The 230,686-nt window shown below is 52.9% G+C and carries 202 protein-coding genes, 6 tRNA genes, 1 other RNA gene and 5 pseudogenes (1 of these 214 cut by a window edge); 136 read left to right on the top strand and 78 right to left on the bottom strand.

Features of this window, described 5'->3' with window-relative positions:
- Positions 1-266: 266 nt before the first annotated feature.
- On the top strand, positions 267-650 hold the full coding sequence (grcA, locus tag SK34_RS05625; RefSeq protein ID WP_003037563.1) for an autonomous glycyl radical cofactor GrcA: 384 nt from the start codon (positions 267-269) through the stop codon (positions 648-650).
- A 79-nt stretch (positions 651-729) separates the two neighbouring features.
- On the opposite strand, the pseudogene eamB reads toward grcA, so the two are convergent.
- Positions 730-1,136 (bottom strand): annotated as a pseudogene (gene eamB / locus SK34_RS05620) (cysteine/O-acetylserine transporter); the annotation flags it as partial.
- Here eamB and SK34_RS05615 point away from each other — a divergent pair.
- Positions 1,136-1,747, top strand: a pseudogene (locus tag SK34_RS05615) (substrate-binding domain-containing protein); the annotation flags it as partial. The pseudogenes eamB and SK34_RS05615 overlap by 1 nt on opposite strands.
- A 17-nt stretch (positions 1,748-1,764) precedes the next feature.
- Here SK34_RS05615 and srmB read toward each other — a convergent pair.
- Positions 1,765-3,093, bottom strand: a complete 1,329-nt coding sequence (srmB, locus tag SK34_RS05610; RefSeq protein WP_003037569.1) for an ATP-dependent RNA helicase SrmB — start codon at positions 3,091-3,093, stop codon at positions 1,765-1,767.
- A 130-nt stretch (positions 3,094-3,223) separates the two neighbouring features.
- Between srmB and trmN the strand changes: the two genes are divergently transcribed.
- Positions 3,224-3,961 carry a tRNA(1)(Val) (adenine(37)-N(6))-methyltransferase TrmN gene (gene trmN, locus SK34_RS05605; protein WP_048232567.1) on the top strand — a complete coding sequence of 246 codons (738 nt, stop codon included), beginning with the start codon at positions 3,224-3,226 and terminating at the stop codon, positions 3,959-3,961.
- Here trmN and nadB read toward each other — a convergent pair.
- Positions 3,946-5,568 (bottom strand): L-aspartate oxidase, encoded by a 1,623-nt coding sequence (gene nadB, locus SK34_RS05600; RefSeq protein WP_003037572.1) that lies wholly within the window; start codon positions 5,566-5,568, stop codon positions 3,946-3,948. The genes trmN and nadB overlap by 16 nt on opposite strands.
- A gap of 263 nt (positions 5,569-5,831) precedes the next feature.
- Between nadB and rseD the strand changes: the two genes are divergently transcribed.
- From rseD to acpS, 12 genes are all read left to right on the top strand, one after another.
- The gene (rseD, locus tag SK34_RS24635) at positions 5,832-5,996 is read left to right on the top strand and encodes a rpoE leader peptide RseD (RefSeq protein WP_049259737.1); all 165 of its coding nucleotides are present in this window, start codon (positions 5,832-5,834) and stop codon (positions 5,994-5,996) included.
- A complete protein-coding gene (gene rpoE / locus SK34_RS05595) occupies positions 5,993-6,568 on the top strand; it encodes an RNA polymerase sigma factor RpoE (RefSeq protein WP_003037573.1) in 576 nt (191 codons plus the stop codon). The genes rseD and rpoE overlap by 4 nt, the downstream gene beginning before the upstream one ends.
- A gap of 31 nt (positions 6,569-6,599) precedes the next feature.
- Entirely contained in the window at positions 6,600-7,250 is a 651-nt protein-coding gene (gene rseA, locus SK34_RS05590) for an anti-sigma-E factor RseA (protein WP_003037574.1), read from the top strand.
- Positions 7,250-8,206, top strand: a complete 957-nt coding sequence (gene rseB / locus SK34_RS05585; protein WP_003847063.1) for a sigma-E factor regulatory protein RseB — start codon at positions 7,250-7,252, stop codon at positions 8,204-8,206. Before rseA ends, rseB begins: the two co-directional genes overlap by 1 nt.
- The gene (gene rseC, locus SK34_RS05580; protein WP_003037576.1) at positions 8,203-8,667 is read left to right on the top strand and encodes a SoxR-reducing system protein RseC; all 465 of its coding nucleotides are present in this window, start codon (positions 8,203-8,205) and stop codon (positions 8,665-8,667) included. The genes rseB and rseC overlap by 4 nt, the downstream gene beginning before the upstream one ends.
- Before the next feature lie 270 nt (positions 8,668-8,937).
- Entirely contained in the window at positions 8,938-10,737 is a 1,800-nt protein-coding gene (gene lepA / locus SK34_RS05575; RefSeq protein WP_003037577.1) for a translation elongation factor 4, read from the top strand.
- Positions 10,738-10,752: 15 nt separating this feature from the next.
- Positions 10,753-11,727: a signal peptidase I gene (gene lepB, locus SK34_RS05570; protein ID WP_003838377.1), complete on the top strand. Its 975-nt coding sequence runs from the start codon at positions 10,753-10,755 to the stop codon at positions 11,725-11,727.
- A gap of 269 nt (positions 11,728-11,996) precedes the next feature.
- Entirely contained in the window at positions 11,997-12,677 is a 681-nt protein-coding gene (rnc, locus tag SK34_RS05565) for a ribonuclease III (RefSeq protein ID WP_003037579.1), read from the top strand.
- A complete protein-coding gene (era, locus tag SK34_RS05560) occupies positions 12,674-13,579 on the top strand; it encodes a GTPase Era (protein ID WP_003037581.1) in 906 nt (301 codons plus the stop codon). The genes rnc and era overlap by 4 nt, the downstream gene beginning before the upstream one ends.
- 27 nt (positions 13,580-13,606) lie before the next feature.
- Positions 13,607-14,335, top strand: coding sequence for a DNA repair protein RecO (gene recO, locus SK34_RS05555; protein ID WP_048232565.1), 729 nt, complete (start codon positions 13,607-13,609; stop codon positions 14,333-14,335).
- A gap of 11 nt (positions 14,336-14,346) precedes the next feature.
- Positions 14,347-15,078 (top strand): pyridoxine 5'-phosphate synthase, encoded by a 732-nt coding sequence (gene pdxJ / locus SK34_RS05550; protein WP_003838383.1) that lies wholly within the window; start codon positions 14,347-14,349, stop codon positions 15,076-15,078.
- Complete coding sequence (acpS, locus tag SK34_RS05545; RefSeq protein ID WP_003037588.1) at positions 15,078-15,458, top strand: holo-ACP synthase; 381 nt, start codon at positions 15,078-15,080, stop codon at positions 15,456-15,458. The genes pdxJ and acpS overlap by 1 nt, the downstream gene beginning before the upstream one ends.
- Before the next feature lie 29 nt (positions 15,459-15,487).
- On the opposite strand, the gene SK34_RS05540 is transcribed toward acpS, so the two are convergent.
- Both SK34_RS05540 and SK34_RS05535 read right to left on the bottom strand, forming a co-directional pair.
- On the bottom strand, positions 15,488-15,748 hold the full coding sequence (locus tag SK34_RS05540; protein WP_048232563.1) for a YfhL family 4Fe-4S dicluster ferredoxin: 261 nt from the start codon (positions 15,746-15,748) through the stop codon (positions 15,488-15,490).
- 55 nt (positions 15,749-15,803) lie between these two features.
- Positions 15,804-16,652: a MurR/RpiR family transcriptional regulator gene (locus SK34_RS05535; RefSeq protein WP_003847068.1), complete on the bottom strand. Its 849-nt coding sequence runs from the start codon at positions 16,650-16,652 to the stop codon at positions 15,804-15,806.
- A 117-nt stretch (positions 16,653-16,769) separates the two neighbouring features.
- On the opposite strand from SK34_RS05535, the gene murQ reads away from it, so the two are divergent.
- From murQ to tadA, 4 genes are read left to right on the top strand one after another with little or no spacing between them, the layout of a single operon-like run.
- The gene (gene murQ / locus SK34_RS05530; protein WP_044714655.1) at positions 16,770-17,663 is read left to right on the top strand and encodes an N-acetylmuramic acid 6-phosphate etherase; all 894 of its coding nucleotides are present in this window, start codon (positions 16,770-16,772) and stop codon (positions 17,661-17,663) included.
- Positions 17,664-17,672: 9 nt separating this feature from the next.
- Complete coding sequence (locus SK34_RS05525; protein WP_048232561.1) at positions 17,673-19,037, top strand: PTS transporter subunit EIIC; 1,365 nt, start codon at positions 17,673-17,675, stop codon at positions 19,035-19,037.
- Between the two features lie 3 nt (positions 19,038-19,040).
- Entirely contained in the window at positions 19,041-19,676 is a 636-nt protein-coding gene (gene yfhb, locus SK34_RS05520) for a phosphatidylglycerophosphatase C (RefSeq protein WP_003037603.1), read from the top strand.
- Between the two features lie 17 nt (positions 19,677-19,693).
- A complete protein-coding gene (tadA, locus tag SK34_RS05515; RefSeq protein WP_071524296.1) occupies positions 19,694-20,230 on the top strand; it encodes a tRNA adenosine(34) deaminase TadA in 537 nt (178 codons plus the stop codon).
- Positions 20,231-20,242: 12 nt separating this feature from the next.
- On the opposite strand, the gene mltF is transcribed toward tadA, so the two are convergent.
- A complete protein-coding gene (gene mltF, locus SK34_RS05510; RefSeq protein WP_003838390.1) occupies positions 20,243-21,793 on the bottom strand; it encodes a membrane-bound lytic murein transglycosylase MltF in 1,551 nt (516 codons plus the stop codon).
- 256 nt (positions 21,794-22,049) lie between these two features.
- Here mltF and purL point away from each other — a divergent pair, with 256 nt between their 5' ends.
- From purL to glnB, 5 genes are all read left to right on the top strand, one after another.
- The gene (gene purL, locus SK34_RS05505; RefSeq protein WP_032939276.1) at positions 22,050-25,937 is read left to right on the top strand and encodes a phosphoribosylformylglycinamidine synthase; all 3,888 of its coding nucleotides are present in this window, start codon (positions 22,050-22,052) and stop codon (positions 25,935-25,937) included.
- Positions 25,938-26,572: 635 nt separating this feature from the next.
- The gene (qseE, locus tag SK34_RS05500; protein WP_003847077.1) at positions 26,573-28,003 is read left to right on the top strand and encodes a two component system sensor histidine kinase QseE/GlrK; all 1,431 of its coding nucleotides are present in this window, start codon (positions 26,573-26,575) and stop codon (positions 28,001-28,003) included.
- A 22-nt stretch (positions 28,004-28,025) separates the two neighbouring features.
- Positions 28,026-28,769: a two-component system QseEF-associated lipoprotein QseG gene (gene qseG / locus SK34_RS05495; protein ID WP_003847079.1), complete on the top strand. Its 744-nt coding sequence runs from the start codon at positions 28,026-28,028 to the stop codon at positions 28,767-28,769.
- Positions 28,769-30,103 carry a two-component system response regulator GlrR gene (gene glrR / locus SK34_RS05490; RefSeq protein WP_305764162.1) on the top strand — a complete coding sequence of 445 codons (1,335 nt, stop codon included), beginning with the start codon at positions 28,769-28,771 and terminating at the stop codon, positions 30,101-30,103. The genes qseG and glrR overlap by 1 nt, the downstream gene beginning before the upstream one ends.
- A 60-nt stretch (positions 30,104-30,163) precedes the next feature.
- A complete protein-coding gene (gene glnB, locus SK34_RS05485) occupies positions 30,164-30,502 on the top strand; it encodes a nitrogen regulatory protein P-II (RefSeq protein ID WP_002914032.1) in 339 nt (112 codons plus the stop codon).
- Between the two features lie 101 nt (positions 30,503-30,603).
- Here the strand turns inward: glnB and hmpA are convergent, their stop codons facing one another.
- A complete protein-coding gene (gene hmpA / locus SK34_RS05480) occupies positions 30,604-31,794 on the bottom strand; it encodes an NO-inducible flavohemoprotein (RefSeq protein ID WP_003037624.1) in 1,191 nt (396 codons plus the stop codon).
- A gap of 326 nt (positions 31,795-32,120) precedes the next feature.
- On the opposite strand from hmpA, the gene glyA reads away from it, so the two are divergent.
- Positions 32,121-33,374: a serine hydroxymethyltransferase gene (glyA, locus tag SK34_RS05475; protein WP_003037627.1), complete on the top strand. Its 1,254-nt coding sequence runs from the start codon at positions 32,121-32,123 to the stop codon at positions 33,372-33,374.
- A 92-nt stretch (positions 33,375-33,466) separates the two neighbouring features.
- Here glyA and hcaD read toward each other — a convergent pair whose 3' ends face one another.
- From hcaD to hcaE, 5 genes are read right to left on the bottom strand one after another with little or no spacing between them, the layout of a single operon-like run.
- A complete protein-coding gene (gene hcaD / locus SK34_RS05470; RefSeq protein WP_048232559.1) occupies positions 33,467-34,669 on the bottom strand; it encodes a phenylpropionate dioxygenase ferredoxin reductase subunit in 1,203 nt (400 codons plus the stop codon).
- Positions 34,670-34,678: 9 nt separating this feature from the next.
- Positions 34,679-35,491, bottom strand: coding sequence for a 3-phenylpropionate-dihydrodiol/cinnamic acid-dihydrodiol dehydrogenase (hcaB, locus tag SK34_RS05465; RefSeq protein WP_003037631.1), 813 nt, complete (start codon positions 35,489-35,491; stop codon positions 34,679-34,681).
- Positions 35,488-35,808, bottom strand: a complete 321-nt coding sequence (hcaC, locus tag SK34_RS05460) for a 3-phenylpropionate/cinnamic acid dioxygenase ferredoxin subunit (protein ID WP_003838408.1) — start codon at positions 35,806-35,808, stop codon at positions 35,488-35,490. Before hcaC ends, hcaB begins: the two co-directional genes overlap by 4 nt.
- Positions 35,808-36,326 carry a 3-phenylpropionate/cinnamic acid dioxygenase subunit beta gene (gene hcaF / locus SK34_RS05455; RefSeq protein WP_048232558.1) on the bottom strand — a complete coding sequence of 173 codons (519 nt, stop codon included), beginning with the start codon at positions 36,324-36,326 and terminating at the stop codon, positions 35,808-35,810. Before hcaF ends, hcaC begins: the two co-directional genes overlap by 1 nt.
- Positions 36,323-37,684: a 3-phenylpropionate/cinnamic acid dioxygenase subunit alpha gene (gene hcaE, locus SK34_RS05450; protein ID WP_003838413.1), complete on the bottom strand. Its 1,362-nt coding sequence runs from the start codon at positions 37,682-37,684 to the stop codon at positions 36,323-36,325. The genes hcaF and hcaE overlap by 4 nt, the downstream gene beginning before the upstream one ends.
- Positions 37,685-37,819: 135 nt before the next feature.
- On the opposite strand from hcaE, the gene hcaR reads away from it, so the two are divergent.
- Complete coding sequence (gene hcaR, locus SK34_RS05445) at positions 37,820-38,713, top strand: DNA-binding transcriptional regulator HcaR (protein ID WP_044701979.1); 894 nt, start codon at positions 37,820-37,822, stop codon at positions 38,711-38,713.
- Positions 38,714-38,716: 3 nt separating this feature from the next.
- Here hcaR and SK34_RS05440 read toward each other — a convergent pair whose 3' ends face one another.
- The gene (locus SK34_RS05440) at positions 38,717-39,910 is read right to left on the bottom strand and encodes an ROK family transcriptional regulator (RefSeq protein ID WP_003847091.1); all 1,194 of its coding nucleotides are present in this window, start codon (positions 39,908-39,910) and stop codon (positions 38,717-38,719) included.
- Between the two features lie 114 nt (positions 39,911-40,024).
- Between SK34_RS05440 and SK34_RS05435 the strand changes: the two genes are divergently transcribed.
- The 4 genes from SK34_RS05435 (at position 40,025) to SK34_RS05420 (ending at position 46,883) form a co-directional block, all read left to right on the top strand.
- Positions 40,025-43,291 carry a DUF5107 domain-containing protein gene (locus SK34_RS05435; RefSeq protein ID WP_048232554.1) on the top strand — a complete coding sequence of 1,089 codons (3,267 nt, stop codon included), beginning with the start codon at positions 40,025-40,027 and terminating at the stop codon, positions 43,289-43,291.
- A 73-nt stretch (positions 43,292-43,364) separates the two neighbouring features.
- A complete protein-coding gene (locus SK34_RS05430; RefSeq protein WP_003838420.1) occupies positions 43,365-44,804 on the top strand; it encodes a sugar porter family MFS transporter in 1,440 nt (479 codons plus the stop codon).
- Complete coding sequence (locus SK34_RS05425; RefSeq protein ID WP_048232551.1) at positions 44,804-45,646, top strand: aldose 1-epimerase; 843 nt, start codon at positions 44,804-44,806, stop codon at positions 45,644-45,646. Before SK34_RS05430 ends, SK34_RS05425 begins: the two co-directional genes overlap by 1 nt.
- An 88-nt stretch (positions 45,647-45,734) precedes the next feature.
- Positions 45,735-46,883: a 3-phenylpropionate MFS transporter gene (locus tag SK34_RS05420; RefSeq protein WP_003037650.1), complete on the top strand. Its 1,149-nt coding sequence runs from the start codon at positions 45,735-45,737 to the stop codon at positions 46,881-46,883.
- On the opposite strand, the gene csiE is transcribed toward SK34_RS05420, so the two are convergent.
- From csiE to SK34_RS05385, 7 genes are all read right to left on the bottom strand, one after another.
- Positions 46,878-48,155 carry a stationary phase inducible protein CsiE gene (gene csiE, locus SK34_RS05415; RefSeq protein WP_003037652.1) on the bottom strand — a complete coding sequence of 426 codons (1,278 nt, stop codon included), beginning with the start codon at positions 48,153-48,155 and terminating at the stop codon, positions 46,878-46,880. The genes SK34_RS05420 and csiE overlap by 6 nt on opposite strands.
- A 323-nt stretch (positions 48,156-48,478) precedes the next feature.
- A complete protein-coding gene (locus SK34_RS05410; RefSeq protein WP_003838425.1) occupies positions 48,479-49,078 on the bottom strand; it encodes a KpsF/GutQ family sugar-phosphate isomerase in 600 nt (199 codons plus the stop codon).
- On the bottom strand, positions 49,075-50,712 hold the full coding sequence (locus SK34_RS05405; RefSeq protein ID WP_048232549.1) for an FGGY-family carbohydrate kinase: 1,638 nt from the start codon (positions 50,710-50,712) through the stop codon (positions 49,075-49,077). The genes SK34_RS05410 and SK34_RS05405 overlap by 4 nt, the downstream gene beginning before the upstream one ends.
- A 17-nt stretch (positions 50,713-50,729) precedes the next feature.
- Positions 50,730-51,683 (bottom strand): ABC transporter permease, encoded by a 954-nt coding sequence (locus SK34_RS05400; protein ID WP_003037658.1) that lies wholly within the window; start codon positions 51,681-51,683, stop codon positions 50,730-50,732.
- Position 51,684: 1 nt separating this feature from the next.
- Complete coding sequence (locus SK34_RS05395; RefSeq protein ID WP_003037661.1) at positions 51,685-52,674, bottom strand: ABC transporter permease; 990 nt, start codon at positions 52,672-52,674, stop codon at positions 51,685-51,687.
- Positions 52,667-54,175 (bottom strand): sugar ABC transporter ATP-binding protein, encoded by a 1,509-nt coding sequence (locus tag SK34_RS05390; RefSeq protein ID WP_044714634.1) that lies wholly within the window; start codon positions 54,173-54,175, stop codon positions 52,667-52,669. Before SK34_RS05390 ends, SK34_RS05395 begins: the two co-directional genes overlap by 8 nt.
- Positions 54,176-54,278: 103 nt before the next feature.
- Positions 54,279-55,262 (bottom strand): autoinducer 2 ABC transporter substrate-binding protein, encoded by a 984-nt coding sequence (locus SK34_RS05385; protein WP_003037665.1) that lies wholly within the window; start codon positions 55,260-55,262, stop codon positions 54,279-54,281.
- Positions 55,263-55,682: 420 nt separating this feature from the next.
- Between SK34_RS05385 and SK34_RS05380 the strand changes: the two genes are divergently transcribed.
- On the top strand, positions 55,683-56,321 hold the full coding sequence (locus SK34_RS05380) for a DUF1007 family protein (RefSeq protein ID WP_003847101.1): 639 nt from the start codon (positions 55,683-55,685) through the stop codon (positions 56,319-56,321).
- On the top strand, positions 56,312-57,292 hold the full coding sequence (locus SK34_RS05375) for a nickel/cobalt transporter (RefSeq protein ID WP_048232547.1): 981 nt from the start codon (positions 56,312-56,314) through the stop codon (positions 57,290-57,292). Before SK34_RS05380 ends, SK34_RS05375 begins: the two co-directional genes overlap by 10 nt.
- A gap of 22 nt (positions 57,293-57,314) precedes the next feature.
- Here the strand turns inward: SK34_RS05375 and SK34_RS05370 are convergent, their stop codons facing one another.
- Together SK34_RS05370 and suhB are read right to left on the bottom strand one after the other, a co-directional pair.
- A complete protein-coding gene (locus SK34_RS05370) occupies positions 57,315-58,190 on the bottom strand; it encodes an alpha/beta hydrolase (RefSeq protein ID WP_032937895.1) in 876 nt (291 codons plus the stop codon).
- Positions 58,191-58,349: 159 nt separating this feature from the next.
- Positions 58,350-59,153, bottom strand: coding sequence for an inositol-1-monophosphatase (gene suhB / locus SK34_RS05365; RefSeq protein WP_003037670.1), 804 nt, complete (start codon positions 59,151-59,153; stop codon positions 58,350-58,352).
- Positions 59,154-59,271: 118 nt separating this feature from the next.
- Here suhB and trmJ point away from each other — a divergent pair, with 118 nt between their 5' ends.
- The 11 genes from trmJ (at position 59,272) to sseB (ending at position 68,021) form a co-directional block, all read left to right on the top strand.
- Entirely contained in the window at positions 59,272-60,003 is a 732-nt protein-coding gene (gene trmJ / locus SK34_RS05360) for a tRNA (cytosine(32)/uridine(32)-2'-O)-methyltransferase TrmJ (protein ID WP_003838431.1), read from the top strand.
- Positions 60,004-60,176: 173 nt separating this feature from the next.
- Positions 60,177-60,668 carry a Fe-S cluster assembly transcriptional regulator IscR gene (gene iscR, locus SK34_RS05355; protein WP_003037674.1) on the top strand — a complete coding sequence of 164 codons (492 nt, stop codon included), beginning with the start codon at positions 60,177-60,179 and terminating at the stop codon, positions 60,666-60,668.
- Positions 60,669-60,780: 112 nt separating this feature from the next.
- Positions 60,781-61,995 (top strand): cysteine desulfurase, encoded by a 1,215-nt coding sequence (iscS, locus tag SK34_RS05350; RefSeq protein WP_003838433.1) that lies wholly within the window; start codon positions 60,781-60,783, stop codon positions 61,993-61,995.
- A gap of 25 nt (positions 61,996-62,020) precedes the next feature.
- On the top strand, positions 62,021-62,407 hold the full coding sequence (gene iscU, locus SK34_RS05345) for a Fe-S cluster assembly scaffold IscU (protein WP_002913991.1): 387 nt from the start codon (positions 62,021-62,023) through the stop codon (positions 62,405-62,407).
- Positions 62,408-62,427: 20 nt separating this feature from the next.
- Positions 62,428-62,751: an iron-sulfur cluster assembly protein IscA gene (iscA, locus tag SK34_RS05340; RefSeq protein WP_003037681.1), complete on the top strand. Its 324-nt coding sequence runs from the start codon at positions 62,428-62,430 to the stop codon at positions 62,749-62,751.
- Positions 62,752-62,859: 108 nt separating this feature from the next.
- Positions 62,860-63,375 (top strand): co-chaperone HscB, encoded by a 516-nt coding sequence (hscB, locus tag SK34_RS05335; protein WP_003037683.1) that lies wholly within the window; start codon positions 62,860-62,862, stop codon positions 63,373-63,375.
- A 15-nt stretch (positions 63,376-63,390) separates the two neighbouring features.
- Entirely contained in the window at positions 63,391-65,241 is a 1,851-nt protein-coding gene (hscA, locus tag SK34_RS05330; RefSeq protein WP_003838439.1) for a Fe-S protein assembly chaperone HscA, read from the top strand.
- Position 65,242: 1 nt separating this feature from the next.
- Positions 65,243-65,578, top strand: a complete 336-nt coding sequence (gene fdx, locus SK34_RS05325; RefSeq protein WP_003037690.1) for an ISC system 2Fe-2S type ferredoxin — start codon at positions 65,243-65,245, stop codon at positions 65,576-65,578.
- A gap of 11 nt (positions 65,579-65,589) precedes the next feature.
- On the top strand, positions 65,590-65,790 hold the full coding sequence (gene iscX / locus SK34_RS05320; protein WP_003037694.1) for a Fe-S cluster assembly protein IscX: 201 nt from the start codon (positions 65,590-65,592) through the stop codon (positions 65,788-65,790).
- 61 nt (positions 65,791-65,851) lie between these two features.
- Positions 65,852-67,135 carry an aminopeptidase PepB gene (gene pepB / locus SK34_RS05315; protein WP_003037696.1) on the top strand — a complete coding sequence of 428 codons (1,284 nt, stop codon included), beginning with the start codon at positions 65,852-65,854 and terminating at the stop codon, positions 67,133-67,135.
- Between the two features lie 109 nt (positions 67,136-67,244).
- Positions 67,245-68,021, top strand: a complete 777-nt coding sequence (gene sseB, locus SK34_RS05310; protein ID WP_032937889.1) for an enhanced serine sensitivity protein SseB — start codon at positions 67,245-67,247, stop codon at positions 68,019-68,021.
- 36 nt (positions 68,022-68,057) lie between these two features.
- Here the strand turns inward: sseB and timP are convergent, their stop codons facing one another.
- Complete coding sequence (timP, locus tag SK34_RS25090) at positions 68,058-68,174, bottom strand: small toxic inner membrane protein TimP (protein WP_242670821.1); 117 nt, start codon at positions 68,172-68,174, stop codon at positions 68,058-68,060.
- A 351-nt stretch (positions 68,175-68,525) separates the two neighbouring features.
- Positions 68,526-69,377: a 3-mercaptopyruvate sulfurtransferase gene (sseA, locus tag SK34_RS05305; RefSeq protein ID WP_048232544.1), complete on the bottom strand. Its 852-nt coding sequence runs from the start codon at positions 69,375-69,377 to the stop codon at positions 68,526-68,528.
- Positions 69,378-69,583: 206 nt separating this feature from the next.
- On the opposite strand from sseA, the gene SK34_RS05300 reads away from it, so the two are divergent.
- The 17 genes from SK34_RS05300 (at position 69,584) to SK34_RS24915 (ending at position 98,940) form a co-directional block, all read left to right on the top strand.
- Positions 69,584-74,518, top strand: a complete 4,935-nt coding sequence (locus tag SK34_RS05300; RefSeq protein ID WP_048232541.1) for an alpha-2-macroglobulin family protein — start codon at positions 69,584-69,586, stop codon at positions 74,516-74,518.
- Positions 74,519-76,831 (top strand): peptidoglycan glycosyltransferase PbpC, encoded by a 2,313-nt coding sequence (pbpC, locus tag SK34_RS05295; RefSeq protein WP_003847105.1) that lies wholly within the window; start codon positions 74,519-74,521, stop codon positions 76,829-76,831. It begins immediately after the preceding gene.
- 148 nt (positions 76,832-76,979) lie between these two features.
- Positions 76,980-77,411 carry a nucleoside-diphosphate kinase gene (gene ndk / locus SK34_RS05290; RefSeq protein ID WP_003037710.1) on the top strand — a complete coding sequence of 144 codons (432 nt, stop codon included), beginning with the start codon at positions 76,980-76,982 and terminating at the stop codon, positions 77,409-77,411.
- Positions 77,412-77,701: 290 nt separating this feature from the next.
- On the top strand, positions 77,702-78,868 hold the full coding sequence (locus SK34_RS05285) for a dual-specificity RNA methyltransferase RlmN (protein WP_003037713.1): 1,167 nt from the start codon (positions 77,702-77,704) through the stop codon (positions 78,866-78,868).
- A gap of 284 nt (positions 78,869-79,152) precedes the next feature.
- Positions 79,153-80,145, top strand: coding sequence for a cytoskeleton protein RodZ (gene rodZ, locus SK34_RS05280; protein WP_048232539.1), 993 nt, complete (start codon positions 79,153-79,155; stop codon positions 80,143-80,145).
- Positions 80,146-80,171: 26 nt separating this feature from the next.
- Positions 80,172-81,290 (top strand): flavodoxin-dependent (E)-4-hydroxy-3-methylbut-2-enyl-diphosphate synthase, encoded by a 1,119-nt coding sequence (gene ispG, locus SK34_RS05275; protein ID WP_003838451.1) that lies wholly within the window; start codon positions 80,172-80,174, stop codon positions 81,288-81,290.
- Positions 81,291-81,400: 110 nt separating this feature from the next.
- A complete protein-coding gene (gene hisS, locus SK34_RS05270; protein WP_003835173.1) occupies positions 81,401-82,675 on the top strand; it encodes a histidine--tRNA ligase in 1,275 nt (424 codons plus the stop codon).
- A gap of 13 nt (positions 82,676-82,688) precedes the next feature.
- Positions 82,689-83,309 carry a YfgM family protein gene (locus SK34_RS05265; RefSeq protein ID WP_003037727.1) on the top strand — a complete coding sequence of 207 codons (621 nt, stop codon included), beginning with the start codon at positions 82,689-82,691 and terminating at the stop codon, positions 83,307-83,309.
- 10 nt (positions 83,310-83,319) lie between these two features.
- Positions 83,320-84,498, top strand: a complete 1,179-nt coding sequence (bamB, locus tag SK34_RS05260; protein ID WP_003037730.1) for an outer membrane protein assembly factor BamB — start codon at positions 83,320-83,322, stop codon at positions 84,496-84,498.
- Positions 84,499-84,615: 117 nt separating this feature from the next.
- Positions 84,616-86,088: a ribosome biogenesis GTPase Der gene (gene der, locus SK34_RS05255; RefSeq protein WP_003037733.1), complete on the top strand. Its 1,473-nt coding sequence runs from the start codon at positions 84,616-84,618 to the stop codon at positions 86,086-86,088.
- A 300-nt stretch (positions 86,089-86,388) separates the two neighbouring features.
- Positions 86,389-87,930 carry a peptide MFS transporter gene (locus SK34_RS05250; RefSeq protein ID WP_003037736.1) on the top strand — a complete coding sequence of 514 codons (1,542 nt, stop codon included), beginning with the start codon at positions 86,389-86,391 and terminating at the stop codon, positions 87,928-87,930.
- 63 nt (positions 87,931-87,993) lie between these two features.
- Positions 87,994-89,028 carry a Gfo/Idh/MocA family oxidoreductase gene (locus SK34_RS05245; protein WP_048232537.1) on the top strand — a complete coding sequence of 345 codons (1,035 nt, stop codon included), beginning with the start codon at positions 87,994-87,996 and terminating at the stop codon, positions 89,026-89,028.
- Positions 89,029-89,081: 53 nt separating this feature from the next.
- Entirely contained in the window at positions 89,082-89,300 is a 219-nt protein-coding gene (locus SK34_RS05240) for a zinc ribbon domain-containing protein (RefSeq protein ID WP_003838464.1), read from the top strand.
- 205 nt (positions 89,301-89,505) lie between these two features.
- Positions 89,506-91,704, top strand: a complete 2,199-nt coding sequence (sinH, locus tag SK34_RS05235) for an intimin-like inverse autotransporter SinH (protein WP_048232535.1) — start codon at positions 89,506-89,508, stop codon at positions 91,702-91,704.
- Positions 91,705-91,762: 58 nt separating this feature from the next.
- Positions 91,763-92,719 carry a SinI family autotransporter-associated protein gene (locus SK34_RS05230; RefSeq protein WP_048232533.1) on the top strand — a complete coding sequence of 319 codons (957 nt, stop codon included), beginning with the start codon at positions 91,763-91,765 and terminating at the stop codon, positions 92,717-92,719.
- A 133-nt stretch (positions 92,720-92,852) separates the two neighbouring features.
- Positions 92,853-98,414, top strand: coding sequence for an adhesion domain-containing protein (locus tag SK34_RS05225; protein ID WP_247751658.1), 5,562 nt, complete (start codon positions 92,853-92,855; stop codon positions 98,412-98,414).
- Positions 98,415-98,535: 121 nt separating this feature from the next.
- The gene (locus SK34_RS24915; protein WP_048232531.1) at positions 98,536-98,940 is read left to right on the top strand and encodes an adhesion domain-containing protein; all 405 of its coding nucleotides are present in this window, start codon (positions 98,536-98,538) and stop codon (positions 98,938-98,940) included.
- Here SK34_RS24915 and xseA read toward each other — a convergent pair.
- A complete protein-coding gene (xseA, locus tag SK34_RS05215; RefSeq protein ID WP_048232529.1) occupies positions 98,933-100,306 on the bottom strand; it encodes an exodeoxyribonuclease VII large subunit in 1,374 nt (457 codons plus the stop codon). The two genes, SK34_RS24915 and xseA, sit on opposite strands and share 8 nt — an antisense overlap.
- A 160-nt stretch (positions 100,307-100,466) precedes the next feature.
- Here xseA and guaB point away from each other — a divergent pair, with 160 nt between their 5' ends.
- From guaB to SK34_RS05200, 3 genes are all read left to right on the top strand, one after another.
- Positions 100,467-101,933, top strand: a complete 1,467-nt coding sequence (gene guaB, locus SK34_RS05210) for an IMP dehydrogenase (RefSeq protein ID WP_003037756.1) — start codon at positions 100,467-100,469, stop codon at positions 101,931-101,933.
- 63 nt (positions 101,934-101,996) lie between these two features.
- Positions 101,997-103,574, top strand: coding sequence for a glutamine-hydrolyzing GMP synthase (gene guaA / locus SK34_RS05205; protein WP_003037760.1), 1,578 nt, complete (start codon positions 101,997-101,999; stop codon positions 103,572-103,574).
- Between the two features lie 203 nt (positions 103,575-103,777).
- Positions 103,778-105,034: a tyrosine-type recombinase/integrase gene (locus tag SK34_RS05200; RefSeq protein WP_048232527.1), complete on the top strand. Its 1,257-nt coding sequence runs from the start codon at positions 103,778-103,780 to the stop codon at positions 105,032-105,034.
- A gap of 240 nt (positions 105,035-105,274) precedes the next feature.
- Here SK34_RS05200 and SK34_RS05195 read toward each other — a convergent pair whose 3' ends face one another.
- The 8 genes and pseudogenes from SK34_RS05195 to SK34_RS05160 form a co-directional block, all read right to left on the bottom strand.
- A complete protein-coding gene (locus tag SK34_RS05195) occupies positions 105,275-105,640 on the bottom strand; it encodes a hypothetical protein (RefSeq protein WP_053064276.1) in 366 nt (121 codons plus the stop codon).
- Positions 105,640-106,023: a hypothetical protein gene (locus SK34_RS05190; protein ID WP_048232525.1), complete on the bottom strand. Its 384-nt coding sequence runs from the start codon at positions 106,021-106,023 to the stop codon at positions 105,640-105,642. The genes SK34_RS05195 and SK34_RS05190 overlap by 1 nt, the downstream gene beginning before the upstream one ends.
- A gap of 154 nt (positions 106,024-106,177) precedes the next feature.
- Positions 106,178-107,082: pseudogene (locus tag SK34_RS05185) on the bottom strand (integrase domain-containing protein).
- Between the two features lie 871 nt (positions 107,083-107,953).
- A complete protein-coding gene (locus SK34_RS05180; RefSeq protein ID WP_048232524.1) occupies positions 107,954-108,967 on the bottom strand; it encodes a Gfo/Idh/MocA family protein in 1,014 nt (337 codons plus the stop codon).
- A gap of 10 nt (positions 108,968-108,977) precedes the next feature.
- The gene (gene srlE / locus SK34_RS05175; RefSeq protein ID WP_048232522.1) at positions 108,978-109,958 is read right to left on the bottom strand and encodes a PTS glucitol/sorbitol transporter subunit IIB; all 981 of its coding nucleotides are present in this window, start codon (positions 109,956-109,958) and stop codon (positions 108,978-108,980) included.
- On the bottom strand, positions 109,955-110,329 hold the full coding sequence (locus SK34_RS05170; RefSeq protein ID WP_048232520.1) for a PTS glucitol/sorbitol transporter subunit IIA: 375 nt from the start codon (positions 110,327-110,329) through the stop codon (positions 109,955-109,957). Before SK34_RS05170 ends, srlE begins: the two co-directional genes overlap by 4 nt.
- A complete protein-coding gene (gene srlA, locus SK34_RS05165; protein ID WP_048232518.1) occupies positions 110,326-110,847 on the bottom strand; it encodes a PTS glucitol/sorbitol transporter subunit IIC in 522 nt (173 codons plus the stop codon). The genes SK34_RS05170 and srlA overlap by 4 nt, the downstream gene beginning before the upstream one ends.
- A gap of 103 nt (positions 110,848-110,950) precedes the next feature.
- On the bottom strand, positions 110,951-111,235 hold the full coding sequence (locus SK34_RS05160; RefSeq protein ID WP_048232517.1) for a helix-turn-helix domain-containing protein: 285 nt from the start codon (positions 111,233-111,235) through the stop codon (positions 110,951-110,953).
- 94 nt (positions 111,236-111,329) lie between these two features.
- Between SK34_RS05160 and SK34_RS05155 the strand changes: the two genes are divergently transcribed.
- Both SK34_RS05155 and SK34_RS05150 read left to right on the top strand, forming a co-directional pair.
- Positions 111,330-111,686, top strand: a complete 357-nt coding sequence (locus SK34_RS05155; RefSeq protein ID WP_094334095.1) for a helix-turn-helix domain-containing protein — start codon at positions 111,330-111,332, stop codon at positions 111,684-111,686.
- A 33-nt stretch (positions 111,687-111,719) separates the two neighbouring features.
- On the top strand, positions 111,720-113,771 hold the full coding sequence (locus SK34_RS05150) for a DUF4238 domain-containing protein (protein ID WP_048232514.1): 2,052 nt from the start codon (positions 111,720-111,722) through the stop codon (positions 113,769-113,771).
- A gap of 445 nt (positions 113,772-114,216) precedes the next feature.
- Here SK34_RS05150 and SK34_RS05145 read toward each other — a convergent pair.
- The 3 genes and pseudogenes from SK34_RS05145 to SK34_RS05140 all read right to left on the bottom strand — a co-directional run bounded on the left by SK34_RS05145 (position 114,217) and on the right by SK34_RS05140 (position 117,492).
- Positions 114,217-116,286, bottom strand: a pseudogene (locus SK34_RS05145) (DUF927 domain-containing protein).
- Between the two features lie 35 nt (positions 116,287-116,321).
- Positions 116,322-116,537: pseudogene (locus SK34_RS23460) on the bottom strand (AlpA family phage regulatory protein).
- A gap of 298 nt (positions 116,538-116,835) precedes the next feature.
- Positions 116,836-117,492: a hypothetical protein gene (locus SK34_RS05140; protein ID WP_048232512.1), complete on the bottom strand. Its 657-nt coding sequence runs from the start codon at positions 117,490-117,492 to the stop codon at positions 116,836-116,838.
- 432 nt (positions 117,493-117,924) lie between these two features.
- Between SK34_RS05140 and SK34_RS05135 the strand changes: the two genes are divergently transcribed.
- The 3 genes from SK34_RS05135 to SK34_RS05125 all read left to right on the top strand — a co-directional run bounded on the left by SK34_RS05135 (position 117,925) and on the right by SK34_RS05125 (position 121,947).
- Positions 117,925-121,248: a VPA1262 family protein gene (locus SK34_RS05135; protein WP_048232510.1), complete on the top strand. Its 3,324-nt coding sequence runs from the start codon at positions 117,925-117,927 to the stop codon at positions 121,246-121,248.
- 102 nt (positions 121,249-121,350) lie between these two features.
- On the top strand, positions 121,351-121,584 hold the full coding sequence (locus SK34_RS05130) for a type II toxin-antitoxin system Phd/YefM family antitoxin (protein ID WP_004853132.1): 234 nt from the start codon (positions 121,351-121,353) through the stop codon (positions 121,582-121,584).
- Positions 121,585-121,614: 30 nt separating this feature from the next.
- Positions 121,615-121,947 carry a hypothetical protein gene (locus SK34_RS05125; RefSeq protein WP_047050990.1) on the top strand — a complete coding sequence of 111 codons (333 nt, stop codon included), beginning with the start codon at positions 121,615-121,617 and terminating at the stop codon, positions 121,945-121,947.
- Between the two features lie 302 nt (positions 121,948-122,249).
- On the opposite strand, the gene mscS is transcribed toward SK34_RS05125, so the two are convergent.
- Together mscS and SK34_RS23455 are read right to left on the bottom strand one after the other, a co-directional pair.
- Positions 122,250-123,128, bottom strand: a complete 879-nt coding sequence (gene mscS, locus SK34_RS05120) for a small-conductance mechanosensitive channel MscS (RefSeq protein WP_003838477.1) — start codon at positions 123,126-123,128, stop codon at positions 122,250-122,252.
- 364 nt (positions 123,129-123,492) lie between these two features.
- The gene (locus SK34_RS23455) at positions 123,493-123,696 is read right to left on the bottom strand and encodes a YfgG family protein (RefSeq protein ID WP_049002457.1); all 204 of its coding nucleotides are present in this window, start codon (positions 123,694-123,696) and stop codon (positions 123,493-123,495) included.
- Positions 123,697-124,046: 350 nt separating this feature from the next.
- Between SK34_RS23455 and SK34_RS05110 the strand changes: the two genes are divergently transcribed.
- Positions 124,047-126,317: a bifunctional diguanylate cyclase/phosphodiesterase gene (locus tag SK34_RS05110; protein ID WP_044714606.1), complete on the top strand. Its 2,271-nt coding sequence runs from the start codon at positions 124,047-124,049 to the stop codon at positions 126,315-126,317.
- On the opposite strand, the gene ppx is transcribed toward SK34_RS05110, so the two are convergent.
- The 4 genes from ppx to purM all read right to left on the bottom strand — a co-directional run bounded on the left by ppx (position 126,297) and on the right by purM (position 131,799).
- Positions 126,297-127,838, bottom strand: coding sequence for an exopolyphosphatase (gene ppx, locus SK34_RS05105; RefSeq protein ID WP_003037914.1), 1,542 nt, complete (start codon positions 127,836-127,838; stop codon positions 126,297-126,299). The genes SK34_RS05110 and ppx overlap by 21 nt on opposite strands.
- Before the next feature lie 4 nt (positions 127,839-127,842).
- A complete protein-coding gene (gene ppk1 / locus SK34_RS05100) occupies positions 127,843-129,909 on the bottom strand; it encodes a polyphosphate kinase 1 (protein ID WP_003037917.1) in 2,067 nt (688 codons plus the stop codon).
- A 214-nt stretch (positions 129,910-130,123) separates the two neighbouring features.
- Positions 130,124-130,765, bottom strand: coding sequence for a phosphoribosylglycinamide formyltransferase (gene purN, locus SK34_RS05095; protein WP_048232507.1), 642 nt, complete (start codon positions 130,763-130,765; stop codon positions 130,124-130,126).
- Entirely contained in the window at positions 130,762-131,799 is a 1,038-nt protein-coding gene (gene purM, locus SK34_RS05090; RefSeq protein WP_048233767.1) for a phosphoribosylformylglycinamidine cyclo-ligase, read from the bottom strand. Before purM ends, purN begins: the two co-directional genes overlap by 4 nt.
- Positions 131,800-132,094: 295 nt before the next feature.
- Here purM and SK34_RS05085 point away from each other — a divergent pair, with 295 nt between their 5' ends.
- The 4 genes from SK34_RS05085 to SK34_RS05070 all read left to right on the top strand — a co-directional run bounded on the left by SK34_RS05085 (position 132,095) and on the right by SK34_RS05070 (position 136,518).
- Positions 132,095-133,525, top strand: a complete 1,431-nt coding sequence (locus SK34_RS05085; protein WP_048232505.1) for a 6-phospho-beta-glucosidase — start codon at positions 132,095-132,097, stop codon at positions 133,523-133,525.
- Between the two features lie 183 nt (positions 133,526-133,708).
- Entirely contained in the window at positions 133,709-134,335 is a 627-nt protein-coding gene (gene upp, locus SK34_RS05080) for a uracil phosphoribosyltransferase (RefSeq protein ID WP_003037929.1), read from the top strand.
- Positions 134,336-134,431: 96 nt separating this feature from the next.
- Positions 134,432-135,721, top strand: a complete 1,290-nt coding sequence (gene uraA, locus SK34_RS05075) for a uracil permease (protein WP_003037932.1) — start codon at positions 134,432-134,434, stop codon at positions 135,719-135,721.
- Positions 135,722-135,816: 95 nt separating this feature from the next.
- Entirely contained in the window at positions 135,817-136,518 is a 702-nt protein-coding gene (locus SK34_RS05070) for a DnaA inactivator Hda (protein WP_211924219.1), read from the top strand.
- Between the two features lie 33 nt (positions 136,519-136,551).
- Here SK34_RS05070 and arsC read toward each other — a convergent pair whose 3' ends face one another.
- Both arsC and bepA read right to left on the bottom strand, forming a co-directional pair.
- Positions 136,552-136,911: an arsenate reductase (glutaredoxin) gene (gene arsC, locus SK34_RS05065; RefSeq protein ID WP_003037937.1), complete on the bottom strand. Its 360-nt coding sequence runs from the start codon at positions 136,909-136,911 to the stop codon at positions 136,552-136,554.
- A gap of 12 nt (positions 136,912-136,923) precedes the next feature.
- Positions 136,924-138,387, bottom strand: coding sequence for a beta-barrel assembly-enhancing protease (bepA, locus tag SK34_RS05060; protein ID WP_003037939.1), 1,464 nt, complete (start codon positions 138,385-138,387; stop codon positions 136,924-136,926).
- 226 nt (positions 138,388-138,613) lie between these two features.
- On the opposite strand from bepA, the gene SK34_RS05055 reads away from it, so the two are divergent.
- The 4 genes from SK34_RS05055 to iadA all read left to right on the top strand — a co-directional run bounded on the left by SK34_RS05055 (position 138,614) and on the right by iadA (position 142,142).
- Entirely contained in the window at positions 138,614-139,678 is a 1,065-nt protein-coding gene (locus SK34_RS05055; RefSeq protein ID WP_003037941.1) for an AI-2E family transporter, read from the top strand.
- Positions 139,679-139,844: 166 nt separating this feature from the next.
- Positions 139,845-140,504 (top strand): nucleoside recognition domain-containing protein, encoded by a 660-nt coding sequence (locus SK34_RS05050; protein WP_003847228.1) that lies wholly within the window; start codon positions 139,845-139,847, stop codon positions 140,502-140,504.
- Position 140,505: 1 nt separating this feature from the next.
- Positions 140,506-140,967 carry a YjiG family protein gene (locus tag SK34_RS05045; RefSeq protein ID WP_003037948.1) on the top strand — a complete coding sequence of 154 codons (462 nt, stop codon included), beginning with the start codon at positions 140,506-140,508 and terminating at the stop codon, positions 140,965-140,967.
- A gap of 11 nt (positions 140,968-140,978) precedes the next feature.
- Positions 140,979-142,142 carry a beta-aspartyl-peptidase gene (gene iadA, locus SK34_RS05040; protein ID WP_003037949.1) on the top strand — a complete coding sequence of 388 codons (1,164 nt, stop codon included), beginning with the start codon at positions 140,979-140,981 and terminating at the stop codon, positions 142,140-142,142.
- Between the two features lie 153 nt (positions 142,143-142,295).
- On the opposite strand, the gene bcp is transcribed toward iadA, so the two are convergent.
- Positions 142,296-142,766 carry a thioredoxin-dependent thiol peroxidase gene (gene bcp / locus SK34_RS05035; protein ID WP_003037951.1) on the bottom strand — a complete coding sequence of 157 codons (471 nt, stop codon included), beginning with the start codon at positions 142,764-142,766 and terminating at the stop codon, positions 142,296-142,298.
- The gene (locus tag SK34_RS05030) at positions 142,766-143,338 is read right to left on the bottom strand and encodes a glycine cleavage system transcriptional repressor (RefSeq protein ID WP_003037954.1); all 573 of its coding nucleotides are present in this window, start codon (positions 143,336-143,338) and stop codon (positions 142,766-142,768) included. Before SK34_RS05030 ends, bcp begins: the two co-directional genes overlap by 1 nt.
- A 145-nt stretch (positions 143,339-143,483) precedes the next feature.
- Here SK34_RS05030 and dapA point away from each other — a divergent pair, with 145 nt between their 5' ends.
- The 6 genes from dapA (at position 143,484) to ypfH (ending at position 150,036) form a co-directional block, all read left to right on the top strand.
- Entirely contained in the window at positions 143,484-144,362 is an 879-nt protein-coding gene (gene dapA, locus SK34_RS05025; RefSeq protein WP_003037957.1) for a 4-hydroxy-tetrahydrodipicolinate synthase, read from the top strand.
- 16 nt (positions 144,363-144,378) lie between these two features.
- Positions 144,379-145,413, top strand: coding sequence for an outer membrane protein assembly factor BamC (bamC, locus tag SK34_RS05020; RefSeq protein WP_003037961.1), 1,035 nt, complete (start codon positions 144,379-144,381; stop codon positions 145,411-145,413).
- 111 nt (positions 145,414-145,524) lie between these two features.
- The gene (gene purC / locus SK34_RS05015; RefSeq protein ID WP_003037964.1) at positions 145,525-146,238 is read left to right on the top strand and encodes a phosphoribosylaminoimidazolesuccinocarboxamide synthase; all 714 of its coding nucleotides are present in this window, start codon (positions 145,525-145,527) and stop codon (positions 146,236-146,238) included.
- Positions 146,239-146,366: 128 nt separating this feature from the next.
- Positions 146,367-147,233, top strand: coding sequence for a KPN_02809 family neutral zinc metallopeptidase (gene ypfJ / locus SK34_RS05010; RefSeq protein ID WP_003037967.1), 867 nt, complete (start codon positions 146,367-146,369; stop codon positions 147,231-147,233).
- A gap of 15 nt (positions 147,234-147,248) precedes the next feature.
- Positions 147,249-149,264 carry a tRNA(Met) cytidine acetyltransferase TmcA gene (locus SK34_RS05005; protein WP_048232504.1) on the top strand — a complete coding sequence of 672 codons (2,016 nt, stop codon included), beginning with the start codon at positions 147,249-147,251 and terminating at the stop codon, positions 149,262-149,264.
- A 73-nt stretch (positions 149,265-149,337) separates the two neighbouring features.
- A complete protein-coding gene (gene ypfH, locus SK34_RS05000) occupies positions 149,338-150,036 on the top strand; it encodes an esterase (RefSeq protein WP_003037972.1) in 699 nt (232 codons plus the stop codon).
- 104 nt (positions 150,037-150,140) lie between these two features.
- Here the strand turns inward: ypfH and SK34_RS04995 are convergent, their stop codons facing one another.
- The 3 genes from SK34_RS04995 to SK34_RS04985 are packed head-to-tail and all read right to left on the bottom strand — an operon-like array spanning position 150,141 to position 151,856.
- On the bottom strand, positions 150,141-150,341 hold the full coding sequence (locus SK34_RS04995) for a membrane protein (RefSeq protein WP_003037974.1): 201 nt from the start codon (positions 150,339-150,341) through the stop codon (positions 150,141-150,143).
- A 27-nt stretch (positions 150,342-150,368) separates the two neighbouring features.
- Entirely contained in the window at positions 150,369-151,496 is a 1,128-nt protein-coding gene (gene dapE / locus SK34_RS04990) for a succinyl-diaminopimelate desuccinylase (RefSeq protein WP_003037976.1), read from the bottom strand.
- Positions 151,497-151,499: 3 nt separating this feature from the next.
- Positions 151,500-151,856, bottom strand: a complete 357-nt coding sequence (locus SK34_RS04985; protein ID WP_003835078.1) for an ArsC family reductase — start codon at positions 151,854-151,856, stop codon at positions 151,500-151,502.
- 388 nt (positions 151,857-152,244) lie between these two features.
- Here SK34_RS04985 and ypfM point away from each other — a divergent pair, with 388 nt between their 5' ends.
- Positions 152,245-152,304 carry a protein YpfM gene (ypfM, locus tag SK34_RS24630; protein WP_001386977.1) on the top strand — a complete coding sequence of 20 codons (60 nt, stop codon included), beginning with the start codon at positions 152,245-152,247 and terminating at the stop codon, positions 152,302-152,304.
- 75 nt (positions 152,305-152,379) lie between these two features.
- On the opposite strand, the gene acrD is transcribed toward ypfM, so the two are convergent.
- Together acrD and narQ are read right to left on the bottom strand one after the other, a co-directional pair.
- Positions 152,380-155,493, bottom strand: coding sequence for a multidrug efflux RND transporter permease AcrD (gene acrD / locus SK34_RS04980; protein ID WP_003838507.1), 3,114 nt, complete (start codon positions 155,491-155,493; stop codon positions 152,380-152,382).
- Positions 155,494-155,677: 184 nt separating this feature from the next.
- The gene (gene narQ / locus SK34_RS04975) at positions 155,678-157,375 is read right to left on the bottom strand and encodes a nitrate/nitrite two-component system sensor histidine kinase NarQ (RefSeq protein WP_044701769.1); all 1,698 of its coding nucleotides are present in this window, start codon (positions 157,373-157,375) and stop codon (positions 155,678-155,680) included.
- 260 nt (positions 157,376-157,635) lie between these two features.
- On the opposite strand from narQ, the gene aegA reads away from it, so the two are divergent.
- From aegA to SK34_RS04960, 3 genes are all read left to right on the top strand, one after another.
- Complete coding sequence (gene aegA, locus SK34_RS04970; protein ID WP_048232502.1) at positions 157,636-159,615, top strand: formate-dependent uric acid utilization protein AegA; 1,980 nt, start codon at positions 157,636-157,638, stop codon at positions 159,613-159,615.
- Positions 159,616-159,771: 156 nt separating this feature from the next.
- On the top strand, positions 159,772-160,347 hold the full coding sequence (gene nudK / locus SK34_RS04965) for a GDP-mannose pyrophosphatase NudK (RefSeq protein WP_016150742.1): 576 nt from the start codon (positions 159,772-159,774) through the stop codon (positions 160,345-160,347).
- Positions 160,348-160,470: 123 nt separating this feature from the next.
- Positions 160,471-161,514 carry a DUF1176 domain-containing protein gene (locus SK34_RS04960; RefSeq protein WP_048233765.1) on the top strand — a complete coding sequence of 348 codons (1,044 nt, stop codon included), beginning with the start codon at positions 160,471-160,473 and terminating at the stop codon, positions 161,512-161,514.
- Here the strand turns inward: SK34_RS04960 and tkt are convergent.
- The gene (gene tkt, locus SK34_RS04955) at positions 161,504-163,498 is read right to left on the bottom strand and encodes a transketolase (protein ID WP_048232500.1); all 1,995 of its coding nucleotides are present in this window, start codon (positions 163,496-163,498) and stop codon (positions 161,504-161,506) included. The two genes, SK34_RS04960 and tkt, sit on opposite strands and share 11 nt — an antisense overlap.
- Positions 163,499-163,778: 280 nt before the next feature.
- Between tkt and maeB the strand changes: the two genes are divergently transcribed.
- Positions 163,779-166,058: an NADP-dependent oxaloacetate-decarboxylating malate dehydrogenase gene (gene maeB, locus SK34_RS04950; protein WP_044714584.1), complete on the top strand. Its 2,280-nt coding sequence runs from the start codon at positions 163,779-163,781 to the stop codon at positions 166,056-166,058.
- Positions 166,059-166,305: 247 nt separating this feature from the next.
- Here maeB and SK34_RS04945 read toward each other — a convergent pair whose 3' ends face one another.
- The 4 genes from SK34_RS04945 to SK34_RS04930 all read right to left on the bottom strand — a co-directional run bounded on the left by SK34_RS04945 (position 166,306) and on the right by SK34_RS04930 (position 170,997).
- Entirely contained in the window at positions 166,306-166,590 is a 285-nt protein-coding gene (locus SK34_RS04945) for a type VI secretion system PAAR protein (protein ID WP_031605187.1), read from the bottom strand.
- A gap of 37 nt (positions 166,591-166,627) precedes the next feature.
- Complete coding sequence (locus tag SK34_RS04940) at positions 166,628-167,587, bottom strand: transposase (protein WP_231588743.1); 960 nt, start codon at positions 167,585-167,587, stop codon at positions 166,628-166,630.
- Positions 167,588-167,656: 69 nt separating this feature from the next.
- A complete protein-coding gene (locus SK34_RS04935) occupies positions 167,657-168,484 on the bottom strand; it encodes a M35 family metalloendopeptidase (RefSeq protein ID WP_231588742.1) in 828 nt (275 codons plus the stop codon).
- Positions 168,485-168,573: 89 nt separating this feature from the next.
- Positions 168,574-170,997, bottom strand: a complete 2,424-nt coding sequence (locus tag SK34_RS04930; protein WP_048232497.1) for a type VI secretion system Vgr family protein — start codon at positions 170,995-170,997, stop codon at positions 168,574-168,576.
- Between the two features lie 386 nt (positions 170,998-171,383).
- On the opposite strand from SK34_RS04930, the gene eutS reads away from it, so the two are divergent.
- From eutS to SK34_RS24910, 18 genes are all read left to right on the top strand, one after another.
- Complete coding sequence (gene eutS / locus SK34_RS04925; protein ID WP_003037995.1) at positions 171,384-171,719, top strand: ethanolamine utilization microcompartment protein EutS; 336 nt, start codon at positions 171,384-171,386, stop codon at positions 171,717-171,719.
- 12 nt (positions 171,720-171,731) lie between these two features.
- Entirely contained in the window at positions 171,732-172,211 is a 480-nt protein-coding gene (gene eutP / locus SK34_RS04920) for an ethanolamine utilization acetate kinase EutP (RefSeq protein WP_003838521.1), read from the top strand.
- Positions 172,189-172,893, top strand: a complete 705-nt coding sequence (gene eutQ, locus SK34_RS04915; protein ID WP_048217282.1) for an ethanolamine utilization acetate kinase EutQ — start codon at positions 172,189-172,191, stop codon at positions 172,891-172,893. The genes eutP and eutQ overlap by 23 nt, the downstream gene beginning before the upstream one ends.
- Before the next feature lie 9 nt (positions 172,894-172,902).
- Positions 172,903-173,706, top strand: coding sequence for an ethanolamine utilization cob(I)yrinic acid a,c-diamide adenosyltransferase EutT (gene eutT, locus SK34_RS04910; RefSeq protein ID WP_003838524.1), 804 nt, complete (start codon positions 172,903-172,905; stop codon positions 173,704-173,706).
- On the top strand, positions 173,703-174,719 hold the full coding sequence (gene pta / locus SK34_RS04905) for a phosphate acetyltransferase (protein WP_048232495.1): 1,017 nt from the start codon (positions 173,703-173,705) through the stop codon (positions 174,717-174,719). The genes eutT and pta overlap by 4 nt, the downstream gene beginning before the upstream one ends.
- A 37-nt stretch (positions 174,720-174,756) precedes the next feature.
- On the top strand, positions 174,757-175,050 hold the full coding sequence (eutM, locus tag SK34_RS04900; protein ID WP_003835054.1) for an ethanolamine utilization microcompartment protein EutM: 294 nt from the start codon (positions 174,757-174,759) through the stop codon (positions 175,048-175,050).
- Positions 175,051-175,164: 114 nt separating this feature from the next.
- The gene (gene eutN, locus SK34_RS04895; RefSeq protein ID WP_003038011.1) at positions 175,165-175,452 is read left to right on the top strand and encodes an ethanolamine utilization microcompartment protein EutN; all 288 of its coding nucleotides are present in this window, start codon (positions 175,165-175,167) and stop codon (positions 175,450-175,452) included.
- A gap of 11 nt (positions 175,453-175,463) precedes the next feature.
- Positions 175,464-176,867, top strand: a complete 1,404-nt coding sequence (locus SK34_RS04890) for an aldehyde dehydrogenase family protein (RefSeq protein ID WP_003038014.1) — start codon at positions 175,464-175,466, stop codon at positions 176,865-176,867.
- A gap of 12 nt (positions 176,868-176,879) precedes the next feature.
- Positions 176,880-177,719: an ethanolamine utilization protein EutJ gene (eutJ, locus tag SK34_RS04885; protein ID WP_048232494.1), complete on the top strand. Its 840-nt coding sequence runs from the start codon at positions 176,880-176,882 to the stop codon at positions 177,717-177,719.
- Complete coding sequence (gene eutG / locus SK34_RS04880; RefSeq protein ID WP_048232493.1) at positions 177,709-178,896, top strand: ethanolamine utilization ethanol dehydrogenase EutG; 1,188 nt, start codon at positions 177,709-177,711, stop codon at positions 178,894-178,896. Before eutJ ends, eutG begins: the two co-directional genes overlap by 11 nt.
- Before the next feature lie 119 nt (positions 178,897-179,015).
- Positions 179,016-180,248, top strand: a complete 1,233-nt coding sequence (gene eutH / locus SK34_RS04875) for an ethanolamine utilization protein EutH (protein ID WP_003038023.1) — start codon at positions 179,016-179,018, stop codon at positions 180,246-180,248.
- Positions 180,245-181,648, top strand: coding sequence for an ethanolamine ammonia-lyase reactivating factor EutA (eutA, locus tag SK34_RS04870; protein WP_003038026.1), 1,404 nt, complete (start codon positions 180,245-180,247; stop codon positions 181,646-181,648). Before eutH ends, eutA begins: the two co-directional genes overlap by 4 nt.
- An 11-nt stretch (positions 181,649-181,659) precedes the next feature.
- Positions 181,660-183,021 carry an ethanolamine ammonia-lyase subunit alpha gene (eutB, locus tag SK34_RS04865; protein WP_003038029.1) on the top strand — a complete coding sequence of 454 codons (1,362 nt, stop codon included), beginning with the start codon at positions 181,660-181,662 and terminating at the stop codon, positions 183,019-183,021.
- Between the two features lie 20 nt (positions 183,022-183,041).
- Positions 183,042-183,932, top strand: a complete 891-nt coding sequence (eutC, locus tag SK34_RS04860; protein WP_003038033.1) for an ethanolamine ammonia-lyase subunit EutC — start codon at positions 183,042-183,044, stop codon at positions 183,930-183,932.
- 9 nt (positions 183,933-183,941) lie between these two features.
- Entirely contained in the window at positions 183,942-184,601 is a 660-nt protein-coding gene (gene eutL / locus SK34_RS04855) for an ethanolamine utilization microcompartment protein EutL (RefSeq protein ID WP_003838537.1), read from the top strand.
- Between the two features lie 11 nt (positions 184,602-184,612).
- On the top strand, positions 184,613-185,158 hold the full coding sequence (locus SK34_RS04850) for an ethanolamine utilization microcompartment protein EutK (RefSeq protein ID WP_003838538.1): 546 nt from the start codon (positions 184,613-184,615) through the stop codon (positions 185,156-185,158).
- Between the two features lie 48 nt (positions 185,159-185,206).
- Positions 185,207-186,259 carry an HTH-type transcriptional regulator EutR gene (gene eutR, locus SK34_RS04845; RefSeq protein WP_003038041.1) on the top strand — a complete coding sequence of 351 codons (1,053 nt, stop codon included), beginning with the start codon at positions 185,207-185,209 and terminating at the stop codon, positions 186,257-186,259.
- A gap of 461 nt (positions 186,260-186,720) precedes the next feature.
- Positions 186,721-187,104 (top strand): hypothetical protein, encoded by a 384-nt coding sequence (locus SK34_RS24910; RefSeq protein ID WP_231588741.1) that lies wholly within the window; start codon positions 186,721-186,723, stop codon positions 187,102-187,104.
- Positions 187,105-187,179: 75 nt separating this feature from the next.
- On the opposite strand, the gene hemF is transcribed toward SK34_RS24910, so the two are convergent.
- On the bottom strand, positions 187,180-188,079 hold the full coding sequence (gene hemF, locus SK34_RS04835) for an oxygen-dependent coproporphyrinogen oxidase (RefSeq protein WP_048232491.1): 900 nt from the start codon (positions 188,077-188,079) through the stop codon (positions 187,180-187,182).
- 2 nt (positions 188,080-188,081) lie between these two features.
- Positions 188,082-188,951, bottom strand: a complete 870-nt coding sequence (amiA, locus tag SK34_RS04830; RefSeq protein WP_003038046.1) for an N-acetylmuramoyl-L-alanine amidase AmiA — start codon at positions 188,949-188,951, stop codon at positions 188,082-188,084.
- A 211-nt stretch (positions 188,952-189,162) separates the two neighbouring features.
- Here amiA and SK34_RS04825 point away from each other — a divergent pair, with 211 nt between their 5' ends.
- From SK34_RS04825 to cysM, 10 genes are all read left to right on the top strand, one after another.
- The gene (locus tag SK34_RS04825; RefSeq protein ID WP_003038048.1) at positions 189,163-189,588 is read left to right on the top strand and encodes a GNAT family acetyltransferase; all 426 of its coding nucleotides are present in this window, start codon (positions 189,163-189,165) and stop codon (positions 189,586-189,588) included.
- On the top strand, positions 189,575-190,024 hold the full coding sequence (locus SK34_RS04820) for a DUF2919 domain-containing protein (RefSeq protein WP_048232489.1): 450 nt from the start codon (positions 189,575-189,577) through the stop codon (positions 190,022-190,024). Before SK34_RS04825 ends, SK34_RS04820 begins: the two co-directional genes overlap by 14 nt.
- 59 nt (positions 190,025-190,083) lie before the next feature.
- A complete protein-coding gene (locus SK34_RS04815) occupies positions 190,084-190,659 on the top strand; it encodes an RpoE-regulated lipoprotein (protein ID WP_016150735.1) in 576 nt (191 codons plus the stop codon).
- 93 nt (positions 190,660-190,752) lie between these two features.
- Entirely contained in the window at positions 190,753-191,652 is a 900-nt protein-coding gene (gene yfeX / locus SK34_RS04810; protein WP_048232488.1) for a porphyrinogen peroxidase, read from the top strand.
- A 172-nt stretch (positions 191,653-191,824) separates the two neighbouring features.
- Positions 191,825-192,616: an SDR family oxidoreductase UcpA gene (gene ucpA / locus SK34_RS04805; RefSeq protein ID WP_003038057.1), complete on the top strand. Its 792-nt coding sequence runs from the start codon at positions 191,825-191,827 to the stop codon at positions 192,614-192,616.
- A 157-nt stretch (positions 192,617-192,773) separates the two neighbouring features.
- Complete coding sequence (cysP, locus tag SK34_RS04800; RefSeq protein WP_003038059.1) at positions 192,774-193,790, top strand: thiosulfate/sulfate ABC transporter substrate-binding protein CysP; 1,017 nt, start codon at positions 192,774-192,776, stop codon at positions 193,788-193,790.
- Positions 193,791-194,624, top strand: coding sequence for a sulfate/thiosulfate ABC transporter permease CysT (cysT, locus tag SK34_RS04795; RefSeq protein WP_003038061.1), 834 nt, complete (start codon positions 193,791-193,793; stop codon positions 194,622-194,624).
- Positions 194,624-195,499 carry a sulfate/thiosulfate ABC transporter permease CysW gene (cysW, locus tag SK34_RS04790; protein WP_003038064.1) on the top strand — a complete coding sequence of 292 codons (876 nt, stop codon included), beginning with the start codon at positions 194,624-194,626 and terminating at the stop codon, positions 195,497-195,499. Before cysT ends, cysW begins: the two co-directional genes overlap by 1 nt.
- A complete protein-coding gene (gene cysA, locus SK34_RS04785; RefSeq protein WP_003847288.1) occupies positions 195,489-196,586 on the top strand; it encodes a sulfate/thiosulfate ABC transporter ATP-binding protein CysA in 1,098 nt (365 codons plus the stop codon). Before cysW ends, cysA begins: the two co-directional genes overlap by 11 nt.
- 67 nt (positions 196,587-196,653) lie before the next feature.
- Positions 196,654-197,565: a cysteine synthase CysM gene (cysM, locus tag SK34_RS04780; protein WP_003838552.1), complete on the top strand. Its 912-nt coding sequence runs from the start codon at positions 196,654-196,656 to the stop codon at positions 197,563-197,565.
- Between the two features lie 91 nt (positions 197,566-197,656).
- Here the strand turns inward: cysM and SK34_RS04775 are convergent, their stop codons facing one another.
- The gene (locus SK34_RS04775) at positions 197,657-198,373 is read right to left on the bottom strand and encodes a type 1 glutamine amidotransferase (RefSeq protein ID WP_003838553.1); all 717 of its coding nucleotides are present in this window, start codon (positions 198,371-198,373) and stop codon (positions 197,657-197,659) included.
- Positions 198,374-198,386: 13 nt separating this feature from the next.
- A complete protein-coding gene (gene ptsJ, locus SK34_RS04770; RefSeq protein ID WP_048232486.1) occupies positions 198,387-199,679 on the bottom strand; it encodes a MocR-like B6 salvage transcription factor PtsJ in 1,293 nt (430 codons plus the stop codon).
- Positions 199,680-199,761: 82 nt separating this feature from the next.
- Here ptsJ and pdxK point away from each other — a divergent pair, with 82 nt between their 5' ends.
- On the top strand, positions 199,762-200,628 hold the full coding sequence (gene pdxK / locus SK34_RS04765; protein WP_003838557.1) for a pyridoxine/pyridoxal/pyridoxamine kinase: 867 nt from the start codon (positions 199,762-199,764) through the stop codon (positions 200,626-200,628).
- Positions 200,625-200,864: a hypothetical protein gene (locus SK34_RS04760; RefSeq protein WP_003038077.1), complete on the top strand. Its 240-nt coding sequence runs from the start codon at positions 200,625-200,627 to the stop codon at positions 200,862-200,864. Before pdxK ends, SK34_RS04760 begins: the two co-directional genes overlap by 4 nt.
- Positions 200,865-200,925: 61 nt before the next feature.
- Here SK34_RS04760 and crr read toward each other — a convergent pair whose 3' ends face one another.
- The 5 genes from crr to cysZ all read right to left on the bottom strand — a co-directional run bounded on the left by crr (position 200,926) and on the right by cysZ (position 205,786).
- Positions 200,926-201,435, bottom strand: a complete 510-nt coding sequence (crr, locus tag SK34_RS04755) for a PTS glucose transporter subunit IIA (protein ID WP_000522253.1) — start codon at positions 201,433-201,435, stop codon at positions 200,926-200,928.
- 40 nt (positions 201,436-201,475) lie between these two features.
- Positions 201,476-203,203, bottom strand: a complete 1,728-nt coding sequence (gene ptsI, locus SK34_RS04750) for a phosphoenolpyruvate-protein phosphotransferase PtsI (RefSeq protein ID WP_003038080.1) — start codon at positions 203,201-203,203, stop codon at positions 201,476-201,478.
- A 45-nt stretch (positions 203,204-203,248) separates the two neighbouring features.
- Positions 203,249-203,506 carry a phosphocarrier protein Hpr gene (ptsH, locus tag SK34_RS04745; protein ID WP_003038086.1) on the bottom strand — a complete coding sequence of 86 codons (258 nt, stop codon included), beginning with the start codon at positions 203,504-203,506 and terminating at the stop codon, positions 203,249-203,251.
- A 383-nt stretch (positions 203,507-203,889) separates the two neighbouring features.
- Positions 203,890-204,861 carry a cysteine synthase A gene (gene cysK, locus SK34_RS04740; protein WP_003038091.1) on the bottom strand — a complete coding sequence of 324 codons (972 nt, stop codon included), beginning with the start codon at positions 204,859-204,861 and terminating at the stop codon, positions 203,890-203,892.
- 163 nt (positions 204,862-205,024) lie between these two features.
- Positions 205,025-205,786, bottom strand: coding sequence for a sulfate transporter CysZ (gene cysZ, locus SK34_RS04735; RefSeq protein WP_003838567.1), 762 nt, complete (start codon positions 205,784-205,786; stop codon positions 205,025-205,027).
- 230 nt (positions 205,787-206,016) lie between these two features.
- Between cysZ and zipA the strand changes: the two genes are divergently transcribed.
- The 3 genes from zipA (at position 206,017) to SK34_RS04720 (ending at position 209,331) form a co-directional block, all read left to right on the top strand.
- The gene (zipA, locus tag SK34_RS04730) at positions 206,017-207,024 is read left to right on the top strand and encodes a cell division protein ZipA (protein ID WP_048232484.1); all 1,008 of its coding nucleotides are present in this window, start codon (positions 206,017-206,019) and stop codon (positions 207,022-207,024) included.
- 71 nt (positions 207,025-207,095) lie between these two features.
- The gene (ligA, locus tag SK34_RS04725) at positions 207,096-209,111 is read left to right on the top strand and encodes an NAD-dependent DNA ligase LigA (protein WP_032949736.1); all 2,016 of its coding nucleotides are present in this window, start codon (positions 207,096-207,098) and stop codon (positions 209,109-209,111) included.
- Position 209,112: 1 nt separating this feature from the next.
- Positions 209,113-209,331 (top strand): DUF3820 family protein, encoded by a 219-nt coding sequence (locus SK34_RS04720; protein WP_003038102.1) that lies wholly within the window; start codon positions 209,113-209,115, stop codon positions 209,329-209,331.
- Here SK34_RS04720 and SK34_RS04715 read toward each other — a convergent pair.
- Positions 209,328-210,326 (bottom strand): bile acid:sodium symporter family protein, encoded by a 999-nt coding sequence (locus SK34_RS04715; RefSeq protein WP_003038103.1) that lies wholly within the window; start codon positions 210,324-210,326, stop codon positions 209,328-209,330. The two genes, SK34_RS04720 and SK34_RS04715, sit on opposite strands and share 4 nt — an antisense overlap.
- 89 nt (positions 210,327-210,415) lie before the next feature.
- On the opposite strand from SK34_RS04715, the gene SK34_RS04710 reads away from it, so the two are divergent.
- Positions 210,416-211,342: a LysR family transcriptional regulator gene (locus SK34_RS04710; protein WP_048232483.1), complete on the top strand. Its 927-nt coding sequence runs from the start codon at positions 210,416-210,418 to the stop codon at positions 211,340-211,342.
- Here the strand turns inward: SK34_RS04710 and SK34_RS04705 are convergent.
- Positions 211,333-211,674 (bottom strand): FlxA-like family protein, encoded by a 342-nt coding sequence (locus tag SK34_RS04705; protein ID WP_003038109.1) that lies wholly within the window; start codon positions 211,672-211,674, stop codon positions 211,333-211,335. The genes SK34_RS04710 and SK34_RS04705 overlap by 10 nt on opposite strands.
- 291 nt (positions 211,675-211,965) lie before the next feature.
- Here SK34_RS04705 and xapA point away from each other — a divergent pair, with 291 nt between their 5' ends.
- The 3 genes from xapA to SK34_RS04690 all read left to right on the top strand — a co-directional run bounded on the left by xapA (position 211,966) and on the right by SK34_RS04690 (position 215,095).
- Positions 211,966-212,799 carry a xanthosine phosphorylase gene (gene xapA / locus SK34_RS04700; RefSeq protein WP_048232482.1) on the top strand — a complete coding sequence of 278 codons (834 nt, stop codon included), beginning with the start codon at positions 211,966-211,968 and terminating at the stop codon, positions 212,797-212,799.
- Positions 212,800-212,855: 56 nt separating this feature from the next.
- Positions 212,856-214,112, top strand: coding sequence for a nucleoside permease (locus SK34_RS04695; RefSeq protein WP_003838577.1), 1,257 nt, complete (start codon positions 212,856-212,858; stop codon positions 214,110-214,112).
- Between the two features lie 98 nt (positions 214,113-214,210).
- Entirely contained in the window at positions 214,211-215,095 is an 885-nt protein-coding gene (locus tag SK34_RS04690) for a LysR family transcriptional regulator (RefSeq protein ID WP_003838579.1), read from the top strand.
- Positions 215,096-215,232: 137 nt separating this feature from the next.
- Here SK34_RS04690 and SK34_RS23440 read toward each other — a convergent pair.
- From SK34_RS23440 to SK34_RS04670, 5 genes are all read right to left on the bottom strand, one after another.
- A non-coding RNA gene (locus SK34_RS23440) (RtT sRNA) lies at positions 215,233-215,359 on the bottom strand.
- A gap of 29 nt (positions 215,360-215,388) precedes the next feature.
- Positions 215,389-215,464 (bottom strand) — tRNA-Lys (locus SK34_RS04685).
- A 4-nt stretch (positions 215,465-215,468) separates the two neighbouring features.
- A tRNA-Val gene (locus SK34_RS04680) sits at positions 215,469-215,544 on the bottom strand.
- A 47-nt stretch (positions 215,545-215,591) separates the two neighbouring features.
- Positions 215,592-215,667 (bottom strand) — tRNA-Val (locus SK34_RS04675).
- Positions 215,668-215,713: 46 nt separating this feature from the next.
- A tRNA-Val gene (locus SK34_RS04670) sits at positions 215,714-215,789 on the bottom strand.
- A 258-nt stretch (positions 215,790-216,047) separates the two neighbouring features.
- Here SK34_RS04670 and gltX point away from each other — a divergent pair.
- Complete coding sequence (gene gltX, locus SK34_RS04665; RefSeq protein WP_003845002.1) at positions 216,048-217,463, top strand: glutamate--tRNA ligase; 1,416 nt, start codon at positions 216,048-216,050, stop codon at positions 217,461-217,463.
- A gap of 56 nt (positions 217,464-217,519) precedes the next feature.
- On the opposite strand, the gene SK34_RS04660 is transcribed toward gltX, so the two are convergent.
- Positions 217,520-217,912, bottom strand: coding sequence for a MerR family transcriptional regulator (locus SK34_RS04660; protein ID WP_003028279.1), 393 nt, complete (start codon positions 217,910-217,912; stop codon positions 217,520-217,522).
- Between the two features lies 1 nt (position 217,913).
- On the bottom strand, positions 217,914-218,276 hold the full coding sequence (locus tag SK34_RS04655) for a YfeC-like transcriptional regulator (protein ID WP_003028277.1): 363 nt from the start codon (positions 218,274-218,276) through the stop codon (positions 217,914-217,916).
- A 221-nt stretch (positions 218,277-218,497) separates the two neighbouring features.
- Here SK34_RS04655 and SK34_RS04650 point away from each other — a divergent pair.
- A tRNA-Ala gene (locus SK34_RS04650) sits at positions 218,498-218,573 on the top strand.
- A gap of 42 nt (positions 218,574-218,615) precedes the next feature.
- Positions 218,616-218,691: transfer RNA gene (locus SK34_RS04645), tRNA-Ala, on the top strand.
- A gap of 144 nt (positions 218,692-218,835) precedes the next feature.
- Here the strand turns inward: SK34_RS04645 and nupC are convergent.
- Positions 218,836-220,038, bottom strand: coding sequence for a nucleoside permease NupC (gene nupC, locus SK34_RS04640; protein WP_003028275.1), 1,203 nt, complete (start codon positions 220,036-220,038; stop codon positions 218,836-218,838).
- A 272-nt stretch (positions 220,039-220,310) separates the two neighbouring features.
- Here nupC and SK34_RS25170 point away from each other — a divergent pair, with 272 nt between their 5' ends.
- Both SK34_RS25170 and SK34_RS04635 read left to right on the top strand, forming a co-directional pair.
- The gene (locus SK34_RS25170) at positions 220,311-220,385 is read left to right on the top strand and encodes a hypothetical protein (RefSeq protein WP_418219455.1); all 75 of its coding nucleotides are present in this window, start codon (positions 220,311-220,313) and stop codon (positions 220,383-220,385) included.
- Positions 220,382-221,620 carry an Nramp family divalent metal transporter gene (locus SK34_RS04635; RefSeq protein WP_003028272.1) on the top strand — a complete coding sequence of 413 codons (1,239 nt, stop codon included), beginning with the start codon at positions 220,382-220,384 and terminating at the stop codon, positions 221,618-221,620. The genes SK34_RS25170 and SK34_RS04635 overlap by 4 nt, the downstream gene beginning before the upstream one ends.
- Positions 221,621-221,652: 32 nt before the next feature.
- Here the strand turns inward: SK34_RS04635 and ypeC are convergent, their stop codons facing one another.
- Both ypeC and mgrA read right to left on the bottom strand, forming a co-directional pair.
- A complete protein-coding gene (ypeC, locus tag SK34_RS04630; RefSeq protein ID WP_003839243.1) occupies positions 221,653-221,985 on the bottom strand; it encodes a DUF2502 domain-containing protein YpeC in 333 nt (110 codons plus the stop codon).
- Positions 221,986-222,122: 137 nt separating this feature from the next.
- The gene (mgrA, locus tag SK34_RS04625; protein ID WP_048232481.1) at positions 222,123-223,112 is read right to left on the bottom strand and encodes an L-glyceraldehyde 3-phosphate reductase; all 990 of its coding nucleotides are present in this window, start codon (positions 223,110-223,112) and stop codon (positions 222,123-222,125) included.
- Between the two features lie 181 nt (positions 223,113-223,293).
- Between mgrA and SK34_RS04620 the strand changes: the two genes are divergently transcribed.
- Positions 223,294-224,946 carry an alpha-keto acid decarboxylase family protein gene (locus SK34_RS04620; protein WP_048232479.1) on the top strand — a complete coding sequence of 551 codons (1,653 nt, stop codon included), beginning with the start codon at positions 223,294-223,296 and terminating at the stop codon, positions 224,944-224,946.
- Here the strand turns inward: SK34_RS04620 and SK34_RS04615 are convergent, their stop codons facing one another.
- Entirely contained in the window at positions 224,947-226,182 is a 1,236-nt protein-coding gene (locus SK34_RS04615) for an ion channel protein (protein ID WP_046670121.1), read from the bottom strand. It abuts the gene before it with no gap.
- A 204-nt stretch (positions 226,183-226,386) separates the two neighbouring features.
- Here SK34_RS04615 and glk point away from each other — a divergent pair, with 204 nt between their 5' ends.
- From glk to ypdE, 5 genes are all read left to right on the top strand, one after another.
- Positions 226,387-227,352 (top strand): glucokinase, encoded by a 966-nt coding sequence (glk, locus tag SK34_RS04610; RefSeq protein WP_046670120.1) that lies wholly within the window; start codon positions 226,387-226,389, stop codon positions 227,350-227,352.
- Between the two features lie 191 nt (positions 227,353-227,543).
- A complete protein-coding gene (locus tag SK34_RS04605; protein WP_003028254.1) occupies positions 227,544-227,870 on the top strand; it encodes a PTS fructose transporter subunit IIB in 327 nt (108 codons plus the stop codon).
- Positions 227,871-227,890: 20 nt separating this feature from the next.
- Positions 227,891-229,138 (top strand): PTS fructose transporter subunit IIC, encoded by a 1,248-nt coding sequence (locus tag SK34_RS04600; RefSeq protein ID WP_003028252.1) that lies wholly within the window; start codon positions 227,891-227,893, stop codon positions 229,136-229,138.
- 17 nt (positions 229,139-229,155) lie between these two features.
- Positions 229,156-230,241, top strand: a complete 1,086-nt coding sequence (ypdF, locus tag SK34_RS04595; RefSeq protein ID WP_048232478.1) for an aminopeptidase — start codon at positions 229,156-229,158, stop codon at positions 230,239-230,241.
- Positions 230,241-230,686, top strand: partial view of an aminopeptidase gene (ypdE, locus tag SK34_RS04590; protein ID WP_048232475.1) — the beginning only. It continues 595 nt past the right edge of the window; only the first 446 of its 1,041 coding nucleotides appear in the window; the start codon lies at positions 230,241-230,243; its stop codon lies beyond the right edge, outside the window. The genes ypdF and ypdE overlap by 1 nt, the downstream gene beginning before the upstream one ends.

Raw genomic sequence — 230,686 nt, 5'->3', positions numbered from 1 at the left:
GTCGCAAAATTCTGTACGTTTCTCAATGGTCTACCCCTTAAAGATAGTTGAAAATTTATGTAAAAAGTTTAGCTGTGTACACAGCGTAAGTTGATGTAAAACAATAAAATCCACCTATCACCACTTTTCATGTGTGGTTTTTATTGATTTAAATCAAAGATTCGAGGGTGTGTGAGGGGTATATATACACTCAAGCAACAATGGTTTTACCAATTGGCCGGATGACGGCCAACCGAGATCAAATAATTTTGCCGGGGAGGCATCAAATGATTACAGGTATCCAGATTACTAAAGCTGCAAACGACGACCTGCTGAACTCTTTCTGGCTGCTGGACAGCGAAAAAGGCGAAGCACGCTGCATCGTTGCGAAAGCAGGTTTCAATGCTGATGAAGTCGTTGCTGTCAGCAAACTGGGCGAAATCGAATACCGTGAAGTACCGGTAGACGTACAGCCGGAAGTCCGCGTGGAAGGTGGTCAGCACCTGAACGTGAACGTTCTGCGTCGCGAAACGCTGGAAGATGCAGTTAAGCATCCGGAAAAATATCCGCAGCTGACCATCCGTGTTTCTGGTTATGCAGTGCGTTTCAACTCTCTGACCCCAGAACAGCAGCGCGACGTTATCGCTCGTACCTTTACTGAGAGCCTGTAAGGCTCACGGGGAATAGCCCCGTTTAGCAAAGAATCAAAAAGCGGAAGATGCCAGTGTGTCTTCCGCTTTTTTGCATCCGTTAGTAAAAGATCCTTACCGCGCAATACACCAACAGCAGCGCCAGAATGATATTCAACTGCCGGCCGTAACGGCGAAAAACGCGCTGAAAAAGATGGCCCGCCAGCGCCCAGCAGGCATTTGTGAAGGTGCCGATCAGCGCCAACAGAATACTCACTCCAATCAGCCAGTGTGCGTCCTGAGTGTACGGTAATACAAACGTGGATAACGCGGTAATGCCGTACAAAATGATTTCACGTTAACAAACTGCAAGCCAAAACTCGCCCAGAAGCTAATCGGCTCTGACCGCAAATCATCGTTTGTAGCCGGGCTGGTGGCGATCTTCAGCGCCAGCCACAGGATATAAGCTGCCCCAGCCCAACTGAGCCAATGGATGATGGCAGGATCCATAACCGCCAGTGAAAATGACGGGCGAAACGCTGCTGGCGTATAAAATGCCGCAGGTTTTACAGCGAGTTAAACAACGTGCGCCCCATGTGCGGTTGTCTTTACAGTCACTCAATTGTTATGTAATTCGCGATGCGTTGCTCAGTGATGAGGTCGATCTGGGGGGGGTTTATCGGGTGGGTAATGACGATGCCCTTGAGTTGATGCCGCTAGGCGATCAGTCACTGGCATTAGTTGCTTCGCCGCTGCTCCAGCACGTTAATTTTACTCAGTATAACCAGCACATTCCCTGCAGTTTTATCATTAATGAGCCGCAATGTATTTTCAGACAGCGCTTCGAGGGGCTACTGCGTAAACGACAGATTACGCTGGAAAATACCATTGAGTTATGGAGCATTGAAAGCATTAAGCAGTGCGTATCGGCAAATCTTGGGGTCAGCTTTTTGCCGCGTTTTGCCGTTGAGAGGGAGCTACGTTCAGGGGAATTGATTGAATTACCGTACAGTGAACAACCTGAGTTAATTACGGCATTGTGTGGTTATCATGCCGGAAAAGTCGTTAGTCCGGCGATGCGTGTGTTTCTTGAGTGTATTGAAGAGAGTTTTGCATCACGTGAAAAAATGCCGGGCTAAACGGCCCGGCATTCGGTTTACTCTTTGTCGGACTGCTGGGTAGCAGCTCCGCTCGGCTTACGACGTTTGCCGATATTTTTTGCATCGCGGTGACGTTTTTTCACCCGCGGCTTCTCTTTCTCTTTCGCTTTTTTCTCGGCGCGCTTCGCCAGCACTTTCTTGGATGGTTTACCGTTGGATTTCTCACTTGGCGCGCGCGTGGTTGGACGCAGTTCGTCGATGACGCGTGCTTTCAGCGGCTCGTCAATATAGCGGCTCGCTTTGCCGAGAAGCAGATGGTCGTGCGCTTCAACCAAAGAGATCGCAGTACCTTTACGACCTGCGCGACCGGTACGGCCAATGCGGTGCAGATAGGCATCGCCACTGCGCGGCATGTCGAAGTTAAACACATGGCTGACGTCAGGAATATCGATCCCGCGAGCGGCAACGTCGGTGGCTACCAGCACGTTCACGCGGCCATCGGTCAGGCGTTTGATCGCTTCATTGCGTTTGTTCTGCACCATCTCGCCTTCGAGATAGCAGTTGTTAATGCCCGCCTGGCGCAGCCAGCCTGCCAGCTCGTGCACACGCTCGCGTTTACGTACGAAGACAATCGAGCGGGTCGCTTCCGGCTGTTTTAACAGATGGATCAGCAGGGCAGTTTTGTGCTCGATGTCATCAGCACGGTAGTAAAACTGATGGATCTTCTTGCGTTCGCGGGTGGACGGATCCGCTGAGACTTCGACCGGATCTTCCAATAGACGCTCGGCAAAATCTTTAATCGCATCGCCTTCCAGCGTGGCGGAGAACAGCATGGTTTGCTTACGCCAGCGGGTTTCACCGGCGATATGTTCGATGTCCTGGGCAAAACCCATGTCCAGCATACGATCTGCTTCATCGAGAATTAGCGTCTCAACCGCATGGCAGTCGAAGTTTTCTTCTTTAATGTATTGCAGCAGACGACCCGTGGTGGCAACCACGATGTCCTGGTTTTCGCTAAAGACTTCCATGTGGTTCATGTAAGCCACGCCGCCGGTAATCGTAGCGATATCCAGATGCGTATTCTTCGCCAGCTCACGGGCGTGTTCAGCAACCTGCATCGCCAGTTCGCGCGTTGGCGTCAGGATTAAAATGCGCGGCGGACCAGATTTCTTGCGTGGGAAGTCGAGCAGGTGCTGCAACGCTGGCAGCAAATATGCCGCCGTTTTACCGGTGCCTGTCGGCGCAGAACCGAGTACATCACGGCCATCGAGCGCAGGCGGAATGGCGGCAGCCTGAATGGCGGTCGGGCGAGTGAAACCTTTTTCCTGGAGGGCATCCAGAAGGCTTTCATCGAGTTCAAGTTCGGAAAAAGTCGTTACAGTCATGTTCTACCTCTGAGTGGGGCGCTGATTATAGACGTTACGGCTGCAATCTTCATCTGTTTGTATGGATATACCTTCTCAGGTATTGTTTTTATCCTATGTTATCGTTTTTTTTCCAGGAAGGTTGTTCTTCATGCCCCAGTCTACATCCGTACTGAAACGTAATGGATTTACTTTTAAGCAGTTTTTTGTGGCACACGATCGCTGTGCAATGAAAGTCGGAACGGACGGCATTTTATTGGGGGCCTGGGCCCCCGTTGCGGGCGTAAAGCGGATCCTGGATATTGGTACCGGGAGCGGCCTGTTGGCGCTGATGCTGGCCCAGCGCACTGATGAAAACGTCATCATTGACGCCGTGGAGCTTGATGTCGACGCCGCGCAGCAGGCGCAGGAGAACATCGCGCAATCTCCGTGGATGCATCGCGTGAGTGTTCATACAGAAGATGCGCAACAGTGGATACCGCGTCAGACCGTGCGTTTTGATTTGATAATCAGCAATCCTCCCTATTATGAACAGGGCGTGGAATGCGCTACACCGCAGCGCGAGCAGGCCCGCTATACCACCTCGCTCGATCACCAGGCGTTGCTTACGCTGGCGGCGGACAGCATTACGGAAGACGGCTTTTTTTGTGTGGTGCTACCGGAGCAGATTGGTAACGCATTTACTCAGCAGGCGCTTAGCATGGGCTGGCATCTGCGATTGCGCACGGATGTAGCAGAAACCGAGGCCCGTCTACCGCATCGGGTATTGCTGGCATTCTCCCCGCAGGCCGGGGAGTGCTTTAGCGACAGGCTGGTGATCCGTGGGCCAGACCAACGTTACTCTGATGGTTATACGGCGCTGACCCAGGCGTTCTATCTGTTTATGTGATGACTGAGCGGCGAGAGAATTGACGGGCCCGCCTCTGGAAGCTGTTCTGGATAATCCAGCGTGTAGTGCAGGCCCCGACTCTCTTTGCGCATCATCGCGCAGCGGACAATCAGCTCGGCAACCTGCACCAGATTGCGCAGCTCCAGTAGGTTGTTCGACACACGGAAATGGGCGTAATACTCGTCGATTTCCTGTTGCAGCATGGTGATACGGCGCAGGGCGCGTTCCAGACGTTTAGTGGTGCGCACAATACCGACGTAATCCCACATGAACAGCCGCAGCTCATGCCAGTTATGCTGGATAACAACCAATTCATCTGGATTTTCTACCCGGCTTTCATCCCAGCCCGGGAGCGTGCTGACGCCGCGTGCATAAGGCATACGCCTGTCGATATCTTCAGCCGCGGACCAACCGTAAACCAGACACTCCAGCAATGAGTTCGATGCCATCCGGTTGGCGCCATGCAGGCCGGTGTAACTCACTTCGCCGATCGCATACAACCCATCGACATCGGTACGGCCAAAGTCATCAACCATCACGCCGCCGCAGGTATAGTGCGCGGCAGGCACGATGGGAACAGGTTCTTTGGTTAGATCAATGCCCAGTCCCAGCAACTTTTCATAAATCATCGGGAAATGCTGACGAACAAATTCTTCCGGTTTATGACTGATATCGAGGAACATGCAATCTGCACCCAGGCGCTTCATTTCATGATCAATGGCGCGGGCGACAATATCGCGGGGAGCCAGTTCGCCACGCTCGTCAAAATCGGGCATAAAGCGTGAACCGTCCGGGCGTTTCAGGTGCGCGCCTTCGCCGCGCAGCGCTTCGGTCAGCAGAAAATTGCGCGCCTGCGGATGATACAGCGCTGTTGGGTGAAACTGGTTAAACTCCAGGTTGGCGACGCGGCATCCCGCACGCCAGGCCATTGCAATTCCGTCACCCGAGGAAATATCCGGATTGGTGGTGTATTGATATACCTTTGACGCGCCGCCGGTGGCCAGCACTACCGACTTCGCATGGCAGGTTTCTACGGCTTCTTTATTACGATTCCAGATCCAGGCACCGACAACCCGACGCGTTCCCGGCAGACCGATTTTATCGGAGACAATCAGGTCGACAGCATTACTGCGCTCGAGAACCCGGATGTTGGGATGATTTTGTGCCTGGCTGACGAGGGTGGTTTCGACTTCTTTGCCGGTAGCATCCGCAGCGTGCAGGATGCGTCGATGGCTGTGACCGCCTTCACGGGTCAGGTGATAGCTCTCTTCACCGTTAGGCTGAACCTGCGTATCAAATAAGACGCCCTGATCGATAAGCCATTGAACGCAGGTACGGGCATTGCTGGCGACAAATTCCACCGCATGGCGATCGCACAGCCCGGCCCCGGCAATCAGCGTATCTTCAACGTGGGAGTCGATACTGTCGGTTTCATCGAAAACCGCGGCAATACCGCCCTGGGCATAAAATGTCGAGCCTTCGCTGACCGGCCCTTTGCTCAGGACAATAACCTGATGCTTTTCAGCCAGGCGCAGCGCCAGTGAGAGTCCGGCAGCCCCGCTGCCAATGATCAGCACGTCACAGGATAATTCAGGAGTCGTATTCATGATTTTTGTTTAATTTACTAAACAGTGTTTGGTCACCATAGCACCACATTGCGCGATACTGCACGTTTTATTTTTAAACGTGTTGCAATGACTAAACATGAAAGAAAAACATGATGAGGGCGAAATAGGCAAAAATATTTTGTGAAGCAGGCCGTTAGCACCAGATTATGTGATGAAATAAAGTGCCCGTTGGGTTACTCTGCAAGCGGTGAAATGGGCATTTCTGTACAGATAGTGCGTTGATCGGGTTATGTAGACTTATAATGAGAGATAAGACCTGTCTACAACATGACAAACAAAAAACAATGCGTAACGGAACTTTACGAAACTTGAGCACTCTAAGCATTTGCTTGCTCATAGTGAAGCTGATGGAGTGGCGTTTCGAAGGCGCGTGGAAATTTGGTTTGGGGAGACTTTACCTCGGATGAGCGAGCAGTTAACGGACCAGGTCCTGGTAGAACGGGTCCAGAAGGGAGATCAGAAAGCCTTTAACCTACTGGTAGTGCGCTATCAGCATAAGGTGGCGAGTCTGGTTTCTCGCTATGTACCATCGGGTGATGTACCCGATGTAGTACAAGAAGCATTTATCAAAGCCTATCGTGCGCTGGACTCGTTCCGGGGGGATAGTGCTTTTTATACCTGGCTGTATCGTATTGCGGTCAATACAGCGAAGAATTACCTGGTCGCTCAGGGGCGTCGTCCACCTTCCAGTGATATAGATGCGATTGAAGCAGAAAATTACGAAAGTGGCGGTGCGCTGAAAGAAATTTCGAACCCTGAGAACTTAATGTTGTCAGAAGAACTGAGACAGATAGTTTTCCGAACTATTGAGTCCCTCCCGGAAGATTTACGCATGGCAATAACCTTGCGGGAGCTGGATGGCCTGAGCTATGAAGAGATAGCCGCTATCATGGATTGTCCGGTGGGTACGGTGCGTTCACGTATCTTCCGAGCGAGGGAAGCTATTGATAATAAAGTTCAACCGCTTATCAGGCGTTGACGATAGCGGGATACTGGAAAAGGTATTAGGCATGCAGAAAGAAAAACTTTCCGCTTTAATGGATGGCGAAACGCTGGATACTGAGTTGCTCAAAGAGCTGGCTCACGACCCGGAAATGCAAAAAACCTGGGAGAGTTATCACCTGATTCGCGATTCCATGCGAGGTGATACTGCCGACGTTCTCCATTTCGATATTTCCGCCCGCGTAATGGCCGCCATCCAGGATGAGCCGGTACGTCAGACGGCGCCATTGATTCCTGAGGCCCAGCCAGCACCGCACCAGTGGCAGAAAATGCCGTTCTGGAAGAAAATGCGTCCGTGGGCCGCGCAGCTTACTCAAATGGGTGTGGCCGCGTGTGTATCACTTGCAGTTATTGTTGGCGTCCAGCACTATAATGGGCAATCTGAAACGTCCCAGCAGCCCGAAACGCCGGTATTTAATACATTACCGATGATGGGTAAAGCCAGTCCGGTAAGCCTGGGTGTACCTTCTGACGCGACGGCCAGCGGCGGTCAGCAACAGCAGGTACAGGAGCAGCGTCGTCGTATTAATGCCATGTTGCAGGATTACGAACTGCAACGTCGACTGCACTCTGAACAGCTTCAGTTTGAGCAGGCCCAGACACAGCAAGCCGCTGTGCAGGTGCCAGGAATTCAAACTTTAGGAACGCAATCGCAGTAATGAAGCAACTTTGGTTTGCCATGTCACTTGTGGCTGGTAGCCTGTTCTTCTCTGTCAACGCCTCGGCCAATCCTGCGTCCGGGGCGTTGTTGCAGCAGATGAATCTGGCCAGCCAGTCGCTCACCTATGAGCTGTCATTTGTCAGCATCAATAAGCAGGGTGTTGAATCCCTACGTTATCGCCATGCCCGCCTGGATAACCGTCCGCTCGCGCAACTGTTGCAAATGGATGGTCCGCGCCGGGAAGTGGTGCAACGTGGCAACGAAATCAGTTATTTTGAGCCAGGTCTCGAACCGTTCACTCTGAACGGCGACTATATCGTTGACTCACTGCCCTCCCTGATTTACACCGACTTCAAACGTCTTGCTCCCTACTATGATTTTATCTCAGTAGGCCGCACCCGTATTGCCGACAGGCTCTGTGAAGTGATCCGCGTTGTGGCGCGTGACGGCACCCGTTACAGCTATATCGTTTGGATGGACACTGAGACCAAGCTGCCAATGCGTGTTGATCTTCTTGACCGTGATGGCGAAACGCTGGAACAGTTCCGCGTCATCGCGTTTACTGTTAACAACGGTGTCAGCGACAGCATGCAGACGCTGGCGAAAGCCAATCTGCCGCCGTTGTTGTCAGTTCCTGCGGGTGAGAAAACCAACTTCAACTGGAGTCCGTCGTGGTTGCCGCAAGGCTTCAGCGAGGTGTCCAGCAGTCGACGTCCGCTGCCGACGATGGATAACATGCCGATCGAATCACGGCTTTATTCCGATGGTCTGTTCAGTTTCTCCGTGAACGTAAACCGCGCGATGCAAAACAGCGCCGATCAACTGCTGCGCACTGGACGCCGCACGGTTAGCACCAGCGTGCGAGATAACGCCGAAATCACTATTGTCGGTGAGCTTCCGCCGCAAACGGCGAAGCGTATCGCGGACAATATTAAGTTCAGGGCTGCACAATGATTAAAGAGTGGGCGACGGTCGTCTCCTGGCAAAATGGTCTGGCGACGGTCAGCTGTGATGTTAAAGCATCATGTAGCAGCTGTGCTTCCCGGGCCGGATGCGGGAGCCGCGTGCTGAACAAACTGGGACCACAGACCACACACACCATCGTGGTGCCCTGCGACGAACCCTTGACCCCTGGTCAAAAAGTTGAACTGGGCATTGCCGAAGGTAGCCTGCTCGGTTCGGCGATGCTGGTCTACATGTCTCCGTTGGCGGGACTGTTTCTTTTCGCGGCGCTATTCCAGGTACTGTTTGGTTCCGATCTTGCGGCATTAAGCGGAGCAGTGTTGGGGGGCGTGGGCGGATTCCTGATTGCTCGTGGATACTCTCGTAAGCTTGCTGAACGCGAAGCCTGGCAGCCGGTCATTCTGAACGTTGCTCTCCCACCCGATCTTATTCGCGTCGAAACCCAGCAGTGATATCTTTGCCTGATGGCACTGCGCTTATCAGGCCTACAGCGTCCTCAGATGCAGGCGTAGGTCGGATAAGGCGTTTATGCCGCCATCCGACAAAAGTTTCATCGACTTTGCAAAGTTGTTTCCAGTTCCCGCTATCCTTGCTCTATGAACATTTCCTCGCCTCAGCGTTGTAGTGTAGAATGCGGCGTTTCACTTAAACAGACGTTAAGCTCAGAACAGCGACTTCTCAGAGCCTGCTCAGGCGGGCGTAAGGCACAATAATTACACTATATGAAGAACATACGTAACTTTTCAATCATAGCTCACATCGACCACGGTAAATCGACGCTGTCTGACCGTATTATCCAGATCTGCGGTGGCCTGTCTGACCGTGAAATGGAAGCGCAGGTTCTCGACTCGATGGATCTTGAGCGTGAGCGCGGTATTACTATCAAAGCGCAGAGCGTGACGCTCGATTTCAAAGCATCTGATGGTGAAACCTATCAGCTTAACTTTATCGACACCCCGGGCCACGTTGACTTCTCGTATGAAGTTTCCCGCTCGCTTGCCGCCTGTGAAGGTGCACTGCTGGTGGTTGATGCCGGGCAGGGCGTAGAAGCGCAGACCCTTGCTAACTGCTATACCGCCATGGAAATGGATCTGGAAGTGGTGCCGGTTCTGAACAAAATCGACCTACCGGCCGCCGATCCTGAACGCGTAGCGGAAGAGATCGAAGATATCGTCGGTATCGATGCGACAGATGCCGTTCGCTGCTCGGCGAAAACCGGCGTTGGCGTCACTGACGTTCTTGAACGTCTGGTACGCGACATTCCGCCGCCGGAAGGTGATCCGGAAGGCCCATTACAGGCGCTGATCATCGACTCATGGTTCGACAACTACCTTGGCGTGGTGTCGCTGGTACGTATTAAAAACGGCACCATGCGTAAAGGCGACAAAATTAAAGTAATGAGCACCGGTCAGGTCTATAACGCCGACCGCCTGGGGATCTTCACGCCAAAACAGGTTGACCGTACCGAGCTGAAATGCGGCGAGGTAGGTTGGTTGGTTTGTGCGATTAAAGACATCCTCGGCGCGCCGGTTGGCGATACCCTGACGCAGGCGCGTAACCCGGCAGACAAACCGCTGCCAGGCTTTAAAAAAGTGAAGCCACAGGTTTACGCCGGTCTGTTCCCGGTCAGCTCTGACGACTATGAAAACTTCCGTGACGCGCTTGGCAAGCTGAGCCTGAACGACGCCTCCCTGTTCTACGAACCGGAAAGCTCTACCGCGCTGGGCTTCGGCTTCCGTTGTGGCTTCCTTGGTCTGCTGCACATGGAGATCATTCAGGAACGTCTGGAGCGTGAATACGATCTGGATCTGATCACTACCGCGCCGACCGTAGTCTACGAAGTCGAAACCACGGCGAAAGAGACTATCTACGTCGATAGCCCGTCCAAGCTGCCGCCGCTGAACAACATCTACGAACTGCGTGAGCCGATCGCTGAGTGTCACATGCTGCTGCCGCAGGCTTACCTTGGCAACGTCATCACCCTGTGTATCGAGAAGCGTGGCGTCCAGACCAACATGGTTTACCACGGTAACCAGGTGGCGCTGACGTATGAAATCCCGATGGCGGAAGTAGTACTCGATTTCTTCGACCGTCTGAAGTCGACCTCTCGCGGCTATGCGTCGCTGGACTATAACTTCAAACGCTTCCAGGCGTCTGACATGGTGCGCGTTGATGTCCTTATCAACAACGAACGTGTCGATGCGCTGGCGCTGATTACTCACCGCGACAACTCCCAGAGCCGTGGCCGCGAACTGGTTGAGAAGATGAAAGATCTAATCCCTCGCCAGCAGTTTGATATCGCGATCCAGGCGGCCATTGGTACGCACATCATCGCGCGTTCAACCGTGAAGCAGCTGCGTAAAAACGTTCTGGCGAAATGCTACGGCGGTGATATCAGCCGTAAGAAAAAGCTGCTGCAAAAACAGAAAGAGGGTAAAAAGCGCATGAAGCAGATCGGTAACGTCGAACTGCCGCAGGAAGCGTTCCTCGCCATTCTGCATGTCGGTAAAGACAGCAAATAATCTTAAGGAGTTGGCATGGCGAACATGTTTGCCCTGATTCTGGTGATTGCCACACTGGTGACGGGCATTTTATGGTGCGTAGATAAATTCATCTTCGCACCAAAACGCCGGGAGCGTCAGGCAGCAGCGCAAGCTGCTGCAGGTGATTCACTGGATAAAGCAACGCTGAAAAAAGTATCCCCTAAGCCGGGCTGGCTGGAAACCGGGGCATCCGTTTTCCCGGTACTGGCGATTGTGCTGGTGGTACGTTCATTTATTTATGAGCCGTTCCAGATCCCGTCAGGTTCGATGATGCCGACGCTGCTTATCGGTGACTTTATCCTGGTGGAGAAATTCGCCTACGGGATTAAAGATCCGATTTACCAGAAAACGCTGATCGAAACCGGTCATCCGAAACGCGGTGATATCGTGGTGTTTAAATACCCGGAAGATCCGCGCCTGGACTACATTAAACGTGCTGTCGGTTTACCGGGAGACAAAGTAACGTACGATCCAGTGGCGAAAGAAGTGACTATTCAGCCAGGATGCCGTTCCGGTCAGGCGTGTGAAAACGCGCTGCCGGTAACGTATTCGGATGTTCAGCCAAGTGATTTCGTACAGACCTTTGCGCGCCGTAACGGTGGGGAAGCGACCAGTGGCTTCTTTGAAGTTCCGCCGAACGAAACGAAAGAGAACGGTATTCGTCTCTCTGAGCGTAAAGAAACGCTGGGTGAGGTTACGCACCGCATTCTGACCGTGCCAATCGCGCAGGATCAGGTGGGAATGTATTACCGCCAGCCTGGTCAGCAACTGGCAACTTGGATCGTCCCGCCAGGGCACTACTTCATGATGGGTGATAACCGTGACAACAGCGCGGACAGCCGTTACTGGGGATTTGTGCCGGAAGCGAATCTGGTGGGTAAAGCGACCGCTATCTGGATGAGTTTCGATAAGCAAGAAGGTGAATGGCCGACCGGTGTGCGTTTAAGCCGTATTGGTGGCATTCACTAATCGCCGATAATCGTTCACGTTGTCGTCATTACGGCGGCAGCGTGAATTATTTCTCGGATAAATTCCCGCAGACTAACGACATCCCTTGTCGTTGTGTATAGAATATTCCCCCGAAGTTTTAGGTTGGCACCGACAGGTTGCTACGGCACACGAAACAGCGTTGGTTTGTATATAAAAGCATGCAGGCGAAGCCAGATGGCTCCGCAAAGTGCGTATATCAGGTCTGTTTCGTGTGCTGAATTGTTGACGCATTCATTTATTGGTATCGCATGAACCCCATCGTAATTAATCGGCTTCAACGGAAGCTGGGCTACACTTTTAATCATCAGGAGCTGTTGCAGCAGGCATTAACTCACCGGAGCGCCAGCAGCAAACATAACGAGCGTTTAGAATTTCTGGGCGACTCTATTTTGAGCTTTGTTATCGCTAATGCGCTGTATCACCGTTTCCCTCGAGTGGACGAAGGTGACATGAGCCGCATGCGCGCAACGCTGGTTCGCGGCAATACGCTGGCTGAATTAGCCCGTGAGTTTGACCTCGGTGAATGTTTACGTTTGGGGCCTGGTGAGCTGAAAAGCGGCGGCTTCCGTCGTGAATCGATCCTGGCCGATACCGTTGAAGCGTTGATCGGCGGCGTCTTCCTCGACAGCGATATTCAAACCGTTGAGCAATTAATCCTGAACTGGTATCAAACTCGTCTGGATGAAATTAGCCCAGGCGATAAACAAAAAGATCCGAAAACGCGCCTGCAGGAATATTTGCAGGGTCGCCACCTGCCTCTGCCGTCTTATTTGGTGGTACAGGTCCGTGGTGAAGCACACGATCAAGAATTTACTATCCACTGCCAGGTCAGCGGCCTGAGTGAACCGGTGGTTGGCACAGGTTCGAGCCGTCGTAAGGCTGAGCAGGCTGCCGCCGAACAGGCGTTAAAAAAACTGGAGCTGGAATGAGCGAAGAGAAAACTTACTGCGGATTTATTGCCATCGTCGGTCGCCCGAACGTCGGCAAATCCACCCTGTTGAATAATCTGCTTGGGCAGAAGATTTCTATTACCTCACGTAAGGCTCAGACAACACGTCACCGTATTGTTGGCATCCATACCGAAGGCGCGTATCAGGCGATTTATGTCGATACCCCGGGCCTGCATATGGAAGAAAAACGAGCGATCAACCGCCTGATGAATAAAGCGGCGAGCAGCTCGATCGGTGATGTTGAACTGGTTATTTTCGTTGTGGAAGGCACCCGCTGGACGCCGGACGACGAAATGGTGCTCAACAAGCTGCGTGATGGCAAAGCCCCGGTTATTCTGGCTGTGAACAAAGTAGACAACGTTCAGGAAAAAGCCGATCTGCTGCCGCACCTGCAGTTCCTGGCAAGCCAGATGAACTTCCTTGATATCGTGCCGATTTCTGCCGAAACCGGCTTGAATGTCGATACCGTTGCGGGCATCGTGCGTAAGCATTTGCCGGAAGCTATTCATCACTTCCCGGAAGATTACATCACCGATCGTTCTCAGCGCTTTATGGCCTCAGAAATCATCCGTGAAAAGCTGATGCGTTTTCTGGGTGCTGAATTGCCGTACTCCGTTACCGTGGAAATTGAGCGTTTTATCTCCAATGAGCGCGGTGGTTACGATATCAACGGTCTGATCCTCGTTGAACGTGAAGGGCAGAAGAAGATGGTTATTGGCAACAAAGGGGCCAAGATCAAAACCATCGGCATCGAAGCGCGTAAAGACATGCAGGAGATGTTCGAAGCGCCGGTTCACCTCGAACTGTGGGTGAAGGTGAAATCCGGCTGGGCCGATGACGAACGCGCGCTGCGTAGCCTCGGTTACGGCGACGACGTCTAAACCCATCTTCTGAAACACGGCGAGTATATGGAAGGATGGCAACGAGCCTTTGTCTTGCATAGTCGCCCCTGGAGCGAAACCAGTCTCGTGCTGGACGTCTTCACGGAAGAGTCGGGTCGCGTGCGCCTGGTGGCTAAAGGCGCACGTTCCAAACGTTCTAATCTCAAAGGCGCGCTCCAGCCTTTTACCCCGTTGTTGCTTCGCTTTGGTGGGCGTGGAGAGGTCAAAACCCTACGTAGTGCTGAAGCCGTTTCTCTGGCACTCCCTCTTAGCGGTATCACGCTGTACAGCGGCTTGTATATCAACGAGCTTGTCTCGCGCGTACTCGAGTACGAAACCCGCTTTTCTGAACTCTTTTTCGATTACCTGAACTGTATTCAGGCGCTGGCTGGCGCGACGGGTTCGCCAGAACCTGCATTGCGCCGCTTTGAGCTGGCCTTACTTGGACATCTGGGGTACGGCGTCGATTTTACCCACTGTGCGGGCAGCGGCGAGCCGGTAGACGACACCATGACCTATCGTTACCGGGAAGAAAAAGGGTTTATCGCTAGCGTAGTGATCGATAATTCCACTTTTACCGGACGCCATCTGAAAGCACTCGAATCACGTGAATTTCCTGATGTCGATACGTTACGCGCCGCGAAACGCTTTACCCGCATGGCGTTAAAGCCGTATCTTGGTGGTAAGCCGTTAAAAAGCCGGGAACTGTTCCGGCAATTTATGCCAAAACGCGCAGTAAAAACAAATAATGATTAACGAGGATTGTCATGGCTGAATTACTGTTAGGCGTCAATATTGACCACATTGCCACGTTACGTAATGCACGCGGTACCGCATATCCGGACCCGGTTCAGGCAGCGTTTATCGTTGAACAGGCGGGCGCGGACGGTATTACCGTACACCTGCGTGAAGACCGTCGCCATATCACCGACCGTGACGTGCGTATTTTGCGCCAGACGCTGGATACGCGCATGAATCTGGAAATGGCAGTCACAGAAGAGATGCTGGCGATTGCCGTTGAGACTAAGCCGCATTTTTGCTGCCTGGTGCCGGAAAAACGTCAGGAAGTTACCACTGAAGGTGGTCTGGACGTTGCCGGTCAGCGTGACAAGATGCGCGATGCCTGCAAACGCCTGGCGGACGCAGGCATTCTGGTTTCGCTGTTTATCGATGCCGACGAAGAACAGATTAAGGCCGCTGCGGAAGTTGGCGCGCCGTTTATTGAAATTCACACCGGCTGTTACGCCGATGCGAAAACCGACGCAGAGCAGGCCAGCGAACTGGCGCGTATTGCCAAAGCGGCAACTTTTGCCGCCAGCCTTGGCCTGAAGGTGAATGCGGGCCACGGCCTGACGTATCACAACGTTAAAGCTATCGCACGGATCCCGGAAATGCATGAGTTGAACATTGGCCATGCCATTATCGGGCGCGCGGTGATGAGCGGTCTGAAAGATGCCGTAGTCGAAATGAAGCGCCTGATGCTGGAAGCGCGTGGCTAATGGCGATTCTGGGATTAGGCACGGATATCGTGGAGATTGCCCGCATCGAAGCGGTAATCTCCCGTTCCGGCGACCGTCTGGCAAGACGTGTGCTCAGCGACAACGAATGGGCAATCTGGGAAACGCATCAGCAGCCGGTGCGTTTTCTGGCTAAGCGTTTTGCAGTCAAAGAGGCGGCAGCAAAAGCCTTTGGCACGGGTATTCGCAATGGGCTGGCGTTTAATCAGTTTGAAGTCTTTAACGACGAACTCGGTAAGCCGCGTCTGCGATTATGGGGAGAGGCGTTAAAACTGGCGGAAAAACTCGGCGTCGCGCATATGCATGTGACGCTGGCCGATGAGCGTCACTACGCCTGCGCCACGGTGATTATCGAGAGTTAGATTCTGCACGTTGCCGGATGGCGACGCGGTTAAAGTTTATCGGCGTGGTGCATCAGCACAAACTTATCCCACAACTGCTCTTCTGTTTCGACATGTGCCGGATCTTTCAAAATAGTATTGGGGAGCGGGCACACCTTCTGGCAGGTTGGCGTGTCGTAATGGCCTACGCATTCCGTACACTTGTCGCTGTTAATCTCGTAAATGCTATCACCCATCGAAATTGCCTCATTCGGGCATTCGGGCTCGCACATATCGCAATTGATACACTTTTTAGTGATTAACAGGGCCATCAGGAAACTCTCAAAACATCACAAATCGGGCGGGCATTATACGCGCATTCTTTGCTCAGACCAGTTTTTTTACCAGTGCTTCGCTGTGGCGAATACGTTCCGGGGCATGCTCCAGATCCTGCTGCACCAGCGCCATAAACAGTAAATCAGTGAGCATCATTTGCGCATGAGTGGAGGAAATCGCTGCGCTGCGCGTGGCTTGCTCCTCGGCAATCGTGTACAGACAATGACTTGCCCGTTGCTGCAGGGCATTGGGTGTAAATCCAGTGATGGCGAGGATTTTCGCGCCGGTGCGCAACGTTTCATCCGCAGCCAGGTTGAGCTCGCGGCGCTCTCCGGTATACGAAATGGCCAGCAGCAGATCGTTGGGCGAAAGGGCTTGCACCGTCGCCAGCAGGGCGTGCATATCGCGTTCCACCACCGCGTTAAAACCAATCTTCAGCAACTTCCAGGAAAAATTCTGTGCCACCAGACCCGATGCGCCAATCCCGGTCACGATAATGCGTCGGGCTGAGCGCAACATTGTGACGCTCTCCATCAGTTTCTCTTCGCTGTTGACGTCCAGCGTCGCATGCATCGCCGCCACGTTCTCCTGAATCAACTTTTCCCCCACCAGACGCATAGGATCGTCACCACGAATCTGATTATGTACCGGAATGGAATGGGGGTTGGGATTGCTGGCCAGCGCTTCGCTGATCGCCAGTTTAAGTGCAGGAAATCCTTTAAAACCCATCTTTTGCGCGAACTTCACCACGCTGGACTGGCTGACGCCCGCCTCCGCGGCCAACTGCTGCGAACTGAGATGACGCGCAGTATCCGGCTGGGAAAGGAGATAATCCGCTAATTTTTTATCGCTTTGCGCGAGGTCCGGGTAACGCTGACGAATGCGAATTAAACAGTTCATGCTGTCTCCTGGCGAAAACGTGATGGCGATTACAAAACAAAATTTCATTCGCCTGGATGAATATAATATTCCATTATGGCAGATTATTATGAATTAAAAATTCCTAAGGAACAAAAAATGAATCTCGGTGCATTAGTTTCAGAAACCCGCAATCCCCAGACCATGGACCTGGATGCGCTCTCCACGCTGGAGTTGGTTCATCGTTTTAATCAACAGGATACGCTGGTAGCCGAAGCAGTAAAAGCAACTCTGCCTCAAGTTGCGTGTGCGGTCGATGCGGCAGCTAACGCGCTAAAAGCAGGTGGTCGCATTATTTACATGGGAGCGGGGACCAGCGGGCGTCTCGGGGTACTGGATGCGTCTGAATGCCCACCGACCTTCGGCGTACCACACGGTCTGGTGGTTGGATTGATTGCCGGGGGACCGGGCGCGCTGCTGAAGGCGGTTGAGGGTGCGGAAGATAACCCACAGTTAGGTGAAGACGATCTACGTGCGCTCAATCTTACCGCGCAGGATCTGGTGGTGGGGCTGGCAGCATCTGGTCGCACGCCGTATGTAATTGGTGGGCTGAAATATGCGCGTTCGGTTGGCTGTACGACGGTGGCTATTTCTTGCAATCCGGATTCCCCTATCGCGCATGAAGCGGATATCGCCATTTCTCCGGTAGTGGGGCCAGAGGCGCTGACCGGGTCAACACGACTGAAATCCGGAACCGCGCAAAAGCTGGTGCTCAATATGATCTCCACCGGAGCGATGGTGAAGTTCGGTAAGGTTTATCAGAACCTGATGGTGGACATGCAGGCAACCAACGTCAAACTGGTCGATCGGGCGTGCCGTATGGTGGTTGAAGCCACGGGCATTGCGCGTGAACAGGCGCAAGCGCTGCTAAAGCAGACTGATTTTGACGTTAAGCCAGCTATTTTAATGGCGCTCACCGGCCTTGACGCCGCTGCCGCCCGCGAAAAGCTTGCCGCTCACCAGGGTTTTTTACGCGCGGCGTTAGAACACTAAGAGGTGTATATGGATAAGACGGCGGTGCTGGCCAGCGATATTCTACTGGGTGTTGGCGGAGAGAAAAATATTCTGCGCCTGGAAAACTGTATGACCCGCGTCAGGGTTGAAGTTCAGGATGATGGACAGCTCGATATCCCTCGTCTCAGGCAACTGCCCGGTGTCAGCGGCTACGTGAAGCAGGGCGCGCAGCACCAGATTATTGTTGGCCCCGGTAAAGCGGCCAAAGTGGTGGATGCCATGCGTTCCCTGATTGCCGATGGCGGCGAGCGAGCAGGTGCCAATAATATCGAGCGCACAAAGTCAGAGGCCAAAGCGAAGTACAAAGCGCCGATGAGCGATGCGCTGCGCAAGCTGGCGAACGTCTTTATCCCTCTTATTCCGGCGTTTATCGCCTCCGGTTTGATTACCGGCATTATTAACATCCTTAAGCGCCCGGACATCGTGGGGGATTTTGCGACCCACTATCCGAATATGCTGGGGTTGATGGGCATATTTGGCAGCGCCGTGTTTGCCATTATGAATATTCTGGTCGGGGTGAATACCGCCAAAGTTTTCGGTGGTTCCCTGGCGATGGGCGGGGTGATGGCGGGGATCCTCTCCAGCCCGCAACTGGCACAAATCACGCTGTTTGGCGAAGCGTTGCAGCCAGGGCGCGGCGGAGTGATCGCGGTACTGCTGGTGGTGGCGTTGATGTGTTGGATCGAACGCAAATTCCGCGAGCTGTTGCCAGAATCACTGGAGCTTATCCTTAATCCGCTGCTGACTACCATCATTACCGGCGTAATCGCGATTGTGGCGCTGCAACCGCTTGGCGGCTGGATTTCTGAGTCTATTGCTCACGGCGCATCCTGGGCTATCGATCGCGGCGGTTTTCTGGTCGGTGCCGTGCTGGCAGGAACCTTCCTGCCGTTGGTGCTCACTGGACTTCATCAGGGATTGGTGCCCATCCATGTTGAGCTGGTTCAGGCACACGGTTATAACGCGCTCTTTCCGATCCTGGCGATGGCGGGCGTTGGGCAAATAGGTGCTGCGATCGCGGTTCTGATGAAAACCCGAAATGCGCGGTTAAAAAAAGTAATCAAAGGTGCACTGCCTGTCGGACTGCTGGGTATAGGCGAGCCGCTGATTTTTGGCGTAACGCTGCCGTTGGGTAAGCCGTTTATCGGTGCATGTCTTGGCGGCGCGGTAGGTGGAGCGCTGATTAGCTACTGGAAGGTGGCGACGGTCATCACATTTGGCATCTCCGGATTACCGCTGGCACTGACGATTGTTGCCGGAAAAGTGATGTTCTATCTGTTAGGCTATCTGGTAGCAGTTATCGCCGGGTTCCTGTTTACCTGGCTATTGGGATTCACTGATCCAGAGGAATAAGGTTTGACCAATCACCAGCGCCGCGTTGTCTTTTTTGATTTGGATGGCACGTTACACCAGCAGGATATGTTCGGTAGTTTTATTCGTTATCTGCTGCGTCGCCAGCCGCTGAACGCGTTGCTGGTACTGCCTCTGCTACCGGTGATTGCGCTGGCATTGCTGATACAAGGGCGCGCCGCCCGCTGGCCAATGAGCCTGCTGTTATGGGGATGCACTTTTGGTCGCAGCGAGGCGCGTCTGAAAGCGCATCAGGCCGACTTTGTGCGCTGGTTTCGCAGTAACGTGACGGCGTTTCCGCTCGTTCAGCAGCGCCTGACAACCTACCTGTTAAGCTCTGACGCTGACATCTGGCTTATCACCGGCTCTCCGCAGTCGTTGGTCGAGCAGGTTTACTTTGATACTCCGTGGTTACCGCGAGTCAATCTGATCGCCAGCAAAATGGCGCGGGGATACGGCGGCTGGGTGCTGACTCTGCGCTGTCTGGGCCATGAGAAAGTGACGCAACTGGAGCGGCAGATTGGCGCACCGTTGTCTCTCTACAGCGGCTACAGCGACAGTAAGCAGGATAATCCGTTACTCTCTTTTTGCCAGCATCGCTGGCGCGTCACGCCGCGCGGAGAGCTGCAACAACTCGAATAGAGTAAACGATAGCGTCTGTGTATAATGCGCCCGCTTTTATTGGTGGAGTAACCCCTTTGTCAGATGTTGAATTTAGCCACGAATACTGGATGCGTCATGCTTTAACGCTGGCTAAGCGCGCCTGGGATGAGCGTGAAGTCCCGGTGGGTGCGGTATTGGTACATAACAACCGAGTGATTGGCGAAGGCTGGAACCGCCCGATAGGTCATCATGATCCGACTGCCCACGCTGAGATTATGGCGCTGCGTCAGGGCGGCCTGGTGCTGCAAAACTACCGTCTGTTAGATGCCACGCTGTACGTCACTCTGGAGCCGTGCGTGATGTGCGCAGGCGCGATGGTGCACAGCCGTATCGGTCGGGTCGTTTTTGGTGCACGCGATGCGAAAACGGGCGCTGCCGGGTCATTAATGGATGTGCTGCATCACCCCGGGATGAATCATCGGGTTGAAGTGACAGAGGGGGTACTGCGGGATGAATGTGCCACGTTGCTCAGTGATTTCTTTCGCATGCGTCGGCAGGAAATCAAGGCCCTGAAAAAATCCGCTAATCAGTAAATACCAATCAGACTACTGGTCCTCTTTCTTCTGTGCCGAAAATAGCAGGGAAGGGGAGTGCGACAGGTAGTTTGACGACGTCTGAGTCAGAAAGGCTGAAAGCGGAAATTTATCTTTACCCAACAGCTCAGCCGGCGACACCGCCGGGTAATCCTGAGCCAGTTGCTGCGTTTCCTGCGCCTGTTTTTCTTTCTCCTGCAGATACCCCACCAGGCTAATCTGGTACTTACGGATATTTTCCACATAGGCGTAAGCTTCGTGGCCACGCGCATAGCCATAGGTCAGCTTGTTGTAATACGGCTTTTGGCTGAGCAGCGGTAGCCGCTGTTTTACGTCGGACCAACTGTTCGGGTTGCCTTTGGTTTTCACCGTTAGCGCCCGCGCATCAAGCATGTGCGCATAACCCATGTTATAGGCTGCAAGGGCAAACCAGATGCGTTCTCCTTCGGGGACGGTATCCGGTACTTTACTCATCATATCCTGCAAGTATCGCGCGCCGCCGCTGATACTCTGTTCGGCATCGGTACGGTCGGTCAGCCCGAGACTTTGAGCAGTATTTTTGGTCAACATCATCAGCCCGCGTACGCCGGTTGGAGAGGTGGCCTGCGCGTCCCAGTGTGATTCCTGATATGAGATAGCAGCCAGCAGTCGCCAGTCTATCTCCTGCGCATACTTCTCAAACAGCGGCTTAAGGTCCGGCAACACGCTGTCTACGGCGCGCAAAAAGGTGCGGGTATCGACATAGTCAAAATCATCGCCATGCCCGAGATATTTCTCTTCCAGCCGTGCCAGAGAACCGTCTTCATTCATGGTGTTAAAGAAATCCAACAAGGCGGCAGACAGCGTGTTGTCATCGTCCAGACGACTAAACCAGGTCACCGGCTGTTCGTCAGAGACGTCCAGCGCCACGGCCAGCTCAGGATGCACGCGTTGATATAAGCTGATGGCGACAGAATCTGCAATGGTGTAATCCAGCTTTCCGGCGATTACATCATCGAGCAATTCGGTGGTGCCCTTTTTGTCATCAACTTTCCAGCTCAGATCGGGAAATTTTTTCTCTTTTAGCTGCTGGAGGTCGTTAACCACCACATGCCCCGGGGCGATAGTCAGTTGGCTTTCGTTCACGGTGGCAAGCGTGCGCGGGCGATATTGCCCAACCCGGTACACCAGCTGTTGTGAAACCGAATAATAGGTCGGGCCTGGCTGGTAATTTTTCACCCGCTCGCTGTTATAGACCAGGCCTGCGGCTAACAGGTCGGCATTGCCGTTATCCAGGTCGTCAAAAAGCTGGCTGATGTTCTGGCGTACGGTAACTTTTAACTTCACGCCTAAGTAGTCGGCAAATTCCTGGGCCAGTTCATAATCCAGGCCGAATTTTTTGCCGTTGAGGGTCGCGTAAGTTAACGGCGAGTCGATGGTACTGACGCGCAGCTCTCCCCGCGACTGAATGGCGGCGATACGATTTTCGGCTTTACCGAACCAGGGAATAGATGGCCAAAGGGCCGCTGCCAACAACAGCGTCAATATGCCGATGAACAGATAATTAATCTTTAATTTTTTCAATTAGTTAATTCTCTGAACCGTACGTTTTCTCTGCCTGCTGTGGTGCTGATTAAGAAGTGAAGTCGTCATTAATGAACGGCATTTTGCTTAAACTTGCGTCAGTTGGCAACTTATTCAGAAATCTGACCGCATTTGATGATAAGTGACTGTCGTGATTTTATTTCGACGCAAACGGTTTCGTCGGCGCGGTAGATTCTTTATAATGACGCCCGTTTCCCCACTTGGGCACACCGAAAGCTTAGAAGACGAGAGACTTATGATGGAAATTCTGCGTGGTTCACCTGCACTGTCTGCATTCCGTATTAACAAACTGCTGGCACGTTTTCAGGCTGCCAACCTCCAGGTCCACAATATTTACGCCGAGTACGTCCATTTTGCCGATCTGAATGCACCGTTAAATGAAGATGAGCACGCGCAGCTTGCACGCCTGCTGAAATATGGTCCTGCTCTGCAAAGCCACGCCCCGGAAGGAAAACTGCTGCTGGTTACGCCTCGCCCTGGCACCATCTCCCCGTGGTCTTCTAAAGCGACTGATATTGCCCACAACTGCGGTCTGCATCAGATTAGCCGCCTGGAACGTGGCATTGCCTGGTATGTAGAAGCCTCTACACTGACCGCTGAGCAATGGCAGATGGTGGCCGATGAACTGCACGACCGCATGATGGAAACGGTTTTCTCTGCGCTGAACGATGCCGAAAAACTGTTTGTCCATCACCAACCGGCGCCGGTCTCCAGCGTTGATCTACTGGGTGAGGGACGTCAGGCGCTGATCGACGCTAACCTGCGTCTGGGTCTGGCGCTGGCGGAAGACGAAATTGACTATCTGCAGGATGCGTTCACCAAACTGGGGCGCAACCCGAACGACATTGAACTGTACATGTTTGCGCAGGCCAACTCCGAGCACTGCCGCCACAAGATTTTTAACGCCGACTGGGTTATCGACGGTAAACAACAGCCTAAGTCGCTGTTCAAGATGATCAAGAATACCTTCGAAACCACGCCGGACCACGTGCTGTCTGCCTATAAAGACAACGCCGCGGTAATGGAAGGTTCTGAAGTGGGCCGCTATTTTGCCGATCACAAAACCGGCCGCTACGATTTCCATCAGGAACCAGCCCACATCCTGATGAAGGTAGAAACTCATAACCACCCGACGGCTATCTCTCCGTGGCCAGGTGCGGCAACCGGCTCCGGCGGAGAAATCCGCGATGAGGGTGCAACCGGTCGTGGTGCAAAACCGAAAGCCGGGCTGGTAGGCTTCTCCGTCTCCAACCTGCGTATTCCTGGCTTTGAACAGCCTTGGGAAGAGGACTTTGGTAAGCCGGATCGTATTGTCACCGCGCTCGACATCATGACCGAAGGCCCGCTGGGCGGCGCGGCGTTTAACAACGAATTTGGTCGCCCGGCGCTGACCGGCTACTTCCGTACCTATGAAGAAAAGGTCAACAGCCATAACGGCGAAGAGCTGCGCGGTTACCATAAACCGATCATGCTGGCAGGCGGGATCGGTAACATCCGTGCCGATCACGTGCAGAAAGGCGAGATCGTCGTTGGCGCCAAGCTGATCGTCCTCGGCGGCCCGGCGATGAACATTGGCCTTGGCGGCGGGGCAGCCTCCTCTATGGCTTCCGGTCAGTCTGATGCCGATCTTGATTTCGCTTCTGTACAGCGTGATAACCCGGAAATGGAACGTCGTTGCCAGGAAGTTATCGACCGTTGCTGGCAGATGGGTGATGCGAACCCAATTCTGTTTATCCATGACGTTGGCGCGGGTGGTCTGTCTAACGCCATGCCGGAGCTGGTAAGCGATGGCGGTCGCGGTGGTAAGTTCCAGCTGCGCGATATCCTCAGCGATGAGCCGGGTATGAGCCCGCTGGAAATCTGGTGTAACGAGTCCCAGGAGCGCTACGTGCTGGCGGTTGCTGCCGATCAATTGCCGCTGTTTGACGAACTGTGTAAGCGCGAGCGCGCGCCGTACGCGGTCATCGGTGAAGCTACCGAAGAACAGCATCTGACCTTAAGCGACAGCCACTTCGACAACCAGCCGATCGACATGCCACTCGATGTGCTGCTGGGTAAAACACCGAAAATGACCCGCGATGTGCAGACGCTGAAAGCCAAAGGCGATGCACTGAATCGTAGTGAAATCTCGATTGCAGATGCAGTTAACCGCGTGCTGCATCTGCCGACTGTCGCGGAGAAAACGTTCCTCGTGACTATCGGTGACCGTACCGTTACCGGTATGGTGGCGCGTGACCAGATGGTTGGTCCATGGCAGATCCCGGTCGCCAACTGCGCGGTCACTACCGCAAGCCTCGATAGCTACTACGGCGAAGCGATGTCTCTCGGCGAGCGCGCGCCAGTCGCATTGCTCGACTTCTCAGCCTCTGCGCGTCTGGCTGTAGGTGAGGCGCTGACCAACATTGCGGCAACGCAGATTGGCGATATCAAACGCATTAAACTGTCGGCCAACTGGATGGCGGCTGCAGGTCACCCTGGCGAAGACGCCGGACTGTACGAAGCGGTAAAAGCCGTTGGGGAAGAATTATGTCCGGCGCTTGGCCTGACCATTCCGGTGGGCAAAGACTCTATGTCGATGAAAACCCGCTGGCAGGAAGGCAACGAACAGCGTGAAATGACCTCGCCGCTGTCGCTGGTGATCACCGCCTTTGCCCGCGTGGAAGATGTGCGCCACACCATTACCCCGCAGCTTTCTACTGAAGACAACGCCCTGTTGCTGATTGACCTTGGTCTGGGTCACAACGCGCTTGGTGCGACGGCGCTGGCGCAGGTTTACCGTCAACTGGGGGATAAGCCTGCCGATGTGCGTAACGTAGAGCAACTGAAAGGCTTCTACGACGCCATTCAGGCGCTGGTCGCACAGCGTAAGCTGCTGGCCTACCACGATCGCTCCGACGGTGGCTTGCTGGTGACGCTGGCGGAAATGGCCTTCACTGGTCACTGCGGTATTGAAGCTGATATCCACTCTCTGGGTGAAGATCGTCTGGCGGCGCTGTTTAACGAAGAGCTGGGCGCGGTGATTCAGGTTCGCGCAGGTGATCGTGAAGCGGTTGAGGCGTTGCTGGCTCAACATGGCCTGGCCGATTGCGTGCACTATCTGGGGAAAGCCGTGCAGGGCGACCGCTTCGTGGTCGAAGCAGATGGTCATGCGGTGTTCAGCGAAAGTCGCACCACGATGCGTATGTGGTGGGCGGAAACCACCTGGCAGATGCAACGTCTGCGCGATAACCCGGAATGCGCCGATCAGGAACACGACGCTAAAACCAACGATGCCGATCCGGGTATCAACGTCAAACTGACGTTCGATATTAACGACGATGTTGCCGCGCCGTATATCGCCACCGGTGCGCGTCCGAAAGTGGCCGTGCTGCGCGAGCAGGGCGTTAACTCCCACGTCGAAATGGCGGCAGCTTTCCACCGTGCGGGCTTTGACGCCATCGATGTACACATGAGCGATCTGCTGGGGGGACGCATCGGCTTGGGTAACTTCCAGGCGCTGGTAGCCTGCGGCGGCTTCTCTTACGGCGATGTACTCGGCGCAGGGGAAGGTTGGGCGAAGTCAATTTTGTTCAACAACCGCGTGCGTGATGAGTTCGAAACCTTCTTCCATCGCCCGCAAACCCTGGCGCTCGGGGTGTGTAACGGTTGCCAGATGATGTCTAACCTGCGTGAGCTAATCCCAGGAAGCGACCTGTGGCCGCGCTTTGTGCGTAACCACTCCGACCGCTTTGAAGCCCGCTTCAGCCTGGTCGAAGTGACGCAAAGCCCGTCCTTACTGCTTGCCGATATGGTGGGGTCGATGATGCCGATTGCCGTTTCTCACGGTGAAGGTCGTGTGGAAGTGCGTGACGGTGCGCATCTGGCTCAGCTTGAGAGCAAAGGTCTGGTGGCACTGCGCTACGTCGATAACTTCGGTAAGGTGACCGAGGCTTACCCGGCTAACCCGAACGGTTCGCCGAATGGTATTACTGCTGTGACCACTGAAAATGGTCGCGTCACCATTATGATGCCGCATCCAGAACGTGTGTTCCGTACCGTGAGCAACTCCTGGCACCCGGAAAATTGGGGCGAGGACAGCCCGTGGATGCGTATCTTCCGCAACGCGCGTAAACAGCTTGGATAATTAGCCTATGATCATCAAGCCCCTCTTGTGAGGGGCTTTTTTTTGTCTGCCGCCTGATAACGCTACGCTTATCAGGCTTACGGGGAAATGCGGTTGTAGGCCGGATAAGGCGTTCACGCCGCTATCCGGCAATAAACTCAGCGCTTGCACCTAAAAGTAAAGTGTCGGGAAATGCCGACATAGGTAAGGTTACATTGTCGCCAAAAAGAGACATTTAATTATTTGATTTAAAACGAATTTATTTTTAAGTGTTACAGGTGTTGCTGATTGGCGACGGTGTGGGTGAAAAATGGACAATATCATTTCTCATATAAATAATCATATTTTCTATATTTATCATTGTGTTAATAAAGTGTTTTGAATATTGGCACAGATGCTGCATAATATTAACCAGTGGCTCATTCACCTTCTTATGTCAGCCCCTTCGGGACGTGCTACATAAACTTCGAATGACGCACAACAAGGTGCCTGCCGTCCAACATCTGATATTAGCGAAGCTCATATCAACCTCCGGGCGAAACGTCGAGTTAGGCACCGCCTTATTCCGCAACAAAGCCGGGTTAATCCCGGCTTTGTTGTATCTGGCGTTCCCCTCAGTTAGCATCAACCTATTCCTGTCCATTGAGAGTAACGCCTTGAAGCGCTGGTCAGTTTTCCCCCGATCTTTACGTCAATTGGTGATGTTGGCATTTTTGCTGATCCTGTTGCCGTTGTTAGTTTTGGCCTGGCAGGCATGGCAAAGTCTGAATGCCCTGAGCGCGCAGGCTGCGCTGACGAACCGCACCACGCTGATTGACGCCAGACGCAGTGAAGCGATGACCAATGCTGCGCTGGAGATGGAGCGCAGCTATCGGCAATACTGTGTGCTTGATGACTCAACGTTGGCCAAGGTCTACCAAAGTCAGCGTAAACGCTACAGTGATATGCTGGATGCGCATGCGGGGGTGTTGCCAGATACCAAGCTCTACCAGGCGTTGCGTCAGGATCTTAACGATCTCGCGCAGTTGCAGTGTAAAAACAGCGGTCCTGACAGTGTGTCGGCTGCACGGCTGGAAGCGTTCGCCAATGCCAATACCGAGATGGTGCAAGCGACGCGTACCGTCGTCTTTTCTCGTGGCCAGCAGTTACAGCAGGAAATAGCCGAACGCGGGCAGTTTTTTGGCTGGCAGGCACTGGTGCTGTTTCTCCTTAGCCTGGCGATGGTGCTGTTGTTTACCCGTATGATTATCGGTCCGGTGAAGGGCATCGAACGGATGATCAACCGTCTGGGAGAAGGGCGCTCGCTGGGCGATAGCGTATTATTAACTGGGCCCCGTGAGCTGCGATCCGTGGGGCAGCGTATTATCTGGTTAAGCGAACGCCTCTCCTGGCTTGAGTCGCAACGGCATCAGTTTTTACGCCATCTTTCTCATGAGCTGAAAACACCGCTGGCGAGTATGCGTGAAGGTACCGAATTGCTGGCCGATCAGGTAGTGGGCCCGTTAACACCGGAGCAAAAAGAGGTGGTCGGCATCCTCGATGACAGCAGCCGCAACTTGCAAAAACTGATTGAGCAACTTCTCGATTACAACCGTAAGCTGGCGGATGACGAGGCTGAGCTTGAAAGTGTGGAAATCGCGCCGCTGGTGGAAAGCGTTGTTTCTGCGCATAGCCTGCCCGCTCGCGCCAAAATGATACATACTGATGTTGCGCTTGCGGTGAACGCCTGCCTGGCAGAACCGATGCTGTTGATGAGCGTGCTGGACAATCTTTATTCCAATGCGGTGCACTACGGCGCTGAATCCGGTAACATTTGGATCCGCAGCAGTTTGCATGGATCAACGGTATACATCGATGTAATGAATACCGGCACACCGATCCCTGAAGCAGAACAGACCATGATCTTCGAGCCTTTTTTCCAGGGTAGCCATCAGCGAAAAGGGGCGGTAAAAGGAAGCGGGTTGGGGCTAAGCATTGCCAGAGATTGCATTCGCCGTATGCGGGGCAAACTGTATCTGGTTGATGACCACGCGCAAAACGTTTGTTTTCGCATAGAACTGCCGCTAGCTGCTGCGAAAAATCACTAAAATAAACCTAAGTCTGGTGAGTATGCCATACGTTGTTGCCCGAATGCTTAAACGACATTTTCTTCATCGCGTCATCCTCGCAAGCCTGCCGTGCCTGGCACTGGTTGGTTGCGTCCCTAACGCGGTGAATCATATTATCGGCGATCCTTCGCAGGAGAAAATTCCGCCTAATCAACTGGCGGACTACCTTGCAACCGACTGTACGGATATCTGGTCGCTGTCTGGCCAGTCCACAGAAACCAACCCGCTGTACTGGCTGCGGGCGATGGACTGTGCCGATCGCATGATGCCGGTACAGGCGCGCAGTGAAGCCAGTGCTCAGCTCACGGATACCTGGCAGAGCGCTTTCAAACGCGGGATCCTGCTTGATAACGCCCGCATTACCCCGCCTGAACGGCGAGAGGCAGTTACGCGTCTCGACGCGTTAAGCCCACAAATTCCGAGTCAGGTTCGACCGCTTTATCAGGCCTGGTTCCGTAATCAAATGTTGCAGTTACAGCTTGCCGAAGAGCGCCTGCGCTACAGTAAGCTCCAGCAGTCGTCAGACAGCGATCTCGATACGCTGCGGCAACAGCAACAGCATTTGCAGTCCCAGCTCGATCTCACGACCCGCAAGCTGGAGAATCTGACCGATATTGAGCGCCAGCTTTCAACGCGCAAACCTGCCGGTAACTACAATCCTGATGCGCCGCACGGGAACGATAAACTCACTACGCCTGATAACGAAGAAGGCGCAGCGCCGTCTGCCGATGAGGTTACGCCATGATAAGCCGTAAGCCCGCGCATCTGCTGTTGGTGGATGACGATCCGGGCCTGTTGAAATTACTTGGAATGCGACTAACCAGCGAAGGCTACAGCGTCGTGACCGCGGAAAGTGGGCAGGAAGGGTTACGGGTACTGAACCGTGAAAAAGTGGATCTGGTTATCAGCGATCTGCGCATGGATGAAATGGACGGCATGCAGCTGTTTACTGAAATCCAGAAAGTGCAGCCGGGCATGCCGGTGATTATCCTGACCGCTCACGGCTCCATCCCGGATGCCGTTGCGGCGACCCAGCAAGGGGTCTTCAGTTTTCTCACTAAGCCAGTCGACAAGGATGCGTTATATCACGCGATTGACGGGGCGCTGGAACAGTCTGCGCCTGCTACTGATGACAGTTGGCGTGAGTCCATAGTCACCCGCAGCCCGCTGATGCTACGTCTGCTGGAACAGGCGCGAATGGTGGCGCAATCGGATGTTAGTGTCTTGATCAACGGCCAAAGCGGAACCGGGAAAGAAGTTTTCGCCCAGGCTATTCACAACGCCAGCCCGCGCAACCACAAGCCCTTTATTGCCATTAACTGTGGCGCGCTGCCGGAACAACTGCTGGAGTCGGAACTGTTTGGTCATGCGCGTGGCGCTTTTACCGGCGCGGTGAGTAATCGTGAAGGGCTGTTTCAGGCCGCGGAAGGCGGCACGCTTTTTCTCGATGAGATTGGCGATATGCCTGCGCCGTTACAGGTGAAACTGCTGCGCGTATTGCAGGAACGAAAAGTCAGACCGTTGGGCAGTAACCGCGATATCGACATTGATGTGCGGATCGTTTCTGCGACCCACCGCGATTTACCCAAAGCGATGGCTCGGGGCGAATTTCGCGAGGATTTGTACTATCGCCTCAACGTGGTGAGCCTGAAGATCCCTGCGCTGGCCGAGCGTACGGAAGATATTCCTCTGCTGGCGAACCATCTGCTGCGCCAGTCTGCTGAACGGCACAAACCGTTCGTACGCGCCTTTTCAACCGATGCCATGAAGCGGTTAATGACCGCCAGCTGGCCGGGCAACGTGCGTCAACTGGTTAACGTAATTGAGCAGTGCGTGGCGTTGACCTCTTCGCCAGTGATCAGCGACGCGCTGGTGGAGCAGGCGCTGGAAGGGGAAAACACCGCGCTGCCGACATTTGTTGAGGCGCGTAACCAGTTTGAGCTCAACTATCTGCGTAAGCTGCTGCAAATCACCAAGGGCAATGTGACTCACGCGGCAAGAATGGCGGGGCGCAATCGCACCGAATTCTATAAGTTGCTTTCTCGACACGAGCTGGATGCAAACGATTTCAAAGAATAAATCTGCGGATTATGTTAGCTTTATTCGATCAAAAGACAGGCGACCTTTTCAAGGAATAGCATGAAAAAGATTGATGCGATTATTAAACCCTTCAAGCTGGACGACGTCCGCGAAGCGCTGGCAGAAGTCGGTATCACCGGGATGACGGTAACGGAAGTGAAAGGCTTTGGCCGTCAGAAAGGCCATACCGAGCTGTACCGTGGCGCGGAATATATGGTGGATTTTCTGCCGAAGGTAAAAATTGAAATTGTGGTTACCGACGACATCGTCGATACCTGCGTCGACACCATTATCCGTACTGCCCAGACCGGCAAGATCGGCGACGGTAAGATTTTTGTCTTCGACGTGGCTCGCGTTATTCGTATTCGTACCGGTGAAGAAGACGACGCGGCAATCTAAGCCGCGCCGTTAATTTGTCGGCCTGACAAGCGTAGCGCATCAGGCCGAGTGATTGCCGGATGGCGGCGTAAACGCCTTATCCGGCCTACTCGCGTAATACATTACAAGACTTTATGCGGACCGAAGCATTCGTAATGAATGTTCTCGTTTTTCACGCCCAGGCCGACCAGCTGCTTCGCGGCGAACTGCATGAAACCAACCGGACCGCACAGATAAAACTGCATCGCCGGATCGCTGATTGCGCTTTCCAGCTTGTTCAAATCCATCAGACCTACGCTATCAAACGCACCTTTCGCGCGATCGGCTTCGGTTGGCTCACGATACCAGGTGTGCGCACTAAAGCGTGGCAGCGTTTTGCCGAGTTCATTTACTTCATCAGCGAAGGCATGTACATCGCCATTTTCTGCCGCGTGGAACCAGTTAACCTGCGCCGTATGCTTCGCTTTCGCCAACGTGTCCAGCATCGCCAGCATTGGGGTTTGTCCCACGCCCGCGGAGATCAGAGATACCGGGGTGTCGGTCGCGACGTCCATAAAGAAATCGCCCGCAGGTGCGGCCAGGTGAACAACGTCGCCAACATTCGCATGGTTGTGCAGCCAGGTGGAAACCTGACCACCGTCTTCACGCTTAACGGCAATACGATAGCCTTTGCCATCAGGCTTACGGGTCAGTGAGTACTGACGAATTTCCTGATGCGGGAAACCTTCCGGCTTCAGCCAGACGCCCAGGTATTGTCCCGGATGATATTCAGCTACTGCGCCACCATCGACAGGTTCAAACTCAAAGCTGGTGATCAGTGCACTGCGTGGGGTTTTTGCCACGATGCGGAAAGGACGGGTACCTTCCCAGCCGCCATTTTTATTGGCATTTTCGCTATAGATTTGCGCTTCACGGTTGATGAAAACGTTCGCCAGTACGCCATACGCTTTACCCCACGCATCCAGAACTTCCTGGCCTGGGCTGAACATTTCGTCCAGCGTTGCCAGCAAATGACCACCCACGATGTTGTACTGCTCTGGTTTAATCTGGAAACTGGTATGCTTTTGCGCGATTTTCTCAACCGCTGGCAACAGCGCCGCCAGGTTTTCGATATTGCTGGCATACGCGGCAATCGCGTTAAACAGAGCCTCGCGCTGATCGCCATTACGCTGGTTACTCATGTTGAAAATTTCTTTCAGCTCTGGGTTATGCGTAAACATGCGATCATAGAAATGTGCGGTCAGCTTCGGACCTGTTTCAACCAGCAGGGGAATGGTGGCTTTCACTGTAGCGATGGTTTGTGCGTCAAGCATACGGTCTTCCTTTATCTGAGACTTTAATGATGTATGTCAAATGCATCTTATAAAAAATACCCCTGCATTGTAAATGGTTCTTTGTAACTTTGCGTTGTAAAGGTTACATCGTGAAAAATCTGCATCACAAACCTGAAAAGAAATCCGTTGAAATTCAGCAGACCTTTGTTCTCCAAAGCCTTGCGTGCCGTGAAGGTAATCGTTTGCGTAAAATCCTTTGTCAAGACCTGTTATCGAAGAATGATTCGGTTATACTGTTGGCCGTCGTCCAACGGGACTGCCTTTTTAGGCCGAAATTCTATTGTTAGCTGAGTCAGGAGATGCGGATGTTAAAGCGTGAAATGAACATTGCCGATTATGATGCCGAACTGTGGCAGGCTATGGAGCAGGAAAAAGTACGTCAGGAAGAGCACATCGAACTGATCGCCTCCGAAAACTACACCAGCCCGCGTGTTATGCAGGCGCAGGGTTCTCAGCTGACCAACAAATATGCTGAAGGTTATCCGGGCAAACGCTACTACGGCGGTTGCGAGTACGTTGATATCGTTGAGCAACTGGCTATCGATCGTGCAAAAGAGCTGTTTGGCGCTGACTACGCTAACGTACAGCCGCACTCTGGTTCTCAGGCTAACTTCGCTGTTTACACCGCTCTGCTGCAACCGGGCGATACCGTTCTGGGTATGAACCTGGCACAAGGCGGCCACCTGACTCACGGCTCCCCGGTTAACTTCTCCGGCAAACTGTACAACATCATCCCTTACGGTATTGATGAGTCCGGCAAAATTGACTACGAAGACATGGCGAAGCAGGCCAAAGAGCACAAACCGAAGATGATCATCGGTGGCTTCTCTGCTTACTCCGGCGTTGTTGACTGGGCAAAAATGCGTGAAATCGCTGACAGCATCGGTGCATACCTGTTCGTCGATATGGCGCACGTTGCGGGTCTGATTGCCGCTGGTGTTTATCCGAACCCGGTTCCACATGCACACGTTGTGACCACCACCACCCACAAAACCCTGGCGGGTCCACGCGGTGGCCTGATCCTGGCGAAAGGCGGTGACGAAGAGCTGTACAAAAAACTGAACTCTGCTGTGTTCCCAAGCGCGCAGGGCGGCCCGCTGATGCACGTGATCGCAGCGAAAGCCGTGGCGCTGAAAGAAGCGATGGAGCCTGAGTTCAAGGTTTACCAGCAGCAGGTTGCTAAAAACGCCAAAGCGATGGTGGAAGTGTTCCTGAACCGTGGCTACAAAGTGGTTTCTGGCGGTACTGAAAACCACCTGTTCCTGCTGGATCTGGTTGATAAAAACCTGACCGGTAAAGAAGCTGATGCCGCGCTGGGCCGCGCTAACATCACCGTTAACAAAAACAGCGTACCGAACGATCCGAAGAGCCCGTTTGTGACTTCCGGTATCCGTATCGGTTCTCCGGCAATCACTCGCCGTGGCTTCAAGGAAGCGGAAGCGAAAGAGCTGGCTGGCTGGATGTGTGACGTGCTGGACAACATCAATGACGAAGCTGTAATCGAGCGCGTCAAAGGTAAAGTTCTGGATATCTGCGCACGCTTCCCGGTTTACGCGTAAGCCATACTGATTGCTGGATGGCGGTGTAAACACCTTATCCGGCCTACAGGTAACTCACATGTAGGCCGGATAAAAGAAGTGCCATCCGGCAGTTATATTGACTTAAGCAAGATTGTTTCATCGACTAAAGCCGCCATTGGTGGCTTTTTCTTTGCCTGAATCCATTTTCTCAATAAACGTATTTCTCGGCCCTGATTCAACGTTACTGCGCCGACAATCACGCCATCCTGAAGGTTAAACCATATTGCTTTATGCGCATCTGAATTGCCGCGTATGAACCAGCTTTCTCCCTGCATTTCGCCAACAAATTGTAGGTTGTCATTAAATTGGTCGGTCCAGAACCAGCCAGGTGTCTTCTCCGGCAACGGCAGATTTAGCATTGCGGCGGCAGCAATCTGCGCCTGGAAGTTAGCATTTTCCCAGCTTTCTACCCGGCGCAGTGAACCGTCCGGTTGGCGAGTGAGCGCTACGTCACCGGCGGCGAAAATGTCCGGATCGGAGGTGGTGCAGGCGCTATCAACGATAATGCCGTTCGCCGTCTCCAGCCCCGCTTCGCGGGCCAGCGCATCATTGGCCACGATACCGATGCCGTAAACCATCGCATCGGCCAGCAGCGTCTCGCCGTTTTGCAGCGTCAGCGAGAGAAACTCTCCCGCTTCGGCGTGTTCAATGGCGCTGTTGAGTAACACCCGCACGCTCGCCTGCTGGTGGCGGGCAAGCAGGTAGTCGCGCACCGGAGCAGGCGCGTTACGGCCCATGACCGTTGGTGCCAGCTCCACCACTGTCACCTGACAGCCTCGTTGAGTCGCGCTGGCCGCCAGTTCCAGACCAATGGTGCCCGCACCGACAATGACAATCGACTTACCCGGCAACAAAGTGTCGCGCAGGCGCTCGGCATCAGCGGCATGACGCAGAGTAAAGCATCGATCGCCCAGCTTATCCAACAGCGGAAGGGGGCGTGCCGCAGCGCCCGTCGCAATCAGTAACCGATCCCATGGATAACTCTGCCCATCAGCCAGCACCAACTGATGCGTTTGGCGGCCGAGCGTCTGTACAGTAACACCCAGATGCAGCTGTACGTTGTGTTCCCGCCACCAGTCAGCGGGGAGTATCGGCTGAAGTTGCGGATTGTCGTCCAGCAGCATCGCTTTGGAGAGCGGTGGACGTTCATAGGGCTGATGCTGTTCATCGGAAAACAGGTGTAATTCGCCGTTAAATCCCTGCTGGCGCAGTGCGGCAGCAGCCATAGCAGCAGCCTGGCCGCCGCCGACGATAGCGATAGTTTTTTGGTTCATAACGCCTCCTCAGAGATCCAGTCCGGCGGCAACGTGACGAATACCGCGAATACCCAGACCGGCGTCGGCATTGATCATTACGCCACTTAATGTGCGGTTGTTGCGTTTTGACGCCAGCATCACATACGGGCCGGTAAAATCCGCAGGTTCAGGGAAGAACTGTAGCGGCAAAATAGCGGCGATTTTTTCTGGCGTCAGCGACTGCATAATCGATGTATCGTTTTGTCCCAACGCCTGCGGGCCGCGTAGATCTGTCGCCATACCGCACGGACCGACACCGTTAACACGTACCTTTGGCGCCAGCTCGTAGGCCAACTGGCGAATCAGCCCGGTAGCTGCATGTTTAGAGGCGGTATACAACGGCCCGCCGCCGCCGGGATACCACGACGCATTGGACAGGGTAAAGATGATGCTGCCTTCGCTGGCGATAAGTGCGGGGGCACAGGCTTTCGCCCCCAGCAGATAACCCAGCACGTTGACGTTAAACAGCTCATGAAAGCCGCTCTCCAGTGCGTCTGCAGGCGTATTGACCAGCGAGGCGTTGTGATCCCATATGCCCGCATTACCGATAAAACAGTCCAACGTACCGTAATTCATCAGGATTTGATCCACCGCGCGCTGATAGTCGGCGTAGCAGGTGACGTTGCCTTCGATTGCCAGTACATGTTCGCCAAAGCGCTGACGCAGACTGGCAACTTTAGCTGGCGACAGTTCCAGCGTGGCGACCCGCGCACCTTCTTCGATGAAACGCTCGACCAGCGCCAGGCCAAGGCCGGAGCCGCCGCCAGTGATAAAGACCACGTTATCGCGTAAATCGCTCATCTGGCGTCCTCCGGAATATCAACAAACACATCGCTACCGTCCACATATACTGCGTAGGTGGTTAGCGGATCGGTGGCGGGTAAACACAACGCCTTGCCGGTTTTCAGGCAGAAGCTGGCGGCATGCAGTGGGCATTCCACCGTAGCGTCTTCTTCCAGATAACCTTCCGACATCGAGGCGTTACCGTGGCTACAGCGATCGTTAATGGCATAGAACTCGCCGCCAACATTGAACAGCGCGATGACGGGCGAGGTATCAAGCCGGAGCGCTTCACCCTCCGGCAAATCCCCTACAGGGCAGGCAAATACACGGCTCATCAGAACAGTACACTCAGGTTATGGGAGGTGATCACCGCTTGATCCAGCACGATCTCACGCGCCAGTAAGCGCCACTCATCGCCGGGCAAACGACGGACTTTGTCCACGCGCGTGCCGACGTAAAACGTCTCGTCCCGCTCTTTTTGCGCGCGATACAACAGATAGTTGAGGCGCACGGCGAACACGTCGGGCACATCGGTTTCGCTGATTTGTAAGTTACTAATCAGATGACGGGTACGCGACGGCGGTTCTTCCGCCCAGGCCATGCCGGTTTCCAGCCGCGCGATGCGGCGCTCAAGCTGGTCTTTGTTGTCGTTGAAAATCCAGGTGGTTGGTGGCTGCACGCCTTTGCGGCGGTCGCGCGTCTGGGCGTTGACCGTGGTACGCATGGTGTAGCGAATGTCGTCATCCAGCTGCGCCAGCCAGTCGCGAAACTGCCAGTCGTCGAGCATACGCGCTTCTTCATACAGAAACTGGCTGATGCGATGATGCAGTTCGAGAAAAACTAAAGTGCTCATTTCATCACCTCCTGCTGGTAGGCGGCGGTTTTCTCGTGCACTTCCTGCCAGCTTTCGCTGCTGAGCAAATCGGCCCAGCGTTGGTACATGCCACGCGCGGCGGTTTCAGAAAAGATGTAGTTGGTGATCCCCGGAATGCCGTCTTCACGACGTTTCTCCTGGCCAAGCCCCATTTCCAGACACAATTTCGTGTTGCGTGCGCGATGACCTTTCAGCAGTTTTTGAATTTCACACCAGTTTTCCGAGTCGTCCTGCTCCAGGAACCCGGCGGGGCCAAAAGCCCGCGTGGCGCTGTTTTCAAACGCGGCTTTCACTTCATCAGAGGCGGCTTTATCGGTAATACAGAACGCCCACACCTCAACCTGATCCGGCCCACGCGGGTGCCAGACGCGCAGCGTGGCGGTACCGTTGAGCCAGGAAAGCGTTGGGAAAATGTTGTTGTGACCGGCCAGACGCAGGGCGCGAACTTTACCCAGACGCTGCTCGGCTTCCGCGTAGGTGTCGCGGTAGTAGCTGGAGACCTCACCGTCGACCCAGACGTTGGCATCGGGATTTTCAGTAAAGAAAAATCCGCTGCCGTGCCCATCCTGACCGAACTGTAGTGCGTCTTTGGCGGTTTCCCACACCGGGCGGGCGGTCTGACCATCGCCGAGGCGCTTATCGCTACCGTCGTCTTTCGCCCCCAGCACCTGCACCGCAGAGGCATGACTGAACAGCGCGTGATACTGGTCGCTGGCAAACTGTTCGGCGGGGAATTTCCAGTTACAATCGATGGTCCACTTTTGTACGCCACCGACGATTTCGGTGCCGCCTTCACGGCGGTCGAGCACGCCGTCGAGATACCAGGCGATGTCACCGAGATAATCGCGAAGCGTTGGTGCGGAGGTATCCCAGTTGCCGAAAATCAGTCCCTTGTAGCTCTCTACGCCAGGCACTTCATTCAGTCCCCAATGCGATTTGCATAAACCTTGCGGATAAGCGCGCGGCTCCAGCGGCACGTCGATCAGCTCGCCGTTAATGCCGTACGACCAGCCGTGATACGGACAGGTGAAGGCGCGGGTATTGCCGCAGTCGGCGTAGCTGACGCGCATCGCGCGGTGGCGACACTGGTTGAGAAACGCTTTGATGCTGCCGTCTTTCTGGCGAACCACCACAACCGCATCCTCGCCCATGTAGGTGTTAAAAAAATCACCGGGTTTGGGGATTTGGCTTTCGTGGGCGAGAAATAACCAGCAGCGTCCGAAGATGCGTTCCAGCTCCAGTTGGTAAATTTCAGGGTCGGTATAAATTCGTGGGGTTACGCGACCGTTTTGCGTGTCGATCAGTTGGTAGATGTCTAAATTTGAGGGTGTGGTCATATTTTTTAATCCTGAAAGCTAAGATGTATTGACCTTCTTTTTTTGTACCTTAAGGATGTTGCTGGTTAGTTATCAATCTGTGAAATAGTAAATTTCTACCAGTTGAGACATTTTTTCGATAACAAGGAGAAGGGCATGGAACTGAGGCACTTACGCTATTTCGTAGCAGTGGCGCAGGCGCTGAATTTCACCCGAGCGGCAGAAAAGCTGCATACCTCTCAGCCGTCGTTAAGCAGCCAGATCCGCGATCTTGAAACCTGCGTGGGCGTTCCGTTGCTGGTGCGGGATAAACGAAAAGTTGCGCTGACGGCGGCCGGTGAGTGCTTTTTACAGGATGCGCTGGCGATCCTCGAACAGGCGGAAAACGCCAAAGTTCGTGCCCGTCGAACGGTGCAGGAAGATAATCATTTCTCCATTGGCTTTGTCCCTTCCGCAGAGGTCAATCTGTTGCCGAAGGTGCTGCCTTTGTTTCGTTTAAAACAACCGGATACGCACATTGAACTGGTGAGTCTGATCACCACCGAGCAGGAAGAGAAGATCCTCAGCGGAGAGCTGGACGTTGGCTTAATGCGCCACCCGGTGTACAGCCCGGATCTCGATTATCTGGAGCTGATTCATGAGCCGTTGGTAGTTGTGTTACCGGTGAATCATCCGTTAGCTAATGAGCAGGCAATCTCCGCAGAACAACTACACGGCGTGAATTTTGTCAGTACCGATCCGGCCTATTCCGGCGCGTTAGCGATGATTGTCAAAAACTGGTTTCAGCAGCAAAAAAGCCAGCCTAACATTGTGCAAGTGGCAACCAACATTCTGGTGACCATGAACCTGGTCGGCATGGGGTTGGGGGTGACTTTGATACCCGGTTATATGAATAATTTTAATACCGGACAGGTGGTTTTTCGGCCAATTATTGGTGATGTCCCAACCATCGCGTTGCTGATGGCGTGGAAAAAAGGATCTCTCAAACCGGCACTGACCGATTTTATCGCCACGGTACATGAACGTTTGGCCGTGAGTCTGACGGTGTAATGGTTACAACTCGCTGAGCTGTGACTCGACATACAGATAGCCAATTCCCATGAGTTGCTGGGCACGATTGAGCTGGCCGAAGCTTATCTGAGTCGCTCTGGCGCGCGGGTTATCACCGTGATCAAACGGGTTAAACCCAGTTTGCTGCACCAAGGTATTGAGCCAGCTATCGCCAAAAGCACAGCTACGACCGTACAACCATATCTGATTAATATTCAGTATATTCAGAAAGTTATATAAACTAAGCCCAATGGCGTTGGCGGCATGCTCGGCCCAGGCCTGAATACGAACATCACCGTTCTGCCAGGCAGTAATAAGCTGGTCGGTGGTGAGCGTTTCCGGATCGTAAAGGGACGTCGGCTGCGATTTCATCCACACGCGGGCCTGTTTTTTCAACGCGCTCAATGACGCCACCGTTTCCAGACAGCCATAGCGACCGCAGTCACAGGCAATTCCATCGGGATGAACGATGGTGTGTCCAATCTGGCCGCTGCCATACAGACTACCGCGCCAGATATTGTCGTTAATCACAAACGATGAGCCGATACCGTAATCAACGTTAATCACGCAAAAATCACCGTTAGCCGCTGGGTTTTGCCATTTTTCGGCCAGCGCCAGCATCACGCAGTCATTGTCCAGGCGGACCTGTACGCCAAGCATCTCTTCCAGCAGATATTTTATTTCCACCGGTGTTTTCCACGGGGCCTGGGGCATGGTTTTTGATGCGCCGGTGATCGGATCAACCTGGCCGTGAACGCCGAGCGCCAGATTAATCGTGACCTCGGGAAATTGTCGACGGTATTCCCGCCAGTGTGCAGCCAGGGCTGACAGCAGCGCTTTGGGGGTTTCCGGCTTAATGACTTCATGACGCCAGTCGCCGATGGCAACCAGCCGTGCGTCCGCCAGTTGGCTGGTGATACTGGTAGGGGTGACGTTGATACATAGCGTCCATGCGCCTTTTTCTGGCAAATGATAGCTGCCGCTGCTCAAACCGCGCTGGCTTAAGGTTTTTCGCGAATGACTGATCCTCCCCTCATCCATTAGCTCTTCGAGGATATTGCTGACCGCCGGGATCGACAGGCTGGTGAGCTGCGCCAGCTGTGACTTGCTGAGCTGCTTTTCCCGCCACAGGTGCGACAAAAAGATCTGCTTATTCGCCTGACGAACCCTGGCGTTGTTGAACCCCGAACGCTGCATTCACTTAACTCCCTTAACTATATTGCGTGAGCATTGCGCATTTTAGCGCCACTTAATTGCCGCAGAATAGCATCAAGTTGAATTTTTACTTTTGCTTATTGAGTGGAGAGCGGCATGTACGGTTCAGTTAAAGTCTGGCAAGAAACGATAACCCTCCCAACGTGGACGGCGGGTGAAGAAGATGCCAACCCAATGTTTCTGGAAAAGCGGGTTTACCAGGGATCTTCTGGCGCGGTGTATCCGTATGGCGTGATTGATACGCTGACCGGCAAACGTGAAATGCGCGACTATCAGGCGGTGTGGATGGAGAATGACTTCATTCGCGTCATGCTGTTGCCGGAGTTAGGCGGGCGTATTCATCGAGCGTATGACAAAGTACAGCAACGCGATTTTGTCTACTACAACGAAGTGGTGAAGCCCGCTCTGGTTGGTTTGCTTGGGCCGTGGATCTCTGGTGGCATTGAATTTAACTGGCCGCAGCATCATCGCCCAACCACTTTTATGCCAGTCGATTTTACGCAGCAGCAGGGTGAGCATGGCGAATATACCGTATGGATGGGTGAGGTAGAACCTATGCGCGGTTTACAGGTGATGACCGGATTTACGCTGTATCCGGATCGCGCCCTGATCGAGATAACCGGGAAGGTGTTTAACGGTAACGCTACGCCACGCCATTTTTTATGGTGGGCGAATCCAGCGGTGAAGGGCGGCGACGATCACCAGAGCGTGTTTCCGCCGGATGTGACCGCAGTATTTGACCACGGTAAGCGTGATGTTTCTGCGTTTCCTATCGCCACCGGTACATACTATAAAGTGGACTACTCGGCTGGCGTGGATATCTCGCGCTACAAAAACGTGCCGGTACCGACCTCCTACATGGCTGAAAAATCAGATTATGATTTTGTTGGCGCATGGCATCACGGTGAGCGAGGCGGTCTGCTACATGTGGCTGACCACCACGTTTCGCCAGGGAAAAAACAGTGGACCTGGGGCTATGGCGACTTTGGCGTTGCCTGGGATCGTAACCTTACCGATGACAACGGTCCTTATATTGAACTGATGACCGGGGTCTTTACCGACAACCAGCCGGATTTCACCTGGCTTGCGCCGTACGAAGAGAAAGTCTTCGTACAAAACTTCCTGCCCTACAGCGAACTGGGCGTGGTGCAAAACGCCAGTACGCAGTTGGCGCTTCGTCTGGTACGTGAGAGTAACCAGCTTTCTGTGGGCGTTTATGCGATTGCGCCACTGCACGACGTGCAGATTACGCTTTCTGCCGATGGACAACAGTTCTATGAGCATACGCTGACCCTGGAGCCTGGACAAAGCTGGCTGGCTGATGTGTCTGACGATAATCATGCGCGGGTAACGATGACTGTCACTGGCGCCGATGGCACTACGCTTTTGCAGTACGAAGAGCACATCGCGCAAGAGTTACCACTGCCATCGGCGGCCGTCGCGCCAGCGCTGCCAGAAGCGCTTTCTAATACCGATGAACTCTATTTTATTGGTCAGCATCTGGAGCAGTACAACCATGCCAGCCGCTATGCCGAAGATTATTATCGCCGCGCGCTGGACGTTGATCCGCTGGACTACCGCAATAATGTGGCCCTGGGGACGCTGGCGCTAAACCGCGCGGACTGGGCGCTGGCGGCACAATGTGCCGGCAAGGCGCTGGAGCGGGCGCATAAGCTCAATAAAAATCCGCGTGATGGCGAGGCGAGTATGCTGCTGGCCGCCGCACAGGAACGTCAGGGCGATGATGACAGCGCGTGGGATAATTATTATAAGGCCAGCTGGAGCGGCAACTGCCGGGATGCGGCTTTCTGGTCGTTAGCGCGTCTGGCGATGAAGCGTCAGGACTACGCTGGCGCATTGGAAAAGGTGGAGCAGAGCCTGCGCTTTAACGGCAGTAATAACCTGGCGATGGGATTGAAAGCGCTGGCGCTGGCAAAGCTTGATCGCAATGCGCAAGCGCTGGACTACATTCGCCAACAACTGGTGGATTATCCGCTGAGCTATACCCTGCACTATGCGCGCTGGGCTATCTGCCAGGACGAGGCGACAGCGCTTGCGCTGATCTCGATTACCGGGCGTCGCGGGACCAACGCGTGTGAACTGGCAGGCTGGCTGACCTCTTTGGGGCAAAAGGATGCTGCCCGTGGTGTGCTGGAACTGCTCGACAGCCAGGAAACGCTGCCGATGCTGTGGCGCGCCTCGCTGAGCGATAATCCACAATCCTTCATTGAACGTGCTCGTGAGTGTCTGCAAAACCGCGTGCGTTTCCCCAATACGCTGGATGAAGTGCAGATGCTGCAAACTCTTGAGCAAAGCGCTTTTGCCCGCTATTTACTCGGCTGTTTCTGGTACAGCAAACGGCGTTATGCCGAGGCGGTTTCCTGCTGGCAGTTCACGCTTGTGCAGGAAGCGGATTTCGCTCCGGCGCATCGTTTACTGGGGATTTACGCCTGGAACAAACTGCACGATGCACAGCAGGCGAAACAGTATCTGTCGCAAGCCGTGGCGCTGGAGCCGCAAAATGCCCGCTTCCTGTTTGAACTCGACTATCTCAACAAGCTGATGGCACAACCGGCTGAACAGCGTCTGCAGCGGCTGGAAGCCAGCAAAGAGATTGTTTTCCAGCGTGATGATCTGACGGTGGAACTGCTCAGCTTGTGGAATGGGTTGGGGCGCTATGACGATGCCGCCGCAGTATTACGTGAGCGGGTGTTCCATCCGTGGGAAGGCGGTGAAGGTAAAGCCACCGGGCAATATCTGCTTAATCAATTACATCGCGCGCTGGCTGCCGTGCAGTCCGGCGACCCGCAAACTGCTATTACGCAACTGCAACAGGCGCTGCACTATCCGAAAAACCTCGGGGAAGGCCGTTTGCCAGGGCAAACGGATAACGACATCTGGTATTTGCTGGGGTATTGCGCGCAGCTGCAAGGCCATTTCGAAGAATCTCAGCGCTACTTCTCCCGTGCGACGCGCGGCGGAAGCTCACTGGATGCCGGACGTTACTACAACGACCAGCCAGTGGACTATCTCTTCTGGCAGGGTATGGCGCAGAGAAAACTTGGCGATGATGCAGAGGCGGACGCTCTGTTCAATAGCTTCCTGCAATGGGTTGAGTCGCATCACGACAACGTGCCGGATGTTGATTTCTTTGCCGTATCGCTACCCGACCTGGTGGTGCTGGATACCTCAGCAGAAGCAAAACACCAGCAACACTGCCTGTTTATCAATGCGCTCGGGCATCTGGGGCTAGGAAATAGCGCCGCCTGTCAGCGTGAACTTGATGAACTCCTGCAACTCAATCCGGCACATGACAAGGCATTACTGCTGCGTCACGCCATTAACGTAAGGCTTTTCCAGTAATACCCGAAACGGGTGGGGGATAACCTCACCCGAAACCTACTGTACCCTGCGTTTCCCTGAAAGAGGAATCATAATGAATAACGCGCAGACACATTTAAAGATTGGTTATGTCTGGACTATCTGCCTGGTTGCGGCCTGCGGAGGTTTACTGTTTGGCTATGACTGGGTGGTGATCGGCGGGGCAAAACCCTTCTATGAAGCATATTTCTCGATTACCGATCCGGCGCAATCCGGCTGGGCGATGAGTTCCGCGCTGGTTGGTTGTATCTTTGGCGCACTGATTTCCGGCTGGTGCGCCGATAAATTTGGCCGAAAAATGCCGCTGATTCTCTCAGCTATCCTGTTTAGCGCTTCTGCTTGGGGAACTGCCGTCGCCAGCAATTTCGACATGTTTATTGTCTATCGCATTGTGGGCGGCGTGGGGATTGGTCTGGCGTCTGCGCTAAGTCCGCTGTATATCGCCGAGGTCAGCCCCGCTGAAAAGCGAGGTCGCTTTGTTGCCGTTAACCAGCTCACCATCGTCATTGGCGTGCTGGCGGCGCAGCTTATCAACCTGATGATTGCCGAACCTGTTGCCACAGGCGCTACGCAGCAGGCAATTGTTGAAAGCTGGAACGGTCAGACAGGCTGGCGCTGGATGTTTGGTGCTGAATTAGTGCCTGCGGTAATTTTCCTGGTGCTGATGTTCTTTGTACCTGAATCGCCGCGCTGGCTGGTGAAAGCGGGCAAAGCCGATCGTGCGCGTGCCATGCTGCAGCGCATTGGTTCGGCGGAATATGCCGGGCAAACGCTGAAAGAGATTGAACATACGCTGCAAAAAGATAATCACAAGGTCGCGTGGTCAACGCTGTTACAACCGCAGATCAAACCGATCGTGATTATTGGCATGGTGCTGGCAGTGTTCCAGCAGTGGTGTGGGATCAACGTTATTTTCAACTATGCGCAGGAGATCTTCGCCTCTGCCGGATTCGACATCAACGGTACGTTAAAATCGATCGTGGCGACAGGGATCATCAATCTGGTCTTTACCCTTGCCGCTCTGCCGTTAGTGGACAAAATTGGCCGTCGTAAACTGATGCTGTTCGGCGCGTCAGGATTGACGGTTATCTACGTACTGATTGCCGGGGCGTACGGGTTGGGCATTATGGGCTGGCCGGTTCTGGTTCTGGTGCTGGCGGCAATCGCGATTTATGCTCTGACGCTGGCGCCGGTGACCTGGGTGCTGCTATCAGAAATTTTTCCCAACCGCGTGCGCGGGCTGGCAATGTCGCTGGGGACGCTGGCGCTGTGGATTGCTTGTTTCCTGCTGACCTATACCTTCCCGCTGCTCAATGCGAGTCTGGGCGCGTCGGGAAGCTTCCTGCTGTACGGTGTGATTTGCGCGATGGGTTTCATCTATGTTCTGCGTAATGTACCGGAAACCAAAGGCGTGACGCTGGAAGCGCTGGAAGAACAGCTGGCGGCGCAGCATACAAAAGTTGGTGCATCAACCCAACCGCGAAGCGCCCGCTAATGGATGGTCTGCTGACGCTACAAAACGCACATCTGCGGATGTGCGTCGATCCGCAGGGCGGTTCTCTATTAAGCCTGGTTTCGTTACAACACCAACAGGCCATTTTACGCGAAGGTCATGGTCAGCAGCCTGGTGATTGCGGCCTGTTCCCGATGCTGCCGGTCGCGAATCGGGTGGCGGGAAATCGTTTTATGCTGCGCGGTGAAGAGGTGGTTTTACCTCAACATGGCGCAGACGATACTTTCTTCCTGCACGGTGACGGCTGGCTGCAACGCTGGCAGATTATTACCGCTACCCAAAGCGGCTGTTTGCTGCAGTTGCGCAGTTGGCACCCCTGCGGCTACGACTATACGGCGCAGCTTTGCTATCAACTGGAAACCTCAAGCCTGCACGCCTCGTTGACGCTCACCCATTGCGGTGAGCAGCCAATGATTTACGGTTGTGGGTTCCATCCGTTTTTCGCCTTTGATAAGCGCAGCACGGCGCAGTTCACCGCCGGCGGTTACTGGCCGGAGGGGGAACAGCATCTGCCGCTGGAATGGCAACGCGATATCCCTGCAGTGGCGGATTTCAAGCATGCGCAATACGGTGAGGATAGCTGGCTGAATGTCGGATATTCTGGCTGGAGCGGGCGGGCCGTTATTCAGCGAGATGTGATGAAAGTCACGATTTTAGCGCAAACTCCGTGGTTGATGCTGTTCAGAATGTCGGGTGAGGAGTTCCTGTGCCTGGAGCCGCAAACGCATCCGGTGAATGCCCACAACATGCAGGGGAAGCCGGGATTGCAGGTTTTAGCGCAGGGAGAACGCTGCCATTTTGCGATGCAAATTAGCGTCGAATAGGGCAAAAATCATGTTATCTGCCTGTTAATGCTCTCTTGCGCCAGCCTGCGTTTGTCGCCAGACTATCGCCTCCAAACGGGAGGGATTCATGGCTTTGCATTCCACGCGCTGGCTGGCGCTCGGTTATTTCACCTACTTCTTTAGCTACGGTATCTTTCTGCCTTTCTGGAGCGTCTGGCTCGAAGGGTTAGGGCTGACGCCGGAAACCATCGGTTTACTGCTGGGCGCGGGGCTGATTGCCCGTTTTCTCGGTAGCTTGCTGATTGCACCGCGTGTGAGCGATCCCTCTCGGCTGATCTCAGCGTTACGTATTCTGGCCTTATTGACGTTGGTGTTTGCGCTGGCCTTCTGGGCGGGGACCAACGTGGCGTGGCTGATGGTGGTGATGGTCGGCTTTAACCTGTTTTTCTCGCCGCTGGTGCCGCTGACCGATGCACTGGCCAACACCTGGCAAAAACAGATAACCATGGATTACGGTCGGGTGCGACTGTGGGGATCCGTGGCCTTTGTGATCGGCTCTGCGTTGACCGGCAAACTGGTGAGCCTGTTCGACTATCGGGTGATCCTGGTCCTGTTATCGCTTGGCGCCGCCTCAATGCTGCTGGGCATGATGATTCGCCCGAGCGTGCAGCCAGCGGGTGAAAACCGTCAGCAGGAGAGCGCGGGATGGCCCGCCTGGCGCGCGCTAATAACCCAAAGCTGGCGTTTTCTGGCCTGCGTGAGTCTGCTGCAGGGCGCACATGCAGCTTATTACGGTTTCAGCGCCATTTACTGGCAGTCTGCCGGGTATTCCGCTTCGGCGGTGGGCTATTTATGGTCATTAGGCGTGGTGGCGGAAGTGATTATTTTTGCGCTCAGCCACAAGCTGTTCCGCCGCTTTAGCGCTCGCGATCTTCTGCTGCTTTCCGCCGTTTGCGGCGTGGCGCGTTGGGGTCTGATGGGCTGGAGCACAGAGCTGCCATGGCTGATTGTGGTGCAAATCCTGCATTGCGGAACGTTTACCGTCTGCCACCTGGCGGCGATGCGTTACATTGCTGCGCGACAGGGCAGTGAAGTGATTCGTCTCCAGGCGGTATATTCTGCGGTGGCGATGGGCGGCAGTATCGCCATCATGACCGTTTTCGCCGGCTATCTGTACCAGAACCTGGGCAGCGGCGTATTCTGGGTGATGGCGCTGGTGGCGCTACCAGCTATCGTTCTGCGCCCGAAAGTGGTGGCGCAGCCTGCGACGTTATGATTCAAGGATTTTGCGGATCTGCTGCTGCTGGTGAGACGTAAGCGCCAGATCCGCATGAATCAGCGGGGGAGAAAACAGCGGTAGCGGCGTGGTGTACGGTGTAATAATCAGCGTTACGCCACGCGGCGCTCCCTCTTTTTGAAAGTCCTGCATCGGCATATGCTTTACGTTGAGCGGCAGCAGCGTCAGTTCGCGCAGCTGTTGCTCTATATGCGCTTCAAGTTGTTCGTTACTACCGGTCAGCAGGATAATCTGCTTTTCGTGCAAATCCTTCTCCTGCATCAGCCAGGCGCCGAAAATAACGGCGACCAGGCCGATCTCTTCTTCTGAAAACTGGACATCGTATTCCGCTTCAAAGCCGTGAATCGCCTCGCGGGTAGTTCGAACCAGCCGGGGATAAAGTCGGCTGAACTCCTCCGGTAGTGTGTTATCAATGCCGATGGCAAATACGCTGCGGTTCAGTGCCTGGGCCAGGTGGATATACAACTGGTCATTCAGCCCTTGCTCGTCGCTGAAGCGCACGTTGCCATACTCGCGAAAACGCAGCACCAGCCGCGCAATAGCAAGGCGCAGGCGGCGATCCTGCTGGTGATTATCGCGGATCGGGTCGGGGATGCGGATCATTGAGAATAACAACGCCATAAACAGCGATTCGCCCAGCGGCGCACTTTGCATGACGTGGCGCTGCCAGTGGCGGCCAATTTCCTCGGCGAGCGGATACTCAGCGCAGGATTGCGCCCACCGTTGCTGGAGTGGATTAAACTCCGGGGTGATCCCCGCGTGGTGCTGTAGCAGACAATATTGTAAATACAAGCGCAGGAACTGGATGTCACGACACTCAAACGGCTTCTGTAAGCGCCGGGAGCACAGATTGATGAGCGCATGCAGATTGGTGTCGTCATACAGCGTACGTGCGATACCTTGTTGTTTAAGAGCAATTTTTAAAGTGGGCGTGAAATGCTGAGCGATAAAAGTAGGGCAAATCCGCAGGCCACGGCGCAGCCACTGCAACAGACACAGACGCTGATTTAGCGGGGTTCCTTCGATCGCATAGCCACCATTCTGCGCTGTGGCTATCGTGAGCCGGTGATAGCGCTGGATTTCGAGCCCTGCGCCAATAATATCTTCCTGAACCGTGGCATCATCGACACCATTGAGGCTGCTGAAGGTTTGTGTAGTCGCGATTTGCCCCGGCAGGAAAAGCGTCAGCAGAACCTGGCAACGGCGCTGGGGAGCGGAAAGTACAGATGGCGGAGCAAGCGTTGACATCATCTGTAGGGTCTCCCGTAAGTATGTTTGATAAGAATAGCTAAAGTTTGCTCATAGATTTGAGGAATGGAATGCTTTCCACCAGGAATGCTGGAGAGCGTCACAGAATTTTTAACGTGCGGAACAGATAGCGGTAGTGGAACGCAGCGCGTTAATCCGCTTTTTCACTGCTTTATCTTTTTGTTGAGATATAAAAAATGCCAGAGGGGGGAATGCTGGCGGAGGGAGGTATGAAAATGCTATCGCAGAGAAGTGAAAAACCTAAAGTGAACGTAGCAATACGACGGAGGCAACAGATTCATTACCTCCGTAACAGCTGTCTGGCGTTACTTCTCACGACTCAACGTTAATCCCACATCGCCGCCCGGATGTACCGCCAGCAGCGTTTCCTTTGAGTAGCCGCTCTCGCTCATCAGACAGGCACAGGCGGCGTCAAAGATAGCAAGCACCAGTAAAATGGAGGTGGTGGCTAACATGTTCAGCGGGTCGGCCTCTCGCTGAACGCCAGTGGAAATCACTAGCTTCGATGCTTTAGCGATGGCCGAATCGGCGTTTTCAGTCACGCTCAGGATGGGCACATTCCTCGCAGCCAGTCCGGGCAGCAGCCGGGTGAGCTCGTCCGAATTCCCCCCGCGTGACAGCATAATCACCAGGTCGTCGGCGCGTAAAAAACCGAGATCGCCATGTGCTGCGTCCGTCGCGTTGAGGTAAATCGCCGGACGTTCCACGCAGGCAAGCATATGTGCGACTTTACGCGCTGCAATGCCAGAGGTACCGACGCCGGTGACGACGATTTTGCCCTGACAACCGCGCAGCTCCGCCATCAGCGACTGCCAGACAGGTTCAGTCAGATGCTGCCCCAGACCCGCCAGGGCATCGCTATAGAGCTGGAATACGCCGCTGGCCTGAGACCAGGAGTTACTCATGCGTCCTCCTGCATCAACTGGCGGTATTTCATATGATCCTGATACATCTCGTGGAATACCCGATATTTGCGATCGTAGTACTGCTTAATGCGGTTGGTCTGCGGGGTGACCGTTTTACCAATCCGGCTCATCGCCGACATTGCTTCCGGGAAGGTATCGAATACGCCCGCGGCGATAGTCCCCATCATGGCGCCACCCAGCAGCATGGCTTCGCTCTCTTCAGGCAGCAGCATCGCACAGCCGGTGGCGTTGGCATGCTCCTGAACGAAGATCGGGTTTTTCGTCCCGCCGCCGCTGGCCATAATGGTATCGATGGTGTAGCCGCTTTGATTCATCGTTTCAATGATATGACGGGTTCCCAGCGCAATGGACTGGATGGTCGCGAGGTACTGTAACGCCATATCTTCCGGCGTGCGCGACAGCTTCAGTCCGGTGATAGCGCCTGTGAGCGTTGGGTTGGCGCGCGGTGAACGGTTGCCGTGGAAATAGGGCAGGATGTGCATATCGCGGGTTAAAAATGCGATATCTTCCGGCTCACCGGCCATTTTACGCAGCAGCGCATTCAACACTTCATAAATGGTCTGCCCTTGAGATTTCGCCTGGGTCAACAAGGTTTCGTAACAAGGATGCGACTGAATAACGTGGTCGATTAACGCCCCGGTTGCCGACTGTCCACCTTCGTTAAGCCAGTATTCTGGCAGCACTGCTGAGTAGTAAGGCCCCCAAACACCGCCGATAAAACGCGGCTCTTTGGAAATCGCCATGTGTCCGGTAGAGGTGCCGCCAATCAGCGCGACGCGGCGGTCAAAATCCGCCACCTCGCCAGAGACACCGCTCGCGCCGAGCGTGCCGAGCGTACCGGCGTGGGCATCGATGATCGAGACGCTGACAGCGGTCCCCGGAATCAGCCCCATTTCGCTGGCGGCGCGCGGAGAAAGACCATGACCGAGCGGTTCGCCCATGGTTTTCACGTAGCGACCAATTTTGGCAGCATCATGTTCCAGCAAGTCTTCCAGCCCAATCTGGCGGAAATAGCTGGCATCCCATTTGTCTTCATGGCCCATATAGGTCCATTTACACACCGTCGAGCACAGTGAGCGCGTGTCATCGCCCGTTGCGCGCCAGGTCAGGAAATCGGGCAGGTCAAAGTAGTATCCCGCATTGGCCCAGGTGTTGGGCATATGTTGCTTCAACCACAGCAGTTTGGGCGTTTGCATTTCCGGGGAGATAATACCGCCAACGTAGTCCAGCACCCGATGATGCAGGGCGTTAATGCGCTCAGCCTGAGTAATGGCGCGGTGATCCATCCACACAATGATATTCTGTTCGCTGCGCCCGGACGGACTAATGGTCAGCGGTTTACCTTCTTTATCCAACACCACCAGTGAACAGGTCGCGTCAAAGCCCAGACCTTTCACCTGGATAGGGTTGATATCCGACTGGTTAATCGCATCGCGAACCGCGTTACACACTGCCTGCCAGATGTTATCGGAAGACTGCTCAACAAAATCGGCCTGCGGGCGGTAAATCTCGATGGCCCGACTGGCCTGGCCGACCATTCTGCCGTTGAGATCAAACACGCCAGCACGGGCGCTTCCGGTTCCGACATCCACACCAATAAAGTAACTTGCCATAATTTTTTCTCCTGAAATCAGGCTTTACGATTCTGTAATGCGATAAAGAGGATCAGCACCGCGCCCCACAGCGCCATCGTCAGATAGCTGCTGACCCCCAGCAAGTTAAGGCCGCTTTCCAGCATTTGCAGCACAATCAGCGCCAGGACCAGGCCGATAATGCGTCCGAAGCCGCCATCCGGATTGATGCCGCCGAGTACGGAGGCAAGGATGGTGACCAGCAGGTAGGACTCACCGTATCCGGCTTTTGCCGAGTTGAATTTCGCCATCATCAGAATGGCGGCGACCCAGCCGAGCAGGGCTGAAATCACGTACACGGAAATTTGTACCCGTACGGTATTAACACCACTGTAGCGGGTAGCCTGTTCATTGGAGCCGACGAGATAAAGACTGCGCCCCAGCGTGGTGTGCTCCAGCAGTACCCATAGCAGGATTGCCACCAGGAAAAAGAGCAACAGCGCCACCGGAATACCCGCAATCGTGGCGTTGCCAAGGTACTGAATGGCGGTCGGGAAACCCGAAATCACCGTCCCGTTGGAGAGCAGAATATTCAGCCCGGAGATAAGTGTCATCGTGCCGAGGGTGGCGAGAATCGGTGAGACGCCGACCCAGGCAATCAGCGCGCCGTTGAGCGTACCGATAGCCACCGCCACGGCTGCACCTGCCAGCAGCGCCAGCACCAGAAACAGCGGGTTATCCGGATGGGTAACGATAATCGCTGCCATTACCAGCGAGCAGGCGTTCGCCCCGGCAATAATTGACAGGTTAATGCCGCCGGTCAGCATGGTCATACCCATCCCGAGGGCCAGCATACCGAGGATCGGTAACTGTGAGCCTATCGACTGGAAGTTAGCGACGCTAAAAAAACGGCTGCCGAGCAGGGCTGAGAAAACCAGGGCGACGACCACAATAATGACGCATTGCAGACGAATGATGGCATCACCGGGTAAAAATCTGGCGATTGTTTTCATCTCAAAGCTCCCTTGCCAGTTTGCGTTTTTCGTTCCAGGCCGTGGCACTGATGCTGACCAGGATAATGGCGCCGCTGAATACGGTGTGCCAGTAAGAGGAGACGCTGAGTAGCGTCAGACCATTTTGTAAGAAGGCGAGCAAGACAACGCCGAGCAGGGTTCCGGTCAACGTACCGCGCCCGCCGCTCATGCTGGTTCCGCCGAGTACGACCGCCGCCAGCACCGTCAGCTCAAAGCCGAGCAGCGAATTGGGTGCAACTGACTGGGTGATTTGCGCCTGAACCACGGCGGCAACACCTGCCAGAATGCCCATATAGCCATAGACGTAGAAATGCAGCTTCAGCAGATTCAGCCCCAGGCGTGAGGCCGCGTCGCGGTTGCCGCCCATGGCGTAAACCTGACGGCCAAGACGTGTATAGTTCATCAGCACTGCGGTAAAGACGATCACCGCCGCCAGGCACAGCAGGGGCAGGGTGAGGCCGTAGTCGTAGCCATCTGCCGCGGTGAAGGAGAACCAGTTAATGCCGTTCATAAACCAGTCAGGGAAACCGTACAGCCAGGTGCCTTTGGTGGCGTAAACCAGAAGGCCGTAGTAGACGTTCAGCGTGGCGATGGTAATGATGATTGCCGGAACGCGCAGCCAGTAGACCAGGAAGCCATTAATGAGCCCAAGCAGCAGGCCCACCGCAATCGCAATGGTTAACGCCAGAGCGAAGTTACCGCCGTGGCCGATCACCCAACTGGCCATCGCATACTGGGCAATCGCGGTCATCGCCGGAAATGAGATATCGATCCCGCCGGAAATCAACACCACAAACAACCCGCAGGCAAGAATGCCGAGAATCGCGTAGCTGGTGGCCACATCTGTCAGATTGCCGAGCGAGAGGAACTCATCGGTGCTGACACTTAGCCCAACCGCCAGCGCCACGACCAGCAGGCCCAACCAGAATTCATGTTGCCCGATTAAACGGGACAGATGCATCTTATTCATTGATTACCTCGACCACTTCAGCAATCTCCTCTTCACGGCAGTGATGAGGATTAAATTCCGCCACCAGTCTGCCGCGACGCATCACCAGCACGCGGTGGCTGTTGTAATATGCTTCTGGAATTTCATCGCAAATCATCAGCACCGCCATACCTTGTTCCGCCAAATCGCGGGCTATCTGGTAAATGCCCTCTTTGTTGGCGATATCCACGCCGACGGTAGGCGAGTCGAGGATCAGGATGCGGGGATTGGTCGCCACCCATTTGGCAATGGCGATACGCTGGGCATTGCCGCCGGAAAGGGTTTTGACCGGCAGGTGCGGATCGGACACTTTGATATTCAGTTCGCGGATTAAATCGGCGACCAGCTTTTGCGCTTTACTATGATCGAGCAAGCCGCTACCGGTGTGCAGTTGATCAAACACCGTGACGATGGTGTTGTCGTAAATCGACTGCTCCATGATCAGCCCCTGCGTCAGGCGATCTTCTGAGACGTAGCCGATCCCATGCTTAATGGCGTCGTGGTTATTACGAAGCGTGACCGGCTGACCGTTAATACGCATCTCGCCGCTTTCCGGCTGGGTCATGCCGAACAAACTGAGGCAAAGTTCGGTACGCCCGGCGCCCAACAGGCCGACAATCGAGACAATCTCGCCGCCATGTAGCGACAGATTAATGTTCTGGTATTTGCCTCTGCGGCTGAGGTTGCGCAGCTCCAGCAGGGGTTCTCGATCGTCGAATGATTTCTCCGGCAACGGGCTGTAGTGGAAGCGTTGTCCGGTCATCAGGAAAGCCAGCTCGTGACTGTCCAGTTCGCTGGCAGGATATGTGCCCACCAGTTTGCCGTCGCGCATGACGCTGATACGGTCTGCCACTTCCATCACTTCATCCAGACGATGGCTGACAAACACCACGCAAATGCCGGCTGCTTTCAGTTCGTTAACCACCTTCAGCAGGCCATTGACCTCCTGGCGGGTTAGCGAGGCGGTGGGCTCGTCCATAATCACCAGACGCGCATCTGCGGCAATTGCCCGGCAAATAGCGACCAGCTGTCGGTCGGCAATCGAGAGTTTTTCTACTTTTTTATCGGGATCGATATTCACTCCGATACGTTTCATGGCTGCCAGCGCCTGCTGTTTCATAGCACCACGACGCACCCAGATATCACCGCCCGGCAGATAGCGGTTGACCGCGATATTTTCTGCGACGCTAAAGTTGGGGAACAGCGACAGGTCCTGATAAATAACCTGAATGCCATAATGGGAAGAGAGCTGCGGCGTCAGGTGATGGAACAATTTTCCGTCGAGTAAAATCTGCGCGCCTTTTTCCGGGTGATAAACCCCGGAGATCACTTTAATAATGGTACTTTTACCACAGCCGTTTTGACCCGCCAGACAGTGAACTTCGCCTTTTCTCAGCGTCAGATTCACGTTATCCAGCGCCAGCACGCCCGGGAATTGTTTGCTGATATTCTCAAGAGTGATAAATGCGGTGGTGTCTGCCATGGACAATACCCCTGCGAGCGCCCTGACGGACGCTGAGTGTTAGTTTGGTTGATAGCGCCGACCAGACGGTCGGCGTTAAGGTTCCCTGGTGTTGGCTAAAGCCTTAGAAACCAAGTGATTGTGCGTTGTCTTTGGTGACTTCGAGGATCTTGTTAAAGCGGATCACTTTCTTCTCCGTGTCGATATCGGCTTTCCCTAAACCGTCGATACTCAGATCTGCATTGACTTCTTTGCCCTGCAACAGCTGATCGGCAACCGTTACCAGCGCATAGCCCGCATCTTTTGGATCCCACAGCAGCGCTTTTTTGATATCTCCACGCATCAGGTAAGGCGCAGCCTGCGCTGGCATGGCGATCCCGACAACGGCAATTTTATCTTTGGCGCGTTTTTTCTGCACAGCCTGACCAGCACCAATTGGACCCAGTGAGCCGAAGCCGATAATGCCCTTCATCTGCGGATAGGTTTTCATCAGATCCAGCGTTGTGGCGTAGGATTTATCAATGCTTTCCGCGACCGGCAGGCGTGAAGTGACCTCGAACATTTCCGGATATTTTTCTTTCTGGTACTTAATTGCATAATCCGCCCACGCGTTATGCAGTGGGACCGTCAGCGAACCAACATAGATTGCATACCCGCCTTTGCCGCCCATATTTTTCGCTAACTCATCGACGTTGGCTTGTGCGTATTTTTCACTATCGATGGTTTCGATATCCCACTGACCGATTTGCTCGTCCGGGGATTCGTGCGTCAGGACCACAATGCCTTTATCGCGCGCTTTTTTCAGTACTGGCTCAAGAACCTTGGCATCGTTCGGTACCACGATGATTGCGTTGACGTTTTTGGCGATCAGATCCTCAATCACTTTGACCTGCTGTGCCGGATCCGGCGTAGATGGACCGGTCTGGTAAGCGTTCACATCCAGTTTTTTTGCTGCTTCGTTAACGCCGGTTTCCATGCGGTTAAACCAGGGAATACCGGTGACCTTTGCAACCACAGCAATTTCATATTTTTCCGCCGCAAAGGACGTGCCGGACAACATGCATGCAGAAACCAGGGTTGCACTGAGTAATGCGAGTTTGAATTTCATAGTTGTACCTTTCGTAGGGGGCAGGACATGTCACGGCGTGAAGTTAACAACGAATGGAAGAGGGAATGAATCATAAGTTTGGAGAATGTGATATATGCCCACTATTGTGAATTTATGGAAACAAAATAGTTAACAATTGGTTAAATTAACATGGTTTTAGATTCAAGTGTTCAAATTAAGTGTTAATAAAACATTAAAATGAAACTATTAATTAACATTTTATTATCATTTTACTTAAGATTTGACGCCGAAAAGGTGTTTGGGTGGAATTTCCCGAAGAAGAAATTATCGAAATTGAGAACTGAATCGATACCGGAAAAGGGTGCTCAACTTTTTTTCGTTCAATGATATCCTCGGCACACTTGCGCCAAATACGGCATCATTATTTGTGGCGGTGTTGATTTTTATCGTGGAGAACTCATGCAAGGCGTTAAACGTATCTTTATGACGTTGTTTCTCGCTGTCCTGTCTTTTGGCGCAGGTGCGCATCCCCACAGCTTTATTCATCTGAAAACCGAAGTTGTGAGCGAAAATGATCGGTTCGTCGCGCTAAAAATGCGCTGGACGATGGATGAAATCACGTCGGCGGATCTGCTTTACGACGCGGGGAATGCTAAACCTGGTGATGAAATTTGGAAAAAACTGGCGGCGGAAGTGATGGCCAACGTTCTCGGGCAGCACTATTTCACCGAAGTGTGGCACGATGGGAAAAAGGTAAAGTTTAAAAACAGACCGACGGAATATGGCATGGCGCGTGAAGAACACCAGGCGGTGCTGACGTTCGTTCTGCCGCTGGCCGAAGCTCAACCACTGAGCGGTCAAAAATATACTATTTCAACCTTCGATCCGACCTACTACGTCGATATGAGCTATGACAAAGACAGCGACGCCCGACTTTCGCAGACCATAAGCCAGCAATGCCATATTTCAATGCATACGCCGACGCCGAATGAACACATGTTAAGTTTTGCGCAGTCGCTGGATAAAGAAGACGCACCGCCGGAGGATATGGAGTTGGGTAAACAGTTTGCACAGACGGTGACGCTGCAATGTCAGTAGTTTATCAACAACTCGCAGCCAGACGCCGTTGGCTCACGCTATGGCCGCTGGCGGTCTTTTTGTTGCTGGCGACAGGCGGGGGGCTGTGGTTGTGGCAAGCCTGGCCTCAGGTAATGATGCACAGTGTCGTCTGGCAGCGCGACGTTAACCAGCAGATGAGCGGGTTGCTGAAAGCGGTTGCCGCGAACCCCACACGTGCGGGCGGATCTCTGCTGTTGTTTAGCTTTATTTATGGGGTATTGCACGCATTGGGGCCGGGGCACGGCAAAATCGTCATCACGACCTGGCTTGCGACGCATCCGTCGAAGCTCAAGTCGAGCATTGGGCTGACGCTGGCGTCTTCCCTATTGCAGGGGCTGGTGGCAATAGGACTGGTGGTTGTAGTGCTCACGGTGCTGCAACTGCCTGCCCGACAGCTGCATATGAGCAGTTTCTGGCTGGAGAAAGGAAGTTATGCGCTGGTTGGCATGTTGGGCGTTTTATTGTGTGTCCGTGCGCTGAAGAAATTGCGCCAGCTGCTGATGCGCCCGAAATTCACCGCCTTTACGCCGCACCATGTGCATCACGAGGGCTGCGGCTGCAGGCATCAGCATTTGCCCAACCCGGAACAACTGCAAAGCGGCGATGACTGGCGCGCCCGGTTGATGATTATTCTCTCTATGGGCATGCGTCCCTGCTCTGGCGCAATTATGGTGCTGCTGTTCAGTAAAGTGGTTGGCGTCTTTAGCTGGGGTATGGCGTCGGCGTTGGCGATGGCGGCAGGAACCTCTTTGACGATTACGTCACTGGCTTTGCTGGTACATAGCTTTCGCTCATTGGCGGTGAAAATTAGCGGGCATAAAGCGCCGGTGCTGTGGCGACAGATTGGCTGGACGACGCTGGCGTTAGCCGGTGGTGCGGTGCTTATTGTTGCTGCGGTAGTGATGTGGATGAGCGCGGTGCCGGTAGGGCGAGGGATAAGACCGTTTTAAATCCCCATCCGTAGCGTAATTGTTATTGCGTCACTGCTTTACGAATAAAATCTATCGCTGCGTCACGATAATCATCGCCGTGGCGGCCAGAGAACGCATCAATATGTTCTCCTTCGGGAATAATGATTAGCTGTTTGGGTTCACGCGCCTGGGAAAACAGTTTTTCACTCTGTTGCCATGGAATGACGTGATCTGCCGTACCGTGGATCAGCAGTAACGGGATCGGCGCAATGCTGCTGATATTACGATCTGCACTATAGCGATCGTCGAGTAAAAATCCGCTCCCTGGGATCATGTGGTTGGCAATGGCAGAGTACGATGAAAACGTTGAATCGAGGATAATGGCTCGCACGCCCGCGCGATCGCCGTGTTGTTGATTTGCACAATCCATGCAATTGCCCACGGCGGCTAATACATTATTGCCCCCAAGACTTTGCCCCAGCAGCACCAGTCGCTCAGAGTCGACATCGGCGCGATGCCGCACATAGTCCATTGCGCTTTGCGTATCGTCCTGCAGGCCTTTTTGTGATGGCGTGCCCTCTGATTCGCCGAAGCTGCGGTAATCAAACATAAACACGTTAACGTTGCGTTCTGGCAACCAACTGACTAACGGCCAGTGCGCTGACATATTGCCGACGTTTCCATGGGCATGGACGACGGTGGCGATGGCGTTTTCTGCCGGCCCCGTAGCGGAAGGAATAAACCAGCCGTGTAAACGGGTACCGTCTTTGGCGGTAAAGAAAACGGATTCAGCAGTGGTGGGAGTTGGGCCGTATATTTCATTATCGGGATAATAAAAGGTATTGATCGCCACGCGGGGGAGTAAATAAATGCAGGCCAGGACGATAAACAACATAAAGAGATATTTGGCGCTGCGACGGATGCCCGGGATGGTCATGTGACTTCCTTGTTGCTTTCAGACAGTGGTAGTTCTGCCATTGGGTACAAAGAAATATCGTGTTAAAGCGTGAGGGGAAAGTAAAGCAAGAGGACGTTATTTAGGAAAAACGCTCGAGGAAAAGCACGGCGAATGAGAGGTCTCATCCGCCGAAGAGACTTAGCGCTTCAGCGCATCGCTCAGTTCGTCACGCATGTTAGCCAGCATGGCTTTAACAACGCGCGGGTTACCTGCAACGATGTTGCCGGTTGCCAGGTAGTTATGACCACCGGTGAAGTCGCAAACCAGTGCGCCAGCTTCACGCGCAATCAGCTCACCTGCTGCGAAATCCCATGGTTTCAGACCGATTTCGAAGTAACCGTCAACGCGCGCAGCGGCAACGTAAGCCAGATCCAGCGCAGCAGAACCTGTGCGGCGGAAGTCAGCGCACTCGGTAAACATTTTGCCAAGAATTTTCATGTAAGAAGCGGCGTGCTGCTTCGCTTTGAACGGGAAACCGGTGGCGATGATGGTGCCGTCCAGATCGCGGGCGGTGCTGCCACGCAGACGATAGCCGTTCAGCTGTGCGCCCTGGCCGCGAGTGGCGGTGAACAGTTCGTTACGCATTGGATCGTAAACAACGGCGACTTCAGTACGGCCTTTAATGCGTACTGCGATAGATACCGCGAAGTGCGGCAGACGTTTTACGAAGTTGGTAGTACCATCCAGTGGATCGATAACCCATTGAACATCCTGATCTTCACCTGCGTGCTCACCGCTTTCTTCGGTGATGATGGTGTGCTGTGGGTAAGATTTGCGAATAGTTTCGATAATAATCGCTTCGGCGGCTTTATCGACGTTAGTCACGAAATCATTGCTGCCTTTCTGGCTGGTTTCTACAGAGTCTGGGGTTTCGTAGTGTTTGGCAATTACATTACCCGCCTTGCGCGCTGCGCGCACGGCGATGGTCAGCATCGGATGCATCGGTCTCTCTCACTGGATGTTAAAGAACGGGAAAACGGCGCAGAGTATAGCAGCGAGTTCGGAATATGTCTTCGTTTTATGATAATATGCCCGAATAATCTTTAGCCGAAGAAATACAATGCTGCAAAATATTCGAATCGTGCTGGTGGAAACCTCTCACACTGGCAACATGGGCTCTGTAGCCCGCGCAATGAAAACCATGGGTTTAACCAATCTGTGGCTGGTAAATCCACTGGTTAAACCGGACTCTCAGGCCATCGCTCTGGCGGCAGGTGCCAGTGATGTAATCGGCAGCGCGCAGATCGTCGATACTCTTGATGAAGCGCTGGCAGGTTGCAGCCTGGTAGTAGGCACCAGTGCGCGCTCCCGTACACTACCGTGGCCGATGCTGGATCCGCGTGAATGCGGTTTAAAAAGCGTCTCTGAAGCGACGAATTCGCCCGTAGCGCTGGTGTTTGGCCGTGAACGTGTTGGCCTGACGAATGAAGAACTGCAGAAGTGCCATTACCACGTCGCTATTGCCGCGAACCCGGAATACAGTTCGCTGAACCTGGCGATGGCGGTGCAGGTCATCTCTTATGAAGTGCGCATGGCCTGGCTGGCAACGCAGGAAAGCGAGAAGACCGCAGAATACGAAGAAGCTGAGTATCCGCTGGTCGATGATTTAGAGCGTTTTTACGGTCATCTGGAACAAACGCTGCTGTCGACCGGGTTTATCCGTGAAGGGCATCCGGGACAGGTGATGAACAAGCTGCGCCGTCTGTTTACGCGTGCGCGTCCTGAGAGCCAGGAGCTGAACATTTTGCGCGGAATTTTAGCTTCAATTGAGCAACAGAATAAAGGCAAGTAAACGTAACGCCTCCGGCAAGTAAAAATGGCACTGAAGGTTAAATACCTGACTAAATTAGTCAAGTAAATAGTTGACTGATTTAGTCGGGAATGTCAGACTTGCCCCTGCTATGCAATACCCCCATTTTACAATAAAAAACCCCGGGCAGGGGCGAGTTTGAGGCTAAGTAAGACATGAGACTGACATCAAAAGGGCGTTATGCCGTGACCGCAATGTTGGACGTTGCGCTCAACTCCGAAACGGGCCCGGTACCGTTGGCTGATATTTCTGAACGTCAGGGAATTTCCCTGTCATATCTGGAGCAGCTGTTTTCCCGTTTGCGTAAAAACGGTCTGGTTTCCAGCGTACGTGGACCAGGCGGCGGGTATCTGCTGGGTAAAGATGCCGGCAGCATCGCAGTAGGTGAAGTAATCAGCGCTGTGGACGAGTCTGTAGATGCGACCCGTTGCCAGGGCAAGGGCGGTTGTCAGGGCGGCGATAAATGCCTGACCCACGCGCTGTGGCGCGATCTGAGCGATCGTCTGACCGGTTTCCTCAACAACATTACGTTGGGCGAACTGGTGAATAATCAGGAAGTCCTGGATGTGTCTGGTCGCCAGCACACGCATGACGCTCCACGCACTAATCGTGCACAAGACGCGATCGACGTTAAGTTACGCGCATAATAAAAGTATTTTAGAATCAGGCCGGGGTGTTACACACCCCGTTAACTCGGTCGTACATCCAGCCGGTTGCCTGATTCCTTGCATTGAAGCGATGTACGGAGTTTATAGAGCAATGAAATTACCGATCTATCTCGACTACTCCGCAACCACGCCGGTGGACCCGCGTGTTGCCGAGAAAATGATGCAGTGTCTGACCCTGGACGGAAACTTTGGTAACCCAGCGTCTCGTTCACACCGTTTCGGCTGGCAGGCTGAAGAGGCGGTAGATATCGCCCGTAACCAGATTGCTGACCTCGTGGGCGCTGACCCGCGTGAAATCGTCTTTACTTCCGGTGCGACTGAATCCGATAACCTGGCGATTAAAGGTGCAGCCAACTTTTATCAGAAAAAAGGCAAGCACATCATCACCAGCAAAACCGAACACAAAGCCGTGCTGGACACCTGTCGTCAGCTGGAGCGCGAAGGATTTGAAGTCACCTACCTCGCCCCGCAGCGTAACGGCATTATTGACCTGAAAGAACTTGAAGCGGCAATGCGTGACGACACCATCCTCGTGTCCATCATGCACGTGAATAACGAAATCGGCGTGGTGCAGGATATCGCGACTATCGGCGAAATGTGCCGTGCGCGCGGCATCATCTATCACGTTGATGCGACCCAGAGCGTGGGCAAACTGCCTATCGATCTGAGCCAACTGAAAGTTGATCTGATGTCCTTCTCCGGCCACAAAATCTATGGTCCGAAAGGTATCGGTGCGCTGTACGTGCGTCGTAAACCGCGTATTCGTATTGAAGCGCAGATGCACGGCGGCGGTCACGAGCGCGGTATGCGTTCCGGTACGCTGCCTGTGCACCAGATCGTCGGCATGGGTGAAGCTTACCGTATCGCTAAAGAAGAGATGGAAACCGAGATGGCGCGCCTGCGCAGTCTGCGTAACCGTCTGTGGGACGGCGTGAAAGATATGGAAGAAGTGTATCTTAACGGCGATCTCGAGCAGGGCGCACCGAACATTCTCAACGTTAGCTTCAACTATGTTGAAGGCGAATCGCTGATTATGGCGCTGAAAGATCTGGCTGTATCCTCCGGTTCTGCATGTACTTCTGCAAGCCTGGAGCCATCCTACGTGCTGCGCGCGCTGGGGATGACCGACGAGCTGGCACATAGCTCAATTCGTTTCTCTTTAGGTCGTTTCACTACCGAAGAAGAGATTGACTACGCCATTAATCTGGTTCGCAACTCCATCGGCCGCCTGCGTGACCTTTCTCCGCTGTGGGAAATGTACAAACAGGGCGTGGATCTGAACAGCATTGAATGGTCACATCACTAATCGGTACCGATAAGGAGAATTCAGCATGGCTTACAGCGAAAAAGTAATCGATCATTATGAGAATCCACGTAACGTGGGTTCTTTTGACAACAGCGACGAGAACGTGGGCAGCGGCATGGTGGGTGCACCAGCCTGTGGCGACGTGATGAAGTTGCAGATTAAAGTCAACAATGAAGGTATCATTGAAGACGCGCGTTTCAAGACTTACGGCTGCGGTTCCGCTATTGCTTCCAGCTCTCTGGTTACCGAATGGGTAAAAGGGAAATCTCTGGACGAAGCACAGGCGATTAAAAACACCGATATCGCCGACGAGCTTGAACTGCCACCGGTGAAAATTCACTGCTCTATTCTGGCTGAAGACGCGATTAAAGCCGCGATTGCGGATTACAAAAGCAAACGTGAAGCAAAATAATTAAGAGTTGAGGTTTTATTATGTCGATTACCTTAAGCGACAGTGCAGCAGCGCGTGTAAATACCTTCCTGGCAAACCGCGGTAAAGGGTTTGGTCTGCGTCTGGGCGTGAGAACCTCCGGCTGCTCAGGTATGGCCTATGTACTGGAATTTGTTGACGAGCCGGCGGCTGAAGATACCGTGTTTGAAGACAAAGGCGTTAAAGTTGTGGTCGACGGTAAGAGCCTGCAATTCCTCGACGGTACGCAGTTAGACTTCGTCAAAGAAGGTCTGAACGAAGGGTTTAAGTTTACTAACCCGAACGTGAAAGACGAATGTGGATGCGGCGAAAGCTTCCACGTGTAACGCGCTTACCGATAACCCCACCGTGGTCGCCTGCGCGTGGGGTTTGTTTTACCTGACTCTCTGGTTTTGCTCCCGTGAACAACAGAGAATCGATGCCCTGAGAATGTTATGGACTACTTCACCCTCTTTGGCTTACCGGCCCGTTATCAGCTCGATACTCAGGCGCTGAGCCTACGTTTTCAGGATCTACAACGTCAGTATCATCCTGATAAATTTGCCAGCAGTTCCCAGGCGGAACAACTTGCTGCGGTTTCGCAGTCCGCCACTATCAACCAGGCCTGGCAAACGCTGCGTCATCCTTTGATGCGCGCCGAATACTTATTGTCTTTACACGGCTTTGACATCCGTAGCGAGCAGCACACGGTGCGCGATACCGCGTTTCTGATGGAACAACTGGAGCTGCGGGAAGAGCTGGACGAAATTGAACAGGCAAAAGACAGTCAACGTTTAGATGCGTTTATGCAACGCGTCAGCGAAATGTATAACGTTCGTCATCAACTGATGGTGGAACAGCTGGATAGCGAGACGTGGGACGCAGCGGCAGATACCGTGCGTAAGCTGCGTTTTCTCGATAAACTGCGAAGCAGTGCAGAACAACTCGAAGAAAAACTGCTCGATTTTTAATTTCCGGAAGCGAAAATGGCCTTATTACAAATTAGTGAGCCTGGTCTGAGCGCCGCGCCGCACCAGCGTCGTCTGGCGGTAGGTATCGATTTAGGCACCACCAACTCCCTGGTTGCGACCGTACGCAGCGGCCAGGCCGAAACGTTGGCAGACCATGAAGGTCGCCACCTGTTGCCGTCAGTGGTTCACTATCAGCAGCAGGGTTATTCTGTCGGTTACGATGCCCGCGCCAATGCTGCGCTGGATACGGCAAACACCGTCAGTTCGGTAAAACGCATGATGGGCCGCTCTCTGGCGGATATCCAGGCGCGTTACCCGCATCTGCCATATACGTTCCAGGCAAGCGAAAACGGCTTGCCGATGATTGAAACCGCTGCCGGATTGCTTAATCCGGTGCGTGTCTCCGCGGATATTCTGAAAGCGCTGGCCGCGCGGGCAACCGAATCACTGTCCGGCGAACTGGACGGCGTGGTAATCACCGTTCCGGCTTACTTTGACGATGCACAGCGTCAGGGGACCAAAGACGCCGCGCGTCTGGCGGGCCTGCACGTATTGCGTCTGTTGAACGAACCGACCGCAGCTGCGATTGCCTATGGTCTGGACTCCGGTCAGGAAGGCGTGATTGCGGTCTACGATCTTGGCGGCGGTACTTTTGATATTTCTATTCTGCGCCTGAGCCGCGGCGTGTTTGAAGTGCTGGCGACCGGCGGTGATTCCGCGCTCGGCGGCGACGATTTTGACCATCTGCTGGCCGATTATATTCGCGAGCAGGCTGGCGTGGCCGATCGTAGTGATAACCGCGTACAGCGTGAACTGCTGGATGCCGCGATTGCCGCGAAAATCGCGCTTAGCGACGCTGATTCTGTAACGGTTAACGTGGCGGGATGGCAGGGTGAAATCACCCGTGAAACCTTTAATGAACTCATTTCCGCACTGGTCAAGCGTACGCTGCTGGCCTGCCGTCGCGCGCTGAAAGATGCGGGCGTGGAGCCGCAGGATGTGCTGGAAGTGGTGATGGTCGGTGGTTCAACTCGCGTGCCATTGGTGCGTGAACGCGTCGGTGAATTTTTTGGCCGTACGCCGCTGACTTCTATTGACCCGGACAAAGTGGTCGCTATTGGTGCGGCAATCCAGGCAGATATTCTGGTCGGAAATAAACCAGACAGCGAAATGCTGCTGCTGGACGTTATCCCGCTGTCCCTGGGACTGGAAACCATGGGCGGTCTGGTGGAGAAAGTGATCCCACGTAACACCACGATTCCGGTGGCGCGCGCGCAGGACTTTACCACCTTTAAAGATGGCCAAACCGCGATGTCCATTCACGTAATGCAAGGCGAGCGTGAGCTGGTGCAGGACTGCCGTTCACTGGCGCGTTTTGCGCTGCGCGGCATCCCGGCATTGCCAGCTGGCGGCGCACACATCCGCGTGACCTTCCAGGTGGACGCCGATGGCCTGCTGAGCGTCACCGCCATGGAAAAATCCACCGGCGTTGAGTCCTCAATTCAGGTTAAACCGTCCTACGGTCTGACCGACAGTGAAATCGCCTCCATGATTCAGGATTCGATGAGTTTTGCCGAGCAGGACGTTAAAGCCCGTATGCTGGCAGAACAGAAAGTCGAAGCGGCACGCGTACTGGAAAGTTTATCCGGTGCGTTGAACGCTGATGCCGCGCTGTTAAGCGCCGCAGAACGTCAGGCTATCGACACCGCCGCCGCGCATTTGAGCGAGGTTGCACAGGGTGACGATGTTGACGCGATAGAACAAGCCATTAAAAACGTAGACAAACAAACCCAGGAATTCGCCGCTCGCCGCATGGACAAGTCCGTCCGTAGCGCGCTGAAAGGCCATTCCGTGGACGAGGTTTAATATGCCAAAGATTGTTATTTTGCCTCATCAGGATCTCTGTCCCGATGGCGCAGTTCTGGAAGCTGAGACCGGCGAAACCATTCTTGACGTTGCCCTGCGTAACGGTATCGAGATTGAACACGCCTGTGAAAAATCCTGTGCCTGCACAACCTGCCACTGCATCGTACGTGAAGGTTTTGATTCTTTGCCGGAAAGCACAGAAGAAGAAGACGACATGCTGGATAAAGCCTGGGGACTGGAGCCGGAGAGCCGTTTAAGCTGTCAGGCACGTGTCACCGAGGACGATTTAGTGGTCGAAATCCCACGTTACACAATCAATCATGCACGTGAGCATTAACAGAGGGTAGTATGGGACTGAAGTGGACCGATAGCCGTGAAATCGGCGAGGCGCTGTACGACGCGTTCCCCGATCTCGACCCCAAGACCGTTCGTTTCACCGATCTGCACCAGTGGATCTGTGACCTGGAAGAGTTCGATGATGATCCACAGGCATCGAACGAAAAAATCCTTGAGGCCATTTTGCTGGTCTGGCTGGACGAAGCCGAATAAGTCAACGGGCTGCCCACGGGTGGCCCGTTTTCCTGTATGCGCGAAAATAAGGATAAATAAAATGACAGAAGCCATGAAAATTACGCTTTCCACGCAACCCGCTGATGCCCGCTGGGGTGAAAAGGCGACATACAGCATTAATAATGATGGCATTACCCTGCACCTGAACGGAAAAGATGACCTCGGCCTTATCCAGCGCGCCGCCCGTAAAATTGACGGCCTGGGTATTAAACATGTCCAACTGGATGGTGAAGGCTGGGATACCGAACGTAGCTGGGCGTTCTGGCAGGGCTACAAAGGACCAAAAGGCACCCGCAAAGTTGAGTGGGCCGCTCTGGATGAGGCGCAGCGCAAAGAGCTGGATAACCGCCTGAAAATTATTGACTGGGTGCGCGATACCATTAACGCCCCGGCAGAAGAGCTGGGCCCGGAACAGCTGGCGCAACGCGCAGTAGACCTGCTGTGCTCTGTTGCCTGCGATAACGTCTCTTACCGCATCACTAAAGGCGAAGATCTGCGCGAGCAGAACTACATGGGATTGCATACCGTAGGTCGTGGCTCCGAACGTCCTCCGGTACTGCTGGCGCTGGATTACAATCCAACTGGCGATAAAGAAGCCCCGGTTTATGCCTGCCTGGTGGGTAAGGGAATTACTTTTGACTCCGGCGGTTACAGCATCAAGCAAAGCGCATTTATGGACTCGATGAAGTCTGATATGGGCGGCGCGGCAACGGTGACCGGCGCGCTGGCGTTCGCCATCACCCGTGGTCTGAACAAGCGCGTGAAGCTGTATCTGTGCTGCGCGGATAACCTGATCAGCGGCAACGCCTTTAAACTCGGCGATATTATTCACTATCGCAACGGTAAAAAAGTTGAAGTGATGAATACCGATGCCGAAGGGCGTCTGGTACTGGCCGATGGCCTGATCGACGCCAGCGCGCAAAAACCAGAATTGATCATTGATGCCGCCACGCTGACCGGCGCGGCGAAAACTGCGCTGGGCAACGATTACCATGCGCTGTTTAGCTTTGACGATCAACTGGCTGCCCGTCTGCTGGCAAGCGCGGCGCAAGAAAACGAGCCGTTCTGGCGTCTGCCGTTGGCAGAGTTCCACCGTAGCCAGCTGCCGTCTAACTTTGCCGAGCTGAATAATACCGGCAGTGCGGCCTATCCGGCGGGTGCTAGCACCGCGGCGGGTTTCCTGTCCCATTTCGTGGAAAACTATCAGCAAGGCTGGCTGCACATCGACTGCTCTGCAACCTATCGCAAAGCGCCAGTTGAGCAGTGGTCTGCGGGCGCAACTGGTCTGGGTGTGCGCACGATTGCAAATCTGCTGATTGCCTGAACGGTGTTTTTGTAGGCCGGGTAAGCGAAGTGCCACCCGGCATTTTGCCTGATGGCGACGCTGTGCGTCTTATCAGGCCTACAACCCATATACATAATTTGTGATCTCTATGTCCGAAACGAAAAACGAATTAGAAACCCTGCTGGAGCAAGCGGCGACAGAGCCTGCGCATCGTCCGGCATTTTTCCGTACTTTACTGGAGTCTACCGTCTGGGTGCCGGGTACAGCCGCAGAAGGCGAGGCGGTGGTTGAAGACAGCGCCCTCGATCTTCAGCACTGGGAAAAAGAAGACGGCACGACCGTGATCCCGTTCTTCACCTCCCTGGAAGCTCTTCAGCAGGCGGTTGAAGATGAGCAGGCATTTGTCGTCATGCCGGTGCGTACATTGTTTGAAATGACGCTCGGCGAAACGCTGTTTCTCAACGCGAAACTGCCGACCGGCAAAGAATTTATGCCGCGTGAAATCAGCCTGCTGATGGGGGAAGAAGGGAATCCGCTCAGCACCCAGGAAGTACTGGAAGGCGGTGAATCGCTGATCCTCTCTGAAGTCGCTGAGCCTCCGGCGCAGATGATTGACTCGCTGACTACGCTGTTTAAAACCATTAAGCCGGTAAAACGCGCGTTTCTCTGCTCGATCAAAGAAAGTCCGGATGCCCAACCCAACCTGCTGATTGGCATTGAAGCCGATGGCGATATTGAAGAGATTATTCATGCCACGGGGAGTGTTGCAACGGATACGTTACCGGGTGATGAACCGATTGATATTTGCCAGGTGAGGAAAGGTGAGAAGGGCGTGAGCCACTTTATCACTGAGCACATCGCACCGTTCTATGAACGTCGCTGGGGCGGTTTCCTGCGCGACTTTAAACAGAATCGGATTATCTGAGTGAAGGAAAGCCGCCCCGAAAGGCGGCTACCAGGCTTACTTGCTCTGGGCGCTGAGCGTCATGCGTGCAGAATTACCTGAGTAACTCTGATCACCGTGAAGACACAATGCACCAGATACAACAAGCACGATACAGAAGTATCGTATCTTCATTGCGCGGTCCATGCGAAGACCGCATCACGACAGCACCACTGGCGATAATGCCGTGATAGCAAGCACTGATGTACGCTTGCTTATACGGCCATGGGACATCCTTTCCTGAAACCAGTGCCCGCTTGCGAGGCGGCGAAAAGGGCCGGAAAAGATAATACCTCAAATAGTGAATAGTTTCGCAGCTAATTAACTTGACATTCACTCCCTTAAAAGGGACTATTTGCCCCCTGATGTACGCTTGCATTGCTATGGTGACATAGCCTGCTGGAAAGGCCGCGAACCGGACCAGCACAAAAAAACCGCTCATTTGAGCGGTTTTTTTGTGGACGAAAAAGATGAATAAATCAGATTTTATTTAGCCTCAGATGGTTCTACCGGTAAATCGTTGCGAGCACCCCACTCGCTCCATGCGCCGTCATACAATGCGACGTTAGAAACGCCCAGCGTGGCAAGTGCCAGCACCACCACGGCAGCCGTTACGCCGGAGCCGCAGCTGGCGATAATCGGGCGGTCAAAGCTCACGCCGTGGCTGAAGAAAATAGCATCCAGTTCGTCGGTAGTTTTCAGCTCGCCGTCACGAACCAATTCTGTCCACGGTACATTAAGCGCACCGGGCACATGACCACGCTTCAGGCCCGGGCGAGGTTCGTCAACTTCTGCGTTAAAACGCGCAGCCGGTCGCGCATCGACAATCTGTGCGGTTTTTTCATGACTGGCCAGCAGTACATCGGTAACACGCACAACAGCGCCAGGCGTATAGGCCACGTTAAATTCACCTTCAGGTAAATCCTCATCGCCTTCCTTGAGCATTAGATCATCGCGCTTCCAGCCTGCCAGACCGCCCGCCAGAATGGAGACATTTTCGACGCCAAATGTCCGCAGCATCCACCATGCGCGTGGCGCGGAAAACAGATTACCGTCATCGTAGATAACCAGATGCTTATCTTGATCAACGCCCAGTTCGCGCATCGCAACGGCAAAAGCTTCCGGGCGCGGCATCATATGCGGTAGCGGTGAGGTATGATCGGAAAGCGCTTCAATATCAAAAAAGACTGCGCCAGGAATATGGCCCGCACGATACTCCTCGCCAACGTCGCGATCTTCCTGTCCTGGAGGTGCCATTCGGGCATCAAGAATTTGTATTTCCGGGTCGTCAATGTGTTCGGCAAGCCAGTCGGCAGCGACAAAGAAGGCGGTGGTCATAGGCATCTCCATTTTTACCAGGTTTTGGCAAATTGTCGGATGTTTACCGTAAAGCGACAAGTAAAACAGGCTGATTTGTCAGGTGAATCCACATTAATCACTAAAATTAAGACAACGTTGTTCAGTTACTGACTTCCACCGCCGGAAATCTGACGCATAATAGTTGTTCTACGTAGCTAACGGGCCACTACGGCCAGGGATGAAAAATGAAACATTTACGCGTAGCGGCCTGCATGCTGATGCTGGCACTGGTCGGGTGCGATAATAATAACGAAAAATCACCGACGGCTGCGAAGCCTGATGCGCCTGCGCCACAGACAGCGCCAGCAAAAGATAAGGCTCAATTACAAAAACTGATGCAGCAAAGCCAGGGCAAGTCGCTGACGCTGCTGGATGCCTCAGAGGTCCAGCTCGACGGTGCGGCAACGCTCGTGTTGACCTTCTCCATTCCCCTCGATCCGGATCAAGATTTTTCCCGCGTCGTGCACGTTGTTGATAAAAAAAGCGGCAAAGTGGATGGTGCCTGGGAGCTGGCGCCAAATCTGAAAGAGCTACGCTTACGCCATCTGGAACCTAACCGGGAACTGGTCGTTACCATTGAGCGTGATTTGCTGGCGCTGAATAAAGCGACGTTCGCTATTGATTATGAAAAAAACATTACTACTCGCGACGTCCAGCCAAGCGTAGGGTTTGCCAGTCGCGGCTCGCTGCTGCCGGGAAAAGTGATTGAAGGGCTGCCGGTGATGGCCCTTAACGTTAATAGCGTAGATGTGAACTTCTTCCGCGTGAAGCCTGAGTCGCTCGGTGCGTTTGTCAGCCAGTGGGAATACCGCAATTCGTTGACTAACTGGGAATCTGACAATCTGCTGAAAATGGCGGAACTGGTGTATACCGGACGCTTTGACCTCAATCCTGCGCGCAACACCCGTGAGAAGCTGCTGTTGCCGCTGAGCGATATCAAGCCGTTGCAGCAAGCAGGTGTTTACATCGCGGTGATGAATCAGGCTGGACAATACAACTACAGTAATGCCGCTACGCTGTTCACGCTCAGCGATATTGGTGTGTCTGTACACCGTTACCATAATCAACTGGATGTCTTTACGCAGAGTCTGGAAAACGGCGCCGCGCAGCAGGGGATTGAGGTCACGTTACTCAATGAAAAAGGACAGACGTTGGCGCAGGCTACCAGCGACGCTCAGGGTCATGTCAAACTGGAGACTGATAAAGACGCGGCTTTATTGCTGGCCCGCAAAGACGGGCAAACCACGCTGCTGGATCTGAAGCTCCCGGCGTTGGATCTGGCTGAATTTGATATTGCCGGTGCGCCGGGATACAGCAAGCAGTTCTTTATGTTTGGCCCACGCGATCTCTATCGTCCTGGCGAAACGGTGATCCTCAACGGATTACTGCGTGACAGCGATGGCAAAACGTTGCCCGACCAGCCGGTGAAGCTGGAGGTCGTGAAGCCCGACGGACAAGTGTTACGTTCGGTAGTTAGCCAACCGGAAAACGGCTTGTACCGCTTTAGCTGGCCGCTGGACACCAACGCGCCAACCGGCATGTGGCATATTCGGGCTAATACCGGTGATAACCAGTCGCGGATGTGGGATTTCCACGTCGAAGACTTTATGCCGGAGCGAATGGCGCTCAATCTCTCCGCCAATAAGATCCCGGTGGCACCAACTGATGAAGTGAAGTTTTCGGTAGTGGGCTACTACCTGTACGGCGCGCCCGCTAACGGCAATGCTCTGCAAGGGCAGCTTTTCCTGCGCCCGCTGCGCGAAGCGGTGCAGGCATTGCCGGGGTTCCAGTTTGGTAATATTGCCGAAGAAAATCTTTCCCGCAGCCTCGATGAAGTTCAGCTCACGCTGGATGACCACGGACGCGGCGAAGTGACCACCAACAGCCAGTGGCAGGAGACGCATTCCCCGTTACAGGTGGTTTTGCAAGCCAGTCTGCTGGAGTCGGGGGGCCGCCCGGTGACGCGTCGGGTTGAGCAAGCCATCTGGCCTGCGGATAAGCTGCCGGGCATTCGTCCGCAGTTTGCAGCGAAAGCCGTCTATGACTACCGCACCGATACCACCGTGAATCAGCCTATCGTTGATGAAAACAGCAACGCCGCTTTCGACATTGTGTATGCCGATGCGCAAGGCGAGAAAAAAGCGGTGTCCGGTTTGCAGGTGCGTTTGATCCGCGAGCGACGAGATTATTACTGGAACTGGTCTGAAGGCGAGGGCTGGCAATCACAGTTCGATCAAAAGGATCTGGTTGAAGGTGAGCAGACTCTGGATCTTAAGGCCGATGAAACCGGTAAAGTCAGCTTCCCGGTTGAGTGGGGCGCCTATCGTCTGGAAGTGAAAGCTCCGAATGATGCGGTGAGCAGCGTACGCTTCTGGGCCGGTTATAGCTGGCAGGATAACAGCGACGGCAGTGGGGCTGTGCGTCCCGATCGCGTGACGCTGAAACTGGACAAACCCAGCTATCGTCCCGGTGATACCATGAAGCTGCACGTTGCCGCTCCCGCTGCTGGCAAAGGTTATGCGATGGTGGAATCCAGCGAAGGCCCGCTGTGGTGGCAAGAAATAGACGTACCGGCGGATGGTCTCGATATCTCCATCCCAATCGATAAAACCTGGAATCGCCACGATTTGTATCTTAGTGCGCTGGTGGTTCGTCCTGGCGACAAGTCCCGTTCGGCAACGCCAAAACGGGCGGTCGGTTTACTGCATTTGCCGTTAGGTGACGAAAACCGTCGTCTGGCGCTGGCGCTGGAAAACCCGGCGAAAATACGTCCAAACCAGCCGTTGACCGTCAAGATTAAAGCCAGCGTCAAAAATGGCGACGTACCAAAACAGGTTAACGTGCTGGTCTCTGCCGTTGATAGCGGGGTGCTAAACATTACCGATTACGCCACGCCGGATCCGTGGCAGGCGTTTTTCGGGCAAAAACGCTATGGCGCGGATATTTATGATATTTACGGCCAGGTGATCGAAGGGCAAGGACGCCTGGCGGCGCTGCGCTTTGGTGGTGATGGCGATGAATTAAAACGCGGCGGTAAGCCACCGGTTAATCACGTCAATATTGTGGCGCAACAGGCGCTGCCGGTCACGCTTAACGATCAGGGCGAAGGTACGGTGACGTTACCTATCGGTGATTTCAACGGCGAGCTGCGGGTAATGGCGCAGGCCTGGACGACGGATGACTTTGGCAGCAGCGAAAGCAAAGTGATTGTCGCCGCACCAGTAATTGCTGAGCTGAATATGCCGCGCTTTCTGGCGGGGGGAGATACGTCGCGCCTGACGCTGGACGTGACTAACCTGACTGACAAACCGCAAACGCTGAATATTAAGCTCGCGGCCAATGGTTTACTGGAGCTGATGGGGCAAGATCCCGCACCGGTAAATCTGGCGCCAGGCGTAAGGACTACGCTGTTTATTCCGGTGCGCGCGCGGGAAGGGTTTGGCGATGGCGAAATTCAGGCAGAAATTAGCGGTCTGACTTTACCGGGTGAAACGCTGCCTGTTCAGCATAAACAGTGGAAGATTGGCGTGCGTCCGGCGTTCCCGGCGCAAACCGTTAATAATGGTGTCGCACTTCAGCCGGGCGCGACCTGGCAGCTTCCGGGCGAAGAACTGACCAATTTCTCCCCTGTGACGATGCAAGGGCAACTGCTGTTCAGCGGTAAGCCGCCGCTAAACCTGGCGCGCTATATCCGCGAACTGAAAGCGTACCCTTACGGTTGTCTGGAGCAAACGGCGAGCGGGTTGTTCCCATCCTTATACACCAACGCAACGCAATTGAAGGCGTTAGGTATTGTGGGCGACAGCGATGAAAAACGTCGCGCGGCAGTTGATATTGGGATTTCCCGTTTAGTGCAGATGCAGCGTGATAACGGCGGTTTTGCGCTGTGGGATAAAAACGGGTCGGAAGAGTACTGGCTGACCGCGTATGTCATGGATTTCCTCGTCCGGGCAAATGAACAGGGCTACAGTGTCCCGGTAGAGGTGATTAACCGGGGCAACGAGCGGCTACTGCGCTATTTGCAGGATCCGGGCATGATGTCGATTCGCTATACCGACGACTCTTCAGCAAGCCGGTTTGCCGTACAAGCCTACGCCGCGTTGGTTCTGGCACATCAGCAAAAAGCTCCGCTCGGCGCATTGCGTGAGATCTGGGAGCGTCGTGCGCAAGCAGCCTCTGGTTTACCGCTGTTACAACTGGGGATCGCGCTGAAAAATATGGGCGATGCCAATCGCAGTGAACAGGCGTTGACGCTGGCCCTGAATACACCGCGCCGCGATACGCAACAGTGGATGGCGGATTACGGCAGTGCCTTACGGGATAACGCGTTGATGCTGGCCTTGCTCGAAGAGAACAAGATCAAACCTGACGTGCAGAATACGCTGCTGAACACGTTGTCAGAACAGGCCTTTGGACAGCGCTGGCTCTCGACTCAGGAAAATAATGCGTTGTTCCTTGCCGCGCGTACGTTACAGGATTTGCCTGGTACGTGGCAGGCGCAAACGTCACTCTCGGAACAACCATTAGCAGGGGATAAATCGCTAACCCGCAATCTGGATGCCGATGCGCTGTCTACGCTGAGCGTCACCAATACCGGTAATTTACCGCTGTGGTTGCGTCTGGATGTGAGTGGTTATCCACAAACCGCACCGACGCCTGCCAGCAACGTTCTGCATATTGAGCGGCAAATCCTGGGAATTGACGGAAATAGCAAATCGCTGGATTCGCTGCGTAGCGGCGAACTGGTGCTGGTCTGGCTGGAGGTAAAAGCCAGCCAGAACGTGCCGGATGCGCTGGTGGTCGATTTACTGCCAGCAGGACTGGAACTGGAAAACCAGAATCTGGCCAACGGCAGTGCCAGCCTGCAGGATAGCGGCAGCGAAGTGGCGAATCTGCTCAATCAGATGCAGCAGGCAGATATCCAGCACGTTGAGTTCCGTGACGATCGCTTTGTCGCCGCGGTGGCGGTCAACGAAGGACAACCGGTTACGCTGGTGTATCTGGCGCGGGCGGTAACGCCGGGGACCTACCGGGTTCCTGTCCCGCAGGTGGAATCAATGTATATTCCGCAGTGGCGCGCGACCGGTGCGACAGAGGGACTTTTGATTGTCAGACCGTAAATGATACGCGGGTTGGGTAAACGCGGCTGCTGGCTCTGGCTGGCAGCCGTTGCACTATTGTTTGTGGCGGCGGTTTGGGCGGCAGATAAAATCTGGCCGCTGCCGCTGCACGAAGTCGATCCGGCGCGGGTCGTGGTGGCGCATGATGGTACGCCGCTGTGGCGCTTTGCCGATGCGGATGGTATCTGGCGGTATCCGGTAACGATTGATGAGGTGTCGCCCCGCTACCTTGAGGCGTTAATTAACTACGAAGACCGCTGGTTCTGGAAGCATCCCGGCGTCAATCCGTTTTCAGTACTGCGCGCGGCATGGCAAGACCTCTCCTCTGGGCGTGTGGTTTCTGGCGGCAGTACGCTCACCATGCAGGTCGCACGATTACTCGATCCCCATCCGCGAACCTTTGGCGGCAAGTTTCGCCAGCTCTGGCGCGCATTGCAGCTGGAATGGCATCTCTCCAAACGCGACATCCTGACACTGTATCTCAACCGCGCGCCGTTTGGCGGTACGCTGCAGGGCGTGGGGGCGGCCAGCTGGGCTTATCTTGGTAAATCACCCGTGCAATTGAGTTACTCCGATGCCGCGCTGCTGGCTGTTTTGCCACAGGCACCGAGCCGTCTGCGTCCGGATCGCTGGCCGGACCGTGCTGAAGCGGCGCGTAATAAAGTGCTCGAACGTATGGCGACCCAGGGCATTTGGCCTGCCAGACAGGTGCAGGAGTCGCGTGAAGAACCGGTCTGGCTGGCGCCCCGGCAAATGCCGCAGTTAGCACCGTTATTCTCGCGCATGATGTTGGGAAAAAGCCGAAGCGATAAAATCGTGACTACCCTTGATGCCGGATTGCAGCGTCAACTGGAAGAGCTGGCGCAAAACTGGAAGGGGCGCTTACCTGCGCGCAGTTCGCTGGCGATGATCGTGGTCGATCACACCGATATGAGCGTGCGTGGCTGGGTGGGGTCGGTAGATATGAATGACGACTCTCGTTTTGGTCATGTGGATATGGTGAATGCAATCCGTTCGCCTGGCTCGGTGCTGAAGCCGTTTGTTTATGGCCTGGCGCTGGATGACGGACTCATCCATCCCGCTTCGTTATTGCAGGATGTCCCGCGGCGAACCGGGGACTATCGACCGGGGAATTTTGACAGTGGTTTTCATGGCCCGGTGAGCATGAGCGAAGCGCTGGTGCGCTCGCTGAATTTACCCGCCGTGCAGGTACTCGAAGCCTATGGCCCGAAGCGTTTTGCCGCATCGTTACGTAACGTCGGCTTACCGCTGTATCTGCCCGCAGGGGCTACGCCGAATCTGTCGCTGATTTTGGGCGGTGCGGGGGCAAGGTTGGAAGATATGGCCGCAGCGTACAGTGCCTTTGCCCGCCAGGGAAAAGCGGGAAAACTGCGTCTGCAGCCGGGTGACCCACTACTGGAACGTCCGTTGATGTCGGCGGGCGCGGCGTGGATTATTCGCCGCATTATGGCTGACGAAGCGCAACCGCTGCCGGATAACGCGCTGAGCAGAGTGGTCCCTCTGGCGTGGAAAACGGGTACCAGCTATGGCTATCGCGATGCCTGGGCGATTGGCGTTAATGCGCGTTATGTGATCGGTATCTGGACCGGCAGGCCCGACGGTACGCCAGTTGTGGGGCAGTTTGGTTTCGCCAGTGCCGTGCCGTTGCTCAATCAGGTCAACAATCTTTTGCTCTCTCGCGGGACAAATCAGCCGGAAGATCCACGCCCTGAATCCGTGAGTCGTGGTGTGGTGTGCTGGCCGGGCGGGCAATCTCTTGCCCCCGGTGACAGCAACTGCCGTCGCCGTCTGGCAACCTGGTTACTGGATGGCAGTCAGCCGCCAACGTTATTATTGCCCGAGCAGGAAGGGGTTAATGGCATTCGTTTTCCTGTCTGGCTGGATGATGAAGGCAAACGTGTGGCGGCGGATTGCCCGCAGGCGCACGAGCAAACGTTAATCGTTTGGCCGTTGCCGCTGGAGCCATGGCTACCGGAATCAGAACGTCGTGGGGCGAGATTACCGCCAGTTTCTGCCACATGTCCGCCGCTGGGACAAGACGCTTCGCAGCCGTTGCAGTTGACAGGCATTCGTGATGGCGCGATTGTGAAGCGTTTACCCGGTTCTGCTCAAGCCTCATTACCGGTGCAAACCAGCGGTGGGAGCGGTGAACGCTGGTGGTTTCTTAACGGTGAAAGGCTGGATGAACGCGGACGTCGTCTTACGTTACGGCTGGCGACTAAAGGGGATTATCAACTGCTGGTGATGGATGATGCAGGCCAGGTAGCGACGGTGAGATTTTCGATGCAGTAGACCAGTTAGTGACTGTTTGTTGCTAAAATTCATCTTATTTTAAAGAAATGTTACCTTCATCAATAGTCAATTGCCGGGATGCTCTTTATAATCCGCGCCAGGTCGTACATCTATATAGACAACAACAGAACACATTACAGAGGTTATCATGGCTATTGAACGTACTTTTTCCATCATCAAACCAAACGCGGTGGCAAAAAACGTTATTGGGAGCATCTTTGCGCGCTTTGAAGCAGCAGGGTTCAAAATCGTCGGGACTAAAATGCTGCACCTGACCGTTGAGCAGGCGCGTGGTTTCTATGCTGAGCACGATGGCAAACCGTTCTTTGACGGTCTGGTTGAATTCATGACCTCTGGTCCGATCGTTGTTTCTGTTCTGGAAAGCGAAAATGCCGTACAGCGTCATCGCGATCTGCTGGGCGCAACCAACCCAGCGAATGCGCTGGCCGGTACTCTGCGTGCAGACTATGCTGACAGCTTCACCGAGAACGGTACTCACGGTTCCGACTCCGTTGAGTCAGCGGCGCGCGAAATCGCCTATTTCTTTGGTGAAGGTGAGGTTTGCCCGCGCACTCGCTAATCTCCTGCGTCTTTCACGTCGCAGATGCGTTGGCTGCATTCGTTTACCCCGGTCACATAGTTTTCTATGCTCCCGGGGATGCTCGAACTTGCCGCCTTCCTGCGACGCGAAATCCTTTGGAGATGAATTAGCGATTTACATATTATTTTCGCTAATGCTTCGTGCAAACGTGGCATCCCTGCGCCAGACTTTGTACAATGCAACGCCCCGGAAGAGCAGATCGCTTGCCGGGGCGTTTCTTTTTAACCCTCCACGGGCCACAACGTGTAACAACGAGGCCGGAAAAAATTATGTCTGAACTAGTTAACACCTCTGAAGTCGTCATTCCTGCGGTTCCAAATAAAAATGGAAAAATTAACCTGCTGGATCTGAACCGTCAGCAAATGCGCGAATTCTTCAAAGAGATGGGCGAAAAACCGTTTCGTGCCGATCAGGTCATGAAGTGGATGTACCACTATTGCAGCGACAACTTTGATGACATGACTGACATCAATAAGGTGCTGCGTAACAAGCTGAAAGAAGTGGCTGAAATTCGCGCCCCGGAAGTGGTGGAAGAGCAGCGTTCTTCTGACGGTACGATCAAATGGGCTATCGCTGTTGGCGATCAGCGCGTTGAAACGGTGTATATCCCGGAAGACGATCGTGCGACCCTGTGTGTTTCTTCACAGGTCGGTTGCGCATTAGAGTGTAAATTCTGCTCTACGGCGCAACAGGGCTTTAACCGTAACCTGCGGGTATCGGAGATCATTGGCCAGGTCTGGCGCGCGGCGAAAATCGTCGGCGCGGTCAAAGCAACGGGCGTGCGTCCTATCACCAACGTGGTGATGATGGGGATGGGTGAGCCGCTGCTCAACCTGACCAACGTAGTGCCGGCGATGGAAATCATGCTGGATGACTTCGGTTTTGGGTTGTCCAAGCGTCGCGTCACGCTCTCCACCTCGGGCGTTGTCCCTGCGCTGGATAAGCTGGGTGATATGATTGACGTCGCGCTGGCGATTTCTCTGCATGCGCCGAACGATGAAATTCGTGACGAAATTGTACCGATCAACAAAAAGTACAATATCGAAACATTCCTTGGCGCGGTTCGTCGTTATCTGGAGAAATCCAACGCTAACCAAGGCCGTGTGACCATTGAGTATGTGATGTTAGATCACATCAATGATGGCACTGAACACGCGCATCAGCTGGCAGAACTGCTGAAAGATACGCCGTGTAAGATCAACCTGATCCCGTGGAACCCGTTCCCGGGCGCGCCGTATGGCCGTAGTTCTAACAGCCGTATCGATCGTTTCTCCAAAGTGTTGATGAGCTATGGTTTCACCACCATTGTGCGTAAAACACGTGGCGATGACATCGATGCAGCCTGTGGTCAGTTGGCGGGCGACGTTATCGACCGTACCAAGCGTACTTTGCGTAAGCGTATGCAGGGCGACGCTATCGACATTAAGACCGTTTGATGTTGGCGCACTACGGTATAATTCTTGTACCGTAGTGCAACGTAAGCCATATGAGGTTTTTTGTTGTCGTCGTCAGGTCAATAATAACGGTGCGTTTTTGTCGACTTTAAGGCAGTATGTAACGGCGTAACAAGTGTTTAGCCCTCAGGTTTACGCCGTTTTGTCATTGATAGTCTGACCGTTTTATACTGTCTGACGAAGGTTAACTGACCAGATGTTTCGCGGTGTGGGTGAGCATTGTGGCTCGCCGGCATCAGAACCCAAATATTACGCAGCTGTAGCGAATGAATACTGAAGCCACGCACGACAAAAATGAAACACTATCCACCGGCATTCGTCTGCGCAATGCCCGTGAACAACTCGGATTCAGCCAGCAGGCAGTCGCGGAGCGACTTTGCCTGAAGGTCTCCACGGTACGCGATATTGAAGAAGATAAGGCGCCAGCCGATCTTGCTTCAACATTCCTGCGCGGGTATATCCGTTCTTATGCGCGTCTGGTGCATATTCCTGAAGAAGAACTGTTGCCAGGGCTGGAAAAACAGGCTCCGATTCGTCCTGCCAAAGTCGCACCGATGCAGAGCTTCTCGCTCGGTAAGCGTCGTAAGAAACGCGACGGCTGGTTAATGACCTTTACCTGGCTGGTACTGTTTGTCGTTGTCGGACTGACTGGCGCCTGGTGGTGGCAGAACCATAAAGCGCAGCAGGAAGAGATCACCACCATGGCCGATCAATCCTCCGCTGAGTTGAATGCCGGTAAAGAGGGTGCGCAGAATGTACCGCTAGATACCAACGCTGCAGCAAGCCCGGATACCACGTCGGCTGTTGAAAATGGCGCGGTAACGGATTCAGCGCCAGCGCAACAAGATACCGCAGCGGCTCAGGCCCCGGCTGCTGATGCGCAACAAAACGCCGTCGTTGCCCCTTCTCAGGCTAACGTCGATACTGCAACCACAGCGCCAGCTACCGCGGCACCGCTGCCGACCGATCAGGCAGGTGTGACTACACCTGCAGCCGATCCTAACGCGCTGGTGATGAACTTTACCGCCGATTGCTGGCTGGAAGTCACCGATGCGACCGGTAAAAAACTGTTCAGCGGGATGCAGCGTAAAGATGGCAATCTGAATTTGACCGGTCAGGCACCGTACAAACTGAAGATTGGTGCTCCGGCGGCAGTGCAGATTCAGTTCCAGGGTAAACCTGTCGATCTGAGTCGTTTTATCAGAACTAACCAGGTTGCGCGTCTGACCGTTAATGCCGAACAATCACCGGCTCAGTAACAGACGGCAATGCGGGAGATTTTTTAATGCATAACCAGGCTCCAATTCAACGTAGAAAATCGACACGCATTTACGTTGGGAACGTGCCGATCGGCGATGGTGCGCCCATCGCCGTACAGTCTATGACTAATACGCGTACCACGGACGTGGAAGCGACGGTTAATCAGATTAAAGCGCTGGAACGCGTAGGCGCAGACATTGTTCGTGTCTCTGTACCGACAATGGATGCCGCAGAAGCGTTCAGGCTTATCAAACAGCAGGTTAACGTCCCGCTGGTTGCCGATATACACTTCGACTATCGTATCGCACTGAAGGTGGCGGAATACGGCGTTGATTGCCTGCGTATTAACCCAGGTAATATCGGCAGTGAAGAGCGTATTCGCATGGTGGTGGATTGCGCTCGTGATAAAAATATTCCTATCCGTATCGGCGTCAACGCCGGATCGCTGGAAAAAGATCTGCAGGAAAAATACGGTGAACCGACGCCTCAGGCGCTGCTGGAATCCGCGATGCGCCACGTGGATCACCTCGATCGTCTGAACTTCGATCAATTCAAAGTTAGTGTTAAAGCGTCTGACGTTTTCCTCGCCGTAGAATCCTATCGCCTGCTGGCGAAACAGATCGATCAACCGTTGCATCTGGGGATCACCGAAGCTGGTGGCCTGCGTAGTGGTTCGGTGAAGTCCGCGATCGGCCTTGGCCTGCTGTTATCTGAAGGGATCGGCGATACGCTGCGTGTTTCTCTGGCGGCCGATCCGGTGGAAGAGATCAAAGTTGGTTTCGATATCCTGAAATCGCTGCGCATTCGCGCGCGCGGGATCAACTTCATCGCTTGCCCAACCTGTTCGCGTCAGGAGTTTGACGTTATCGGTACGGTTAACGCGCTGGAGCAACGCCTGGAGGATATCATTACGCCAATGGACGTTTCGATCATCGGCTGCGTAGTAAACGGCCCTGGTGAAGCGCTGGTTTCTACGCTGGGCGTGACGGGCGGTAACAAGAAAAGCGGCCTGTATGAAGACGGCGTGCGTAAGGACAGACTCGATAACGACGACATGATTACGCAGCTTGAAGCCCGCATTCGTGCCAAAGCAAGTATTCTGGACGAAGCGCGTCGTATCGACGTGCAGCAGCTTGAAAAATAACAACGTGATGGGAAGCGGCATGCTTCCCGTGTATGATTGAACCCGCATGGCGCCCGCATTGTTCGGGTTAGCGCTGAGGGTTCATTTTTATATTCATAAAGAGAATAAACGTGGCAAAAAACATTCAAGCCATTCGCGGCATGAACGATTATCTGCCTGGCGAAACCGCCATCTGGCAGCGCATTGAAGGCACTCTTAAAAACGTGCTCGGCAGCTACGGTTACAGTGAAATCCGCTTGCCGATTGTAGAGCAGACCCCGTTATTCAAACGCGCGATCGGTGAAGTCACCGACGTGGTTGAAAAAGAGATGTATACCTTTGAGGACCGTAATGGCGACAGCCTGACGTTGCGTCCTGAAGGGACTGCGGGCTGCGTACGCGCCGGCATCGAACATGGTCTCCTGTACAATCAGGAACAGCGTCTGTGGTATATCGGGCCGATGTTCCGCCACGAACGTCCGCAGAAAGGACGCTATCGTCAATTCCATCAGCTGGGTGTCGAAGTGTTTGGCCTGCAAGGCCCGGACATCGATGCAGAACTGATTATGCTGACCGCTCGCTGGTGGCGCGCGCTGGGTATTTCTCAGCATGTCAGCCTGGAGCTGAACTCGATCGGTTCGCTTGAAGCCCGCGCTAACTACCGTGATGCGCTGGTTGCCTACCTGGAACTGCACAAAGAGAAACTGGACGAAGACTGCAAGCGCCGTATGTACACCAACCCGCTGCGCGTTCTCGACTCCAAAAACCCGGAAGTACAGGCGCTGCTCAACGACGCGCCTGCACTGGGCGACTATCTTGACGACGACTCGCGCGAGCACTTCGCGGGTTTGTGCAAACTGCTGGAGTCCGCAGGCATTGCCTACACCGTCAATCAGCGTCTGGTTCGTGGTCTTGATTACTACAACCGCACCGTATTTGAGTGGGTCACCAGCAGCCTGGGCTCTCAGGGTACCGTGTGTGCCGGTGGTCGTTACGACGGTCTGGTAGAGCAACTTGGCGGTCGTGCAACGCCTGCCGTGGGCTTTGCTATGGGTCTGGAACGACTTGTTTTGTTAGTTCAGGCAGTTAATCCGGAATTTAACGCAGATCCTGTTGTCGATATATACCTGGTCGCTTCAGGGGCGGACACGCAGTCGGCAGCAATGACGCTTGCAGAACGTCTGCGCGATGAAGTTCCTGGTGTGAAACTGATGACAAACCACGGTGGCGGCAACTTTAAGAAACAGTTTGCCCGTGCCGATAAGTGGGGCGCCCGCGTTGCACTGGTACTGGGCGAGTCCGAAGTGGCTGACGGTACTGTTGTAGTGAAGGATTTGCGCTCTGGTGAGCAAACGGCAGTAGCGCAGGATAGCGTTGCCGCGCATTTGCGCACTTTACTGGGCTAAGGAGAAGGACAGCGTGGAAATTTACGAGAACGAACACGACCAGGTTGATGCGGTAAAACGCTTCTTTGCTGAAAACGGCAAGGCGCTGGCTGTTGGGATCATTTTAGGGGTTGGCGCGCTGGTTGGTTGGCGTTACTGGACCAGCCATCAGACGGAGTCCGCACGCTCTGCTTCTCTGGCGTATCAAAATACGGTGACTGCGGTTAGCGCGGGTAAACCGGACAGCATTCCTGCCGCTGAGAAATTTGCTGCAGAGAATAAAAATACCTATGGCGCGCTGGCTTCACTGGAACTGGCGCAGCAGTTTGTTGACCAAAATGAACTTGAGAAAGCCGCAAGCCAGCTGCAACAAGGCTTGGCTGCGACCAGCGATGAAAATCTCAAAGCAGTGATAAACCTGCGTCTGGCTCGTGTTCAGGTTCAGCTTAAACAGGCTGATACCGCGCTGAAAACACTCGAAACCATTAAAGGTGAAGGGTGGGCGGCCATTGTTGCCGATCTGCGTGGTGAAGCGTTGCTGAGTAAAGGCGACAAACAAGGTGCGCGTAGCGCATGGGAAGCGGGTGTGAAAAGCGATGCCTCTCCTGCTCTGAGCGAAATGATGCAGATGAAAATCAATAATTTGTCCATCTGAGAGGGACCCGATGCAATTGCGTAAATTACTTCTGCCAGGGCTGCTTTCCGTTACCCTATTGAGCGGCTGTTCACTGTTTAGTGGCGAAGAAGATGTCGTTAAGATGTCCCCATTACCGGTGGTTGAAAACCAGTTTACTCCGTCTACGGAATGGAGCACCTCTGTAGGAAACGGTATTGGTGATTTCTATTCCAATCTTCATCCTGCGCTGGCGGATAACGTTGTCTATGCTGCCTCTCGCGCTGGTGTAGTTAAAGCGTTGAACGCAGGCGACGGCAAAGAAGTTTGGTCTGTGAATCTGGGTGAGAAAGATGGCTGGTTCTCCCGTGCATCTGCACAGCTTTCTGGCGGTGTAACCGTGTCCGGCGGTCATGTTTATATCGGCAGTGAAAAAGCACAGGTTTATGCGCTGAACACCAGTGACGGTACTACCGCATGGCAGACGAAAGTCGCTGGTGAAGCGCTGTCTCGTCCTGTTGTGAGCGATGGCGTGGTATTGATCCACACCAGCAACGGTCAGTTGCAGGCCTTAAACGAAGCCGACGGTGCCATCAAATGGACCGTTAACCTCGACATGCCTTCTCTGTCTCTGCGTGGTGAATCCGCTCCGGCAACCGCCTTTGGCGCAGCTATTGTTGGCGGTGATAACGGTCGCGTAAGCGCCGTGCTGATGCAGCAGGGCCAGATGATTTGGCAGCAGCGTATCTCTCAGGCGACAGGCCCAACGGAAATCGATCGTCTGAGCGACGTTGATACCACGCCGGTTATCGTCAATGGCGTTGTTTACGCGCTGGCTTATAATGGTAACCTGACGGCGTTGGATCTGCGCAGTGGTCAGATCATGTGGAAACGCGAACTGGGCTCGGTGAATGATTTCATCGTCGACGGTAACCGTATCTACCTGGTTGACCAGAACGATCGCGTGCTGGCACTGACCACCGATGGCGGCGTGACGCTGTGGACGCAAAGCGATCTGCTGCACCGTCTGCTGACGTCCCCGGTATTGTATAACGGCAATCTGGTCGTCGGTGATAGCGAAGGCTACCTGCACTGGATTAACGTTGACGATGGCCGTTTTGTTGCCCAGCAGAAAGTTGACAGCTCAGGTTTCCTGACCGAGCCGGTCTCTGCTGATGGTAAACTGCTGATCCAGGCGAAAGACGGTACGCTGTACTCTATTACGCGTTAATCGTCGCGGCCGCTCGCTTTGAAAAACGGCTCCTGGTGCAGGGGCCGTTTTACTGTTTTTAACAACGGAGCAAAAATGTGCCCGTTGTCTGATGATTTTTTAAATGAGGCTTTAAACATGGTACCTGTGGTCGCGCTTGTCGGGCGCCCTAACGTTGGCAAATCCACGTTATTTAACCGTCTAACTCGCACCCGAGATGCGCTGGTTGCGGATTTCCCGGGTCTGACTCGTGACCGTAAGTACGGTCGTGCGGAAATTGAAGGCCGCGAGTTTATCTGTATTGATACCGGCGGTATTGATGGCACCGAAGACGGTGTTGAAACCCGTATGGCGGAACAGTCGCTGTTGGCTATCGAAGAAGCGGACGTTGTGCTGTTCATGGTGGACGCGCGTGCTGGCCTGATGCCAGCGGATGCAGCTATTGCGAAACATCTGCGCTCGCGCCAGAAACCGACGTTCCTGGTAGCCAACAAAACTGACGGACTCGATCCTGACCAGGCGGTTGTTGATTTCTACTCTCTGGGTCTGGGTGAAATTTATCCGATCGCAGCGTCCCATGGTCGTGGCGTTCTCAGCCTGCTGGAGCATGTTCTGCTGCCGTGGATGGATGACGTTGCTCCGCAGGAAGAAGTCGACGAAGACGCGGAATACTGGGCGCAGCTGGAAGCCAAAGAAAATGGCGAAGAAGAGCCTGAAGATGATTTCAATCCGCAGGATTTGCCGATCAAACTGGCGATCGTGGGTCGCCCGAACGTAGGTAAGTCCACACTTACTAACCGTATTCTTGGCGAAGATCGTGTGGTGGTTTACGACATGCCGGGGACCACGCGTGACAGTATTTATATTCCGATGCAGCGCGATGAGCGCGAATATGTGCTTATCGATACCGCGGGCGTGCGTAAGCGCGGCAAAATTACCGAAGCGGTAGAAAAATTCTCAGTTATCAAAACGCTGCAGGCGATTGAAGATGCCAACGTGGTGATGCTGGTGATTGACGCGCGCGAAGGGATTTCCGATCAGGACCTGTCGCTGCTGGGCTTTATCCTCAACAGTGGGCGCTCACTTGTTATCGTTGTGAACAAGTGGGATGGTCTGACGCAGGAAGTAAAAGAGCAGGTCAAAGAGACGCTGGACTTCCGTCTGGGCTTTATTGATTTTGCACGCGTACACTTTATCTCTGCGCTGCACGGCAGCGGTGTGGGTAATCTGTTTGAATCGGTCCGTGAAGCGTATGACAGCTCCACCCGTCGCGTGAGCACCGCGATGCTGACGCGCATCATGACCATGGCAGTAGAAGATCATCAGCCGCCACTGGTGCGTGGTCGTCGTGTGAAGCTGAAATACGCCCACGCGGGCGGTTATAACCCGCCAATCGTGGTGATTCACGGCAACCAGGTCAAAGACCTGCCGGATTCCTACAAGCGTTATCTGATGAACTATTTCCGCAAATCTCTGGACGTAATGGGGACGCCGATCCGTATTCAGTTCAAAGAAGGGGAAAACCCGTTTGCAAACAAACGCAATACGCTGACTCCGACTCAGATGCGTAAACGTAAGCGTTTGATTAAACACATTAAAAAAAGCAAGTAATCGTTGCTGATGCAGATGAAAACCCGCGCTTGTCGCGGGTTTTTTTTCGTTATTCCAACGTCAACCTCAGCCCGCGCAATGTCAATCACTATTCGTTTTTTACCAAGTTTAAATCTAAGAAAGTAGACAATTGTCGAGTTTTCATCTTAAAGTCCCCCGGTTGGTACTAGACAAAACTACTGCCAGGTTATCAAATGGTTAAATAAATCTTCGCCGCATGTAAAAAATCGACCAGCTACGTAACTGGTCGGCGTACATCGCGGTGTTTACACGCACGACGACATAACTTTCGGGAGAATTATGCAATCCTCTGTTAATCAAAAAGAAAGCCGAACTTTCTTCGGTCACCCTTATCCGCTCGGCTCATTGTTCTTTACTGAGATGTGGGAGCGTTTTTCGTTTTATGGCATTCGTCCGTTACTGATCCTGTTTATGGCGGCTACCGTTTATGACGGCGGCATGGGACTGGCACGTGAAAATGCCTCGGCGATTGTCGGTATCTTTGCCGGTACCATGTATCTTGCTGCGCTGCCAGGTGGCTGGCTGGCGGATAACTGGCTTGGTCAACAAAAAGCGGTATGGTATGGCTCCATCCTGATAGCACTTGGTCACCTGTCGATTGCACTCTCGGCCATCATGGGTGACAACCTGTTTTTTATTGGCCTGATGTTCATTGTGCTCGGTTCTGGCCTGTTCAAAACCTGTATCTCGGTGATGGTGGGTACGCTGTATAAAAAAGGCGATGCGCGCCGTGACGGCGGTTTCTCGCTGTTCTACATGGGTATCAACCTGGGTTCCTTCATCGCGCCATTGATCTCCGGCTGGCTGATTAAAACTCACGGCTGGCACTGGGGTTTTGGTATCGGTGGTATCGGAATGTTGGTGGCATTGCTCATCTTCCGTATCTTTGCCGTTCCGGCGATGAAACGCTACGATAGCGAAGTGGGCCTGGACTCGACCTGGAACAGCCCGGTTGTGAAACGTAATGGTGTGGGCGCGTGGCTGCTGGCGCTGGCAGTTGGTGTAGCAATTGTTGTTACCCTGATTGCGCAGGGAGTGATTGTGATTAACCCGGTCGCGGTTGCCAGCATGCTGGTGTACGTGATTGCCGCGTCAGTTGCGCTTTACTTTATCTATCTGTTCGTCTTTGCGGGGCTGAACCGTAAAGAACGCGCCAGGCTGCTGGTTTGCTTTATCCTGCTGGTTTCCGCTGCGTTCTTCTGGTCTGCCTTTGAGCAGAAACCTACCTCGTTCAACCTGTTCGCCAACGACTACACTAACCGTATGATCGGCGATTTTGAAATCCCGGCAGTATGGTTCCAGTCGATTAACGCTTTGTTCATCATTCTGCTGGCCCCGGTATTCAGCTGGGCGTGGCCAAAACTGGCGAGCATGAATATTCGCCCAAGCAGTATCACCAAGTTTGTCATCGGCATTCTCTGCGCAGCGGCGGGCTTTGGCGTGATGATGCTGGCGGCGCAAGACGTGCTGGCAAATGGCGGCGCGGGTGTTTCTCCATTCTGGCTGGTAGGCAGTATCCTGATGCTTACGCTCGGCGAGCTGTGTCTGAGCCCAATTGGTCTGGCGACCATGACGCTGTTGGCACCGGAAAGAATGCGTGGACAGATGATGGGTCTGTGGTTCTGCGCCAGTGCGCTGGGTAACCTGGCCGCGGGTCTGATTGGTGGTCATGTGAAGGCCGACCAGCTTGATATGCTGCCAGATCTCTTCGCGCGCTGCTCGATTGCGCTGCTTATCTGCGCCGCGGTACTGATCGTTCTCATTGTTCCGATTCGTCGCATGCTGGAGAATACACAGACTAAACCGGCAACTAGCGCCTGATAGCACCTCGATGATGCCGGGGCAGACGTTATGCCCCGGTAATTCAACTTTTGAGGTGAGAACATGCTGTTAGGGTTTGTTGGGCTGGGCGCAGTCGTTGAAACGGCATACTTGCCCGCATTACGTAGCCTCTTCGGTGATTCATTACGCTGTGTGGGGTTTGATGTTCAACCCACAAAACAGCCAGCAGGCGTGACGCGTTGTACGTCGCTCGAAGAGCTGCTTACTCAGCCTCTTGATACCCTGTTCATCACGACCGCATCCTTGCATCACCTTGAGGTGCTTGAACAGGCCCTGGCCTCCCCCATCGCACGTATCGTGGTTGAAAAACCTATTGTCGCCACGCTCTCCCAAATTGAAAAACTGAAAATGCTGCTGGCTCAACCAGGAGCCGCCGATCGTGTACTGGCACTCGACCACTGGATGGCGCGCATCGAAACGGTGAAACGAGGGTTGGTCAGCACTTTTGCCGAGATTGTGAAAATCGAAGGTTTTTTGCAGGAGCCAAGTGGATTTAACGCTGCAGGGGAGCCGATAGCGCTTAACTTTGCCACCGGTGAACCGGACACGCGTGAGCTTCGCCACCCGGATGGCGTGATTCTGGATATCGGTACGCACGTGTTAGCAATGCTGCGGGAAACGGTACGGTATCTGGGAGGGAATAATGAGATGGTGCTGCGGTTAGTGAGTGCTAAAGACCGTCTGGGACGTGATATCCCCCAGAGTGACCTGACCACGGCAGAAGGCGAGGCGCATCTTCAGGGGCAGATTAGCGGCATTCCACTGGATATCCGGCTCAACAAATATGCGGGGCCAGCTGGTGGGCAAAAAGGTCTGCGGCTTTATCTGCGTGACGGACGTATTATCAGCCATGACCGACGCGGTACAGAAGATGTACTGGAAGTGATTGACGGCAAGGTGGTACAACGCTGGAGCATTACTGGTACGATTTACGCCCATTGTCTCGCTGAGCAAATTCTGGGAGCGCAAAGTTTGTTTGAACGTTGTCCGCAGGAGGTGAGCCAAACGACACTGCGCAGGCTGGAAGAAGTGGAGTGCCTGTTAACATTGCAGCAGCAGTTACGTGGGCCACATTAAGCGCATGGTGTTAATATAAAAGCAGCAATACATTTTCTGTATAAGGACACGATATGTCGATTACCTGCCCGGATTGTCATGCAGAGCTGGAGCCGCAAAATGGTGTGGCGCACTGCGAGCATTGTCACAAAGATATTCAACTGGAAGCGCGTTGTCCGGAATGCCATCTGCCACTGCAAGTATTAAAAGCCTGCGGAGCGGTGGATTATTTCTGTCAGAACGGCCATGGCCTTATTTCGAAGAAACGCGTGGAATATAATGTCATAATATAAATTATATTATGAATAATTTTTGCTGATTAATATTTATTATGAATGCTAATCAGCTTTAATCATTATTATTACAAATATTTTATCTTGCTTTGATAATCTGGCTGATTTTTTAGGATTATATTTAGGTTATAAAGGCATTCATTAGCGTGAATCATAAATATAATGTTCCTGCTGTACAGCAACTTTGTTAATACAGGAACATGTTATGGCCCGAAGGGCGCGCTTTGTTATCTTGCTTGTTCTATTCGTTTCTGGCGCAGTTATTGCCGGGGACAATATTGTTGCGCCTGCAGCAATCAATAACATAAGTGAGTCTACGTTGCCCGATCTCGGCAGTGAGTCGGTACTAAAAGAACAGCATAATAACGAAGATCAATCCATTAAAGAGAAAGGTGTCGACTATTTTATTAACTCTGCGACACAAGGCTTTGAAAACCTGACGCCTGACGCGTTGAAATCACAGGCGCAAAGCTATTTGCAAAATCAAATTACCTCCTCCACGCAATCGTATATAGAAGGGTTAATGTCACCGTACGGAAAAGTACGGACCAGTTTATCTGTTGGCGAAGGGGGCGATCTTGATGGTAGCTCTCTCGACTATTTTGTTCCCTTATACGACAACCAATATACATTGATTTTTACCCAAATCTCCGCGCAGCGTAAAGAGGACCGGACCATTGGAAATATCGGTTTTGGCTTGCGTCAAAATGTGGGGGATTGGTTACTCGGCGGCAACGCTTTTTATGACTACGATTTTAGCCGTGGGCACCGTCGCTTAGGTTTGGGCACTGAGGCATGGACAGATTATCTGAAGCTCTCTGGCAACTATTACCATCCACTTTCTGACTGGAAAGAGTCTGAGGATTTCGAGTTTTATGAAGAGCGCCCCGCCCGGGGATGGGATATTCGGGCTGAAAGCTGGCTGTCATTTTATCCACAGATCGGTGGGAAATTAGTCTACGAGCAGTACTATGGCGATGAAGTGGCATTATTTGGTACCGACAATTTACAAAAAAATCCCCATGCGGTAACCGTTGGTCTCAATTACATGCCTGTGCCGATGGTCACGTTGGGTGCAGATTACAAAGCCGGCACTGGAGATAATGCCGACCTTAGCATCAACGCAACCGTCACTTATCAGTTAGGTACGCCCCTGGCGGCTCAGCTTGATCCGGAAAACGTAAAAATTCAGCGCTCTTTAATGGGCAGTCGTACCGATTTTGTCGAGCGTAATAATTTTATCGTTCTTGAATACCGTGAAAAAGATCCCCTTGATGTTGCGTTATGGCTCAAAGCCGATGCGACCAATGTCCATCCTGAATGCGTAATTGAAGACACGCCTGAGTCTGCGGTGGGACTGGAGAAATGTAAGTGGACGATCAATGCGCTTGTCTCTCATCACTACAAAATCATCTCCGCCTCCTGGCAGGCAAAAAATATTGCCAATCGCACATTAGTGATGCCAGTAGTAAAAGCTGATGCCCTCACTGAAGGGAATAATAATCGCTGGAATCTGGTCCTCCCTGCGTGGGTCAATGCGGATACAGAAGCACAGCGTACAGAGTTAAATACCTGGAAAGTGCGCATGACCCTGGAAGATGAAAAGGGGAATAAGCAAAACTCGGGTGCTGTGGAAATTACCGTCCAGCAGGATCGTAAAATCGAATTGATTGTCGATAACGTCGCTGACGCCGATCGTACCGATCATAGCCATGAGGCCAGCGCTTTGGCGGATGGCGTCGATGGTGTTGTGATGGACCTGGTGCTGACTGATTCATTTGGGGATACGACCGATCGTAACGGTAAAGTGCTGGTGGATGAGGCTATGGCACCTGAACTCTATGACAGCAATGACAAAAAGGTGTCGCTTTCCTCCACAGCTTGTACCGCCGAATTGCCCTGCGTCTTCATTGCCAGCCGTGACAAAAAGGCGGGAACCGTCACGCTCTCCAGTACGCTTCCTGGTACGTTTCGCTGGAAAGCGAAGGAAGACGCCTACGGCGACAGTAACTATGTTGACGTGACGTTTACCGGTGATGCGCTTGATGCGTTGAATGCGCTCATTTATCAAATGAAAACATCTTCTCCCGTTAATTTGAGCGGCAAACAAGATAGGCATCCTGTCGTTAATAATACCTATCGATTTGTACTGTGGCGTGATGCCAATAAAGACGGCTTTTTCCAGATGTCAGAACAACTGGCAGAAGATGAAATGGCGCTTTATGACTATCAATGGGAATTTACCGGGCAAAGCGTGACGGGAAATACCGGAGCACAAGCCAATACCCGCAATGAAGATCTGGTGTTGCCAGCAACAAATAGAGAGGCTGCGCAAAAATTCGCTGCTCATGAGCAGGATGGTATTCAGGGCTATGGCATACGCGTGGTGTATAGCCAGAAATAGTGTCAGCGTAGTGGCTGACCAGCCAGTCGCTGAATGTTGAAGAAAAAGGAGAGTCTTGATGCAATTAGTATTAAAACGGCGGCTGACGAAGGTCGCACTGGCGTTGGCTGTGGCAGGGTATTGTGCTGTGCCTGCAGTCGCGGCTAATGGGAATCTGAAAGCCGGTCAGTGGCAAAGCGCGACAGAAAGTACCGGTACTATTCAAGGGACTATCCCGTGGATTACACGGGCTGCAGATAAAACGGCGGAAACGGATAAAGCACATGTCACGGTGACGATTGACCGTGGTAGTCGAACCGTGGCAACTGAAGGTGACCGGCAGTTTCATGCGGGCGACAAAGTGACGGTCAACTGGGCTATCGGCGATACGGAAGGTGACCTGGATGCGGATAACACGGCGACCAAAGCGACTGTGCAGTGGATGAGCTATAGCGATCAGAATGGCGGCGATGCACAAGAGATAGGTACAAAAGGCAGCGACACCTATGAAATTCAGGCTGCGGATGCCGATCGCTACATCGGTATTAAAATTACGCCTACCACAACTACCGGCGATCCGAATGTTGCCACAGAATTGCTGCTAAACGATCTGTCGACCAACGCTGGCGGTGGTTCTGACGATGATGACATTCCGGAAGGTCCGGTGGTCGATGAAAATGTCCACGTCGTCATCTACGAGGCGGGTACAACAACCAATCTGTTGGGCATGGCGACTAAACTCAAAACCAATACCACTTATAAAGTGCTGCTGTGGAAAGATAAAAACGCCAGTCGCTCTTACGATGCAGGTGAAGAAGTTACCAGTGATTACAACTACCGCTGGAAATTCACCGGTAACAGTCTGCAGTTGGGCACTGTGGGTGGGATTGTCAACGCTACCTACAACAATAGCGATCTGGTTATTCCGCTTACCAACGCCGAAGCGAAGGCTGCCTTCGATTATGCCGATGGCGTTACCCTCGGCAACGATGGCGTCCAGGGATATGGCTTGTCTATCGACTACCAACGTAAATAAAACCGTGCAAGACCGCTTCCTTAGGGAGCGGTTTTTCCGCGCCCTTTGTTTAGCTCGGGGTTAAGCAAAGTGTGTTGAAACGCGAACACAGAATAAATGGGTAGTGACTGCTCAAGGATGGGGGATCTGGCAGGTGAATAAAGTTTATCGCTCTTTACTGGCGTTAGCTCTGTTAATGGGTGCAGTGCCGGTACTTTCTGCACTAAAAAGTGGGGCATGGCAGGAGTTGCGCACAGCTACGGATGCGATAAACGGCACCCCGCCGACGGCGGACAGCGCGTTCGTTCCGGTTTATCAGGGCAGCGTTGTCCTCTCTCCCGGTGAAGCGCACGCTGTGGCCTTCAGCGCGATGCCCCGCGACTTCAGCGTTGACGATTCAGCCAGCGCACTGCAGCTGGCTAATCCGCTCGATACCGAGGGCGATCTGTTCGCCATACCGCCGCTGCGCTGGGAAAGCGAACAGACGCCCGCTATCAGTTTAGTCTGGGCAGATGCCGCCACACCGGATGAACCGCTTAACCCACAGCCAGTCGCCAATAAAACGTTCTGTGCGCAGAATATGGCCGGCGGGCATTACGTGGTCTGGCCACAACTGGAAGATAGCAGCGCGCTACCCGCGCTTTACCTCATTACGTCGACGGGAACACCGCACAGCAATACGGTTGCTTTAACCGAACAAAAAGTGGCGATTGACGTAGCTACCGCCGTGGGCGAGCCACTGTCACTCAGCGCCGTGCCGATGGACGATACGTTAAAAGCAGCCAAGGTTAAAGCAGGGGAAAGTATCACGCTGACCGTTACCACCCGCGATTGCGCCGGTAACGTGGTGGGCAATACCGCATTTATTATTACCCGCAGCGATGCGCTTAACCGCCAGAACATCGTCAATAATAATGCACCGGTACACGTTGGTGATACGGAACTGACCACCACGGCGACGGAATACCACGGTGTTACGGGCGCTGACGGCAAAGCGATAGTGACCGTCACCCAGGCAAACGGCCCCGGCGTAAAAACTACCCTGACGGTGATGCCGGCAAACAATACGGCGCTAAAAGACAGCGTCGATGTCATTTTCACCACCCTGACCAGCCCGGACAGCGACAAAGCGGCGATGTGGGGGCATATGGAAGAAAGCGCTACGGCAAACGTCGATGGCGTCATCTATACCTTCACGCGTCCAAAACTGGCGGCGGAAACCAGTGGCACTAGTGCTACTTTTGCTGCCAGCAATGAAAGCTGGGCGCAGTTTACCTGGGATAGCGCGGATAACCACTGTGCCATTTTGCCGGATGCCGAACAGCTGGTGGCGCTGCGGGCCGCCCACAGCACCGCGGCGGCCTATCCCGGTTGGCCAATTGATACCTACTGGTCGTCCACGAAAGATCAGCTCGATATTTATCACTACGCTACCAGTATGGGGAGTGGGGCGGTGATACGAGAAAGCAACAGTACGGCTTTACTTGTGAGCTGCGTGGATAAAGCGCTACCTTTAGCGTATCCACAAATCACGCTTTCTCCCGATGCGCCATACAAGGCGGAAGTCGGTGAGACGATTGATGTGATAGCCAGCGTGGTTGACCGGAATACCAATAAACCGTTGCCTTATCGCTATCTTGAACTGTTTGTCGACCCCGCCTCTAACCGTAAAGGGGAGCATAAAGATGAGTGGGATAATCTGCGGGTCGTTGTCCGTAGTGATGATATGCGTGCATCGTCCCCGGAACACTATACCGGGGTAACGGACGCGAACGGTCAGGTACATTTGTCGTTAAGTCATGACAGTGGGGTAGGGGTAGAAACGCCGATCCGCATTGTGATGGCGGATGATGAAGGCGCAAGCATCACGTTCCCCTTTAATGTGATTTTTACGGTGATAACCAGCCCGGACGTTGACGGGGCGAATATGTATGGCCATATGCAACGGGGTATTGTGGAGAAGGGTAATCTCTACAAGCGTCCGCTATTGGCGTCCGAAACAAGTCATAAAACCGGTCAGCAAAGTGAAAATAGCGAAGAATGGGCCACCTTCGATTCTCTGATCTCTGCCACGAATCAGTGCGGCGCAGGTCAGGTCCCCGACACGGGTTCTCTTGAAACGCTCTACAGCGCACATCCTGATAATAAAATCCTGACAGAACACGGCTGGCCGACGGCGTCTGATGCTTATATGGCCGATGATGCCACGCAGATGGCGTACTTTAATCTGGACGATGGTAGCAAGGGGGTCGGTGGCTCAGCCCACTATTTGACCTGTTCGGCGAATGAGATGGTGTCCCAACTGGAGGTTTATTTCAATGATGATACTTCGTTGCGGTTGCCCGTAGCCAAAACAGGCGATCAAATCAAAATGAACGTCCATTCACAAAATGCGTTGAACGGAGCAACGATAGCGAATGTGAAGTTTTCAGTCACCATGGGGCTCGGCAAAAATCGCAGCGGGATGACCACCGGCTTTACTGACCCAAGTCAGGGGGAATTGCTATTTGACAGCGTTGCCTATGGCGCGGGTACATCTTCAATGACGTATGAGGGGATGACGGATGCGAACGGTGACGCGCAAATTATTCTTGAGCAGCCACGCGGCGTGGGGTTAATCACACAGCTAAGCGTAGTACCGATTGATTCACTGCTGAACTCGCCTATCTCGCGTAGCGTGAAGTTTACCGTTCCGACAAGCCCGGATACGCCAAAAGCCCATATGTGGGGGCATATGGCGGACGTCATAACCGTGGATAATCTCACGTTTGAACGCCCGAAACTGGCGGCAGAGTCAGGGGCAACCCGAACCCAGGATGAAGCGAATGAAACCTGGGCTCGCCTCACACATGCCGATGCGCTGGGAAATACCGCAGCCGGGGGATGTGCGCTTAATCGTCTGCCACGTATCGACCAGCTTACCACTTTGTACAATGCCAACAATGACGGCGAGATACATACGGTTGCCGGATGGCCTGTGGGGCTGGGCTACTGGTCCGTCACGTACGCCAGCCAGTCCAGCTGGCAACAGATATCGTTGTCGGGTGGAGAGGTGACGGCGGGGGGCGATGTTTCGGATTACGTCAGTTGCCTGACCAGCGATAACCCGGCGGCGGCGTCCATCACCATTGAACCGGTGGATGCGTCGCAGTGGTATGACAACAACGTTAATAGTGTACATGCGGTAAGAGTGAAGAAAGGCGAGACGCTACAACTGAAGGTCACGGTGAAAGACGCCAATGGAAACCCTGTGCCGCAAGCGCCTTTTGTCATGAGCCGTGGTGATGGTTTTACCCGACAGAATGTTAAACATGCCGCTGGCAGCGGTGATGGTATTGTGTCGCCGGTGGTCATTGACGGCGAATCTGTTAACGACACGGCGACGAAAATCGGCGGCCTGACGGGCGTGGACGGCAGCAAAATCATCAATGTGACCCGCCCGGATACGCATGGCACTAAAGTGGCGATAACGGCGGCGCTGTACGGCAATGCCAGCGTGAGTGCCAGCCTCGACACCATCTTTACGGTGGTCACCAGCCCCGACTCGGACAAGGCGACGCTGTGGGGGCATATGACGGACACGCTGACGGCGGCAGACGGTACGAGCTACCACCGGCCGCTGCTGTACGCGGAGCTGAGTAATACCCTCAATGTGATGAGTTATACGGAAGATAACGAGGCGTGGTCCCGGTTTTACGGCCCTGATGGCCGCAAAAACAATGCGGAGATGTGCGCGGCCGGGTATTACCCTGCCATCGACGCTCTGGACGCGCTTTATCGCCAATACCCGGACAGAAGCATCAAGACGGCACAGGGCTGGCCGATAGACTACTCCTACTGGAGTGGTAGCTATGTGAGTAAGTTTTCTTCTGAAGCGCCCATCGATTTTTATGTCGTCGATCTGGATGATGGCAGCCATCATTCGGTGTCGGCGACGGATACCAGCGCCATGCAGTACCAGATTTGTACGAGTACGGGGGCAGCACAGGCAACGATGATCGCGCTGACCTCAACGGTGGCAATAGACAAAACCGCGCAGGCGGTGAAAGTGAAGACGGGTGAAAGAGTGCCGTTAACGATCACCACCACGGATGCTGCCGGTAACCCGGTAGGGAACGCTGTGTTTACCCTGACGCGAGACCGAGGTTCGATACGCGGCAGCAGTGCGCTTACTTCCTGGACCATACCAACCATGGAGCTGGTGCTGACCGGACAGGCGCCGCAGACCTGGCTTTATAACGGCACCTATTATGGGGTCACCGGCTCGGACGGCACGCTGTCTCTTGATGTAGGTGAAGATACAGGGCCGGGGTTGAAAACGGTGTTGAACGCCAGCTTGTATAAAACCCCAGCGGCAACCTCGTCGCTGTCGACAGTGTTTACCGTACTCACCAGTCCAGACAGCAGTAAAGCCCAGATGTGGGGGCATATGCCGGAGACCTTCACCGCCAGCAACGGCGCGGAATTTATGCGCCCAAGGCTGAGGTATGAGCTGAACTCAACCACGGATACGGAGTCGGTCATACAAAACAATGAAATGTGGTACACGGTGAAAAATGTGAATAGCGGGCGCGGGGCCTGCACGATGAACCAAATGCCGACGGCGGCAGATTTAACGTCGCTGTATAACGATCACCCGGATAGCGCATTAACCGCTGATTACGGTCTTCCGATGATCGCCTCGTATGGGTGGTGGGCGGGTGATAAGACGCTAAGCGGGCAAACGTCTTTATATCAAAACATTAATTTTCGTAATGGTGTCATGAACACAACGACATCTTCGTCCCCGACCAACGTAACGCAGTTGTGTCTGACGGCAAAACGTGAGTATGCCATTACGCTTGACTCCTCCACTCTATGGAATGAGACGTACGCAAGCTTCATGAGTAAGAAAGGTGAAACGTTACCGCTAACCGTTAGCGTAAAAAATGCTGCCGGCATCCCACAGGCCAATACCGTGGTGGTGGTGGGGCGTTCTTCATCGACCACGCGCGCCAGTACGGTGATAACAAACAACTCGGCTTACATGACCTTGACGCCCGTTACGCCTGAGGGGAGTGCGACGAGTTTCAATTCCGGTTCGTCGAAATGGTATGGGATGACGGATACCGACGGTAAGGTGCAATTAACCTTAGCGCAGGACAATTCGAGCGGCCTGAAAACGACGATAACCGCCACGGTGGAGGGAGACAGTTTAGCTACGGTGAGTAAAAACGTAATCTTTTCCGTTCTCACCAGCCCGGACAGCGATAAGGCTGCCATGTGGGGCCATATGCCGGAAACGGTGACGAACAGCGCTGGCGTCACATTCCATCGCCCTTATCTTGCTGCGGAGACGTCGGGTTATACTTCCAGCGTTGCCAGTAGCAATGAACGCTGGCCGTTGAGGTTGCAATCTACCACGCTGACGACCGGGAAGTCCGACTGTGATGAGGCGTATCAGCCTTTATTAAGCGATCTGCAAACATTGTATGCAGATAATCCCAGCGGAGTGTTGTTTGAACGTTATGGTTGGCCGGTGAATGAAAAATGGTTCTGGTTTGCGGTAGATCGCGCGGCGAATACCGGGAACTATCAGTCTATGCGGCTGGATGTGGGGAACGTATCGTCAAGCAGTTCTGCGAGTAATACAGGGGCACAGGTTTGCCTGGTCGACCCGCATTCACCGGTACCTGCGACGATTGAACTGACTTCCAGTATTGCCCTCGATAGGTAAGCGATGCGGTGAAAGTCAAAAAAGGCGAAGAGATCCCGCTCACCGTCACCATGAAAGACAGCAGCGGCAATCCGTCTGCGAAACCAGCAGCGATGGCGTAGTCTTTAAGCGACCACTGTTGATGAATGAAGCGCCGTCGCATGATAACACCTTTGGTCCTATCGCTATGGGTGATGAAATCTGGACGCTGTTTAACCATGACGGTGCGGGGCTGGCGAGTAAATCGGGTTGCCCCGAAAACTATCAGCCGACATTGAGTGAGTTGCAAAAGCTGTATAGTAACTACCCTGGCGGTCAGATAGGGGAACGGTTTGGCTGGCCGAATGATCGCTCTAATTTTTCTTGGTGGGTTTCCGACCGAGTGGGCAAGAATTACCAGACCATCAATCTTACCAGCGGCTATGTGAATGCAACGAAAACGGCAAGCGATAATCAGGCACCTGGCGAACCAGCACGTTTCCACTGCGATGATGACGCTATCTCCCCCGCGATAGAACGAATAGACAGACGGCAGCGGGCTACTTAGCTTTTGGCTGGCGCTTTTTCCCGGCAGCCGTTACCGTTTTTATCTCGCTTTCCACCCAGCCGTCGTTCAGTCGGGTGGTGAGCAGGTCGCCGGGTCTGGCCTGTTTGGTTTTCTTTAGCACTGTGCCATCGCTTGTTGTCGTGACGCTATAGCCGCGCGCTAACGTTGCCAGCGGGCTGACGGCTTCCAGATGGGTGACCGCGTTGCCGAAACGCTCGCGCTGCTCGCTTAGCCGCGCGCGAATATTTTCCGCCAGCCGATATTCCAGTTGCTGAATACGTGTTTGCGCGCGGTGGATACGCGGCTGTGGGTTTTGCTGGTTCAGCCGCTGCAGCATGCGCTGCTGACGCTGATTGGCCTGTTTAATTTTATTCTCAAGTGCGAAGTTCATTCTCTGACGCAGTCGTTCCAGCACGGTCTGCTGGCGGGCCAGACGCAGCTGCGGATGCTGCTGTTGCAAGCGGTGATTAAGCTGGGTAAATCGGCGAGTTCGGTTGGCGAGATAGTAATCCATCGCCATTTCCAGACGTTGCTGACCATGCTGAATTTGACGCAGCAGTTCGAGCTGATTGCGGCTGACAATTTCTGCAGCCGCCGACGGCGTTGGCGCGCGCAGATCGCCGACGAAGTCAGCGATGGTCACATCGGTTTCATGGCCGACGGCACTCACCACCGGAATGCGGCTGGCAAATATCGCCCGTGCTACGCGCTCGTCGTTAAAGCTCCACAAATCTTCCAGCGAGCCGCCGCCGCGCCCGACGATTAATACGTCACACTCGCCACGGGCGTTTGCCAGCTCAATTGCGCGCACAATCTGCCCCGGCGCATCGTCGCCCTGGACAGCGGTTGGATAGATAATAACGGGCAGGGAAGGGTCGCGGCGTTTCAATACGTGGAGAATATCGTGTAGCGCTGCCCCGGTTTTCGAGGTTATCACCCCGACGCAGTGGGCCGGTGAGGGCAGCGTTTTTTTGAACTGCTGATCGAACAGCCCTTCAGCCTGCAGTTTGGCCTTCAGTTGCTCATACTTCTGTTGCAACAGACCTTCACCCGCAGGCTGCATGCTCTCAACAATTATCTGGTAGTCCCCACGCGGCTCATACAATGTAATGTTGGCGCGCACCAGCACCTGTTGCCCGTGCTGCGGGCGGAACGTTACCCGGCGGTTGCTGTTGCGAAACATCGCGCAGCGAACCTGAGCGGTGTCATCTTTGAGCGTGAAGTACCAGTGACCGGAGGACGGCTGAGTGAAATTGGAGATTTCACCGCTGATCCACACTTGCCCCATTTCCTGCTCAAGCAGCAAACGAACCGTCTGATTCAGGCGGCTTACGGTAAAAATTGAGGTGGTCTGAGAGGATAACATGTGAGCGGGATCAAATTCTAAATCAGCAGGTTATTCAGTCGAAAGTAACATGCTCACAGAGGAGCGCAAGGTTTTTTTGCAAAAAAGTGTGGATGCAATCGGTTACGCTCTGTATAATGCCGCGGCAATATTTAATAACCTCCCAGGTGAGATATTGCCCATGCTACGTATCGCAAAAGAAGCCCTGACGTTTGACGACGTCCTCCTCGTTCCCGCTCATTCTACCGTTCTGCCGAATACTGCTGACCTCAGCACCCAGTTGACGAAAACCATTCGCCTGAACATTCCTATGCTCTCCGCAGCAATGGACACCGTGACGGAAGCGCGCCTGGCAATTGCCCTGGCCCAGGAAGGCGGCATCGGTTTTATCCACAAAAACATGTCCATCGAGCGCCAGGCTGAAGAAGTTCGCCGCGTGAAAAAACACGAATCTGGCGTGGTAACTGACCCACAGACCGTACTGCCAACCACTACTCTGCGCGAAGTGAAAGAACTGACCGAGCGTAACGGCTTTGCAGGCTACCCGGTGGTGACTGAAGATAACGAACTGGTCGGTATCATCACCGGCCGTGACGTGCGTTTTGTGACTGACCTGAACCAGCCGGTTAGCGTATATATGACGCCAAAAGAGCGTCTGGTGACCGTTCGTGAAGGCGAAGCGCGCGATGTCGTTTTCGCCAAAATGCACGAAAAACGCGTTGAGAAAGCGCTGGTTGTTGATGACAGCTTCCATCTGCTCGGTATGATCACCGTTAAAGATTTCCAGAAAGCTGAACGTAAACCTAACGCCTGTAAAGACGAGCATGGTCGTCTGCGCGTGGGCGCTGCGGTTGGCGCGGGCGCAGGTAACGAAGAGCGTGTTGACGCGCTGGTTGCCGCGGGCGTTGACGTACTGCTGATTGACTCCTCTCACGGCCACTCTGAAGGCGTACTGCAGCGTATTCGTGAAACTCGCGCTAAATATCCTGATCTGCAGATTATCGGCGGTAACGTTGCTACGGGCGCAGGTGCTCGCGCGTTGGCTGAAGCTGGCTGCAGCGCTGTTAAAGTGGGTATTGGCCCTGGCTCCATCTGTACTACCCGTATCGTGACCGGCGTCGGTGTTCCGCAGATCACCGCCGTTTCTGATGCCGTTGAAGCGCTGGAAGGCACCGGTATTCCGGTTATCGCCGATGGCGGTATTCGTTTCTCCGGCGACATCGCTAAAGCGATTGCTGCTGGTGCTGCCGCAGTGATGGTTGGTTCCATGCTGGCGGGTACTGAAGAATCCCCGGGCGAAATCGAACTGTACCAGGGCCGTTCTTACAAATCTTACCGCGGTATGGGTTCTCTGGGCGCGATGTCCAAAGGGTCTTCTGACCGTTACTTCCAGAGCGATAACGCCGCTGACAAACTGGTCCCGGAAGGTATCGAAGGCCGCGTAGCCTATAAAGGCCGCCTGAAAGAGATCATTCACCAGCAGATGGGCGGCCTGCGCTCCTGTATGGGGCTGACCGGCTGTGGTACTATCGACGCGCTGCGAACGAAAGCAGAGTTTGTACGCATCAGCGGTGCGGGTATTCAGGAAAGTCACGTTCACGATGTGACCATCACCAAAGAGTCCCCTAACTACCGCATGGGCTCCTGATAAGTTTCCGCGCCCGGCTATATGCCGGGCGAATTTGTTTCACTTGCCTCGGAATTAGCGTCAATGACAGACAATATTCATAAACATCGCATTCTCATCCTCGATTTTGGCTCGCAGTACACTCAGCTGGTTGCACGTCGCGTACGTGAACTGGGCGTCTACTGTGAACTGTGGGCATGGGATGTTACGGAAGCACAAATTCGCGAATTCAACCCAAGCGGTATTATTCTTTCCGGTGGCCCGGAAAGTACCACTGAAGAAAACAGCCCGCGTGCGCCGGAATACGTTTTCAATGCGGGCGTGCCGGTGTTCGGCGTGTGCTACGGCATGCAGACCATGGCAATGCAGCTCGGTGGTCATGTTGAAGGTTCTAACGAACGTGAATTTGGCTATGCGCAGGTTGAAGTTCAGACCGACAGCGCGCTTGTCCGCGGTATTGAAGACTCCCTGACCGCAGACGGCAAACCGTTGCTGGATGTGTGGATGAGCCACGGCGACAAAGTGACTGCCATTCCGGAAGGTTTCGTGACTGTTGCCAGCACCGACAGCTGCCCGTTTGCTATCATGGCGCACGAAGAAAAACGCTTCTACGGCGTGCAGTTCCACCCGGAAGTTACCCACACCCGTCAGGGCATGCGCATGCTGGAGCGTTTTGTGCGCGATATCTGCCAGTGTGAAGCGCTGTGGACGCCGGCAAAAATTATCGATGACGCCGTTGCCCGCATTCGTGAGCAGGTTGGCAATGACAAAGTTATCCTCGGTCTGTCCGGTGGCGTTGACTCCTCTGTGACTGCGATGCTGTTGCACCGTGCGATCGGTAAAAACCTGACCTGCGTGTTCGTCGACAACGGTCTGCTGCGCCTGAACGAAGCCCAGCAGGTAATGGATATGTTTGGTGACCATTTCGGCCTGAACATTGTTCATGTTGAAGGCGAACAGCGTTTCCTCGACGCGCTGAAAGGCGAGAACGACCCGGAAGCGAAACGTAAGATCATCGGCCGCGTATTCGTTGAAGTGTTCGACGAAGAAGCGCTGAAGCTGGAAGACGTTAAGTGGCTGGCACAGGGAACTATCTATCCGGACGTGATCGAATCCGCGGCATCTGCCACCGGTAAAGCGCACGTTATCAAATCTCACCACAACGTGGGCGGTTTGCCGAAAGAGATGAAGATGGGGCTGGTTGAGCCGCTGCGTGAGCTGTTCAAAGACGAAGTGCGTAAGATTGGTCTGGAGCTGGGCCTGCCGTACGACATGCTGTACCGTCATCCGTTCCCGGGACCGGGGCTGGGCGTACGTGTGCTTGGCGAAGTGAAGAAAGAGTACTGCGACCTGCTGCGTCGCGCGGATGCTATCTTCATTGAAGAACTGCACAAAGCTGACCTGTACAACAAAGTCAGCCAGGCATTCACCGTGTTCCTGCCGGTACGTTCCGTTGGCGTCATGGGCGATGGCCGTAAGTACGACTGGGTTGTTTCCCTGCGTGCAGTAGAAACCATCGACTTTATGACCGCGCACTGGGCGCACCTGCCGTATGATTTCTTAGGCCGCGTCTCTAACCGCATCATTAACGAAGTGAACGGCATTTCCCGCGTTGTGTATGATATCAGCGGTAAGCCACCGGCTACCATTGAGTGGGAATAAGCCGATAACCCTTCCTGAGTTTTCATGAACAGGTAAAACTGCAATCAACCCTCTGTTTTTACAGAGGGTTTTTATTTATGTGCATTCATGTTTCCTCACTCCAGTTCACACTTTTTAGCGGTATTTCTCACGGTATCGCCTTAGAGGTGTATTCTTCTCTCTGTCTGATACCGTTGTAAAAATGATGCCAAAATGGTGATTTTATGCTGACTGATATCAAACTGAAAAACCTCAAGCCAAAGGACAAACTTTATAAAGTTACTGACCGGGATGGTTTGTATGTTGCAGTGCTGACGTCAGGCACAGTCTCGTTTCGCTACGATTACAGCATCAACGGAAGACGAGAAACACTGACATTAGGAAAGTATGGTAATGACGGTATTTCTCTGGCTGAAGCAAGGGAAAAACTCCATACCGCGAAAAAGCTGCTCAAGTCAGGCATATCGCCTGCTGTAGACAAGCGTTACGGTAAAAATAAGCTCCGGGAGAGTGAGACGCTGACGGTATATACCGACAATTACATGAAGCATGTAACACTGGCGGACAGTACCAGAGCGATGAAAGAAGCCGTTATTGAGCGAGATATCCTGCCTGTGCTGGGCAACAAATTAATGACCGAAATTACTACGGCAATGGTGCGCGACCTTTGCGATCGGATAATAGATCGAGGAGGTAATGCAACAGCGGTACAGGTTCGCGAGATAATCAGCAGTGTCTATCGTTATGCAAATGATCGAGGGCACAGTTTTTCTAATCCGGCTCAGGATATTAAAGCTAGTTCTATCGCAACGTTCACTCCCAGGCTCAGAAGCCTTTCCCCACGAGAAGTTGGCATTTTCTTCAATACACTGGATTCCGTTGCAGGGATGCCAACGCTCAAACTGGCGTTGAAGATTATATTTCTGACAATGGTACGTAAAAGCGAGTTCACTTTAGCGACTTGGGATGAGGTTGATTTCAAAACCAACGAGTGGACCATTCCTGCTGGCCGTATGAAAGGAGGCCGGACTCATGTCATCTATCTTTCGCGCCAGGTTAATGATTTGCTGATAGGCCTGAAAATGTGTGCCGGAGGAAGTCCTTACTTACTTGCAGGGCGCTATAACATCAACAAACCACTGTCTAATGCAGCCCTGAACGGCGTTATCACTACAACCGTAAAAGTGGCACAGTCGCAAGGGAAGGAGCTGGAGCACTTTACTGTCCATGACATGCGGCGGACGGCTAGCACGTTATTGCATGAGGCAGGGTATCCATCAGACTGGATAGAAAAATGCCTCGCGCATGAGCAAAAAGGGGTGAGGGCAATTTACAACAAGGCCGAGTACGCGCGACCGCGAGCTTACATGTTGCAGCAGTGGGCGAATATGGTTGATGGTTGGATTGCTGGAACAACAGCGACGCTCACTCCGTTTTCACCGAGGAAGTATGAGGAGTGGTTGGACCTGGGAAAGCAGTGAAGACTTATCCATCCTCATTCAGAATTTAAACGGCCAGTTGTTACATCGACATCTAACGAAATTAGAAAATTCATGAGAAGAACGTCTACTACTCTTTAATCAGAACGAATGAGGTTATATTATTTTAAACTGGTTGATTGAGTCGTCTATTATATTAAATAGCATGCAGAACGCTTCTTTATCATAATAACCTATACCTAATGTATAGGTTGTTATGGAAAGGTTTAGTTATGTTAATCGTCAGGGCAGGTTATTTCTTTTGCCAAAAGCGTAGCCAAGTGCTAGTGTGAGGATTGGCGTGAATATTGACCAGATATCTTTCAGGTCTGAAATGATATTTATTTTTTCTGGTGTGTTTTTATCTAGTGAAAAATAGAGGTAAACAAATAGCATGATAATGCTAAATAACGCCCCTAATAGAAAACAATATTTTAATGTTGCCCATATAAATGAATCTTTTGCATGTTCACCTGTACCTATTTGTGATGCAATACTTCCGGTTAAGCTTTCTTGGGGAATAGGACCACTGCGAATACTTGGTCTACTTGTCGCTCTTCCAATATCATCTAAGGATTGCTGTAAGTTTGATATGGTTGTGTTAGTCATCACTCATCCTCATAGATGGAAAAAGTGATAGTAAATAATGCTCTTCCTGGGCCTTGTTTGTAAATGATTGCCGTCCATGAAATATATATTCTTCGACCATTATCCATTGCAACTTCTATCGGCCTAATAAATCCATTTTGAGTTCGGAAAGTACTTTCATAGGATTTACATTCATATAGAAAGGTAACATTGTTATCATTGACATTAGCCGTTATCCGATCGCTGGATGAACCTGTGTCGGGAGAGTTAACTATCCGAATGAACATGTTCAATCCATTGTATGTGATTTTTAACCCTTCATCATTTTGGTTATCATAATGCTCGTAGTGAAATACTCCAGTATCTACAAGTTTTTTCCCATTTGCGCTGACCTCAACTACCATTTATAACCTCTAATGATCCTGAATATAGTCTAATGCTAAGTAATTAATTCTTTACACATGATGAGTCGATTTAGGCACAAATTGTTCACATAAAATGCTGTTCATAAAATATGATGTTTAACAAGTTCCAATTATTTTGATCTAAGCTATTTGTCTACTTTCCGTATACCTGTTCAATATACCTCCCCCGCCCATCCCCATGTCCCAGATCCGTTGAAGTCACCGCCAGCGCCTCCTTATGGCTCAGTCCCTGCTCCTCGTAATAGCGGATCGCGTCCTGCGCCCAGGCATAGCGCAGGGAATGGGGAGAGTATTCGCCGGTCAGTCCGGCATCGCGGAGATGGTTGTGCCAGTAGTCCATTGCGGATTTCAGATCCGGCTTGTCAATCAGATGCCCGTCACGCTCCCCGGCAATATTCAACGCCTCTTTCACAGCCTGACGGACAGCCTCCCGATTAATCACCTGTGTCATGCGCGGTCGTCCGCCTTTGGTGCCAAAGATCACCGACAGACGTTCAGCCCCTTTTTCCAGCTGTTTGTCCCAGGTTTTCAGCGACTGGCAGCACTGTACCGCTTCCTGACTACGCAGGCCCATCACCCGCGCCAGTTGCAGGCTGACCGCGAGGCCAGCGTCGGTTTGCCGGACCCGCTCCAGTACCTGCTGGTAAAGCGCATCCGGAATGGCCCGGTGCGTCCCGTCACGACTGGCACCACTGATACCAAGTAATTTGTTGCTGATTAATTCGGACTGACTGAGCTGTGTGCGTCCGGCTTCAGCCAGAATAGAACGCACCATCGCCATTTCATTCTGTAAGGTTCGCGGGGAAATACCCTGCGCCAGCCGTTCATGAATATATCCCGCGATGTGTCTGGCTTTGAGCTGGCTGGTGCTGGTGACCTGAACATTCTGCGCCAGCAAATGACGGGCAAAACGCTGCGCCATCTGTTCGCGGTCATGGACGGTTTTGTGGCTGCCATCTGTTCGCGGTCATGGACGGTTTTGTGGCTGCCTCCTGCGCGGTGCGCCAGTTTTTTCATATCCTGTGCCAGTCGCGACATGCTGACTCCTCCGCCTGATGCGGTAGCAATATTTTCCGGCGCGTGGGGAATGCACGGCACTGAACATTGCGCCATGCTGAACAATACCGGTGCGCCGGAAGGCGAGAGTTGAGGTATGGTGGGGTACGGTACTGCACGGTGTGCAGGCCGCCTGCCTCAGCAGGGATGCCCCCGGATCGTCGTGATCCGCCTCCGGTACTGTTCATTCCTCCTTGTTATCTTTTTGACGCAGAAATGATGGCGTCAGAAGGTAAATACAACGATAAGCCTGATAAGACGGCGGCTGGCGTAGCGGTGTGCGTCGGCGTCACTTTGTTTTGCTTCGCCTCCAAAGTGACGCGCCGCCGTTTCAGGCAACCTGTTTACTGGCGCAGAGATACGCTCCGTCTAAAGACGCGGTACCAACCTGCCTCTTGCTGGCACAGGTTATAGCAGCAACAACGACCGGACTGCGTCAGAGACGCCCCCGCCGTATTGTCCGGCTTGCGGGGTTAAGGGCTTGACCAACCTGACATAGCAGCCAGGCACAGTCCTCTAAGGTCGTGGCTGTCTCGGGTGCAGTCCCAGGACTGCGGCAGTTACCGTAAAAATAGCACTGTGGATACGATGGTCAAGCTGATTTATTTCCATAATGCACTGATAATAAATAACTTTAATATCATGATGTGGTGTGAGGACTCATGGGTATCAGAAGGTTAAAGTCTTATTTTTCGGATAGTGCCACGGCAGGAAGGAATAATGAATGAGTTGTGAACCCGATGCTTACAGATACGCAGTGATGGTGCTTTATATCTCTGGTGAGGTTTTCATGGCTAATATCCTGAAATGCTGCCCGCAATGGCTCGCTTAAGCGAGCCATTGCGGGCGTGGATTACACATCTTCACGTTTCCCGCTCTCCAGACTGCGGTGTACCGCCTCGCAAATCCGGCTTACCGCCAGCCCGTCTTCGGCGGTTACCGGGTAGGACGCTTTATGTCTGATCGCTTGCACAAAGTCATTGATAGGATCGATACCGAAACCGTGGGGTACACCGTTGCGGTAGTTGATGAAATAGCTGTTGGGCGTGAGCGTCATGCCCGGCGTGGTGATTTCCAGCCCGCGATGCTGTGAAGTGCTGCGGATATACGTTGCCTCACTGAGAATATCGATACGCCCGTCGTTGTCCTTCGGAAAGCCTTCCGGCAGCACCCACGAGTTCTCGACCACCCACGAACTGCCGTCGGCCATCGTCAGCAGGCTCTGCACGCTGTCAAAGGTATCGAGGCCGCATTCGACCATCAGCCGCTTCTGTCCGACGGCGTACACCGATACTACCTCCTGTCCGGAAAGATGGCGCACCAGGTCGAAGCAGTGTGAGCCGAGAAACCATACCGGGGAGCTTGCGCCCGCCCAGTCCAGCCACTCCGTCGGCACACCTATCACGTCGTCCATGCTGATATGTCCGCGCAGGATGTGCCCGGCTTCCGGCTTATCCAGTTCAGCCTTAATGCGCATCACCGCCGGGTCCCAGCGCTTGTGGAAATCGACGCCGACCAGCAGGTCCCGCTGCTGCGCCATCTCCACGATAAGCTCGCACTCGCGTACTGAGGTGGCGAGCGGTTTCTCCGCCAGCACATGCTTGCCGTAGCGCAGGGCGGTGAGGATGGATTCGGTGTGATACGGGTCCGGTGTCGCCACCGAAACGATATCAATAGCCTCCTGCTGTAGTAACCGATCCAGTCGTATGTAGCCTTGGATCCCATACGCCATGGCAAGATCATCACAGCGTTCCTCATCTGTTTCGCAGATGGCGACCAGTACCGTGTCCGGGTTATGGCGGTATGCGTTCATATGGTGCTTACCGTAGATACCCGCGCCCACCACGGCGGCTCTGATTTTGTTCATGATGATGTCCTCAGAATAAGCCCAGGGAAAACAGCCAGCCGATGATGACGGCCAGCGGTCCGGTTAACTGCCGTGAGAGCAGAAAGGCGGGCACGCCTTTGGCGATGGTCTCCGGCTTTGCCTCCTGCATGGAGAGTCCCACCGGCACGAAGTCGCAGCCGACCTGCACGTTGATGGCAAACAGCGCGGGCAGGGCGAAGGCCGGAGATATCGCACCCGCGCCAATCTGCGTGCCAATCATCACGCCAATCACCTGCGAGATGGCCGCACCCGGCCCGAGCACCGGGGAGAGGAAGGGTATGCCGCAAATCAGCGACAGCAGCACCAGCCCCCACAGTGAATTAGCCAGCGGCGTCAGGGCATGGGCAATCAGGCTGCCGAGCGCGGTCTCCTGCACTAGGGCAATCAGCAGCGAGACAAAGGCCATAAACGGGATAACGTTACGCAGCGACACGTTCACCGCCTCACGGCTGGCGGCGAACAGCAGGGCGACAACGTGTCCGGTGGCGGCGCCGGTCTGCTCGACCATGCGCACCAGTTTCTCCGCGCCATGCGCAGGTGGCGGAGTGGTGATCACCCGTGGCGCAGGCTCTGTAGTTGCCTCTGGCCTGCCGTCCGGGGCTTCGGCGGTATCCACCAGAACCAGCTGTTCCATCGTCACGCCGGAAACGTAGTTATCCTCGGTAATAAAGTGCGCCAGCGGTCCGGCGCGCCAGGTGGGCAGCACGTTGACGGTCGGGATGCCCTTCTGCGGATACAGGCCGCAGCGCAGGGACCCGGCGCAGTTAATCACCACGCACAGGATGTCGTTATCCGGCGGGATATCGGCGAAGCCGTTGACGATTTCCGATTCGGTGAGCGCGCCGATTTCTATCGCCACCGGATGAATCTCGCGTCCGGTCAGTGACAGCACCTTTTTGCCGCTGGCGACGGGTAGCCACAGCCCCTTGCCGTAGCCGCCGGGACCGGGAGGAATAAGCACCGTATTCATGGGCTTCCCTCCGCAATCATCAGTTCTCCGTGCAGGGCTGAGAGCAATGGCACCGGGCCGGAGAGATGGACCACGCCGGGATGGAAGGCATTCAGGCTGCCGTCAAATTTCATCGTCAGATGGCCGAGCTCAAATAGCGACTGCTGTGCTTCTCTGCCCACAGCCGTAATGAGGTAGCTGTATCCGGCCAGCAGCAGGGTATCGCCCGGCAGAATAAACAGATTCTCTTCCCGCATGCCCGGCTCCAGTGACAGGGAGTAGTCCAGACAGTCCTTCGGCCCGTTGCTGTCGAAGGTGATGAGCATTTTGTCGGTGAGGCCGTCGGCGACAAACAGGCCGATGGCGACGATACGCGCGCAGTAGGTCATCATGGTTCGTTCCCCCGTTTGCTGAGCCGCAGGAACAGGTACTCGGTGATAATTCCACGTATCAGGCCAATCAGCATGGCGGCAGCGATATAGCGCAGCGCCAGCGAGGTGACGGGCAGGCCGAGCGCCTTAATCCCGGCGGCGACGCCGAGCCAGACGAACAGCTCCGACGGCACCACGTGGGGAAACAGGCTGGTGAGCGGATGGGCGGTAGTGCCGAGCGCATCCTCATAGCCGGGCTTGCTCTTCTCAGGTAAGAGTTTCCCGAGCGTCAGCGCGCCGGGGCTGCTCATAAAGAACCAGCCGAGTACCGGCAATACGCCGTAGGTGAGAATGCGCGAGCGACCGAGCAGGGCGGCGACTTTCTCCATCCGTACGGTGCCGACCAGCTTCATCAGGAAGTTGATGGCCAGCAACAGGCAGATGAGCATCGGGATAAGTCCGGTCATCATGTCGAGGAAGATTTTGCCTGCGGCCTGGAACAGGTGGATAAAGCCTTCAGCCAGGGAGACCAGAAACATGGCGGCCTCCTGTCATCAGAGTGATGGTGGTTTCAGTGTGCATAAACAACTCTCCTGTCAGGTGTCGTTGGTTAATGCGTCCTGCCACTCACAGCGCGGGTCGTTATGTCCCGGAGTTATCGGTTGTTGTCATGGGATGAAGCGGTTTACGGGGTTCACGTTTGTTACTGGAATTGAGGTAACGGCCGGGCCAGATTTCTGACGGATGCACGTCGAGCGCGATGGCAATCAGCCACTCGCCTTTCGGCCACGGGCGCGTAAGGGTATTCGACAGCGTTGACGAGGCCAGTCCCGCTTCCCGCGACAGTTTCGCCAGACTGGTACCGCGCTTGTGTAAGGCGGCAACGATGTCGGCGGGGTGCCAGTCTTTGGTTGTTGACTTTTTCATCGGTTTTCTCTTTTTAACCGTGATAAATCACGCAATTCTTGAATATTGCTCTAAATGTAATCAAAATTCAAGTAATACATGAATAGGTAAGGGAATGCCTGAAGATGGTTGCTGCCCAGAGAGGGATAATTCCTGCATGTTCAGGGGCAGGGTGGCGATCGTGATTGGTAAAAGATTAAAGATTTCAAGAGTCAGGGCTGATCTGACGCAAGCGGAACTGGGTGTTCTCGCAGGGCTGGATGAAGAATCCGCAAGCGCGCGGATCAGTTCATATGAAAAGGAAGTCCATGCACCCGATTTCAAGCTTGTCTGTAAGCTGGCGGCAGTGCTTGATGTACCGGAAGCGTATTTTTATGCTGTTGACGATGATTTAGCTGAATTGATTCTTCAATATCATCGGTTTAAAAAGAGTAACCCCGGTAGCACTTTATTATTATCACCAAATAATTAAAAATGATATGAAGTAAATATTTGAGGGATCAGCATGTCAGGCAGAAAACAGCACTATATACCACAGTTATTCCTGCGCGGGTTTCTCATATGCCAGCAATCTGGGCAGACACACGTTTATCGCAGAGATAAAATGTTCATATCTAAAACTGATAGTGTGGCAGCACAAAGGGATTTTTACTCTAAGCCAGCAAATGATGCAAATAAAACTCTTGATGATAAACTGACGGATTATGAAGGTAGATTAGGGGAATTGCTTCGCATATTGCGGGAAAAAAACGTTGGTACTGATGTCGAGGCATCTATTGCTGCAGAAGTAATTGCACATTTAACACCTAGAAGTAAAAGCCTTCGTAGCATATTTGGCCATGGCACACAAAAACTTATCTCTGGCTTAGCTGATGTAATATCTGATAAAACGTTGATGATATCTCTGTTAGGGTTGGATGAACCTACAACAAATAAAAAATGGAGTGAACATATAGCATCATCTTTCAATAGTAACCCGGAAATAGCTAAATCCTTTGAGTTTGTTTCGGAGGAAATTGGCATTCCAAAAGATTCGATAGAGCGAATGCTATTTATGAGTGCAAAAGAAAGTTTTTTAGGTGATGCAAATCCATTTTACTTTCAATTACAGCCCTTGTTCACTCAACTTCTTACTGGTACTGAGGATGCTATTAGTTATGGCCATAAAAAGGTACTTAATAATGGTGTTGTTGTAGAGGCTCGGAAGCAGTCTCTCGAATCCTTATTATGGCGTATTTTCCCTGCCCCCCAGGAAGGGGCGATTATGCCGGATTGCATAGCTATTGGTTTTGATGAGGAAGAAGGTGTTTACCTTCCCTATATTATGGCATCCTCTATTTCTACTGTCATCATGCCTCTTACTTCCGAGAAACTACTTGTTGGAGTTCGAGCGAGTAATATCAATGTTGACCTATCTAGATTCAACGATGATGCCTCGGAGTGCAGTGATGAATTATTTATTGCTGCATCATCTGCTCATGAATATTTACGTAAAAATATTGGTGAGCGATGGAAAAATAGAATGGATAATATTGTCCATGACACATTGGATACTTTATGTGAACATAAGGGCTATGATAATTTAAATGTTCCGGAAAGTATCTCTTGTCCTTCATTTAGCTATCAGATTGCTTTTAATGATTGGGTTAGTGATGATATTGAGCATATTAATGAGGTAGTTCAGGGGGTTGTGGCAAAACTAAGCCAATGGTTGGATCTTTCACGATTGGATGGAATTACATATGCGTCTAATTTTGAAAAGGCACTTGAAGATATCGAACGTAGTTTTGATGGAAATGAAACTCCAGAAAGTGAAGCGGATTACCTTGCTCAAGGTGGTGCTGCTCTTTTAGTCAAGCGGGATGGGAAAATAAAAGTACGCATTGTCTTTCATCAAAATTATGCTCATGCTTTAGCTGGAGAAGATCTGCAAAATAGGGAGGTAGCTATTCATCTTCTTGTTTCCTCATTATTTATTGTTCATACAATTAATCACTTTGAGTATGTACTTCCAGAGTTCCTGCTGGAGCCCGTAATGATGAACAATCATCCAGCTGTTATGCATTGCGCTATGCGAAAGGCTCTGCGTGCCTATTATTATGCTTTTGCAAGTGCAGAATTTGGAGCCGAAGAATTATTAGAACAGGAGTTTTCACATTACGCAATTAGAGCCCTTGATTCGAATTTTTCTAAGATAGTTAGCGCAAAAGAAGAACATAAAATAGACAACAATCATTCAAAATTTTTTAGTACTGTGCATGCTGCAGTAGCTGATATTTTGATTGCTATGGCTCGATTAATCGGCCATTTACAGGGAATAAATAAATCACCGTTACTAAACTCTGATACTGATGTAGGTGCAGCAATCGCCGCACGTGAACTTACTGGGTGGGTGGATGTGTTTGCACATGATCTTGAACGATTCTGGAAGCAACCATCTTGGATTAGAGAGGACTTATATGCACTAAACGTCCATGTTGAACGCTTGTTGTGGCCTCATGGGATTTTCCTTTTTTCGTCAGATAGTGATCAAGGGACGATGATTTTATCTGTATGACTCTATGAAAATAACTATTCGCAGCACCATATCGTTTGTAACTAAACAAACTAATTAGTGGCTCTGGAAATTGATGTCTTTTTTATACGTTACAAATCAATCTATACCGAGCTATTTTACCCTTTTAGAGCAAGCCCGTTCTCCTTTATTCTCCCTTCCTTTCAGCCTTTGCTTTTGCCGTCCCTTTTCGCCATTTTCATTCCTTCTGTTTTTGAGGTGGTACAGGTGGGACAAGTGGTACAACCGCGCCAGCCGTGGCTTTGCGCTGTACCACCTGAAAAATGCCAGTCGGAAAAGTGGGACAGAATCAGCAAAACCTGTCCCACTCTGTACCACTTTTTTTAAACCAAATTCTCTAAGGTGGGACGCTGAAACCCGCGCCAGCTCTACGTGTACCACTTGTCCCACCCTGTACCACCTTTTTTTAAGACACGCGAGACTGCACTCAGATACTGAGGATGCGGGAGGTAAGGCGGTAGACCCTGGCTTTGCCGATCTCCGGCAGGCGGACCTGTGACTGGTATTTCCCGTCGCTGCCGGGCAGCAGGCATTCTGCTTCCTGGCATAATCTCGCCGCTCTGGCGGGACTGAATCCCCGGCACATTTCCCGCCAGCCCTCCGGCAGGATGTGAAACAGTGTGTGCTCTTCACCCGTCAGCGGATCTTTTTCCACCCTGCGAAAGCCCACCATATTCAGCGGGCGGTCCGGACCATCCCACGAGGCAAAGCGGCTGTACTGGTGCGCGGTGATGAACCGTTTGATCTGCGCCAGCACGCCTTCATCCTCCTGGTTGGCGATATGGCCGCGCTCGTTCAGCCAGGCGTGCAGGCAGATCCGGACCGCCTCATACGCCGTGCCTTCCTGCCAGCCCGTGATGCCGTGCAGCGTCACCATCTCTCCGGCCACCGCCAGCAGGGCAAAACGGGCCACGATGCGCTGAACCTGGTTTCCGGCATTCGCCGGCATCAGGGCGGTCTGGTAGCGGCGAAGTAACTCTCTCGCCAGCGTGGTGCTGGCGTCCATGTCGCGGGTGAGGAAGGCCAGCCAGGCACGAAAGGCGGTGCCGTGGAAGCGGGCGACACGGTCGCAGAGGGCATCGGCGAACTGCTGGCCGCTGGCAAAGCCGTGCAACTGCTCAAACGCACCATGCTGCCCGGTGTCGCTGGGGATTTGTACCATGCGCACGTCCATTCCGGCGTAGAGGCGCTCCCCGGCGCGTTCGGTATGTTCCGCCAGCGACAACTCCCCGGTGGAGAACAGCAGCAGCGTCCAGTACCTGCGGTTGCGTACCTCGCCGTCGGTGCGGGCGCGCCCCTTGCCCTGGCCGTTCGCCAGCATATAGGCAATCATCCCGGCTTCACGCGGCTCCACTTCGCGCAGTTCATCGAGCGGCAGCAGGGCATCGTTGTGTCGGCTGGCAATTCCCTTCAGCGCATTCCCGGTGGCCCGCCAGGAGTGCCAGTAATCCGTGCCACCGCAGACGGAAGCGGCCACTTTCATCACCGTGGTCTTGCCATCGGTGGATTCACCGCGCAGGTTGAAACCCCCGCCACCCGTTCCGGTCAGGCGCAGCAGCGGGGCGGCCAGCGCACAGCAGACGGCAAAGACCAGACGCGAGTTGCCTGCACAGAGTGCGGCGACCTGCTCCTGCCATTTCGCCAGCGTACCGGCCTGCGCAAAGCCACCAGTCATATAGTGGCTGCCCTGAAGGATGACATTGTCGCCATCGGGACCGATAACCTCATCCGGCAGCACATACACGCCGTTGTGCCAGCCGGTTTTCTCCACGCAGGTGACCCGGCGTCCGGGGAGTGACCGCGAGATATATTCACATAACAGGCTGCGCAGGGCGGGGCGGGTGGAGATGTAGGTCAGGCCGTTCTCCAGCAGGATGCGCCGCAGCTCCTCGCCGTTGCCGCTGAGCATCGCCATTGGCATGGCTCAGCGCCGCAACTGCCCGGTGGTGGTGTGCCATTCCAGCAGGCGGCCATAGCTGCCGTCATGGCTGTCGCAGGTGATGGCGGTGACGCGCAGCGGGGAACAGATGCGCTGGGGCTGGACGTCGCTTTCACCGTTCCGGCGTTCGGTGAGCTTGTCAAACCATAGCGCTTCTTCATCGAGGCGGAAGTGATCCGGCAGGATGTCAGAAGGCCTTTCCTGTCGCAGGCGTGCAAGCTGCCCGGTCCAGTTCTCCACTAACTCACCGTCGGGGCTCATTAGCCGGGCCATCTGCACACCCGCGTGCGCCAGTTTTTCGGCGATTTTCAGCAGATCCTCTTCACTGATATCGCCGGTGCGGAGTACCCGGACGTAGAGTGTGTCGGGTCTGATAATGGTAAGATTATCCAGATCGGCCAGTTCATCCGGGCCGAGTACCATCGGGGGAACATCATCTTCCCGGTCGGGATCTTTTCGCCACACGCGTGAGGTCTCCCATGCCAGGCTTCCGGCCAGAATCACCACTTCGAGCGTGCGGTCCGGAGACTGCTTACAGAGAAAGGGGGCGCGTTTCATGATGGGGTATCGGTCGGCTCATCCCTGAGCGTGGATTAGTGGATGGCGGTGCGGCGCTGTTGCCACTGACGGATTTCAGCTGCATCGAAGACCACCAGTCGGGAAGAGAGTTGGACTGGCTGGGGGAACCCGGCCTCCTTCACTCGGCGATGGACAGTGGATTCGCTCATTGCCAGGAACTGTGCGACCTAGCGGATGCGCACATTTCCTGAAAGAGGAAATTCCGTGGCTGAGGTTGGTAATATATTCATAATCGCTCCTGCTTGGAGTTGAGGTGGCAAGGCCGATAGTATTCAGCAGGTTAGAACACGTCTATAGGGTTGGAAAAATACAGTGAAAGGTGCAGTCGTCCAGTGAAAGAAAGTGCTATCTGATGAATAACGACAGGTAGAATGGAGGGAAGACAGCAATTCCATAATCTGTTCTAACTTTATGTATTGTAAGCAAAGATTTTTAGAATGAGCTAATGGGATGACAGAGCAGCGAACGACTACGAACTAGTACGAATACGTCCTGAGACGTTCAGGGATGACTGTGGAACAGAAAAAGTTAATCTGCGGAGTGATGCTGGACAGACAGCGCCGATTTTAACTTGCTGTAGATGGTGGCGCGTGACAGACCTTCAGACGAAAATCCTTCGTCTTCCGCAAGGGTTTGTAAATCCCGATAGAGGTTAGCCAGACGAGGTGAGTCAAGTGTTCCATATGTACCATTGGCATTTTTGACTAACAGTGAGAGCAACAAAAAAAGCAACCTGTAGGTGTTTTCCTGCTCTGCCGCTTTCCTGTACTGGCCGCGCTGATTGCGGCGTAGTTCCAGACCGCACTCCAGCAATTGCTGGCCTCCAAGTTGCATTAGTAGATCTCTGGCTTTATTGCGTTTGGCAATAGTAGCTACTGCTCGAAGGCAGCGTTCTTGCACTGGTTTTGGTGTGATCTCTTCATCAATCATCAGGTATGCCAGCGCGAACATTTCATCAGCCGAGTGAGTCTGCGAGTTTCTGCCCGGAGGGAAGCATCCGGCAGATTTGATTTGTCGGATAATTTGGTGAAGGAAGATATCGTAGTACTCGTGCTTATCGTCAGGAATTGCAGCGGTTGTGAGGTGTGGTTCCAGACCACACAACATCAGCGCCAGTTCACGGGCACTGACGGCAGGTAGGTTAGCAGCCCGTTCGAATAGGCTCTGGCGAATAGGACTTATCATAGGAGAGATACTCCAGTTCTTTATTAAATACTTAACATGAGGAAAGCTTAAGTTTCTAAGTGGCTTACGAAAAGTGTGTTGCAAGTAACATCAAGTGTCAGTGCCAAGCATACAATCCAGCATTATGTAGGTTAGTCTACACTTAAAATAATGGCTTGGATGAGACTGGTTTTTTAAAATATTGAATTTGGATTCTGGATCTAAGAGAGACTCTCTCTGATCTCAATGATAGCAACTTTCGTGGAACTATTTTAGCAGGTTTTGTAAAGTGGGAGTTTTTTGCAAGATTTTTCGAATTTTTTGCAACTTGTGTTCTTGCTCTGGATACTATAGATAAAGAGTGTGATATATTTATTAAAATATACTGAATATATGTTTTAATGTAAAAATATATTCGATTTTGAAAGATTATTAAGGATTGGTGGATATTTTATGGCATTTACACTTGATGATTTAATAAATGATAATCGATTAGGACGATTGTTTTCTGCGGATGAGCGTAATTGTGCGTTGCAACTATGGGTCTTACAGATAACATCCAATTCAATGACGCAAAATCGTATTCTTTATGGGCGTTTGCTCCCATATAACCATTCTAATAATAGCTGGTCCTTTAGTGATAATAATAAATTTCAATCGCTTGGTCAATTCAAAGTAAGTGTCACTCGGCTAAATTTATATGTTAAAAATAATAGTTGTGCCGAGTTGCTAAAAAAAATAAATGATGGTTTGACTATATCTGTAATAAGTGAGGCATTGGGTTTTAAATTTCCTGATAAACTAAATAAACGATTTGGAGAAACAAAGCTTTCTACTGAGGCCTTGGCTTATCGTCCTGTTTCATATTTACTTAATCGAGATGCCTATGACTTTCATACTCTTTCTAGCCCTCATGGCGGAGCAGGGGCACTGAGCGCCTCTATAATCCAGACGGATAAGGCTGCGTTGTTTCGCTTGGGGCCAGATTATGACACTGCGTTAATGGACATGGTAGTCAAGGATCTTAATGAAGATACTGGACTGGACTTCGGAAGAACTGATATTGCCCGATTTGGCGAAATCGAGTTGTTGGTTTTTCCTGCTCTGGATGATAAAGAACGTAAACTACTTGATGTTAGTTGGGTAAATAGACCTAGGGCTTTAGTTGTAAGATTTAATTCTATGCAGGTTCCACAGTTTACGGCTTTTCAGTTTCGCCTGAATATAATGAATAATGGGCAGGTTATTTTCTCAGGTATTGCTGTTGGTATTCGTGACTCTGAAGGGATATTTGAATGTTCGTTTGAATTAAGTGACCAAATCCGAACTATTACCGACAGTACAGAAATAGAAATTTTTGGTTTCGTTGATGAATGTTATCGCCTCGGAATGCTGTGTTGCCGCTGGCGTATAGGATATATCCGGGAAATTAATATTCTAGGTCATGCGATTGGACAAAAATCTAATCCAGTAAAATTTGATTGGTTAGAAAAAACGATAAAGCCATCAATGTCAGATCGTGCGAAATCTGCACTCACAATTAATCGCGGTAATTTGGGTTTTACCAGTCATGTCGGAGGGCGTGAAATTGATGTGTGGGTTCCTGCTAACAAAGAGTTGTTATCTATTTTTGAACAGCTTCACCCGAAAAAATCTGAGGGTATGTTTTTCTTGCGATGGGGACAAAGTGATGGTGAAGGACGGTTGCAATTTGTAGAATGGTTTAGGAAAGTTCTATCTCAATACCAAGAACACCAAATAGTTATTTTTGACCCATATTTTGAAGATGCGGGTTTAGGGTTAGTTTTGCTTTGTGCAGCATCAAACTCTGATTATATTATTTTTACGTCTCTTCCAAAAATACCGAAGTTTGATGAAACGGTTGTAGAGGTAGAGTCAGATAAATTATTCACAGGACGAGTTAATAATCTTGTTGCCTGTTGTGAAAATAATATCAACCTGTTAAGTAAGCTTAAGTTACGTATTTATGGAATGAAAGAAGGGCGACTGCATGATCGCTATATCCTAATTATGGGAAGAAATGGATTACCAGTTACTGGGTTTAACCTATCAAATTCTTTCCAGAAAGCCGCAGAAAATCATCCTTTGTTGATAACTCCAATCCCATCAGATGTATTACTTCAGGTGGAGGAGTATATGTCTAGCCTATTGCAGGAAATTGGAGATAATAAGAATGATGATATAGAGGGAAGTACTGCTATACGACTTCTTTTTGACTCAAAGTCATTAGTTGTGAGTCCAAAGCGCTATGAACCATTACGTTTTCTTGAGAAAAAGGATGCTGGGAGTGCATTAAGTTTATGGTTTAATCAAATAATATTACGAGATTTAAGTGGTGATGAATTAAAAGAACAGCTAGTAGCACTCGATTTACTTAAAGGAGACTCACATATTCTGGGTGAAGCCGGTAGCATTCGGTATTATTTAGATAACTTGGCAGTGGATTTATCTGGTTTTATTTCTAGTTGGGATGTCATTGGTGATTTGCTGGCTCATTCCCATAATGATGAGATCAACATACAAAATGAACATAATTTTATTGAATTGTTGACGCAATACCTTGGGTTATCATTTAATCGCTCACATGATGATACTAATAAAGAGTTGGCAGTTGTTGATTCACAACTATTTCAACGAACACTTAAATCTCTCTTACAAACCTCTTATCGTGTAGAACATCTATTTCATTCTACAAAATATACGGTTCTTACTTGGGCTGAATATTACGCAGTCTGTTTATTGTGGCGATATGCTCCTAAACAATTGCTGTTACTTGCTGAAGAGCAAATTACTAAAATGCCAAAAGATACGCAAGGCATAGAAATAGTTAGAATATCTTTATTAAGTCAGATCGTTAGCCAAATTTCCTTATCTATGAATTTTAATCTTAGTGAGGTTCAACAAGAATGTCTTCTCCGAAGTGGCAATGGCTTACTACAATGGATGGGGATAAATGCTATTGAATCAAAGTTAGAGAAGGTTAAATGTGTTTCCACTGTTTTACCGTTATTAAATATTTTTTCCCATACTGAGCGTGTAATGATATTAGGATGGATGGTTAATCATGCAGCAAGAAACAAGCATGAAACACAGCCCTATAAGGATTTAATCGAAGCATTACATACAGTACTGCCAGAAATTATATCATCAGATGAGTTGCAACATTTGGTTGACTCTTTACGAGGCCATATGCAGCGATTGGCTTGGGCAGAACCATGGTTATTTATGGATGTAGTTGCTCCTTTGTTGCAAGCGGGAAGAGTGTCTAATGACGACGCTTGTAAAATTTGGACAGAGGAGCTTGTTTATATGCTTGAGGCCCATTCACCGAAGTTGTTTGAGGAATCTAGAGAGGGGCAAACAACTAACATCGCCGCTTTCCTTCTTGCTAATAGTAATCCTGAGGCACAATCGACTAGCGTTAAATTGATACACAATATATTGAAACGTCAGCAACGGATAGTACAACAACCACTTGCGAGTACTTCTAACTGGACTCGATGGGATGGTGCGCTTTTGATTTCTATGTGGATACTGATCTTTGCAAGATGGGGGAAATATTACTTGCGTCAGCGTTCCATGGTTAATGCTGAGTTGGAGCATTTATCACAAGAGGCGTATAGGTTGGTTGTATTTAGACCAGAAGATGAATGGCGATCGAAGAATACAGGTAAAGAAGGTGCATTAATGGCTGTTCTTGATCAAGTAGAGCTACTTTTGACCGAACAGGACGGCGCTGAGGTAAGTCCTCAATAGGCTAAGGTGTTCGCAAGGCAGTTATCAGCACTCATGAATCTTGCTGGTGGTCTAAATATAGTCTATATTAAAACCAAAGGATGACTATTAGGCGGACCAATCATGAAAGTAGAGACAATCAGCTACGTTAAAAAGAACGCAGCAACGCTTGATCTGTCAGAACCCATCCTGGTCACACAAAATGGTGTGCCTGCTTATGTTATAGAGTCCTATGACCAGCAACAGGAACGGGAGAACGCCATTGCTTTGCTGAAGCTGCTTACCCTGTCAGAGAAAGATAAAGCGGAAGGGCGCGTGTTCTCGAAGGACCAGTTGCTGGATGGGCTTGCGGATTAAACGCAGCGCGCTCAACGTTAAGGGATTTCCATGGAACAGCTGGTGACCTTTGAGTACACGCTTACGGTAAAGCACTGCATCGACACAATAGCGGGTTTTCTGAAGCGTGTTGATGTTGAGCCGCGCCCGGTTATCGCCGATATTCTCACACAGTTTGAGAGTACCGTAGGCCAGTTCCCCTTGGGCTGCCAGATTTGCCCCGAATTGCTGAAAATTGGCTGTGCCAAATACCGGGAGTTTAACCACGCTGAAGGCTACCGGGTTTTGTATTCCGTAGACGGAACGTTAGTGACAGCACATGCGATCCTGGCACATCGGCAGGACGTCCAGCAGTTGCTGTTTAAGCGTCTGATAATGGCCTGAGAACCCGATCAGTTTACCAATGTCCGCTGTCTGGCAATGGTGAGAGTTCAAAGAAGGCTGGATGTAACTCATGTGTAATTAATATTTTACAGTCTCAGCTTTATCATTCTTACGGTATTAATTACGGTATCACAAGAAAGTTCATCTCATAAAACCAATTGGTAACAATTAGATAGAATTCTTATAAACCATTGAGTGGGAATAATAGCCCTTTCTGTTAGCGGTTTCTGAACCGGTAATATGTAAAAAAAACCTCTTTTTATAGAGGGTTTTTTATTGCGCTCATACCGAAGCGCTGTGAATTAATCAACCAACTGTAGCTGGGGTTGAGATTGGGGGGCTACGTTCTCAACGCGAATATCCATCTGCGGATACGGCAGGGAGATATGGTTGGCGTCCAGGGCTTCTTTAATGTTTTCCAGCAGATCGTAATAGGTATTCCAGTATTCGATGTTGGGTACCCATACGCGGACGTAAAAATTCAATGCTGAAGCGCCCAGTTCGCCCAGACGAACGGTTACCCCACGTTGCTTATCGATGCGGGTATCCTGATCGATAATATGGTTAATCACGCGCTTAACGTCAGCTATCCGGCTCTGATAGCCGACGCCAATCACCAGATCGATACGGCGGAAAGGGTGGCGGGAATAGTTAATGATATTGTCAGCGATGATCTTACCGTTTGGAATGACCACTTCTTTGCTGTCGGCGGTGAGCAAGGTGGTGGAGAAAATATGCACCTTTTCCACCGTTCCGGTGACTGCCCCAATTTGTACCACTTCTCCGGCGCGGAATGGACGCAGGGAGACCAATAGTACGCCAGCGGCAAAGTTGGAAAGCGATCCTTGTAGCGCGAGTCCAATGGCCAACCCGGCGGCACCAATGACGGCAATAATGGAGGATGTTTCTATACCGACGCGACCCAATGCGGCAACAACGGCAAAGGCGAGGGTAATGTAACGTACCAGCGCGGTGAAGAACTGGATAATGGTTCGGTCAACTTTACGTTTTAACAGTAATTTTTCCAGACCACTGGAGATTAGGCGAGAGACAAATTTACCGACAAACAGTAAAATTACGGCGGCAACGATATTCCAGCCGAATTGAATAACCGCATCGCTGTGTCCAGCGATCCATTCAAGACCGCTGCTTATTTTCGGAAATAATGAAAAACCACTCATGGTATTACCCTGTAGAATTTAAAATGGTAATGATTCAAATAAGCATTTAATTTCATACATAATATTAATGTTTTCACCTGTGATATTTTCTGGTGATATTAATTGGCGTCTATTTGAACACAGTGTGTCTTTTTATACCCAGTAAATCGGAACGTAAAAATGAGCGCGAATGGTGCAGTGAAGTGAGATTAAAAGATTGTGAATTTGTGCGAAAAACACGGTCTGTTATCGGATAACTCCGTGCTTGTGGTGGGTAAGGCAACGTATTTTTTCATCACTCAAATCCCTTACCGGATGGTTAAATGTCAGGCGATTAGCCATCCGGTAAGGAATCTTAATGCTGAGATATTACAGGCGCGAGCGATCAGCGCGCGTCGGTTTGAGCAGGAGATGCCTGTTGCGGCTGGGTGATCTGCTGAGAGTCTTTTTTGTTCTGGTGGTGGTGCCACGCACCTATAGCGGAGTAGACGAAGCGTCCGAAGAAGAAGAGAAAGCTGATAAGCAGTACGATCCGGATCATGCGACTATTAAATCGGTGTCGTTTGCGTAGGCTGGTAACCTGGCTCACAAAAGGTTCCTTGTAGTGTACCCAACTGAGGGCGATACTCACATTAAGGCATACTGTGAGGCAATGGTCAATTTTTCGTTATGTAAAATTGCTTCAGTTGTTTTATCCTCATATGTTATGAAAATTAATATTATTATTTGCATTAATAATGAATTAACGATAAGAAACGATGAAAATAGTAATAATTGATTAATGAGGGGCTTTTTTTTTGATATATATCAAACGTCACCCTTTACTGATAACTAAAATTGATGAGACATAGTAATGTATTTAACTTCATCATTTTAGAGTCAGGTGGGATGCCTGTCTGAATACCCCCTGCAGGATGTGCGGGATTCTACTGAGCATCTATGAAACTCAATAAAAATTATATTTGTATGAGAGATAGATGGTGGGCGTTACCTCTCATCATACCATCTTTGCTGTTGCCTATATTGAGCACTGCCAATACCTATGCCCATATTAGTACTGGGACCGTAATTCTTTTCTACATGCCTTTGGCGTTGATGATTAGCCTGATGCTATTTTTTGGCTGGGCGGCATTGCCGGGAATTATCATTTCCATTATCTGCTACAAATATCCGCAGGTTGGGTTATTTGAAACGCTCTCAATAATTTCGCACTTTATTGTAACGATAGTGCTGAGTTGGGGAGGGTATAAAGTATTTGCACCCCGGCGGAACAACGTGTCTCACGGTGACTCCCACCTGATGTTTCAGCGCATGTTTTGGCAGGTCTTCTGCCCGGCGACGCTGTTTCTGATCCTCTTCCAGTTTGCCGCGTTTGTGGGTGTTTATGAGAGTAAATCCGGCATGGTGGGGGTTATGCCCTTTAATACTGGCACGTTGATCAACTATCAGGCTATGCTGGTCGGGAATCTGATTGGGGTTCCTTTGTGCTACTTTATTATTCGCACGATCCGCAACCCTTTGCATGTCAGAGGCTATTTTTCTCAATTAAAGCAGCAGTTTGATACCAAAGTTACCAAAACTGAGGTTGCGGTCTGGCTGATTATATTGGCTGTACTTATGGCATTGCTGTGTATGCCGTTAAATGAACAAAGCTCAATATTCAGCACAAATTATACTCTGTCGTTGTTGCTACCTGTCATGCTCTGGGGAGCAATGCGTTACGGTTACAGATTTATTTCACTGATATGGTCTGTCGTACTTATTACCGCAATTCATTATTACCAGCGCTATATGCCCTGGTATTCAGGCTACGATACCCAGCTTGCCATTACCTCATCGAGTTATCTTGTTTTCTCCTTCATCGTGAACTTCATTGCCGTACTGGCAACGCGCCAACGCTTTGTTACCCGGCGCAACCATCGTCTGGCATTCTTTGATCCGATGGTGCATCTGCCAAATTTGCGCGCATTGAACCGGGATTTGAAAAAAACGCCATGGTCAGTGCTCTGCTTTTTGCGTGTTCCGGGCATGGAGCTACTGGTAAAAAATTACGGCATTATGCTGCGTATCCAGTACAAGCAAAAACTCTCACAGTGGATAACGCCACTGTTGGCACAGGATGAGCATGTCTATCAGTTATCGGGTAATGACTTAGTTTTGCGTTTTAACACTGAGTCGTATCAGGAGCGCATTGAAGCCCTGGACAGGCATATCAAGCAGTTCCGTTTTATTTGGGATGGCATGCCATTACAGCCGCAGGTGGGGATCAGTTTTTGCTATGTCCGTTCTCCTGTTAACCATATCTATCTGTTACTGGGAGAGTTAAGCACCATTGCCGAGCTTTCTCTGGCGACCAATTCACCAGAGAACTTGCAGCGCCGAGGCGTCATGCACTTGCAACGTGACCTGAAAGATAAGGTTGCGATGATGAATCGTCTACAGCTGGCGCTGGAGCACAATCGCTTTTTCCTGATGGCGCAGCCGATTTTTGGCGTACGCGGCGACGTTTATCATGAAATCCTGCTGCGCCTTGAGGGAGATGACGGTGAAACCATCCCGCCTGATTGCTTCTTGCCGATTGCACATGAGTTTGGCTTGTCGTCCAGCATCGATATGTGGGTGATTGAAAATACGCTGAAGTTTATGGCACAGAATCGGGAAAAAATGCCCGCCCGTCGGTTTGCCATTAACTTGTCACCCACGTCGATATGTCGCGCCCGACTTCCGCATGACATCAAGCAGCTACTGGTTAAGTATAAGGTTGAAGCGTGGCAGTTGATTTTTGAAGTCACGGAAAGCAACGCCTTAACCAATGCGGAACAGGCACAGGCAACGTTACTGCAGCTGCAATCACTGGGCTGTCAGATTGCGATTGATGATTTTGGTACGGGTTACGCCAGCTATGCGCGGCTGAAGAATGTGAGTGCCGATATCCTGAAAATTGATGGCAGCTTTATTCGCAGTATCGTTTCGAATAGCCTCGACTACCAGATCGTGGCCTCTATTTGCCATCTGGCTCGGATGAAAAGAATGCTGGTGGTTGCGGAGTACGTCGAAAGTGAAGAAATACGCAGTGCGGTAATTTCGCTGGGGATTGACTACATGCAGGGGTACTTGATTGGCAAACCACAGCCATTGCATGAAACGCTGGAAGAACAGGCACCAGACGCGCTGGCACCTGTTCTGAGTTTATGCGGCGATATCGGGTGAGGTTTCTTCTTCAATTTTGAGACGCCAGCCGGTTACGCCCTCCCAGTATTGCTGCTCTTTTTCCAGATCGAGCAGCACCAGCGCATTTTGGCTAAACCAGTCATGCGGGAAACGTAAGGTCCAGTGGTTGTCGTCGGTTATCAGAGTCAGGGTTGGCGGCGTGGTGGTCGCCTGACGCTGATTATTCAGCAGCACGCCGAGGCGTAACAGTTGAATTAATGGCAGAAACTGTTTTTTCTTGAACAGTGTAAAGCGGGGCAAATCATCCAGTTTCACCGCTTTGCGATGATAACGAACTAATGTTGCCATCATCAGTTGTTGCTCCTGATTAAACCCCGGTAAATCGCTGTTTTGTAAGATATAAGCAGAGTGGCGATGTAAGCCGCTGTGGTTGATGTTCAGCCCAACCTCATGCAGCATCGCTGCCCAGCGCAGTAATGCTTCCAGTTGAGGATTGGCCAGTTTGGGCTGTTGCGTATGCCACTGGTCGTACATTTGCATCGTTGTTTCCAGTACGCGCCGGGCCTGTTCACTGTCAATGTTGTACTGGTTCGCCAGACTGCTGGCGGTACGGCTGCGAACGTCCTGGTGGCGAAAACGTCCTTCCATCTCGTACAGTACGCCTTCGCGTAGTGCGCCATCAGAAAGGCGAAGTTCGCGGATAGCCAACGCGTCAAAAACGCCGCACAGAATCGCGAGTCCGGGTACAAACACTGCTTTTCGTTCTTCTGACAATCCCGGCAAGCTGAGCGCATCAAATGACGCATGCTTCAGCACTTCAGATGTCAGTTTGTCCAGGCGTTCGGGGGTGATAAAACCGTCTTTTTCACCCATCTCCAGCAGCACTTCGTGTGCCGCTTTAATCGTGCCTGACGCGCCCATTGCGACGTTCCAGCCCTGAATGCGAAACTGCCACGTTAAGGTTTCAAGCTTTTGCGCTGCCGCCATGCGGGCACGCTGGAAGTTTTCCCGGCTGATAACACCGCCCGGGAAATACATCTGGGCAAAACTGACGCAGCCCATACGGCGGCTTTCGACCAGCTTGGGTTCGAAATCTTCGCCGATCACCAGTTCTGTTGAGCCACCGCCGATATCGATAACCAGCTTGCGGCCTTTTTCCGGCTGAGTATGCTCCACGCCCATAAAAATCAGTCGGGCTTCTTCGTTACCGGAGATAATCTCAATCGGGTAGGGGATGACTTTTTCCGCTCGCTTGAGAAAATCGGTCGCATTCAGCGCCTGACGCAAAGTATGGGTTCCCACGATGCATACGCTTGACGGGGGAAAGCCCTGCAGGCGTTCGGCGAACAGCGACAGGCAGCTTAATCCGCGTTCCATTGCCTCTTCGCTCAGCTTGTTATCTTCGCCGAGACCATCCGCCAGATGAACGCGCTGTTTCAGCCGCCCGATAATCTGCATTGCGCCATCAACCACGCGGGCAATGACCATATGGAAACTGTTTGAACCAAGGTCGACCGCAGCAAATTCCTGCGGTCGTGGAGTCTTGTCGTGTATTGGCATAGCGTTAGTCAGGTTGCTCGAGTGATTTGATGTAGTCGTAAATCGCCAATTGTGACTGAACTTTACGGCGGTTTCCGCGTGGTACGTAGCGATTACTGAGTTCTTTATCGATGAAGCGAGCCTTCACCGTGTCGCTGAACAGGATATCGATAATATCCAGCACGCGCTGCTTAAGGCGCGGGTCCAGCAGCGGAGTGGCGACCTCGATACGATAGTCGATATTGCGGGTCATCCAGTCTGCAGAGGAGAGGTATACCTGCTTATCGCCACCGTTTTCGAAAATATAAACCCGGTCGTGTTCAAGGTAGCGATCAACGATGCTGATAACACGAATATTGTCGCTAATGCCTTCCAGGTTCGGGATCAGAGAGCACATACCGCGAATCAACAAATTAACCGGTACGCCTGAGCTTGAGGCTGCATAGAGACGATCAACCAGACCTTTATCGACCAGGTTGTTCAGTTTTAGCGTGATACCGGAAGGCTGGCCTTGCTGCGCATTGGCGATCTCTTTGTCGATCATCGCGTACAGCAGACGGCGTGAGTTCTGCGGAGAAACCAGCAGATAATCGAACGTCACCGGACGATACGGGTTTTCGATGAAGTTGAACACCCGACGAACCTCGTTGGTGATGCGTGAATCAGCGGTAAGCAACGAGTAGTCGGTGTACAGCCGCGCCGTTTTTTCGTTGAAGTTGCCCGTCCCGATATGAGCATAGCGCACGACTTCATCACCTTCTTTACGCGAGATAAGGAACAGTTTGGCGTGAATTTTCAGACCCGGCGCGGAGAAGATGACGTGAACGCCCGCTTCGGTCAAACGCTTGGCCCAATGAATGTTGGCTTCTTCATCAAAGCGCGCCTGTAATTCCACTACCACGGTGACTTTTTTACTGTTATGCGCGGCATGGATCATCGCGTCGATGATGCGCGAGTCTTTCGCCACACGGTAGATGTTGATCTTTATTGCCAGTACGCTCGGGTCGAAAGACGCCTGGCGCAACAGTTCAAGAACGTGCTCAAAGGTGTGGTACGGGTAATACAGCAGCACATCGCGCTCGCGGATTGCATCAAATCCGTTACGGAATTTCTCATTGTCGAACCAGATGTGGCGCAGACGCGGCAGCGGTTTATTCACCAGGTTGGCTTTGCCAACGTTGGGGAAGTTAATAAAGTCTTTGAAGTTATGGTAACGCCCGCCGGGAACAATTGAGTCGTAGCGAGAAATCGTCAGTTTTTCACGTAGCACCTCGACCAACGCATTGGGCATGTCGCGCTGATAGACAAAGCGTACAGGCTCTGCGGTCAGACGCTGTTTCAGGCTGGAGGACATCAGCTCCATCAGGCTCGATTCCATCTCGTGCACCAAATCGTATTCGGCGTCACGGGTCATTTTCATCGAATAGGCGTTAAGTGCGTCGTAATCAAAGAACCCTTTGAAAATATCGTCCAGGCAGTAGCGTAAGATGTTGTCCAGCAGGATCATCGGTTTGCGACGCCGCGGGGTTTCCGGCGGCAAATTCACAAAACGGGGAACCTTGTCGGAAGGGATTTCCAGCAGCGCGTAGCGGATTGTATCGCCGCGGATAATCTCTACCGCCAGATAGGTGTAGTCATCTTTCAAAAACTGGACTAAATCCGTCTCGCGGTTAATCAGGATCGGCGTGATGTGCTGGCGAAGATATTGCTTGAAGTAATGACGCAACCAGCTCTGCTGATTGGCCGATAGCTGACGTTCGTTGATTAAGAAAATCTGATTGCGCGCCATCTCCAGCAGCAACTCGTTGTACAGACCGTCAAATTCCTGATCGGCTTTTAATACGCGGGCCTGGATTTTGCCTAACAGATGGCGGGAGTGAGAGTTTGAACCCTGTTCTTCGCTAATAATGATTCGGCGCTTCAGTTCGGCAAAACGAACCTTATAAAACTCGTCGAGGTTATTGGAATAGATGCCTAAGAAACGCATCCGTTCGATCAACGGGTTTGACTTATCAGCAGCTTCCTGGAGTACGCGTTCGTTGAACGCTAACCAACTGAGTTCTTTCTCGATGTATAGCTTTTCCTGACCCATTACCACTTTTACTCCGTTTCATTCACGGGACACTACCGATTTATTATGGCGAGCATTGCTCTCAGATGTCCAACTGTGCCAGAAAAATATGACAATAAACCGTCTGATAGCAAAGAGAAAGGGGGAGCGTAGATGAATACCGGTGGTATTAACCGGAAAAGGTAGTTATGCCTGTAAGCCGGATGGTGACATGCGGCTTACAGGTTGAATTTTATTATTCGTCGGCGGCGTAGCCTTGCGGCGGCAGACGAACGCCATCCAGCCATGCAGCGTTATCACGCATCTTCAGGCGACCATCAATAAACCAGCTTACCACCAGTGGGTAAATGGTATGTTCCTGAGCCTGAACCCGTGCCGTGACATCATCTTCGCTGTCGCCTTCAAATACCGGAACTTTGGCCTGAAGAATAACGGGTCCGCCGTCCAGTTCATCAGTGACGAAGTGGACGGAGGTACCATGCTCTTCATCGCCGTTTTCCAGTACCTGGCGGTGCGTATGCAGGCCGGGATACTTTGGCAATAAAGACGGGTGGATATTCAGCAATCGTTCAGAATAGTGCGCGACAAACGCCGGGCTGAGAATGCGCATATAACCGGCCAGCACCACGACATCCGGCGCCCAGGCGTCAATTTCTTGTATCAGTTGGCGGTCGAAGGCTTCGCGACTGGCAAACTGGGCGGCTTCCAGCGAGTACGCTGGAATATTCGCTTCGCGTGCGCGTTCAAGGCCGAACGCATCGGCCTTGTTACTGAATACTGCACGTATGGTGCCATTGATTTTTTTCTGTTCGCAGGCGTCTATTATCGCCTGCAAATTGCTTCCGTTACCGGAAATGAGCACCATAATGTTTTTCATTCAATGACCACACGCTGTTCGGAATCAGAAGCTTTGATGATACCGATTTTCCATGCGTTTTCACCTTTCTCATTGAGCAAAGTCAGGGCTTTGTCCACTTCCGGAGCTGGCAGGGCGATAACCATACCTACGCCGCAGTTAAAGGTGCGATACATCTCATGCTGGCTGACGTTACCCGCCGTTTGCAGCCAGTTGAAGACGGCTGGCCACTGCCAGGAAGACTCGTCGATCACGGCCTGCGTGTTGTCTGGCAGAACGCGTGGAATATTTTCCCAGAAGCCGCCGCCGGTCAGGTGGGCAATGGCGTGCACATCAACCTTCTCGATCAGTTCCAGAATGGATTTTACGTAAATGCGGGTCGGAGCCAGCAAGTGATCGGCCAGCGACTTGCCTTCAAGCTCGGTGGTTTCCGGGTCACAACCGCTGACTTCAACGATTTTACGCACCAGAGAGTAACCGTTAGAGTGTGGACCGCTGGAGCCGAGCGCAATCAGTACGTCGCCGTCAGCCACTTTAGAACCGTCGATAATCTCTGATTTCTCGACGACGCCAACACAGAAACCTGCCACGTCGTAATCTTCGCCGTGGTACATCCCCGGCATTTCAGCTGTTTCCCCACCGACCAGCGCACAGCCAGACTGCAGGCAGCCTTCGGCAATCCCGTTAATGACGCTGGCTGCGGTGTCCACATCCAGTTTGCCGGTTGCATAGTAGTCGAGGAAGAACAGCGGCTCAGCGCCCTGAACCACGAGGTCGTTGACGCACATTGCGACGAGGTCAATGCCGATAGTGTCGTGGCGTTTCAGATCCATCGCCAGACGCAGTTTTGTACCAACGCCATCAGTGCCGGAAACCAGTACCGGTTCACGATATTTTTGCGGCAATGCGCACAGCGCACCGAAGCCACCCAGACCACCCATAACTTCCGGACGACGCGTTTTCTTTACTACGCCTTTGATTCGATCAACCAGAGCATTACCTGCATCAATATCAACACCGGCATCTTTGTAGCTAAGAGAGGTTTTATCGGTCACTGCCTGCTTCCCCACATGTTTACTTGCAGTAAAAGTTAAATTCGGCGCAATTCTAACAGGGAAAGCAAACGTTTGCGAGCCTGCTCTGCATCAAGTTTTATCTGCTGGTTTTTTCAGCATTTTACAATCATTTATCTATTTGTTTGAACTGCGCCACGAAAATGAAACCGGGTACAGTCTTGTGCTTGAAACCTACCAGCCGAATGCACAGTATCGTACTGAAACCGGTTTCTGTTTTTTGTTGCGGGCCTCATTTGGAGTGTTTTGCGCAGAGTCATCACGATAGGGGAAGGGGATGTCAGGATTTAAAGCAGATTTCATGTGGGGTGGCGCTGTCGCCGCTCATCAACTGGAAGGTGGCTGGCAGGAGGGCGGTAAAGGAATTAGCGTTGCCGATGTCATGACGGCGGGGGCGCATGGCGTGGCGCGTGAAATTACTGACGGTGTGATTGCCGGTAAAAACTACCCTAACCACGATGCCATCGATTTTTATCATCGCTATAAAGACGACATCAAGCTGTTTGCCGAAATGGGGTTTAAATGTTTTCGCACTTCTATTGCCTGGACGCGGATTTTCCCTTTAGGTGATGAAGCGCAACCCAATGAAGCTGGCCTGCAGTTCTATGATGATCTGTTCGACGAATGTCTGAAATATGGCATTGAACCGGTGATTACGTTGTCGCACTTCGAGATGCCCTACCATCTGGTGACGGAGTACGGCGGCTGGCGCAACCGTAATCTTATCGACTTTTTTGTCCGTTTTGCCCGGGTGGTTTTCACTCGTTACCAGCACAAAGTGAAGTACTGGATGACGTTTAATGAGATTAACAATCAGGCAAATTATCACGAAGACTTCGCGCCCTTTACTAACTCTGGCCTGAAATATCTGCCTGGTGAAGACCGCGAGCCGGTCATGTACCAGGCGGCGCACTACGAGCTGGTGGCAAGCGCGCTGGCGGTGAAGCTCGCGCGTGAAATTAACCCGGCGCTGCAAATTGGCTGCATGATTGCGATGTGCCCAATTTATCCGCTGACCTGTGCGCCGAACGACATGATGATGGCGATGAACGCTATGCACCGGCGTTACTGGTTTACTGACGTCCATGTGCGCGGCAAATACCCGCAGCATCTTCTCAATTACTTTACCCGTCGTGGCTTTGAACTGGATATCACCGAGGAAGACCGTCAGGCGCTGACCGAGGGCTGCGTTGATTACATCGGCTTTAGCTATTATATGTCTTTCGCGACCCAGGCAACGGCGGACAACCCACAACTGGATTACGACGAGTCGAAAAGCCTGGTTTCTAACCCGTACGTGCAGAAGTCGGACTGGGGCTGGCAGATTGATCCCGTCGGTCTGCGCTATTCGCTGAACTGGTTTTGGGATCATTATCAGTTGCCGCTGTTTATTGTTGAAAACGGCTTTGGGGCGATTGACGTGCAGCAGGCCGACGGCTCGGTGGATGATTCCTATCGTATTGACTATATGGCCGCACATATCCGCGAAATGAAAAAAGCGGTGGTGGAAGATGGCGTGGATCTGATGGGTTATACCCCGTGGGGCTGTATTGATTTAGTCTCGGCCGGGACGGGGGAGATGAAAAAACGCTACGGCTTTATCTATGTTGATAAAAATAATGACGGGAGTGGGACATTAGCACGCTCGCCGAAGAAATCTTTTTCATGGTATCAAAACGTCATCCAGAGTAATGCTGAAAATCTATAAAATTCATAGTATTGATAACAACCCCCGCACTTATTGTGGGGGTTGTTTTATACTCATCATCCAGACGCAAACGATTTTGGTTGATCCATATCAAGCGTATGCAGTGTTGCGCCAGAGACGAAAAGCGGTATAATCCGGCGATTTTTTTTGTGGTTGCCACTCGTCTGAGGAAAGGAGAAGAGTATGAAGATCGTGGAAGTCAAACACCCACTCGTCAAACACAAGCTGGGACTGATGCGTGAAAACGACATCAGCACTAAACGCTTTCGTGAACTCGCCTCGGAAGTTGGCAGCCTGCTGACTTATGAAGCAACCGCCGGTCTGGAAACCGAAAAGGTGACCATTGAAGGCTGGAACGGTCCGGTTGAAGTTGACCAAATCAAAGGTAAAAAAATCACCGTTGTGCCAATCCTGCGTGCGGGCCTGGGCATGATGGAAGGCGTTCTGGAAAACGTTCCGAGCGCGCGTATCAGCGTGGTTGGTATGTACCGTAATGAAGAGACGCTGGAGCCGGTTCCGTACTTCCAGAAGCTGGTTTCTAACATTGATGAGCGCATGGCGCTGATCGTTGACCCAATGCTGGCAACCGGCGGTTCCGTTATCGCTACCATCGACCTGCTGAAAAAAGCAGGCTGCAGCAGCATTAAAGTCCTGGTGCTGGTTGCAGCGCCGGAAGGTATCGCGGCGCTGGAAAAAGCGCACCCGGATGTTGAGCTGTACACTGCCTCCATCGATCAGGGACTGAACGAGCACGGATACATTATTCCGGGGCTCGGCGATGCCGGCGATAAGATTTTTGGTACCAAGTAAACGAATAAGTGAAAAGAAGCCGACTTTAAGAGTCGGCTTTTTTTTGAATAAAACAACCCAATCGCTAATAACAAACAACACTCAGAGGAAAACACTATGACGCGCCGTGCTATCGGGGTGAGTGAAAGACCGCCGCTTTTACAGACAATCCCGCTTAGTTTACAGCACCTGTTCGCCATGTTTGGCGCAACGGTACTGGTGCCAGTCCTGTTTCATATCAACCCAGCTACCGTTCTGCTGTTTAACGGTATTGGTACTTTACTGTATCTCTTCATTTGTAAAGGTAAAATTCCGGCTTACCTCGGTTCAAGCTTTGCGTTCATTTCCCCGGTTCTGCTGCTGCTGCCGCTAGGGTATGAAGTGGCGCTGGGCGGTTTCATTATGTGTGGCATCCTGTTCTGCCTGGTTTCGTTCATCGTTAAGAAAGCCGGTACTGGCTGGCTGGATGTAATGTTCCCGCCTGCGGCGATGGGCGCAATCGTTGCCGTTATCGGTCTGGAGCTGGCGGGTGTCGCTGCGGGTATGGCGGGATTGCTGCCTGCGGAAGGACAAGCGCCAGACTCAACAACCATCATCATCTCAATGGTGACGCTGGCTGTGACGGTATTTGGTTCCGTGCTGTTCCGTGGCTTTATGGCGATTATCCCGATTTTGATTGGGGTGCTGGCCGGGTACGCGCTCTCCTTCGTGATGGGCGTCGTGGACACCACGCCGATAGCGCAGGCTCACTGGTTTGCTCTGCCGACGTTCTATACGCCGCGCTTTGAATGGGTCGCTATTCTGACCATTCTGCCTGCGGCGCTGGTGGTTATTGCTGAACACGTCGGCCACCTGGTGGTAACGGCGAATATCGTGAAAAAAGATTTGATTCGCGATCCTGGCCTGCATCGTTCTATGTTTGCTAACGGCCTGTCGACGGTGATCTCCGGCTTCTTCGGTTCTACGCCGAACACCACGTACGGCGAAAACATCGGCGTCATGGCGATTACCCGCGTTTACAGTACCTGGGTTATTGGCGGTGCGGCGATTTTCGCCATTCTGCTCTCCTGCGTGGGTAAACTGGCTGCGGCGATCCAAATTATTCCACTGCCGGTCATGGGCGGTGTATCTCTGCTGTTGTACGGCGTGATTGGCGCTTCCGGTATTCGCGTGCTGATCGAGTCAAAAGTTGACTACAACAAAGCACAGAACCTGATCCTGACCTCGGTCATTTTGATCATCGGCGTCAGCGGCGCGAAAGTTCACATCGGTGCTGCTGAGCTGAAAGGCATGGCGCTGGCGACCATTGTGGGTGTCTGTCTGAGCCTGATTTTCAAAGTTATCAGCCTGCTGCGTCCAGAAGAAGTGGTGCTCGACGCCAAAGATGCCGACACTGAGCAACAGTAAACCTTTGACCGGGCGGCGATGCTGCCCGGTTCTATCGCGACGCATTTCTGTGTTAAACTCAACGCGATTTTATGAAATCCTGGGTTGAGGTATCTCTGAACACACCGGCACAGCTCTCTTTGCCACTTTATCTTCCTGACGACGAAACTTTCGCAAGTTTCTGGCCGGGGGATAACTCCTCTTTACTGGCTGCACTGCAAAACGTGCTGCGTCAGGAACATAGCGGGTATATTTATCTCTGGTCGCGTGAAGGTGCTGGCCGTAGTCATTTGCTGCATGCAGCCTGTGCGGAACTGTCCGCGCGCGGCGATGCGGTAGGCTACGTGCCGCTCGACAAACGCACCTGGTTCGTACCCGAGGTGCTCGACGGGATGGAGCATTTATCGCTGGTATGCATCGATAACATCGAATGTGTGGCCGGTGATTCGCTGTGGGAAATGGCGATCTTTGATCTCTACAACCGTATCCTGGAGTCGGGGAAAACACGCCTGCTGATCACCGGCGATCGTCCACCAAGACAGTTGAATCTGGGATTGCCGGATCTCGCTTCGCGTCTGGACTGGGGGCAAATCTACAAGCTGCAACCACTTTCCGATGAAGATAAGCTGCAGGCGTTGCAATTACGCGCCAGACTTCGCGGATTTGAACTGCCGGAAGATGTGGGCCGCTTTCTGCTTAAGCGTCTGGATCGGGAAATGCGTACGCTGTTTATGACGTTGGATCAGCTTGATCACGCATCGATTACCGCCCAGCGTAAGCTGACCATTCCGTTCGTAAAAGAAATTCTGAAGCTGTAAGCGCCGCAGCCAAATAACTGCGGCAGGTTTCGGTTAACCGACGATTTCCAGTACCTGCTCCGGCGGACGTCCAATTCGAGCCTGACCTTTGGCAACTACGATCGGGCGCTCCATCAGTTTTGGGTTTTCCACCATTGCCTGAATCAGCGCATCTTCACTCAGATTTTTGTCCGCCAGGTTAAGCGATTTATAGAGATCCTCTTTCTGGCGCATCAGCTCACGCGCGCTGGACATACCCAGCATCTGCAGAAGTTCACGCAGGGTCGCGGCGTCAGCCGGGGTTTCCAGATACAGCACCACTTCCGGGTCCACGCCATTGGACTTCAGTAATTCCAGCGTTTCACGGCTCTTGGAGCAGCGTGGGTTATGGTAGATTTTAATCGCGTCTGACATTTTTCTTTCCTGTTACATCTTGGTGTACGGTTTAAAGCGCTCTTGCAGCTGGCGTAGCTGGTCGATACGAGCATCGTATCTGGCCTGCTGCTGGCTACCCAGTTTCACCTGAGAGCTTGCGCTGCTGAGCATCGAAATCGCCTGATCCAGACGTCCAGCGAGGGCATATCCCTCCGCCCGCGCCGCCAGCTCCTGATCGCGGTTGTTCAGGTTGGCTTCCGTTTGCGCTAACAGATCCCAGCCGTTAGGGTCGTCCTTATGGTTAAACGTATAGCGATTCAGGATGGTTGCCGCCTCTTTGGCTTGTCCGCCCTGTAGATACGCATTCGCCAGGTTGAGCTGCAGTACCGGGTTAGTGCGCAGGTCGCGGGCGTTTTTCAGGCGGTTAATGGCATCACTGGTTTTCTTCTGGCCGAGATCGATATCCGTTGCCAGGTCGAGATACCAGGCATTGTTCGCGTCTGCAGCCAGCAGCGGTTGCAGCGCTTTACGCGCCTCGTCATATTTGCTGGCTTCCATCGCCTGCAATGCCCGGCCATATTGTGCCGCACGTTGCTCACGTACGTTGCCTTTCGACCAGTTACTCAGCAGGTCATCGGTCAACTGGTTACGACCAGAGTTGTACATGCCCAAGGTTCGTGCCTTAGCCAGATAAAAATCTTCTGACGACTGGACGACCACCGGACGCATTTGGTTGGCGCGGTTACGGGCATCCGACAGGCGGCTTTCAGGCAGGGGGTGAGTCAGCAAAATTTCCGGCGGACGCGAAGAGTAACGGGCCTGATCGAGCAGTTTTTCGAGGAACGTCGGCATGGCCTGGGGATCGAATCCCGAGCGTTGCAGCACCTGAATACCGATGCGGTCTGCTTCCTGTTCATTTTGTTGCGTAAAGCTAATCATCCCCTGGCGTGTACCCGCCAGCGTACCGGTCAGCGCCGCCATACCCGCCTGCGGGCTAGCCATCGCTAATAAAATTGAACCTAGCGCACCTACCCACGTTAGCGGCGCACTGCGTTTCTGATCTTCCATTGCACGCGCCAGGTGGCGCTGAGTGACGTGGGAGATTTCATGCGCCATGACCGATGCTAACTGGCTTTCGTTGTCGGAATAGCGGAACAGTGCGGAGTGCAAGACAACGTTGCCGCCAAAGAAAGCAAAGGCGTTGATTTCATCGTTGTTGATCAAAAAGAATGTGAAGGGTGTTTTTACCGAGTCGGCGTGCGAGACCAGACGCATCCCCAGCGCATTAATGTATTGGGTGAGCAATGGATCATTAATTAATGGCGCACTGCCGCGCAGTTGGCGTACGTAATAATCGCCCATCTGCATTTCCTGTCCTATGGAAAGCGTACTGCCTGCCGACGTTCCCATATCAGGCAGGGTGTCCGCAGTATCAGCAAATGCGGGCGCAACCTGACCGATAGTCAGTGCGGCAATGAGGGTAGCAACCAGGTTTTTTTTCAACTGCCTGAACATAACCTCTGTCCTGTATTCTTTTTTGAGATAGCCATTTGACCAATGCTGTGAAGTATCGTTCACACTCCGCAAGCTTACGGAGTGTAACTGCGAAACCTGACGATGAACACCCAGGAAAAATGTCTTTTCACTTTGCGTAATCAGCCATAAAAAGCGAAGTCTTTTTTGTGACATTTCGATACAATTCGGGATCGCAATCCCGCTATTGGGTTCATGGAAGGGTTTTATGCTCGAAATGTTGATGCAATGGTATCGTCGCCGCTTTAGCGACCCCGAAGCCATCGCCCTGCTGATTATTCTGGTTGCCGGTTTTGGCATCCTGTTCTTTTTTAGCGGTCTTCTGGCGCCGCTACTGGTCGCCATAGTGCTGGCGTACCTGCTTGAATGGCCGACTGTGCGGCTGGAACATATTGGGTGTTCACGGCGTTGGGCGACATCGATTGTGCTGGTGGTGTTTGTCGGTATTTTGCTGCTGATGGCCTTTGTGGTGATGCCCGTTGCATGGCAGCAGGGGATCTATCTGATCCGCGACATGCCTGGCATGCTTAATAAATTGTCTGATTTTGCTGCCACCTTGCCGCGGCGTTATCCGGCGCTGATGGATGCGGGCATCATTGATGCGATGGCGGAAAATATGCGCTCACGAATGCTCACCATGGGTGATTCGGTGGTGAAATATTCGTTAGCCTCACTGGTTGGATTGCTGACCCTGGCGGTCTATCTGGTTCTCGTCCCGTTGATGGTGTTCTTCCTGATCAAAGATAAAGGACAGATGCTGAACGCCGTGCGCCGGGTGCTGCCGCGTAATCGTGGGCTGGCGGGGCAGGTGTGGAAAGAGATGAACCAGCAAATCACCAACTATATCCGCGGAAAGGTGCTGGAAATGGTGGTGGTCGGCGTGGCGACCTGGCTCGGCTTCCTGCTGTTTGGTCTCAACTATTCGCTGCTGCTGGCGGTGCTGGTAGGGTTCTCTGTGCTGATCCCGTATATCGGCGCTTTTGTGGTGACGATTCCGGTAGTTGGCGTGGCGCTGTTTCAGTTCGGGCTTGGCACCGAGTTCTGGAGCTGTTTTGCCGTGTACCTGATTATCCAGGCGCTGGACGGCAATCTGCTGGTTCCCGTGCTGTTCTCCGAGGCGGTCAATCTGCATCCACTGGTGATTATTCTCTCCGTGGTGATTTTCGGCGGTCTGTGGGGATTCTGGGGCGTATTCTTTGCGATCCCTCTGGCGACGTTAATCAAAGCGGTAATGCACGCCTGGCCGGATGGTCAGGTCGTTGACGAACCCTAATCTGCAAGATCCGGCGATATCATGTCGCCGGATCCGAACTTGTCTGACCTCTATCCACACTTTCTGAATAATCTCTTCTGCTGTCGTTTTTCTCCGCATTTGTCTTTAACTTGACCTGCGTGATGTCTTTCTGTCACGCAAGGAATAAGACCAACAGGAGAACAAAATGGGTCACAACACACACACGCAGCAAAAGGTGGGATGGGGCGGTTATCTCGCTTTTTTTATTACGATTATCCTTTTTTCCGGCATGTTTGCGAAAAGTACCGAATGGTGGCGGGTCTTTGACTTCACCGTCCTCAACGGCGCGTTTGGGCAGATTAATGCCGCAGGCGATACGGCGGTCTCTTTTCGCGGCTCTGGAGGGATGGGAGCCAAAGACGGCTTCTTATTCGCGCTTGAGCTGGCACCTTCCGTCATTCTTTCACTCGGGATTATTTCCGTCACCGAAGGATTGGGGGGGTTACGTGCGGCACAACAGCTGATGACGCCGGTCCTGCGCCCGTTACTCGGTATTCCGGGAGTTTGTTCGCTGGCGCTGATTGCGAATTTGCAAAATACCGATGCCGCGGCCGGGATGACCAAAGAGATGGCGGAAGAGGGCATTATTACTGAACAGGAGCGTGCCATTTTTGCCTGCTGGCAAACCAGCGGCAGCGCGTGTATTACCAACTATTTTTCCTCTGGCGCTGCGCTGTTTACGGTGGTTACCGTTCCGGTGATTACGCCGCTGGCGGTGATCCTTGTCTTCAAATTTGTGGGAGCGAACCTGCTGCGTTTGTGGATCGCGCAGCTTGAAAATCGCCGTCTGCAGCAGGAGGTCTGAGATGACAACGCAGGTACGTAAAAACGTCATGGATATGTTTATCGATGGCGCGCGGCGCGGGTTTACAATTGCTACAACCAGCCTATTACCTAACGTGGTGATGGCTTTTGTGATTATTCAGGCGCTGAAGGTGACGGGATTGCTCGAGATTGTCGGGCGGGTGTGCGAACCGGTGATGGCGTTGTGGGGGCTACCGGGGGAATCTGCCACCGTGCTGCTGGCGGCGGTGATGAGTATGGGAGGCGGCGTCGGCGTTTGTGCCAGTCTGGTTGTTGCTGGTACGCTTTCGGGACATGATGCGACTGTATTGCTACCGGCAATCTACCTGATGGGCAATCCGGTGCAAAATGTGGGACGCTGCCTGGGAACTGCGGGGGTCCATCCCCGTTACTACCCGCTGATTATTGCGGTATGCGTCATTAATGCGCTGCTCTCTATTTGGGTTATGCAGGTAATTGCCTGACAAGGAAGGTTATGAACTGTTCAATTCTTAATTTGACGTTGTTCCAGCAGGGACACGTGTACGCACCGGAAGATTTAGGGCGACAGGATATACTGGTCTCCGGCAGTAAAATTGTTGCCATCGCCCCGTCAATTTCTCCTGAAGACTTTCCCGGTTGCGAGTGTATCAATCTTGACGGCGCGATTGTGTGCCCAGGATTTATCGATCAACACGTCCATCTGATTGGCGGAGGCGGGGAAGCAGGGCCGCATACCCGCACGCCGGAAGTGCGCTTGTCACGCCTGGTTGAAGCTGGTGTAACTTCGGTGGTGGGTTTGCTGGGTACCGATGGCATTACCCGTCATCCGGAATCGCTGCTGGCAAAAACCCGCGCGCTGGAGTTTGAAGGCATCAGCGCATGGATGCTTACTGGGGCGTATTCTCTGCCTTCCCCGACGATCACCGGCAGCATCGATCGTGACGTGGCGCTGATCGATAAAATCATTGGCGTGAAATGTGCGATTTCGGACCATCGTTCCTCAGCCCCAGATACCTCGGTGCTGGCAAACATGGCAGCGCAGTCGCGCGTCGGTGGATTGTTAGGACGCAAACCGGGGATCAGTGTATTCCATATGGGCGATAGCCCGCGCATGCTGGAACCGTTGTACCAGATCCTCAACTGCTGCGATGTGCCGATTACTAAACTGTTGCCGACACACGTTAACCGTGCGGAACCGTTGTTCCAGGCGGCGCTGGAGTATGCCCGTAAAGGCGGTTATATCGACATTACCAGCAGCATTGATGAGCCCGTCGACCCCGCCACGGCTATCGCCACGGCGCTGCGGCAGAACGTGCCACTGTCGCGCATTACGCTTAGCTCGGATGGCAACGGCAGCCAGCCGGAATTTGATGAGTTAGGTAATCTCATCGGTATCGGTGTCGCGGGGTTTGAATCACTGGCTGAAACGGTGCGCCAGTTGGTGAAAGTTCATGCCATACCGCTGGAACAGGCGCTCTGTCCGCTGACGCGTACGGTCGCAGAATTTTTGGGGCTCGAACATAAGGGGCGCCTGGCGGTGGGATGCGATGCGGACATTCTGGTGCTTAACGATGCGTTGGAGGTTAATCACCTTTGGGCGAAGGGAAAAACCGTGGTCAGAGAGAAGAAAGCCTGCGTAAAAGGGACGTTTGAATAAACGTTTATGCGGATGTCAGCCTGAAAAAGTACAGATTCACGTTTATGCCGGGTGGCGGCTACGCCTCACCCGGCCTACAAGTTTCGCAATATTAATAAGCTGCGTAGGCCTGATAAGCGAAGCGCCATCAGGCTTTTTCCAGCAAAACGTAAATCAGGCGTTCTCTTTCAGCCAGTTCAGTACCACGTCGTGGTGATTGCTGGTTTTGAAGTCATCGAACACGTGCTCAATTTTGCCTTCGGCATCAATCAGGAAGCTGATGCGGTGGATGCCATCGTAGGTTTTGCCCATAAATGACTTCTCACCCCAGACGCCGAACTGCTCGCAAACCTGGTGATCTTCATCGGACAGGAGCGTGAAATTCAGGACTTCTTTCTCCGCGAATCGGGAAAGCTTCTCTGGTTTGTCGGTGCTGATCCCCAGCACCTCAACACCAGCTTTTTTTAACTCATCCATGTTATCGCGCAAGCCGCAGGCCTGTACGGTACAGCCGGGTGTCATGGCTTTCGGGTAAAAATAAACCAGAACACGCTGTCCCTGGAAGTCGGTTAAATTTACTTGTTCTCCGTCTTGATCCGGCAAGCTAAATTTCGGTGCGATATCACCGGCTTTCAGTGGGTTCATTACTTAACTCCATCCTGTTCATCATGCTGTGAGTAATTGACGACGTTAATACTGCCTTGCGCATTGAGTTCTGTACAGAGTGCTTTAAACGCATCTTCAATATTTGCCGAATCATGTGACGCAGGACTATGTGCGGTAATTTGAATAAACAACTGCGCCGCCTTTCCATTCTCAGCCGGTTGCGTGCGTGAAACCAGTTCCGCAATATTCATTTGGTGGCTGTCAAACAGTGCGGTGAAGCGTTCAATCAAATGGGGAGAATCAGGGACATCGACCTGCACCCATACCGTAGCAGGCATCGCCGGACGAGGGCGCGCGGTCGTGCGCTTCATCACAATGAGTAAATCCAGCTCTGCGCCTTTTAATGGCAAGGTTGATTCAATCAGGGTGATGGCATTCCAGGTGCCCGACAGCAACATGATAAACGTGAACTCATCACCCAGCATGGCCAGTCGGCTGTCTTCGATATTACAGCCGCAACTGCTGACATGACGTGTGATGGTGTTCACAATTCCTGGGCGGTCGGCACCCAGCGCAGTAATGACCAGATAGTGTTGCGATGACGATGTCAAACCTGTTCTTCCTTTGAGCGGTGAGGTAATCATAAGGAAAGCATAAAAAAAACATGCATACAACAATCAGAACGGCTCTGGTCGCTTGCTTTTATTGTCGTACCAAACGTACCATTGAGACACTTGTTTGCACAGAGGATGGCCCATGTTCACGGGAAGTATTGTCGCGCTTGTTACGCCGATGGATGAGAAAGGTAAAGTCTGCCGGTCGAGCCTGAAAAAACTGATTGATTATCATGTCGCCAGCGGCACCTCGGCGATCGTTTCTGTTGGCACCACCGGTGAGTCCGCCACCCTGAGTCATGATGAACATGGCGATGTGGTGATGATGACGCTGGAGCTGGCTGACGGGCGTATTCCGGTTATTGCCGGAACCGGCGCCAATGCGACCGCGGAAGCCATTAGTCTGACGCAGCGTTTCAACGACAGCGGTGTTGTTGGCTGCCTGACGGTGACGCCTTACTACAACCGCCCAACCCAGGAAGGTTTGTTCCAGCATTTCAAAGCCATCGCTGAGCATACTGACCTGCCGCAAATTCTGTATAATGTGCCGTCCCGTACTGGCTGCGATATGCTGCCGGAAACCGTTGGTCGTCTGGCGAAAGTTAAAAATATTATCGCTATTAAAGAGGCCACGGGGAACTTAAGTCGCGTTCACCAGATCAAAGAGCTGGTTTCGGACGACTTTATTCTGCTCAGCGGTGATGACGCGACCGGACTGGATTTTATGCAGCTCGGTGGTCATGGCGTGATTTCCGTAACGTCTAACGTTGCGGCACGTGATATGGCTGAAATGTGCAAACTGGCGGCAGCCGGGCAATTTGCCGAGGCGCGGGTGATTAACCAGCGTCTGATGCCGTTACACAACAAACTATTTGTCGAACCCAATCCTATTCCCGTGAAATGGGCGTGTAAGGAATTGGGACTTGTGGCGACCGATACGCTACGTCTGCCGATGACGCCAATCACGGACAATGCTCGTGAAATCGTCAAAGCGGCACTTAAGCATGCCGGTTTGCTGTAAAGTTTAGGGAGATTTGATGGCTTACTCAGTACAAAAGTCGCGCCTGGCCAAGGTTGCGGGTGTTTCGCTTGTTATGTTGCTCGCGGCCTGTAGCTCTGACTCGCGCTATAAGCGCCAGGTGAGCGGTGATGAATCCTATCTGGAGGCCGCACCGCTTGCTGAGCTTCATGCTCCAGCTGGGATGATTTTGCCGGTTATGTCGGGCGACTATAATATCCCGGTAACTAACGGCAGTGGTGCCGTGGGTAAAGCGCTGGATATTCGTCCACCGGCTCAGCCGTTAGCGTTAGTCACTGGCGCTCGCACGCAAATCGCAGGCGATACCTCAACGTTGCTGGTGGAAAATGGTCGTGGCAACACGCTGTGGCCGCAGGTCGTGAGCGTCATTCAGTCTAAAAACTACACGATCACCAAACGTGATGATGCCAGCCAGACGCTGACCACCGACTGGGTTGACTGGAACCGTCTGGATGAAGACGAGCAGTACCGTGGACGTTATCAAATCTCGGTTAAACCGCAGGGCTATCAGCAAGCGGTAACGGTGAAACTGATTAACCTCGAGCAGGCGGGTAAACCCGTAGCCGATGCGGCATCAATGCAGCGTTACAGCGCTGAGATGATGAACGTTATCTCTGCTGGTCTGGATAAGAACGCCACCGACGCCGCGAATGCCGCGCAGAACCGCTCTGCAGCCACCATGGATGTTCAGAGCGCAGCCGATGACACCGGTTTACCAATGCTGGTGGTACGCGGGCCGTTCAACGTGGTGTGGCAGCGTTTGCCAGCAGCGCTTGAGAAAGTGGGGATGAAGGTAACCGACAGCACCCGTTCTCAGGGTAGCATCGCGGTGACCTACAAACCTCTGTCTGATAGCAGCTGGCAGGAGCTGGGCGCAAGTGACCCAGGTCTGGTATCCGGCGACTATAAACTGCAGGTCGGTGATTTAGACAACCGCAGTAGCTTGCAGTTTATCGATCCGAAGGGGCATACCCTGACGCAAAGCCAGAACGACGCGCTGGTCGCTGTCTTCCAGGCAGCGTTCAGTAAGTAAAAATAAAGGGCTGGATAACTCCAGCCCTTTTTTTCTGATATGATACGCAAACGTGTGCGTCGGCAGAAAAACGCAATATTTATCGTTAATTCACACCCAGGAGTAATAAAGATGCAAAAGCAAGCTGAGTTGTATCGTGGTAAAGCGAAGACCGTATACAGCACGGAAAACCCGGACCTGTTGGTGCTCGAATTCCGCAATGATACGTCAGCAGGGGATGGCGCGCGCATTGAACAGTTTGACCGTAAAGGCATGGTGAACAACAAATTCAACCATTTCATTATGACTAAACTGCAAGAAGCGGGTATTCCTACCCAGATGGAGCGACTGCTTTCTGATACCGAATGTCTGGTGAAAAAGCTGGATATGGTACCGGTTGAATGTGTGGTACGTAACCGCGCAGCAGGCTCTCTGGTTAAGCGTTTAGGCGTTGAGGAAGGTATTGAACTGAATCCGCCGCTGTTTGATCTGTTCCTGAAAAACGATGCTATGCACGATCCAATGATTAACGATTCCTATTGCGAAACTTTTGGTTGGGTGAGCAAAGAGAATCTGGCACGTATGAAAGAGCTGACCTACAAAGCTAACGACGTGCTGAAAAAGATGTTTGATGATGCTGGTCTGATTCTGGTCGACTTCAAACTTGAGTTTGGTTTGTATAAAGGTGAAGTAGTCCTGGGTGATGAATTCTCACCGGACGGTAGCCGCCTGTGGGACAAAGAAACGCTGGATAAAATGGACAAAGATCGCTTCCGCCAGAGTCTGGGCGGCCTGATCGAAGCCTATGAAGCCGTCGCGCATCGCCTGGGTGTGAAGTTAGACTAATCTTCCCCTGAGCCGGCGATCTCTCTCCGGCTCATTAACCCCACCTGATTTGATTACTATTTCTTATGGTAATCCTGTTCCGAACCGCCTACGATCATCATCATAATGAATAAAAAGTTGAGGTGATTATGCGCTGGCAAGGGCGTCGTGAAAGTGACAACGTGGAAGACAGACGAAACAGCTCTGGCGGCGGCCCCTCTATGGGGGGGCCTGGTTTTCGTCTGCCCAGTGGTAAAGGCGGTATCATCCTGCTGATTGTGGTGCTGGTGGCGGGTTATTATGGCGTGGATCTCACCGGATTAATGACCGGCCAGCCGGTCTCCCAACAACAATCATCACGCTCCATCAGCCCAAACGATGATGAAGCGGCAAAATTTACCTCGGTGATTCTGGCTACAACAGAAGATACCTGGGGACAGCAGTTTGAAAAAATGGGCCGCACCTACCAACAGCCGAAGCTGGTGATGTACCGGGGCGCGACGCGCACCGGCTGCGGCGCGGGCCAGTCCGTGATGGGGCCGTTTTATTGTCCGGCAGATGGTACGGTATATATCGACCTTTCATTCTATGATGACATGAAAAACAAGCTGGGCGCTGATGGTGATTTTGCGCAGGGCTATGTTATCGCCCATGAAGTGGGTCACCACGTGCAGAAACTGCTGGGTATTGAACCGAAAGTTCGCCAGATGCAACAAAATGCCTCACAGGCAGAAGTGAACCGTCTTTCCGTTCGAATGGAACTGCAGGCAGACTGCTTTGCCGGTGTCTGGGGCCACAGCATGCAGCAGCAGGGCGTGCTGGAGTCTGGTGACCTGGAAGAGGCACTAAACGCCGCACAGGCCATTGGTGACGATCGTCTGCAACAGCAGGGGCAAGGACGCGTCGTACCGGACAGCTTTACTCACGGAACCTCTGAACAGCGTTTTACCTGGTTCAAACGCGGTTTTGATAGCGGCGATCCGGGACAATGTAATACTTTTGGTAAAGGTATTTAAGATACAGAGGCAGGGATGTCCGATAACACGGCGCTGAGGGCGTTAACCGAACAGATGGCTCGTGAGGGGATCCGTCGCTTGCTGATTATCAGCGGCGAGGAGAACTGGTGTCAGGGGCAGGCGTTAGCGCTACGCGACATATTACCCGGCGACTGGTTGTGGGTAGGGGCGAATGCCCCTGCTGAACCGAACTGTACGCCACAGGCGCTGCAAACGTTACTGGGGCGCGAGTTTCGTCATGCAGTTTTCGACGCCGGGCAGGGATTTGACGCTGCGGCGTTTGCCGCCTTAAGCGGTACACTGCTTGCCGGCAGTTGGCTGGTTTTTCTGACCCCACCCTGGCATTCCTGGCACACGCATCCGGACGTGGATTCACTACGCTGGAGCGATTGTGCTGAGCCCATTCCCACACCGCACTTTGTTGAGCACGTCAAACGGGTGATTTCCCTCGATAGACAGGCTCTGCACTGGCAGCAGCATCGGCCGGTTTCCTGTCCGCACTTTCCTGCTCGCGCAGCCTGGCTTGCGGCAACTGGCGAACCCCAACCAGAACAGGCGATGATATTAAATCATTTGCTGGCTATGCCTCCCGGTGTGGTTGCGGTGACGGCCGCACGAGGTCGGGGCAAATCCGCTCTGGCAGGGCAACTCATAGCGCGGATTAACGGCACTGCGATTGTGACCGCACCTGCCAAAGCTGCAACGGATGTGCTGGCACAATTTGCCGCAGAGCGTTACCGCTTTATGGCGCCGGATGCACTATTAAGCAGTTCTGAAACCGCAGACTGGCTGATTGTGGATGAAGCCGCCGCGATCCCCGCGCCGCTGCTTCACCAACTGGTGGCGCGTTTTCCTCGTACGCTGTTAACCACTACAGTACAAGGCTACGAGGGAACGGGTAGAGGCTTCTTGCTGAAATTCTGCGCCCGCTTCCCCAATCTTCGACGCTATGAGTTGCAACAACCCGTGCGCTGGGCGCAGGGATGTCCGCTGGAGCAAATTGTCAGCGATGCGCTGGTGTTTGATGATGAAACGTTCACGCATGCCCCATTGGGGGAGCTTCACTTCTCGGCATTTGAGCAACAGTCCTGGGATGCTGGCCCGGAGCTGCCGTTAGCGGTATACCAGTTGCTTTCCGGAGCGCATTATCGCACCTCGCCATTAGACCTGCGGCGAATGATGGACGCGCCTGGTCAGCATTTTCTTCAGGCATCAACCGCTGACTCAGTGGCGGGTGCTGTCTGGCTGGTCGATGAAGGGGGACTATCAGCAGAATTAAGCCAGGCCGTCTGGGCCGGATATCGTCGACCGAGGGGGAATTTGGTTGCGCAGTCGCTGGCGGCGCACGGTGGTGACCCGTTGGCGGCGACGCTCGTCGGGAGACGAGTCAGTCGAATTGCGGTTCATCCTGCGCGCCAAAGAGAAGGTATTGGGCAACAGCTGATTGTGCTGGCCCACCACTATTCCACATCGTGTGACTATCTGTCGGTCAGTTTTGGGTATACGGCTGAACTATGGCGTTTCTGGCAGCGCTGCGGTTTTGTGCTGGTGCGAATGGGGAATCACCGGGAAGCCAGCAGCGGCTGTTATACCGCCATGGCGTTGCTGCCGATCAGCGAAGCGGGAAAGCGCCTTGCCGAGCGGGAGCACCAGCATTTGCGGCGTGACGCGGAAATCCTTGCGCGATGGAACGATGAGAGCATTCCGCTGGTCCCGCTGAAAGAGACTACGCTTAATGAGGATGACTGGGCTGAGCTGGCTGGGTTTGCCTTCGCGCATCGGCCATTATTGACGTCACTAGGCTGTCTGAGTCGTCTGCTTGAGCACAGTGAATTACCTCTTCCGGCATTGCGTGGACGTATACAGGCTAAACGCAGCGACGCCGAATTGTGCCAACAGCTGAAGATCTCAGGTCGTAAAGCGCTGCTGGTCGTTCAGCGCGCCGAAGTGGCACAAGCGTTAAATCAGCTGGATGCTGAACGTGAACAGCGGCTACATAATCGCATTATGCAATGGCAATTTTTTCACTAACATCTTCAATTTCCTGGCATGGTCATTGCGGTTAAGCGGCGTAGAATGATTCTCATCAGTTAAGGAGATCGCCATGAAACATGACCATTTTGTTGTTCAAAGTCCCGATAAACCCGCTCAACAGCTACTGCTGCTGTTTCATGGCGTCGGCGATAACCCGGTTGCCATGGGTGAAATTGGCTCCTGGTTTGCGCCGCTGTTTCCGGATGCGTTAATCGTCAGCATTGGCGGGGCAGAGCCTTACGGTACGACTTCCGGACGTCAGTGGTTTTCGGTACAGGGCGTAACGGAAGAGAACCGCCAGGCGCGTATTGACGCGATTATGCCGGTGTTTATCGAAACCGTGCGCTACTGGCAGAAACAAAGCGGCGTTTCACCGCAGGCCACCGCGCTGATTGGTTTTTCTCAGGGTTCGATTATGTCGCTTGAGAGCATCAAAGCCGAGCCGGGGCTGGCGTCGCGGGTCATTGCCTTCAATGGTCGCTATGCCACCTTACCGGAGGTTGCTACTACCGCAACGACGGTGCATTTGATTCACGGTGGTGAAGACCGGGTGATAGAGCTCTCCCATGCCGTTGCCGCGCAGGAGGCATTAATTGCTGCGGGTGGGGATGTGACGCTGGATATCGTCGAAAACCTGGGGCACGCCATTGATGAACGCAGCATGCAGTTTGCGCTCGATCATCTGCGTTTTACCGTACCGAAGCACTATTTTGATGAAGCGCTGAGCGGTGGTAAGCCTCACGATGATGATGTGATTGAGATGATCTGATTGATAACCGTAGGCCGGATAAAACGCGAAGCGTTGCCATCCGGCACTTAACGCCCGGTGGTGCTAACGCTTACCGGGCCTACGTGACTTATCCGGCCTGGAAATTATTTCTTCGGTTGATCCTTGTTCGGCCAATCGTCGTCGTCATCCCATTTATCGTTAAAGTCACGATGCGGGGGAAGCTCCGGTTTGTTGGCCAGATATTTCTTTGGATCGACGCGCTTGAGATCTTTGATAACGTTAAGCAGCACGCCTACCAGAAACACCAACACCAGAATCCACCAATATTTTGCTAGCCAGTCCATGTATTTTTCCTCTTGCAGGAACACTCATCAGGCGACGAGTTGCTCCATGATACGTTGATACATACGGGCAAGCAGCTGCAGGTCGGCGGCATTAACACATTCATTTATTTTATGAATAGTGGCGTTGACCGGCCCAAGTTCGACTACCTGTGCCCCCATGCGGGCAATAAAGCGCCCGTCGGACGTCCCGCCTGTAGTCAGTAACTGCGGTTTAATTTCATTATAGTGCTCAATGGCGTTCACTACTGCATCCACCAGTTTACCGCGTTCCGTCAGGAACGGCTGACCGGAAAGCCACCAGTCGACGGTATAGCGCAACTGATGTTTCTCCAGCAGCGCGTGAACCCGTGCTTTAATCATCTCATCGGTCAGCTCAGTGCTGAAACGGAAGTTGAACTGGATAAACAGTTCTCCGGGGATAACGTTGTTGCTGCCGGTACCTGCCTGAATATTGGCAATCTGCATGCTGGTCGCCGGGAAAAACTCGTTACCCTGGTCCCACTCAATCGCCACCAGTTCGTTGAGCATTGGCGCCGCGCGGTGTACCGGGTTATCGGCCAGATGCGGATAGGCTACGTGCCCCTGCACGCCATGAATGGTCAGGTTGCAGGTCAGTGAACCACGACGTCCATTCTTGACTACGTCGCCAACGATTTCCGTGCTGGACGGCTCGCCAACCAGACAATAATCCAGTCGCTCATTACGCGCCATCAGTGCTTCAACCACCTTTACGGTGCCGTTTTTGGCGCTGGCTTCTTCGTCGGACGTTATCAAAAATGCCAGACGACCCTGATGGTTTGGATGCTGGGCGACAAAACGCTCTGCGGCCACGACCATCGCTGCCAGTGAGCCTTTCATATCGGCAGCGCCACGCCCGAACAGCATGCCATCGCGAATGGTCGGTTCGAACGGTGGATTGATCCAACGATCGACATCGCCGGCGGGCACTACGTCGGTGTGACCGGCAAATGCCAGGGTCTCACCTTTACCGCGCCATGCCCAAAAATTCTGTGTGTCACCAAAATCCATACGCTCAACGGTAAAACCTACCGCGCGCAGGCGTTCAATCATTAACGCCTGGCACCCGGCATCATCCGGGCTCAGGGAAGGACGGCGAATAAGCTGCTGTGTCAGCTCAATAACCGGGCACGACATAGACTACACCTCATTAAAAAACAGAGTATAACTGGATTCACTGAAACCAAGCAGCATAGGCTTACCCGGCGCGCAGAGCAATGGGCGTTTGATAATTGCTGGCATTTCAATCATCAATGCGGCGGCGGAAGCCGCATCGGTGATTTGACTGCGCGTGGATTCATCGAGTTTACGCCAGGTGGTTCCACGTGTATTGAGCAGCGCTTCCCAACCTAATTCGCTGATAAAGGACTGTAATAGCGTATTGTCAAGACCGTCGACGCGATAATCATGAAAGCGATAATCAATACCTTGTGCTTCCAACCAGCGTCTGGCTTTTTTAATCGTGTCGCAATTCTTAATGCCGTAGAGGGTGATCATTTGAATCCTTATTGACGTAATTTGAATATTTATTCTTTTATTATGTGGCAATGAATAATACATATTGTCATTCAATCGTTATAGAAAAATATAACATTGTTGAACAACAGTGAATAATGATTCCTGAAAGCTCCAAAAATACCGTATAACTAAAAATCAGAATCTGCCTGTTTGCATCAGCCTGTTTTTCCATCAGAATTGCAAAAGTAGTAGATGATGTATGAATATTTCAAAATATTGCAGTAAGTCACATAAAATTTATGGGTATGGCGCATAGTGATCACATAAACCCCAAACACGGGAGGATGTAATCACAACCATCGGTTAAATGTTCTTCTTTTGATGATGATGATTTTGTAGAATGCTCATAATAATAAGAGAGGTTGTTATGATTGAACGTGAACTGGGGAACTGGAAAGACTTTATCGAAGTGATGCTTCGTAAATAATTTTCTGGAAGAAATTCATATCCTGTAAAGGATAAAAAAAGGCGACTCAACGTAAGTCGCCTTTTTTGTGCCCGATTATTCCGGGCGCGGTTTCAACGGGAAGCGTCTGCGTACCAGCACAAAGAACAGGGGCACGAAGTAAATCGCCAGGATAGTGGCTGAAATCATTCCACCCATTACGCCTGTCCCCACCGCATGTTGACCGCCAGAACCTGCGCCACTGCTGATGGTCATCGGCAGAACCCCAAAGATAAACGCCAGCGAGGTCATCAGAATCGGACGCAAGCGCTGGCGACAGGCGTGGAGCGTGGCATCGAGCAGATCGTGTCCTTTCTCGTTCATCTCATTGGCGAATTCAACAATCAAGATTGCGTTCTTCGCCGATAGCCCGATAACGGTAAGTAACCCGACCTGGAAGTACACGTCGTTTTCCAGACCGCGCATCCAGGTCGCCAGCAGAGCACCAATGACCCCCAGCGGCACAACCAGCATGACGGAGAAGGGAACTGACCAGCTTTCATACAGGGCCGCCAGACACAGGAATACCACCAGCAGAGAAATGGCGTACAGGGCGGGGGCCTGAGAACCCGACAGCCGTTCCTGATAAGACATCGCAGTCCATTCGAGGCCGAATCCGGTCGGCAACTGGCGCACCAGCGATTCCATTATGTCCATCGCTGTACCGGTACTGACGCCGGGCGCGGCTTCTCCGACAATCTCGACCGCGGAGTAGCCGTTGTAGCGTTCCAGACGCGGTGAACCGGTTTCCCAGCGCGACGTGGCAAAGGCCGAGAAAGGCACCATGCCACCGTTGTTATTACGGACGTACCACAAATTGATGTCGTCAGGGAGCATGCGATATTTTGCTGCCGCCTGCACGTAAACCTTCTTCACGCGACCGCGGTCCATAAAGTCATTGACGTAGCTGGAACCCCAGGCCGTTTGCAATGTATCGTTGATGTCGTCGATGGAAACGCCCAGAGCCTGGGCTTTGCGCTGATCGATATCAATTTGCAACTGCGGGCTGTCGTCCAGACCGTTATGACGAACGCGGGTCAGGGAAGAATCCTTCCCGGCCAGCTCAATCAGCTTGTCGCGCGCGGCCATTAACGCGTCATGCCCCGCACCAGCGTGATCCTGCAGCTCCATATCGAAACCGGCAGAGCTTCCGAGGCCACTGATAGCCGGAGGGCTACTGGCGAAGACGCGGGCTTCTTTAATCTTATTAAAAGCTTTGGTCGCACGTTCAATGATGGCGAAAGAGGTTCCGGTGGTGGTGTCGCGCTCATCCCAGTCTTTTAAACGGACAAACATACGCGCCACGTTTTGACCGTTCCCGCCAGGGCCTGAACCGACCGTGGAAAAGACCGACATAATGTTGTCTTTCTCATGGGTGAAGTAATACTTCTCTACTTCCTCAACCACTTTCAATGTTTGCTGCTGTGTGGAGCCGCTAGGCAGCTGTACCGAGGTGGTAAACATGCCGCGGTCTTCCAGCGGCAGGAAGGAGGTTGGCAGGCGCAGGAACAGGAAAACCATTCCGCCGAGCAGCAGGCCGTAGATCAGTATCCAGCGCAGGCTGCGGTGCAGGATCCTGGCAACGCCTTTTTCGTAGCGCTCGGCGTTGCGATTAAACATTCGGTTAAACCAGCCGAAGAAACCGGTTTGTCCGTGATGCTCGCCCTTATGCAGCGGTTTGAGCAGGGTGGCGCACAGAGCAGGAGTGAGGATCATCGCCACCAGAACAGACAGCACCATTGCGGAGACGATAGTAATCGAGAACTGGCGGTAAATAGCTCCGGTAGTGCCGCCGAAGAAGGCCATCGGGATAAACACCGCCGACAGCACCATGGCAATACCAACCAGCGCGCCCTGGATTTGCCCCATCGATTTCCGTGTCGCTTCCCGCGGTGTGAGCCCTTCCTCACTCATAATACGCTCGACGTTTTCCACTACCACAATGGCGTCATCGACCAGCAGGCCGATCGCCAGCACCATCGCAAACATCGTCAAGGTGTTAACGCTATAGCCAAAGGCGTAAAGCACGGAGAAGGTACCCATCAGGACGACGGGAACGGCGATGGTGGGAATCAGCGTGGCGCGGAAGTTTTGCAGGAACAGGTACATCACGAGGAATACCAGCGCGATCGCTTCCAGCAGGGTTTTTACCACGTCGATGATTGAGGCTTTGACAAAGGAGGTGGTTTCATATGCCACCTTATATTCCAGCCCATGTGGAAAATACTGTGACAGTTCGTCAAGGCGGTTGAGCACCAGCTCTGCCGTTGCCATTTCATTGGCGCCGGAGGCCAGTTTCACGCCCAGACCGGAAGCCGGGTTGCCGTTAAACCGGCTGAGGTAGTCGTACTTCTCGGCCCCCATTTCGACCGTTGCCACATCGCCCAGTTTAACTTCTGAGCCATCCTGGTTGACGCGTAGAGTAATGGCGCGGAATTCATCCGGAGTCTGCAGTAGCGACTGGGCGTTGATCGTCGCGTTCAGCGCCTGCTTGTCCACCGAAGGCGTACCGCCAAGTTGTCCGACCGCAATCTGCGCATTCTGTGACTCGATAGCGTCGGTCACATCTTTAGCGGTCATCTGGAAACTGTTCAGTTTGGCCGGGTCAAGCCAGATACGCATGGAGTACTGTGAGCCGTAAGCGTCAATATCCCCCACGCCGTTAATACGGCTGAGCGGATCCTGAATGTTACTGGCGACATAGTCGGCGATGTCCTGCTTATCCATTGAGCCATCGGTGGAGACAAAGGCGATTGTCAGAATATTGGTGTCCCCGGTCTTACGCACCGTGACCCCCTGATCCTGTACCGCCTGCGGTAGTTTACGCATTGCCGATTGCAGCTGGTTTTGCACCTGCTGGACGGCCTCATCAGGATCGGTTCCGGCGACAAAGCTCAGCGTAACTGATGCCTGACCTGTCCCGCTGCTCTGTGACGACATGTACATCAGGTTATCGAGACCGGTCATGTTCTGCTCGATCACCTGGGTGACGGTGTTTTCCAGAGTCTGAGCCGAGGCGCCAGGATAGTTGGCGGTGACCCGTACATTTGGCGGCGCCAGATCGGGATATTGCTCAACGGGCAGTGAAAAAATAGCCAGGGCTCCTGTCAGGCACAACAGGATAGCTAACACCCAGGCAAAAATGGGGCGATCGATGAAAAAATTCGCCATTAAAAGAGGACCTCGTGTTTCTGCGTATCGTTATGGGTATGGCTTGCTTCACTTTAGCGGCAAGGTACGGGTCAAACGTGGAGAAAAAAAGAAGATAATGTAAATTATCATGCCCGTTTACAGCATACCTTTCGTGCCAACGCCGTCAGGCCAGGATCCAGACCCGACGGCGCTTTGCGGTTCTTTACGTTAGATAACTGTCTGATTCAGCCGATCGGAAACTGATGCTTACCAACGTTCCTCCTCCGGAAGGTTGAGAGAAGGTCAACGTGCCGCTTAGTCTTTCCGCCCGCTCACGCATAATATTTAGTCCATAGTGCCCTGTAGGCTCATGCGGCTCGCCAATGCCGATGCCGTTATCGCGGATATAAACCGTGTGGTTGCCGTCCGGAGCCGTTACGCAACTGACGGCAATTTCGCTCGCACTGGCATGCTTAATGGCGTTCAGCACCGCTTCGCGGATGATCTGCAACAGGTGCACTTGCATTTGCGCATCCAACGCCAGCGTGGGTAACCGACAGTCGAGTGTGAGTTTAGCTGAGGTTTGATTTTGCAGAGTTTCCAGCATTTCATGCAGGGCGGAGGGTAAGTCTGCCTGTTGTAAGGTCAGACGGAAGGTGGTGAGCAGTTCGCGTAGCTGGCGGTAGGCATCGTTCAGCGCCTGGGAGAAATCCGCCATGATGCTTTGCGCTGGGGCGTTATCTTCCGGAATTGACCGCTTCAGCAGCGTCAACTGAATGCGTAAATAAGAGAGCACCTGTGCCAGTGAGTCGTGCAGTTCGCGTGCAATCGTCGCTCGCTCCTCCATTAACAACAGTTGCTGAAAATGTTTTTGTGCCTGGTTGAAGTACAACCCGCGTCCCAGCATTGAGGAAACGCTGTTAAGCAGTGGAATAGAAGCATTGACGTTTGGACTTTGCCAGTGCAGTTCGCCGTAGACGGTTTCCTGCATAGTGACCGGCAGGATCTGCATCGGCAGCTCCAGGCTTTTAGTCCCTTCGCTAATCCGCCAGTTATCACCGACGGTGAGCTCAAGGAAATACGCGGCGTCATGTTCGCGGACGATCTGTAAAATATGGCGGAAGCAGTGCACGTCAATCTGGCTGGTATTTAACGCCTGGGAGCACTGATACAACACCTCCAGACGGCGATTGGCTTCATGGAGATCGTGAGTTTTCTCGGCAACAGACGCTTCCAGCGAGCGATACAGCTTGTGTAATTCACTCGACATCTGGCTAAACGTTTTGCCCAGCAACCCCAGTTCATTGGGCAAACCGGTATCCAGCGGTGGGATATTAAACTGACCGTGTTCAATTTGCTGACTGGCCATCACCAGTTTATTCAGCGGACGCACCACCTGCTGGCGAATGCGCCGCAGGGTAAAGAAGACGAGGGTGAATATGCCGATCCCGCCCGCCAGCGAGATGCCAAATACCAGCATGACTTTACGCTCGGCATAATGTTGCAACGCCAGCACGAAGAGATCGATTTGATCGACGTAGTTGTTGATATTGGCCTGGTACCATTTTAAATCGCCGTCGATCAGGCGGGCATTCATTTCCAGCCAGTTAGCATGCAGACGTCCATAGCGGCTTTTTACCGCTTGTGGCACATACCACGCATTCAGATTCTGTAATGCCGGTGCGTTTAGCGCCTGCTGGAAAAGCTGGCGGTGGGCGTTAAGCTGCGGGCTCTGGCTTTGCAGATCGTAACCCAGACGGTAGCTTTGCATGCGCAATGAGCCAGCAACGTTGATGGCTTCGGCATCTCGCAAGCTGCTGGTCAGCGTGAGCAGCGCAATACCTGTTGAGAGAATTGACAGCAGCACTATGTAGAAAAAAGCTTTAGCCAGACTGGCCGAGACCGGACGCTTTACCGTCACTTGTGCATCCTCACACAATACACGTCACGCCTGAAAACAGCGTGAACGATGCGGTGTATTTGATAAAGGTTAATAAAACGCCATGAAACTGGATGGTAACTGAAACACAATTTCATATGCGATGAAATAAATTGATCTGCCACAGGTTCTGCATAAATAGTTGTGCTTCCTGGGCAAATGAACATTGCCGCTTCCTTCCGTGTCGGTTAATAACACTCTTATAAAGAATAAGGTTTTTGCAACCAAAAAAGAAGGAAGCCATGAATCGTTTTATTATGGTCAATAGCCAGCAGTGCCTGGGATGCCATGCCTGTGAGGTCGCCTGCGTCATGGCTCACAATGGCGAACAGCATGTCCTGAGCCAACGGCATTTTCAGCCCCGAATTACCGTCATTAAACATCAGCAGCAGCGCAGCGCGGTGACCTGTCACCACTGCGAAGATGCACCCTGCGCCAGAAGTTGCCCAAATGGGGCAATTAGCCATGATAACGACAGCGTTCAGGTGAACCCGCAAAAGTGCATTGGCTGTAAATCGTGCGTCGTTGCCTGTCCTTTCGGCACGATGCAGATCGTACTCACTCCTGTCGCCAAAGGGAAGGTGAAAGCCACCGCGCACAAATGCGATCTGTGCCAGGGGCGTGAACAGGGGCCCGCCTGCGTAGAGAACTGCCCGGCGCAGGCGTTACAGTTGGTGACGGAAAATTCGCTTACCGGTCTGTCAAAAGCGCGCAGGCTGCGTACCGCAAGTCTGGAAAGCCAGCCATGGCACGCCAGCACTACCGATTTTGTTCCACATGTCATCACCAAACGTGAGCAAATGCAGGCGACGCCTGCGCGTGGTGAACCGGATAAACTGGCGATTGATGCCCGGAAAACCAGCTTTGAAGAGATCTATCTGCCGTTTCGTACGGCGCAGGCGGAGCGGGAAGCCTCTCGCTGCCTGAAATGCGGCGACCACAGTATTTGCGAATGGACCTGTCCGTTGCATAACCACATTCCGCAGTGGATTGAGCTGGTCAAAGCCGGAAACATCGATGCCGCGGTTGAGCTTTCACATCAAACCAACTGCTTGCCGGAGGTGACCGGGCGTGTATGCCCGCAGGATCGACTCTGCGAAGGGGCATGCACGGTGCGTAATGAGCATGGCGCAGTCACTATCGGTAATATTGAGCGTTACATCTCCGATCGGGCGCTGAGTAAAGGATGGCGACCGGACTTAAGCCATGTGCAGAAAGTGGACAAGCGTGTTGCCATTATCGGCGCGGGTCCGGCGGGTCTGGCCTGCGCGGATGTGCTGGCGCGTAGCGGTATCAGTGCCACCGTTTACGATCGCCATCCTGAAATTGGCGGTTTGCTGACGTTCGGTATTCCGGCCTTCAAACTGGACAAATCGCTGCTGACGCGTCGCCGTGAAATCTTCAGCGCTATGGGGATTCATTTCGAACTTAACTGTGAAGTGGGTAAGGACGTCGCACTTGAAAAGTTGCTGGAGGATTACGATGCCGTGTTCGTGGGGGTGGGAACCTATCGTTCCATGAAGGCGGACCTGCCAAATGAAGACGCGCCAGGCGTATATGATGCGCTGCCGTTCCTGATTGCCAACACCAAGCAGGTGATGGGGCTGGATGAGTTGCCTGAAGAACCGTTTATCGATACCGCTGGACTGAACGTGGTGGTTCTGGGCGGAGGCGATACGGCCATGGACTGTGTACGTACCGCGCTGCGCCACGGTGCAAGCCAGGTGACCTGCGCCTATCGTCGTGATGAAGCCAACATGCCGGGTTCGAAAAAAGAGGTGAAGAACGCCCGGGAAGAGGGGGCAAACTTCGAGTTTAACGTCCAGCCGGTTGAGCTGGTGTTGCATGCCGATGGGCGAGTCAGCGGCGTGCGTTTCTTACGTACCCAACTTGGCGAACCTGATGCGCAGGGGCGTCGTCGCCCGGTTCCCATCGCCGGGAGTGAGTTTGTGATGCCCGCAGATGCGGTGATCATGGCGTTTGGTTTTCACCCACACGGCATGCCGTGGCTGGAGTCGCATGGCGTTAAGGTCGATAACTGGGGGCGCATTGCCGCCGATGTTGAAAGCGCATACCGTTACCAAACCAGTAACCCGAAAATCTTTGCCGGTGGCGACGCGGTACGCGGTGCGGATCTGGTGGTGACGGCCATGGCGGAGGGGCGGCACGCCGCCCAGGGGATCGTCGACTGGCTGGGCGTAAAATCAGTCAAATCTCACTAATCGGCGTCCAGGCCGGATAAAACGCGTTAGCGTTGTCATCCGGCAATGTGCCGCATGAATGCCTGATGGCGCTTTGCTTATCAGGCCTACATTGTTCCAAGACAAACCCGGTTTCACGGCGTAGTATTATTTCTCACTTCTTGCTGTGGAGCCGGTATGTCGCAAAAAATTACCCTCATCAAAGATAAAGTCCTCTCCGATAACTACTTCATCCTGCGCAATATCACCTATGACCTGATCCGTAGCACTGGGGAGGTGATTCGTCATAAACGCGAGGTTTACGATCGCGGTAACGGTGCCACAATCCTGCTGTATAACCCGGAGAAGAAAACGGTGGTCTTAATTCGCCAGTTCCGCGTCGCCACCTGGGTCAACGGTAATGAAGATGGTCAACTGATTGAAACCTGCGCCGGGCTGTTGGATAACGATGAACCGGAAGCGTGCATTCGCAAAGAGGCCATTGAAGAGACCGGCTTTGAAGTGGGCGAAGTGCGCAAACTGTTTGAGTTATACATGTCGCCGGGCGGCGTGACGGAAATAATCCACTTCTTCATTGCACAATACAGTGACAGCCAGCGAGCAAACGCTGGTGGCGGTGTGGAAGATGAAGACATTGAAGTTCTGGAACTGCCGTTCACACAGGCGCTGGAAATGATCAAAACGGGTGAGATCCGTGACGGTAAAACGGTGCTATTGTTGAACTATTTGCAGTCGTCGCATCTCATGGACTAATGCGTGGGATTTATATTTCTTTACAAATTTACGGCCAATCCGACAATTCTTATTGAGCCATATCAGTCGCGCAAGGAAGATACCGCTTAGGCTGTGTGTTTTGACTTCGGGGTTGTACCGTCCATGCGCTATCGCGTTATTCTCCTTTTCCTGCTCGGGTTGCTACCAGCCCGATTGCTCTGGGCTGCGCCCGCGCAACAGGCGTTTTCTGACTGGCAGGTGACGTGTAATAACCAAAATTTTTGCGTGGCGCGCAATACCGGAGAGCACCACGGCCTGGTCATGACCTTGAGCCGCAGCGCCGGGGCACATACTGACGCCGTGTTGCGTATTGAGCTGGGCGGGCTGGAATCGTCCAACGTCAAAGAGAGAGATATTGCGCCGCGTCTGTTGTTGGATGGTGCGCCGCTCTCGCTGAGCGGCGAGCACTGGCGTATTAGCCCATGGCAACTGATGACCGATGATCCCGCCACCATTAGCGCATTTTTACAAACCGTACAGGACGCGAAGGCGATTACCCTGCAAAAAGGTGCGCAAAATCTTTCGCTGCTCGGGCTAAAAGCCGCATTGTTGTTTATCGATGCCCAGCAAAAACGGGTTGGCAGCGAAACCGCATGGATCGAAAAAGGTGACGAGCCTCCGCTCAGTGTACCTCCTGCTCCCGCGCTGAAAGGCGTAGCGGTCATTAACCCAACACCAACGCCTCTCACACAGCAAGAGCGCAGTGAACTGCTGGACTATGGTAACTGGCGAATCAACGGTATTCGTTGCTCTATCGATCCGCTGCGTCGCGAGATGCGCGTCACGGCCCTAACGGATGATAAAGCGCTGCTGATGATTGGCTGTGAGGCTGGAGCGTATAACACTATCGATCTGGCGTGGGTGGTTTCACGTACAACCCCGCTGACTTCACGCGCGGTACGGTTAAGCCTGCCTTTTAAAACGGATGCGGAAAGTCGCGATATGGAGCTGACCAACGCTACGTTTGACGAAAAGTCGCGGGAGCTGGTTACCCTCGCTAAAGGACGAGGGTTGGCAGATTGCGGTATTCAGACCCGCTGGCGCTACGATGGTCAGCGTTTTCGCCTGGTGCGCTATGCCCAGGAGCCAAGTTGTGATAACTGGCATGGGCCAGATGCCTGGCCCACACTGTGGATCACACGTTAAGCACCTTGTGTGCTTTGTCGACGATGTTATCTACCGTAAAGCCGAAGAACGGGAACAGTTTGTCTGCCGGAGCCGACTCCCCATAGCCCGTCATCCCAACAATCGCCCCTTTCAGCCCAACATACTTGTACCAGTAGTCGGCAATACCGGCTTCTACCGCCACGCGCGCGCTGACGTTTGCCGGCAGGACCGACTCCCGGTATGCCTCATCCTGGGCGTCGAAGATATCGGTTGAGGGCAGAGAAACTACCCGTACGTTACGGCCTTCGCCGGTCAGTTTTTCCGCCGCCAGCAGCGTGATTTCCATTTCTGAACCGGTAGCAATCAGGATAACATCCGGCTTACCGCCGCCGTCCTTCAGCACATAGCCGCCGCGGGCAATTTGCTGCACCTGCTCAGGCGTGCGCTCAACCTGCGCCAGATTCTGCCGCGAGAGGATCAGCGCCGTTGGCCCGTCATGGCGTTCGACCGCCAGCTTCCAGCCTACTGCCGCCTCAACCTGATCGCACGGTCGCCAGGTACTGAAATTCGGCGTCAGTCGCAGGCTGGCGAGTTGTTCGACGGCCTGGTGCGTGGGACCATCTTCCCCCAGGCCAATCGAGTCGTGGGTATAAACCATGATTTGTCGGGCTTTCATCAGCGCCGCCATGCGCGCGGCATTGCGGGCATATTCGACAAACATCAGGAACGTGGCAGTGTAAGGTACGAAGCCCCCGTGGTGCGCGATACCATTGGCAATGGCGGTCATGCCAAATTCCCGCACGCCGTAGTGGATGTAGTTTCCTGCATGATCCTCTTTAAGAGAGGAGGAGCCTTTCCAGATGGTCAGGTTGCTGGGTGCCAGATCCGCCGAGCCGCCGAGCAGTTCTGGCAGTATCGGCCCATAGGCGTTCAGGGTATTTTGCGAAGCTTTACGGGTGGCTATTTTGGCTGGGTTGGCTTGCAGGTCGGTAATATATTTCTGGATTGTTGCTTCCCACTCCTTAGGCAGTCCGCCGCTCATCCGGCGAGTAAACTCTGCCGCCAGTTCCGGGTAGGCTTGTTCGTAAGCTGCGAATTTCTCCTTCCAGCCCTGTTGCGCTTTTTCGCCTTTCTCGCGTGCGTCCCACGCCCGGTAAATCTCTTTGGGGATTTCAAAAGCAGGATGATGCCACCCCAGTTTCTGCCGGGTCAGCGCCACCTCTTCTTCGCCCAGCGCAGCGCCGTGCGCTTCCTCTTTCCCGGCTTTATTCGGTGAGCCAAAACCAATCACCGTGCGGCAGATAATCAGCGACGGTTTATCAGTAACAGCCTGCGCTTCCTGAATGGCTTTTTTCACCGCCTCAGGGTCATGACCGTCAATGTCGTGCACTACATGCCAGTGGTAAGCCTCAAAGCGTTTTGCAGTATCGTCGGTAAACCAGCCGTCGGTTTCGCCATCAATTGAGATGCCGTTGTGATCGTAGAAGCCGATGAGTTTGCCAAGCCCCAGCGTGCCCGCCAGCGAACAAGCCTCGTGTGAAATACCCTCCATCAGACAGCCGTCGCCCATAAAGACCCAGGTAAAGTGGTTAACAATCTCATGGTCCGGCTGGTTAAACTGCGCTGCCAGCGTGCGTTCGGCAATGGCCATGCCGACGGCGTTGGCTAAACCCTGGCCCAGCGGTCCGGTGGTGGTTTCCACGCCCGGCGTGTAGCCAATTTCCGGGTGACCTGGCGTCTTTGAATGGAGCTGACGGAAGTTCTTTAATTCTTCGATCGGCAGGTCGTAACCGGAAAGATGCAATAGGCTGTAAAGCAGCATTGAGGCGTGGCCGTTGGACAGAATAAACCGGTCACGATCGTACCAGGTGGGATCGGTCGGGTTATGGCGTAGAAAATCGTTCCACAGCACTTCGGCGATATCGGCCATCCCCATTGGTGCTCCTGGGTGGCCGGAGTTAGCTTTTTGGACGGCATCCATACTCAGCGCACGAATGGCATTGGCAAGCTCTTTACGGGTCATAGGAAATACTCCTTGAAAAGTAAAGTGTTAGATGCGTGTTGTGATTCACACTTTTGGGAAAATTGCGGGCGTTGTCAGCAAAAAGCATAGCAGACAAGCATGGTATTGCTGGATTAAGCAGGTAACATGGCTGTTATAAATTGATAACAAATTCTTTCTTTGAATGGTGAGAGTTTGGGGACCTTCAAAGTTTGTGCCGTTGACTGAGGTGATAATGTGCGGCTCAGTAGAATGGTTACCCGCGCCACTTTTTTGATAGATACGTGAAAGGAACAACAAGATGGATGACCAGTTAAAACAAAGCGCCCTCGATTTCCACGAATTTCCGGTACCCGGTAAAATCCAGGTTTCTCCGACCAAGCCTCTGGCAACGCAGCGCGACCTGGCGCTGGCCTACTCGCCGGGCGTGGCTGCACCGTGTCTTGAAATTGAAAAGGACCCGCTGGCAGCCTACAAATACACCGCGCGCGGCAACCTGGTTGCGGTTATTTCCAACGGTACGGCGGTGCTGGGCCTGGGCAATATTGGCGCACTGGCCGGCAAACCGGTGATGGAAGGTAAAGGCGTTCTGTTTAAGAAATTCGCCGGGATCGACGTGTTCGACATTGAAGTCGATGAACTCGATCCGGATAAATTTATCAATGTGGTTGCGGCCCTGGAACCCACGTTTGGCGGTATCAACCTCGAAGATATCAAAGCGCCGGAGTGCTTCTACATTGAGCAAAAACTGCGCGAACGCATGAATATTCCGGTCTTCCACGATGACCAGCACGGTACAGCAATCATCAGTACTGCCGCAATTCTGAACGGTCTGCGGGTGGTTGAGAAAAATATCTCCGACGTGCGCATGGTGGTGTCTGGCGCAGGCGCGGCGGCGATTGCCTGTATGAACCTGCTGGTAGCGCTGGGTATGCAGAAACACAATATTGTGGTCTGTGACTCCAAAGGCGTGATTTACAAAGACCGCGAACCGAACATGGCGGAAACCAAAGCGGCTTATGCGGTGGTGGATGACGGTAAGCGTACGCTGGATGATGTCATTGACGGCGCAGATATTTTCCTCGGTTGCTCCGGTCCGAAAGTGCTGACGCAGGAAATGGTTAAGAAGATGGCGCGTGCGCCAATGATTCTGGCACTCGCTAACCCGGAACCGGAAATCCTGCCGCCGTTGGCAAAAGAGGTGCGTTCCGACGCAATCATTTGTACTGGTCGTTCAGACTACCCGAACCAGGTTAACAACGTCCTGTGCTTCCCGTTCATCTTCCGCGGTGCGCTGGATGTCGGTGCAACGGCCATCAACGAAGAGATGAAACTGGCGGCGGTGCACGCCATTGCTGAGCTGGCGCATGCCGAGCAGAGTGAAGTGGTGGCCTCTGCTTATGGCGATCAGGACCTGAGCTTCGGCCCGGAATACATCATTCCGAAACCGTTCGACCCGCGTCTGATCGTCAAAATCGCCCCTGCTGTGGCGAAAGCGGCGATGGACTCTGGTGTGGCAACGCGTCCGATTACCGACTTTGACGCTTACATCGATAAGCTGACTGAATTCGTCTACAAAACCAACCTGTTCATGAAGCCGATTTTCTCCCTGGCACGTAAAGCGCCGAAGCGTGTGGTGCTGACGGAAGGGGAAGAAGCGCGCGTACTGCATGCTACCCAGGAATTGATCACTTTAGGTCTGGCGAAGCCGATCCTGATTGGTCGTCCGAGCGTTATTGAAATGCGTATCCAGAAACTGGGGCTGCAGATCAAAGCGGGCGTCGATTTTGAAATCGTCAACAACGAATCCGATCCACGCTTTAAAGAGTACTGGAGCGAGTACTACCAGATTATGAAGCGCCGTGGGATCACCCAGGAGCAGGCGCAGCGTGCGGTGATTGCCAACACTACGGTGATCGGTGCAATCATGGTGCAGCGTGGCGAAGCGGATGCGATGATCTGCGGTACGATTGGTGACTACCATGAGCACTTCAGCGTGGTGAAAGAGGTGTTTGGTCATCGTGACGGCGTGCATACTGCCGGGGCGATGAACGCCTTGCTGCTGCCAAGCGGTAACACTTTTATCGCCGATACTTACGTCAACGACGATCCTACGCCTGAGCAACTGGCGGAAATCGCCGTTATGGCGGCAGAGACTGTGCGTCGCTTTGGTATTGAACCGAAGGTGGCGTTGCTATCTCACTCCAACTTTGGTTCCTCTGACTGCCCGTCGGCCAGCAAAATGCGCGAAGCGCTGGAGCTGATTAAGGCGCGCGCGCCAGAGTTGATGATTGACGGCGAAATGCACGGCGACGCCGCGCTGGTGGAAAGTATCCGTAATGACCGCATGCCGGACAGTCCGTTGAAAGGCTCAGCGAATATTCTGGTGATGCCGAATATGGAAGCGGCCCGTATTAGTTACAACTTACTACGCGTTTCCAGTTCTGAAGGCGTAACGGTTGGCCCGGTGCTGATGGGGGTTGCGAAACCTGTTCATGTATTAACGCCGATCGCCTCTGTTCGTCGTATCGTTAATATGGTGGCGCTGGCGGTTGTAGAAGCACAGACTCAGCCGCTGTAATTATGTTGGTGTGAAGTATGAACCCTTACCCTGGCTTGAATGGGGTAAGGGGGAATTTCATTGATATCATTAAAATTATGTTTTATGATTTTTTATCATCTCTTTAGTTTATTGGTTTATCCTTTTCTTGTTTCGAATCTATCACTACGACCGTAAATTCTTCCTTGAAGTCACTTCCCGGACACTGAGTTCTCCACATCCAGCGTAAAACACAGACCATTTTGTGACATAACCTTGTCCTTGTATATCAGCCGATACTGACTGTGCCGCTGCCGATCACCACGCCGCCACAGTCAATTGCATCACCGGTTCTGGCGGCAGGCAGGCCGTCAATAAACACAGTGCCTGAACCACTGGCTATTTTTCGGGGGTGAGGTGGGTGTTTCGGTTTATCGTGAGGCGTCAGTGGGTCACTCATACGGGCAGCAGGCAATCCATCAATAAATACCGTGGGTGAACCCGCTGTAATGACAGTTTCGTGATAACCATCGTGCTGGGTACCTTTATCGTTAAGTCGGGCTGCTGTGGGCATATTGAACTCCTCATTGTTCATTTAGTGATAATCATGTTCATTTCTTCATGATTATTTTTTTATGACCTTTTAGCTTGTTTTCCGTAAATTGATAGTAAGAAGTATTCTTATTAGCATCAATAAGTATTGATACCTGATTGGTTCTAATTTCAAAATAGTAATCACTACTATTACCATTAAAGCCAAAGTTATTAAGAACGCGTCTCAAATTATTTTTATCGACCTCATGCCGGGGGCACAGAAACCTCCGTTTTAATACCAATGGGTAATCAGTTTTCATCGAACATGATGAGCGCCAATTAAATATAGAAAACATTTTATTGTACATGTTTTTTTCAGAAAACCATTCCTTTGTAATTGTAGGGTATTCAAGAGAGCCGATTTGATATTGATGTTTTCCTGGAAGGAATTCATACGCTCGATTTAGTGGTATAGTATATGAAAAACTCTCACCCGATTCAATCTCTAACCACCAATCTTGTATATCATTACCAAAATCACAAGAATGACCTAAATAGTCCAATTTAACATTGTCTGTTGTGATTAAAAATGAAGAGCCGCATATTACACCAAAAAAAGTGTCCCGCGCAGTGCTGGGTATACCCGATTTATAAATAAAATAGCTTTTATTACTTTTATTATTAAATGTAATATTGGCTATTACGTTATTTTTTTCTTGCCTCACTGCAAGAAAAACATCTATTGCATATTTTTTTTCTCGCCACTTACTTTCTTTTTCGCTAATTCTATAATAAGGATAGAGGTCAGCGATAGTAGAATTCGGTTGTTTCCGAATAAGATTCTCAAATGCTGAAGACTCACTCAGTGGATAAACTACTGGTTCAGCAGTAGATGCTTTTTTGCCCCAATAGATCTTTCCGTATCCATATTTTATGAGTGATACTCCTGTAGCATTGGCACCGGCTATTGACAGATTGAGGAGGCATAAAAAGAGAAGCATCCTCCCCCCTCTATTTATTTGTAATTTCGCACTCATTGTCATTTAACTCAAAATATAATTCAAAATTATAAGCATTTTTAAAAACATCAGGACTATGACTTTCTTTTAAATCTTTTCTATATTTAATATATATATATTTTCTCCGTCTTCACTTATTGCGTGTTTATAGTCCCCATCATTTGGCAAATCATCAGTACCTACTCCACCCCATGGCCCTCTGGATTCTTTTTTGTTTTTTTCACTAGCCCATATTTCATCTTTGTTCTCAACTCTATAAAAATGGCTTATTTCATGGCAGAGCGTACTCGCTTTAGAATCAGCCCCCATTAGTTTTTTTGAATAAAAATTATATCCTATATTTATTTCAAGCTGTTCCTTATATTTATCTGGTGGGCATATACATGTAGCATCCCTCTTTACGAACGCCGAATACTCATTAGTAAAGGTGCGATTAACAAAATTGCCATATTTATAAACTCTTTTGTCAGGTACAGATCCTAGTTCGTTACTGCAGGGATCAACTTGAGATACTTCAACAGGATTGGGATCCACATGCAATTGTTCCATAATATAACACATTCTATCAACTGACTTTTTCATAAATTCGTACACGGACGTTTTTTCCACCTCTGGTCGGTGGTAAGTGTCAGTGTTTTCCATATCACAAATATAATATGTATGTTCAATCTCCTTATCACCTCTCACTCCCATTATTTGCTCAAATTCAGCCTGTTCAGTCTTCCCCCACGTAGCCAGATCCTTTTGTCTTTTTTTTAAAACCCGCAATGCGCATGCCAGAGAATCCGTCATCATCGTCACGAATTTATTAGTTACCATAACCGTTTGACCAAATTTCTTAACGTATTTTTTTGCAGATATAGTTTCAGCTTTTGTGCATGCTCTTTGCACTGAATTTTCTTGTGCATCTTCCATTTTTATACCTAATTTATAACAAATTGCACATTAAAATAACATTCAAATCATAATGAGTGCGTGTTACCTTTCGCTTCTGAACTTAATATTCATTCATATACACCACCTTCAATCATATTAATACTCTGATGCAATAATCTGACCTTAATTTTCTGTTCAGTATCAGTGGTAAATATTTCTGTATAGCCTTTCTTATCTGTTTCACCCCGTGTCTGTGTACCGTTCTCAAAAAATGCGATATAGCGTGTCTCTGAATAAGGTATCCCGTCGTCGTCCGTAAAATGAAGCTGAAGGTAATGTTTTTCGATGTTATCTTGATCGTCTTTTTCATCATCTGGGCCATCCTCACTCCCAGTCCCGCTACCTTCTTTATCATCCGTGTCATCATCTTCATCCGCCAGCGCTTTCAGCACGCTTGGTTGCTGAGTTCTCGCCGGTGTTCCCGGATTTCCTCCGCCGTTCAGGTTGATTTTCGGCCCCATAATGTCCACGCCACCCGGATGGATGACCACAAATGAACCGCCCACCTTCAGGCTTATCCGGCTGCTGCTTTCCAGCACAATATCGCTCTGAACCTTTATTCCCAGCGCGCCGCTTATCTTCTGCGCCAGGTCTCCCTTCACCTCCTGGCTCTTCATCCCTTTCACCAGGCTGATATGGTCACCGGTGGTGGTCTGCTCCTGTTTTCCCTTCACCGACATCTTCCGGTCATTGCCCACAACCAGCGTCTCGTCATTCCCCACCTGCTCACGCCGGTCGTGCATCACTTCTGTCTTCCGGTCGTTTTTTACGGTCACCGTGTCATCATGACCCACCGTCACCTGACGGTCATTCCCCGTCGTGTTGCGCTGGTCATGCGCGACCGTGACTGTCCGGTCGTGTCCGGATGCGTTTTCTTTCCCTACGGTCACCGTCTGGCCCAGTCCCACAGTGATGCTCTGGTTATTGCCGATGGTCTCCGTATGGTCCACCTTCACATCAGTGGTTCGGTTGTTCAGTACCTCCGTATCCATGTTCTTCTGCGCGTGGATATAGACCTGCTCATTGCCCGTGGCGTCATCGAATTTCAGTTCGTTAAATCCGCCGCCTTTGTAGGTCTTCGAGCGGATGGTCATCTGCGTTTTCGTGCCCGGCAGGGTGCCCGGCGAGCGGTTGTCCTGGTGGTAGGTGCGGCCCATAATAATGGGCTGGTCCGGGTCGCCGTTCAGGAAATCCACTATCACTTCCTGACCCACGCGCGGAATGGCGAGGTTGCCAAATCCGGCACCGGCCCACGCCTGGGACACCCGCACCCAGCAGGAGCTGTCTTCGTTTCCCGGGCAGTAGCGGTCCCAGTGAAAACGCACCCGCACCCGGCCATGCTCGTCGCAGAAAATTTCCTCGCCTGCCGGCCCGGTGACAATGGCGCTCTGCGGGCCGTCCACGGCGGGTTTGGGCAGCGGGGAGGCACGCCATGTCCGGTCAGCCGGGATGACGTCCAGGTGGTTACTGAGTGTGGTGCCTTCACCGGAGCTACCGTGCTGCGCCTGTGGCTGCTTTCCTTCCAGTACAGAGCCGGTGACCTGCCATTCGCGGTTCAGCGTCTCTGACGGGTGACCGGTCAGGGTAAAACGTTTGCCGGGCCACAGTTTCGGGGAGTTGCTCACGCAGGCTGCCGTTTCAGCATCCTGCCGGTGGCCCTCCGCCTGGTAGCGGGCAAAGTCCTGACCATGCTGTACGTCTTTGAAGCGTCCCGGATAATCAAAGATTTCATACTGGGTGCGCTGGCCGTTGAGGTTTTTGGCGTGGTGGCTGAAATAACCGGGCCATCCGGGCGTTTTGAAGGTGTAATCCTGGTTTTCAACTGAGGAAGGGCGAATCTGTGCCCGGTAGCGGAACGCACTGATGCATTCCGTTGTGACTTCCCGGGCGTTCGGGTTAAAGGGCATGTCGCCGAGTGTGGAGACCCCGGCGATGTCATCGCAGAGCACCAGTTTCTGGTCGGGACCGGTCGGGTGGAACCAGTCAAAGAAGAAAATACCCTCTTCGGCCCACAGGCGCGTCAGAAAGGTGAGGTCAGTTTCGCCGTACTGCACGCAGAATTCGCGGGCGGGATGGGGCTCATAAAAGGAAGGCACCCAGTCAGTAATGCCGTTTTCAGTAAGCAGGGTGGTGGCAATGGCCTGGATATCCTGCTGCTGAAAGATGCGGAAGTTCTGGCGCAGTCCGGCGCGCCAGAGCGGGGGCGAAATCGTCAGCTGGTAATTCATCTGCCAGTGGTTGTTCTCCCTGAGCTCCACGCCGGTGATGATGCCGTGAAGATAACGCAGCGCAACAGCCCCCTGCCAGACAGTGAGGGTGGTGCTTTTCTCGAGAAAATCTGTGGCGGTGAGGTCAGGCAGGTCGCTGGCGATATCGACACTGAGTGTAAAGGGGGTGGAGAGATTCTGGCAGAGGGTGAAGCTGACGACGGCGGTATCCGTCGCCAGTAACCCGTCCACGTCGAGCGTAAAGCGCAGTCCCTGCTGTGACATGAGTTTATCTCCATGATATATCATCCGAAAGTCACCATACGCCAGTAAAGTCAGCACAGGTAGAACCGAAAGGTTGTTTGGGTGAGATTCAGAAAACGTTTAGGTCTGGAGATAAAAAACTATCATCAGTTTGTCGCTACTCGCGGCGGAAGCAACCTTTTACACAATCTATGATAGATGTTTTGATTAAAGTTATTTAAAAGCTAATGATTCCATTTAAAGCAAATGAACTTCTTTGATTTCTACATAAAATCCATGCGCTTCACTTTTTATTCCCCCTTCTCTTAGTGATCTACTTCACCTTTTAAACCTGGTTGCCGAATTTTGTTATTTACTCTGACAAAAAATTGCCACGATAAGGGCAGTTTTAGCGGAGGCGGTGAGCAATGGAAAAAGAACGCATTATTCAGGAATTTGTGCCGGGGAAACAGGTCACGCTGGCGCATCTCATTGCGCACCCCGGCGAGGAATTAGCGAAAAAGATCGGCGTTCCCGAAGCGGGCGCTATCGGCATCATGACGCTGACGCCAGGCGAAACCGCGATGATTGCCGGTGACTTAGCCATGAAGGCGGCGGATGTACATATCGGTTTTCTCGATAGATTCAGCGGCGCACTGGTGATCTACGGCTCGGTAGGCGCAGTAGAAGAAGCGTTATTACAGACGGTAAGCGGTCTGGGTCGATTATTAAATTTCACTTTGTGCAACCTGACAAAAAGTTAATCAGAGGCGGCGATGAAACGTATTGCGTTTGTCGGTACGGTGGGGGCGGGGAAAACAACGCTCTTTAATGCACTACAGGGGAATTATTCCCTCGCCAGAAAAACACAGGCCGTGGAGTTTAATGAAAATGGCGATATCGATACGCCAGGGGAATATTTTAGCCATCCGCGCTGGTACCACGCCTTAATTACCACGCTGCAGGATGTCGATACGTTGATTTATATACACGCGGCAAATGATAAAGAAAGTCGCTTACCTGCCGGACTGTTGGATATCGGTGCCAGTAAACGACAAATCGCCGTTATCAGTAAAACGGACATGCCGGATGCCGACGTCGCCGCAACGCGACAACTACTTCGCGGGATGGGGTTTCAGGAGCCGATTTTTGAGCTCAATAGCCATGACCCGCGCAGTGTGCAGCACCTGGTGGATTATCTGACTGAGCTCAGCCAAAAGGAGGAAAGGGCAGGTGAAAAAACTTATCACAGCTAACGATATTCGTGCGGCCCACGCACGCGGCGAACAGGAAATGTCGGTTGTTCTGCGCGCCAGCATCATCACCCCGGAGGCGCGCGAAGTGGCGGAGCTGCTGGGCGTTACCATCAGTGAATGCGATGAATCCGCACCAACTGCCGCCGCTGCTGCACCGTCTGCGGTGGATGATGGCAAAACGGAAAGCCAGCGCATTCGTGAAACCATCATTGCGCAATTGCCAGAAGGGCAATTTACCGAAAGCCTGGTCGCGCAGCTGATGGACAAAGTCATGAAGGAAAAGCAGTCGCTGGAGCAGGGCGGAATGCAGCCGAGCTTTAACTCGGTGACCGGCAAAGGCGGTGTGAAAGTCATCGACGGCAGCAGCGTGAAGTTTGGTCGTTTTGACGGCGCGCAGCCGCACTGCGTGGGCTTAACCGATCTGGTGACCGACCAGGACGGTAGCAGCATGGCCGCCGGGTTTATGCAGTGGGATAACGCCTTTTTCCCATGGACGCTGAACTACGACGAAATCGACATGATTCTGGAAGGAGAGCTGCATGTTCGCCACGAAGGCGAAACCATGATTGCAAAAGCCGGGGACGTGATGTTTATCCCGAAAGGCTCCAGCATCGAATTTGGTACGCCATCGACGGTGAAGTTTCTGTATGTGGCCTGGCCTGCGAACTGGCAGTCCTGCTAAGGCGGATGTATGAAGGATTTCATTACCGAAGCATGGCTCAGAGCGAATCATACGCTCAGCGAAGGGGCTGAAATTCATCTCCCCGCTGACGCTCGCCTGACGCCGTCTGCCCGGGAATTACTGGAAAGCCGACATCTGCGCATTAAGTTTATTGACGAGCAGGGCAGCCTGTTTATTGATGACGAAGAACAGCAGCCGCAGCCGGTGCATGGGTTAACCAGCAGTGATACGCATCCACAGGCCAGCTGCGAACTGTGCCATCAACCGGTGGCGAAGAAACCGGACACCCTGACGCATCTGACGGCGGACAAGATGGTCGCCAAAAGTGACCCTCGGCTGGGATTTCGCGCCGCGCTGGACAGCACCATCGCCCTGGCCGTGTGGTTGCAGATTGAGATGGCAGAACCGTGGCAGCCGTGGCTGGCGGATATCCGCTCGCGCCTGGGCAATATTATGCGCGCAGACGCCATGGATGAGCCGCTGGCAGCACAAGCTGTCGTGGGTTTAAGTGACGAAGATTTACACCGTCTTTCGCATCAACCGCTGCGCTATCTGGACCACGACCATCTGGTGCCTGAAGCCAGCCATGGACGTGATTGCGCGCTGCTTAATCTGCTGCGTACCAAAGTCCGTGAAACGGAGACGGTGGCGGCCCAGGTATTCATCACTCGCAGTTTTGAGGTTATACGACCGGACATTATGCAGGCGCTCAACCGCCTTTCCAGTACGGTCTACGTGATGATGATTCTGAGTGTTGCAAAGCATCCGCTGACGGTTAGTCAAATTCAACAGAGACTGGGGGAGAAGCAATGATCATTGAACGTGCTCGTCAACTCGCCCAACGCTCACCTGCACGAGTAGTGTTCCCGGATGCGCTGGATGTCCGGGTGCTGAAGGCGGCGAATTACCTGCATCAGCACGGTCTGGCACGCCCCATTCTCGTCGCCAGCCCGTTTGCGCTACGCCAGTTTGCGCTCAGCCATCGCGTAGCCATGGATGGTATTCAGGTTATTGATCCACAAAGCAATGTACAGATGCGTGAAGAGTTTGCCCTGCGCTGGCTGGCGCGTGCGGGTGAAAAAACGCCGCCGGATGCGCGGGAGAAGCTCAACGATCCGCTGATGTTTGCCGCCGCGATGGTCAGTGCCGGTAAAGCCGATGTGTGTATTGCGGGCAACCTGTCATCAACGGCAAACGTGCTGCGTGCAGGATTGCGCATTATTGGGTTACAGCCTGGTTGCAAAACGCTGTCGTCAATTTTTCTGATGCTGCCGCAGTATCTCGGGCCGTCATTAGGATTTGCAGACTGTAGCGTTGTGCCGCAGCCCACCGCTGCACAGCTGGCGGATATCGCCATCGCCAGCGCTGAAACCTGGAAGGCGATCACAGGTGAAGAGCCGCGCGTGGCCATGCTGTCGTTTTCAAGTAATGGCAGTGCTCGCCATCCTAACGTCGCTAACGTGCAGCAGGCGACCGAGATCGTTCGTGAGCGTGCCCCGCAGCTTATCGTGGACGGTGAACTGCAATTTGATGCCGCCTTTGTTCCGGATGTCGCTGCGCAAAAAGCGCCAGCAAGTCCGTTAAAGGGCAATGCCAATGTGATGGTCTTCCCATCGCTGGAGGCGGGCAATATTGGCTACAAAATCGCTCAGCGTCTGGGAGGGTATCGCGCAGTAGGGCCATTGATTCAGGGGCTTGCCGCACCGCTTCATGATCTCTCTCGTGGCTGTAGCGTACAGGAAATTATCGAACTGGCGTTGGTGGCAGCAGTGCCGCGCCAGACTGACATGAGTCGTGAAAACGCCTCGCACACACTGGTTGTATAAGGTCCCGTTCAGGACCCCTTAATGAGAGGAAAACACAATGGAAGCATTAGGAATGATTGAAACCCGGGGCCTGGTTGCACTGATTGAGGCTTCTGACGCAATGGTTAAAGCGGCACGCGTGAAACTGGTTGGCGTGAAGCAGATCGGTGGCGGTCTGGTCACTGCCATGGTCCGTGGCGACGTAGCGGCATGTAAAGCTGCAACGGACGCAGGTGCTGCGGCAGCACAGCGTATTGGCGAGCTGGTTTCAGTGCACGTGATCCCGCGTCCGCACGGCGATCTGGAAGAAGTGTTCCCGATCAGCTTTAAAGGCGACAGCAACGACATGTAAGTCGTCCATGTGACGCCACAGACTTCATTGCTGGCGTCACCCTCTCTCCTTTTCACATTACCTTCTGCGGAGGGTAGGGGGAGGTTTTACCTGAAATATGCCACGGAGGCGCGTATGAAACTGGCAATCGTTACAGGACAAATTGTTTGTACCGTACGCCATCAGGGGCTCGCGCACGACAAGTTGCTGATGGTGGAAATGATTGACGCCCAGGGAAATCCCGACGGGCAATGTGCTGTTGCTATCGACAGCATCGGGGCGGGAACCGGAGAGTGGGTGCTGCTGGTCAGCGGAAGCTCCGCCCGTCAGGCGCACCGGAATGAATCATCGCCTGTCGATCTGTGCGTGATTGGCATTGTCGATGAAGTGGTGGCAGGTGGTCAGGTGATCTTCCATAAATAAGGCAGAAAATCATGAATCAACAGGATATTGAACAGGTCGTGAAAGCGGTACTGCTGAAAATGAAAGACAGCAGCCAACCCGTCAGTGCCGTTCAAGAAATGGGCGTTTTTGCCTCCCTGGATGACGCAGTGGCGGCAGCAAAACTGGCCCAGCAGGGGCTGAAAAGCGTCGCCATGCGCCAACTGGCTATCACGGCGCTACGTGAGGCGGGCGAAAAGCACGCCAGAGAATTAGCGGAACTTGCCGTCACTGAAACCGGCATGGGACGCGTCGAAGATAAATTTGCCAAAAACGTGGCGCAGGCGCGCGGCACGCCGGGTGTGGAATGCCTGTCTCCACAGGTTCTGACCGGCGATAACGGTCTGACGCTGATTGAAAACGCGCCGTGGGGCGTGGTGGCCTCGGTAACCCCATCCACCAACCCGGCCGCGACCGTTATTAACAACGCCATCAGCCTGATTGCCGCTGGAAACAGCGTGGTTTTCGCACCGCATCCGGCGGCGAAAAAAGTCTCTCAGCGCGCTATCACTCTGCTTAACCAGGCGGTAGTTGCCGCAGGCGGTCCGGCAAACCTGTTGGTGACAGTTGCCAACCCAGATATCGAGACTGCCCAACGTCTGTTCAAGTACCCAGGTATCGGCCTGCTGGTGGTGACCGGTGGTGAAGCCGTAGTAGATGCCGCGCGTAAGCACACCAACAAACGTTTGATTGCCGCTGGCGCAGGTAATCCGCCGGTGGTGGTTGATGAAACGGCTGACCTGGCACGCGCGGCGCAGTCGGTAGTTAAAGGTGCATCGTTTGACAACAACATCATCTGCGCTGACGAAAAAGTGCTGATCGTGGTCGATAGCGTCGCTGATGAACTGATGCGTCTGATGGAAAGCCAGCATGCGGTGAAACTCACCACGGCCCAGGCCGAACAGCTGCAGCCGGTGCTGCTGAAAAATATCGATGAGCGCGGTAAAGGCACGGTCAGTCGTGACTGGGTAGGTCGTGACGCAGGCAAAATCGCTGCGGCGATTGGTCTGAACGTACCGGAGCAAACCCGTCTGTTATTCGTCGAAACCTCCGCGACGCATCCGTTTGCCGTCACCGAACTGATGATGCCGGTTCTACCGGTCGTGCGGGTCGCTAACGTCGATGAAGCCATTGAACTGGCGGTCAAGCTTGAAGGCGGTTGCCACCATACGGCGGCGATGCACTCGCGCAATATCGACAACATGAACCGTATGGCAAACGCCATTGATACCAGCATCTTCGTTAAGAACGGACCGTGCATTGCCGGTCTTGGACTGGGCGGTGAAGGCTGGACCACGATGACCATTACCACACCAACCGGGGAAGGGGTGACCAGTGCGCGTACGTTTGTGCGTCTGCGTCGCTGTGTGTTGGTAGACGCCTTCAGAATTGTATAAGGAGTAAATGAGATGGCGCACGACGAACAACGTTGGTTGACACCCAGACTGCTAAAAGCGGCAACGCTATGTAACCAGACGCCCACTAAGAGCGATTCACCGCTGTGGTTGGGCATTGATTTGGGAACGTGTGATGTGGTGTCGATGGTTGTGGACAGTGACGGACAGCCGGTCGCGGTTTGCCTGGACTGGGCCGATGTCGTGCGCGATGGCATCGTCTGGGATTTCTTTGGTGCGGTGACCATCGTTCGTCGCCATCTCGATACGCTCGAACAACAGTTGGGTTGCTGCTTTACCCATGCGGCAACCTCATTTCCACCGGGAACTGACCCTCGCATCTCTATTAACGTGCTGGAGTCTGCCGGGCTTGAAGTGAGCCATGTGCTCGACGAACCGACAGCGGTGGCGGAGCTGTTGCAGCTCGATAACGCCGGCGTGGTGGATATTGGTGGTGGCACTACCGGGATTGCGATCGTTAAACAAGGCAAGGTGACCTACTCCGCTGATGAAGCAACCGGTGGGCATCATATCTCTCTGACGCTGGCCGGGAACCGTCGTATCCAGTTAGAAGAAGCCGAGCAGTACAAGCGTAGCAACGGCAAAGAAATCTGGCCGGTGGTGAAGCCTGTCTACGAAAAAATGGCGGAAATCGTGGCTCATCATATTGCGGGTCAGGGCGTTACCGATTTATGGCTGGCCGGTGGTTCCTGCATGCAGCCGGGCGTTGATGAGCTGTTCCGTAAGCGTTTCCCGGAACTGCAGGTGCATTTACCCCAGCACAGCCTGTTTATGACCCCGCTGGCGATTGCCAACAGCGGAAAAGAAAAAGCGGAAGGAATCTATGCAAGCTGAATTGCAGACCGCGCTCTTTCAGGCATTCGATACCCTGAATCTGCAACGCGTAAAAACGTTTAGCGTTCCACCGGTCACCCTTTGTGGGCTGGGAGCGCTCAGTACCTGCGGACAGGAAGCACAAACGCGCGGATTGACGCATATGTTCGTCATGGTGGACAGCTTCCTGCATCAGGCGGGGATGACCGCCGCACTGGAGCGCAGTCTGGCGATGAAAGGCGTGGCGATGACGCTGTGGCCATGTCCGGTGGGCGAACCGTGCATTACAGACGTCTGCGCGGCGGTCGCGCAATTGCGTGAATCGAAGTGCGATGGCGTTGTGGCCTTTGGTGGTGGCTCCGTACTGGATGCCGCCAAGGCAGTGGCGTTGCTGGTGACCAACCCCACTCAGACGCTGGCAGGCATGGACGAGCGCAGCGCGTTACGCCCACGTCTGCCGCTGATTGCCGTACCGACTACCGCCGGAACGGGCTCAGAAACCACCAACGTCACGGTGATAATCGACGCCGCGACTGGACTCAAAAAAGTGCTCGCCCACGCGACCCTGATGCCGGATGTGGCGATCCTGGACGCTGCATTGACGGAAGGAGTGCCTGCACATGTAACGGCGATGACCGGGATTGATGCACTGACGCACGCCGTTGAAGCGTATAGCGCGCTGAACGCGACGCCGTTTACCGACAGTCTGGCGATTGGCGCGATTGCGATGATAGGTAAATCGCTGCCGAAGGCCGTCGGCTACGGTCAGGATCTGGCGGCGCGCGAAAGCATGCTGCTGGCTTCCTGTATGGCCGGGATGGCGTTTTCCAGCGCAGGGCTGGGCCTGTGCCATGCGATGGCGCACCAGCCGGGAGCGACGTTGCATATCCCACACGGACAGGCTAACGCCATGCTGCTTCCTACGGTAATGGGGTTCAACCGCATGGTGTGTCGTGAGCGCTTCAGCCATATCGGACGCGCGTTAACCAACAAGAAATCGGACGATCGTGATGCTACCAACGCGGTCAGCGAGTTGATTAGCGAAGTGGGCCAGACCAAACGGCTCTCAGACGTTGGAGCAAAACCCGAGCATTACAGCGCATGGGCACACGCCGCGCTGGAGGATATTTGTATTCGCAGTAACCCACGCACCGCCACGCAGGAACAGATTATCGACCTGTACGCGGCTGCCGGGTAATGCCTGTAGGCCGGATAAGGTGCTCGCACCACCATCCGGCAATAACACGGCGTTAATGCCGGAGGCGACGTAAACGTCTTATCCGGCCTACAAATCACAAATGACAGGGAGTAGGGGCTATGGGAATTAACGAAATCATCATGTACATCATGATGTTCTTTATGCTGATTGCCGCCGTGGACAGGATCCTGTCGCAGTTCGGCGGTTCGGCGCGCTTCCTCGGTAAGTTCGGTAAGAGCATTGAGGGATCGGGCGGTCAGTTTGAAGAAGGCTTTATGGCAATGGGCGCGCTGGGCCTGGCGATGGTCGGTATGACCGCGCTGGCGCCGGTACTGGCGCATGTGCTCGGGCCGGTAATTATTCCGCTGTATGAAATGCTGGGCGCGAACCCGTCGATGTTTGCCGGAACGCTGCTGGCGTGCGATATGGGCGGCTTCTTCCTGGCGAAAGAACTGGCGGGCGGCGACGTGGCGGCATGGTTGTACTCTGGCCTGATTCTCGGCGCGATGATGGGGCCGACGCTGGTGTTCTCCATTCCGGTTGCGCTAGGAATTATTGAACCGTCTGACCGTCGTTATCTGGCGCTGGGCGTGCTGGCCGGTATTGTCACCATTCCGATTGGCTGTATTGCGGGTGGTCTGGTCGCGATGTACTCCGGCGTGGAAATCAACGGTCAGCCGGTGGAGTTCACCTTTGCGTTGATCCTGATGAACATGATCCCGGTGCTGATCGTAGCCGTGCTGGTGGCGCTGGGACTGAAATTCATCCCGGAAAAAATGATCAACGGCTTCCAGATCTTCGCCAAGTTCCTGGTAGCGCTGATCACCCTCGGTCTGGCTGCGGCAGTCATCAAGTTCCTGCTCGGCTGGGAGCTGATCCCAGGTCTTGATCCTATTTTCATGGCGCCAGGCGACAAGCCGGGTGAAGTGATGCGCGCCATCGAAGTTATCGGTTCTATCTCCTGTGTGCTGCTGGGTGCCTACCCGATGGTGCTGCTGCTGACCCGCTGGTTTGAAAAACCGCTGATGAGCGTCGGCAACCTGTTAAAAGTCAATAACATTGCGGCTGCGGGTATGGTGGCAACGCTTGCCAATAACATCCCAATGTTCGGCATGATGAAAAACATGGATACCCGCGGCAAAGTGATCAACTGCGCCTTTGCGGTTTCCGCGGCCTTCGCTCTGGGTGACCACTTAGGTTTCGCCGCTGCCAACATGAACGCCATGATCTTCCCGATGATTGTCGGCAAGCTGATCGGCGGCGTGACGGCGATTGGCGTGGCTATGCTGTTAGTACCGAAAGACGAAGATGTTCCGGCACCAGCAGAAACCAATCCGGAGGCGCAATCGTGAATACTCGCCAGCTACTCAGCGTCGGTATCGATATCGGCACCACCACCACTCAGGTGATCTTCTCGCGCCTTGAGCTGGTTAACCGTGCGGCAGTGTCGCAGGTGCCGCGCTACGAATTCATCAAACGCGAAATTAGCTGGCAAAGCCCGGTGTTCTTTACCCCCGTTGATAAGCAGGGCGGGTTGAAAGAGGCCGAACTGAAAGCACTGATCCTCGCCCAGTATCAGGCGGCGGGGATTGCGCCAGAGACCGTCGATTCCGGCGCGATCATCATTACCGGGGAAAGTGCCAAAACGCGCAACGCGCGCCCGGCGGTGATGGCGCTCTCCCAGTCGCTGGGGGATTTCGTGGTTGCCAGCGCCGGTCCGCATCTGGAATCGGTGATTGCCGGTCACGGTGCGGGGGCACAAACCCTTTCCGAGCAGAAGTTGTGCCGCGTACTGAATATCGACATCGGCGGCGGTACGTCGAACTACGTTCTGTTTGATGCTGGAAAAGTCAGCGGCTCGGCCTGTCTGAACGTCGGTGGACGGCTACTGGAAACGGACGGTCAGGGGCGCGTGGTGCATGCGCATCAGCCGGGACAAATGATTGTGGATGACGTATTTGGTCCAGGCACTGATGCCCGAACCCTCAATGCGGCGCAGCTTGTTCAGGTGGCCCGACGGATGGCGGCGCTGATTGTGGAGGTGATTGACGGCACGTTATCACCGCTGGCACAGGCGCTGATGCAAACCGCTCTGTTACCGGCGGGCGTGAAGCCGGAAGTGATTACGTTGTCCGGCGGGGTGGGCGAGTGCTACCGCAACCAACCTGCCGATCCGTTCTGTTTTTCCGACATTGGGCCGCTGTTAGCGACGGCGCTGCATGAACATCCGCGCCTGCGTGAGATGAACGTGCAGTTCCCGGCGCAAACCGTGCGCGCCACGGTGATTGGCGCCGGTGCGCATACGCTGTCGCTTTCGGGCAGCACTATCTGGCTGGAAGGTGTGGCGCTTCCGCTGCGCAATCTGCCGGTGGCGATTCCGGTTGATGAGGCTGATCTGGTGGCCGCCTGGCAACAGGCGCTAATGCAGCTCGATCTGGACCCGCAAACGGACGCCTACGTGTTGGCGCTGCCCGCTTCTCTGCCGGTGCGCTACGCCGCGCTGTTAACGGTGATTGATGCGTTGCTGGCCTTTGTCGCGCGCTATCCGAATCCGCATCCCCTGCTGGTGGTAGCCGAGCAGGATTTTGGTAAAGCCCTGGGCATGCTGTTACGCCCACAGTTACAGCAACACCCGCTGGCGGTCATCGATGAGGTGGTTGTCCGGGCGGGGGACTATATCGACATTGGTACGCCTCTTTTTGGCGGATCGGTTGTGCCGGTGACGGTGAAATCACTCGCATTTCCTTCCTGAGGGAACGACTTATGAAACTAAAGACCACATTGTTCGGCAATGTTTATCAGTTTAAGGATGTTAAAGAGGTGCTGGCAAAAGCCAACGAACTGCGTTCGGGGGATGTGCTGGCAGGTGTCGCTGCAACCAGTTCGCAGGAACGCGTGGCGGCCAAGCAGGTGCTGTCGGAAATGACGGTAGCGGATATCCGTAATAACCCGGTGATTTCCTATGAAGAGGACTGCGTGACGCGTCTGATTCAGGATGACGTCAACGAAACGGCCTATAACCGCATCAAAAACTGGAGTATCAGCGAGCTGCGCGAGTACGTGCTGAGCGATGAAACCTCTGTTGATGATATTGCGTTTACGCGTAAAGGGTTAACGTCGGAAGTGGTCGCTGCGGTAGCAAAAATCTGCTCTAACGCGGACCTGATCTACGGCGGTAAGAAAATGCCGGTGATCAAAAAGGCGAACACCACCATCGGTTTACCGGGCACCTTTAGCTGCCGTTTGCAGCCGAACGATACCCGTGACGATGTACAGAGTATTGCGGCGCAAATCTATGAAGGACTGTCCTTCGGAGCGGGCGATGCGGTGATCGGTGTCAACCCGGTCACAGATGACGTGGAAAACTTAAGCCGCGTGCTCGATACCGTGTATGGCGTTATCGACAAGTTCAATATTCCGACCCAGGGCTGCGTACTGGCGCACGTCACCACCCAGATTGAAGCAATTCGTCGCGGTGCGCCGGGCGGGCTGATTTTCCAAAGTATCTGCGGTAGCGAAAAAGGCTTAAAAGAGTTTGGCGTTGAGCTGGCCATGCTGGATGAAGCGCGTGCAGTGGGTGCTGAGTTCAACCGTATCGCCGGGGAAAACTGCCTGTACTTTGAAACCGGGCAAGGGTCTGCGCTCTCCGCTGGCGCTAACTTTGGTGCCGATCAGGTGACGATGGAAGCGCGTAACTACGGGCTGGCGCGTCACTACGATCCGTTCCTGGTGAACACCGTGGTGGGCTTTATCGGGCCGGAATATCTCTACAACGATCGTCAGATTATTCGCGCGGGCTTAGAAGATCACTTCATGGGCAAGCTGAGCGGCATCTCAATGGGCTGCGACTGCTGCTACACCAACCATGCTGATGCTGACCAGAACCTCAACGAAAACCTGATGATTCTGCTCGCCACCGCTGGCTGCAACTACATCATGGGCATGCCGCTCGGTGACGACATCATGCTCAACTACCAGACCACCGCCTTCCACGACACCGCGACCGTGCGCCAGTTGCTGAACCTGCGCCCGTCGCCGGAGTTTGAACGCTGGCTGGAAACCATGGGCATTATGGCAAACGGTCGCCTGACCAAACGGGCGGGCGATCCGTCACTGTTCTTCTGATGACGCGGGGATGACACACGATGGATCAAAAACAGATTGAAGAAATTGTACGCAGCGTAATGGCGTCAATGGGAGAGCCGCAGGTTCAAGCGCCATCAGCGGAAGTGAAATGCAGCACTACGCAGTGCGCCGCGCCGACCGGTGAAAGCTGTGCGATGGACTTAGGTTCAGCTGAAGCGAAAGCGTGGATTGGCGTTGAGAATCCGCATCGTGCAGAGGTATTGACCGAACTGCGCCGTAGCACCGCTGCGCGTGTATGTACCGGTCGTGCCGGTCCACGTCCGCGTACCCAGGCGCTGCTGCGCTTCCTTGCTGACCACTCGCGTTCGAAAGATACGGTATTGAAAGAAGTGCCGGAAGAGTGGGTAAAAGCCCAGGGACTACTGGAAGTGCGCTCGGAAATCAGCGACAAAAACTTGTATCTGACGCGCCCGGACATGGGACGTCGTCTGAGTGCGGAAGCCATTGAAGCACTGAAATCACAGTGTGTAATGAATCCGGATGTGCAGGTGATTATTTCTGATGGTCTGTCTACTGACGCCATCACCGCCAACTACGAAGAGATCCTGCCGCCGTTGTTGTCGGGCTTAAAACAGGCCGGATTGAAGGTCGGGACGCCGTTCTTTGTTCGCTATGGGCGCGTGAAAATTGAAGATCAGATCGGCGAACTGCTGGGTGCAAAAGCGGTGATCTTGCTGGTTGGTGAGCGTCCGGGCCTCGGCCAGTCGGAAAGTCTTTCTTGCTACGCCGTCTATTCGCCGCGTGTGGCAACCACCGTTGAGGCTGACCGTACCTGCATCTCGAACATTCACCAGGGCGGTACGCCACCGGTTGAAGCGGCGGCGGTGATTGTGGATTTGGCCAAGCGCATGCTGGAGCAAAAAGCATCCGGCATCAATATGACCCGTTAAGGAGGCATCATGCCAGCATTAGATTTGATTAGACCTTCAGTCACCGCGATGCGTGTGATTGCCTCGGTAAATGACGGTTTTGCCCGCGAACTTAAATTACCGCCACATATACGTAGCCTCGGACTCATCACAGCAGACTCTGATGACGTGGCGTATATTGCCGCAGATGAAGCGACAAAACAGGCGATGGTGGAAGTGGTTTATGGCCGCTCGCTGTATGCCGGTGCGGCGCACAGTCCCTCTCCAACCTCGGGCGAAGTGCTGATTATGCTCGGTGGACCAAACCCGGCCGAAGTTCGCGCGGGTCTGGACGCGATGGTGGCCAATATTGAAAGCGGTGCGGCATTCCAGTGGGCGAATGACGCAGAAGATACCGCCTTCCTGGCGCATGTGGTTTCGCGTACCGGTTCGTATCTTTCCGCGACCGCGGGATGCCGACTGGGCGATCCGATGGCGTATCTGGTAGCACCGCCGCTGGAAGCGACATTTGGTATTGATGCCGCGCTGAAATCTGCCGATGTACAACTGGTAACCTATGTACCACCGCCGTCAGAAACCAACTATTCAGCAGCGTTTTTGACCGGTAGCCAGGCCGCTTGTAAAGCCGCATGTAACGCCTTTGCCGATGCCGTTCTGGATATTGCCCGTAATCCAATCCAGCGCGCGTAAGAGAGGTAGTGATGATCAATGCACTGGGATTACTGGAAGTGGATGGCATGGTGGCTGCCGTGGACGCGGCCGATGCCATGCTGAAAGCCGCGAATGTGCGCCTGCTTAGCCACGAAGTGCTCGATCCTGGTCGGCTGACGCTGGTGGTGGAAGGCGATCTGGCGGCATGCCGAGCAGCGCTGGATGCTGGCAGTGCAGCTGCAGCGCGTACAGGCCGTGTTATCAGCCGTAAGGAAATAGGCCGGCCGGACGATGACACCCAGTGGCTGATCGGCGGTTTTAAACGCCAGCCGAAGAAACCAGAACCGAAGAAACCAGAGCAGAAGCCTGAAGTGAAGTCAGATGTGGCCCCAGAGAAGACGCAGGAAGCACCTGTGTCATCTGAATCCTCTGATGAATTACTGGCGCTGTTAACATCGGTCCGTCAAGGAATGACGGCAGGGGAAGTGGCTGCCCACTTTGGCTGGTCACTTGATGAAGCCAGAAATGCGCTGGAACAGCTCTTTTCTGACGGAGCGTTGCGTAAACGCAGTAGTCGCTATCGCTTAAAAAATTAACCTGTCGGAGGGCCGGGGGCTTCGTTGAAGCTTCCGGCTTAAAAGATCATGAAAAAGAACCGTACTGCAAACTTGCACCATCTTTATCATGAAGTATTACCCGAAGACGTTAAATTGACGCCGAAAGTGGAAGTGGACAACGTTCACCAACGGCGAACAACGGATGTGTATGAGCACGCGCTGACGATTACAGCCTGGCAGCAGATCTACGACCAGCTGCATCCGGGAAAATTTCATGGCGAGTTCACGGAAATCCTGCTCGATGATATTCAGGTGTTCCGTGAATACACCGGACTGGCGCTGCGTCAGTCATGCCTTGTCTGGCCAAACTCATTTTGGTTTGGCATTCCGGCCACGCGCGGCGAGCAGGGATTTATTGGTACCCAGTGTTTGGGTAACGCTGAAATTGCCACCCGCCCAGGCGGGACGGAGTTTGAACTAAGTACGCCGGATGACTACACCATTTTGGGTGTCGTCATTTCTGAAGAGGCCATTGCCCGTCAGGCCAACTTCCTGCATAACCCGGAAAGGGTGTTGCATATGCTGCGCAACCAGTCGGCGCTGGAAGTGAAAGAACAACACAAAGCCGCGCTATGGGGCTTTGTGCAGCAGGCGCTGGCGACGTTTAGCGAAAACCCGGAAAACCTTCGCCAACCTGCGGTACGCAAAGTGTTGGGCGATAACCTGCTGCTGGCGATGGGGACTATGCTGGAAGAAGCGCAGCCGATTATGACTGCGGAGAGCATCAGCCATCAGAGCTATCGTCGCTTGCTGTCGCGTGCGCGCGAATATGTGCTGGAAAATATGTCAGAGCCGCTGACCGTGCTCGACTTATGCAATCAACTGCACGTTAGCCGCCGGACGTTGCAAAACGCCTTTCACGCGATCCTCGGTATTGGCCCGAATGCCTGGTTGAAACGTATTCGCCTGAACGCCGTGCGCCGTGAGTTGATAAGCCCGTGGTCGCAGAGTGCAACGGTGAAAGACGCCGCCATGCAGTGGGGATTCTGGCATTTAGGGCAGTTTGCTACCGACTACCAGCAACTGTTTGCGGAGAAACCTTCGTTGACGCTGCATCAGCGTATGCGCCAGTGGGCGTGATGAAATCATTGTGCCGGATGCGACGCGTTGCGTCTTATCCGGCCTGGGGGCCGACATCTGGTTATTTTCTGAATTTAATATCGGGTAATGATGTATTGCATGTCCAGATGATAATATCTTCTTTTTAAATATGGACATTTAAACATGCAAAAAGGACTACTGTCTTTCTGCCTTCTCATATTGAGCCTGCCCGTTCTGGCACAAGATGAACTTCCTGACTCACTAATAAAATACTACCAGGCCTCCGTGGATGAATCCCATGATCGTATTTGGCTGAGAAAAGAGCGCCCTGAACTGGAATACTCTAATTGTCTGGATAAACAAACCTCGGGTGAGCAGCGGATTATTGTGATGTGCGGTAATTTCACGAAATATCGGAACCGGATACTGGGTCGTTTGATATCTGGTATCTCAAGGGAAACACTATCTCCGCGCGTGAAACCACGCAAGGTTATGGTCGTATGGGAACATCGGGGAGTGCGAAAGCGGTAAAAATTGGCGAAAAGTGGGGGGTGGTGCTGGAATCAAGCTATATGTTGCAGGGCTATGAACAAACCTTTCAGCAGTTTTATATAGCAGAAGGAAAAGACATCCATCTTATCGCGAGTCTTCCCACGCATTCCAGTAATAGAGACTCCTTGAGTAACATGAATAAACAAGATGACGTGGATGATTTAGACACGCAGGTAACATTTTCACCCTCGGGCAGTGATGGCTATTCAGATATGCTTCTTCATTCAACCGGTTTATTAAATGGTGAAAAAATCAATAAGCGCTGGTCGGTAAAATTTGATGTGAAATCAAATCAATACCCCATCCCGGAAAAGATTAATATTGGCTATTGATTGATACCGTGCCGGATGGCGACGCCTTGCGTCTTATCCGGCCTACGACCTACGAATTGTGTCGCTATCAGGCCATTACACCCAGTCGCGGACCTGAATAAACTCGCTAAGGGCGGCTTCCGGGCTGTTCGCTTCTGGCTGCCAGTCATACTCCCAGCGTACCAGCGGCGGCATCGACATCAGAATCGATTCCGTGCGCCCGCCGGTTTGCAAACCGAATAATGTGCCGCGATCCCACACCAGGTTAAATTCCACATAGCGTCCGCGACGATAAAGCTGAAAATTGCGTTCACGCTCGCCCCAGCTCATTGCTTTGCGGCGCTCAACGATGGGCAAATACGCCTCGGTATAACCCTTTCCAACAGCCTGCATAAAGGCGAAGCAGTGCTCGAAATCTGGCGTATTCAAATCATCGAAGAACAGCCCGCCAATGCCGCGCTGCTCGTTGCGGTGCTTGAGGAAGAAGTAGTCATCGCACCACTTTTTGTAACGGGGATAAACGTCATCGCCGAACGGCTGGCATAGATCCCGCGCCGTGCGGTGCCAGTGAACTGCATCCTCATCAAAGCCGTAGTAGGGCGTTAAGTCAAAGCCGCCGCCAAACCACCACACCGGGTCGGCGCCCGGTTTCTCCGCGATAAAAAAACGTACGTTGGCATGGCTGGTCGGAATGTAAGGATTCTGCGGATGCACCACCAACGAGACGCCCATCGCTTCAAAGCTACGCCCGGCAAGCTCCGGGCGATGCGCAGTAGCCGAGGCCGGCATTGCATCGCCATGGACATGAGAGAAGTTGACGCCTGCTTGCTCGAAAATACCGCCGTTACGCAACACTCGACTGCGCCCGCCGCCGCCCGCTTCGCGTTGCCAGTTATCCTCAACAAATTCGGTGCCGTCTACGGTGGATAACTGCTGACAAATCTCATCCTGCAGGCTGAGCAGGAACTGTTTTACGCGTTGTACATCGGGCTTCATGGTTAACGTTTCTTCGAGTGTGCTTTCTGGTTATCAAACCAGTGGAAATAGCTGATGATGCCATTGGCGATAGCGGTGGCGATTTTCTGACGAAACGCAGCCGTCCCCAGTAATCGTTCTTCTTCCGGGTTGGTGATGAACGAGGTTTCGACCAGGACCGACGGAATCGAAGGTGATTTTAGCACCACGAAGGCGGCTTGTTCCGTGCTGCGACTGTGCAGACGGTGTACCGGCTTGATCTTCTTAAGAATATGCGAGCCTAACGTCAGGCTGTTTTTTATGGTGTCAGTTTGCACCAGATCGAACAGCACCTGCTGCAACAAATGATCTTTGTCGGTGGCCTTCTTCCCGGCGACTTCATCGGCCCGGTTTTCACGATCGGACAAATATTTCGCCATGGCGCTACTGGCACCGCGATTGGATAAGGCAAAGACCGAAGCACCCGCAGCGCTCGGATTGGTAAAACCGTCGGCGTGGATCGACATGAAAAGATCTGCGCCATGTTTGTGGGCGATCTCGACGCGATCGTAGAGCGGAATAAACGTATCGCCGGAGCGGGTCAGGCGTGCATCAATCCCCTGGTTGCGTAGGATTGAGCGCACGTTTTTGGCAATCGCCAGCACCACGTGCTTTTCTTTCGATCCGTTGCGACCAATTGCGCCGGTATCAATCCCGCCGTGCCCCGGATCAAGAACAACAACGCGCTTAGCGCCTGATTTTTTCGCTTTCGGTTTGCTGTGTCCATTACTGGTCTTTAGCGCTTCTTCTTTAGCGATGGCTTGCGACATGCCTGACAGCGTCAGGGCGGCCAGCCCGGCTTTCAGCACCTGGCGGCGCGATGTGAGTGTTTTTAGTGGTTTAAAAGTGCTCATACGGCCTGAGTTGTAAAAAAAGGTTCTAAACGTTATATCGTATCGCGTAGTCCGTTGCGACGGATCGAGATAAGAATTGTTTTACTTTTCATTTCAATACGTGACAATTCCGTATTATGCCATTTTTTCCGCCGCTTCGCGTCAGATATTGGCTAAATCAGCCGTTCGCGCCATAATCGCTTTTTAACGTCCTGAAAAGGTAACCAATACCATGGAAATACGCGTTTTTCGCCAGGAAGATTTCGAAGAGGTGATCACCCTCTGGGAGCGTTGTGATTTGCTGCGTCCATGGAACGACCCTGAAATGGACATCGAACGTAAAGTCAATCATGACGTCAGCTTATTCCTCGTCGCTGAAGTGAACGGTGAGGTGGTCGGTACGGTGATGGGCGGATACGACGGGCACCGCGGTTCCGCCTATTACCTGGGCGTGCATCCTGAGTTTCGCGGTCGCGGTATCGCTAATGCGCTACTCAACCGGTTGGAGAAAAAGCTCATTGCCCGCGGTTGCCCGAAGATTCAAATCATGGTGCGTGACGATAACGACGTCGTACAGGGCATGTATGAACGTCTGGGCTATGAACATGCGGATGTACTCAATCTGGGCAAGCGTTTGATTGAAGATGAAGAGTACTGAGTTTCATCCGGCCGACTATGACGGTCATGGGCGTCTGCGCCTGCCTTTTCTCTTCTGGTGCGTACTGTTGTTACAGGCACGCACCTGGGTTTTGTTTGTGATAGCCGGTTCTTCTCGTGAGCAGGGCAACACGTTGCTGAATCTGTTTTATCCCGATCATGACGCATTCTGGCTGGGTTTGCTCCCCGGCGTTCCCGCCGTGTTGGCGTTTTTACTCAGCGGGCGACGCTTTGCGTTTCCGGTAATCTGGCGCAGGCTGCGCGGATTATTGATTCTCGCTCAACTGGTGCTGCTGTGCTGGCAGCCGGTGATGTGGCTGACAGGCGATCCGCTCAACGGTGTCGGGCTGGCGCTGCTGGTGGCGGATATCGTCGCACTGATCTGGCTGTTAACCAATCAACGTCTGCGCGCCTGTTTTTCCCTTGAGAAAGAATAACGGCACTTTTTGGGGAAACCGGACTCCAAGCAACGTTGATAAATAAGGAAGGAAGTGAAATGAAATCACTGCGTTTGACTTTATGCGCGATGCCGCTGCTACTGGCCGGGTGTTCAACGTTGTCCTCGGTGAACTGGTCTGCCGCTAATCCGTGGAACTGGTTTGGTTCTTCAACGCAGGTCACAGAGCAGGGCGTCGGAGCGTTAACGGGCGCGACACCGCTGGATGAAAAAGCCATTGCTGATGCGCTGGACGGTGATTACCGCCTGCGTAGCGGGATGAAGACTGATAACGGAAATGTGGTGCGCTTCTATGAAGCGATGAAAGACGACAAGCTGGCGATAGTCATCAATGGCAGCCAGGGAACCATTAGTCGTATTGATGTGTTAGACCACGATATTTCGTCAGTCGCGGGTGTCGAAATCGGTACACCGTTTAGCGACCTTTACACTAAAGCTTTCGGTAATTGCCAAAAGGCAACCGGCGATGACAGCGCGGGCGTTGAGTGTAAAGCTGAAGGAAGTCAACATATTAGCTATATTTTTTCCGGTGAATGGAGCGGGCCTGAGGATATAATGCCGTCTGACGACACGCTGAAAGCGTGGAAAGTAAGCAAAATTATCTGGCGGCGTTAATTTGCGTCTGAACAAATCGGCTTGTTAAAAAAACAGGTAGAATAGCGCCCATCAATGCCACGATGTCGTGGCATCTTTTTTTCAGGAGGAACAATGTCTCAGGTTCAGAGTGGCATTTTGCCAGAACATTGCCGTGCGGCGATTTGGATTGAAGCCAATGTTAAAGGCGACGTTGAGGCCCTGCGTGCGGCCAGCAAAACCTTCGCCGATAAGCTGGCGACCTTTGAAGCTAAGTTCCCGGATGCGCATCTGGGCGCGGTTGTCGCTTTTGGCAACAACACCTGGCGTGCATTGAGCGGCGGCGTCGGTGCTGAAGAGTTAAAAGACTTTATCCCTTATGGTAAAGGTCTGGCACCAGCAACCCAATATGACGTGTTGATCCATATTCTCTCTTTGCGTCATGACGTGAATTTCTCCGTTGCGCAGGCGGCAATGGAAGCATATGGCGACTGTATTGAAGTCAAAGAAGAAATCCACGGTTTCCGTTGGGTCGAAGAGCGCGATCTCAGCGGCTTTGTTGACGGTACGGAAAACCCGGCAGGCGAAGAAACGCGCCGTGAAGTCGCCGTTATCAAAGATGGTGTGGATGCCGGTGGCAGCTATGTGTTTGTGCAGCGTTGGGAACATAACCTGAAGCAGCTTAATCGCATGAGCATCCATGACCAGGAAATGATGATTGGCCGCACCAAGGAAGCCAACGAAGAGATCGACGGTGATGACCGTCCGGTCACCTCTCACCTGAGCCGTGTTGACCTCAAAGAAGACGGTAAAGGGCTGAAAATTGTGCGCCAGAGCCTGCCATACGGCACTGCCAGCGGCACGCATGGTCTCTATTTCTGCGCCTACTGCGCCCGTCTGCACAACATTGAACAACAGTTGCTGAGCATGTTTGGTGACACCGACGGTAAGCGTGATGCAATGCTGCGCTTCACCAAACCGGTAACCGGCGGCTATTACTTTGCACCGTCGCTGGACCGTTTAATGGCGCTGTAATGGCGATCTGATCCTGTTATCGGCCACGAAATAGACATCCCCGCATCGTCGGGGATTTTTTTTACCTGAGATTAACCTGATTTAGTGAGCTATTCCTCAGCACTAATTTGTTATTGCTGTATCTTCTGCGTGAATGAAGCGAAGGCTTCATATTCAAAAGGAGAATATTGAAATGGGAAAACTCACGGGCAAAACAGCATTGATTACGGGCGCATCTCAGGGTATTGGCGAGGGTATCGCCAGAACGTTTGCCCGCCATGGTGCGAACTTAATTCTGCTGGATATCTCCGATGAGATTGAAAAACTGGCGGATGAGTTGGCTGGGCGAGGGCACCGTTGCACAGCCGTTCACGCTGACGTCAGAGATTTTGCGTCGGTCAAGGAAGCGGTGATGCGCGCGAAGCAGATTGAAGGCAAAATCGATATTCTGGTGAACAATGCCGGCGTATGCCGCCTCGGCAACTTCCTTGATATGAGCGATGAAGATCGCGATTTCCACATTGATATCAACATTAAAGGCGTCTGGAATGTGACGAAAGCCGTTCTGCCGGAGATGATTGCGCGCAAAGATGGGCGCATCGTGATGATGTCATCGGTGACCGGCGATATGGTTGCCGACCCGGGCGAAACGGCCTACGCACTGTCGAAAGCCGCAATCATCGGTTTGACCAAATCCCTGGCGGTAGAATATGCGCAGTCAGGCATTCGCGTTAATGCCATTTGCCCAGGCTACGTTCGTACGCCGATGGCGGAAAGCATTGCGCGTCAATCTAACCCGGAAGATCCTGAATCCGTTTTAGTCGAAATGGCGAAAGCGATCCCGATGCGTCGTCTGGCCTGTCCGCTTGAGGTCGGTGAACTGGCGGCGTTCCTGGCCTCGGATGAGTCCAGTTACTTAACTGGCACGCAAAACGTGATTGATGGCGGTAGCACCCTGCCTGAAAGCGTTAGCGTCGGCGTCTGATTGATGCCGGTCTCCTCCTCACTCGGTGTGGGGAGGGATTCTCTTATTCTCTTTTCAACTTTCAAATCATCAAACGGTATATAAAACCGTTACTCCTTTAGCACTGGTTATAAATATGATGACCATAAGAAAGTCATTAAATTTATAAGGGTGCGCAATGGCCGTTAACTTACTGAAAAAAAGAACACTGACGCTGGCAGCCATGCTGTTGCTGGTGGGGCAGGCGCAGGCAACGGAACTGCTGAACAGTTCATACGATGTTTCCCGTGAGCTTTTTGCCGCCCTTAATCCGCCGTTTGAACAGCAATGGGCGAAGGATAACGGCGGTGACAAACTGACGATTAAACAATCTCATGCCGGGTCATCAAAACAGGCGCTGGCGATTCTGCAGGGGCTGAAAGCCGATGTGGTGACCTATAACCAGGTCACCGACGTGCAGATCCTGCATGACAAAGGCAAACTGATCCCCGCCGACTGGCAAAGCCGCCTGCCGAATAACAGCTCGCCGTTCTATTCCACCATGGGTTTCCTGGTGCGTAAGGGGAACCCGAAAAACATTCATGACTGGAATGACCTTGTGCGTTCTGATGTGAAACTGATTTTCCCGAACCCAAAAACCTCCGGTAACGCGCGCTATACCTATCTGGCGGCGTGGGGTGCTGCGGATAAAGCCGACGGTGGTGATAAAACCAAAACCGAACAGTTCATGACCCAGTTTCTGAAAAACGTCGAAGTGTTTGATACCGGCGGTCGCGGTGCTACCACCACCTTTGCAGAGCGCGGTCTGGGCGATGTGCTGATCAGCTTCGAATCAGAAGTGAACAACATTCGTAAACAGTATGAAGCGCAGGGTTTTGAAGTGGTTATCCCGAAAACCAATATCCTCGCCGAATTCCCGGTGGCCTGGGTAGATAAAAATGTGCAAGCCAACGGTACTGAAAAAGCAGCTAAAGCGTACCTGACCTGGCTGTACAGCCCGCAGGCGCAAACCATTATTACCGATTTCTACTACCGCGTGAATAACCCGCAGGTGATGGACAAACAGCAAGATAAATTCCCGCAGACCGAATTGTTCCGTGTGGAAGATAAGTTTGGTTCGTGGCCTGAAGTGATGAAAACACACTTTGTCAGCGGTGGAGAGCTGGACAAACTGCTGGCGGCGGGGCGTAAGTAAATGTTTGCTGTTTCTTCCCGACGCGTGCTGCCCGGCTTCACTTTGAGCCTGGGTACAAGCTTACTGTTTGTCTGCCTGATATTGCTGCTGCCGCTGAGCGCGCTGGTGATGCAACTGGCACAAATGAGCTGGGCGCAATACTGGGATGTGATTACCAATCCGCAGGTGGTGGCGGCTTATAAAGTGACGCTGCTGTCGGCGTTTGTGGCGTCGATTTTTAACGGCGTGTTCGGTTTGCTGATGGCGTGGATCTTAACCCGCTATCGCTTTCCGGGCCGTACGCTGTTGGATGCACTGATGGATCTGCCGTTTGCGCTGCCTACAGCGGTGGCGGGTCTGACGCTGGCGTCGCTGTTTTCGGTTAATGGCTTCTACGGCGAGTGGCTGGCGAAGCTGGATATCAAGGTGACCTACACCTGGCTTGGTATCGCGGTGGCGATGGCGTTTACCAGCATTCCGTTTGTAGTGCGTACCGTCCAGCCGGTGCTGGAAGAATTAGGTCCCGAATATGAAGAAGCCGCAGAAACGCTCGGTGCTACGCGCTGGCAGAGTTTCCGTAAAGTGGTGCTGCCGGAGCTGTCCCCCGCGCTGGTGGCGGGCGTTGCGCTTTCGTTTACCCGAAGCCTCGGTGAGTTTGGCGCGGTTATCTTTATCGCTGGGAACATCGCATGGAAAACGGAAGTAACCTCGCTGATGATTTTTGTTCGCTTGCAGGAGTTTGACTACCCGGCCGCCAGCGCGATTGCTTCTGTGATCCTCGGGGCTTCGTTGTTGCTGCTGTTTTCAATTAACACCCTGCAAAGTCGCTTTGGTCGACGTGTGGTAGGTCACTGATGGCAGACATTACCCAATTGAAACGCTATGGCGCACCCCGCATCAACTGGGGGAAATGGTTTCTGATCGGCACGGGCATGCTGGTCTCCGCGTTTATTTTGCTGGTGCCGATGATTTACATCTTCGTGCAGGCGTTCAGCAAGGGATTAATGCCGGTATTACAGAACCTGGCAGACCCGGACATGCTGCATGCCATCTGGCTGACGGTGCTGATTGCGCTGATTGCGGTGCCGGTGAACCTGGTGTTTGGTGTGTTGCTGGCCTGGCTGGTGACCCGTTTTAACTTCCCAGGACGCCAACTTCTGCTGACGTTACTGGATATTCCGTTTGCCGTCTCGCCGGTGGTTGCCGGCCTGGTGTATCTGCTGTTTTACGGCTCTAACGGTCCGCTGGGTGGATGGCTGGATGAGCATAATCTGCAAATTATGTTTGCCTGGCCGGGGATGGTGCTGGTGACGGTATTCGTGACCTGTCCGTTTGTGGTGCGCGAGTTGGTGCCGGTGATGTTAAGCCAGGGCAGTAATGAAGATGAAGCGGCTGTGTTGCTGGGCGCGTCCGGCTGGCAGATGTTCCGCCGCGTTACGCTGCCGAATATTCGTTGGGCGCTGCTGTACGGCGTGGTGTTGACCAACGCCCGTGCGATTGGCGAGTTTGGCGCGGTGTCGGTGGTATCCGGCTCGATTCGCGGCGAAACCCTATCGCTACCGCTACAAATTGAATTACTGGAGCAGGACTACAACACGGTCGGCTCTTTTACCGCCGCGGCGCTATTAACGCTGATGGCGATTATTACCCTGTTTTTGAAGAGCATGTTGCAATGGCGTCTGGAGAACCAGGAGAAACGCGCGCAGCAGGAGGAAAATCATGAGCATTGAGATTGCCAATATTAAGAAGTCTTTTGGTCGCACCCAGGTGCTGAACGATATCTCGCTGGATATTCCTTCAGGTCAGATGGTCGCGCTGCTGGGGCCATCCGGCTCGGGCAAAACCACGCTGCTGCGCATTATTGCCGGGTTGGAGCATCAGTCCAGCGGGCATATCCGTTTTCACGGCACCGACGTCAGTCGTTTGCATGCTCGCGACCGTAAAGTGGGATTCGTATTCCAGCACTATGCGCTGTTTCGTCATATGACCGTTTTCGACAATATCGCGTTTGGTCTGACGGTCCTGCCACGGCGTGAGCGCCCGAATGCGGCGGCCATCAAAGCAAAAGTCACCAAACTGCTGGAGATGGTTCAATTGGCTCATCTGGCGGACCGCTTCCCGGCGCAGCTTTCTGGTGGGCAAAAGCAGCGTGTGGCGTTGGCGCGTGCGCTGGCGGTAGAGCCGCAGATTCTGCTGCTCGACGAGCCGTTTGGCGCGCTCGATGCGCAGGTACGTAAAGAGCTGCGTCGTTGGCTGCGTCAGCTGCATGAAGAGCTGAAGTTCACCAGCGTGTTTGTTACCCACGACCAGGAAGAAGCGACGGAAGTTGCCGATCGCGTGGTGGTGATGAGTCAGGGTCATATCGAGCAGGCTGATGCACCGGATCAAGTCTGGCGCGAACCGGCTACCCGTTTTGTGCTGGAGTTTATGGGGGAGGTTAACCGCCTGCAGGGGACGATTCGCGGCGGCCAATTCCACGTGGGCGCACACCGCTGGCCACTGGGTTATACGCCTGGTTATCAGGGACCGGTTGATCTGTTCCTGCGTCCGTGGGAAGTGGACGTGAGCCGTCGTACCAGCCTGGATTCGCCGTTGCCGGTACAGGTACTGGAAGCCAGCCCGAAAGGACACTACACCCAATTAGTTGTGCAACCGCTGGGGTGGTATAACGAACCGCTGACGGTCATCATGCAGGGCGATGATTCCCCAAGCCGCGGCGAGCGGCTGTTTGTCGGGCTGCAAAATGCGCGTCTGTATAACGGTGACCAGCGTATTGAAACGCGTGAAGAGGAACTTGCTCTGGCGGAATCTGCCTGATAGGTTAAAAAGTATGTTTATCGCCCGGTAAGCGCTGCGCCCCCGGGCTTTTTTACGAGCTCAAAACGTGAACACATTAGAACAAACAATTGGCAATACGCCTCTGGTGAAACTACAACGTCTGGCGCCGGATAACGGCAGTGAAATTTGGGTCAAGCTGGAAGGGAATAATCCCGCGGGTTCGGTGAAAGACCGGGCTGCGCTGTCGATGATTGTCGAAGCGGAAAAACGTGGAGAAATTAAGCCTGGTGATGTGCTGATCGAGGCTACCAGCGGTAATACCGGAATTGCTCTGGCAATGATCGCCGCGCTGAAGGGCTACCGCATGAAGCTGCTGATGCCAGACAACATGAGCCAGGAGCGCCGAGCGGCGATGCGTGCTTACGGGGCTGAACTGGTTCTGGTGACCAAAGAGCAGGGGATGGAAGGCGCGCGTGACTTAGCTCTTGAAATGGCGCAGCGCGGAGAAGGTAAACTTCTCGACCAATTTAATAATCCGGATAACCCATACGCGCATTACACCACCACAGGACCGGAAATCTGGCAGCAGACGTCAGGTCGTATTACCCACTTTGTCTCCAGTATGGGAACAACAGGCACCATTACCGGTGTGTCGCGTTTTCTGCGTGAGCAAGAAAAAGCGGTTACCATCGTTGGCCTGCAGCCGGAAGAGGGCAGTAGTATTCCGGGAATTCGCCGCTGGCCTGCGGAATATATGCCGGGCATTTTTAACGCCTCGCTGGTGGATGAGGTATTGGATATTCATCAGAACGATGCGGAAAACACCATGCGCGCGCTGGCGGTGAAAGAGGGTGTGTTCTGCGGCGTCAGTTCCGGCGGCGCAGTAGCCGGAGCGATTCGCGTGGCCGAACAAAATCCGGGAGCGGTGGTGGTGGCGATCATCTGCGATCGCGGCGATCGCTACCTTTCAACCGGCGTGTTTGGCGAAGAGCACTTTAACCAGGGATCAGGGATTTAGTTTGTAGGCCTGATAAGCATAGCGGCATCAGGCAAACGTACGGCACGATCGCCGGATGACGACGTAAAGCGTCTTATCCGGCCTGCCATAATCAATCGTTACGTTTTTCCACAAGCTTATCAAGGAATTGCCACAGCTTCTCATTCATCTGCTGATAATCCCATGCGCGCATCTCTTCAACGGAGCGGATGAAGCGCTTGCCTTTAGCTTCCGCCAGTTCTTGTTCGGAGTGTTGAATAAGCCCTTCTATAGCATCAGCCGTAAATTCCATATGGCACTGAAAACCATAGACGAAATTACCGTATTGTACGATTTGTCGCGGGCAGCCCTCGCTTGTGGCGAGAATTGTCGCCTGGTCGGTTAATCCAGGCATGTCGTTGTGCCAGTGACCGACGGTAAGCGGTGAACCAAAATGGCTGAACAACGGATGCTGTTGGCCTGCTTCGGTCAGGGTGATCGGGTAGTGACCAATCTCTTTTTCCGGGCTCTGGCACACCTTCGCACCCAGCGCTTCGCCGATTAACTGTGAACCCAGGCAGATCCCCACCACAATTTTACGTGCCGCAATCGCCTGATTGATCAGATGCTGCTCGGCCTGAGAATCAAAGTACGGACACTCTGCCAGCGTGGTTCGTGGTGACTGCGGACCGCCAAACACCACCAACATATCGAAGCCATCCGCGTTCGCAGGGACCGCTTCCCCGGCGTAAACGTGCGACCAGGTGATGGTATAGCCGCGTGATTCAGCCCACGGCAGATACGCGCCAGCAGATTCAAAAGACTCATGAATAACAAAATGAACTCGCACTTTTTCTCTCCTGTTAGCGCTTTAGCGCCTGATGGATATCAGTCGCCAGCTTATCAATGTCGCTGTCTGATAATGTTGACAGCGTAATGCGCAGGCCGTGGGCAGGCGTATTGACGCCAAACACTTCGCCTTCGCGTACCAGCCAGCCGGACTTTGCCAGCGCAAAAGCGATCGCCTGGCTGTTATCTTCCAGCGGTAGCCATATATTCAGACCGTCACCAACGGGCAACTCAATGCCATGTCGCCGCAGAGCTGCCGTCAACTTTTGCTGCTGGGCGGCGTAAAATTGCTGAGTTTGCGCCAGCGTGTGTTGGTAAGTCTCGTCATTCAGGCAGGCGCAGGCCAAATCCTGCAGCAGATGGCTGACCCACTGACTGCCGGAGTTAAGCCTTAAACGTAGCTTCCCTGAAGTGAGCGGATCGCTGGCCACAATGGCCAGGCGTAAATCTGGTCCTAACGTTTTTGACATCGACCGGACAACCGCCCAGTGCGTGGTTTCCTTCGCAATCACCGGATACCAGTGGCAAGCAGATAGCAGCGCAAAGTGGTCGTCGACAATCACCAGCGTCTGCGGATAGCGGGCCAGAATTTCCTGCAATTGCGCCGCGCGTGAGGCGCTCAGGCTGCATCCTGTCGGGTTATGCGCGCGCGGTGTCAGAATTACTGCCCGCGCGCCTTTCTGTAGCGCGAGTTCCAGCTGGTCCGGCAGCATGCCTTCGCGGTCAACGCTGGCCGGGTTTGCTGAGAATCCAGCATAGCGCAGCATGTTGATGCTGCTTAAAAAGCATGGATCTTCTACGACAACGCTATCACCAGGCAGCAAATGGGCGCACAGTAGCCGTTCGATAGCATCAATGGCACCGCTGGTAATATCAATTTCCCCTTTGTCGGGCATTGCATTTTGCATCCATTCTGATGCCCACGCCTTAAGTCCAGGTGACACAGCGGCATCGCCGTACAAGCGCGGACTCTTATTTATCTTCGCAAAATAATTACTCAGGTCAGGAAGTCGCGAGGGCGCTGGATTACCGCCGGAAAGATCGATAAGCGGAGTATCCGGATTACCACCTTCCAGTGCTACGGGGGCAGTAATCCCCTTAATCACCGTACCGTTGCGTCCCAGGCTCTGTGCCAACCCGGAGGTGACCAGGCGTTTGTAAGCCGCCGCGACAGTATTGCGGTTGACGTTTAATTCCGTTGCCAGTTCCCGCACTGGCGGTAACGTTTCTCCCACTGCCAGCGTGCCTGTAGTGACATGTTGACGGATACTGTCAAAAATTTCGTTAGCGGTTTTTCCGTCGATCATTATTGACCTATGACAAAATGAATTTTAGCATATGACGATAATAGTGAGGCGTAGACCCGCTGTCCAGCGAGAGGAGAAATTTATGGAGCAGGAGAGTGATATCCAGTCAGTGCTCTTCGACGACACGCATCGGGCGTTACAGACCGATATCGTCGCCGTTCAGTCACAGGTGGTTTATGGCAGCGTAGGTAACAGCATCGCCGTCCCGGCCATTAAAGCGCAGGGGTTACGCGTGACGGCAGTACCTACGGTGCTGTTCAGTAATACCCCGCATTATGAAACCTTCTACGGCGGCGTTATTCCAGCAGACTGGTTTAGCGGTTATCTCCGCGCCTTAAACGAGCGTGATGCCTTGCGCGAGCTAAAGGCGGTGACGACAGGGTACATGGGCAGCGCGGAACAAATCGCCTTGCTGGCACAGTGGCTGAAAACCGTTCTGACCACGCATCCGGACCTGTGCATTTTGGTCGACCCCGTGATTGGCGATACGGATAGCGGTATGTATGTTAAAGCCGAAATTCCGGAGGCTTATCGTCAGCACCTGCTGCCGCTGGCTCAGGGGCTGACTCCAAATGTGTTTGAGCTGCAAATGCTGAGCGGAAAGCCGTGTCGTACGCTTGATGAAGCCATTACGGCGGCACAATCACTGCTCACCGACACCCTCAAATGGGTGGTGATCACCAGTGCGCCGGGGGATACGGAAGAGATTATTCATGTTGCGGTGGTGACGGCTGAAACGGTTGAGGTGTTAGCTCATCCGCGAGTGAAAACGGATCTGAAGGGGACTGGCGATCTGTTCTGTGCCGAGCTGGTGAGCGGCCTTGTGATGGGGAAAGCGCTGACGACCGCGACGCACGATGCTGCACAGCGGGTGCTGGACGTGATGACGTGGACGCACCAGTGCGGTTGTGATGAATTAATTCTGCCACCGGCAGGGGAGGCGCGATGAAGAGTTACCGGCTGGTGGTTCGTCAGAATGGGCGTATGGTTGGACACTTTGATACCTGCGGGACAGCGGCGCTGGAAGATATCTGCGTGGCGCGGGCTATGTTCGGCATTGCGGGTGGTTACGACTGTGAGTTGTTAGTGGCGGATTCGGAACGACGGATGCTGGAGAGCGGGCCGGAGGGCATGAAAATCCTGATGCGCGAGGCGTGTTATCGCCCGGTGACTGCACACATTTAATGGCGGATGAAGTGTATAAAAAAATGGCGCCAATCGGCGCCATTTTTCTCTGCGGCAAGAATTACTTCTTGATGCGGATAACCGGGGTTTCACCCACGGTCACGCTACCGGACAGTTTGATCAGTTCTTTGATTTCGTCCATGTTGGAGATAACAACCGGAGTCAGGGTAGACTTGGCTTTTTCTTCCAGCAGCGGCAGATCGAATTCAATAACCGGGTCGCCCACTTTCACGCGCTGACCTTCTTCAGCGATGCGTTTGAAGCCTTCGCCTTTCAGTTCAACGGTATCAATACCGAAGTGAACAAACAGCTCAATGCCGCTGTCGGATTCGATAGAGAAAGCGTGGTTGGTTTCAAAGATTTTGCCGATGGTGCCGTCAACAGGAGCAACCATTTTGTTACCGGTTGGTTTGATAGCGATGCCATCACCAACGATTTTTTCAGCAAAAACTACATCCGGCACGTCTTCGATGTTGACGATCTCGCCAGAGAGCGGAGCAACAATCTCAATAGTTCCGGTGTCTTTCTTATCATCAGAAACCAGAGATTTCAGTTTATCGAACAAACCCATGATCTTCTCCTAAGCAGTAAATTGGGCCGCATCTCGTGGATTAGCAGATTGTTTTTTCTTCAATGAACTTGTTAACCAGCGTCATTAACTCGTCCGTTGTCGGTTGAGCAAGAGCCTGCTCTGCTAACACCTTCGCATCTTCGAAGTTCGTGTTACGGATAATCTTCTTAATGCGCGGGATAGAAATGGCGCTCATAGAGAATTCGTCCAGACCCATCCCCAGCAACAGAAGTGTAGCACGTTCGTCGCCTGCAAGCTCACCACACATGCCAGTCCATTTGCCTTCAGCATGAGAAGCATCAATAACTTGCTTGATCAGCGTCAGCACAGATGGCGACATCGGTTGGTAAAGGTGTGAAATCATATCATTACCACGGTCAACTGCCAGGGTGTACTGCGTTAAATCATTGGTGCCGATACTAAAGAAATCAACTTCTTTGGCTAAATGACGCGCAATTGTTGCCGCAGCCGGTGTTTCCACCATCACGCCAATCTCAATGCTCTCGTCAAATGCTTTACCTTCGTCGCGCAGTTCCTGTTTGTAGATTTCAATCTCTTTGCGCAGTGCACGCACTTCTTCAACAGAGATGATCATTGGGAACATAATGCGCAGTTTACCGAAAGCAGAGGCGCGCAGAATCGCGCGAACCTGGTCACGCAGGATCTCTTTACGATCCATGGCGATACGCACAGCACGCCAGCCCAGGAACGGGTTCTCTTCTTTCGGGAAATTCATGTACGGCAGTTCTTTATCGCCGCCGATGTCCATGGTGCGAACGATGACCGCCTGAGAGCCACAGGCTTCAGCAACGGCTTTATACGCAGCAAACTGTTCTTCTTCAGTTGGCAGCGATTCACGGTCCATGAACAGGAATTCGGTGCGGTACAGACCCACACCTTCAGCGCCGTTACGTTCAGCGCCTTCAACGTCACGAACGGTACCGATATTAGCGCAAACTTCAACCTGATGTCCGTCCAGCGTGATAGCCGGCAGATCTTTCAGCTTAGCGAGTTCCGCTTTCTCGGTTGCAACCTGCTCCTGAACGGCACGCAGTTGCTCGATAACGTCGTTGGTCGGATTGACGTAAACCTGATTGTTTACGGCATCCAGAATCAGATAGTCGTCGTTTTTAACCTGAGAGGTGACGCTACCCGTACCGACGATGGCAGGCAGTTCCAGAGAACGCGCCATGATAGAGGTATGGGAGGTACGTCCGCCCGCGTCAGTAATGAAACCCAGCACCTTGTTCAGGTTCAGCTGTGCGGTTTCTGACGGGGTCAGGTCTGCGGCTACCAGGATAACTTCTTCCTGAATAGCGCTCAGGTCGATAATTGCCAGACCCAGGATGTTACGCAGCAGGCGTTTACCGATGTCACGTACGTCAGCCGCACGTTCTTTCAGGTATTCATCATCCAGCTCTTCCAGGGCTGTGGCCTGACCTTCGATAACTTCATGCGCGGCTGCATCAGCCGTCATGTGCTTATCTTTAATCAGGGCTATGATTTCCTGCTCCAGCTCCTCATCTTCGAGCAGCATGATATGCCCTTCAAAGATGGCTTCTTTTTCTTCACCGAACGTTTCACCAGCTTTGGTTTTGATCGCTTCCAGTTGCGCAGATGCCTTGGCACGACCGCTCAGAAAACGTTCAACTTCCTGATCAACCTTGTCGGCAGAAATTTTTTTCCGGTCAATGACGATTTCGTCTTCTTTCAGTAGCAATGCTTTACCGAAAGCGATACCCGGGGATGCTAAAATGCCTGAAATCATAACCCTACCTTACTTGTGACTGATATTTAAAAGAACTCGTTGAACTTACTCGAGTTCAGCCATCAGTTTAACCAGATGCTCAACTGCTTTCTGCTCGTCTTCACCTTCTGCGGACAGGGTAACAACGGTACCCTGAGTCAGGCCCAGAGTCTGCAGTTTAAACAGGCTTTTGGCGCTAGCGCTTTTGCCGTTGGAAGTCACAGTAATATCAGAAGTAAAGCCTTTTGCTTCTTTAACAAACTGAGCAGCAGGGCGAGTATGCAGACCGTTCGGAGCGGTAATGGTAACTTCTTGCTGGAACATTATATTTCCCCAACTTATAGGTTTAGTGTTGTGGAACTAAAGTCTAGCCTGGCGGTTCAACTTTAGCCTGTATTGTTAGCATCGGCGTAAACTGGACGCGACACAAAAGGAGTTCGGTGCAATCCGTTGCTGGCAACTTCTTGCCGCTGACGTTTCGTTCGTCATTAAACATTATGCCGCGAAAGGAAGAGTTGAACCAAATCATAAAATCGATTCAGCTAGCGCTTTTCCTGTAACGATTAATTTCGCGCATCAAAATAATTAGCTTGGTTAAATACCAGTTCTGGTGGGTTGAATCAATGCCAGGCGAGTTGAAACTTTGAAGCAGGCCACAAAAAAGCACCCAAATGGGTGCTTTTTTACGCGTTTTTAACATGCTGGCATTACTGTTGCAGTTCTTTCTCTGTGAAGAGATCGGCAAACAGTGCAGTGCTCAGATAACGCTCACCCGATGACGGTAGAATAACCACTATATTCTTATTGGTAAAGGTTTCATCTTCCTGCAGCTTAAGCGCGGCAGCAACAGCAGCGCCGGAAGAAATGCCCGCCAGAATACCTTCTTCTTCCATCAGGCGACGCGCAGTAGAGATTGCTTCATCATTGGTGATGGCGACGACTTTATCGATAAGTTTCAGATCAAGGTTGCCTGGAATGAAACCCGCGCCAATCCCCTGAATTTTATGTGGGCCCGGTTTAAGTTCTTCACCCGCCAGCGCCTGGGCGATAACCGGGGAGTCGGTAGGTTCAACCGCGACGGTGATCAGATCGGTTTTGCCTTTAGTGCCTTTGATATAACGGGTCACACCAGTCAATGTACCGCCGGTACCTACGCCGGAAATAAAGACATCAACCTGGCCATCGGTATCTTCCCAGATTTCCGGGCCGGTGGTTTTTTCGTGAATTTCCGGGTTCGCCGGGTTGCTGAACTGCTGCAGCAGCAGGAACTTCTCCGGATCGCTGGCGACAATTTCTTCCGCTTTCTGGATTGCACCCTTCATCCCTTTTGCGCCTTCGGTCAGCACCAGGTTCGCACCCAGAGCTTTCAACAGCTTGCGGCGCTCAATGCTCATCGTTTCCGGCATGGTCAGAGTCAGTTTGTAACCGCGGGCTGCGGCAACGTAGGCTAGCGCAATCCCCGTGTTGCCGCTGGTCGGTTCTACCAGCTCAACACCCGGTTTCAGTACACCACGTTTTTCGGCATCCCAAATCATATTGGCACCGATACGGCATTTGACGCTAAAGCTCGGGTTACGAGATTCCACCTTCGCCAGAATGCGTCCGTTACCGATACGGTTCAGTCGAACCAGCGGCGTATGACCGATAGTCAGCGAGTTGTCTTCAAAAATCTTACTCATGGCCTGTCCTTAACTGTATGAAATTGGGATACCGCTTCAGCATACCTGTTGAGAAAGTATGGGGAAGTAAGGAAATCGCATATCTATATGCTGATGGGAAATAATGCCTTGCAGTATGGAATAAGAGCGGGCATAAGCCAGCCCGCTTTTACACATTTTTGCATTACTTCCATAACGCGTGCTTAGCACGATAGCAGTCTACCCACATCGCCGTAGCACCACAAACCGCGACCGGCATGATGAACAGATTGAGCACTGGAATCATGGTGAACAGGCTGGTTAGCGCGCCGAACTGCATATTGGTCACCTTGCGTGTGCGCAGCGCGACGCGCATCTCCTTAAAAGGCACCTTATGGTTATCAAACGGATAATCGCAGTACTGAATGGCCAGCATCCATGCGCTGAACAGGAACCACAGCACCGGGGCGACGGTCTGTCCAATACCCGGAATGAAATAGAGGATCAGCAACACGATGGCGCGCGGGAGATACCACGCCAGCTTTTGCCATTCACGTTTCATAATACGGGGAACATCTTTCATGATGCCAAGAACACCGGTGTCAGGCGGTGTTGCGCCAGTTAAGCGCGCTTCCAGTTGTTCAGCCAGCAGACCGTTAAACGGCGCGGCAATCCAGTTGGCTATGGTGGAAAACAGGTAGCCGAACACCAGTAGTACGGAGATAGTGACAATCGGCCACAGCAAGTAGCTGAGCCACTGAAGCCAGTCAGGGACGTGACTCATCAGCGCGGGGATCCAGCTATCGAGTTGTGTGAATAGCCACCAGAATGCGCCGCCCATCAGCAGGATATTCACCAGCAAAGGCAGGATGACAAAGCGACGAATGCCCGGTTGGGTGATGAGCTTCCATCCCTGTGAAAAGTAATAAAGGCCGCTGCGAGGTACGACTGCAGATGATGAAACCATGGTCAGGACATACTCCTTGTTATATAAGCTCTGGTAAACTTTGCGTATCTTACCGGGTTGTTGAGCGTTAAGCTGTTCAGAAATGTTCGAAAAAACAGCAAAAAGCACAATTTTGTTCATCTTTATGCCGTGAAAGCCAAGAGTGCACTTGCACTTGGCGTAATCGACAAATACTCTTAGTGAGTAAATGTTTGCCGTGGTGGCAAGGTGTTAGAACAACAGAGAATATAATGATGCAGGATTTGCGTCTGATATTAATCATTGTTGGCGCGATCGCCATAATCGCTTTACTGGTACATGGTTTTTGGACTAGCCGTAAAGAGCGGTCTTCTATATTCCGCGATCGCCCACTGAAACGCATGAAGTCTAAACGTGAAGACGAGGATTCGTTCGACGACAACGTCGAGGAAGACGAAGGCGTGGGCGAAGTTCGCGTTCATCGTGTGAATCATGCTCCCGGTAACGCGCAGGAACATGGTGTTCCTCCTCAGTCGCCGCAACACCAGTACCAGCCGCCTTATGCGTCGGCTCAGCCGCGTCAACCCGCGCAGCAGCCTGCACAAGCGCCGGTACCGCCGCCGCATGCTCAGCCGCAGCCTGTACAACCGCAGCGGCCGGTGCAACATCAGCCTGTTCAGCAACAACCTGTACAGCAGCCGATGCAGCATCAGCCCGTTGCTCCGCAGGTTCAGCAGCCCGTGCAGCAAGCACCGCAACCTGCGCCGCAGACTTTCCAGCCCGCAGAGCCTGCCGTTGAACATCAACCGCAGCCTGAGCCGGTAGTTGAAGAAGCGCCTGCTGCTGAAAAACCGCAGCGTAAAGAAGCGGTCATTATTATGAACGTTGCGGCGCATCACGGTAGCGAGCTCAACGGTGAAGTGCTGCTCAATAGCATTCAGCAAGCCGGCTTTAAATTTGGCGATATGAATATTTTCCATCGTCATTTGAGCCCGGATGGCAGCGGTCCGTCGCTGTTCAGTCTTGCCAATATGGTTAACCCAGGAACGTTTGACCCCGAAATGACGGGTGATTTCAGCACCCCTGGCGTAACTATTTTTATGCAGGTTCCGTCCTATGGGGACGAGCTGCAAAACTTTAAGCTGATGCTGCAGTCCGCACAGCACATCGCCGATGAAGTGGGTGGTGTGGTGCTTGACGATCAACGTCGCATGATGACGCCGCAGAAACTGCGCGAGTATCAGGACCGCATCCGCGAAGTTAAAGAATCTCGCGCCTGATTCTCCTTTGGCGTGACATCTCCTTGCTAAACCCCCGCCTGTCGGGGGTTTTTTATCATTGATGGTGCGATATGGAATCAATCGAACAACAACTGACAGAACTGCGAACCACGCTTCGCCATCATGAGTATCTCTACCATGTGATGGACGCGCCGGAAATTCCCGATGCGGAATACGATCGTCTGCTGCGCGAACTCCGCGAGCTGGAAGCGCAGCATCCGGACCTTATTACACCTGACTCGCCAACCCAACGCGTTGGCGCCGCCCCGTTAACGGCGTTCAGTCAGATTCGCCATGAAGTGCCGATGCTGTCGCTGGATAACGTGTTTGATGAAGAGAGTTTTCTCGCTTTTAACAAGCGCGTACAGGACCGACTGAAGAGTACGGACAAACTAACCTGGTGCTGTGAGCTGAAGCTTGACGGGCTGGCGGTGAGTATTCTCTATGAAAACGGCGTGCTGGTTAGCGCCGCAACGCGCGGCGATGGCACCACCGGGGAAGACATTACCTCGAACGTGCGCACCATTCGTGCGATCCCGTTAAAACTGCGCGGCGATAACATTCCGACGCGTCTGGAAGTGCGCGGCGAGGTGTTCCTGCCGCAGGCCGGGTTTGAAAAAATCAACGAAGAGGCCCGCCGTACTGGCAACAAAGTGTTTGCTAACCCGCGTAATGCGGCGGCTGGGTCATTACGCCAGCTCGATCCGCGTATCACTGCGAAGCGACCGCTTACTTTCTTCTGCTATGGCGTTGGTGTGCTGGAAGGTGGTGTGCTGCCCGATACCCATCTGGGCCGTCTGCTGCAATTTAAAGAGTGGGGATTGCCGGTGAGCGACAGAGTGGCGCTTTGCGACTCTCCGGAGGAAGTACTTGCTTACTATCATAAGGTTGAAGAAGACCGACCGACGCTGGGATTCGATATCGATGGTGTGGTGATCAAAGTCAACTCTATGGCCTTGCAGGAACAACTGGGTTTTGTTGCCCGCGCGCCGCGTTGGGCGGTGGCCTTTAAGTTCCCGGCGCAGGAGCAGATGACCTTTGTCCGCGATGTTGAGTTTCAGGTTGGACGTACAGGGGCGATTACGCCTGTCGCCCGCCTTGAGCCAGTTCAGGTTGCAGGGGTGTTGGTCAGTAACGCCACCTTGCACAATGCGGATGAAATTGAGCGTCTTGGTTTGCGTATTGGCGATAAAGTCGTCATTCGCCGTGCGGGCGATGTCATCCCGCAGGTAGTGAACGTCGTGCTTTCCGAGCGCCCGGACAATACCCGCGAAATCGAGTTTCCCACCCACTGTCCGGTATGCAACTCTGACGTTGAGCGTGTGGAAGGCGAAGCGGTTACTCGTTGTACCGGAGGTTTAATCTGCGGGGCACAGCGGAAGGAATCATTGAAACACTTCGTTTCCCGCCGTGCGCTGGATGTCGACGGCATGGGCGACAAAATTATCGATCAACTGGTCGAGAAAGAGTATGTCCATACGCCAGCGGATCTCTTCACGCTGACCGCAGGTAAGCTGACCGGTCTTGATCGCATGGGGCCGAAGTCGGCGCAAAACGTAGTGAATGCGCTGGAAAAAGCGAAAGAGACCACGTTTGCCCGTTTCCTCTATGCGCTGGGTATTCGTGAAGTCGGCGAAGCGACGGCTGCAGGTCTGGCTGCATATTTCGGCACGCTCGACGCGCTGGAAGCCGCCTCTGTTGAAGAGCTGCAAAAAGTGCCGGATGTCGGCATCGTGGTGGCGACCCACGTGTTTAATTTCTTTGCCGAAGAGAGTAACCGCGAGGTGATCGTCCAGCTTTTGGAGCAGGGGATTCACTGGCCAGCGCCGGTGGTTATCAACGCTGAAGAAATCGACAGCCCCTTCGCGGGTAAGACGGTGGTACTGACCGGGAGCCTGAGCCTGATGTCACGCGATGATGCCAAAGCACGACTGACCGAGCTGGGGGCAAAAGTGGCCGGTAGCGTGTCGAAGAAAACCGATCTAGTGATTGCGGGGGAAGCGGCGGGCTCTAAACTGGCAAAAGCGCAGGAGCTGGGCATTGAAGTGATCGACGAAGCTGAAATGATCCGCTTACTGGGTGCCTGAGATGGAAAAAGAGCAGCTGGTTGAAATCGCCAATACCGTGATGCCCTTTGGCAAATATAAAGGGCGTCGGCTGATTGATGTACCGGAAGAGTATCTGCTGTGGTTTGCCCGTAAGGATGAATTCCCGCCGGGCAAGCTCGGCGAACTGATGCAAATCACGCTGCTGATTAAAACTGAAGGGCTGACGCAACTGGTGCAGCCCCTGAAACGCCCGCTTTAAGCCTTTGCGGCGCGGCTTTTCTGCTGCGCCTGTAATGCGTCCGTCTGTTGCTTGTAGCGACGTGCCAGCACCGCACAAACCATCAACTGAATTTGATGGAAGATCATCAGCGGCAGCACCATCATTCCTATCACTGACGTCGGGAACAGAATATTTGCCATTGGGATCCCATTCGCCAGGCTCTTTTTCGATCCGCAAAAGACAATGGTGATCTCATCGGCCTTGTTGAAGCCGCATTTACGCGCAACAAAGACGTTGATGCCAATCACGATTGCCAGCAATACGATGCTGACCACCACGATAAACAGCAGTGAGCCAATCCCCACTTTGTGCCAGATCCCGTTAACCACGGCTTCACTGAAGGCGGAGTAAACCACCAGTAAAATGGATGATTGATCCGTTTTTGCAATCCATTTTTTATGTCGGGACACCCAGTTACCAATCCACGGACGCGAAAGATGTCCCAGTACGAACGGCAGCAGCAGCTGCAGCATGATTTTCCCCACCTGCTCCAGGCTGCCTTCTGCGCCATGCATATTCATGACCAGGCCAACAAGCAACGGCGAGAGAAAAATACCCAGCAGGCTGGAGGCCGAAGCGGAACACACGGCGGCGGCAACGTTCCCCCCCGCCAGCGACGTAAAGGCGATTGCCGACTGCACCGTGGCCGGCAAAATACACAGGTACAGGAAACCGGTGTACAGCATCGGGTCAACATTAACCGGCGCCCACCAGGCGAACAGAACGCCCAGCACCGGGAAAACAACAAACGTGCTGCACATCACCCACAGATGCAAACGCCAGTGACTACCGCCGGCAATAATTGCCTCACGAGAGAGCTTGGCCCCGTGCATAAAAAACAGCAGGGCAATGGCGGCGGTGGTTAAGCCTTCAAAGAAAGGCACAAAGCCACCTTCGGCTGGGAAAAAGGACGCCAGTAATACGACCGTAATCAACGTAATCGTGAACGGATCAAGGATACGAAAAAGTTTCATAAAAGCTCCTGAAATTCAGTAGCAACATTTTGCGTTTTTCCATTTGAGAAATAAAATTGATTTATTGCATCCATATATGAATCGAATAGATGAATTACTCTCTGCGTCAGCTCCGTATCTTTGTTACCGTCGCTCAGGCCAAAAGCTTTAGCCGGGCGGGGGATATTATTGGCTTAAGCCAGTCTGCGGTCAGCCACAGCGTTAAAGAGCTTGAAGCTCAGACGGGGGTGCGGTTGTTAGATAGAACAACGCGGGAAGTGGTGCTGACGGAAGCGGGGCACCAGTTGGCGACGCGGCTGGAACGTATTCTGGATGAACTGCACAGCACGCTGCGTGAAGCAGGCCAGGTGGGGACACAGTTAACTGGAACGGTGCGTGTTGCCGCCAGCCAGACAATCTCTGCTCACCTTATTCCACAGTGTATTGCCCAGAGTAATGAGCTTTACCCTGCGATCGATTTTGTGCTGCACGACAGGCCCCAGCAGTGGGTGCTGGAAAGTATTCGCCAGGGAGAAGTCGATTTTGGCATTGTGATTGATCCCGGAGCGGTGACCGACCTGAAATGTGAAGCCGTACTGTCCGAACCGTTCCTGCTGCTGTGTCGCGAGGATCATCCGTTAGCCCAACGTGAGTGGGTGAACTGGCAGGATTTGTATCACGAACGTTTGGTGTTACAGGATTACGCTTCCGGTAGTCGACCGCTGATCGATGCGGCGTTGGCCCATTTTTCCATTGATGCCAACATCGTTCAGGAGATTGGTCATCCCGCCACGCTGTTCCCGATGGTGGAGGCGGGGATTGGCATCAGTGTGCTGCCCGCGCTGGCGCTCCCCTTACCGCAGGGCAGTCACTTGCAGGTTAAGCGCCTGACGCCGGTAGTTGAACGGCAACTGATGCTGGCTCGACGTAAAAACCGCTCTTTATCAACCGCGGCTCAGGCGCTGTGGGACGTGGTGCGTATGCAGGCCAGTGAATTAACCGCTGGTCGTGCCCGCGATCCGTTGTATCAGATATAAATATCGACCTGATGTTGGTCGGAAGCCGTGTTGATGCCCTCAGCTTTTCTCTGATCGGCGCTTTGCTTTTGCTGTGACTCCTCAGCCTGGCGTCGCAACAGTTGAGCCAGCTGTGCTTGTAACATCTTGATTTGTGTCTGAATAAGTTCCTGCTGTTCGCGCTTCTGCTCAACACTGCCACTACTATTGGGAATATCTTTGAGCTGCTGAGTTAGCTTGGTTATCTTTTGGGTGACTTGTGCAATCTGAGCGGAGATGTCATTCCCGGCTGGGGCTTTTCCACCACCACTACTGCTTTGAACAGTTGGGGTGGAAACGTTAATCGTTGTCATACGGATTCCTCACGCCATAAAACATGAGTATCGGCATTAGTGAACAGAACTTCAGTTACAATATGGCGGAGCGGAGTTTAATAATACAAGTTCCAAATCTTCATGTATCTCTATTCCTGTGCCATTTCTGGCCCGAAAAAAATGTGATTTCAGGCTGGTTTAGTGCGACTCATCGATACCGATTTACTATCGGTTGTCGGGATAAACGGTATTGGTAATCGATTGCGTAGTCTCGCTATAACAGTGCGGTACGCGACATTATTTTCGACTACTCAGTATTAAGGATATCTCATGAGTCACTCTCTTTTCTCGCAAAATCCCTGGTATAGCGCCGACATCATTCGTAGTTACAAACCCGATTTCACCCCGCGCGTAGCCTTTATTCTTGGCTCTGGCCTCGGTGCTCTGGCGGATCAAATCGAGGATGCAGTGGCCATCTCTTACGAAAAATTGCCGGGATTCCCTGTCAGTACTGTACATGGTCATGCCGGTGAGCTGGTGCTGGGAAATCTGGCGGGTATTCCGGTGGCTTGTATGAAAGGGCGTGGGCATTTTTATGAAGGTCGCGGCATGACGGTGATGACCGACGCCATTCGCACCCTGAAGCTACTGGGCTGCGAACTGTTATTTTGTACTAATGCCGCAGGTTCTTTGCGCCCCGAAGTCGGACCAGGTAGTCTCGTTGCGCTTAGCGATCACATTAATACGATGCCAGGTACACCAATGGTCGGACTAAACGATGAGCGTTTTGGTGAGCGATTCTTTTCGCTGGCGAATGCCTATGATGCTGACTATCGTGTGATCCTGCAAACCGTCGCCGCAGAAGAAGGGTTTCCGCTGAGCGAAGGGGTGTTTGTTTCTTATCCGGGACCGAACTTTGAAACGGCGGCAGAAATCCGCATGATGCAAATTATTGGCGGCGACGTGGTGGGGATGTCGGTGGTGCCTGAAGTTATCTCTGCGCGTCACTGCGGTCTGAAAGTGGTTGCGGTGGCTGCCATCACCAACCTGGCGGAAGGTTTGGGGGATGTGAAGTTATCTCACGCACAGACGTTGGCTGCAGCGGAACTCTCCCGGCAGAACTTCATCAATCTGATCTGTGGCTTCTTGCGCAAACTGGCCTGAATAATTAAAACATGACCCCGCTTGCGGGGTCTTACTTTATGGCAAGGAACGGAAAAATGGGTATCGCATCTCGCTTAAAGCTCATGTCGTTTTTGCAATATTTCATCTGGGGAAGCTGGCTGGTAACCCTGGGTTCTTACATGATTAACACCCTGGATTTTACCGGCGCGAATGTGGGTATGGTCTACAGCTCGAAAGGGCTGGCAGCGATTATTATGCCGGGCATTATGGGGATCATCGCCGATAAGTGGCTGCGTGCCGAGCGCGCTTATATGCTGTGCCATCTGGTGTGTGCTGGCGTGTTGCTGTACGCCACAACCGTTACCGATCCACAGACTATGTTCTGGGTAATGTTGGTTAACGCGATGGCGTATATGCCGACGATTGCGTTATCGAACAGCGTCTCATATTCATGCCTTGCACAATCGGGTCAGGATCCGGCCACCGCGTTCCCGCCAATTCGTGTATTTGGCACGATAGGTTTTATTGTGGCGATGTGGACGGTCAGCTTAATGGGACTGGAACTGAGCAGCGCACAGCTTTATATCGCTTCAGGCGCATCGCTGCTGCTGGCTCTGTATGCGCTGACGTTACCAAAAATACCGGTTGCGGAGAAAAAAGAGTCCGCCACGCTGGCCAGTAAACTGGGGCTGGATGCGTTTGTTTTGTTTAAAAATCCGCGCATGGCAATTTTCTTTTTGTTTGCCATGATGCTGGGGGCGGTGCTGCAAATCACCAACGTCTTTGGCAATCCGTTTCTGCATGATTTTGCCCGTAACCCTGAGTTTGCCAACAGCTTTGTGGTGAAATATCCCTCCATTTTGCTGTCAGTTTCGCAGATGGCGGAAGTGGGTTTTATCCTCACTATTCCATTCTTCCTTAAACGCTTTGGCATTAAAACAGTGATGCTGATGAGTATGCTGGCGTGGACGCTGCGCTTTGGCTTTTTTGCCTTTGGCGATCCGTCTCCGTTTGGCTTTGTGCTGCTGCTGATGTCGATGATCGTTTACGGCTGCGCGTTTGATTTCTTCAACATCTCCGGATCGGTATTTGTCGAGCAGGAAGTTGACTCAAGCATTCGCGCCAGCGCCCAAGGGTTGTTTATGACGATGGTAAATGGCATTGGCGCGTGGGTTGGTTCAATCCTGAGCGGGATGGCGGTGGACTATTTTTCTGTCGATGGCGTCAAGGATTGGCAAACTATCTGGCTGGTGTTTGCCGCTTACGCGCTGGTCCTGGCGGTTATCTTTGCATTGTTCTTTAAATATAAGCATGAGCCTGAACGACTGGCGCAGAAATCACTGGCACATTAATGCTCCTTTAGCGGCGGGTTCTGATACCCGCCGTTTCATTTTCTGCGATGCAATGTGGTAACTTTGCGCATTAATATTCACTCAGGAGCGCATTATCCATGGAACGCACGCACCGCATCGATCTGAAGTTACTGCGTTATTTTCTTGCCGTCGCAGAAGAACTGCATTTTGGACGCGCTGCTGCTCGCCTGAATATGTCGCAACCGCCCCTCAGTACGCATATTAAAGAGCTGGAACAACAGCTCGGCACGTTGCTATTTATCCGTCATTCCCGCAGCGTGGCGTTAACCCACGCCGGAAAAATTTTGATGGAAGAATCGCGCAGACTGTTATCCAGTGCTAATCAGGCGCTGGCACGAGTGGAACAGATTGGTCGCGGTGAGGCAGGGCGAATTGAGCTAGGCGTCATTGGTACCGCAATGTGGGGAAAAATGCGTCCGGTGATGCGGCGTTTTCTGAAGGAAAATCCCAACGTTGAGGTGCAGTTTCGCGAGAACATGCCCGCAATGCAGATGACGATGCTGGAAAGACGTGAACTGGATGCGGGGATTTGGCGCATGGCTACTGAACCCTCTCCCGGATTTACCAGCCTGCGCTTACATGAATCCTCATTTTTGGTGGCCATACCGGAAGAACATGCTCTTACCGCCTGTGAATCCGTACCGCTGGAAGCGTTGAGAAATGAATATTTTGTCACGATGCCCTCCATTCATACCGACTGGGCATTTTTGCAGCGAGTTTGCCTGAGCGCTGGATTTTCCCCGATGATTATCCGTGAGGTGAGGGAGCCGCAAACGGTGCTGGCGATGATCAGCATGGGGATTGGTATTACGTTAATTGCTGACAGTTATGCGCAGATGAGTTGGCCAGGCGTGGTATTCCGACCGTTAGAGGAACGTATTCCGGCGGATTTATATATTGTGTATGACCAACAGCAGGCGACACCCGCGCTGGAGAAACTGGTAGCGGCATTGACGATGTGATATCTGTGCCGGATGGCGACTAACGTCTTATCCGGCCTACGAAGGGAGTATTGTCGGTAGGCCTGATAAGCGTAGCGCATCAGGCAGTTGTATAAATCGCAGATAGCAAAAAAGCGCCGCCAGCGCCCTTTTTACATTGGTGGGTCGTGCAGGATGACTCGCTTCGCTCGCACTTCGGGCCGTCGCCGTAACCGGCTCCGTTGTTTCGCTGCGCTCAACACCGAACCTGCCGCAGGTTCGAATCTTACAAATCGCAGATAGCAAAAAGGCGCCTTTAGGGCGCCTTTTTACATTGGTGGGTCGTGCAGGATTCGAACCTGCGACCAATTGATTAAAAGTCAACTGCTCTACCAACTGAGCTAACGACCCGAAGTGGTGGGTGATGACGGGATCGAACCGCCGACCCCCTCCTTGTAAGGGAGGTGCTCTCCCAGCTGAGCTAATCACCCACTTCGGTACTTCAATTTTATCGTAAGAAATCCAGCTGGCGAGAAAGTGGTGGGTGATGACGGGATCGAACCGCCGACCCCCTCCTTGTAAGGGAGGTGCTCTCCCAGCTGAGCTAATCACCCACTTCTCAATTTCTTACTCTACACGGCGGAGACTACATAAAGTAGTTGGTGGGTGATGACGGGTTCGAACCGCCGACCCCCTCCTTGTAAGGGAGGTGCTCTCCCAGCTGAGCTAATCACCCCCGCTGTGTGGAGTCGCATTATAGGGAGAGTTGAAAATGAGTCAACGCATTTTCTAAAGAATTTGTTCGTTCGTCGTAAATTTAAACAAAACGATCGCAAATCAATCCATGCAGCATGATTTGTATACGAAAATGGCAAAGCGTGATGTTCCAACCTGAACAACATTGAGGAATCAGACCACAGTGATAGAATACGAGCCTGATAATCTTCCCTGGATTTGCCGGTTGTCGGCATCTTTATAAACGTAAGGCCATTTCATGAAAATCAAAACTCGCTTCGCGCCAAGCCCGACAGGTTACCTGCACGTCGGTGGTGCGCGTACTGCTCTATATTCCTGGCTTTTTGCACGTAACCATGACGGTGAGTTTGTGCTGCGTATTGAAGACACCGATCTCGAACGCTCCACTCCGGAAGCTATTGAAGCCATTATGGATGGCATGAACTGGCTGAATCTGGAATGGGATGAAGGCCCGTACTTCCAGACCAAACGTTTTGATCGCTACAACGCCGTGATTGATGAGATGCTGGAAGCCGGTACCGCGTACAAATGCTACTGCTCCAAAGAACGTCTGGACGCGCTGCGTGAAGAGCAGATGGCAAACGGTGAGAAGCCTCGTTACGACGGTCGCTGCCGCCACGGTCATGAACATCATGCTGATGATGAACCATGCGTGGTGCGTTTTGCCAACCCGCAGGATGGATCCGTTATTTTTGATGACCAGATCCGTGGGCCGATCGAATTCAGCAACCAGGAGCTGGACGATCTGATCATCCGCCGTACCGACGGTTCCCCGACCTACAACTTCTGTGTGGTGGTCGACGACTGGGATATGGAAATCACTCACGTTATTCGTGGTGAAGACCATATCAACAACACTCCGCGTCAGATAAACATCCTGAAAGCGCTGAATGCGCCGGTACCGGTTTATGCACACGTGTCGATGATCAACGGCGACGATGGTAAAAAACTTTCTAAACGTCACGGTGCGGTCAGCGTTATGCAGTATCGCGACGACGGTTACCTTCCGGAAGCGCTGCTGAACTATCTGGTGCGTCTGGGCTGGTCCAGCGGCGATCAGGAAATCTTCACCCGTGAAGAGATGATCAAACTGTTTTCCCTTGGTGCGGTGAGTAAGTCTGCCAGTGCGTTCAACACCGAAAAACTGCAGTGGCTGAACCATCACTACATTAATGCGCTGGCACCGGAATATGTGGCAACGCATCTGCAATGGCACATTGAGCAGGAAAATATCGACACTCGCGTCGGCCCGCAGCTGTCTGAGCTGGTTAAACTGCTGGGTGAGCGCTGCAAAACGCTGAAAGAGATGGCGCAGAGCTGCCGTTACTTCTACGAAGATTTTGCTGAGTTCGACGCGGACGCCGCGAAGAAACACCTGCGTCCGGTAGCACGTCAGCCGCTGGAAGTGGTTCGCGATAAACTGGCTGCTATCAGCGAGTGGACGGCAGAAAACGTGCACCACGCGATTCAGGCGACCGCTGATGAGCTGGAAGTGGGTATGGGTAAAGTTGGGATGCCGCTGCGCGTAGCCGTAACCGGTGCGGGTCAGTCTCCGGCGTTAGACGTCACAGTGCATGCGATTGGTAAATCCCGCAGCATTGAGCGTATTAATAAAGCGCTGGCGTTTATTGCTGAGCGTGAAAGCCAGCAGTAAGCTCGGTTGAGCGATGAAACAACGGCAGGAGCGCATCCTGCCGTTTTTTTTGCCTGTTATTCAGACTCATCAATACCCAGACGGGTAAGGAAAGTGCGAATACCTTCGCGAGAAATATACATTGCCAGCTTTTCTTGTTCCGTTGGGGACATGTTGTCCAGTGCGCTAATTATCTGGCGACAGGCGTGGCTACGCACCACGTGGTTGTATTCTGCCAACGGTTCCTCTGCCTGATAAATTTCAGGTACTTTGCGAAAAGCCGGAATATTGAGCAGAAACGTGCGGACGCTGGAGTCGATATGAATCAGCCTTGCACGACCCCCTTTAACGCCGGGAAACTTTTCGGTGGTCCAGTTTTGTTCTCTGATCCAACGATTGACGGTTTGTTTGGCAACTCCGAGACAGTCCGCCAGTTCTTCGGTCGTCATTTTGCTGCGTAATTTTTTCATATTATTTGTTGTCGCGGATCCCTAAGCGTTGTAATAAACCCGTAATGCCTTCACGCAGGATCAGTGACGTAAACATTTTCTGTTCTGACGGAGTCATCTCTTTGGCGAGCCTAATCAGTAGAGCTTCGATAGAGGTATCGCCTGATAACGATAAATTATCTGATAAACCTTCGGCTGAACGCTCAGCGCTGCGAATGTATTCACGAACTTGTTCGGTGACGTGAACCAGACGCGCTTTACCGCCCTGTACGCCTGGTTTTGGTGATGTAGCCCAACCCTCCTTGCGCACCCATTTATTGATGGTCTGTCGGCTGTATCCGGTCAGATTAGCAAGTTCTTCTGGCGTCATCCGTTCCTTGAACATAACGATTCCCTGAATAGTCGTGGGGTTAATTAGTGGCTCATTTTATAGCACCATTTTAGTAGAAACCGTGACGCGTTTAACTACTGAATGCGAGTTGTTGCGCAATGTTCTTCATTTGACTGCTTTTTCAGCGATTGAATTCTATGAGTTAATTTTGCCGTTGACACACGCGAAGGGAATTCATATGATGCCGCCCGTCAACTCGACAAGCTTTACGTAATGGGGCTATAGCTCAGCTGGGAGAGCGCTTGCATGGCATGCAAGAGGTCAGCGGTTCGATCCCGCTTAGCTCCACCAAATTTTATCCCAACGAATTTGGTATATACGTAAAAGCATCGTGGGGCTATAGCTCAGCTGGGAGAGCGCTTGCATGGCATGCAAGAGGTCAGCGGTTCGATCCCGCTTAGCTCCACCAAAATTTAAACCCTCGCTGAAAAGCGGGGGTTTTTTGTTTCTGCATCCTGTCGATTCTTACCGATATCTCCCTGCTCTGCTGAATAGCAGGCATAAAAAAGCCGGGGAAATTCCCCGGCCTTATCACTACGACGTTGTCTTACGCTTACAGCACCAGTGCTGCGATAGATGCAGACAGTACGCTCACCAGCGTAGAGCCGTACACCAGCTTCAGACCAAAGCGGGAAACTACGTTACCTTGCTCTTCGTTCAGGCCTTTAATCGCACCGGCGATAATACCGATAGAAGAGAAGTTAGCGAAGGAGACCAGGAACACAGAGATGATGCCTTCAGCGCGCGGAGAGAGCGTAGAGGCGATTTTCTGCAGGTCCATCATCGCAACGAATTCGTTGGAAACAAGTTTTGTCGCCATGATACTGCCCACCTGCAGCGCTTCGCTGGACGGAACACCCATTACCCATGCAACCGGATAGAAGATGTAACCCAGGATGCCCTGGAAGGAGATGCTGTAGCCAAACCAGCCGGTCACGGTGGCAAACAGGGCGTTCAGGGCAGCAATCAGCGCGATGAAACCAATCAGCATCGCCGCAACGATAATTGCCACTTTGAAACCTGCCAGGATGTATTCACCCAGCATTTCGAAGAAGCTCTGACCTTCATGCAGGTTAGACATCTGGATATTTTCTTCGCTGGCATCAACGCGGTAAGGGTTGATCAGCGACAGCACGATAAAGGTGCTGAACATGTTCAGTACCAGCGCCGCAACAACGTACTTCGGCTCCAGCATGGTCATGTACGCGCCGACGATAGACATGGAAACGGTAGACATCGCCGTTGCAGCCATGGTGTACATACGGTTGCGAGACATTTTGCCGAGAATATCTTTATAGGCGATAAAGTTCTCGGACTGACCCAGGATCAGAGAGCTGACGGCGTTGAAGGATTCCAGCTTGCCCATACCGTTCACTTTGGAAAGCAGGTAACCAATTGCGCGGATAATAACCGGCAGCACACGGATATGCTGAAGGATACCGATCAGGGCGGAGATAAAGACGATAGGGCACAGCACTTTCAGGAAGAAAAATGCCAGGCCTTGATCATTCATGCTGCCGAAGACGAAGTTCGTCCCCTCGTTGGCAAAACCGAGCAGTTTTTCGAACATTTCGGAGAAGCCTTTTACGAAGCCCAGGCCGACGTTGGAGTTCAGGAAGAACCACGCCAGTAACACTTCAATAACAAGCAGTTGAATAACATAACGAATGCGAATCTTTTTACGGTCACTGCTTACCAGCAGCGCAAGGATCGCAACAACGGCCAATGCCAATACAAAATGAAGGACGCGGTCCATATTTGCTCCAAATATGAGGCAGGTTTAGTTTTCGTGCACATTCTATGTAACAACCATAAAGAAAACGAGATCAAACACACACTATAATAAGGACCTGTGACGAGATTCAAAATTAGTGATCGGTGATACACTTCCGTTATGCTTTGTATCGAAGTGAAAAGTTATGTCATTGTGCTAATCTATAACAATAATTAAACATTTTACCGTTTTTCCCAGAATCCTTATCGATCCATAGACAAACACTATCAGAGAAATCAACTTCACCCATCAAAATGAATTTGATAATCATTCTCAATAGGCGTAGCTTGAAACATAGCAAAGGCTATGTTTCTGAGGCACTAAAATGACTAACGATCGCGTTGAGAGTAGCAGTGGACGGGCAGCGCGCAAGTTGAAGCTCGCATTAATGGGACCTGCGTTCATCGCAGCGATCGGCTATATCGATCCGGGCAACTTCGCCACCAACATCCAGGCAGGGGCCAGCTTTGGCTATAAACTGTTGTGGGTGGTGGTCTGGGCAAACCTGATGGCGATGCTGATCCAGGTGCTATCGGCAAAGCTTGGCATTGCCACGGGTAAAAATCTGGCGGAACAAATTCGCGATCACTATCCTCGTCCGGTGGTGTGGTTCTACTGGGTGCAGGCCGAAATTATCGCCATGGCGACAGACCTTGCTGAATTCATTGGTGCCGCGATTGGCTTTAAGTTGATCCTCGGCGTGTCGTTATTGCAGGGGGCCGTGCTCACCGGTATCGCGACTTTTTTGATTCTGATGTTGCAGCGCCGCGGGCAAAAACCGCTGGAAAAAGTGATTGGCGGCTTGCTGCTGTTTGTGGCTGCGGCTTACATTGTGGAATTGATCTTTTCCCAGCCGAACTTCGCGCAACTTAGCAAGGGGATGGTTATCCCGAGCCTACCTAATTCCGAAGCGGTGTTCCTCGCCGCTGGCGTGCTCGGCGCGACTATCATGCCGCATGTCATTTATCTGCACTCTTCCTTAACCCAGCATCTGCACGGCGGAACACGTCAACAGCGCTATGCGGCCACGAAATGGGATGTGGCTATCGCCATGACGATTGCCGGATTTGTCAATCTGGCGATGATGGCGACGGCTGCCGCTGCATTTCATTTTAGCGGGCATACCGGTATTGCCGATCTCGATCAAGCCTATCTGACCCTTGAACCGCTGTTGAGTCACGCTGCGGCGACAGTGTTCGGTTTAAGCCTGGTGGCTGCGGGACTTTCTTCTACTGTGGTCGGTACGCTGGCGGGGCAGGTGGTGATGCAAGGGTTTATCCGTTTTCACATTCCGCTTTGGGTTCGCCGTACGGTCACCATGATGCCATCCTTTATTGTGATTCTGATGGGATTAGATCCAACGCGTATTCTGGTGATGAGCCAGGTGTTGCTCAGTTTTGGTATTGCACTGGCGCTGGTGCCGTTGTTGATTTTCACCAGCAACAGTCAGCTGATGGGCGATTTGGTGAATACCCGATGGGTAAAACAGGTAGGCTGGGTGATTGTTGTGCTGGTGGTGACGCTCAATATCTGGCTGTTGGTAGGAACCGCTCTCGGTTTGTAAAAACAAAAGGGCCTGCGGGCCCTTTTGTTACATTAATGATGGTGGCCATGACCTCGGCCCTTTCCGCGACCGCGGTGGTCGTCACGGTCATTCCAGCCTTCACGGTAGCCGCGCTCATAAGCTTTGCGTTTATCCCAACCGCGATGATAGCCATTGTCATGACGCCACCAGCGATTTTTGCGCCACTCATAGTTATGGTGCCAGTAATCCCGGTCGCGCCAGCGGCCGCCATCCCAGTAGTTACCGTAGTTATCGCGATCGCCAATTTGCAATTTTATTGATGGCAGCAGGGTGATTTCGCCGGCGTTCGCGGCCAGCGGTGTAAAAGCCAATAAGACTGCCGCCAGAATCAGTGACCTGAACATGTTTTCTCTCCTTCACGATCGAGCCGTAGCCGGCCTGTTAATACAATATTACGGGGCAGTAAAGCCCCGTTTCATCGCCTTAACTCTTAAATCGCAAGTGAGAGCACTTTTTGTTAATAAATGTGTCTTTATTTCAATCAACTCAGGATAGCATCAATCTCCGCGCACTCTTCAGACGTAAAGTGACGGTTTGCCAGCATGCCGACAGCGTCTTCAATCTGCGCCGTTTTACTCGCGCCAATCAGCACTGACGTAACTTTGTCATCCCGTAACACCCATGCCAGCGCCATCTGGGAAAGCTTTTGCCCGCGTCGTTCTGCCAGTGCATTCAGCGCCCGCACCTTCTCCAGTTTCTCTGGCGTAATGTGATCCGGGTTCAGGAAACGGCTGCCGCTTGCCGCACGAGAATCCGCAGGAATGCCGTTCAGGTAGCGGTCGGTTAACTGCCCGCCTGCCAGCGGTGAGAAGGCGATGCTGCCGACACCTTTTTCCTGTAACAACGACAGCAGACCGCCTTCGACCCAACGTTCAAACATGGAATATTTGGGCTGGTGAATAAGGCATGGCGTACCTAAATCGTCGAGTATTTCAATCGCCTGCCTGGCAAGAACTGCCGGATAGTTAGATAACCCGACGTACAGGGCTTTGCCCTGACGGACGATGTGATCCAGTGCGCGCATGGTTTCTTTGAGCGGTGTTTCAGGGTCGGGGCGATGGTGGTAGAAAATATCGACATACTCCAGTCCCAGGCGCTTCAGGCTTTGATCGAGACTGGCAATCAGATATTTGCGTGAACCCCAGTCACCGTAGGGACCTTCCCACATGGTGTAGCCCGCTTTAGTGGAGATAATAAGCTCATCTCGCCACGGTAAAAAATCTTCCTGCAGGATCCGACCAAAATTCCGTTCTGCCGAACCCGGCGGTGGACCATAGTTATTTGCCAGATCAAAATGGTTGATCCCCAGATCGAATGCGCGCTGTAACAATGCCCGACTGTTTTCGACCTGTGTGGTATCGCCAAAATTGTGCCACAAACCCAGCGAGACAATCGGCAGTTTAAGGCCGCTCTGACCGCAGCGGCGGTACTCCATTGTCTGATAACGATTTTCATCTGCGTGATAAACCATGTCACCCCCTTCCACAATGCGTGTGTCTTTCAGTGTATACGGTTACACCGTCTATTCTTCAATGAATTTTTACCGCCAAAACTGTAAATCCTGCTTTCCACCCCTTCACAGCGACTTTCCTGGACAGTCATCACAGTTCTTCGATACTCAACATGAGGTTACCGTCAGAAGGATAGCTGTCATGCAAACCCCGTATTCCGTTGCTGATTATCTGCTGGACAGGCTGGCAGGCTGTGGCGTCGGCCATCTCTTTGGTGTGCCAGGCGATTATAATTTGCAGTTTCTTGACCACGTGATTGAACATCCCAACGTATGTTGGGTCGGGTGTGCGAACGAGTTGAATGCGGCTTATGCGGCAGATGGCTATGCACGGGTCTCCGGGGTAGGGGCGCTGCTCACCACGTTTGGTGTGGGCGAGTTAAGTGCGATTAACGGTATTGCAGGAAGTTATGCGGAATATGTTCCTGTTTTGCATATTGTTGGCGCACCCTGTCGCGGTGCACAGCGTCGTGGGGAGTTGATGCATCACACGCTGGGTGATGGTGACTTTCAACATTTTTACCGTATGCAGCAGGCGGTGTCGACGGCGAGCGCGGTACTGGATGAACAAAACGCCTGTTATGAAATTGACCGCGTGTTGCGAGCAATGCTCATCGAACGCAGGCCGGGCTATCTGATGTTGCCTGCTGATGTGGCAAAACAGCCCGCTACACCACCGAATGACATCCTGATTGTTCCTCTGAGCGAGCCGGAGAGCAGTGTGGCAGAAGCGTTTCGCTATCATGCCCGTGAACGATTGCTGGACAGCCCGCGCGTCGCGCTGCTCGCGGACTTTCTCGCGCTACGTTTTGGTTTGCAGCCGGTTTTACAGCGCTGGATGGCGGAAACGCCGATGGCCCACGCCACGTTGTTGATGGGCAAAGGGCTGTTCGATGAACGTCATCCGGCGTTTGTTGGCACATACAGTGCCGGAGCCAGTAGCGATTATGTTCGTCTGGCTATCGAAGATGCCGACACGATATTTTGTGTCGGCACACAATTTGTCGACACCCTGACCGCCGGGTTTACGCAACAGCTACCGCAGGAGCGCACCATTGAGGTTCAGCCACATGCCTCACGGATTGGAACCAGCTGGTTTAACATCCCGATGGAGCAGGCGGTCACCACATTGCGGGAGCTGTGTCTGGAAATGTCGTTTTCACTGCCGCCAGAACGTCCGCCAGTTGCGCGCATTCAGGTTGAGAAGGGGCCTCTGACGCAGGAAAACTTCTGGCATACGGTGCAGCAGTATCTGGCGCCTAATGACATTATCCTCGTCGATCAGGGAACCGCCGCCTTTGGCGCGGCTGCGCTCTCATTACCTTGCGGGGCGGAAGTATTGGTTCAACCGTTGTGGGGATCTATTGGCTATTCGCTACCGGCGGCATTCGGCGCGCAAACGGCCTGTCCGGACCGTCGGGTGATCCTGATTATTGGCGATGGCGCGGCGCAGCTCACCATTCAGGAGCTGGGCTCCATGCTCAGAGACGGGCAATCACCCGTTATTTTACTCCTCAACAATGACGGCTATACCGTGGAGCGGGCCATACACGGGGCAAATCAGCGCTATAACGATATCGCCGCCTGGAGCTGGACGTTGGTGCCGCAGGCGTTTAGTCGTGAATGTCAGGCGGAATGCTGGCGGGTGACGCAGGCGGTACAACTGGAGGAAGTTTTGGCCAGGCTGTCCCATCCGCAACGATTGTCGTTAATTGAAGTAGTGCTACCGAAAGCCGATCTTCCTGAATTATTGCGCACGGTGACCCGTGCGCTGGAATCTCGCAACGGCGGATAGCTATTTATCAGAGCGTTCAGCGACCATCAACGGCTTGCCTGCCAGCAGCAGCCAGGCGGGCAGCATAACGATGCACAGCAGCGGCAGCAGGGTGGAATCTGGTACCACTACTGCTGCCATAAACAGGCTCAGCCAGGCGTCGCGGGTGACGACCAGCACCAGCCCGAGGATAGAGCAAGAAACCGTGATGGCAGCCGGCACCGCTTCAACATGGGCGTGCAGCATCAGACCCAAGGCGACACCAACGAATACCGCCGGGAAGATTCGTCCTCCGCGAAAACCACTCGCTGCCGCAACTACTAACGCCGCCAGCTTAATTACGGCGAGCATGAAATAATCCGATGTCCCCAGCGTTTGGCTAAACGCCATCTGCTGCATTTCGTCCAGTCCCTTAAACAAGGTAAGCGGCCCGCCGATAACACCCAAAATTCCAAGGATAAAACCGCCTGCCCCGAGGATCAGTACCGGGTGTTTTAATCGATGCATTAAATGGTGCAAACGTGGCAGACACCAGACGGCTACCATTCCGGCAGCAATAGCGATTGCGGCAACAACCGCGCCGCTGAGGATATCGATCAAGTGCATCTGCGTGTAGTGCGCGATGGGCAGTGAAAAATGGGGGTGAAAAAACAGGCTGGTGGTTAGCGAACCCGCGGCCGCGGCCATTAACGGCGCGAACAGGCGATCCCACAAGGGCACATCGTTTGAGCTATTCAGCGTTTGCGAAAATATCAGCGCAGCGGCAACGGGGGTGCCAAATAGCGCGCCGATGGTGCCGGCAGAGGCGAGAATGGTCCAGTCCAGTTTCGCAATGCGGGGAAACATGCGGCTACCAAGTGCCACTGCCAGAGCGATATTTACGGTCATGATGGGGTGTTCCGGACCCAGACTGACGCCACCCGCGAGGCCAAGGATTAGCGCTGCCAGCAGGCCCGGTAGTGCTGACGTTGGCACCGGCATACCAATTAACGGTTCACAGGCCGGATCCGGACCTGCGTGACCATGGCTGTAACGGATAACTAACCCGACCATGATCCCCGTGAGCGTCAGCATACCGATAATCCAGACCGGAGAGTCCTGGGCTATACCGATGCTAACAGGCAGACGTTCCCACAAAAACTGCTGTAAAACGGAAGCCACTTTCATCACAACGATCAACACCAGGCTGGACGCTATGCCAATGATTAGCGCTGGGGTTGATAGCAAGAGCATCGTTCTGGCTCGCGGATGGAGCATTTTCTATTCCTTAAAACAGAGTCATAGACATAGTTTGCACAGCCTGCCTGACGACATCGCTGCAAATGGTGCTGAAACGATAAAGTAATTGTGTGATCTGGATCGATTTTCCACGGGCATCAGCCTTCAGACCGTTGTTGTTATGTCCCCATGAATTTACAGTGTGGCAAAGATTTAATCTGACTTTAGCGGAGCAGTGGAAGAATGACAAAATATGCTTTAGTAGGGGATGTTGGCGGCACCAACGCGCGTCTTGCTCTGTGCGATATTGCCAGCGGCGAGATTTCGCAGGCAAAAACCTATTCCGGGCTGGATTACCCTAGTCTGGAAGCCGTGGTGCGCGTGTACCTGGATGAGCATAGCGTCAGCGTCGAAGATGGTTGCATTGCCATTGCCTGTCCGATTACTGGCGACTGGGTGGCAATGACCAACCATACCTGGGCATTCTCTATTGCTGAGATGAAAAAAAATCTGGGCTTTAGCCATCTGGAAATCATCAATGATTTCACCGCCGTGTCGATGGCGATCCCGATGCTGAAAAAAGAGCATTTGATCCAGTTTGGTGGCGCGGAACCTATTGAAGGTAAACCGATAGCCGTCTATGGCGCAGGAACCGGGCTCGGTGTGGCGCATCTGGTGCATGTGGACAAACGCTGGGTAAGCCTGCCCGGTGAAGGCGGTCATGTAGATTTTGCGCCTAACAGCGAAGAAGAAGGAATTATCCTTGAAGTCCTGCGCGCCGAAATTGGCCATGTTTCCGCAGAACGTGTGCTGTCCGGTCCGGGGCTGGTGAATCTGTATCGCGCCATCGTCAAATCAGACGGGCGGTTGCCGGAAAATCTGCAGCCGAAGGATATCACCGCACGGGCGCTGGAAGATTCCTGCATTGACTGTCGTCGGGCGCTGTCGCTGTTCTGCGTCATTATGGGGCGTTTTGGTGGCGATCTGGCGTTAACCCTTGGGACGTTTGGCGGTGTGTACATCGCCGGTGGTATCGTACCGCGCTTCCTCGACTTCTTTAAGGCTTCAGGCTTCCGCGGTGGTTTTGAAGATAAAGGCCGTTTTAAAGCCTACGTGCAGGATATTCCGGTGTACCTGATTGTGCACGATAACCCTGGACTACTTGGCGCAGGTGCGCATTTGCGTCAGACGCTGGGCCATATTCTTTAATTCTTCAATCAGAAATCTGCAAAACCGCGTAAATCACGCGGTTTTTTTTTGCCTGCCGCCCACCTTTCCGACCTTCGTCACACTTCCTGATTGCTGGATTATTTGTCCAGTAAAAGCATTATTTGTCTGATAACGGTTGTTACTTTCCTCGGACCATAATTTCACTCGTTAACTATTACGAGGAAATGATTATGAGCAAAAAATTAATTGCCGTCTGCGCGTGCCCAATGGGGCTGGCTCACACCTTTATGGCGGCTCAGGCGCTGGAAGAAGCCGCGGTTGAAGCCGGTTATGAAGTGAAAATCGAAACCCAAGGCGCTGACGGAATACAAAATCGCCTGACGGCGCAGGATATTGCTGAGGCGACGTTAATCATCCATTCAGTTGCCGTAACTCCAGAAGATAACGAGCGTTTTGAGTCGCGTGATGTCTACGAAATTACGCTACAGGACGCGATAAAAAATGCTGCCGGCATCATTAAAGAGATCGAAGAGATGGTTGCCGCTGAACAACAATAATCATCGACAGGGAATTACATATGGCCATTAAAAAACGCAGTGCAACCGTTGTGCCTGGCGCATCTGGTGCGGCAGCGGCAATAAAAAATCCACCGGCCTCCCGCAATAGCTTCTGGGGCGAACTTCCGCAACATGTGATGTCGGGTATTTCACGCATGGTGCCGACGTTAATTATGGGCGGGGTAATTCTCGCCTTCTCGCAACTGATCGCCTATAGCTGGCTCGATATTCCTGCTGACACTGGCATCATGGATGCGCTGAACAGCGGAAAATTTACCGGTTTTAATCTCTCATTACTGAAGTTTGCCTGGCTGTCGCAATCTTTTGGCGGCGTGCTGTTTGGTTTTGCTATTCCGATGTTTGCCGCGTTTGTCGCCAACTCCATCGGCGGCAAGCTGGCGTTTCCGGCGGGGTTCATTGGCGGGCTGATGTCTACTCAGCCGACACAGATACTGAATTTTGACCCATCAACGCTGCAATGGGTAACCAGTGCTCCGGTTCCGTCAACCTTTATTGGTGCGCTGATTATCTCGATTGTCGCCGGGTATCTGGTGAAGTGGATGAACCAAAAAATCCAGCTGCCTGATTTCCTGCTGGCATTCAAAACCACCTTTTTACTGCCCATTCTCTCCGCCATTTTCGTCATGCTGGCGATGTATTACGTGATAACGCCGTTTGGCGGCTGGATTAACGGCGGGATCCGTACTTTGCTGACGGCGGCTGGCGAGAAAGGCACGCTGATGTACGCGATGGGAATTTCCGCGGCAACGGCGATTGACCTCGGCGGCCCGATTAATAAAGCCGCAGGTTTTGTCGCCTTCAGCTTTACTACCGATCACGTTCTGCCGGTCACCGCGCGCTCTATTGCGATTGTCATTCCGCCGATTGGCCTCGGACTGGCCACGCTTATTGACCGTCGCTTAACCGGCAAACGCCTGTTCAGCGCACAGCTTTACCCGCAGGGGAAAACGGCAATGTTCCTCGCATTTATGGGCATCAGCGAAGGGGCGATCCCGTTTGCACTGGAAAGTCCCATCACCGCAATTCCTTCTTATATGGTTGGCGCCATTGTCGGGTCGACGGCTGCCGTCTGGCTGGGGGCCGTGCAGTGGTTCCCGGAATCCGCTATCTGGGCGTGGCCGCTGGTGACTAACCTCGGCGTCTATATGGCGGGGATCCTGTTAGGCGCGGTGATTACGGCGCTGATGGTGGTGTTCCTTCGCCATCTGATGTATCGCAAAGGCAAGTTGCTGATTGAAAGCCTCTGATTAAAAGGATTGTAACTATGAGCTTACTTGCTTCACTGCGCGACTGGTTAACGGCGCAACAACTTGACGCGATGCTGTTGTCATCACGGCAGAACAAACAGCCGCATATGGGGATCTCCAGCAGTTCAGGGTTTGTGTTTATCAGCCATGAAAGTGCGCATATCCTGGTTGATGCCCGTTACTACACCGATGTTGCCACGCGTACTCAGGGCTATCAGATCCATCGGCTCGATGGAACGCAGACGCTGTATTCGCAGGTGAATCACATTATTGCACACGAAAAGCTGCAGACGGTGGGATTCGAAGGTGAGCAAGTAAGCTGGGAAACGGCGAACGCGTGGTCGGAAAAACTGCGTGCCCGACTGGTGAGCGCCGTACCGGATGTGCTCCGGCAGGTGAAAACGGCGCAGGAAATAGCCTGCATACGCGAAGCCTGCCGGATAGCTGACCTCAGCGCGGAACATATACGACGCTTTATTCAACCCGGTCTCAGTGAGCGCGAAATTGCCGCTGAACTGGAGTGGTTTATGCGCACGCTCGGCGCAGATAAAGCTTCTTTTGACACCATTGTCGCCAGCGGCTGGCGCGGTGCGCTGCCACACGGCAAAGCCAGCGACAAACGTGTTGAGGCGGGTGAGTTCATCACGCTGGATTTTGGCGCGCTGTATCAGGGTTATTGTTCGGATATGACGCGAACCTTTCGCATCCCCGATGCGAACCAGCCAGCGGAAGAAAGCGCGCTGTTTGCCGTGTACCAGATTGTCCTTGCGGCGCAGCGTGCCGCGGTGGCGGCAATTCGACCAGGTGCGCGATGCAATGAGGTAGACGCCGCAGCCAGGCGAGTCATTACCCAGGCGGGCTATGGCGATGCATTTGGTCACAACACCGGACATGCTATCGGCATTGAAGTGCATGAAAATCCAAGTTTTTCCCCCGCTGACACAACACCTCTGGTCGCTGGCATGCTGCTCACCGTTGAGCCGGGTATTTATCTGCCGGGGCAGGGGGGGGTGCGTATTGAAGATGTTGTGCTGGTTACGCCTGACGGCGGCGAGGTGCTCTATACCATGGCGAAAACATTGCTACATACGGGAGAGGCGTAATGGATTTATCGTTACTAAAGGCGCTGAGCGAGGCGGACGCGATCGCCTCGTCAGAACAGGAAGTGCGGCAGATCCTGCTTGAGGAGGCGGATCGTCTTAATAAAGAGGTGCGCTTTGATGGTCTGGGATCGGTGCTGATCCGTCTCAATGAATCAACCGGTCCGAAGGTGATGATCTGCGCGCATATGGATGAAGTGGGATTTATCGTGCGTAGTATTTCCAGCGAAGGGGCGATCGATGTATTGCCGGTGGGAAATGTGCGTATGGCGGCCAGACAACTGCAGCCGGTGCGGATCACCACCCGTGAAGAGAGCAAAATTCCCGGTCTGCTCGACGGAGAGCGATGCGGTAATGAGGTCAATACGCTGCGGGTAGATATTGGCGCGCGATCTTATGATGAGGTACTCCAGGCCGGCGTACGCCCCGGCGATCGCGTCACATTCGA

It is taken from the genome of Citrobacter sp. MGH104 (assembly GCF_001034485.1).
Lineage (GTDB): Bacteria > Pseudomonadota > Gammaproteobacteria > Enterobacterales > Enterobacteriaceae > Citrobacter > Citrobacter freundii.
Note: the sequence above shows the minus strand (reverse complement) of the source record. Positions and strands in the feature narration are given on the sequence as shown.

Excerpts from the sequence above, each read along its gene's own strand:
- grcA (WP_003037563.1), top strand. The coding sequence starts at position 267 with ATGATTACAGGTATCCAGATTACTAAAGCTGCAAACGACGACCTGCTG.
- srmB (WP_003037569.1), bottom strand. The coding sequence starts at position 3,093 with ATGACTGTAACGACTTTTTCCGAACTTGAACTCGATGAAAGCCTTCTG.
- trmN (WP_048232567.1), top strand. The coding sequence starts at position 3,224 with ATGCCCCAGTCTACATCCGTACTGAAACGTAATGGATTTACTTTTAAG.
- nadB (WP_003037572.1), bottom strand. The coding sequence starts at position 5,568 with ATGAATACGACTCCTGAATTATCCTGTGACGTGCTGATCATTGGCAGC.
- rseD (WP_049259737.1), top strand. The coding sequence starts at position 5,832 with ATGAGAGATAAGACCTGTCTACAACATGACAAACAAAAAACAATGCGT.
- rpoE (WP_003037573.1), top strand. The coding sequence starts at position 5,993 with ATGAGCGAGCAGTTAACGGACCAGGTCCTGGTAGAACGGGTCCAGAAG.
- rseA (WP_003037574.1), top strand. The coding sequence starts at position 6,600 with ATGCAGAAAGAAAAACTTTCCGCTTTAATGGATGGCGAAACGCTGGAT.
- rseB (WP_003847063.1), top strand. The coding sequence starts at position 7,250 with ATGAAGCAACTTTGGTTTGCCATGTCACTTGTGGCTGGTAGCCTGTTC.
- rseC (WP_003037576.1), top strand. The coding sequence starts at position 8,203 with ATGATTAAAGAGTGGGCGACGGTCGTCTCCTGGCAAAATGGTCTGGCG.
- lepA (WP_003037577.1), top strand. The coding sequence starts at position 8,938 with ATGAAGAACATACGTAACTTTTCAATCATAGCTCACATCGACCACGGT.
- lepB (WP_003838377.1), top strand. The coding sequence starts at position 10,753 with ATGGCGAACATGTTTGCCCTGATTCTGGTGATTGCCACACTGGTGACG.
- rnc (WP_003037579.1), top strand. The coding sequence starts at position 11,997 with ATGAACCCCATCGTAATTAATCGGCTTCAACGGAAGCTGGGCTACACT.
- era (WP_003037581.1), top strand. The coding sequence starts at position 12,674 with ATGAGCGAAGAGAAAACTTACTGCGGATTTATTGCCATCGTCGGTCGC.
- recO (WP_048232565.1), top strand. The coding sequence starts at position 13,607 with ATGGAAGGATGGCAACGAGCCTTTGTCTTGCATAGTCGCCCCTGGAGC.
- pdxJ (WP_003838383.1), top strand. The coding sequence starts at position 14,347 with ATGGCTGAATTACTGTTAGGCGTCAATATTGACCACATTGCCACGTTA.
- acpS (WP_003037588.1), top strand. The coding sequence starts at position 15,078 with ATGGCGATTCTGGGATTAGGCACGGATATCGTGGAGATTGCCCGCATC.
- SK34_RS05540 (WP_048232563.1), bottom strand. The coding sequence starts at position 15,748 with ATGGCCCTGTTAATCACTAAAAAGTGTATCAATTGCGATATGTGCGAG.
- SK34_RS05535 (WP_003847068.1), bottom strand. The coding sequence starts at position 16,652 with ATGAACTGTTTAATTCGCATTCGTCAGCGTTACCCGGACCTCGCGCAA.
- murQ (WP_044714655.1), top strand. The coding sequence starts at position 16,770 with ATGAATCTCGGTGCATTAGTTTCAGAAACCCGCAATCCCCAGACCATG.
- SK34_RS05525 (WP_048232561.1), top strand. The coding sequence starts at position 17,673 with ATGGATAAGACGGCGGTGCTGGCCAGCGATATTCTACTGGGTGTTGGC.
- purL (WP_032939276.1), top strand. The coding sequence starts at position 22,050 with ATGATGGAAATTCTGCGTGGTTCACCTGCACTGTCTGCATTCCGTATT.
- qseG (WP_003847079.1), top strand. The coding sequence starts at position 28,026 with ATGCCATACGTTGTTGCCCGAATGCTTAAACGACATTTTCTTCATCGC.
- glnB (WP_002914032.1), top strand. The coding sequence starts at position 30,164 with ATGAAAAAGATTGATGCGATTATTAAACCCTTCAAGCTGGACGACGTC.
- hmpA (WP_003037624.1), bottom strand. The coding sequence starts at position 31,794 with ATGCTTGACGCACAAACCATCGCTACAGTGAAAGCCACCATTCCCCTG.
- glyA (WP_003037627.1), top strand. The coding sequence starts at position 32,121 with ATGTTAAAGCGTGAAATGAACATTGCCGATTATGATGCCGAACTGTGG.
- hcaD (WP_048232559.1), bottom strand. The coding sequence starts at position 34,669 with ATGAACCAAAAAACTATCGCTATCGTCGGCGGCGGCCAGGCTGCTGCT.
- hcaB (WP_003037631.1), bottom strand. The coding sequence starts at position 35,491 with ATGAGCGATTTACGCGATAACGTGGTCTTTATCACTGGCGGCGGCTCC.
- hcaC (WP_003838408.1), bottom strand. The coding sequence starts at position 35,808 with ATGAGCCGTGTATTTGCCTGCCCTGTAGGGGATTTGCCGGAGGGTGAA.
- hcaF (WP_048232558.1), bottom strand. The coding sequence starts at position 36,326 with ATGAGCACTTTAGTTTTTCTCGAACTGCATCATCGCATCAGCCAGTTT.
- hcaE (WP_003838413.1), bottom strand. The coding sequence starts at position 37,684 with ATGACCACACCCTCAAATTTAGACATCTACCAACTGATCGACACGCAA.
- hcaR (WP_044701979.1), top strand. The coding sequence starts at position 37,820 with ATGGAACTGAGGCACTTACGCTATTTCGTAGCAGTGGCGCAGGCGCTG.
- SK34_RS05440 (WP_003847091.1), bottom strand. The coding sequence starts at position 39,910 with ATGCAGCGTTCGGGGTTCAACAACGCCAGGGTTCGTCAGGCGAATAAG.
- SK34_RS05435 (WP_048232554.1), top strand. The coding sequence starts at position 40,025 with ATGTACGGTTCAGTTAAAGTCTGGCAAGAAACGATAACCCTCCCAACG.
- SK34_RS05430 (WP_003838420.1), top strand. The coding sequence starts at position 43,365 with ATGAATAACGCGCAGACACATTTAAAGATTGGTTATGTCTGGACTATC.
- SK34_RS05425 (WP_048232551.1), top strand. The coding sequence starts at position 44,804 with ATGGATGGTCTGCTGACGCTACAAAACGCACATCTGCGGATGTGCGTC.
- SK34_RS05420 (WP_003037650.1), top strand. The coding sequence starts at position 45,735 with ATGGCTTTGCATTCCACGCGCTGGCTGGCGCTCGGTTATTTCACCTAC.
- csiE (WP_003037652.1), bottom strand. The coding sequence starts at position 48,155 with ATGATGTCAACGCTTGCTCCGCCATCTGTACTTTCCGCTCCCCAGCGC.
- SK34_RS05410 (WP_003838425.1), bottom strand. The coding sequence starts at position 49,078 with ATGAGTAACTCCTGGTCTCAGGCCAGCGGCGTATTCCAGCTCTATAGC.
- SK34_RS05405 (WP_048232549.1), bottom strand. The coding sequence starts at position 50,712 with ATGGCAAGTTACTTTATTGGTGTGGATGTCGGAACCGGAAGCGCCCGT.
- SK34_RS05400 (WP_003037658.1), bottom strand. The coding sequence starts at position 51,683 with ATGAAAACAATCGCCAGATTTTTACCCGGTGATGCCATCATTCGTCTG.
- SK34_RS05395 (WP_003037661.1), bottom strand. The coding sequence starts at position 52,674 with ATGAATAAGATGCATCTGTCCCGTTTAATCGGGCAACATGAATTCTGG.
- SK34_RS05390 (WP_044714634.1), bottom strand. The coding sequence starts at position 54,175 with ATGGCAGACACCACCGCATTTATCACTCTTGAGAATATCAGCAAACAA.
- SK34_RS05385 (WP_003037665.1), bottom strand. The coding sequence starts at position 55,262 with ATGAAATTCAAACTCGCATTACTCAGTGCAACCCTGGTTTCTGCATGC.
- SK34_RS05380 (WP_003847101.1), top strand. The coding sequence starts at position 55,683 with ATGCAAGGCGTTAAACGTATCTTTATGACGTTGTTTCTCGCTGTCCTG.
- SK34_RS05375 (WP_048232547.1), top strand. The coding sequence starts at position 56,312 with ATGTCAGTAGTTTATCAACAACTCGCAGCCAGACGCCGTTGGCTCACG.
- SK34_RS05370 (WP_032937895.1), bottom strand. The coding sequence starts at position 58,190 with ATGACCATCCCGGGCATCCGTCGCAGCGCCAAATATCTCTTTATGTTG.
- suhB (WP_003037670.1), bottom strand. The coding sequence starts at position 59,153 with ATGCATCCGATGCTGACCATCGCCGTGCGCGCAGCGCGCAAGGCGGGT.
- trmJ (WP_003838431.1), top strand. The coding sequence starts at position 59,272 with ATGCTGCAAAATATTCGAATCGTGCTGGTGGAAACCTCTCACACTGGC.
- iscR (WP_003037674.1), top strand. The coding sequence starts at position 60,177 with ATGAGACTGACATCAAAAGGGCGTTATGCCGTGACCGCAATGTTGGAC.
- iscS (WP_003838433.1), top strand. The coding sequence starts at position 60,781 with ATGAAATTACCGATCTATCTCGACTACTCCGCAACCACGCCGGTGGAC.
- iscU (WP_002913991.1), top strand. The coding sequence starts at position 62,021 with ATGGCTTACAGCGAAAAAGTAATCGATCATTATGAGAATCCACGTAAC.
- iscA (WP_003037681.1), top strand. The coding sequence starts at position 62,428 with ATGTCGATTACCTTAAGCGACAGTGCAGCAGCGCGTGTAAATACCTTC.
- hscB (WP_003037683.1), top strand. The coding sequence starts at position 62,860 with ATGGACTACTTCACCCTCTTTGGCTTACCGGCCCGTTATCAGCTCGAT.
- hscA (WP_003838439.1), top strand. The coding sequence starts at position 63,391 with ATGGCCTTATTACAAATTAGTGAGCCTGGTCTGAGCGCCGCGCCGCAC.
- fdx (WP_003037690.1), top strand. The coding sequence starts at position 65,243 with ATGCCAAAGATTGTTATTTTGCCTCATCAGGATCTCTGTCCCGATGGC.
- iscX (WP_003037694.1), top strand. The coding sequence starts at position 65,590 with ATGGGACTGAAGTGGACCGATAGCCGTGAAATCGGCGAGGCGCTGTAC.
- pepB (WP_003037696.1), top strand. The coding sequence starts at position 65,852 with ATGACAGAAGCCATGAAAATTACGCTTTCCACGCAACCCGCTGATGCC.
- sseB (WP_032937889.1), top strand. The coding sequence starts at position 67,245 with ATGTCCGAAACGAAAAACGAATTAGAAACCCTGCTGGAGCAAGCGGCG.
- timP (WP_242670821.1), bottom strand. The coding sequence starts at position 68,174 with ATGAAGATACGATACTTCTGTATCGTGCTTGTTGTATCTGGTGCATTG.
- sseA (WP_048232544.1), bottom strand. The coding sequence starts at position 69,377 with ATGACCACCGCCTTCTTTGTCGCTGCCGACTGGCTTGCCGAACACATT.
- SK34_RS05300 (WP_048232541.1), top strand. The coding sequence starts at position 69,584 with ATGAAACATTTACGCGTAGCGGCCTGCATGCTGATGCTGGCACTGGTC.
- pbpC (WP_003847105.1), top strand. The coding sequence starts at position 74,519 with ATGATACGCGGGTTGGGTAAACGCGGCTGCTGGCTCTGGCTGGCAGCC.
- ndk (WP_003037710.1), top strand. The coding sequence starts at position 76,980 with ATGGCTATTGAACGTACTTTTTCCATCATCAAACCAAACGCGGTGGCA.
- SK34_RS05285 (WP_003037713.1), top strand. The coding sequence starts at position 77,702 with ATGTCTGAACTAGTTAACACCTCTGAAGTCGTCATTCCTGCGGTTCCA.
- rodZ (WP_048232539.1), top strand. The coding sequence starts at position 79,153 with ATGAATACTGAAGCCACGCACGACAAAAATGAAACACTATCCACCGGC.
- ispG (WP_003838451.1), top strand. The coding sequence starts at position 80,172 with ATGCATAACCAGGCTCCAATTCAACGTAGAAAATCGACACGCATTTAC.
- bamB (WP_003037730.1), top strand. The coding sequence starts at position 83,320 with ATGCAATTGCGTAAATTACTTCTGCCAGGGCTGCTTTCCGTTACCCTA.
- der (WP_003037733.1), top strand. The coding sequence starts at position 84,616 with ATGGTACCTGTGGTCGCGCTTGTCGGGCGCCCTAACGTTGGCAAATCC.
- SK34_RS05250 (WP_003037736.1), top strand. The coding sequence starts at position 86,389 with ATGCAATCCTCTGTTAATCAAAAAGAAAGCCGAACTTTCTTCGGTCAC.
- SK34_RS05245 (WP_048232537.1), top strand. The coding sequence starts at position 87,994 with ATGCTGTTAGGGTTTGTTGGGCTGGGCGCAGTCGTTGAAACGGCATAC.
- SK34_RS05240 (WP_003838464.1), top strand. The coding sequence starts at position 89,082 with ATGTCGATTACCTGCCCGGATTGTCATGCAGAGCTGGAGCCGCAAAAT.
- sinH (WP_048232535.1), top strand. The coding sequence starts at position 89,506 with ATGGCCCGAAGGGCGCGCTTTGTTATCTTGCTTGTTCTATTCGTTTCT.
- SK34_RS05230 (WP_048232533.1), top strand. The coding sequence starts at position 91,763 with ATGCAATTAGTATTAAAACGGCGGCTGACGAAGGTCGCACTGGCGTTG.
- SK34_RS24915 (WP_048232531.1), top strand. The coding sequence starts at position 98,536 with ATGAATGAAGCGCCGTCGCATGATAACACCTTTGGTCCTATCGCTATG.
- xseA (WP_048232529.1), bottom strand. The coding sequence starts at position 100,306 with ATGTTATCCTCTCAGACCACCTCAATTTTTACCGTAAGCCGCCTGAAT.
- guaB (WP_003037756.1), top strand. The coding sequence starts at position 100,467 with ATGCTACGTATCGCAAAAGAAGCCCTGACGTTTGACGACGTCCTCCTC.
- guaA (WP_003037760.1), top strand. The coding sequence starts at position 101,997 with ATGACAGACAATATTCATAAACATCGCATTCTCATCCTCGATTTTGGC.
- SK34_RS05200 (WP_048232527.1), top strand. The coding sequence starts at position 103,778 with ATGCTGACTGATATCAAACTGAAAAACCTCAAGCCAAAGGACAAACTT.
- SK34_RS05195 (WP_053064276.1), bottom strand. The coding sequence starts at position 105,640 with ATGACTAACACAACCATATCAAACTTACAGCAATCCTTAGATGATATT.
- SK34_RS05190 (WP_048232525.1), bottom strand. The coding sequence starts at position 106,023 with ATGGTAGTTGAGGTCAGCGCAAATGGGAAAAAACTTGTAGATACTGGA.
- SK34_RS05180 (WP_048232524.1), bottom strand. The coding sequence starts at position 108,967 with ATGAACAAAATCAGAGCCGCCGTGGTGGGCGCGGGTATCTACGGTAAG.
- srlE (WP_048232522.1), bottom strand. The coding sequence starts at position 109,958 with ATGAATACGGTGCTTATTCCTCCCGGTCCCGGCGGCTACGGCAAGGGG.
- SK34_RS05170 (WP_048232520.1), bottom strand. The coding sequence starts at position 110,329 with ATGATGACCTACTGCGCGCGTATCGTCGCCATCGGCCTGTTTGTCGCC.
- srlA (WP_048232518.1), bottom strand. The coding sequence starts at position 110,847 with ATGTTTCTGGTCTCCCTGGCTGAAGGCTTTATCCACCTGTTCCAGGCC.
- SK34_RS05160 (WP_048232517.1), bottom strand. The coding sequence starts at position 111,235 with ATGAAAAAGTCAACAACCAAAGACTGGCACCCCGCCGACATCGTTGCC.
- SK34_RS05155 (WP_094334095.1), top strand. The coding sequence starts at position 111,330 with ATGCCTGAAGATGGTTGCTGCCCAGAGAGGGATAATTCCTGCATGTTC.
- SK34_RS05150 (WP_048232514.1), top strand. The coding sequence starts at position 111,720 with ATGTCAGGCAGAAAACAGCACTATATACCACAGTTATTCCTGCGCGGG.
- SK34_RS05140 (WP_048232512.1), bottom strand. The coding sequence starts at position 117,492 with ATGATAAGTCCTATTCGCCAGAGCCTATTCGAACGGGCTGCTAACCTA.
- SK34_RS05135 (WP_048232510.1), top strand. The coding sequence starts at position 117,925 with ATGGCATTTACACTTGATGATTTAATAAATGATAATCGATTAGGACGA.
- SK34_RS05130 (WP_004853132.1), top strand. The coding sequence starts at position 121,351 with ATGAAAGTAGAGACAATCAGCTACGTTAAAAAGAACGCAGCAACGCTT.
- SK34_RS05125 (WP_047050990.1), top strand. The coding sequence starts at position 121,615 with ATGGAACAGCTGGTGACCTTTGAGTACACGCTTACGGTAAAGCACTGC.
- mscS (WP_003838477.1), bottom strand. The coding sequence starts at position 123,128 with ATGAGTGGTTTTTCATTATTTCCGAAAATAAGCAGCGGTCTTGAATGG.
- SK34_RS05110 (WP_044714606.1), top strand. The coding sequence starts at position 124,047 with ATGAAACTCAATAAAAATTATATTTGTATGAGAGATAGATGGTGGGCG.
- ppx (WP_003037914.1), bottom strand. The coding sequence starts at position 127,838 with ATGCCAATACACGACAAGACTCCACGACCGCAGGAATTTGCTGCGGTC.
- ppk1 (WP_003037917.1), bottom strand. The coding sequence starts at position 129,909 with ATGGGTCAGGAAAAGCTATACATCGAGAAAGAACTCAGTTGGTTAGCG.
- purN (WP_048232507.1), bottom strand. The coding sequence starts at position 130,765 with ATGAAAAACATTATGGTGCTCATTTCCGGTAACGGAAGCAATTTGCAG.
- SK34_RS05085 (WP_048232505.1), top strand. The coding sequence starts at position 132,095 with ATGTCAGGATTTAAAGCAGATTTCATGTGGGGTGGCGCTGTCGCCGCT.
- upp (WP_003037929.1), top strand. The coding sequence starts at position 133,709 with ATGAAGATCGTGGAAGTCAAACACCCACTCGTCAAACACAAGCTGGGA.
- uraA (WP_003037932.1), top strand. The coding sequence starts at position 134,432 with ATGACGCGCCGTGCTATCGGGGTGAGTGAAAGACCGCCGCTTTTACAG.
- arsC (WP_003037937.1), bottom strand. The coding sequence starts at position 136,911 with ATGTCAGACGCGATTAAAATCTACCATAACCCACGCTGCTCCAAGAGC.
- bepA (WP_003037939.1), bottom strand. The coding sequence starts at position 138,387 with ATGTTCAGGCAGTTGAAAAAAAACCTGGTTGCTACCCTCATTGCCGCA.
- SK34_RS05055 (WP_003037941.1), top strand. The coding sequence starts at position 138,614 with ATGCTCGAAATGTTGATGCAATGGTATCGTCGCCGCTTTAGCGACCCC.
- SK34_RS05050 (WP_003847228.1), top strand. The coding sequence starts at position 139,845 with ATGGGTCACAACACACACACGCAGCAAAAGGTGGGATGGGGCGGTTAT.
- SK34_RS05045 (WP_003037948.1), top strand. The coding sequence starts at position 140,506 with ATGACAACGCAGGTACGTAAAAACGTCATGGATATGTTTATCGATGGC.
- iadA (WP_003037949.1), top strand. The coding sequence starts at position 140,979 with ATGAACTGTTCAATTCTTAATTTGACGTTGTTCCAGCAGGGACACGTG.
- bcp (WP_003037951.1), bottom strand. The coding sequence starts at position 142,766 with ATGAACCCACTGAAAGCCGGTGATATCGCACCGAAATTTAGCTTGCCG.
- dapA (WP_003037957.1), top strand. The coding sequence starts at position 143,484 with ATGTTCACGGGAAGTATTGTCGCGCTTGTTACGCCGATGGATGAGAAA.
- bamC (WP_003037961.1), top strand. The coding sequence starts at position 144,379 with ATGGCTTACTCAGTACAAAAGTCGCGCCTGGCCAAGGTTGCGGGTGTT.
- purC (WP_003037964.1), top strand. The coding sequence starts at position 145,525 with ATGCAAAAGCAAGCTGAGTTGTATCGTGGTAAAGCGAAGACCGTATAC.
- ypfJ (WP_003037967.1), top strand. The coding sequence starts at position 146,367 with ATGCGCTGGCAAGGGCGTCGTGAAAGTGACAACGTGGAAGACAGACGA.
- SK34_RS05005 (WP_048232504.1), top strand. The coding sequence starts at position 147,249 with ATGTCCGATAACACGGCGCTGAGGGCGTTAACCGAACAGATGGCTCGT.
- ypfH (WP_003037972.1), top strand. The coding sequence starts at position 149,338 with ATGAAACATGACCATTTTGTTGTTCAAAGTCCCGATAAACCCGCTCAA.
- SK34_RS04995 (WP_003037974.1), bottom strand. The coding sequence starts at position 150,341 with ATGGACTGGCTAGCAAAATATTGGTGGATTCTGGTGTTGGTGTTTCTG.
- dapE (WP_003037976.1), bottom strand. The coding sequence starts at position 151,496 with ATGTCGTGCCCGGTTATTGAGCTGACACAGCAGCTTATTCGCCGTCCT.
- SK34_RS04985 (WP_003835078.1), bottom strand. The coding sequence starts at position 151,856 with ATGATCACCCTCTACGGCATTAAGAATTGCGACACGATTAAAAAAGCC.
- acrD (WP_003838507.1), bottom strand. The coding sequence starts at position 155,493 with ATGGCGAATTTTTTCATCGATCGCCCCATTTTTGCCTGGGTGTTAGCT.
- aegA (WP_048232502.1), top strand. The coding sequence starts at position 157,636 with ATGAATCGTTTTATTATGGTCAATAGCCAGCAGTGCCTGGGATGCCAT.
- nudK (WP_016150742.1), top strand. The coding sequence starts at position 159,772 with ATGTCGCAAAAAATTACCCTCATCAAAGATAAAGTCCTCTCCGATAAC.
- SK34_RS04960 (WP_048233765.1), top strand. The coding sequence starts at position 160,471 with ATGCGCTATCGCGTTATTCTCCTTTTCCTGCTCGGGTTGCTACCAGCC.
- tkt (WP_048232500.1), bottom strand. The coding sequence starts at position 163,498 with ATGACCCGTAAAGAGCTTGCCAATGCCATTCGTGCGCTGAGTATGGAT.
- maeB (WP_044714584.1), top strand. The coding sequence starts at position 163,779 with ATGGATGACCAGTTAAAACAAAGCGCCCTCGATTTCCACGAATTTCCG.
- SK34_RS04945 (WP_031605187.1), bottom strand. The coding sequence starts at position 166,590 with ATGCCCACAGCAGCCCGACTTAACGATAAAGGTACCCAGCACGATGGT.
- SK34_RS04940 (WP_231588743.1), bottom strand. The coding sequence starts at position 167,587 with ATGAGTGCGAAATTACAAATAAATAGAGGGGGGAGGATGCTTCTCTTT.
- SK34_RS04935 (WP_231588742.1), bottom strand. The coding sequence starts at position 168,484 with ATGGAAGATGCACAAGAAAATTCAGTGCAAAGAGCATGCACAAAAGCT.
- SK34_RS04930 (WP_048232497.1), bottom strand. The coding sequence starts at position 170,997 with ATGTCACAGCAGGGACTGCGCTTTACGCTCGACGTGGACGGGTTACTG.
- eutS (WP_003037995.1), top strand. The coding sequence starts at position 171,384 with ATGGAAAAAGAACGCATTATTCAGGAATTTGTGCCGGGGAAACAGGTC.
- eutP (WP_003838521.1), top strand. The coding sequence starts at position 171,732 with ATGAAACGTATTGCGTTTGTCGGTACGGTGGGGGCGGGGAAAACAACG.
- eutT (WP_003838524.1), top strand. The coding sequence starts at position 172,903 with ATGAAGGATTTCATTACCGAAGCATGGCTCAGAGCGAATCATACGCTC.
- pta (WP_048232495.1), top strand. The coding sequence starts at position 173,703 with ATGATCATTGAACGTGCTCGTCAACTCGCCCAACGCTCACCTGCACGA.
- eutM (WP_003835054.1), top strand. The coding sequence starts at position 174,757 with ATGGAAGCATTAGGAATGATTGAAACCCGGGGCCTGGTTGCACTGATT.
- eutN (WP_003038011.1), top strand. The coding sequence starts at position 175,165 with ATGAAACTGGCAATCGTTACAGGACAAATTGTTTGTACCGTACGCCAT.
- SK34_RS04890 (WP_003038014.1), top strand. The coding sequence starts at position 175,464 with ATGAATCAACAGGATATTGAACAGGTCGTGAAAGCGGTACTGCTGAAA.
- eutJ (WP_048232494.1), top strand. The coding sequence starts at position 176,880 with ATGGCGCACGACGAACAACGTTGGTTGACACCCAGACTGCTAAAAGCG.
- eutG (WP_048232493.1), top strand. The coding sequence starts at position 177,709 with ATGCAAGCTGAATTGCAGACCGCGCTCTTTCAGGCATTCGATACCCTG.
- eutH (WP_003038023.1), top strand. The coding sequence starts at position 179,016 with ATGGGAATTAACGAAATCATCATGTACATCATGATGTTCTTTATGCTG.
- eutB (WP_003038029.1), top strand. The coding sequence starts at position 181,660 with ATGAAACTAAAGACCACATTGTTCGGCAATGTTTATCAGTTTAAGGAT.
- eutC (WP_003038033.1), top strand. The coding sequence starts at position 183,042 with ATGGATCAAAAACAGATTGAAGAAATTGTACGCAGCGTAATGGCGTCA.
- eutL (WP_003838537.1), top strand. The coding sequence starts at position 183,942 with ATGCCAGCATTAGATTTGATTAGACCTTCAGTCACCGCGATGCGTGTG.
- SK34_RS04850 (WP_003838538.1), top strand. The coding sequence starts at position 184,613 with ATGATCAATGCACTGGGATTACTGGAAGTGGATGGCATGGTGGCTGCC.
- eutR (WP_003038041.1), top strand. The coding sequence starts at position 185,207 with ATGAAAAAGAACCGTACTGCAAACTTGCACCATCTTTATCATGAAGTA.
- SK34_RS24910 (WP_231588741.1), top strand. The coding sequence starts at position 186,721 with ATGGGAACATCGGGGAGTGCGAAAGCGGTAAAAATTGGCGAAAAGTGG.
- hemF (WP_048232491.1), bottom strand. The coding sequence starts at position 188,079 with ATGAAGCCCGATGTACAACGCGTAAAACAGTTCCTGCTCAGCCTGCAG.
- amiA (WP_003038046.1), bottom strand. The coding sequence starts at position 188,951 with ATGAGCACTTTTAAACCACTAAAAACACTCACATCGCGCCGCCAGGTG.
- SK34_RS04825 (WP_003038048.1), top strand. The coding sequence starts at position 189,163 with ATGGAAATACGCGTTTTTCGCCAGGAAGATTTCGAAGAGGTGATCACC.
- SK34_RS04820 (WP_048232489.1), top strand. The coding sequence starts at position 189,575 with ATGAAGAGTACTGAGTTTCATCCGGCCGACTATGACGGTCATGGGCGT.
- SK34_RS04815 (WP_016150735.1), top strand. The coding sequence starts at position 190,084 with ATGAAATCACTGCGTTTGACTTTATGCGCGATGCCGCTGCTACTGGCC.
- yfeX (WP_048232488.1), top strand. The coding sequence starts at position 190,753 with ATGTCTCAGGTTCAGAGTGGCATTTTGCCAGAACATTGCCGTGCGGCG.
- ucpA (WP_003038057.1), top strand. The coding sequence starts at position 191,825 with ATGGGAAAACTCACGGGCAAAACAGCATTGATTACGGGCGCATCTCAG.
- cysP (WP_003038059.1), top strand. The coding sequence starts at position 192,774 with ATGGCCGTTAACTTACTGAAAAAAAGAACACTGACGCTGGCAGCCATG.
- cysT (WP_003038061.1), top strand. The coding sequence starts at position 193,791 with ATGTTTGCTGTTTCTTCCCGACGCGTGCTGCCCGGCTTCACTTTGAGC.
- cysW (WP_003038064.1), top strand. The coding sequence starts at position 194,624 with ATGGCAGACATTACCCAATTGAAACGCTATGGCGCACCCCGCATCAAC.
- cysA (WP_003847288.1), top strand. The coding sequence starts at position 195,489 with ATGAGCATTGAGATTGCCAATATTAAGAAGTCTTTTGGTCGCACCCAG.
- ptsJ (WP_048232486.1), bottom strand. The coding sequence starts at position 199,679 with ATGATCGACGGAAAAACCGCTAACGAAATTTTTGACAGTATCCGTCAA.
- pdxK (WP_003838557.1), top strand. The coding sequence starts at position 199,762 with ATGGAGCAGGAGAGTGATATCCAGTCAGTGCTCTTCGACGACACGCAT.
- SK34_RS04760 (WP_003038077.1), top strand. The coding sequence starts at position 200,625 with ATGAAGAGTTACCGGCTGGTGGTTCGTCAGAATGGGCGTATGGTTGGA.
- crr (WP_000522253.1), bottom strand. The coding sequence starts at position 201,435 with ATGGGTTTGTTCGATAAACTGAAATCTCTGGTTTCTGATGATAAGAAA.
- ptsI (WP_003038080.1), bottom strand. The coding sequence starts at position 203,203 with ATGATTTCAGGCATTTTAGCATCCCCGGGTATCGCTTTCGGTAAAGCA.
- ptsH (WP_003038086.1), bottom strand. The coding sequence starts at position 203,506 with ATGTTCCAGCAAGAAGTTACCATTACCGCTCCGAACGGTCTGCATACT.
- cysK (WP_003038091.1), bottom strand. The coding sequence starts at position 204,861 with ATGAGTAAGATTTTTGAAGACAACTCGCTGACTATCGGTCATACGCCG.
- cysZ (WP_003838567.1), bottom strand. The coding sequence starts at position 205,786 with ATGGTTTCATCATCTGCAGTCGTACCTCGCAGCGGCCTTTATTACTTT.
- zipA (WP_048232484.1), top strand. The coding sequence starts at position 206,017 with ATGATGCAGGATTTGCGTCTGATATTAATCATTGTTGGCGCGATCGCC.
- ligA (WP_032949736.1), top strand. The coding sequence starts at position 207,096 with ATGGAATCAATCGAACAACAACTGACAGAACTGCGAACCACGCTTCGC.
- SK34_RS04720 (WP_003038102.1), top strand. The coding sequence starts at position 209,113 with ATGGAAAAAGAGCAGCTGGTTGAAATCGCCAATACCGTGATGCCCTTT.
- SK34_RS04715 (WP_003038103.1), bottom strand. The coding sequence starts at position 210,326 with ATGAAACTTTTTCGTATCCTTGATCCGTTCACGATTACGTTGATTACG.
- SK34_RS04710 (WP_048232483.1), top strand. The coding sequence starts at position 210,416 with ATGAATTACTCTCTGCGTCAGCTCCGTATCTTTGTTACCGTCGCTCAG.
- SK34_RS04705 (WP_003038109.1), bottom strand. The coding sequence starts at position 211,674 with ATGACAACGATTAACGTTTCCACCCCAACTGTTCAAAGCAGTAGTGGT.
- xapA (WP_048232482.1), top strand. The coding sequence starts at position 211,966 with ATGAGTCACTCTCTTTTCTCGCAAAATCCCTGGTATAGCGCCGACATC.
- SK34_RS04695 (WP_003838577.1), top strand. The coding sequence starts at position 212,856 with ATGGGTATCGCATCTCGCTTAAAGCTCATGTCGTTTTTGCAATATTTC.
- SK34_RS04690 (WP_003838579.1), top strand. The coding sequence starts at position 214,211 with ATGGAACGCACGCACCGCATCGATCTGAAGTTACTGCGTTATTTTCTT.
- gltX (WP_003845002.1), top strand. The coding sequence starts at position 216,048 with ATGAAAATCAAAACTCGCTTCGCGCCAAGCCCGACAGGTTACCTGCAC.
- SK34_RS04660 (WP_003028279.1), bottom strand. The coding sequence starts at position 217,912 with ATGAAAAAATTACGCAGCAAAATGACGACCGAAGAACTGGCGGACTGT.
- SK34_RS04655 (WP_003028277.1), bottom strand. The coding sequence starts at position 218,276 with ATGTTCAAGGAACGGATGACGCCAGAAGAACTTGCTAATCTGACCGGA.
- nupC (WP_003028275.1), bottom strand. The coding sequence starts at position 220,038 with ATGGACCGCGTCCTTCATTTTGTATTGGCATTGGCCGTTGTTGCGATC.
- SK34_RS04635 (WP_003028272.1), top strand. The coding sequence starts at position 220,382 with ATGACTAACGATCGCGTTGAGAGTAGCAGTGGACGGGCAGCGCGCAAG.
- ypeC (WP_003839243.1), bottom strand. The coding sequence starts at position 221,985 with ATGTTCAGGTCACTGATTCTGGCGGCAGTCTTATTGGCTTTTACACCG.
- mgrA (WP_048232481.1), bottom strand. The coding sequence starts at position 223,112 with ATGGTTTATCACGCAGATGAAAATCGTTATCAGACAATGGAGTACCGC.
- SK34_RS04620 (WP_048232479.1), top strand. The coding sequence starts at position 223,294 with ATGCAAACCCCGTATTCCGTTGCTGATTATCTGCTGGACAGGCTGGCA.
- SK34_RS04615 (WP_046670121.1), bottom strand. The coding sequence starts at position 226,182 with ATGCTCCATCCGCGAGCCAGAACGATGCTCTTGCTATCAACCCCAGCG.
- glk (WP_046670120.1), top strand. The coding sequence starts at position 226,387 with ATGACAAAATATGCTTTAGTAGGGGATGTTGGCGGCACCAACGCGCGT.
- SK34_RS04605 (WP_003028254.1), top strand. The coding sequence starts at position 227,544 with ATGAGCAAAAAATTAATTGCCGTCTGCGCGTGCCCAATGGGGCTGGCT.
- SK34_RS04600 (WP_003028252.1), top strand. The coding sequence starts at position 227,891 with ATGGCCATTAAAAAACGCAGTGCAACCGTTGTGCCTGGCGCATCTGGT.
- ypdF (WP_048232478.1), top strand. The coding sequence starts at position 229,156 with ATGAGCTTACTTGCTTCACTGCGCGACTGGTTAACGGCGCAACAACTT.